The sequence below is a fragment of the Chryseobacterium amylolyticum genome (genome assembly GCF_051011775.1).
GTDB lineage: Bacteria > Bacteroidota > Bacteroidia > Flavobacteriales > Weeksellaceae > Chryseobacterium.
This window is the reverse complement of record NZ_JBPCHX010000001.1, coordinates 57,672-288,357: the sequence shown is the minus strand read 5'-3', so window position 1 is coordinate 288,357 and position 230,686 is coordinate 57,672. Positions and strand designations below refer to the sequence as shown.

General features: G+C 37.2%; 215 protein-coding genes, 5 tRNA genes, 1 other RNA gene and 1 CRISPR repeat array (1 of these 222 running past the window's edge). Of the genes, 139 read left to right on the top strand and 82 right to left on the bottom strand.

The window, feature by feature from the left end; translation table 11 throughout:
• A protein-coding gene (locus ACR1PO_RS01375; protein ID WP_433985553.1) for a helix-turn-helix transcriptional regulator crosses the window boundary here: on the top strand, window positions 1-88 show its end. It extends 1,349 nt beyond the left edge of the window; only the last 88 of its 1,437 coding nucleotides appear in the window; its start codon lies off the left edge, out of view; it ends in the stop codon at window positions 86-88.
• Window positions 89-326: 238 nt separating this feature from the next.
• Here ACR1PO_RS01375 and ACR1PO_RS01370 read toward each other — a convergent pair whose 3' ends face one another.
• A complete protein-coding gene (locus ACR1PO_RS01370; protein ID WP_002978832.1) occupies window positions 327-686 on the bottom strand; it encodes a hypothetical protein in 360 nt (119 codons plus the stop codon).
• A 240-nt stretch (window positions 687-926) separates the two neighbouring features.
• Here ACR1PO_RS01370 and gnd point away from each other — a divergent pair, with 240 nt between their 5' ends.
• From gnd to ACR1PO_RS01345, 5 genes are all read left to right on the top strand, one after another.
• Complete coding sequence (gene gnd, locus ACR1PO_RS01365) at window positions 927-2,345, top strand: NADP-dependent phosphogluconate dehydrogenase (RefSeq protein WP_433985552.1); 1,419 nt, start codon at window positions 927-929, stop codon at window positions 2,343-2,345.
• A gap of 12 nt (window positions 2,346-2,357) precedes the next feature.
• Window positions 2,358-3,839, top strand: a complete 1,482-nt coding sequence (zwf, locus tag ACR1PO_RS01360; RefSeq protein ID WP_433985551.1) for a glucose-6-phosphate dehydrogenase — start codon at window positions 2,358-2,360, stop codon at window positions 3,837-3,839.
• Window positions 3,840-3,865: 26 nt separating this feature from the next.
• Window positions 3,866-4,576 carry a 6-phosphogluconolactonase gene (gene pgl, locus ACR1PO_RS01355; protein ID WP_433985550.1) on the top strand — a complete coding sequence of 237 codons (711 nt, stop codon included), beginning with the start codon at window positions 3,866-3,868 and terminating at the stop codon, window positions 4,574-4,576.
• Window positions 4,577-5,261: 685 nt separating this feature from the next.
• The gene (locus ACR1PO_RS01350; RefSeq protein ID WP_433985549.1) at window positions 5,262-5,936 is read left to right on the top strand and encodes a TetR/AcrR family transcriptional regulator; all 675 of its coding nucleotides are present in this window, start codon (window positions 5,262-5,264) and stop codon (window positions 5,934-5,936) included.
• A gap of 632 nt (window positions 5,937-6,568) precedes the next feature.
• On the top strand, window positions 6,569-7,207 hold the full coding sequence (locus ACR1PO_RS01345) for a TetR/AcrR family transcriptional regulator (protein WP_002978843.1): 639 nt from the start codon (window positions 6,569-6,571) through the stop codon (window positions 7,205-7,207).
• Between the two features lie 67 nt (window positions 7,208-7,274).
• Here ACR1PO_RS01345 and ACR1PO_RS01340 read toward each other — a convergent pair whose 3' ends face one another.
• The 6 genes from ACR1PO_RS01340 to ACR1PO_RS01315 form a co-directional block, all read right to left on the bottom strand.
• Complete coding sequence (locus tag ACR1PO_RS01340) at window positions 7,275-8,801, bottom strand: peroxidase, FMP-type (RefSeq protein WP_433985548.1); 1,527 nt, start codon at window positions 8,799-8,801, stop codon at window positions 7,275-7,277.
• An 18-nt stretch (window positions 8,802-8,819) separates the two neighbouring features.
• Window positions 8,820-10,274, bottom strand: a complete 1,455-nt coding sequence (locus ACR1PO_RS01335; protein WP_433985547.1) for a ferritin-like domain-containing protein — start codon at window positions 10,272-10,274, stop codon at window positions 8,820-8,822.
• 4 nt (window positions 10,275-10,278) lie between these two features.
• On the bottom strand, window positions 10,279-12,354 hold the full coding sequence (locus ACR1PO_RS01330; RefSeq protein WP_433985546.1) for a GMC oxidoreductase: 2,076 nt from the start codon (window positions 12,352-12,354) through the stop codon (window positions 10,279-10,281).
• Window positions 12,351-12,797, bottom strand: a complete 447-nt coding sequence (locus tag ACR1PO_RS01325; RefSeq protein ID WP_433985545.1) for a hypothetical protein — start codon at window positions 12,795-12,797, stop codon at window positions 12,351-12,353. The genes ACR1PO_RS01330 and ACR1PO_RS01325 overlap by 4 nt, the downstream gene beginning before the upstream one ends.
• Window positions 12,798-13,246: 449 nt before the next feature.
• The gene (locus tag ACR1PO_RS01320) at window positions 13,247-13,672 is read right to left on the bottom strand and encodes a RidA family protein (protein WP_433985544.1); all 426 of its coding nucleotides are present in this window, start codon (window positions 13,670-13,672) and stop codon (window positions 13,247-13,249) included.
• Window positions 13,673-13,827: 155 nt separating this feature from the next.
• Window positions 13,828-14,430 (bottom strand): FMN-dependent NADH-azoreductase, encoded by a 603-nt coding sequence (locus ACR1PO_RS01315; protein ID WP_433985543.1) that lies wholly within the window; start codon window positions 14,428-14,430, stop codon window positions 13,828-13,830.
• A 118-nt stretch (window positions 14,431-14,548) separates the two neighbouring features.
• Here ACR1PO_RS01315 and ACR1PO_RS01310 point away from each other — a divergent pair, with 118 nt between their 5' ends.
• Together ACR1PO_RS01310 and ACR1PO_RS01305 are read left to right on the top strand one after the other, a co-directional pair.
• On the top strand, window positions 14,549-14,905 hold the full coding sequence (locus ACR1PO_RS01310; protein ID WP_312285451.1) for a winged helix-turn-helix transcriptional regulator: 357 nt from the start codon (window positions 14,549-14,551) through the stop codon (window positions 14,903-14,905).
• A 106-nt stretch (window positions 14,906-15,011) separates the two neighbouring features.
• A complete protein-coding gene (locus ACR1PO_RS01305) occupies window positions 15,012-15,608 on the top strand; it encodes a Crp/Fnr family transcriptional regulator (RefSeq protein WP_332386487.1) in 597 nt (198 codons plus the stop codon).
• A gap of 13 nt (window positions 15,609-15,621) precedes the next feature.
• Here the strand turns inward: ACR1PO_RS01305 and ACR1PO_RS01300 are convergent, their stop codons facing one another.
• Together ACR1PO_RS01300 and ACR1PO_RS01295 are read right to left on the bottom strand one after the other, a co-directional pair.
• Complete coding sequence (locus tag ACR1PO_RS01300) at window positions 15,622-16,464, bottom strand: universal stress protein (protein ID WP_433985542.1); 843 nt, start codon at window positions 16,462-16,464, stop codon at window positions 15,622-15,624.
• A 23-nt stretch (window positions 16,465-16,487) separates the two neighbouring features.
• Entirely contained in the window at window positions 16,488-16,937 is a 450-nt protein-coding gene (locus tag ACR1PO_RS01295; protein WP_433985541.1) for a MarR family winged helix-turn-helix transcriptional regulator, read from the bottom strand.
• Between the two features lie 221 nt (window positions 16,938-17,158).
• Between ACR1PO_RS01295 and ACR1PO_RS01290 the strand changes: the two genes are divergently transcribed.
• Complete coding sequence (locus ACR1PO_RS01290; RefSeq protein ID WP_433985540.1) at window positions 17,159-17,512, top strand: DUF488 domain-containing protein; 354 nt, start codon at window positions 17,159-17,161, stop codon at window positions 17,510-17,512.
• A gap of 19 nt (window positions 17,513-17,531) precedes the next feature.
• Here the strand turns inward: ACR1PO_RS01290 and ACR1PO_RS01285 are convergent, their stop codons facing one another.
• The 3 genes from ACR1PO_RS01285 to ACR1PO_RS01275 form a co-directional block, all read right to left on the bottom strand.
• Window positions 17,532-18,740 (bottom strand): MFS transporter, encoded by a 1,209-nt coding sequence (locus tag ACR1PO_RS01285; protein WP_433985539.1) that lies wholly within the window; start codon window positions 18,738-18,740, stop codon window positions 17,532-17,534.
• Window positions 18,741-18,828: 88 nt separating this feature from the next.
• Window positions 18,829-19,743, bottom strand: a complete 915-nt coding sequence (locus tag ACR1PO_RS01280; protein WP_374463045.1) for a helix-turn-helix domain-containing protein — start codon at window positions 19,741-19,743, stop codon at window positions 18,829-18,831.
• 161 nt (window positions 19,744-19,904) lie between these two features.
• On the bottom strand, window positions 19,905-20,420 hold the full coding sequence (locus ACR1PO_RS01275; RefSeq protein ID WP_433985538.1) for a hypothetical protein: 516 nt from the start codon (window positions 20,418-20,420) through the stop codon (window positions 19,905-19,907).
• A gap of 117 nt (window positions 20,421-20,537) precedes the next feature.
• On the opposite strand from ACR1PO_RS01275, the gene ACR1PO_RS01270 reads away from it, so the two are divergent.
• The 4 genes from ACR1PO_RS01270 to ACR1PO_RS01255 all read left to right on the top strand — a co-directional run bounded on the left by ACR1PO_RS01270 (window position 20,538) and on the right by ACR1PO_RS01255 (window position 25,887).
• Window positions 20,538-21,953 (top strand): aminotransferase-like domain-containing protein, encoded by a 1,416-nt coding sequence (locus tag ACR1PO_RS01270; protein ID WP_433985537.1) that lies wholly within the window; start codon window positions 20,538-20,540, stop codon window positions 21,951-21,953.
• 293 nt (window positions 21,954-22,246) lie between these two features.
• A complete protein-coding gene (locus ACR1PO_RS01265) occupies window positions 22,247-22,423 on the top strand; it encodes an Hc1-related histone H1-like protein (protein WP_002978882.1) in 177 nt (58 codons plus the stop codon).
• Between the two features lie 258 nt (window positions 22,424-22,681).
• The gene (locus ACR1PO_RS01260; RefSeq protein ID WP_433985536.1) at window positions 22,682-24,253 is read left to right on the top strand and encodes a M20/M25/M40 family metallo-hydrolase; all 1,572 of its coding nucleotides are present in this window, start codon (window positions 22,682-22,684) and stop codon (window positions 24,251-24,253) included.
• A 167-nt stretch (window positions 24,254-24,420) separates the two neighbouring features.
• The gene (locus tag ACR1PO_RS01255; protein ID WP_433985535.1) at window positions 24,421-25,887 is read left to right on the top strand and encodes a hypothetical protein; all 1,467 of its coding nucleotides are present in this window, start codon (window positions 24,421-24,423) and stop codon (window positions 25,885-25,887) included.
• 100 nt (window positions 25,888-25,987) lie between these two features.
• Here ACR1PO_RS01255 and ACR1PO_RS01250 read toward each other — a convergent pair whose 3' ends face one another.
• Together ACR1PO_RS01250 and ACR1PO_RS01245 are read right to left on the bottom strand one after the other, a co-directional pair.
• Window positions 25,988-26,626: an HAD family hydrolase gene (locus ACR1PO_RS01250; RefSeq protein WP_433985534.1), complete on the bottom strand. Its 639-nt coding sequence runs from the start codon at window positions 26,624-26,626 to the stop codon at window positions 25,988-25,990.
• 40 nt (window positions 26,627-26,666) lie between these two features.
• On the bottom strand, window positions 26,667-28,790 hold the full coding sequence (locus ACR1PO_RS01245; protein WP_433985533.1) for a Tex family protein: 2,124 nt from the start codon (window positions 28,788-28,790) through the stop codon (window positions 26,667-26,669).
• Window positions 28,791-29,089: 299 nt separating this feature from the next.
• On the opposite strand from ACR1PO_RS01245, the gene cas9 reads away from it, so the two are divergent.
• The 4 genes from cas9 to ACR1PO_RS01225 all read left to right on the top strand — a co-directional run bounded on the left by cas9 (window position 29,090) and on the right by ACR1PO_RS01225 (window position 37,890).
• Window positions 29,090-33,304, top strand: a complete 4,215-nt coding sequence (cas9, locus tag ACR1PO_RS01240; RefSeq protein WP_433985532.1) for a type II CRISPR RNA-guided endonuclease Cas9 — start codon at window positions 29,090-29,092, stop codon at window positions 33,302-33,304.
• 1 nt (window position 33,305) lies between these two features.
• The gene (cas1, locus tag ACR1PO_RS01235; RefSeq protein ID WP_433985531.1) at window positions 33,306-34,199 is read left to right on the top strand and encodes a type II CRISPR-associated endonuclease Cas1; all 894 of its coding nucleotides are present in this window, start codon (window positions 33,306-33,308) and stop codon (window positions 34,197-34,199) included.
• Window positions 34,196-34,534 carry a CRISPR-associated endonuclease Cas2 gene (gene cas2 / locus ACR1PO_RS01230; RefSeq protein WP_007842732.1) on the top strand — a complete coding sequence of 113 codons (339 nt, stop codon included), beginning with the start codon at window positions 34,196-34,198 and terminating at the stop codon, window positions 34,532-34,534. Before cas1 ends, cas2 begins: the two co-directional genes overlap by 4 nt.
• Before the next feature lie 59 nt (window positions 34,535-34,593).
• A CRISPR array of direct repeats spans window positions 34,594-37,025; the repeat unit is 47 nt; unit sequence GCTGTGACTAATCACGAAGGTAATAATTTTTGAAAGCAATTCACAAC.
• 187 nt (window positions 37,026-37,212) lie between these two features.
• Window positions 37,213-37,890, top strand: a complete 678-nt coding sequence (locus ACR1PO_RS01225) for a YceI family protein (RefSeq protein WP_433985530.1) — start codon at window positions 37,213-37,215, stop codon at window positions 37,888-37,890.
• A gap of 79 nt (window positions 37,891-37,969) precedes the next feature.
• On the opposite strand, the gene ACR1PO_RS01220 is transcribed toward ACR1PO_RS01225, so the two are convergent.
• Window positions 37,970-38,326 carry a hypothetical protein gene (locus tag ACR1PO_RS01220; RefSeq protein WP_332386502.1) on the bottom strand — a complete coding sequence of 119 codons (357 nt, stop codon included), beginning with the start codon at window positions 38,324-38,326 and terminating at the stop codon, window positions 37,970-37,972.
• Between the two features lie 80 nt (window positions 38,327-38,406).
• Between ACR1PO_RS01220 and ACR1PO_RS01215 the strand changes: the two genes are divergently transcribed.
• From ACR1PO_RS01215 to ychF, 6 genes are all read left to right on the top strand, one after another.
• The gene (locus tag ACR1PO_RS01215; RefSeq protein ID WP_332386503.1) at window positions 38,407-38,661 is read left to right on the top strand and encodes a DUF1294 domain-containing protein; all 255 of its coding nucleotides are present in this window, start codon (window positions 38,407-38,409) and stop codon (window positions 38,659-38,661) included.
• Between the two features lie 111 nt (window positions 38,662-38,772).
• Window positions 38,773-38,979 carry a bacteriocin-like protein gene (locus ACR1PO_RS01210; protein WP_332386504.1) on the top strand — a complete coding sequence of 69 codons (207 nt, stop codon included), beginning with the start codon at window positions 38,773-38,775 and terminating at the stop codon, window positions 38,977-38,979.
• A 135-nt stretch (window positions 38,980-39,114) separates the two neighbouring features.
• Complete coding sequence (gene typA / locus ACR1PO_RS01205; RefSeq protein ID WP_002978898.1) at window positions 39,115-40,920, top strand: translational GTPase TypA; 1,806 nt, start codon at window positions 39,115-39,117, stop codon at window positions 40,918-40,920.
• A 131-nt stretch (window positions 40,921-41,051) separates the two neighbouring features.
• Window positions 41,052-42,668 carry a glycoside hydrolase family 10-like protein gene (locus ACR1PO_RS01200; RefSeq protein WP_332386505.1) on the top strand — a complete coding sequence of 539 codons (1,617 nt, stop codon included), beginning with the start codon at window positions 41,052-41,054 and terminating at the stop codon, window positions 42,666-42,668.
• 243 nt (window positions 42,669-42,911) lie between these two features.
• Window positions 42,912-43,463 (top strand): ferritin, encoded by a 552-nt coding sequence (locus ACR1PO_RS01195; RefSeq protein WP_142722778.1) that lies wholly within the window; start codon window positions 42,912-42,914, stop codon window positions 43,461-43,463.
• Window positions 43,464-43,643: 180 nt separating this feature from the next.
• The gene (ychF, locus tag ACR1PO_RS01190; protein WP_332386506.1) at window positions 43,644-44,735 is read left to right on the top strand and encodes a redox-regulated ATPase YchF; all 1,092 of its coding nucleotides are present in this window, start codon (window positions 43,644-43,646) and stop codon (window positions 44,733-44,735) included.
• Window positions 44,736-44,902: 167 nt separating this feature from the next.
• Here ychF and ACR1PO_RS01185 read toward each other — a convergent pair whose 3' ends face one another.
• On the bottom strand, window positions 44,903-45,061 hold the full coding sequence (locus ACR1PO_RS01185; protein WP_002978915.1) for a hypothetical protein: 159 nt from the start codon (window positions 45,059-45,061) through the stop codon (window positions 44,903-44,905).
• 235 nt (window positions 45,062-45,296) lie between these two features.
• Here ACR1PO_RS01185 and ACR1PO_RS01180 point away from each other — a divergent pair, with 235 nt between their 5' ends.
• Window positions 45,297-46,235 carry a helix-turn-helix domain-containing protein gene (locus ACR1PO_RS01180; RefSeq protein WP_433985529.1) on the top strand — a complete coding sequence of 313 codons (939 nt, stop codon included), beginning with the start codon at window positions 45,297-45,299 and terminating at the stop codon, window positions 46,233-46,235.
• An 89-nt stretch (window positions 46,236-46,324) separates the two neighbouring features.
• Window positions 46,325-47,089 (top strand): SDR family NAD(P)-dependent oxidoreductase, encoded by a 765-nt coding sequence (locus tag ACR1PO_RS01175; protein ID WP_433985528.1) that lies wholly within the window; start codon window positions 46,325-46,327, stop codon window positions 47,087-47,089.
• Between the two features lie 74 nt (window positions 47,090-47,163).
• Here ACR1PO_RS01175 and ACR1PO_RS01170 read toward each other — a convergent pair whose 3' ends face one another.
• Window positions 47,164-48,312 carry a methionine aminotransferase gene (locus ACR1PO_RS01170; protein ID WP_433985527.1) on the bottom strand — a complete coding sequence of 383 codons (1,149 nt, stop codon included), beginning with the start codon at window positions 48,310-48,312 and terminating at the stop codon, window positions 47,164-47,166.
• A gap of 216 nt (window positions 48,313-48,528) precedes the next feature.
• On the opposite strand from ACR1PO_RS01170, the gene ACR1PO_RS01165 reads away from it, so the two are divergent.
• The 8 genes from ACR1PO_RS01165 (at window position 48,529) to ACR1PO_RS01130 (ending at window position 58,084) form a co-directional block, all read left to right on the top strand.
• Window positions 48,529-49,062, top strand: coding sequence for a DUF2867 domain-containing protein (locus ACR1PO_RS01165; protein WP_433985526.1), 534 nt, complete (start codon window positions 48,529-48,531; stop codon window positions 49,060-49,062).
• 230 nt (window positions 49,063-49,292) lie between these two features.
• Entirely contained in the window at window positions 49,293-51,179 is a 1,887-nt protein-coding gene (locus ACR1PO_RS01160) for a DNA topoisomerase IV subunit B (RefSeq protein WP_332386507.1), read from the top strand.
• A gap of 118 nt (window positions 51,180-51,297) precedes the next feature.
• Entirely contained in the window at window positions 51,298-51,774 is a 477-nt protein-coding gene (locus tag ACR1PO_RS01155; RefSeq protein ID WP_332386508.1) for a hypothetical protein, read from the top strand.
• A 7-nt stretch (window positions 51,775-51,781) separates the two neighbouring features.
• Entirely contained in the window at window positions 51,782-54,373 is a 2,592-nt protein-coding gene (locus ACR1PO_RS01150; protein ID WP_433985525.1) for a DNA gyrase/topoisomerase IV subunit A, read from the top strand.
• 36 nt (window positions 54,374-54,409) lie between these two features.
• Window positions 54,410-55,051 (top strand): rhomboid family intramembrane serine protease, encoded by a 642-nt coding sequence (locus ACR1PO_RS01145; protein WP_433985524.1) that lies wholly within the window; start codon window positions 54,410-54,412, stop codon window positions 55,049-55,051.
• A 31-nt stretch (window positions 55,052-55,082) separates the two neighbouring features.
• Window positions 55,083-56,171, top strand: coding sequence for a helix-turn-helix domain-containing protein (locus ACR1PO_RS01140; RefSeq protein ID WP_433985523.1), 1,089 nt, complete (start codon window positions 55,083-55,085; stop codon window positions 56,169-56,171).
• A 159-nt stretch (window positions 56,172-56,330) separates the two neighbouring features.
• Entirely contained in the window at window positions 56,331-57,116 is a 786-nt protein-coding gene (locus tag ACR1PO_RS01135; protein WP_433985522.1) for an SDR family NAD(P)-dependent oxidoreductase, read from the top strand.
• A complete protein-coding gene (locus ACR1PO_RS01130) occupies window positions 57,113-58,084 on the top strand; it encodes an NAD-dependent epimerase/dehydratase family protein (protein ID WP_433985521.1) in 972 nt (323 codons plus the stop codon). The genes ACR1PO_RS01135 and ACR1PO_RS01130 overlap by 4 nt, the downstream gene beginning before the upstream one ends.
• A 51-nt stretch (window positions 58,085-58,135) precedes the next feature.
• On the opposite strand, the gene ACR1PO_RS01125 is transcribed toward ACR1PO_RS01130, so the two are convergent.
• From ACR1PO_RS01125 to ACR1PO_RS01090, 8 genes are all read right to left on the bottom strand, one after another.
• The gene (locus tag ACR1PO_RS01125) at window positions 58,136-59,677 is read right to left on the bottom strand and encodes an L-type lectin family protein (protein ID WP_433985520.1); all 1,542 of its coding nucleotides are present in this window, start codon (window positions 59,675-59,677) and stop codon (window positions 58,136-58,138) included.
• Between the two features lie 7 nt (window positions 59,678-59,684).
• Window positions 59,685-60,257 carry a phage tail-like protein gene (locus ACR1PO_RS01120; protein ID WP_332386516.1) on the bottom strand — a complete coding sequence of 191 codons (573 nt, stop codon included), beginning with the start codon at window positions 60,255-60,257 and terminating at the stop codon, window positions 59,685-59,687.
• Between the two features lie 510 nt (window positions 60,258-60,767).
• The gene (locus tag ACR1PO_RS01115) at window positions 60,768-61,127 is read right to left on the bottom strand and encodes a DUF4180 domain-containing protein (RefSeq protein ID WP_433985519.1); all 360 of its coding nucleotides are present in this window, start codon (window positions 61,125-61,127) and stop codon (window positions 60,768-60,770) included.
• Window positions 61,128-61,129: 2 nt separating this feature from the next.
• On the bottom strand, window positions 61,130-62,152 hold the full coding sequence (locus tag ACR1PO_RS01110) for a serine hydrolase domain-containing protein (protein ID WP_433985518.1): 1,023 nt from the start codon (window positions 62,150-62,152) through the stop codon (window positions 61,130-61,132).
• Window positions 62,153-62,179: 27 nt separating this feature from the next.
• Window positions 62,180-63,028 carry a peptide chain release factor N(5)-glutamine methyltransferase gene (prmC, locus tag ACR1PO_RS01105; protein ID WP_433985517.1) on the bottom strand — a complete coding sequence of 283 codons (849 nt, stop codon included), beginning with the start codon at window positions 63,026-63,028 and terminating at the stop codon, window positions 62,180-62,182.
• Window positions 63,029-63,787: a peroxide stress protein YaaA gene (gene yaaA, locus ACR1PO_RS01100; protein WP_433985516.1), complete on the bottom strand. Its 759-nt coding sequence runs from the start codon at window positions 63,785-63,787 to the stop codon at window positions 63,029-63,031. It lies immediately after the preceding gene.
• A 4-nt stretch (window positions 63,788-63,791) separates the two neighbouring features.
• The gene (locus ACR1PO_RS01095) at window positions 63,792-64,493 is read right to left on the bottom strand and encodes a CPBP family intramembrane glutamic endopeptidase (RefSeq protein WP_433985515.1); all 702 of its coding nucleotides are present in this window, start codon (window positions 64,491-64,493) and stop codon (window positions 63,792-63,794) included.
• A gap of 10 nt (window positions 64,494-64,503) precedes the next feature.
• Complete coding sequence (locus ACR1PO_RS01090) at window positions 64,504-65,115, bottom strand: L-threonylcarbamoyladenylate synthase (protein ID WP_002978952.1); 612 nt, start codon at window positions 65,113-65,115, stop codon at window positions 64,504-64,506.
• A gap of 101 nt (window positions 65,116-65,216) precedes the next feature.
• On the opposite strand from ACR1PO_RS01090, the gene ACR1PO_RS01085 reads away from it, so the two are divergent.
• The 5 genes from ACR1PO_RS01085 to ACR1PO_RS01065 all read left to right on the top strand — a co-directional run bounded on the left by ACR1PO_RS01085 (window position 65,217) and on the right by ACR1PO_RS01065 (window position 65,732).
• Window positions 65,217-65,289 (top strand) — tRNA-Met (locus tag ACR1PO_RS01085).
• A 38-nt stretch (window positions 65,290-65,327) separates the two neighbouring features.
• A tRNA-Met gene (locus tag ACR1PO_RS01080) sits at window positions 65,328-65,400 on the top strand.
• A 38-nt stretch (window positions 65,401-65,438) separates the two neighbouring features.
• Window positions 65,439-65,511: transfer RNA gene (locus ACR1PO_RS01075), tRNA-Met, on the top strand.
• A gap of 38 nt (window positions 65,512-65,549) precedes the next feature.
• Window positions 65,550-65,622, top strand: a tRNA-Met gene (locus ACR1PO_RS01070).
• Window positions 65,623-65,659: 37 nt separating this feature from the next.
• Window positions 65,660-65,732, top strand: a tRNA-Met gene (locus ACR1PO_RS01065).
• Between the two features lie 111 nt (window positions 65,733-65,843).
• Here ACR1PO_RS01065 and ACR1PO_RS01060 read toward each other — a convergent pair.
• Both ACR1PO_RS01060 and ACR1PO_RS01055 read right to left on the bottom strand, forming a co-directional pair.
• The gene (locus tag ACR1PO_RS01060; protein ID WP_433985514.1) at window positions 65,844-66,095 is read right to left on the bottom strand and encodes an Ada metal-binding domain-containing protein; all 252 of its coding nucleotides are present in this window, start codon (window positions 66,093-66,095) and stop codon (window positions 65,844-65,846) included.
• A 12-nt stretch (window positions 66,096-66,107) separates the two neighbouring features.
• Complete coding sequence (locus ACR1PO_RS01055) at window positions 66,108-66,821, bottom strand: 2OG-Fe(II) oxygenase (RefSeq protein ID WP_433985513.1); 714 nt, start codon at window positions 66,819-66,821, stop codon at window positions 66,108-66,110.
• 192 nt (window positions 66,822-67,013) lie between these two features.
• Between ACR1PO_RS01055 and ACR1PO_RS01050 the strand changes: the two genes are divergently transcribed.
• Complete coding sequence (locus ACR1PO_RS01050; RefSeq protein ID WP_332386526.1) at window positions 67,014-67,469, top strand: GNAT family N-acetyltransferase; 456 nt, start codon at window positions 67,014-67,016, stop codon at window positions 67,467-67,469.
• A 272-nt stretch (window positions 67,470-67,741) separates the two neighbouring features.
• Here ACR1PO_RS01050 and ACR1PO_RS01045 read toward each other — a convergent pair whose 3' ends face one another.
• From ACR1PO_RS01045 to ACR1PO_RS01035, 3 genes are all read right to left on the bottom strand, one after another.
• Window positions 67,742-68,890 carry a T9SS type A sorting domain-containing protein gene (locus tag ACR1PO_RS01045; protein ID WP_433985512.1) on the bottom strand — a complete coding sequence of 383 codons (1,149 nt, stop codon included), beginning with the start codon at window positions 68,888-68,890 and terminating at the stop codon, window positions 67,742-67,744.
• A 91-nt stretch (window positions 68,891-68,981) separates the two neighbouring features.
• Window positions 68,982-69,581: a Crp/Fnr family transcriptional regulator gene (locus tag ACR1PO_RS01040; protein ID WP_433985511.1), complete on the bottom strand. Its 600-nt coding sequence runs from the start codon at window positions 69,579-69,581 to the stop codon at window positions 68,982-68,984.
• A gap of 75 nt (window positions 69,582-69,656) precedes the next feature.
• Window positions 69,657-70,238 carry a hypothetical protein gene (locus tag ACR1PO_RS01035; RefSeq protein ID WP_433985510.1) on the bottom strand — a complete coding sequence of 194 codons (582 nt, stop codon included), beginning with the start codon at window positions 70,236-70,238 and terminating at the stop codon, window positions 69,657-69,659.
• A 335-nt stretch (window positions 70,239-70,573) separates the two neighbouring features.
• Between ACR1PO_RS01035 and ACR1PO_RS01030 the strand changes: the two genes are divergently transcribed.
• The 5 genes from ACR1PO_RS01030 to ACR1PO_RS01010 all read left to right on the top strand — a co-directional run bounded on the left by ACR1PO_RS01030 (window position 70,574) and on the right by ACR1PO_RS01010 (window position 75,475).
• Window positions 70,574-70,939, top strand: a complete 366-nt coding sequence (locus ACR1PO_RS01030; RefSeq protein ID WP_041461463.1) for a BlaI/MecI/CopY family transcriptional regulator — start codon at window positions 70,574-70,576, stop codon at window positions 70,937-70,939.
• A 5-nt stretch (window positions 70,940-70,944) separates the two neighbouring features.
• Window positions 70,945-72,915 carry a M56 family metallopeptidase gene (locus ACR1PO_RS01025; protein WP_433985509.1) on the top strand — a complete coding sequence of 657 codons (1,971 nt, stop codon included), beginning with the start codon at window positions 70,945-70,947 and terminating at the stop codon, window positions 72,913-72,915.
• A gap of 57 nt (window positions 72,916-72,972) precedes the next feature.
• A complete protein-coding gene (locus ACR1PO_RS01020) occupies window positions 72,973-73,875 on the top strand; it encodes a GLPGLI family protein (protein ID WP_332386532.1) in 903 nt (300 codons plus the stop codon).
• Between the two features lie 145 nt (window positions 73,876-74,020).
• A complete protein-coding gene (locus ACR1PO_RS01015) occupies window positions 74,021-74,587 on the top strand; it encodes a sugar O-acetyltransferase (protein ID WP_433985508.1) in 567 nt (188 codons plus the stop codon).
• Between the two features lie 21 nt (window positions 74,588-74,608).
• Window positions 74,609-75,475, top strand: a complete 867-nt coding sequence (locus ACR1PO_RS01010; RefSeq protein ID WP_433985507.1) for a GLPGLI family protein — start codon at window positions 74,609-74,611, stop codon at window positions 75,473-75,475.
• Between the two features lie 70 nt (window positions 75,476-75,545).
• On the opposite strand, the gene fsa is transcribed toward ACR1PO_RS01010, so the two are convergent.
• Window positions 75,546-76,199, bottom strand: coding sequence for a fructose-6-phosphate aldolase (gene fsa / locus ACR1PO_RS01005; RefSeq protein WP_002978975.1), 654 nt, complete (start codon window positions 76,197-76,199; stop codon window positions 75,546-75,548).
• 338 nt (window positions 76,200-76,537) lie between these two features.
• Between fsa and ACR1PO_RS01000 the strand changes: the two genes are divergently transcribed.
• A complete protein-coding gene (locus ACR1PO_RS01000; RefSeq protein ID WP_433985506.1) occupies window positions 76,538-77,026 on the top strand; it encodes a YdeI/OmpD-associated family protein in 489 nt (162 codons plus the stop codon).
• Between the two features lie 58 nt (window positions 77,027-77,084).
• Here the strand turns inward: ACR1PO_RS01000 and ACR1PO_RS00995 are convergent, their stop codons facing one another.
• Entirely contained in the window at window positions 77,085-77,615 is a 531-nt protein-coding gene (locus tag ACR1PO_RS00995) for a tetratricopeptide repeat protein (protein WP_332386537.1), read from the bottom strand.
• 194 nt (window positions 77,616-77,809) lie between these two features.
• On the opposite strand from ACR1PO_RS00995, the gene pepE reads away from it, so the two are divergent.
• The 4 genes from pepE to ACR1PO_RS00975 all read left to right on the top strand — a co-directional run bounded on the left by pepE (window position 77,810) and on the right by ACR1PO_RS00975 (window position 82,013).
• Window positions 77,810-78,502, top strand: coding sequence for a dipeptidase PepE (gene pepE / locus ACR1PO_RS00990; protein WP_433985505.1), 693 nt, complete (start codon window positions 77,810-77,812; stop codon window positions 78,500-78,502).
• The gene (locus ACR1PO_RS00985) at window positions 78,502-79,353 is read left to right on the top strand and encodes a hypothetical protein (protein ID WP_433985504.1); all 852 of its coding nucleotides are present in this window, start codon (window positions 78,502-78,504) and stop codon (window positions 79,351-79,353) included. Before pepE ends, ACR1PO_RS00985 begins: the two co-directional genes overlap by 1 nt.
• Before the next feature lie 110 nt (window positions 79,354-79,463).
• Complete coding sequence (gene dacB, locus ACR1PO_RS00980; RefSeq protein WP_433985503.1) at window positions 79,464-80,837, top strand: D-alanyl-D-alanine carboxypeptidase/D-alanyl-D-alanine endopeptidase; 1,374 nt, start codon at window positions 79,464-79,466, stop codon at window positions 80,835-80,837.
• Between the two features lie 6 nt (window positions 80,838-80,843).
• Window positions 80,844-82,013 (top strand): sensor histidine kinase, encoded by a 1,170-nt coding sequence (locus tag ACR1PO_RS00975; protein ID WP_433985502.1) that lies wholly within the window; start codon window positions 80,844-80,846, stop codon window positions 82,011-82,013.
• A 139-nt stretch (window positions 82,014-82,152) separates the two neighbouring features.
• On the opposite strand, the gene ACR1PO_RS00970 is transcribed toward ACR1PO_RS00975, so the two are convergent.
• The 5 genes from ACR1PO_RS00970 to ACR1PO_RS00950 form a co-directional block, all read right to left on the bottom strand.
• Entirely contained in the window at window positions 82,153-84,009 is a 1,857-nt protein-coding gene (locus ACR1PO_RS00970) for a M61 family metallopeptidase (protein WP_433985501.1), read from the bottom strand.
• 130 nt (window positions 84,010-84,139) lie between these two features.
• On the bottom strand, window positions 84,140-85,771 hold the full coding sequence (locus ACR1PO_RS00965; protein WP_433985500.1) for a M1 family metallopeptidase: 1,632 nt from the start codon (window positions 85,769-85,771) through the stop codon (window positions 84,140-84,142).
• Between the two features lie 138 nt (window positions 85,772-85,909).
• Window positions 85,910-88,867, bottom strand: coding sequence for a reprolysin-like metallopeptidase (locus tag ACR1PO_RS00960; protein WP_433985499.1), 2,958 nt, complete (start codon window positions 88,865-88,867; stop codon window positions 85,910-85,912).
• Window positions 88,868-89,094: 227 nt separating this feature from the next.
• On the bottom strand, window positions 89,095-89,922 hold the full coding sequence (gene tatC, locus ACR1PO_RS00955) for a twin-arginine translocase subunit TatC (RefSeq protein WP_433985498.1): 828 nt from the start codon (window positions 89,920-89,922) through the stop codon (window positions 89,095-89,097).
• A 65-nt stretch (window positions 89,923-89,987) separates the two neighbouring features.
• Window positions 89,988-90,947 (bottom strand): KpsF/GutQ family sugar-phosphate isomerase, encoded by a 960-nt coding sequence (locus ACR1PO_RS00950; RefSeq protein ID WP_433985497.1) that lies wholly within the window; start codon window positions 90,945-90,947, stop codon window positions 89,988-89,990.
• Window positions 90,948-91,105: 158 nt separating this feature from the next.
• Here ACR1PO_RS00950 and recQ point away from each other — a divergent pair, with 158 nt between their 5' ends.
• The 5 genes from recQ (at window position 91,106) to lpdA (ending at window position 96,962) form a co-directional block, all read left to right on the top strand.
• Window positions 91,106-93,310 (top strand): DNA helicase RecQ, encoded by a 2,205-nt coding sequence (recQ, locus tag ACR1PO_RS00945; protein WP_433985496.1) that lies wholly within the window; start codon window positions 91,106-91,108, stop codon window positions 93,308-93,310.
• Between the two features lie 203 nt (window positions 93,311-93,513).
• On the top strand, window positions 93,514-94,593 hold the full coding sequence (locus ACR1PO_RS00940) for a glycosyltransferase (protein ID WP_433985495.1): 1,080 nt from the start codon (window positions 93,514-93,516) through the stop codon (window positions 94,591-94,593).
• 64 nt (window positions 94,594-94,657) lie between these two features.
• Window positions 94,658-95,002, top strand: coding sequence for a hypothetical protein (locus ACR1PO_RS00935; protein WP_433985494.1), 345 nt, complete (start codon window positions 94,658-94,660; stop codon window positions 95,000-95,002).
• Between the two features lie 39 nt (window positions 95,003-95,041).
• On the top strand, window positions 95,042-95,428 hold the full coding sequence (locus ACR1PO_RS00930) for a cupin domain-containing protein (protein WP_332386550.1): 387 nt from the start codon (window positions 95,042-95,044) through the stop codon (window positions 95,426-95,428).
• A 130-nt stretch (window positions 95,429-95,558) separates the two neighbouring features.
• Window positions 95,559-96,962: a dihydrolipoyl dehydrogenase gene (gene lpdA, locus ACR1PO_RS00925; protein WP_115961212.1), complete on the top strand. Its 1,404-nt coding sequence runs from the start codon at window positions 95,559-95,561 to the stop codon at window positions 96,960-96,962.
• A gap of 130 nt (window positions 96,963-97,092) precedes the next feature.
• On the opposite strand, the gene ACR1PO_RS00920 is transcribed toward lpdA, so the two are convergent.
• Complete coding sequence (locus ACR1PO_RS00920) at window positions 97,093-97,539, bottom strand: hypothetical protein (protein WP_433985493.1); 447 nt, start codon at window positions 97,537-97,539, stop codon at window positions 97,093-97,095.
• 134 nt (window positions 97,540-97,673) lie between these two features.
• Between ACR1PO_RS00920 and ACR1PO_RS00915 the strand changes: the two genes are divergently transcribed.
• On the top strand, window positions 97,674-98,498 hold the full coding sequence (locus ACR1PO_RS00915) for a CvfB family protein (protein ID WP_433985492.1): 825 nt from the start codon (window positions 97,674-97,676) through the stop codon (window positions 98,496-98,498).
• A gap of 39 nt (window positions 98,499-98,537) precedes the next feature.
• On the opposite strand, the gene ACR1PO_RS00910 is transcribed toward ACR1PO_RS00915, so the two are convergent.
• On the bottom strand, window positions 98,538-102,446 hold the full coding sequence (locus tag ACR1PO_RS00910; RefSeq protein ID WP_433985491.1) for a DUF7948 domain-containing protein: 3,909 nt from the start codon (window positions 102,444-102,446) through the stop codon (window positions 98,538-98,540).
• A gap of 178 nt (window positions 102,447-102,624) precedes the next feature.
• On the opposite strand from ACR1PO_RS00910, the gene ACR1PO_RS00905 reads away from it, so the two are divergent.
• From ACR1PO_RS00905 to ACR1PO_RS00890, 4 genes are all read left to right on the top strand, one after another.
• Window positions 102,625-103,218 carry a TetR/AcrR family transcriptional regulator gene (locus tag ACR1PO_RS00905; protein ID WP_332386556.1) on the top strand — a complete coding sequence of 198 codons (594 nt, stop codon included), beginning with the start codon at window positions 102,625-102,627 and terminating at the stop codon, window positions 103,216-103,218.
• Between the two features lie 87 nt (window positions 103,219-103,305).
• Window positions 103,306-104,673: a TolC family protein gene (locus ACR1PO_RS00900; RefSeq protein WP_374464109.1), complete on the top strand. Its 1,368-nt coding sequence runs from the start codon at window positions 103,306-103,308 to the stop codon at window positions 104,671-104,673.
• A 6-nt stretch (window positions 104,674-104,679) separates the two neighbouring features.
• Window positions 104,680-105,741 carry an efflux RND transporter periplasmic adaptor subunit gene (locus ACR1PO_RS00895; protein ID WP_332386559.1) on the top strand — a complete coding sequence of 354 codons (1,062 nt, stop codon included), beginning with the start codon at window positions 104,680-104,682 and terminating at the stop codon, window positions 105,739-105,741.
• A 7-nt stretch (window positions 105,742-105,748) separates the two neighbouring features.
• The gene (locus tag ACR1PO_RS00890) at window positions 105,749-108,937 is read left to right on the top strand and encodes an efflux RND transporter permease subunit (RefSeq protein WP_433985490.1); all 3,189 of its coding nucleotides are present in this window, start codon (window positions 105,749-105,751) and stop codon (window positions 108,935-108,937) included.
• 349 nt (window positions 108,938-109,286) lie between these two features.
• Here ACR1PO_RS00890 and ACR1PO_RS00885 read toward each other — a convergent pair whose 3' ends face one another.
• Window positions 109,287-109,733 carry a KTSC domain-containing protein gene (locus ACR1PO_RS00885; RefSeq protein WP_002979024.1) on the bottom strand — a complete coding sequence of 149 codons (447 nt, stop codon included), beginning with the start codon at window positions 109,731-109,733 and terminating at the stop codon, window positions 109,287-109,289.
• 162 nt (window positions 109,734-109,895) lie between these two features.
• Window positions 109,896-110,660: a hypothetical protein gene (locus ACR1PO_RS00880; RefSeq protein WP_433985489.1), complete on the bottom strand. Its 765-nt coding sequence runs from the start codon at window positions 110,658-110,660 to the stop codon at window positions 109,896-109,898.
• Window positions 110,661-110,939: 279 nt separating this feature from the next.
• Between ACR1PO_RS00880 and ACR1PO_RS00875 the strand changes: the two genes are divergently transcribed.
• Window positions 110,940-113,405, top strand: a complete 2,466-nt coding sequence (locus ACR1PO_RS00875) for an SEL1-like repeat protein (RefSeq protein WP_433985488.1) — start codon at window positions 110,940-110,942, stop codon at window positions 113,403-113,405.
• A 304-nt stretch (window positions 113,406-113,709) separates the two neighbouring features.
• Here the strand turns inward: ACR1PO_RS00875 and ACR1PO_RS00870 are convergent, their stop codons facing one another.
• The 7 genes from ACR1PO_RS00870 to ACR1PO_RS00840 all read right to left on the bottom strand — a co-directional run bounded on the left by ACR1PO_RS00870 (window position 113,710) and on the right by ACR1PO_RS00840 (window position 118,552).
• Complete coding sequence (locus tag ACR1PO_RS00870) at window positions 113,710-114,354, bottom strand: DUF2306 domain-containing protein (protein ID WP_433985487.1); 645 nt, start codon at window positions 114,352-114,354, stop codon at window positions 113,710-113,712.
• A 59-nt stretch (window positions 114,355-114,413) separates the two neighbouring features.
• On the bottom strand, window positions 114,414-114,995 hold the full coding sequence (gene nudK, locus ACR1PO_RS00865; RefSeq protein ID WP_433985486.1) for a GDP-mannose pyrophosphatase NudK: 582 nt from the start codon (window positions 114,993-114,995) through the stop codon (window positions 114,414-114,416).
• A gap of 66 nt (window positions 114,996-115,061) precedes the next feature.
• Window positions 115,062-115,967 (bottom strand): TIGR01777 family oxidoreductase, encoded by a 906-nt coding sequence (locus ACR1PO_RS00860; protein WP_433985485.1) that lies wholly within the window; start codon window positions 115,965-115,967, stop codon window positions 115,062-115,064.
• A 22-nt stretch (window positions 115,968-115,989) separates the two neighbouring features.
• A complete protein-coding gene (locus ACR1PO_RS00855; RefSeq protein WP_002979039.1) occupies window positions 115,990-116,334 on the bottom strand; it encodes a hypothetical protein in 345 nt (114 codons plus the stop codon).
• A gap of 5 nt (window positions 116,335-116,339) precedes the next feature.
• Window positions 116,340-116,933, bottom strand: a complete 594-nt coding sequence (locus ACR1PO_RS00850) for an HPP family protein (protein ID WP_433985484.1) — start codon at window positions 116,931-116,933, stop codon at window positions 116,340-116,342.
• Between the two features lie 10 nt (window positions 116,934-116,943).
• Window positions 116,944-117,840, bottom strand: a complete 897-nt coding sequence (locus ACR1PO_RS00845) for an arginase family protein (RefSeq protein WP_433985483.1) — start codon at window positions 117,838-117,840, stop codon at window positions 116,944-116,946.
• Window positions 117,841-118,171: 331 nt separating this feature from the next.
• A complete protein-coding gene (locus ACR1PO_RS00840; protein ID WP_433985482.1) occupies window positions 118,172-118,552 on the bottom strand; it encodes a helix-turn-helix domain-containing protein in 381 nt (126 codons plus the stop codon).
• Window positions 118,553-118,904: 352 nt separating this feature from the next.
• On the opposite strand from ACR1PO_RS00840, the gene ACR1PO_RS00835 reads away from it, so the two are divergent.
• The 6 genes from ACR1PO_RS00835 to ACR1PO_RS00810 all read left to right on the top strand — a co-directional run bounded on the left by ACR1PO_RS00835 (window position 118,905) and on the right by ACR1PO_RS00810 (window position 123,662).
• On the top strand, window positions 118,905-119,237 hold the full coding sequence (locus ACR1PO_RS00835) for a single-stranded DNA-binding protein (RefSeq protein ID WP_332386569.1): 333 nt from the start codon (window positions 118,905-118,907) through the stop codon (window positions 119,235-119,237).
• A 14-nt stretch (window positions 119,238-119,251) separates the two neighbouring features.
• On the top strand, window positions 119,252-119,707 hold the full coding sequence (locus ACR1PO_RS00830; protein WP_433985481.1) for an HRDC domain-containing protein: 456 nt from the start codon (window positions 119,252-119,254) through the stop codon (window positions 119,705-119,707).
• Window positions 119,708-119,829: 122 nt separating this feature from the next.
• Window positions 119,830-121,200, top strand: a complete 1,371-nt coding sequence (gene hisS, locus ACR1PO_RS00825) for a histidine--tRNA ligase (protein WP_332386572.1) — start codon at window positions 119,830-119,832, stop codon at window positions 121,198-121,200.
• A 142-nt stretch (window positions 121,201-121,342) separates the two neighbouring features.
• Window positions 121,343-122,143 carry a PH domain-containing protein gene (locus ACR1PO_RS00820; RefSeq protein ID WP_433985480.1) on the top strand — a complete coding sequence of 267 codons (801 nt, stop codon included), beginning with the start codon at window positions 121,343-121,345 and terminating at the stop codon, window positions 122,141-122,143.
• 15 nt (window positions 122,144-122,158) lie between these two features.
• Window positions 122,159-122,848, top strand: coding sequence for a GNAT family N-acetyltransferase (locus ACR1PO_RS00815; RefSeq protein WP_433985479.1), 690 nt, complete (start codon window positions 122,159-122,161; stop codon window positions 122,846-122,848).
• Window positions 122,849-122,870: 22 nt separating this feature from the next.
• The gene (locus ACR1PO_RS00810) at window positions 122,871-123,662 is read left to right on the top strand and encodes a class I SAM-dependent methyltransferase (RefSeq protein ID WP_433985478.1); all 792 of its coding nucleotides are present in this window, start codon (window positions 122,871-122,873) and stop codon (window positions 123,660-123,662) included.
• A gap of 108 nt (window positions 123,663-123,770) precedes the next feature.
• Here the strand turns inward: ACR1PO_RS00810 and ACR1PO_RS00805 are convergent, their stop codons facing one another.
• The 3 genes from ACR1PO_RS00805 to ACR1PO_RS00795 all read right to left on the bottom strand — a co-directional run bounded on the left by ACR1PO_RS00805 (window position 123,771) and on the right by ACR1PO_RS00795 (window position 126,104).
• The gene (locus tag ACR1PO_RS00805) at window positions 123,771-124,007 is read right to left on the bottom strand and encodes a YtxH domain-containing protein (RefSeq protein WP_002979055.1); all 237 of its coding nucleotides are present in this window, start codon (window positions 124,005-124,007) and stop codon (window positions 123,771-123,773) included.
• Between the two features lie 99 nt (window positions 124,008-124,106).
• On the bottom strand, window positions 124,107-124,949 hold the full coding sequence (locus tag ACR1PO_RS00800; protein ID WP_332386577.1) for an isoaspartyl peptidase/L-asparaginase: 843 nt from the start codon (window positions 124,947-124,949) through the stop codon (window positions 124,107-124,109).
• Window positions 124,950-125,216: 267 nt separating this feature from the next.
• Window positions 125,217-126,104: a cyanophycinase gene (locus ACR1PO_RS00795; protein WP_002979057.1), complete on the bottom strand. Its 888-nt coding sequence runs from the start codon at window positions 126,102-126,104 to the stop codon at window positions 125,217-125,219.
• Window positions 126,105-126,305: 201 nt separating this feature from the next.
• On the opposite strand from ACR1PO_RS00795, the gene cphA reads away from it, so the two are divergent.
• Window positions 126,306-128,936, top strand: coding sequence for a cyanophycin synthetase (gene cphA, locus ACR1PO_RS00790; protein WP_332386578.1), 2,631 nt, complete (start codon window positions 126,306-126,308; stop codon window positions 128,934-128,936).
• A 181-nt stretch (window positions 128,937-129,117) separates the two neighbouring features.
• On the top strand, window positions 129,118-129,528 hold the full coding sequence (locus tag ACR1PO_RS00785; protein WP_433985477.1) for an N-acetylmuramoyl-L-alanine amidase: 411 nt from the start codon (window positions 129,118-129,120) through the stop codon (window positions 129,526-129,528).
• An 86-nt stretch (window positions 129,529-129,614) separates the two neighbouring features.
• On the opposite strand, the gene ACR1PO_RS00780 is transcribed toward ACR1PO_RS00785, so the two are convergent.
• The 10 genes from ACR1PO_RS00780 to ACR1PO_RS00735 form a co-directional block, all read right to left on the bottom strand.
• Window positions 129,615-129,854, bottom strand: a complete 240-nt coding sequence (locus tag ACR1PO_RS00780; RefSeq protein WP_332386580.1) for a hypothetical protein — start codon at window positions 129,852-129,854, stop codon at window positions 129,615-129,617.
• 226 nt (window positions 129,855-130,080) lie between these two features.
• Window positions 130,081-130,539 (bottom strand): hypothetical protein, encoded by a 459-nt coding sequence (locus ACR1PO_RS00775; protein WP_433985476.1) that lies wholly within the window; start codon window positions 130,537-130,539, stop codon window positions 130,081-130,083.
• Window positions 130,540-130,563: 24 nt separating this feature from the next.
• Window positions 130,564-131,742, bottom strand: coding sequence for a hypothetical protein (locus ACR1PO_RS00770; protein WP_332386582.1), 1,179 nt, complete (start codon window positions 131,740-131,742; stop codon window positions 130,564-130,566).
• Window positions 131,743-131,931: 189 nt separating this feature from the next.
• Complete coding sequence (locus ACR1PO_RS00765; protein ID WP_374464134.1) at window positions 131,932-132,765, bottom strand: type 1 glutamine amidotransferase; 834 nt, start codon at window positions 132,763-132,765, stop codon at window positions 131,932-131,934.
• Window positions 132,766-132,798: 33 nt separating this feature from the next.
• Window positions 132,799-133,920: a carboxylate-amine ligase gene (locus ACR1PO_RS00760; RefSeq protein WP_002979064.1), complete on the bottom strand. Its 1,122-nt coding sequence runs from the start codon at window positions 133,918-133,920 to the stop codon at window positions 132,799-132,801.
• Window positions 133,921-133,950: 30 nt separating this feature from the next.
• Window positions 133,951-134,904, bottom strand: coding sequence for an ATP-grasp domain-containing protein (locus ACR1PO_RS00755; protein WP_433985475.1), 954 nt, complete (start codon window positions 134,902-134,904; stop codon window positions 133,951-133,953).
• 57 nt (window positions 134,905-134,961) lie between these two features.
• The gene (locus tag ACR1PO_RS00750; protein ID WP_332386584.1) at window positions 134,962-135,675 is read right to left on the bottom strand and encodes an alpha/beta hydrolase-fold protein; all 714 of its coding nucleotides are present in this window, start codon (window positions 135,673-135,675) and stop codon (window positions 134,962-134,964) included.
• A 110-nt stretch (window positions 135,676-135,785) separates the two neighbouring features.
• The gene (locus ACR1PO_RS00745; RefSeq protein WP_433985474.1) at window positions 135,786-137,000 is read right to left on the bottom strand and encodes an ATP-grasp domain-containing protein; all 1,215 of its coding nucleotides are present in this window, start codon (window positions 136,998-137,000) and stop codon (window positions 135,786-135,788) included.
• Window positions 137,001-137,141: 141 nt separating this feature from the next.
• A complete protein-coding gene (locus ACR1PO_RS00740) occupies window positions 137,142-138,557 on the bottom strand; it encodes a M17 family metallopeptidase (protein WP_433985473.1) in 1,416 nt (471 codons plus the stop codon).
• An 84-nt stretch (window positions 138,558-138,641) separates the two neighbouring features.
• Complete coding sequence (locus tag ACR1PO_RS00735) at window positions 138,642-139,763, bottom strand: alpha/beta hydrolase-fold protein (RefSeq protein WP_433985472.1); 1,122 nt, start codon at window positions 139,761-139,763, stop codon at window positions 138,642-138,644.
• Between the two features lie 198 nt (window positions 139,764-139,961).
• On the opposite strand from ACR1PO_RS00735, the gene glgB reads away from it, so the two are divergent.
• Genes glgB through ACR1PO_RS00715 form a run of 4 tightly spaced genes read left to right on the top strand, consistent with a single transcriptional unit; the run spans window position 139,962 to window position 145,142 of the window.
• Window positions 139,962-141,908 (top strand): 1,4-alpha-glucan branching protein GlgB, encoded by a 1,947-nt coding sequence (gene glgB, locus ACR1PO_RS00730; protein WP_433985471.1) that lies wholly within the window; start codon window positions 139,962-139,964, stop codon window positions 141,906-141,908.
• Window positions 141,909-141,911: 3 nt separating this feature from the next.
• Complete coding sequence (locus tag ACR1PO_RS00725; RefSeq protein WP_433985470.1) at window positions 141,912-143,318, top strand: glycogen synthase; 1,407 nt, start codon at window positions 141,912-141,914, stop codon at window positions 143,316-143,318.
• Window positions 143,319-143,322: 4 nt separating this feature from the next.
• Window positions 143,323-143,859, top strand: a complete 537-nt coding sequence (locus ACR1PO_RS00720; RefSeq protein ID WP_433985469.1) for an FEKKY domain-containing protein — start codon at window positions 143,323-143,325, stop codon at window positions 143,857-143,859.
• A gap of 14 nt (window positions 143,860-143,873) precedes the next feature.
• Window positions 143,874-145,142 (top strand): glucose-1-phosphate adenylyltransferase, encoded by a 1,269-nt coding sequence (locus ACR1PO_RS00715; protein ID WP_433985468.1) that lies wholly within the window; start codon window positions 143,874-143,876, stop codon window positions 145,140-145,142.
• 113 nt (window positions 145,143-145,255) lie between these two features.
• Here the strand turns inward: ACR1PO_RS00715 and ACR1PO_RS00710 are convergent, their stop codons facing one another.
• Window positions 145,256-146,716: a S41 family peptidase gene (locus ACR1PO_RS00710; RefSeq protein WP_433985467.1), complete on the bottom strand. Its 1,461-nt coding sequence runs from the start codon at window positions 146,714-146,716 to the stop codon at window positions 145,256-145,258.
• Between the two features lie 156 nt (window positions 146,717-146,872).
• Between ACR1PO_RS00710 and ACR1PO_RS00705 the strand changes: the two genes are divergently transcribed.
• The 4 genes from ACR1PO_RS00705 (at window position 146,873) to apaG (ending at window position 152,607) form a co-directional block, all read left to right on the top strand.
• Window positions 146,873-147,913 carry an SRPBCC domain-containing protein gene (locus tag ACR1PO_RS00705; RefSeq protein WP_332386594.1) on the top strand — a complete coding sequence of 347 codons (1,041 nt, stop codon included), beginning with the start codon at window positions 146,873-146,875 and terminating at the stop codon, window positions 147,911-147,913.
• Between the two features lie 114 nt (window positions 147,914-148,027).
• Window positions 148,028-150,844: a 2-oxoglutarate dehydrogenase E1 component gene (locus ACR1PO_RS00700; RefSeq protein ID WP_433985466.1), complete on the top strand. Its 2,817-nt coding sequence runs from the start codon at window positions 148,028-148,030 to the stop codon at window positions 150,842-150,844.
• A 40-nt stretch (window positions 150,845-150,884) separates the two neighbouring features.
• Window positions 150,885-152,138, top strand: coding sequence for a 2-oxoglutarate dehydrogenase complex dihydrolipoyllysine-residue succinyltransferase (gene odhB, locus ACR1PO_RS00695; RefSeq protein ID WP_002979077.1), 1,254 nt, complete (start codon window positions 150,885-150,887; stop codon window positions 152,136-152,138).
• 79 nt (window positions 152,139-152,217) lie between these two features.
• Complete coding sequence (gene apaG, locus ACR1PO_RS00690; RefSeq protein WP_142722880.1) at window positions 152,218-152,607, top strand: Co2+/Mg2+ efflux protein ApaG; 390 nt, start codon at window positions 152,218-152,220, stop codon at window positions 152,605-152,607.
• Window positions 152,608-152,655: 48 nt separating this feature from the next.
• On the opposite strand, the gene ACR1PO_RS00685 is transcribed toward apaG, so the two are convergent.
• From ACR1PO_RS00685 to ACR1PO_RS00675, 3 genes are all read right to left on the bottom strand, one after another.
• Entirely contained in the window at window positions 152,656-153,210 is a 555-nt protein-coding gene (locus ACR1PO_RS00685) for a 3'-5' exonuclease (RefSeq protein WP_332386595.1), read from the bottom strand.
• A 198-nt stretch (window positions 153,211-153,408) separates the two neighbouring features.
• Window positions 153,409-154,386, bottom strand: coding sequence for a glycosyltransferase family 2 protein (locus ACR1PO_RS00680; protein WP_433985465.1), 978 nt, complete (start codon window positions 154,384-154,386; stop codon window positions 153,409-153,411).
• A 6-nt stretch (window positions 154,387-154,392) separates the two neighbouring features.
• Window positions 154,393-155,277 carry a lysophospholipid acyltransferase family protein gene (locus ACR1PO_RS00675; RefSeq protein WP_002979081.1) on the bottom strand — a complete coding sequence of 295 codons (885 nt, stop codon included), beginning with the start codon at window positions 155,275-155,277 and terminating at the stop codon, window positions 154,393-154,395.
• 80 nt (window positions 155,278-155,357) lie between these two features.
• Between ACR1PO_RS00675 and ACR1PO_RS00670 the strand changes: the two genes are divergently transcribed.
• Window positions 155,358-155,927, top strand: a complete 570-nt coding sequence (locus ACR1PO_RS00670; protein WP_433985464.1) for a thioredoxin family protein — start codon at window positions 155,358-155,360, stop codon at window positions 155,925-155,927.
• 32 nt (window positions 155,928-155,959) lie between these two features.
• Here the strand turns inward: ACR1PO_RS00670 and ACR1PO_RS00665 are convergent, their stop codons facing one another.
• From ACR1PO_RS00665 to ACR1PO_RS00650, 4 genes are all read right to left on the bottom strand, one after another.
• The gene (locus tag ACR1PO_RS00665) at window positions 155,960-157,327 is read right to left on the bottom strand and encodes an aldehyde dehydrogenase (RefSeq protein WP_433985463.1); all 1,368 of its coding nucleotides are present in this window, start codon (window positions 157,325-157,327) and stop codon (window positions 155,960-155,962) included.
• Between the two features lie 224 nt (window positions 157,328-157,551).
• Window positions 157,552-159,114 carry an MFS transporter gene (locus ACR1PO_RS00660; RefSeq protein WP_332386597.1) on the bottom strand — a complete coding sequence of 521 codons (1,563 nt, stop codon included), beginning with the start codon at window positions 159,112-159,114 and terminating at the stop codon, window positions 157,552-157,554.
• 309 nt (window positions 159,115-159,423) lie between these two features.
• Window positions 159,424-160,470, bottom strand: a complete 1,047-nt coding sequence (locus ACR1PO_RS00655) for an HlyD family secretion protein (protein ID WP_433985462.1) — start codon at window positions 160,468-160,470, stop codon at window positions 159,424-159,426.
• Window positions 160,471-160,475: 5 nt separating this feature from the next.
• Window positions 160,476-161,810 (bottom strand): TolC family protein, encoded by a 1,335-nt coding sequence (locus ACR1PO_RS00650; protein ID WP_433985461.1) that lies wholly within the window; start codon window positions 161,808-161,810, stop codon window positions 160,476-160,478.
• 138 nt (window positions 161,811-161,948) lie between these two features.
• On the opposite strand from ACR1PO_RS00650, the gene ACR1PO_RS00645 reads away from it, so the two are divergent.
• Window positions 161,949-162,752 (top strand): helix-turn-helix domain-containing protein, encoded by an 804-nt coding sequence (locus tag ACR1PO_RS00645; protein ID WP_433985460.1) that lies wholly within the window; start codon window positions 161,949-161,951, stop codon window positions 162,750-162,752.
• Window positions 162,753-163,031: 279 nt separating this feature from the next.
• Here ACR1PO_RS00645 and rplI read toward each other — a convergent pair whose 3' ends face one another.
• From rplI to rpsF, 3 genes are all read right to left on the bottom strand, one after another.
• Complete coding sequence (gene rplI / locus ACR1PO_RS00640) at window positions 163,032-163,529, bottom strand: 50S ribosomal protein L9 (RefSeq protein ID WP_332386602.1); 498 nt, start codon at window positions 163,527-163,529, stop codon at window positions 163,032-163,034.
• 107 nt (window positions 163,530-163,636) lie between these two features.
• A complete protein-coding gene (gene rpsR / locus ACR1PO_RS00635; protein ID WP_002979091.1) occupies window positions 163,637-163,939 on the bottom strand; it encodes a 30S ribosomal protein S18 in 303 nt (100 codons plus the stop codon).
• A 32-nt stretch (window positions 163,940-163,971) separates the two neighbouring features.
• The gene (rpsF, locus tag ACR1PO_RS00630) at window positions 163,972-164,313 is read right to left on the bottom strand and encodes a 30S ribosomal protein S6 (RefSeq protein ID WP_002979092.1); all 342 of its coding nucleotides are present in this window, start codon (window positions 164,311-164,313) and stop codon (window positions 163,972-163,974) included.
• Window positions 164,314-164,468: 155 nt separating this feature from the next.
• Here rpsF and ACR1PO_RS00625 point away from each other — a divergent pair, with 155 nt between their 5' ends.
• The gene (locus ACR1PO_RS00625) at window positions 164,469-165,071 is read left to right on the top strand and encodes a hypothetical protein (RefSeq protein ID WP_332386603.1); all 603 of its coding nucleotides are present in this window, start codon (window positions 164,469-164,471) and stop codon (window positions 165,069-165,071) included.
• Between the two features lie 24 nt (window positions 165,072-165,095).
• Here the strand turns inward: ACR1PO_RS00625 and ACR1PO_RS00620 are convergent, their stop codons facing one another.
• The 4 genes from ACR1PO_RS00620 to ACR1PO_RS00605 all read right to left on the bottom strand — a co-directional run bounded on the left by ACR1PO_RS00620 (window position 165,096) and on the right by ACR1PO_RS00605 (window position 169,557).
• The gene (locus ACR1PO_RS00620) at window positions 165,096-166,448 is read right to left on the bottom strand and encodes a chloride channel protein (protein ID WP_433985459.1); all 1,353 of its coding nucleotides are present in this window, start codon (window positions 166,446-166,448) and stop codon (window positions 165,096-165,098) included.
• A gap of 42 nt (window positions 166,449-166,490) precedes the next feature.
• Complete coding sequence (locus tag ACR1PO_RS00615) at window positions 166,491-167,111, bottom strand: hypothetical protein (RefSeq protein WP_433985458.1); 621 nt, start codon at window positions 167,109-167,111, stop codon at window positions 166,491-166,493.
• A 262-nt stretch (window positions 167,112-167,373) separates the two neighbouring features.
• Window positions 167,374-168,666 (bottom strand): dihydrolipoamide acetyltransferase family protein, encoded by a 1,293-nt coding sequence (locus ACR1PO_RS00610; RefSeq protein WP_433985457.1) that lies wholly within the window; start codon window positions 168,664-168,666, stop codon window positions 167,374-167,376.
• Between the two features lie 63 nt (window positions 168,667-168,729).
• Window positions 168,730-169,557, bottom strand: a complete 828-nt coding sequence (locus ACR1PO_RS00605; protein WP_332386606.1) for an SAM hydrolase/SAM-dependent halogenase family protein — start codon at window positions 169,555-169,557, stop codon at window positions 168,730-168,732.
• 131 nt (window positions 169,558-169,688) lie between these two features.
• On the opposite strand from ACR1PO_RS00605, the gene ACR1PO_RS00600 reads away from it, so the two are divergent.
• The 6 genes from ACR1PO_RS00600 (at window position 169,689) to ACR1PO_RS00575 (ending at window position 174,642) form a co-directional block, all read left to right on the top strand.
• Entirely contained in the window at window positions 169,689-170,648 is a 960-nt protein-coding gene (locus ACR1PO_RS00600; RefSeq protein ID WP_002979097.1) for a PhoH family protein, read from the top strand.
• A 116-nt stretch (window positions 170,649-170,764) separates the two neighbouring features.
• The gene (locus ACR1PO_RS00595) at window positions 170,765-171,430 is read left to right on the top strand and encodes a porin family protein (RefSeq protein WP_433985456.1); all 666 of its coding nucleotides are present in this window, start codon (window positions 170,765-170,767) and stop codon (window positions 171,428-171,430) included.
• 133 nt (window positions 171,431-171,563) lie between these two features.
• The gene (locus tag ACR1PO_RS00590) at window positions 171,564-172,061 is read left to right on the top strand and encodes a hypothetical protein (protein WP_433985455.1); all 498 of its coding nucleotides are present in this window, start codon (window positions 171,564-171,566) and stop codon (window positions 172,059-172,061) included.
• Window positions 172,062-172,517: 456 nt separating this feature from the next.
• Complete coding sequence (locus ACR1PO_RS00585) at window positions 172,518-173,162, top strand: outer membrane beta-barrel protein (RefSeq protein ID WP_278353243.1); 645 nt, start codon at window positions 172,518-172,520, stop codon at window positions 173,160-173,162.
• A 73-nt stretch (window positions 173,163-173,235) separates the two neighbouring features.
• Complete coding sequence (locus ACR1PO_RS00580) at window positions 173,236-173,898, top strand: outer membrane beta-barrel protein (protein ID WP_433985454.1); 663 nt, start codon at window positions 173,236-173,238, stop codon at window positions 173,896-173,898.
• 75 nt (window positions 173,899-173,973) lie between these two features.
• Window positions 173,974-174,642, top strand: coding sequence for a porin family protein (locus tag ACR1PO_RS00575; protein ID WP_433985453.1), 669 nt, complete (start codon window positions 173,974-173,976; stop codon window positions 174,640-174,642).
• A gap of 76 nt (window positions 174,643-174,718) precedes the next feature.
• Here the strand turns inward: ACR1PO_RS00575 and ffh are convergent, their stop codons facing one another.
• Window positions 174,719-176,080, bottom strand: a complete 1,362-nt coding sequence (gene ffh, locus ACR1PO_RS00570; RefSeq protein WP_131434273.1) for a signal recognition particle protein — start codon at window positions 176,078-176,080, stop codon at window positions 174,719-174,721.
• A gap of 175 nt (window positions 176,081-176,255) precedes the next feature.
• On the opposite strand from ffh, the gene ACR1PO_RS00565 reads away from it, so the two are divergent.
• From ACR1PO_RS00565 to ACR1PO_RS00415, 31 genes are all read left to right on the top strand, one after another.
• Window positions 176,256-176,627 (top strand): hypothetical protein, encoded by a 372-nt coding sequence (locus tag ACR1PO_RS00565; protein ID WP_374464280.1) that lies wholly within the window; start codon window positions 176,256-176,258, stop codon window positions 176,625-176,627.
• 59 nt (window positions 176,628-176,686) lie between these two features.
• Window positions 176,687-177,784 (top strand): F0F1 ATP synthase subunit A, encoded by a 1,098-nt coding sequence (gene atpB / locus ACR1PO_RS00560; protein ID WP_332386615.1) that lies wholly within the window; start codon window positions 176,687-176,689, stop codon window positions 177,782-177,784.
• Between the two features lie 45 nt (window positions 177,785-177,829).
• On the top strand, window positions 177,830-178,024 hold the full coding sequence (atpE, locus tag ACR1PO_RS00555; protein ID WP_002979108.1) for an ATP synthase F0 subunit C: 195 nt from the start codon (window positions 177,830-177,832) through the stop codon (window positions 178,022-178,024).
• 83 nt (window positions 178,025-178,107) lie between these two features.
• Entirely contained in the window at window positions 178,108-178,605 is a 498-nt protein-coding gene (locus ACR1PO_RS00550; protein ID WP_002979110.1) for a F0F1 ATP synthase subunit B, read from the top strand.
• A gap of 2 nt (window positions 178,606-178,607) precedes the next feature.
• Window positions 178,608-179,147 carry an ATP synthase F1 subunit delta gene (gene atpH, locus ACR1PO_RS00545; RefSeq protein ID WP_002979112.1) on the top strand — a complete coding sequence of 180 codons (540 nt, stop codon included), beginning with the start codon at window positions 178,608-178,610 and terminating at the stop codon, window positions 179,145-179,147.
• A gap of 16 nt (window positions 179,148-179,163) precedes the next feature.
• Window positions 179,164-180,741: a F0F1 ATP synthase subunit alpha gene (atpA, locus tag ACR1PO_RS00540; RefSeq protein WP_002979113.1), complete on the top strand. Its 1,578-nt coding sequence runs from the start codon at window positions 179,164-179,166 to the stop codon at window positions 180,739-180,741.
• A 76-nt stretch (window positions 180,742-180,817) separates the two neighbouring features.
• Window positions 180,818-181,681 (top strand): ATP synthase F1 subunit gamma, encoded by an 864-nt coding sequence (atpG, locus tag ACR1PO_RS00535; protein ID WP_002979116.1) that lies wholly within the window; start codon window positions 180,818-180,820, stop codon window positions 181,679-181,681.
• Between the two features lie 268 nt (window positions 181,682-181,949).
• Window positions 181,950-183,308 (top strand): hemolysin family protein, encoded by a 1,359-nt coding sequence (locus tag ACR1PO_RS00530; RefSeq protein ID WP_374464278.1) that lies wholly within the window; start codon window positions 181,950-181,952, stop codon window positions 183,306-183,308.
• Window positions 183,309-183,323: 15 nt separating this feature from the next.
• Entirely contained in the window at window positions 183,324-183,629 is a 306-nt protein-coding gene (locus ACR1PO_RS00525; RefSeq protein WP_002979120.1) for an ATP-dependent Clp protease adaptor ClpS, read from the top strand.
• Between the two features lie 211 nt (window positions 183,630-183,840).
• On the top strand, window positions 183,841-184,455 hold the full coding sequence (gene udk, locus ACR1PO_RS00520; protein WP_002979122.1) for a uridine kinase: 615 nt from the start codon (window positions 183,841-183,843) through the stop codon (window positions 184,453-184,455).
• 4 nt (window positions 184,456-184,459) lie between these two features.
• The gene (locus ACR1PO_RS00515; protein ID WP_433985452.1) at window positions 184,460-184,816 is read left to right on the top strand and encodes an FtsB family cell division protein; all 357 of its coding nucleotides are present in this window, start codon (window positions 184,460-184,462) and stop codon (window positions 184,814-184,816) included.
• A gap of 96 nt (window positions 184,817-184,912) precedes the next feature.
• A complete protein-coding gene (locus tag ACR1PO_RS00510) occupies window positions 184,913-186,076 on the top strand; it encodes a methylmalonyl-CoA mutase family protein (RefSeq protein WP_433985451.1) in 1,164 nt (387 codons plus the stop codon).
• A 75-nt stretch (window positions 186,077-186,151) separates the two neighbouring features.
• Window positions 186,152-186,331, top strand: a complete 180-nt coding sequence (locus ACR1PO_RS00505) for a GxxExxY protein (protein ID WP_433985450.1) — start codon at window positions 186,152-186,154, stop codon at window positions 186,329-186,331.
• 25 nt (window positions 186,332-186,356) lie between these two features.
• Window positions 186,357-186,530, top strand: a complete 174-nt coding sequence (locus tag ACR1PO_RS00500; RefSeq protein WP_433985449.1) for a GxxExxY protein — start codon at window positions 186,357-186,359, stop codon at window positions 186,528-186,530.
• Between the two features lie 33 nt (window positions 186,531-186,563).
• Window positions 186,564-187,712: a class I SAM-dependent methyltransferase gene (locus ACR1PO_RS00495; protein ID WP_433985448.1), complete on the top strand. Its 1,149-nt coding sequence runs from the start codon at window positions 186,564-186,566 to the stop codon at window positions 187,710-187,712.
• Between the two features lie 136 nt (window positions 187,713-187,848).
• The gene (locus tag ACR1PO_RS00490; protein ID WP_232720057.1) at window positions 187,849-188,118 is read left to right on the top strand and encodes a hypothetical protein; all 270 of its coding nucleotides are present in this window, start codon (window positions 187,849-187,851) and stop codon (window positions 188,116-188,118) included.
• 156 nt (window positions 188,119-188,274) lie between these two features.
• Complete coding sequence (locus ACR1PO_RS00485; protein ID WP_332386617.1) at window positions 188,275-189,654, top strand: dipeptidase; 1,380 nt, start codon at window positions 188,275-188,277, stop codon at window positions 189,652-189,654.
• 209 nt (window positions 189,655-189,863) lie between these two features.
• The gene (locus tag ACR1PO_RS00480) at window positions 189,864-190,781 is read left to right on the top strand and encodes a T9SS type A sorting domain-containing protein (protein ID WP_433985447.1); all 918 of its coding nucleotides are present in this window, start codon (window positions 189,864-189,866) and stop codon (window positions 190,779-190,781) included.
• A 79-nt stretch (window positions 190,782-190,860) separates the two neighbouring features.
• The gene (locus tag ACR1PO_RS00475; protein ID WP_433985446.1) at window positions 190,861-191,565 is read left to right on the top strand and encodes an SDR family oxidoreductase; all 705 of its coding nucleotides are present in this window, start codon (window positions 190,861-190,863) and stop codon (window positions 191,563-191,565) included.
• A 219-nt stretch (window positions 191,566-191,784) separates the two neighbouring features.
• The gene (locus ACR1PO_RS00470; RefSeq protein ID WP_433985445.1) at window positions 191,785-192,801 is read left to right on the top strand and encodes a T9SS type A sorting domain-containing protein; all 1,017 of its coding nucleotides are present in this window, start codon (window positions 191,785-191,787) and stop codon (window positions 192,799-192,801) included.
• 244 nt (window positions 192,802-193,045) lie between these two features.
• The gene (locus ACR1PO_RS00465; RefSeq protein ID WP_047429867.1) at window positions 193,046-193,792 is read left to right on the top strand and encodes an electron transfer flavoprotein subunit beta/FixA family protein; all 747 of its coding nucleotides are present in this window, start codon (window positions 193,046-193,048) and stop codon (window positions 193,790-193,792) included.
• A gap of 40 nt (window positions 193,793-193,832) precedes the next feature.
• A complete protein-coding gene (locus ACR1PO_RS00460; RefSeq protein ID WP_433985444.1) occupies window positions 193,833-194,780 on the top strand; it encodes an electron transfer flavoprotein subunit alpha/FixB family protein in 948 nt (315 codons plus the stop codon).
• A 189-nt stretch (window positions 194,781-194,969) separates the two neighbouring features.
• Window positions 194,970-195,569 carry a bifunctional nuclease family protein gene (locus ACR1PO_RS00455; RefSeq protein WP_332386621.1) on the top strand — a complete coding sequence of 200 codons (600 nt, stop codon included), beginning with the start codon at window positions 194,970-194,972 and terminating at the stop codon, window positions 195,567-195,569.
• A 22-nt stretch (window positions 195,570-195,591) separates the two neighbouring features.
• The gene (locus ACR1PO_RS00450; RefSeq protein WP_433985443.1) at window positions 195,592-196,974 is read left to right on the top strand and encodes a nucleoside permease; all 1,383 of its coding nucleotides are present in this window, start codon (window positions 195,592-195,594) and stop codon (window positions 196,972-196,974) included.
• Between the two features lie 340 nt (window positions 196,975-197,314).
• Window positions 197,315-197,719, top strand: a complete 405-nt coding sequence (locus tag ACR1PO_RS00445) for a hypothetical protein (RefSeq protein WP_433985442.1) — start codon at window positions 197,315-197,317, stop codon at window positions 197,717-197,719.
• Between the two features lie 2 nt (window positions 197,720-197,721).
• Window positions 197,722-198,132: a hypothetical protein gene (locus ACR1PO_RS00440; RefSeq protein WP_433985441.1), complete on the top strand. Its 411-nt coding sequence runs from the start codon at window positions 197,722-197,724 to the stop codon at window positions 198,130-198,132.
• A 56-nt stretch (window positions 198,133-198,188) separates the two neighbouring features.
• The gene (locus ACR1PO_RS00435) at window positions 198,189-199,367 is read left to right on the top strand and encodes an acetyl-CoA C-acyltransferase (protein ID WP_002979154.1); all 1,179 of its coding nucleotides are present in this window, start codon (window positions 198,189-198,191) and stop codon (window positions 199,365-199,367) included.
• Window positions 199,368-199,473: 106 nt separating this feature from the next.
• Window positions 199,474-200,964: an MFS transporter gene (locus tag ACR1PO_RS00430; RefSeq protein WP_142722920.1), complete on the top strand. Its 1,491-nt coding sequence runs from the start codon at window positions 199,474-199,476 to the stop codon at window positions 200,962-200,964.
• 187 nt (window positions 200,965-201,151) lie between these two features.
• A complete protein-coding gene (locus tag ACR1PO_RS00425) occupies window positions 201,152-202,078 on the top strand; it encodes a mevalonate kinase family protein (RefSeq protein WP_332386626.1) in 927 nt (308 codons plus the stop codon).
• Window positions 202,079-202,088: 10 nt separating this feature from the next.
• Complete coding sequence (locus ACR1PO_RS00420) at window positions 202,089-203,018, top strand: UbiA family prenyltransferase (RefSeq protein ID WP_433985440.1); 930 nt, start codon at window positions 202,089-202,091, stop codon at window positions 203,016-203,018.
• Window positions 203,019-203,083: 65 nt separating this feature from the next.
• The gene (locus tag ACR1PO_RS00415; RefSeq protein WP_433985439.1) at window positions 203,084-204,256 is read left to right on the top strand and encodes a proline dehydrogenase family protein; all 1,173 of its coding nucleotides are present in this window, start codon (window positions 203,084-203,086) and stop codon (window positions 204,254-204,256) included.
• 464 nt (window positions 204,257-204,720) lie between these two features.
• On the opposite strand, the gene ACR1PO_RS00410 is transcribed toward ACR1PO_RS00415, so the two are convergent.
• The gene (locus ACR1PO_RS00410; RefSeq protein WP_433985438.1) at window positions 204,721-205,257 is read right to left on the bottom strand and encodes a helix-turn-helix transcriptional regulator; all 537 of its coding nucleotides are present in this window, start codon (window positions 205,255-205,257) and stop codon (window positions 204,721-204,723) included.
• Window positions 205,258-206,218: 961 nt separating this feature from the next.
• On the opposite strand from ACR1PO_RS00410, the gene ACR1PO_RS00405 reads away from it, so the two are divergent.
• Entirely contained in the window at window positions 206,219-207,328 is a 1,110-nt protein-coding gene (locus ACR1PO_RS00405; protein ID WP_433985437.1) for a M14 family zinc carboxypeptidase, read from the top strand.
• 170 nt (window positions 207,329-207,498) lie between these two features.
• Here ACR1PO_RS00405 and ACR1PO_RS00400 read toward each other — a convergent pair whose 3' ends face one another.
• Complete coding sequence (locus ACR1PO_RS00400) at window positions 207,499-207,996, bottom strand: DUF4920 domain-containing protein (RefSeq protein ID WP_433985436.1); 498 nt, start codon at window positions 207,994-207,996, stop codon at window positions 207,499-207,501.
• 142 nt (window positions 207,997-208,138) lie between these two features.
• Here ACR1PO_RS00400 and ACR1PO_RS00395 point away from each other — a divergent pair, with 142 nt between their 5' ends.
• The 6 genes from ACR1PO_RS00395 (at window position 208,139) to ACR1PO_RS00370 (ending at window position 216,178) form a co-directional block, all read left to right on the top strand.
• Window positions 208,139-209,551, top strand: coding sequence for an APC family permease (locus tag ACR1PO_RS00395; RefSeq protein ID WP_433985435.1), 1,413 nt, complete (start codon window positions 208,139-208,141; stop codon window positions 209,549-209,551).
• Window positions 209,552-209,716: 165 nt separating this feature from the next.
• Window positions 209,717-210,157 carry a GPW/gp25 family protein gene (locus ACR1PO_RS00390; RefSeq protein ID WP_002979175.1) on the top strand — a complete coding sequence of 147 codons (441 nt, stop codon included), beginning with the start codon at window positions 209,717-209,719 and terminating at the stop codon, window positions 210,155-210,157.
• Between the two features lie 24 nt (window positions 210,158-210,181).
• Window positions 210,182-212,065: a type VI secretion system baseplate subunit TssF gene (locus ACR1PO_RS00385; protein WP_433985434.1), complete on the top strand. Its 1,884-nt coding sequence runs from the start codon at window positions 210,182-210,184 to the stop codon at window positions 212,063-212,065.
• A gap of 309 nt (window positions 212,066-212,374) precedes the next feature.
• Complete coding sequence (gene uvrA / locus ACR1PO_RS00380; protein ID WP_433985433.1) at window positions 212,375-215,206, top strand: excinuclease ABC subunit UvrA; 2,832 nt, start codon at window positions 212,375-212,377, stop codon at window positions 215,204-215,206.
• Window positions 215,207-215,524: 318 nt separating this feature from the next.
• Entirely contained in the window at window positions 215,525-215,929 is a 405-nt protein-coding gene (locus tag ACR1PO_RS00375) for a hypothetical protein (protein WP_332386631.1), read from the top strand.
• A gap of 114 nt (window positions 215,930-216,043) precedes the next feature.
• Entirely contained in the window at window positions 216,044-216,178 is a 135-nt protein-coding gene (locus tag ACR1PO_RS00370; RefSeq protein ID WP_002979182.1) for a bacteriocin-like protein, read from the top strand.
• A 30-nt stretch (window positions 216,179-216,208) separates the two neighbouring features.
• On the opposite strand, the gene ACR1PO_RS00365 is transcribed toward ACR1PO_RS00370, so the two are convergent.
• Window positions 216,209-216,754, bottom strand: a complete 546-nt coding sequence (locus ACR1PO_RS00365; RefSeq protein WP_433985432.1) for a hypothetical protein — start codon at window positions 216,752-216,754, stop codon at window positions 216,209-216,211.
• A 116-nt stretch (window positions 216,755-216,870) separates the two neighbouring features.
• On the opposite strand from ACR1PO_RS00365, the gene ACR1PO_RS00360 reads away from it, so the two are divergent.
• The 4 genes from ACR1PO_RS00360 to ACR1PO_RS00345 all read left to right on the top strand — a co-directional run bounded on the left by ACR1PO_RS00360 (window position 216,871) and on the right by ACR1PO_RS00345 (window position 218,567).
• Window positions 216,871-217,383, top strand: coding sequence for a DUF421 domain-containing protein (locus tag ACR1PO_RS00360; protein ID WP_433986068.1), 513 nt, complete (start codon window positions 216,871-216,873; stop codon window positions 217,381-217,383).
• A gap of 4 nt (window positions 217,384-217,387) precedes the next feature.
• Window positions 217,388-217,879 (top strand): GNAT family N-acetyltransferase, encoded by a 492-nt coding sequence (locus ACR1PO_RS00355; protein WP_433985431.1) that lies wholly within the window; start codon window positions 217,388-217,390, stop codon window positions 217,877-217,879.
• Between the two features lie 216 nt (window positions 217,880-218,095).
• Window positions 218,096-218,236, top strand: a complete 141-nt coding sequence (locus ACR1PO_RS00350) for a quinol oxidase subunit 4 (RefSeq protein WP_433986067.1) — start codon at window positions 218,096-218,098, stop codon at window positions 218,234-218,236.
• 118 nt (window positions 218,237-218,354) lie between these two features.
• Window positions 218,355-218,567 carry a hypothetical protein gene (locus ACR1PO_RS00345; RefSeq protein ID WP_433985430.1) on the top strand — a complete coding sequence of 71 codons (213 nt, stop codon included), beginning with the start codon at window positions 218,355-218,357 and terminating at the stop codon, window positions 218,565-218,567.
• A gap of 41 nt (window positions 218,568-218,608) precedes the next feature.
• Here ACR1PO_RS00345 and ACR1PO_RS00340 read toward each other — a convergent pair whose 3' ends face one another.
• A complete protein-coding gene (locus ACR1PO_RS00340) occupies window positions 218,609-218,923 on the bottom strand; it encodes a DUF4286 family protein (RefSeq protein ID WP_041461755.1) in 315 nt (104 codons plus the stop codon).
• 149 nt (window positions 218,924-219,072) lie between these two features.
• Here ACR1PO_RS00340 and gyrA point away from each other — a divergent pair, with 149 nt between their 5' ends.
• From gyrA to ACR1PO_RS00310, 6 genes are all read left to right on the top strand, one after another.
• Complete coding sequence (gene gyrA / locus ACR1PO_RS00335; protein WP_433985429.1) at window positions 219,073-221,670, top strand: DNA gyrase subunit A; 2,598 nt, start codon at window positions 219,073-219,075, stop codon at window positions 221,668-221,670.
• Window positions 221,671-221,698: 28 nt separating this feature from the next.
• Window positions 221,699-222,733: a tetratricopeptide repeat protein gene (locus tag ACR1PO_RS00330; RefSeq protein WP_433985428.1), complete on the top strand. Its 1,035-nt coding sequence runs from the start codon at window positions 221,699-221,701 to the stop codon at window positions 222,731-222,733.
• A gap of 309 nt (window positions 222,734-223,042) precedes the next feature.
• A complete protein-coding gene (locus tag ACR1PO_RS00325; RefSeq protein WP_002979196.1) occupies window positions 223,043-223,879 on the top strand; it encodes a 1,4-dihydroxy-2-naphthoyl-CoA synthase in 837 nt (278 codons plus the stop codon).
• An 87-nt stretch (window positions 223,880-223,966) separates the two neighbouring features.
• Window positions 223,967-224,896, top strand: a complete 930-nt coding sequence (gene menA / locus ACR1PO_RS00320; RefSeq protein WP_332386640.1) for a 1,4-dihydroxy-2-naphthoate octaprenyltransferase — start codon at window positions 223,967-223,969, stop codon at window positions 224,894-224,896.
• Window positions 224,897-224,914: 18 nt separating this feature from the next.
• Window positions 224,915-225,361 (top strand): SRPBCC family protein, encoded by a 447-nt coding sequence (locus tag ACR1PO_RS00315; RefSeq protein WP_433985427.1) that lies wholly within the window; start codon window positions 224,915-224,917, stop codon window positions 225,359-225,361.
• 128 nt (window positions 225,362-225,489) lie between these two features.
• Window positions 225,490-226,176 carry a metal-dependent hydrolase gene (locus ACR1PO_RS00310; RefSeq protein WP_433985426.1) on the top strand — a complete coding sequence of 229 codons (687 nt, stop codon included), beginning with the start codon at window positions 225,490-225,492 and terminating at the stop codon, window positions 226,174-226,176.
• A 117-nt stretch (window positions 226,177-226,293) separates the two neighbouring features.
• On the opposite strand, the gene ffs is transcribed toward ACR1PO_RS00310, so the two are convergent.
• Window positions 226,294-226,391, bottom strand: an RNA gene (gene ffs / locus ACR1PO_RS00305) — signal recognition particle sRNA small type.
• A 131-nt stretch (window positions 226,392-226,522) separates the two neighbouring features.
• Between ffs and ACR1PO_RS00300 the strand changes: the two genes are divergently transcribed.
• From ACR1PO_RS00300 to ACR1PO_RS00275, 6 genes are all read left to right on the top strand, one after another.
• Window positions 226,523-227,125, top strand: a complete 603-nt coding sequence (locus tag ACR1PO_RS00300; RefSeq protein ID WP_332386644.1) for a DUF4199 domain-containing protein — start codon at window positions 226,523-226,525, stop codon at window positions 227,123-227,125.
• Between the two features lie 16 nt (window positions 227,126-227,141).
• Entirely contained in the window at window positions 227,142-228,092 is a 951-nt protein-coding gene (locus ACR1PO_RS00295; protein ID WP_433985425.1) for a glycosyltransferase family 2 protein, read from the top strand.
• Window positions 228,092-228,484 (top strand): hypothetical protein, encoded by a 393-nt coding sequence (locus ACR1PO_RS00290; RefSeq protein WP_433985424.1) that lies wholly within the window; start codon window positions 228,092-228,094, stop codon window positions 228,482-228,484. Before ACR1PO_RS00295 ends, ACR1PO_RS00290 begins: the two co-directional genes overlap by 1 nt.
• A gap of 114 nt (window positions 228,485-228,598) precedes the next feature.
• Window positions 228,599-228,982, top strand: coding sequence for a hypothetical protein (locus tag ACR1PO_RS00285; protein ID WP_433985423.1), 384 nt, complete (start codon window positions 228,599-228,601; stop codon window positions 228,980-228,982).
• Window positions 228,983-229,173: 191 nt separating this feature from the next.
• A complete protein-coding gene (locus ACR1PO_RS00280) occupies window positions 229,174-229,875 on the top strand; it encodes a GIN domain-containing protein (RefSeq protein ID WP_433985422.1) in 702 nt (233 codons plus the stop codon).
• 189 nt (window positions 229,876-230,064) lie between these two features.
• Window positions 230,065-230,421, top strand: a complete 357-nt coding sequence (locus ACR1PO_RS00275) for a four helix bundle protein (RefSeq protein ID WP_433985421.1) — start codon at window positions 230,065-230,067, stop codon at window positions 230,419-230,421.
• The last annotated feature ends 265 nt before the right edge of the window (window positions 230,422-230,686 follow it).

The window sequence follows — 230,686 nt, the reverse complement described above, 5'->3', positions numbered from 1 at the left end:
ACAGACCAAAAAGTATAATCTAAGGAAAAAGCTGAATATTCCTGGTGATATGGATATCTATGTATGGTTTTCAAAATTATTGAAATAAAATAAAGCAATATCTAAAATAAACTAGACGCAATTACTTATGGTTGAAATAGGGATGCATTGCCGTGCATTGCAGAGAAGCAAATCATTTGAAAGAATCGGAACGAAAAGATAATCAAAGCAATAAAGAATAGTTTGATCTATAGTCTGGAAGTATTGTAAAAAACAAATTTTTTTATATACTCTTTCCTGAGAATTCTCCTCCTGCAAAAATACGGAAGGAGAATACCCGGAACAGCTTAATTAAGCTGATAATTTGCGATCACTAAACTCAGGATGAAATGAACATAATTCTGCTCTACCTCTTTTCTGTTAATCAGTTTGTTTTTGTACTCGTAAGAATTCAGGTCTCTGGATAATTTCTGATAGGTTTCAAAATCATCACCTTTTACCTTTACTCTTATATTGCCATCTTTTCTGTTAATCAATACATCATCCAAAGTTCTTACTTTAAATAAAACTTCACATAATGTAGGACGAGCCTTCATGGAACCGATATATCTTTCAACTATATTAATCTTGAACGAATCAAATATGATGTTATTAAAAACGATTTTAGAATTAGGCTCCTGAGTGTTGAGTTCAAGTTTATAGTTCATTACTTTATAAATTTTGGCAAATATAAGTTTAATTATGCCAAAAAACAGACTGTTTTAATAGATCATTCCCATATTAATGATTGAATTTTATTCTTTACACTCAAAATCATATGAAAATGTGAATATTAGAAGGCTGAAATGAAAGTGTTGGAAACTTTTTCTTTTCATTTATTTTTTTCCTTATAGCCATTTGCGTAATTTTATTCTCTGTATAACAAAATTCATATTAATACCAATATAATGGAAAGATATAGTTATGGAATGGTTGGCCTTGGAGTAATGGGGCGGAATCTGCTTTATAATATCGCTGACAACGGGTTCTCAATCGCAGGATTTGACCTTGATCAGGAGAAAATCAGAGAACTGGAAGAAGGAGCTGCTTCAGGAATGAAAGTAAAAGGTACAGACACTTTGGAAGATTTCGTATCCGCGCTGGAAGTCCCGAGAAAAATCATTCTTATGGTTCCTGCAGGCAAACCTGTAGATGCAGTGCTGGGAAACATTACCCCGCTTTTAACTGAAGGTGATATTGTCATTGATGCAGGAAATTCTTATTTCGAAGACACCAACAGACGGGTTGCTGATCTGGCATCCCAAAAACTGCATTTTATGGGAATGGGAGTTTCAGGGGGTGAAAAAGGGGCCAGAACAGGTCCCAGTATAATGCCGGGGGGGGATCCTGAAGCATTTAAACTTCTGAAGCCAATGCTTGAAGCCATTGCAGCAAAAGTGGATAACGAAGCGTGTACAGCCTACATGGGGAAAGGATCTGCCGGAAACTATGTGAAAATGGTACACAATGGTATTGAATATGCAATCATGCAGCTTATCAGTGAAGCGTATGACCTGTTGAAAAGAGGGGCAGGCTTAAATAATGATCAGCTGTATCAGGTTTTCAAAGAATGGAATAACGGAGAAATGAACTCATTCCTTATTGAAATTACCAGAGATATTTTCACCCAGAAAGATACATTCACAGATGGCTATCTTGTGGATCAGATTTTAGATAAAGCCGGCGCAAAAGGAACCGGAAAATGGACTTCTGAACAAGCTATGGAAATTGGGGTTTCTATCCCTACCATTGATATAGCGGTAACGTCGAGAATTTTATCTGCATATAAAGAAGAAAGAGTTCAGGCTTCTGAAATATACTCCGAAAAAGAAATTATAAAACCTGAGGATACAGAACAGTTTATTAAAGAAGTAGGCGATGCTCTTTTCCTTTCTACATTAATCAGCTATGCACAAGGCTTATCTTTACTGGTAAAAGCATCTGAAGAATATGGTTTTGAAATTCCGTTAAAAGATGTTGTAAAAATCTGGAGAGGAGGATGTATCATCCGTTCTGTGCTGCTGGAAAAATTCTATTCTGCATATACTCAGAATCCTCATCTTTCCAACATTCTGCTTGATAAAGAAATTTCAGAACTTGTAAAATCAAAAATCAAAGCTTTAAGAAAAACTGCCGGATATGCTGTAGCAAACGGAATTTCCAGCCTGGGAATCCAAACTGCCTTAGGATATTTTGATGCCTATACCACAGAATCTCTTCCCGTGAATCTGATTCAGGCTCAGCGTGATTATTTCGGAGCTCATACTTACCAACGTATTGACAGGGAAGGTGTTTTTCATACTTCCTGGCAAAGTACAAACAATTAAAATTCGGAAAAAATGAATCAACACAAAGTCTTGCAGCCAACAAATATCGTTATTTTTGGTGCTACAGGCGATCTGGCAAAAAGAAAACTTTTTCCGGCATTTTATAACTTATATATTGATGGGAGAATGCCCAAAGGCTTTAATATTATAGCATTGGGAAGGGCAGAAAATACCGATGAACTTTTTAGAAATTACATCAGGGAAAACCTTGAGAGTTTCTCCAGAAAAAAAGTGACTTCTGAAGACTGGGCAGGCTTTCAGGCTCACATTACTTACTTTCAGCATCAGCTGGATGAAGAAAGCTCTTATCAGAATCTGCAGCAGAAACTGCAGGATTTTGATTCCGTTTACGGAATGAGAGCGAACAGGTTATTCTATCTTTCAATCGGACCCAATTTTATCTCCACGATTTCCAACCATATTAAAACCACATCGCTGGCTTCCGATCCTAAAAAAGACCGCATCATTATTGAAAAGCCATTTGGCCACAATAAGCAGTCAGCAATTGAACTGAACAGTCTTCTGGCAAAAACCTTTGAAGAAGAGCAGATCTACCGTATCGACCATTATCTGGGGAAAGAAACAGTGCAGAATATACTGGCGTTCAGATTTGGAAATTCAATTTTTGAACCTTTATGGGATCATAAATATATAGAATCAGTGCAGATTACGGTAGCCGAAGAGGTCGGGGTAGAGACAAGGGGTGCTTTTTACGAACAGACAGGGGCATTAAGGGATATGATTCAGAACCACCTGTTGCAGATTCTTTGTATGGTCGCCATGGAACCGCCGGCTTCATTACAGTCTGGTGAGATCAGGGACCGTAAAGTGGATGTGCTGAAATCAATCCGTAGAATATCACCCGATCAGGTTGACCATTACGCTGTAAGAGGCCAGTATGGAAAAGCAACAATCAACGGTGTTGAAGTAAAAGGATACCGCCAGGAGGATGGCATTGCAGGAGATTCCAATACGGAGACCTTTGCTGCAATAAAATTCTATCTGGATAATGAAAGGTGGCAGAATGTACCTTTTTATGTTCGTACCGGAAAGAAAATGAAGGAAAAGCATTCCTATATTACAATTCAGTTTAAGCCGCTTCCTCATTCTACATTCTCAGACAGCCCGCATCATTTGTCAGCAAACAGGCTGATCATTAATATTCAGCCTATGATGGATATCAGACTTCAGTTTATGACGAAAAAACCGGGTCTGACATTGGACTTGAAACCGGCAGAAATGATTTTTGATAATTTTGCCTGCCAGGAAGATACCCCGGAAGCCTATGAAACCCTTTTACAGGACGCTCTCTTAGGAGATCTTACCTTATTTATGCGTTCCGATCAGGTAGAAGAAGCCTGGGACGTTGTTACCACCATACAGGAAGCCTGGGAGAATAATAAAGACTTATCTTTCCCGAATTATAAAGCTGGAAGCTGGGGACCTGAAGATGTTAATGCTTTGGTTGAAAGACAAGGGCACAGCTGGGTATAAACAATATAAATTTAAACAGACAAAAAATGAATATTACAGTATTTGACGATCTGGAAAAACTGTACACAAAGGCAGCAGATGCATTTGTTGACCTTTCAAAAAAATCTATTCAGAAAAACGGCCGTTTTGTAGTGGCGCTTAGCGGAGGCTCTTCTCCCAAAGCCATTTTCAAACTACTGGCAACGCCGGAGTATAAAGAACTGATTGAGTGGAATAAAATCTACTTTTTCTGGGTTGATGAACGTTGGGTTCCTTTACATGATGATAAAAGTAATTTCCGCATGACGGATGAAGCTCTTCTCAGTCAGGTTCCTGTAGATAAAAATCACGTGTTCCCTATGTATGCTGAGGGAATCAGTCCCGAAGCTTATGCGGAAACCTACGAGCAGCAGATCAGGAATGTTCTTGGTAATGAGGGAACTTTTGATTTTATCCTTTTAGGAATGGGAGATGATGGGCATACAGCTTCTCTTTTCCCAGGTGAGGCCGTTTTGGAAGAAAAAGAAAAGTGGGTTTCTGCCTATTATCTTAAGCCGCAGGAAATGTTCAGGATTACCTTGACAGCACCTGTCATCAACAAAGCAGAAAATATTCTGGTAATTGCATTTGGTGAATCCAAAAAGCACGCATTGAATGAAGTGCTGAACGGTGAATATAACCCGTCTTTGTATCCATTACAGCTTATTGAGAAGAAGGAGGGATTTCAGTTTTTCACAGACGGAAAAGCAAAAGGGTAGCACAACTTAAACTTTATAAAAATGAGACTGTCCTCGGACAGTCTCTCTTCATATCAACTATTTTGATACCGTACCGTCGGTATACAATTTTCTGCAGATTTAATCCAAAATCAGAACTAAATTAAAACAGTATCACTAAAGAGCTAATGATACTGTTGCATTGTGCTTTTACCTTAGTTGCATTTTTTCGAAATTTTTATTTTCCATCCACATAGTGTTCTATATAAAATGGTTATTAGTTTGAAGCAAATATACAAAATAAGACACTATGTAGTGTCTAAATTGAAAAAAAATTGAAAAAAAAATGTTAAATTTTTAAAGTGGGAGATAAAACCCTTTCCTACAGTGACTTTACATAAATTTAAAAATCAGAAAAAGCCAGATCTTATCAAATAATCAGCTAAAATATCTTGCAGAATATTCATAACTGTTAAAAAATATCTTTAATAAAAGGCAGCACCATTACAATGATAATGCTGCCTGAGTAATGTTTACCTCAGTTATTGAATATAAAAATACTTTAACTGAGGGAACTAACGGTACAATCTGATCTCAATCAACCTCACAACTTTGATCATCCGTTTCAATAGAATGGTTATTAGTTTTTGCAAATATATATATTTAGACACTAAAAAGTGTCTAAAATGAAAAAAAATTCATAAACTTGTACGATTGAAAGTTTGTCATGGAAAGAAAGTCAGCAGCAGGAAGCATTCGGAATAAAGAACGCAGTAAAAAAAAGTTCCTGGATGCCGTTGGTAAAATACTGAGAACAAAAGGATATGCCGCCTTGAGAGTAAGCAGTATTGCTGCGACTGCCGGAGTAGATAAGAAAATGATCTATTCTTATTTTGGAGGCTTAGATGGTTTGATTGATGAATATCTCCTGTCACAGGATTACTGGAGTAAAGCAGCCATTGAAGAAGTTGAAAAAATAAGGCTGCAGTTAGATGACGGAGGAAAATCTTTCATGGAAAAAATGCTTCCGGCAAAATTTGATTACGTGTATACCCATAAAGAAGCACAAAAATTGCTTTTATGGTGTTTATCCGAATCCCGGAAGTCTTTAAAAAAACTTAACGAAACCCAGGAGGAAAGCGGAGAATATATTTTTAAAATGTTGATGAATCCCTATTTTAAGGATAAAACTGAAGATGTGCGCTCTGTCCTTGCAATTATGATTTCAGGATTGTATTACCTGAATATGTATGCTGCGATGAATGGAAGTGTTTTTTGCGGAATAGATGTCAACACCATTAAAGGACGGGATAAAATCAAAAAAGCAATTTCATTCCTGCTCCATCAGACTTACGAAAATCTGCAGGCTTCTGATAAAAAAACAAAACCATTAGAAATCTAATGGTCTGTCTATAAGTTGTGTTTCTACCTTAGTCGATTCGTTTCGAAATGCTCTTAAAGTAAGGGAACTCAATAATACAATGTGAATTGTTTTATTTTTCAACCTAATAGTGTTTTAAAATATATAGATGGTATTAGTTTGTACAAATATATAAAATAAGACACTACGCAGTGTGTAAAATTGTAATATTTTTTATTATTTTATTTAATTGATTGGAATTCAGTGTATTATTTTTTATCATTGATGTGAAAATTTCTTTTTATCTATACTTGTGGTTAAGTTTAATCATAAAATATTTAAATATCAGCATCTTTTACTAACTAAAGAATAGGGATAAGAATATCGGTAGGAAAATATTTTATTTCAAAACGTTTTTCAGAATAAAAACAATATCACCATGAAACAATAATACTGTTTTGTTTTTTTTCCTCAGTTGATGATGACCGAAATATTTTAAACTGAGGGAACTAACAGTACAATCTGAATAGTTTTATTTTTTCAAATCTGATAGTGGTCCTGTCTGCTCAATGGTATCAGTTTTTGCAAATATAGACAAACTGATGTTATTAGACACTGTACGGTGTCTAAAATAATAAAAAAAATTCTTAAACTTGTATATTGAATGTTTAGTCATGGAAAGAAAGTCAGCATCAGGTAGTATCAGAAACAAAGAACGAAGTAAGAAAAAGTTTTTAGATGCCGTTGGGAAAATACTGAAAACTAAAGGACATGCAGGGTTGAAGATTAATGATATCGCTGCTACTGCAGGGGTAGATAAGAAAATGATCTATACCTATTTTGGCGGAATGGATGGCCTTATGGACGAATATGTCAGAACACAGGATTTTTGGGTAAAAGTAACCAGTGAGGAAGTGGAAAAGATGAAACCGAATCTTGAAGATGGAGGCAGAGAATTTATCGAGCATATGCTGCTTTCCCAGTTTGATTACGTATACGCCAATAAAGAAGCCCAAAAACTATTGTTGTGGACTATTTCTGAGCCCCGGAAATCATTAAAAAAACTGATTGACACTCAGGAGGAAAACGGAGAATATATCTTCAAACTATTGATGGAATCACGTTTCAAAGATAAAATGGATACCTATCGTTCTATTATGGCTATCATGGTTTCAGGATTGTATTACCTGAATATGTTTTCGTCTCTGAACGGAAGTATTTTCTGTGGTATAGATACCAATACTCCTGAGGGACGGGAAAAAATCAAAAAGGCAATATCTTTCATGGTAGAGCAAGCCCACGATAATCTTTAGTCTATTATAAAGAACATAAAAAAAGGGACAAACTATTGTCCCTTTTTTATTTGATACTTATGGCAGGCTACCCTTTATGGTAAGGACAGCCGGAAGCTGCACCGGCATTTACTCCGGTACTAAAGAACTGCTCTTCAATTACTTTTCTCTGATCTTCAGGAATATCTTCTATTTTACGGAGTGTGTTCACCTGGATGTGCGGCCAGCTCGTGGTACCACCGTCATTTCCGAAATCAAATTCGAAAAATACAATCTGCTCATATTGCAGCTGAAGAATCTCTTTTCCGTTTTCAATCACTGTTTCAATCCACATATTCATATCCACCTCAACGGTTGGGACAAAACGGTTGACAAACGGAACATTTAAAATTCCGCCCTGCGCCCCGGTTTTCATCTTGGAAGACATTCTAACATGGACATAATTGCTGACCTCCTGACCTCTTAATGTATCTCTGAGTCTTAAATCCGGCCGTACAGAATAGGGATACAAATCATCAGCCAGTATTCTCTGGGTGTAAATTTTGTTTGAACCAGGATCATTATCATCATTAAGTGTTTCATGCACCCAGGCCGGTGCTGGCTGGTCAAGATCAATAATATTGTCAGGTGTTACCCCTGCGTTTCCCATTGTACGTGAAATAGAAAGATGATTGGTTTCCCATGCCTCTTTACCATAAGGAAACTGTGGTGAACCTTCAATTAAATAATACGTTGTATTATCTTTATTCTGAGGAATGATATCTCCAAGCAAAGTAATGGTGCTTCCATGCGGAATTACTCCGCTTCGGGAGATAGAGTAGTCCGGGATAAAATAAGGACCATCAAGTCCTGCTCCCGGCTTTATTTCCTGGGCGGGAATGATTTCATAATAAGGCTGTCCTGGTTTCAGCTGACTCTGAAGAATGTACTGCGGGTTTGCCTCGCCGTCCGGTGTTATCCTTAGCAAAGGCTCATCTCTGTATTCGCCGGTATATCCATACTTAGCATCTTCTGTTGAAACGGCATGAATACCACGGTCTCTTTCAATAGATTCTTTGGTAGCCGCATGATTATAGACATCGCTCAGCCAAAGATACATTCCGTTTTCTTCATGAATAGGAGTGTATTTTAAAGCTTCCTGCCCCTGCACGGCAGTTACACTTTTAATGCTTTGCTCATATTTAACCGCTCCGCAGAAAAGCTCACTGGCCCCGCCACGGTTACGTACACCGCCGGGAACAATGGAAAAGGTGAGTTTCTCAATATACTCTTCACTGGTGAAAGCAAATTTTCCGGGAATTGTCCCCGGGTTGGTTCCCGGAGAAGGCATAATTGTAGTATGGACACCGCTTGCCAATGAAGGGTTGGTAATATCTTTATTGTGGTTTACATTGTAGCTTACCCATGTGCCATTTAGTGCGGCAAGAATTCCGTAATCTACGTTGCTTTCAATGGACTGCAGGTTGTCTTCTCTGAATGGCCTTACCGGATCATCAATAAGAAGCTTGGAATAGCCATCCATGAGTTGAGCCAGATTAATTTGATTTTGGCCCGGCATTCTGCGGAACAGCTGTTCTCCTCCTGCTTCAGGACTCTCTTTTTTTCTTTTAAGCATGATATTTCGTTTTTATGGTTACAGGTCGATATATTCAAATGTTGGCCCCGCATTAGTCTGAGCATCCAACGGTTGTTTCATCAGATTAACAGCCTGCTCTTTCAAAGCATACATATACATAATGGATTTTTCAAGCTCTTTCTGATTTCCTTCCACAGCACTCTGAATGGCATCCAGCAGACGTCTGTAAGTCTTATTAAATTCAACACCCTGGGCATATAATTCTTTGTTTAGCACATAATCTGCCAGCTTAGGATTAGGTTTCATCGGATACGCCTCATTCCAGTCTACCGGAAGATCTTTTCCTGTAGGCGGTGTGGTTACAGGCATCATTCCGTTTTCATCCATGAAAGGCTTATAGTTTCCTCCCAGATAGAAATGCTCATGGAAAACTTCTTTGAATCTGAAATAATGAGCCAGTTCAACCCCTTCTTCAAACTGAGAAGGATCTACATCGAAAATAGAATCATCAGCTCCTTCACCCTGGCCTTTGATTTCCTGGAAAACAGCAATAACTCCGGATAAAGCTTCCACGGAATGCAGTTTTCCGCCACTTCCGTAATATTGCTCAGGACGGATCTGTTTTTCCGGCTTTCCTGTGAAAATTCCTCCTTTATCTAAGTCCTCGAAGTTCTTTGGTAACGTTCCATGTGTTTTGTAATAAGCAATGATCTGAAAAACAACAATGTAGAAGAATAAAACATCATAATACTCACCAATGGTGTGTACATTTTCTATGATGAAACCTTTCATGTTTTCAAGAGTCCAGAGGTGGTTTTCCTGTACGGCTGCTCTCTGAGAGTATAATTCAGAAGTTTTCGTTTCGTAATCATATTCAGGAGCTTTTACCACAGATGCACTTGGGCTTTCAATGGCAATAAACGTGGCAATACTGTTGCTTGAAAATGTTTCCAGACCTACATAAAAATCAACATTCATGGGTAGTTTCATAGGATAAGTAGGGTAGTTCTCCTTTTGGTTGACGGAAGGCTGAATACCGATGGCATTCAATACATTACAAACCATAATCAGATGAAGCATTTCCTCTACGGCAACACTTCTGATGATTTGTGAAGCCAGAGCATTGGTTCCGTCTTTGATTGAATACAAAGCCGTAAGATAAGGTGGAATGGTAGAATGTTCAATAAGAATTGCAGTCTGCAAAAGGTCCTGCAAAATCGGTTTGTAATCAATTTCTGTTAGCGCTTTTTTTATTTCTGAAATTCCTGAACCGAACTGAGATTCCAGATAGGCATCAAAATCTTTAATCTGATCATTCAGTAAAAGATTGGTTACTGTTTTACTGTGATGCTTTAATCCTTCTATCCAGTCTTCTTTGCTCAATGTTGAATCAAATAATAAAGAAGATAATGAAACCGGTTCTATAATGGCTGCGTTTCTTGCTGCCGCCATTCTTCCTGCTGTTAATGTCTCCTGTGGTTGTGCTGTTTTATTGATAAGTCTTTGTCTCATGTTGTTATTTTTTAAGTTGAATTTCAAGATCAGCAAGGATGGATTCTACCGAACGGATCGTGAATGCTGATAATGTTAAAGTTGGATTTGAAGTTCCCAGTGTGGTCATATTTCCTGCGCCTACGACGTATAAATTCGGGTGATCCCAGGTTTTGCAGTAGCTGTTGGTCACGGATTCTTCAGCTTTAGAGCCCATTCTGTGAGTTCCTACAATGTGTCCTGCGCCGTTGTAAGAATATCTCACTCCGTTGTAGATCACAGAGTTTTTATCTTCTGCAGTATATTTTGTACAATCATCAATATGTAATCTTTTAAACATTTGATCCGAAGCATCTTTTGCCTGCTCCATAGCTTTCATTTCGTACTCTGTAAGCTCATAATGAATAACAGGGCGTGGAATTCCAAGTACGTCCAGATATTCATCATTAATGGTTACTCTGTTATTGGGATTCGGGAGCTGTTCAATTTCAAAATGAAATAATACCTGTTTTGAAAGTCTGTCGGTGAGCAGTCTTCTTAATTCTGTCCCAAACTGTTTCTCTTTGATAAAGTAGGCCACATCGGAACCCGGGGAAAATGCCGGCCAGCCCCAGCCCCAATTGTCAAGCGGAGAGATCCATGCAGAAAAGTCCTTTCTGAACGCTCCGTCACGGAAAGAAGAAATGTTGGTAGTAGAGCCCGGACCTCTGTACGGATATACCGGTTCAGGGAAAAGCCCCCATGTTAGCATTACCATATGGTCCATCAGGTTTCTTCCCACCTGATCACTGCTGTTGGCTGCTGTTTTTACACCATCTGACGTTGTATATTTGGAATTCAATAAAATTTTGGGATTTTCAAAAGCATTGGCTGCCAGAATGACGATGGCGTCTGACGTATCAATAGATTCTTCAACAAAATCGGTTTTTTCTTTTGAGGGATATCTTCTCAGATGGACTTTTGAAATTTTATAACTATCATTTGGATCAATGCTTAACCTGTAAACCACACTCTGTGCCTGAATCTGCATGAATGGATTACGGCTCAGGTTATCGTTATCATTAACTTTATATAAAGCTTTTTTCAATGTTTTTAAGGCGTTGTACTTCGCCTGAACAGGACAGATCGGAACACAGGATGCATTCCCTTCGCAGCGTTCGCCCATATAAGGGTTCCACACAGAACCGAGAGCTTTGTATTCTTCTTTTCCGGAGCTGTCTAAAACCAGTTGATATCCTGAGTCCTTTGGTTCTGCTTTAATGATCTTTGTTTTTCCGTATTTTGGGTTAGGAACGGAATTTCGTCCCTGTGGAGAAGGCACCAGCATTAAAGGAATTTCTCCTGAACTCAGCTTTACACTTGTCCCTTTAAGTCCCTCAATAATCTTATGATCCATATAGCTTTGTGGGATTTCCTCCATCGGGAATACATAATTTCCATAATAGTCTTCTGTTTTCTCTTTAATCGGATATTCCTGTTTCGAAACATCCCCGGAAACCCCGATTTCAAACTCAGCCATCTCATAATAAGGCCTTAATTCTTCATAGCTTATCGGCCAGTCGACAGGAGTTTTCTCATCAGAATCCGGCTTTGGAATCTTAATGCCATATTTTTCGGTAAGTTTGAAATCGTTGGGAAGCATTCTTGGAGTAGTTCCCAGCCAGTGAAGGGTAGTTCCGCCGCCTACTCTTATCGCATCACTGGCAAACGGCATCGGCCCAAACTGAACCAGATAGCCTTTTTTATCCGGATACGGCTGAACAATATGTTCCATATCCAAAACGTTGGGAGAAGGAGCCTGCTTTAAGTTCGGATAAGGAGAGTTGGGAACTTTGGCTTCCTCTCTGTAAAAAGTCCGGATATACTCATTATAAGTGGTCATTGAAGATACGGAATCCAGCTCAATACCTGCTTCCAGGCCTGCTTCGTACATAAGTATGGAAATCTCCTTAATGTTATCAGATTTTCCCGCATCTGCACGGTGGATCATTTTTCCTTTGGTTATATCAAATACATGGTCGGACAATAGCTTTGCGATTAATGACCCTGCGATCCCTGTACCTACAATGATCACATCTTTTTTGTTATTGGTTGGATTCATGAGTGGGTGTTTACAGGTTTAATATTCCATGATTTGTAGCCAGGCTGTTTTGCTCCCGGCGGATGAGCGTGCATCAGGTTCCATACAAGGCCTTCCTTGTAAGAAAGATCATTGATGTAAGCACCTTCCCAGGTTCCCAGATACCACAGGGTGATTACTTTTCCGGCAATGTCGTTCATTCCAGGGTTGCCAATAATTTCGGATTGAATAGCATTTTTTAATGCTTCCTCACCGGAGGAATTTTCAAGGATATTTTTAGAAACCGTAAGGAATTCTACGAAAGTGGCTGCTTCTAGGCTTTTTAGAACATACGTGTAATAGGTTTCTGCAAGCCCCGTTGACTGCAGTTCGTTTACTGTGAACCCGGTAAGCACTTCCGAGATAGACATGAACACGTCGAAATAATAATCGTCGACGTTGAGAATTTTGTTAATAATATTCATTTCGTAAAAAATTTGGATTCAATATCTTCAACTCCCTTTTAACAGGAGGTTATCAAGCTGATTGATCTACAGCTGCCGGATTTTCAGATATCACTCCCTTTTTCAGAAATGATTGAATATATTTCAGGCGATCCATAGTATCAGTTTTTGTTTATCCGAAATTAATCACATCCCGGCAGATAGGATTCAGTATTTCTACGTAATTTGAATTAATAATGTTTTAATTTTTTGTAACAAATCCTTTGTTGGAAGTGTTTTTCAGATATTTTATTTTCACATAGTTTAGAATTATTTTAAATAGTGTGGTATCTTGCTGTTTAAAGACACCAGATAAAAACAGTGATAATTGCCTGTGATATAAATAAAAAATGCCTGAATTGAATATTCAGGCAGGATTTAAATGAATAAGGCTGAAGGTAAGAATTATAATATCATTGTATCAGATATTCCTAGCTGTCAAGCTGTTCCACAGCAATTGCGTCTATTTCAAACAACATTCCGGGTAAAGCCAGCTGGCTTACAGGAATAAGTGTACTTGTTGGCAGCAATGTAGATTTCCAGACTTTCCCGGCTTCTTCTGCCCATATCTCAAGTTTTTCCTGATTGTGACCAACAATAAGCAGGGTAATTTTAACAATATCATCAAACGTCATTGAATGGCTCTGTAAAACGATCTGTAAATTTTTCAAAGCATCCTGAACCTGAGTTTTAAAGTCATCTGCCAATACATGATTTTCACCAACACCGCCGCTCTGTCCGGATATAAAACACATCCTGGAAGGAGATTTCACAGAGATACTGTGAGAAAAACCATAAGGGGCGGGATTAAATAACTCAGCAGGATTGATCAGTTGGGGTTGTTTATTGTTTTCCATAATCTTTCATTTCATAAAGTAAAAATGATAGGAAAAAATTGAAAAAGCCTTTACATATGTTGAGGGAAATATTTTTTTAATTCTTTATATACTTTCGTGAATAATAAAATTCTGATACAAAAAAATGCTGTTCGGAGAAACAGCATTTTTTGTTTTTATTCTACAACAATACTTTCAATCCCTTTTTGCAGGGCCGTTTCCTGAACGACCGGAACAGAAAGTCCTTCTGCACGGACAACGGAAATATCCGTCATTCCCATAAATCCAAGTGTTTTTTCTAAGTAAGGAATTACGAAGTCGTAAGCCTGTCTTTCCCCTTCAGAATATACGCCGCCACTTGAAAAGACAAGGTATACTTTTTTATTTTTCACCAGGCCTTCAGGGCCGTTTTCGCTGTAGCTGAATGTTTTTCCTGCTCTGGCAATATGATCAAGCCATGATTTCAGTGTAGAAGTGATACTGAAATTGTACAGCGGCGCTTCGATAACAATAATGTCAGCCTCCTGAAGCTCATCAATTACCGTATCCGAAAGCTTTACAATTTCCGACTGTTCAGAAGTCCGGTTTTCAGCTGCCGTAAAGAATGCATTGATATGCGCTTCTTCCAAATGAGGAAAAAGAGGATTAGCCAGATCACGTTTTTTTAAAATATGGTCAGGATACTTGGCTGTGATTTTCTCTACAACTGCATTTCCCAGTTTTTTACTGATTGATGATTCACTTCTCGGGCTCGAAGTAATATGAAGTACTCGTTTCATTTTTTATCTTTTTTAAAATTAATGTTCCAAAATTATCTATATTTACTAATAAAAAGATAGTAGTTACCGAAAGGTTAGTAATAACATTTAGGTTAGTAACAGAATAAAAACAGAGGCAATGGAAGAAGAAAAAATAGTGTATTCAAGGCCACAATGCAGTAACCATCTCTCTGCTACAGAGGATGCATTATATGTTCTCGGAGGCAGATGGACCATTCGTGTAATGATTGCGATCCTGGGAGGGCACACCCGCTTCAATGAATTACAGCGTACCATCAAGGGAATATCTGCACGGGTATTATCCAGTGAATTGAAAAAACTGGAAGTTAATCATCTTGTGGAGAGAACCGTTATTACAGATCAGAAACCTGTGCTGGTAGAATATGTTCCTACAGAGTATAGCGAATCTCTGAAAGATGTCATTGCTGCTTTGGCAGACTGGGGAACAAAACACAAGAAAAAAATCACTGCATAATAAAAGAATAAGCGGTGTTGCAGCAAAGTCACTTTTTCTGTGGTATATGTTAAGTTGCAACTTTGCTTGTACTTTAAGTATTTTTACTCAAATTAATAATGGCAAGATGATCATATGCGAAGACTTATTATTTTCCCACGGAGCCGGTCTGGAAAGGTATGAAGCAGGAGAAACAATTTTTCAGGAAGGAACCGCTGCAAAATACTATTTCCAGATCAGATATGGCACTGTGAAACTGAATACTTTATTGGAAGACGGGAAAGAATTTGTTCACGGGCTTCCTTTTGATGGTCATTGCTTTGGTGAAAGTTATTTATTTACCGGGCATCATTACGCCGTTAACGCTGTTGCGGTAACCAGCTGTGAAATTATCAGGCTTCCCAAAACGAGATTTCTTGAAATATTGCTGGAAAAACCAGCATTAATGCTTGAAATCAGTAAATATACAGCAGACAGGCTGCATTTCAGGTATATGATCTCCAGCTTTCTGGCTATTTCAGATCCTATCGTAAAGCTGGTGAAACTTTTTGACCATCTTAAAAAATATTTTGGATTTGAAGAAGCTTATTCATTCCTTATTCCCTATACCAGACAACAGATTGCGACACTCACCGGTCTCCGGGTAGAAACGGTAATCAGATATGTCAAAAAAATGCAGGAGCAGAAACTCGTTAAAATCGAAAGCTCTAAAATTTATTATTAATCAGCCAACCTGGTTATTTCAGGATGAGCACGGGCTGATGGGTATTCTGGTAAATTCCTTCGGAAATGCTTCTGCTTGCCAGATAGTATAAAAAGCTGTGCTTACCGGGCAAAGCAATAATAAGATCGGCTTCATGAGTGGCTGCAAACATCAGAATTCCATTAATGACATTTTCATCATGGGAGTAATAAATGCTGCTTGGGATCTCCGTTAAATGTTCACGGATATAGTCTTCCAGCTCTTTTTTCTTGTTTTCATCTTCTTTTTCGCGGGTATTGATATTTAAAAAAGACAGATGCACATCCTGCTTATGAATGAGAGATTTATGATGAAACAATCTTTCTAACCGTTTAATTCCGTTGATATCACAGGGGATAAAGATATTTTTAGCAGGAGTATAGTGATAGCTGTTGGGAACAATTAAAGTCTTCACAGGACTTGTTCTTGCAATGCCTATAATATTTTCAGATACAAAACTTTCAGTGGCAGATGTCTGATCGTCACTTCCCAGAATAATAAGTTCTACAGACGGCTCATCTTTTAAAAGTTCATTGATACTTCTGGTAAGAGCCCAATCACTTAAAATTCTTGAAACCTTAATCCCAGGTGATTTTTCTGTTACAATGCTGCTTAACTGATCAAGTAATGATTCTGTTCTCTGCAATAGATTGTTGACATTTTCCTCATTTACAAAAGAATGCCCTTCTGCAATATGCAGATAGTCAAACTCAGATTCTCCTGCTGTTTTTAAGAGGATGATGTTTTGATAGCCGTAGGTTGTTGCCCAGTCTGCGGCAACTCTTACTGCATTTTCTGTAGTTGATGTAAAATCAACAGGTACAAGGATTGTTCTCATATTGTATCATGTTTTGATCCTGGTTATTCCAGGTTTGCTGTCATTTTTTTTACCAGTAACAGTGCTTTGCTGATCTCTTCCTCATCAATGCCGTCAACTGCTTTTTTATAAAGATCCAATGCCCATGGATAAACGGTTTCCACAATCTGTTTACCCTTCGGTGTTAAAAAGACCTGCTTATTTCTCCTGTCGTTTTCATCAGCTATCCGCTTAACAAGATCTCTTTTTACAAGGCTGTTGATGAGATAGGTAATACTGGATTTGTCTTTGCTTACTTTATTTCCTATTTCCTGCTGGTTGATTCCGTTATAGCGTGAAAGCAGCCCCAGAATCTCGATCAGTTCAAAAGACAGGTCCGGATCATATTCATTAACGGTAGCCTGGATTTTCTGCCGGAGACGGCTTTTCATCTCACTCATTGCCAGACCAAGCTCCAGAGCCAGCTCAGAAATATCATTCTTTTTTGCAGACATACTTTACTTATATAATGATAAACAGGATAAGAGCCATACACAAATGGATTTTTAGCATCACTTATCCTAACAAATATACGAAAAATTAGTTTTAATTAAAACTAATTGGATGTTAAATAATAGCTGAAAAAGAATAATTAAACCGGGATGTACTTTTTGCAGGAATAAATTTTGCTGTTGTTTATACAATGAATTTTAAAGTGTAATTTAAAACAGTAATCATGCCTGAAATTGTGTTAAAAAGAGTTTATGAATCTCCGTCTCCGGACGACGGATACCGTGTCCTGGTAGATCGTCTGTGGCCCAGAGGACTTTCAAAAGAAAATGCTGATCTTGATGAATGGGATAAAGACATTGCACCATCAACAGAATTAAGGCTTTGGTTTCATCATGACGTCAGGTTATGGGAAGAATTCTCAGAAAAATATATGAAAGAACTTCATGAAAGTAACCTTGGGAAAGATTTCCTGAAACGTCATGAGAAGTATAAAAAAATTACATTGCTGTATGCAGCCAAAGATGAAGAACACTGCCATGCGATTATTTTGAAAAAATATCTTGAAAGTATACAATAAGACATAAAAAAGCAGAGAATCAACCGATCTCTGCTTTTTCTTTTTTAACAGCCTGATGCATCATCATAATAATCCCGAAAAGAAAACATGCGATGATCAGGTATCGCCAGGAAAGATCTTTCTGCTCACTTACCGTTCCGCTTACCGAAATGATAAAGCTTGTTACAGAGGTGATCACATATACCAATCCGCCCATCAGTCCGCCCGCAGTTCCTGCATTTTTAGGAAAGTAAAGCATACTTGTCGTAAAGAACGAGGTAAATAAAATTCCGGAGCAGATATGGATGAAAAACGCGAAAGGAATCATGATAAAAAGACTCTCCGCAAAATAGCTGGTGATAATCAGCCCTGCGATGAGGATCAGCTGGAGAAAAATAGGCTGTAAAATCCTTGATCTGAAACCCAGAGTCAGTCTGCGTTTCCCGATAAAACCTCCGATCATCCAGGAAAATCCCAGGATCAATGTACAGTATCCGATCACAACCGGAGTAAAATGAAACGTATTTTCAATAATAAAAGGTCCGGTAATATTAAACAACATTACAATGGAGTAGCTCAGTCCTAAGATGAAAATTCCCAGCATAAAAATCCTGTTCTTAAGCATCATTTTGTAAAGGCTGATATTCTCCGAAAGATCCAGTTTCTTTTTTTGGGGAAGGCTCTCCCCGCTGAAGAACCATTCAAAAAGGAAAAGAACTCCGGCGTATGCGGCAAGGAAATAAAAATTGGCATGCCAGTTAAATATTTTCTCAAGATAACCTCCGAGGAAAGGGGCCAGAATAGGACCGCACGACCATACAATGGTAAAATAACTCAGATAGTGCTTCACTTTCTCTGCATCATAAATATCTACGAAAATAGCACGGGTAGCTACAACAAGCACTGAAACGGCTGCCCCCTGAAGTATACGAAGCAGGCAGATCAATAAGATGCTGTTCGTCATGGTAATTAAAATACTCGTCAGGATTAGCAGAAATAAGGCGATCAGTTTGGGACGGTAGCGGCCGATGCTGTCCAGAATTCCTCCCACAAACAACTGGGAAATCCCGTAGCTCAGAAGGTATGATGTTAAAGTAATCTGGATATCTTTTTCTGATACCATCATTTCTTTCGCCATAGAGGGAAACGATGGTAGATAAATGTCTGTGACAAACCCGGAAAGCGGGATAGACACGAAAGCCATAATGGTAATTAATCTGATTCGTTGTTCAGATGCTTCTCTCAACATGTTCATTCATTTTTTACTATGCAAAAATAAGTCAGGAAATAGGAAAGTGAATTTTAAAAGACAAAGTAAAAATTACAAAAATCAAAGATTAAGATAAATTCTTAAATTTTAATGGTGAAGTGCGGGCGTGCTTTTTAAAGAAATTATTAAAGTGGGCAGGCTGGTCAAATCCTAATGTATAACCAATCTGAGCAATATCCCAGTTCGTATACTTCAGCAGATTTTTAGATTCTTCAAACATTTTTTCCTTAATAATCTGCGTGGTCGTAAGATTCGTTACAGATTTTACTGAGGAATTCAGGTGGTTGACATGAACGTTCAGATGTTCGGCAAAGTCCGAAGGTGTTTTTAAGGCCAGAGGATAAGCAGGTGAATCCAAAGGAAATTGTTTGTTGAGCAATTCATCAAATAGTTTGTATAAACGCACATTTGCAGGAAGTTCATTCGGATTGATATCTTCTACACGGTTTTCAAGAGCCAGATGCATAACAGATGCCAGATTGCTTTTGATGCTGCTGCAGCGGAAAGGGTAAGTGGAGTTGTTCATTCTGTACATCTGCTCGAAATAAAGTGTCGCCAGCTGGGTTTGTTCCTCTGTCAGAAAAACAACAGGCTTGCTCCATTCTTTGAACATCGACGTTTTTTTAAACAGATTGAATTCTGTGTTTCCACTAAAAAACTCCTGGTTGAACAAACAAAAGTAACCTTCCTGTACATCACTCTCACACTCCCATGAATACGGAATACCCGGAGATGGAAAGAATAGGGCAGGGCGGTCAATATACAGCTGATGTGAACCATAATGAATCGTTCCTTTTCCAATAATAAAGCTGATTTTGTAATAATCACGGCGGTTATAGGGGCTTTTGAAGCTGCAGTATCTCCGCATGGAAATATTGAAGTGGGATTTTCCCGTTTCAAAGTCTTCAGAATCAAACATTTTGATCTGATCTCTGCGGATGCGTCTGTAATAATCTTCTATGGTTTCCAGCTGATCACTCATAAGTAAAAATTATAAAAATCAAAGATAAGCAAACTGCTGTTCACTCATGATAATTTTAAGTGCGATAATAAGAATCAGAATTATAGTTTTTCTCGATTTCAGCATATTAACAAAAAGTTACTGTTTAAAATATACGTAAATCTGTGTCCTGTGGTTAAGAATCAGCTTTTATTAATTTCCAGTTCCAAAATATGTGATGGAAGCTGAAAAGGACCCGCTTTTGAAATATCCGCAGCTACAAAGCCGGACTCTTTTAAAAACTGTGTAAGCGGATCATGGTCCAGCATATTGATCCATATAATATCCGTGAAGTTTACTGCTGATCTGCATTTTTTCCAGAGCGACTGTCTCGTTTCCGGAGTGTCAAACTCTGAAAGAATCACAAAGCTGATTTCTGTTGCCCGCTTTCCTTCAGGAATTCCGGGATGAAGAGAACCGCCTTTAATAATGCTGTACCCGATAGGTTTCTGGTCAGCATAGATCATGATCAGCTGGTTGGAAAGATTATTAAGGTCATTGATCATCTTTCTCGGATCTATATCGTTGTGAATATATTTTTTAATCTGCTCCTCACTTACGAAATCCTTATATAATGTATAAACAGAAGAATCAATAATGGTTATAAGATCAGAAATTCCTTCTTCAGAACCTACTGTAAATTTTGAAATAATATCCATAGGGATTTTTTTTATTCAAAAATATAAGATTAATCTGTTCAAAAAGGATACAGTTTGCTAAAATATAATCGGTACAGATGGATATTTTTATAAATTTGTTCAGTACAGCTGATATGTATGATGAAACCCTATAAGTACGAAATTTTTGCAGCCGCAATAGAAGAACAGATACGCAGTGGAATGTTACAGGAAAATGACAGGCTTCCTTCTGTTCGTGAGATGAAGAGAAAATATAAGCTGAGTACAAGTTCTGTACAAAACGGATTTGAATATCTTATGATTAAGGGACTGATCAGGAGCAACCCACGGTCCGGATATTTCGTCAGGAGAATTCAGGAAGAAAATATCCCGGAAGTAAAAACAAAATTCCCGGCGGTCGTAAGAGACGAAGTGTTCATGAAAAACATCATGCTGACTTCCAAAAGAACCTCAGAATCCAGCTCTTTTAATACGGCAGTGCCCGGTGATCTGCTAATTCCGCAGAAGCTTATTCTGAGAACAATGCAGGAAGTTATCCGTGAAAAAGGAGCATCTCTTCTCAGGTATTATCCCTCAAACGGATTGGAAGCATTAAGGATGCATATTGCAAAAAAAATGGGAGTCTATGAATGTACCTTAAATCCTGATGAAATCATTATCACTGATGGTGCTTTGCAGGCTCTTACCATTGCTTTAAAGTCGGCTGCAAAAGCTGGTGATGTGGTAGCTGTTGACAGTCCCTGTGTGTTTTCTGTGCTGGAAGTGATTGCCCATCTGGAGCTGAAAGTGATTGAAATTCCTGTAGATTATAAAAGGGGTTTTGATACTGAATTCTTCAGAAAAGCATGTAAGGAGAACGATATCCGTGCTTTGGTTGTTACTCCGAATTTTCACAACCCTACAGGAGTGCTGATGAATGATGAAACAAAAAAAGAAATTCTTAACATTGCTGAAGCTCATCAGTTATCTATTATTGAGAATGATATGTATTCTGATCTGTATTTTGGCGAGCAAAGACCACGCTGTATAAAAAGCTTTGATACGAAAGGTCAGGTCATGATCTACTCATCATTTTCAAAAACACTTTCGCCGGGAATCCGCCTGGGCTGGCTGTATGCCGGTAATTTGTATGCAAAATCTGAAAGAGCGAGGTTTGCTTTGGGACGGTCTGTTTCTCCGGTATATCAGGAACTGGTGCTGAAGCTGCTCCAGGGAAACAGCTATGAAAGGCATCTTCAGTCCTTCCGGAAAAAACTTAATCAGCAGGCTGTTCAGGTATTGGAGGCCTTAAGGAATTTTTTTCCTGAAAGCTCTTATTTTCACAGACCGCAGGGAGGTTACAGCATCTGGGGGCAGCTTCCGGAAAGTACAGATATAAAAAGGTTTTATGAGTATTGTGAGCGGCACCGTATTTTATTTACTCCCGGAGATACCTTTTCTTTTATGGACAGATATCATTATCATTTCAGGATTATTTTTGCAGAAAGAATTACTTCTGAAAGTATTGTTTTGCTGGAAAGTGCAGGCAGGAAAGCAAAAGAATTGCAGATGTAAATCATTAAGAGCTATAAAGGTACATCCAAAGATTTTATAAGACCTGTAAAGCGGAGTGATCTTGATTTTTATTCGGTTCCCATTGATTATTAACGGTTTAACTGAGTGTTGGTTTGTACTCCATGTAATATCAGGTTATATGGTTGATTTCTACAATAATTCATTTTCATTGTAAAAATTAAATTGAAATTAAGAAAGACTCAAAAAAAATAATAAAATCCGCTATTTTTTTTCAGCACAATTAGGCTGGAATCACCATAAAACCTATATTTGCAGCCTAAATTTTTAAATAAATGAAAGAACTAATTGAAAAAATCAACGCAGAATTTGAAGCGTTCACAACTGAGGCAAACCAACAAGCGGAAAAAGGAAACAAGGCTGCTGGTACAAGAGCTCGTAAAGCAGCTTTAGAACTAAGCAAATTGTTCAAAGAATTCAGAAAAGTTTCTGTAGAAGAAGCTAAGAAATAATTCACCTTTAACCGGCTTTTGAAGCCGGTTTTTTTTATTCCTTAATAGAATGTTTTTTTGAATTGTACCGTTCATTAGAACTAATCTAAGAATCACTGTTCTCCTTGGTCTTTTTTATAAATTACCAACATTCGCTGATTTCTGTTATTATTTTTTAGCTAAAAATGTTGATAATATCTTGTGAATGCCTCTTTTTTTAGGCTTAATCTTTCATCATCTCCCTGAATTCTGCTATCTTTAAACCAATCAATATATATTATGAGGATAAATAGATTTTTTGCAGTGCCTGCAGTAGTGCTGGCTGCCCAGTTTTCATGGGCTCAGATAAAGGTTGATCCCAAAGAAAGATTAGACCCTGTCGTAAAAAGTTTTGTAGATGAAGTTAATAATAATTCCCAGCTGGAAAACCTTGCGTATGAACTGCTGGACGGGATCGGGCCACGCCTTGTGGGAACTCCTGAAATGCTTGCCGCAAACGAATGGAGTGCCAATAAGCTTCGTTCATGGGGAGTGGAAGCTAATCTTCAGCAATTCGGAACCTGGAAAGGATGGCAGAGAGGAACAACGCATGTTGATATGACCTATCCGCGGGTAAAATCTCTTGCAGCAACACAACTGGCGTGGAGTCCGGCTACTAAAAAAGCAGTTGAGGCAGAAGTGATTATTCTTCCGAAAGCATCTTCCAAAGCAGAATTCGACCAATGGCTTCCTTCTGTGAAGGGGAAAATAGTGCTGATGGCACAATACCAGAAAATAGGGCGCTCTGATGAGCAGATCAAAGAATTTGCTACTCCTGAGCTGTATGAAAAGCTTAAGGCAGAAAAAGAGCAGGCTGCCAAAGACTTTACAGCGTATGTGAAAAATATCGGATATGATAACAACAGCCTTCCTGAAGCGTTAGAAAAAGCTGGTGCAGCAGGTATTGCCATTTCAAACTGGACCGGTATCATGGGGGCTAACAGAATATTTGGAGCAAAAACATCCAGAATTCCAATGATCGATATTGATGTGGAAGACTATGGAATGCTTTACAGAATAGCGGAAAAAGGCGGGAAGCCTAAAATTAAAATTGATGCCCGGTCAAAAATACTTCCTGAAGCTAAAAGTTTTAATACAATCGGGATGATCAAAGGAAAAGAAAAGCCAGATGAATATGTTATTCTTTCCGCTCACCTTGATTCATGGGACGGCGCCCAGGGCGCTACGGATAACGGAACCGGAACGATCACGATGCTTGAAGCGATGAGGATCCTGAAAAAATATTATCCTAACAATAAGAGAACGATTGTCATTGGACTTTGGGGAAGCGAAGAGCAGGGACTGAACGGTTCAAGAGGGTTTGTTGCAGATAACCCTCAGATTATAAAAGGAGTACAGGCCGCTTTTAATCAGGATAACGGTACCGGTCGTGTGGTAAACATCAGCGGTCAGGGATTTGTAAAAGCTTATGATTATATCGGAAGATGGCTTGATGGCGTTCCTAAAGCAGTAAAGGCTCATATTAAAACTGATTTTCCTGGAATGCCGGGTGGCGGAGGTTCTGATCATGCTTCTTTTGTCGCAGCAGGAGTACCGGGATTTTCTTTAGGCTCTCTGAACTGGGGCTACTTCGGATATACATGGCACACTACAAAAGATACCTATGACAAGATTGTTTTTGATGAGGTAAAAAATAATGTGATCTTAACGGCTGCATTAGCATATATGGCTTCTGAAGACCCGGAGTTTACCAGCAGAGAGAAAAGAGCAATGCCTCAGGATGATAAAGGGGAAACGGTAAAATGGCCGGAAGTAAAAGAACCCAGAAGAAGTTCTAAGGAGTACAAGTAAACGAGTGCTCAATAAAAGAGTGAATTTATAATATTAAAGGTTGTCAGATATGGCGACCTTTTTTATATATTGATAAAAAATACGTCAAGTTTTGGCGTTATCTGCCAATACATTTGCTTCAAGAAATTCTTGCAAGAATAAATTATTTAATTCTTAATTGTAAAATCATGAGCAATACACTTAATTTGTTGGAAACAAATGAGTTTTCAACGTCTGATATTAATGTTAATCAAGTACAGCTTGTAACTTTAGTAGACCATTATACCAAAGAAATAGTCAATTTTACTAAAATAGGTCCATCTTCTTCTATAATAGATGGAATTATGAAGTTGAAAAAGGATGGTATATTATTCGAAAGAATATATAACGGAGTAATCAATCCTGAATGGTTTGGCTCCGGAAAAACGCATGTTGAGCTTCAGGCTGCTATTAATGCTGCTGTTAAAAGTGATACGATTCTTATAAGAGGAAAATACAGATGTTCTGATCAAATTAAAATTAATAAAGATTTAACATTGCTAGGGCAAAACTATATTAATGGTAACGATACCGGAGATAATGAAGGATCCCGCATTATTTTTAATGATTTTACTAATCAAATTGCTAACTCCTGTATTGAAGCTGTAGCAAGCTTGTGCATCAAAAATCTTGTTATTGTAGGAAGTGAGATTCCTGGAAAAATAGGGGTGAACTTGATTGGTATTCCTAATGGTACTGAAGTTCCTATTGGTAGTTTGACATTGGATTCTTCTGTAATACAAAGCTTTGAGATTGGTGTGAAGGTTACGGCAGCTTATTATAACAGATTTGTTAATTCTTATATAGGATACTGTCCTTCATGTCTTGTGTTGGATAAATGTTATAACGCTTTCGCAAGTTCATTGTCAATAAGAGCAGGGTATTACAGTAAAAAGGATATAGACAATGGTGATCTGAATGATGGAATTGTACTGCTTAATAATAGCAACTTAACAATGTTTGGAGGAAGTGTTGAAAGTTTTTCTAATGCTGGTATTACTTTATATTCATCATCCAGAATCTCCTGTTTTGGTGTTTATTTTGAAGGGGAAAAGGCAACTGACAAAACTTCATGTGTGAGAATAATGGATAATAATTGTAGATCGACCACAATAAGTTGTCATGCTTATTTGGTTCTCAAAGGAACAAGCTCATTTGTACATGCTTTACCTACTGTGACATCTGCACATATTTATTCTAAAAATAACCATTTTAATTATTCAAATGATTGGTATGTTTCGGTGTATAAATTTGAGTCAACTGACTTCGCAGGTTATAATATTGATATTTCAGGAGATAACTATCAAAGCAATCTTATAGCGGGATCTTCTTACACATCAATTACCTCTTCCTTACTTAAGAAAGGTAAAGGAATGGTTAAAATTGTATATCCTTCAGGCCATGAGCTGGCAGGAATTCAGTTAACTAATTTAAATACTGTTTCTCCATATCAGTACAATGTCGTTACGGGAGCTGAAAACGGTATGATAACTACATTTTCCAATTCAGGATATCCTGGTGATGACCCGGCAGGACTTTATGGGATTATAGGTTATGTCCCTTATACTGCCGTGTACGAAAATGGAACGTGGAAAAAAATTCCCAAACTAAATTAGTGTTAATTTCAAGATAATAAAATATGCTCATTCAGCTTAATTAAATCTTACATGTATGTGAAAGCAGAAGACTGTCGTTTTTGGATAGTCTTCTGCGTTTTTAATTGATATGGATTAGTAGATCTGAAAATTTTGAAAGAGAAGCCCGGTATTGTATATCTTTTACCTTTCCAAAACCATATTTACAGAAAACAAACGGAAGTCCATTAGTCTTTGCTGAATCATAATCGGTTTGGGTATCACCTATGTATACAGAATCTTCAAAGGATAGCTGATTTCTTTCCATAAGAAGCCTGATGTTGTCAGCTTTTGGCTTTTGGGTTCGCCCATGAGACTCAAAGTCCGTAAACAGATCATTGAATCTGTAATATTCTAAAAATGATTCAATATAACCATCCTGGCAGTTGCTTACAATAAAAAGAGCATGAGTATTGGCCAGGCTTTTCAATGTATCTTCCACGCCGTCATATAAAATTCCGCCCTGTATACGCAGGATTTTATTTTCTTCGGCTACTATTTCAGAAAGAAGATCCCGTACCTGAAGATCTGAAATTCCCGGAACAATATCTTTGATAATATCGTGAGCTAATAAACCCATGTACTGATCCATGTCTTCGGGCTTTATTTCTCTTTGGATTAACTGATGTTTACCCAATACCTTATTCCATATTTCGATGATCGTTGCTCTGGGATCCCATAATGTGCCATCAAGGTCGAAAATTAAGTTCTTTGTGTTCAAAATAAAAATTTTGTGTTATACTTTAATCTGTACCAGCGATTTACAAAATCATACTCAGCTGTACTCTTTTTCTTGCCTCATCCACATCGGTTACCTTTACACGGACATGCTGGTGAAGCTTTACTACTTCATTGACATCGGAAACAAATCCGTCTTTCAGCTGGGAAATATGAACCAGTCCGCTTTCTTTAATTCCAAGATCTACAAAGCATCCGAAGGCTGTAATATTATTGATAATTCCAGGAAGAATCATACCGGCTTTTAAATCTTTAATGCTTTTAACGTTAGGATCGAATTCAAATACTTTGGCGGCCTTTCTTGGATCCAGTCCAGGTTTTTCAAGTTCTTTTAAAATATCCTTAATTCCCAGGATCCCGATCTCTCCGGTAATATAGTTTTCCGGTTTTACCAGAGCTATTTTTTCTTTATTGGCAATCAGTTCATTGGTTTTAATTCCTAAGTCTTTGGCCATTTTCTCAACAATTCCATAAGCTTCAGGGTGCACGGCAGAATTATCCAGGGGGTTTTTAGCATTTGTAATTCTTACAAAAGCTGCTGCCTGCTGAAAAGCTTTATCTCCAAGTCTCGGAACTTTTTTAAGCTGCTTTCTGTCTTCAAATGCTCCGTTTTCAGTACGGTAACTGACAATATTTTCAGCCATTTTTTCCCCGATCCCGGAAACATAGCTTAAAAGGGATTTGCTGGCCGTATTTAGGTTAATTCCCACAGAATTTACACATTTCATTACAGTAGAATCCAGCTCATTTTTTAACTGGGTCTGATCCACATCATGCTGATATTGCCCGACACCAATAGATTTGGCGTCAATTTTCACCAGTTCTGCCAGCGGATCAGAGAGTCTTCTTCCGATGGAAACGGCTCCACGAACAGTCACATCATAGGAAGGAAACTCGTCTCTTGCAATTTTACTTGCAGAATATACTGATGCTCCGGCTTCTGAAACCACGAAAACCTGCAAAGGCTTATCAAAAGCAATTTTTTTGATAAAGAACTCTGTTTCACGGCTTGCGGTTCCGTTACCAATTGAAATAGCTTCAATATTATAGGCATTTACCATAGAACGGATTTTTTTCATTGCCATTCCGCTTTCATTCTGTGGAGCATGAGGGTAAATGGTTTCGTTGTGCAACAGGTCACCTTTTTCATCCAGACACACCACTTTGCAGCCGCTTCGGTATCCCGGATCAATCGCAAGGATTCTTTTCTCTCCCAAAGGTGGAGCTAAAAGCAGCTGGCTTAAGTTTTCAGAGAAGATTTCGATTGCTTTTTTGTCTGCCTTTTCTTTGGCTTCCTGCAGGGCTTCATTAGAAATGGCGGGCTCAAGAAGTCTTTTATAGCTGTCTTTTATGGCCAGCGAAATCTGGTCCGAACTTTCATTATTGGATTTGATAATTGCTTTTTCAATACCATCAATCGCCTCTTCTTTGTCTATTCCTACATTCGTTTTGACGAAGCCTTCCGCTTCAGCTCTCAGCATGGCCAGAAGTCTGTGGGAAGGAGTTCTGTTAAGGCTTTCTTCCCATTCAAAATATTGAGAGAATTTTTGTGCTTCCTCTTCGTCTTTTTTAGCCTTTACAACTTTTGAAGTAATAACTGCCTTACGCTGAAATAATCTGCGGAGATTTTTACGGACGTACATATTTTCATTAATCCATTCTGCCATAATATCTCTGGCCCCCTGAAGTGCTTCCTCTTCGGATGTAACTTCGCCGCTGAGGTATTTTGATGCCAGGAACCGCACATCATTATTCTTTTGACTCATGATCATTCTGGCCAAAGGTTCAAGCCCTTTTTCCTTGGCAGCATCAGCTTTGGTTTTCTTACGCTTTTTAAAAGGTAAATAAAGATCTTCCAGCTCCTGAATATCAAAGCTTTCTTCTATTCTCTGTTGCAGTTCAGGTGTTAAGGAATTTTGCTCTTCAATAGATTTTAAAATAGATTCTTTTCTTTTAACAATCTCTTCAAACTGCCTGCTTATTTTTGAAATCTGTTCGATCTGTGTTTCATCAAGATTTCCGGTTTTATCTTTCCGGTAACGGGAAATAAAAGGTATGGTGCAGTCTTCTGCTAATAGTTGTAACGTATTGTTGATGCTCTTTTCAGAAATATTCAGCTGTTTCTGTATAAATTCTACGGTCGTCATTGTTCTGTTTTCGTAGGGCTAAAATAGGGTTTTAAAACGAAAAAAGGCGAGTTGCCCCGCCTTGAATGTTTTCACAACGGAATAATCCTTATTGTGAATTGCTTTTTAATCTAGTGAAATAAAAATCCCACGGAGTACGCAGGATTAAAGATTTTCTTCGGCTTTTAGCCTTATTGTGAATTGCTTTTCAAAATTATTAATACAAATATAGAAAAGTTTTTTAAATCCGGTTTTATGGGAAACCGTATAAATATTATTATTTTTCTATCTATTTTTATAAAATATCAAAACTAATCATCATGAGTAAAATATTTGGAATTGATCTTGGTAGTAATAGTTGTGGATGGGCAATTAGAAATACTGATTTAGAAGGCAATCAGATAGAAGATTTTGGAGTGATTACTTTTGAGAAAGGAGTTGCTTCAGAAAAAGGAAATGAATTTCCTAAAGTTCAGAAAAGAACCGAAAGCAGGGGTAAAAGAAGAAACTACCAGGCTGAAAAATATAGAAAGTTTGGAATTTTGCAATTTCTCATTGAAAGAAATATGTGTCCTTTATCTATTGAAGATTTTAATAATTGGAAAACGTACAGAAAAGGTAAGAAAAGAGAATACCCGCAATCCGAAGAATTCCTGAATTGGATAAGGTTTGATTTTGATGGTGATGGTCTGCCGGACTTTCACTTGTTCGGAAAAGATAAAAGTGAGAGTTATTACGTTTTCAGAGCTTTAGCAGGCAATCCGCAATATAAGAATGTATTTGTAAACAATCCTCAAATTTTAGGAAGAGTTTTTTATCAACTTGTTCAAAGAAGAGGTTTTAAAGGAAGAGATGAGGAAGAAGCTAAGACAATGTTAACCGGAAGTGATAAAAACGGAACAAAAGGGAGAAATGATATTGAGGAATATTTAGATAAGTATAAAACTTTAGGAGCCGCATTATATCATTTTCAAAAAGACTTCGGAGGAAGAATAAGACAAAGATATAATCTCAGAAAAGATAGTGAAGCAGAATTAAAATGGATTTGTGATTTACACAATATTTCTAAAGATAACTATTCTAAACTCTGGAAAGCCATAATTTGGCAACGACCATTAAGAACACAGAAAGGATTAATTGGAAACTGTATTTATGAAAAAGGGAAAAAAAGAGTATCGGTAAGTCATCCTCTTTATGAGGAATATAGAGCCTGGGTTTTTATTAATAACTTAAATATCATTCCACCTTTAGATGAAGATAGGCAGGAATATATTCAAGCTAAAATTTATCCATTATTTTACAAGTCAAAACCAGATTTTGAACTAATTGATATTGATAAGCAACTTAAGAAAGATGGTGCCAAAAGGACATCAAGGCATCACGAAAAAACTAAGGTTTTTTCTGTAAAGTTACTTAAACAATTTCAGGATGTTTTTGGAGAAAACTGGAAAGACATATTAAAATGGGATATTACTGGAGAAAGAAGTTCACAACCTGTTAAAAAATCCAGCACTGAATATACTTTTGAAGATGTTTGGCACGTTCTAATGACCTTTGATGGACAAGAAAATCTTAAGAATTTTGCTTTGGAGAAGTTGAATTTGGATGAAGAAAAAGCAAGTAAATTTTCTAAAATCAAATTACAACAGGGCTTTGCAACTTTAAGTCTTTCTGCAATTAAGAAAATTCTTCCTTATTTACAAAAGGGTTTCTTATACAGCCACGCTGTATATATGGCTAATCTATATAAAATGCTTGGAGAAAATGAAATTTCTGAGACACTGATTAATCATTTTTCTGAAGAAATTTATAGGATTTTAAATCAGGATTTAGCAAACAGAAAAAATGCAGCGATTGTCAATAGTTTAATATCAGAAATGCTTAACGATGGAACCCGTTATTATATTACTGATGACCGAAATTTGGATAATACTGAAAGAAAACTTGTTTTAACAAGTACTATTGACAATTACGGACAGGAAAGTTGGGACAAACTGGATGAAGAAACTAAAGTTAATATCATTGATTATGTTTCAACAAAATATCTTGAATTCCTAAAGAAATCACCTTTTGATAAAAAGAACCTTTTTGTACAGCCTGAAAGAATTGATGAAAAGATATTCAATTTTTTAAAAGATACTTATAATGTTTCAGAAGATATGAAAAAGTATCTTTGGCATCCGTCTGAACAGGAAAATTATGCAGAAGCGGAAAACTATTTAGAATATTCTTTAGGAAAGAAAAAGTATTATGTTAAAGAAAAAAATAGAGGCATTTTCTTAACAAGAAATCCTGATGCAGAGTTTGAAGGTCGGGAAATAAAATTATTGGGAAATCCAGAGCCACTGAGTAAAGGGTTTAAAAATCCGATGGCATTGAAGTCTTTACATAAACTCAGGAATTTAGTGAATTATCTCTTGCAGACAGGAAAGATAGATGAAGAGACAAGAGTTGTGATTGAGATTGCCAGAGAGCTTAATGATAAAAATAAAAGAAAGGCAATTGAAATTTGGCAGAAGGAAAGAGAGAAAGAAAATGATGTTTACAGAAAGGAGTTGGTAGTTTATCGTGAACAATTTCCTAATGTTAATCTTATCGATGAAGATACATTAGTTCGTAAAATCAGATTATGGCACGAACAAAATAAGATTTGTCTTTATACAGGAAAGCCAATATCTTTTTCTGATTTAATTATTGGTAACAAGTATGATTTTGAGCATACAATTCCCGCAAGTATCAGTTTTGATAATGAATTAAAAAATCTGACTATTGCGGACTCGGTTTATAATCGTTTACAAAAAGGGAAAAAGTTCCCGACACAATTAGTTAATTATGACACTGAGCAGGTTATAAATGGTGAGAGTTATAATCCGATACTCAGGAATATCGAATTTCTTTTTGGAGAAAGAAAAGTAGAATATAAGGAATTAAAAGGTAAAACTGAGAAAATAGTTACTTGGAAGAAGATTGAGGAGCTTGAAAAACTATTTGATGAATGGAAAAAAAAGGCTTCCTATGCAAGTACAAAAGAGTACAAAGATTTTTGTATTGTAAAATATCACACTATGAAAATGGATTTGGATTATCTGAAATCCAAATTAGCAACCTTTACTATTACAGAATATAAAGCAGGATGGAGAAATAATCAGTTGAGAGATACTCAGATTATTACAAAGTATTCTTTGCCATATTTTAAAACGCTGTTTAAAAGAGTTTCTGTAGAGAAAGGTGGTGTTACGAATATTTTTAAGAAAATTTATAAAGTACAATCAAGGGATTCTAAAAAAGACAGAAGTGTACATAGTCATCATGCTCAGGATGCAGCAATTCTTACGTTGATTCCAAATGCTTTCCATAGGGAAAGAATTATTAAGGCTTACCAGAATGAAATTGATAACAGAACCGGTAAAACGTATCACGAACTTCCTATGGACTGGAATAATTTTTCTGAAAATTATATTTTGGGACTAAAAGATGAGGTTTTGATTAATAATCTTACGGATAACCGAACCATTACTCAAACATCTAAAACAATAAGAAAAAAAGGAAAAATAGTTTATGATATAGATAAATCAGGCAATAGAAAGAAACGAGTGGCCAGAGGTGATACGATTCGTGGGCAGTTACACGGAGAAACTTTTTATGGTGCTATCAAACAGCCTGTAAGGGATGGAGATAATAAGATTCTGTTTGATGAGAATAAAAAAATGATTCTTAATGATGAAATTTATTTAGTTGTTAGAAAGCAATTGGTTTATAAAAAGGATGTTAATTCTCCAGGATTTAAAAATCTTGAAGAAATTGAAAAAGTAATTGTTGATAAGGATTTGCTTAAAATAATTAAAAGACAAGTTGAGGAATCAGACTTTAAAACAGCTTTAACCGAAGGTATTTTTATGTTTGATAAAAAAGGAAATAAAGTCAATAAAATAAGAACAATACGCTGTTTCGAAAACGGATTAAAATATGCAACAGCAATTAAAGTCCATAATCACAGTTTTGTTTCTGGTAAGGAATATAAAAAGTCTACATTAGCAACTAACGGTGAAAATACGTATTGTTTATTTTACAAAAATGACTCTGGTAAAGCAATGAGAATTCTTTCTATTATAGATGTAGCTGAACTTAAATTGAAAAGTATTCAAAATTTATTTAATGAGCCCGAGTTTTCAAGTTTTAAATCTGGTAAAGGAAAAAATAAAATACAGTTGCCTCTTCATTCTATTTTAAAAAGCGGTGATAAAGTTTTGTTTTATAAAGAAAATATTCATGAACTGAAAGATTTAGAAAAAACAGAATTGTCTAGTAGAATGTTTAAAATGTACCAATTTGAAAAAGATGGAAGAATAAAATTTAAACACCATTTAGCAGCAGGTATAGATACTGAATTGAGAAAATTTTATTCAGAAGAAAATTCTTTTATAGTAGATAAACAACAGGTCTTCTTAAGACTTACGCAAGGACAGTGGAATTTTGCAGTAGAGGGCAAAGATTTTGAAATGTATATCGATGGTACAATAAATTGGAATTTCTAATATGATAACCCGCACCATCTACATCGGCAATCCCGCTTATCTCAAACTCAAAGATGAGCAGATGAAAATCCTCTGTCCGGATACCAAAACGGAAAAGGGTAGTGTTCCTGTGGAAGATTTGGGCTTATTGATGCTGGATCATTATCAGATTACCATTTCGCACAATTTGATTCAGAAAATGATGGGAAATAATGTAGTGGTCATTAGTTGTGATGCGCATCATTTACCTCATGGAATTATGCTTCCATTGTATGGTCATACTGAATATTCCGACAGGGTGAAAGATCAGCTGGAAGCCAGTGAGCCTCTTAAAAAACAACTTTGGAAACAGACGGTGGAATATAAAATTGAAAACCAGAAAAATGTTCTGATGAAACTGGGTAACTATTATGAGCCGATGATTGAATATCAGAGAAATGTAAAGTCAGGCGATATAACGAATATGGAAGGGATCGCGGCACAGCATTACTGGAAATACCTCATCAGCCTGGATTTTTTGAGGCAACGTTTCGGAGATTCACCTAATCAGTTTTTTAATTTTGGATATGCCGTGCTCAGAAGTATTGTTGCAAGAGCTATCGTGGAAACCGGATTATTGCCTGTTCTCGGCATTTTTCATAAAAATAAATACAATCCGTATTGCCTTGCCGATGATATAATGGAACCTTACCGTCCGTTTGTTGATTTACTCGTGATGCAATGGTTGAAAATTCATTCTGATACCGAAGAACTGTCGAAAGAATTCAAGGCTCATATTCTGCAGATTGCAACCAAAGATGTGCGTATTGATGACAAAACAAGACCGTTGCTTGTTGCTGTAAAAATGACGGCTTCGTCGCTTTACAAATGCTACACAGGAGAAAAACGACTGATCTCTTATCCTGAACTGTTATGAATGCCGAAAGGTTTAATGCATACCGGATTATGTGGGTTTTAGTATTATATGATCTCCCGACTGAGACCAAAGCGAATATGAAAGATGCTAACCGCTTTCGCAAGGCGCTCATTGATGATGGTTTTACTTTGTTTCAGTTTTCCATGTATGTGCGCCATTGCCCAAGCAGGGAAAATGCTGAGGTTCATATTAAAAGAGTTAAATTTATGCTCCCAAAAGCCGGGAAAGTTGCCATTATGTGTATCACTGACAAACAATTTGGAGATATTGAAATCTTCTTTGCCAGGAATAAGGAAGAGCCACCTCCAACCTTTCAGCAACTCGAATTATTCTGATTTTTTTGATTCTGATTAAATAAATAAATCCACTGAATTTCAGTGGATTAGATTTTGAGGCTGTGACTAATCACGAAGGTAATAATTTTTGAAAGCAATTCACAACACAACAATCGCATTGCTTAATCCAGCAAAAGCTGTGACTAATCACGAAGGTAATAATTTTTGAAAGCAATTCACAACGGCAAAGGTGTTCCCCCATTATGAAACGGAGCTGTGACTAATCACGAAGGTAATAATTTTTGAAAGCAATTCACAACTTTTCAAGCCTGCGAAGAATCCAATTGTAAGCTGTGACTAATCACGAAGGTAATAATTTTTGAAAGCAATTCACAACAATTGCGTTTAGAAGTGCATCATAATTTATGCTGTGACTAATCACGAAGGTAATAATTTTTGAAAGCAATTCACAACTATATAAACGACATCATTATGAAATCTTCCGCTGTGACTAATCACGAAGGTAATAATTTTTGAAAGCAATTCACAACTCCGTAACCAGCGATTGAACAAACTTTCGGGCTGTGACTAATCACGAAGGTAATAATTTTTGAAAGCAATTCACAACTTTATAGCAGGAGGAGTATTATTTGCTTGCGCTGTGACTAATCACGAAGGTAATAATTTTTGAAAGCAATTCACAACTATTTCACCTATAACTATTCAAAAACAGAAGCTGTGACTAATCACGAAGGTAATAATTTTTGAAAGCAATTCACAACTATTCAGTTAAACAGTTAGCAGATGCTTTAGCTGTGACTAATCACGAAGGTAATAATTTTTGAAAGCAATTCACAACCATTTAATATAGCCTCCTTCTCCACGAGTCGCTGTGACTAATCACGAAGGTAATAATTTTTGAAAGCAATTCACAACTAACTGTATTAATTATCAATCAGTTATCTCGCTGTGACTAATCACGAAGGTAATAATTTTTGAAAGCAATTCACAACTCTACTTCCTCCGTTTCTTTAGCAGGTGCAGCTGTGACTAATCACGAAGGTAATAATTTTTGAAAGCAATTCACAACCGTTGACCTGATTGACAATAATATGAAGGGGCTGTGACTAATCACGAAGGTAATAATTTTTGAAAGCAATTCACAACTGATACGCTTTTGGCAGAGAAAACCTATCCGCTGTGACTAATCACGAAGGTAATAATTTTTGAAAGCAATTCACAACTAATCCCTGGTTAGTTTTATTAGCTGGCGTGCTGTGACTAATCACGAAGGTAATAATTTTTGAAAGCAATTCACAACTAAGGAAGTTGACATGAATGAGTATGGTAAGCTGTGACTAATCACGAAGGTAATAATTTTTGAAAGCAATTCACAACAGATAAAGCAAATAGTTATAGTGATCAGATGCTGTGACTAATCACGAAGGTAATAATTTTTGAAAGCAATTCACAACTGTAACGGTAGCATGATGGTCTCCAAAACCGCTGTGACTAATCACGAAGGTAATAATTTTTGAAAGCAATTCACAACGTGATCATGAGCGTGGATGATCCAATGCTCGCTGTGACTAATCACGAAGGTAATAATTTTTGAAAGCAATTCACAACCAGCAGAAAAACTTTTCTTCAGCTGAAAGTGCTGTGACTAATCACGAAGGTAATAATTTTTGAAAGCAATTCACAACAAGTAAGTTCCCTTGAATTTGCCAGTAGTAGCTGTGACTAATCACGAAGGTAATAATTTTTGAAAGCAATTCACAACCCTATTGAGTCAATAAGATGGATAGACGAAGCTGTGACTAATCACGAAGGTAATAATTTTTGAAAGCAATTCACAACTGCGTCGGCTGATGAGGTTCAGGGAGCAAAGCTGTGACTAATCACGAAGGTAATAATTTTTGAAAGCAATTCACAACTAACAACTCTTCCAGCTTATTGTATGGGTGGCTGTGACTAATCACGAAGGTAATAATTTTTGAAAGCAATTCACAACTGTAAAGAATTAGGCTATTTGCCCGGTGACGCTGTGACTAATCACGAAGGTAATAATTTTTGAAAGCAATTCACAACTGTTTCTGAATACATTTTAGAAGCTTGTACGCTGTGACTAATCACGAAGGTAATAATTTTTGAAAGCAATTCACAACTATGATTTTATGCATGTAGAGAATCCCGGGGCTGTGACTAATTACGAAGGTAATAATTTTTGAAAGCAATTCACAACTATGATTTTATGCATGTAGAGAATCCCGGGGCTGTGACTAATTACGAAGGTAATAATTTTTGAAAGCAATTCACAACTACAATCACAATAAATTTCCAAGATCGTGAGCTGTGACTAATCACGAAGGTAATAATTTTTGAAAGCAATTCACAACAATGTACCAGATGGCAGAAATAAACCTCACGCTGTGACTAATCACGAAGGTAGTAATTTTTGAAAGCGATTCACAACAATAAATTATACTTAAATTTGTTACTTAGCTGTAACTAGTCACGAAGGTAGTAATTTTTGAAAGCAATTCACAACTGCCATGACCGAAAACATGAGAAAGCAAGAGCTGTGACTAATCGCGATGATAAGAATATCCTGCAAAAAGATCTGTAATTCATGTAAAATACCACATTTCTTGATGTATGATAAGGTGTCTCCCAATAGGTTTTTCTATTTTTGTACCCGAAAACAACAAAATTCAAACTTTTTTAAACAGTTCAATATGAAAAAAATTAGCGTAATTGCATTAGTAGGAGTAGGATTGCTTTTAGTATCATGTAATAAAGAAAAATCGGCAGAATCTGCAGCTACGGCTCAGGAGCAGGCAGTAGCTGAGAGCAAAGGTGAAACACTTGCGGTGGATACAGTAGCTTCAGTAGTAAACTGGAAAGCATTCCATAAAGGAGGTATGGCACCTCGTTGGGGAACTCTTACTGTAAAATCAGGAGATATCAGTGTTGATGCAGGTCAGGTTGCAGCAGGAAACTTTATTATTGATATGAACTCTATTAAGGTAGATCCGGCTTCAGTAACAGAGAAAGATAAAAAGCCGGCAGATCTGGAGGCTCACCTTAAAAATCCTGATTTCTTTGATGTAGCGAAAAACCCTACTTCAGATTTCAAAATCACAAGTGTTACAGATTTGAAAGATGCGCCAAAAGATGCAGTAGCAGGAGCTAATAAAACAGTAAGCGGAAACCTTACATTATCAGGAAAAACAATGAATGTTACTTTCCCTGCTAAAGTAGATGTTACTGAAAACTCAGCAGCTATTCAGGCTAAATTCACTGTAAACAGAGCAGATTGGGGAATCAAATTCGGTACTTCAGAAGCAGATCCTGCAGAATGGATGATCAGCAAAGATATCGAAATTGCAATCGATGTAAAAGCTAAAAAATAAGTTATTCGACTTTATAAATACCGGGCTGTCTTCATCAAGACAGCCCGTTTATTTTTTGAATTCTATCAAAAAGAATAACCTAGTTCAAAATCTCAGAATTCCGGATCCTTACACAAAATTCACTTCCAAGATATAAAGGATTGCCATGCTTTTCAGACCAGAATCCATCCAGCACGTCCTTATTCAGACAACGATAGACCGCAACGCCTTTATAGATTTTGTGATCTTCACCTTCGTAATTAAAATTAATAACCAGTATCTGGTCTTTATAAAATCCGGTGCCATTTTGTATATGATCACCAATAATCCATTGGGCAATGATACGGTTGTTGTCATCAATGGATAAAGTTAATATGCCATGATATGTGGGTAGCGAAGATTCTTCCTGATTACTTCCTTCAATAGAATAGCTTCCTGCGAGATCCTGTGCTGTCATTGATTTTATTTTAGGAAGTGCAAATTTATAAAATCCTGTTCTGAAATTAAACTCTACTTTTGCAGCAAATTAATTAAAAAATGATTCCTTTTCTGTTCATTATAAATCTGATTACATTTGGAGCTTTTGGCTTTGATAAATGGCAGGCTAAAAAACATCAATGGAGAATTTCTGAGAACACTCTTCTAGGAATCTCACTGCTAGGTGGGATATTGGGAGCTGCTTCAGGAATGATTATTTTCAGTCACAAGGTTTCTAAAAAATCTTTTCTTGTGAAATTTATATTGGTGGTTTTAGTTGATCTGGTATTGTTTTACAGATTGATGAGACACTGATATCTAAATAGTTATCCATGTTGTTTCAAATGTTAAATGTTGGTATGAAATAATTTTTGTTAGGTATTTTTTATAAATTTATCATGCTAATAACAAATAAAATAAAACAACATGAGAAATCTTAGAAAAATCTCCAGAACCGAAATGAAATCGGTTCAGGGAGGAATTGTAAAAGGAATGGTAAGATGCAAAGATGCAGAGACGTGTGTCGTAAGATGGGGTTGGGCCACCGGATCCTCCAGTAATTGTGCAGAATTTGACATCATATGTGGAGAGCCGCCTGCAGTAGATCCATGTGAAATACAGGCTTGCGTATAAATAATTTAGAGAGTGCTTTTGGGCACTCTTTTTTATGGTTCTGTCAATAAGTATTTTAAACAAAATATTAAATATTTAGAGAACTAAATAGTTTTTCATTAAAAATCACTACTTTTGCACCCGTAAAAATCTTTTATGCAAAACATTAGAAATATTGCGATTATCGCACACGTTGACCACGGAAAAACGACTTTGGTTGACAAGATCATTCACGCTACCAACATTTTCAGAGAAAATCAGGAGAGTGGGGAGTTAATTATGGATAACAACGATCTTGAAAGAGAAAGAGGGATCACGATTTTATCCAAGAATATTTCTGTTACTTATAAAGACACAAAAATTAACGTAATTGATACTCCTGGTCACGCCGATTTTGGTGGAGAAGTGGAAAGAGTATTGAAAATGGCTGATGGGGTTATTTTGTTGGTGGATGCATTCGAAGGACCAATGCCGCAAACAAGATTCGTACTTCAGAAAGCTTTGGAATTAGGATTAAGACCATTAGTAGTTATCAATAAAGTAGATAAACCAAACTGCCGTCCGGACGAAGTTCACGATCAGGTATTTGACTTATTCTTCAACCTTGAGGCTACTGAAGAACAGCTGGATTTCCCAACATTCTACGGTTCTTCTAAGCAAGGTTGGTTCAACACTTCATTAGAACAAACGGAAGATATTTTACCATTACTGGACGGAATTTTACAATATGTTCCGGCTCCTACTGTGACTGAAGGGAATCTTCAGATGCAGATCACTTCCCTTGATTACTCTTCTTTCCTAGGAAGAATTGCAATCGGAAAAGTGACAAGAGGAGAGATTAAAGAATCTCAGTGGATCGGTCTTGCTCAGGCAGACGGTAAAATTGTAAAAGGAAAAGTAAAAGAGCTTTACGTTTTTGAAGGATTAGGAAAGAAAAAAGTAACAGAAGTACAGGCAGGTGATATCTGCGCTGTAGTAGGTTTTGATGCTTTCCAGATCGGAGATTCTTTCGTAGATCTTGAAAATCCTGAGCCATTGGAAAGAACTGCAATTGATGAGCCTACACTGAACATGACGTTCTCTATCAACAATTCACCTTTCTTCGGTAAAGATGGTAAATACGTTACTTCAAACCACCTTAAAGAAAGATTAACTAAGGAATTAGAGAAGAACCTTGCATTAAGAGTACAGCAGACTGATGATGCCAATACTTTCCTTGTATTTGGTAGAGGTATTCTTCACTTGTCAGTTTTGATCGAAACCATGAGAAGAGAAGGTTACGAAATGACGATTGGTCAGCCACAGGTTATCCTGAGAGAAATTGACGGAGTAAGCTGTGAACCTTACGAATCTTTGGTAGTAGATGTTCCTGAAGAATTTGCTTCAAGAGTTATCGATTTGGCTACGCAAAGAAAAGGTGATCTTCACATTATGGAAACTAAAGGGGAGATGCAGCACATGGAGTTCGAAATTCCTTCAAGAGGATTGATCGGATTACGTTCTCAGATGTTGACAGCTACTGCCGGTGAAGCTATTATGGCACACCGTTTCACAGAATACAAGCCTTTCAAAGGAGCTATTCCGGGAAGAAACAATGGAGTACTGATCAGTAAAACTACAGGTCCGGCTACAGAATACTCAATCAACAAACTACAGGATAGAGGTAAGTTCTTCGTTGATCCGGGTGAGGAAATCTACACGGGAATGATCGTTGGAGAACAAAACAAACCTGGAGATTTGGTAGTCAATATCGTAGAAGCAAAACAGCTGAACAACATGCGTGCTGCCGGAAAAGATAAAGATACAGGAGTTGCTCCGAAAATCTTATTCTCACTGGAAGAATGTATGGAATACATCCAGGCTGATGAAGCCATTGAGGTTACTCCGAATTTCATCAGAATGAGAAAGAAAATCCTTTCCGAAGAAGAAAGAAAAAGAGTAGAAAGATCTGCAAAAGCATAATAAAAATCTTATACATAAAATCAAAGCCTCGATTTTCGAGGCTTTTTTTCTATACCCACTCATTAAAATGCTTATTTTGGCATAATAATCTCTGAGAAATAAAAAATAAATTTTAAAGTAGTTTTGTGACTATGAGAATGAATAAATTAAAACTTATCGTTTTATTAGGTGTTTTTGCTTCTTACACTACCTCATGTTCCGTTCAGAATAATGTTGTAAAAGCACCTTCCACGAAGAATCCGACAAAACCCGCCAACAATACAAACCCGCCAAAAGTAAATCCTGCAGCTACAAATCCGGCAACGGGAGCTGCCGTATCAACAGAAGATAATTTCAGAACCAATCTTCCGGAAATCAAAAGAGAATTCCGTGGAGCATGGATTGCGAGTGTAGCCAATATCAACTGGCCTTCAAGAAATGACCTTACAGTAGAGCAGCAGAAAGCAGAGGCAATCAGTATGCTTGATATGTTGAAAGATAACAACTTCAATGCAGCTATTTTTCAGATCAGACCTTCGGCAGATGCCCTTTATACAAGTAATATTGAGCCGTGGTCATATTTCCTGACCGGAGAAACGGGAACTGCACCTTCTCCCAACTATGATCCGCTTCAGTTCTGGATAGAAGAAGCCCATAAAAGAGGCCTGGAGCTGCACGTCTGGTTAAATCCATACCGTGCACATCATACCAATGGTGGTGCTGTCAATAAACTGTCTATGGTCAACAAACTGTCCGATATTGTCGTAAGATTAAAGAACGGAATGTACTGGTTTGATCCTGCTAATCCGAAAACCCAGGGACACGTATCAAATATTGTGAAAGATATCGTAAAAAGATATGACATTGATGCCATTCATTTTGACGATTATTTCTATCCGTATGCAACTTATAATAAAGGCGCAGATTTTCCTGATAATGCAACCTGGAATGCTTATGTAAGCAGCGGAGGTACTTTATCCAGAGCAGATTGGAGAAGAGACAACGTGAATAAATTTGTGGAACGTATCTACAAAGAAATTCACGCAGAAAAAAATAATGTAAGATTCGGGATCAGTCCGTTTGGGATATGGAAACCCGGATATCCTGCAGGAATTGTAGGCTCTTCACAATATGACGAGCTGTATGCAGATGCTAAATTATGGTTGAATAAAGGCTGGGTAGATTATTTCTCACCACAGCTGTATTGGCCTATTGATTCCAAAGGACAGAGTTTTGAGGCCCTGTTGAGCTGGTGGCAGTCAGAAAACACTATGAACCGTCACTTATGGCCGGGACTGAATACTGTTGAGATTAAGGTGTCCGACCGTCCTGCAGAAATTAAAAACCAGATTGCCATTTCAAGAAATATCCTGAAAAACGATGCCGGGGAAATCCACTGGAGTATCGCTGGGCTTACCAAGAATCCAAACATGCTTCCTGCTTTGAAAAGCGGACCGTACAACGAAAAAGCATTGGTGCCGAAATCTCCATGGATAAAGGCTGTTCCATTGCAGACTCCTACATTGTTTATTGCTGATAACGGAAGCTTTGTGCAGACAAGCTGGAGTACAAAAAATGCCGCTGATGTATTCCTGTGGGTACTTTTCACTCAATACAACGGAGTATGGCAAACAGAAATAGTAACACTGGATACCCTTTCAAAAGACATTCCTAAGACTAAAGACGGTAAAAAACTGAATGCAGTAGCTATTAAAGCCATCGACAGATTGGGAAATGAAAGTGATTATACAGCAAGAAGAATTAAATAGCTGGGACAAGATCCGCTCCCCATATCTCATTGCGAATCTTTAGGTGAAACAATCTCAATACTAAATTTTAAAACCGGTTCTCAGACAGAATCGGTTTTTATTTTAGAATAACTATAAATTATTAATTTAAAATACTGAAAACCAGTTGTGTTTTAGAGACTGTTATATTTTTAAAAGTAAGATAAAAACTGTATCGGAATCATTTTTGCATGAGTTATCCCATAATCATCAAAATATAACATTATGAATACCAAAAGACTTTCCGACAACATGGAAAAGGCATTAAGTGACCAGATGAATAAGGAAATTCATGCATCACACGTTTTTTTATCTTATGGAATTTGGGCTGATGATAAAGGATATCAGGGAATTGCCAATTTTCTTTACCGCCATGCTCAGGAAGAAAGAAATCATTCGATCAAATTCATGGAATATATTTTAAACAGGGGAGGAAAACCAAAAGTTGAAGCTATTCCGGCTCCTCCGGCAGATCCTGAAAACCTTACGGCTTGCTTTGACGGGGTTTTTAAGCATGAAGTAGACAATACAACTGCTATTTACAGAATTGTAGATCTTTCGATGGAAGAAAAGGACTGGGCAACATGGAATTTCATGCAGTGGTTTGTACAGGAACAGATTGAAGAAGAAACATTGGCTCAGAATTTAATTGATAAATTGAAAATTGCTGGTGGAGACAGAGCCACAGATGAATCTTTATTTACTTTAGATAAAACTTTACAGGAAGCACCCAATGACGTTCCGCTGGCTCAGGAAGCTACCGGAGACAATCCGTAAGGTCATTCGGTGAAATCCAAACTTTTGAAAATCTGTCAGAACACTGGCAGATTTTTTTATTATGAAACTCGTTCAAAAATCACTATCTTTGCGCACTCGTAATTCAAGGTTCGGAGTTCAATGTTTAAAGTTGCAGAAACCTTGGGTTGCCACTAAACCTTAAACTTTGAATTTTACAATATGAAATGTGGAATCGTAGGCCTGCCGAATGTAGGTAAATCAACACTTTTTAACTGTCTGAGCAATGCGAAAGCTCAGTCTGCAAACTATCCTTTCTGTACTATTGAGCCGAACTTAGGGACGGTTTCTGTACCGGATCAGAGATTGTTTGAACTGGAAAAAATCGTAAAACCTGAGAGAGTTTTGCCAGCTGTAGTTGAGATTGTTGATATTGCAGGTCTGGTGAAGGGAGCCAGCAAGGGAGAAGGATTGGGGAACCAGTTCCTAGCCAATATCCGCGAGTGTGAAGCGATTATTCACGTTTTAAGATGTTTTGATAACGGTAATATTGTTCACGTAGAAGGTTCAGTGGATCCGTTAAGAGATAAGGAAATTATTGATATTGAGCTGCAGCTGAAAGACCTTGAAACAGTAGGAAAAGCAGTTGAGAAAGCTAAAAAATTCATCAAGTCAGGGAAGAAAGAGGATATTCTTACTTACGAAACCCTTCAGAATTTACAGAAATTCCTTGAGGATGGTAAAAATGCAAGAGAATTCGCTACTGATGATTTTACAAAATCAATTATCGGAGAAGTTCAGTTATTGACCAATAAGCCGGTACTTTACGTTTGTAATGTGGATGAAAACTCTATCAAAAACGGAAATGAGTGGATCGGTAAGATTGAAGAAATGGCTCAGAATGAAGGTGCGGAAGTAGTGGTATTGGCTGCACAGATTGAAGCTGATATCAACGAGCTTGAAACTTTTGAAGAAAGAGAAATCTTCCTTGAAGAACTGGGACTTACAGAACCGGGAGTTAACCGTTTGATCAGAAAAGCTTATGATCTTCTAAAACTTCAGACCTATTTTACAGCCGGAGTAAAAGAAGTAAGAGCATGGACTATCGGGCAGGGCTGGACTGCTCCACAGGCTGCGGGAGTTATTCACACAGACTTCGAAAAAGGATTTATCCGTGCAGAAGTGATCAAGTATAACGATTATATTACCTACGGTTCAGAAGTAAAAGTAAAAGAAGCCGGAAAACTTTCTGTGGAAGGTAAAGAATATATTGTACAGGATGGTGACATCATGCACTTTAGATTCAATGTATAAATAAAGTATTAAAGTTAGTTATAAAGAAAAGCGCTTCCATGTATTTGGGAGCGTTTTTTGCATTCATATGGCTTTAACTTTAATTAGCAATGGTATTAAGATGAATGAAATTTGATATCGTACATATGAAAATCGCTCCCGTTAGAGAGCGATTTTATTATTTGAGCTTAAAGTTCGATACCGGGCTGGCATTGTATTTCTGCACAGGTAAAAGAATATTTCTTGCAGGTGAGGTCCGGAAGCAGGCACATTTCTTTTCCTCCGGTTATTACTCTTAACTGTTTTTTGTTCAGTTTTTTCCCTTGTTTTAAGTTTTTGTTTTCCATTATTTTGATTTTTAGTGAGTTAGTTTTAACGAATGTATAAAAAATAAATGAAATATATCACGGCATTTAGAAAAAAATGAAAGTCTTTTTGATGGCTTATCCTATTATTGATATAAATATTAAACTTAATGATATAGCGGTTCATCGCCTAAAATAGGGTATTTTGCTTTGGAAATTTATTTTAAAACTGAAATGTTTATAACTTCGTATATTTGAATTTTACAAATCATTTGTGATGGAAAAAGTAGCACACACTTCACTGGAAGATTTTTACAGGGAAATGGCAGCCAAGCTCGGCAAAGACCTTGAAAGTATTTTTCCGAAAGGACTTCATAAAGACATAGGACATTTTAATGTCTTTGATATTGCGCAAACGATTGAGAAGGTAAAAACTACCTCGGAAATGCCCTACAACAGAAGAAAGTACTATAAAATCAGTTTTATAAAAGGGAGGAACAGGGCAGAATATGCAGACAAGGTTATTTCTATAAAACAGAATGCCTTATTATTTGCAACCCCAAAAGTTCCTTATCACTGGATACCTGAAGATCCTGACCAGTCGGGAAGCTTCTGCGTTTTTACAGAAGATTTTTTCATTAAGGACAAATCTTATTATCACCTCGAAGATCTTCCCATTTTTCAGCCTGGAGGAATACCTGTCTTTGAAATTGATGATGAACTTGCAGAAGAGATTGAAAACCTTTTTAAAAAAATAAAGAAAGAAATTGAATCTGATTACGTATTTAAATATGATCTGATCCGAAACTATGTGCTGGAATTAATCCACTATGGACAGAAATTACAGCCGGCTTCCAAAATATCAGCATCCAATGATGCTTCCATGCGGGTGGTTTCTTTATTTATAGAGCTGCTGGAGAGACAGTTTCCTATCGAATCCTGGGAGCAGCGGCTGCAATTGAAGACAGCTAAAGATTATGCAGACCGGCTGGCGGTTCATGTCAATTATTTGAATAAAAGATTAAAAGAAAGCACCGGAAAGACAACCACAGAGCTTATTTCTGACCGTATTGTTCAGGAAGCCAAAATACTTTTAAAACAGACAAAATGGAATGTTTCGGAGATTTCTTATGCGCTGGGATTTGAAGAAATTGCTCACTTTTCCAATTTCTTTAAAAGAAAAACAACCTTTACTCCATTGGAATTTCGGTCCTGATTTGAATTTTGCAAATTTCGGATTGATTCAGGCAAACACTTCAGTCTGAAAATATCCCAACTTTGTATCATCAAAATAATCAAAATACAATGAACACAAAAACAAATATTGCACTGGTAACCGGAGGAAGCCGTGGATTGGGAAAGAACTCAGCCCTTAAAATTGCTCAGAAAGGATTAGACGTTATCATTACATACAGAAGCAACAAAGAAGAGGCGGATGCTGTGGTGAATGAAATAAAATCGATGGGGAGAAATGCTGTTGCGTTTCAGCTGGATACCAAAGATATAAAAAGTTTCGATGCTTTTGTAAAAGATGTAACGGATCATTTGCAGGAAAACACGGGAAGTACCCATATTGATTATCTTATCAATAATGCAGGTACAGCTTTATATTCACCAATTACGGAAGTTACGGAAGAGCAGCTGGATGATGTGGTGGATATTCACTTTAAAGGCGTGTTTTTCCTGACTCAGAAATTTTTGCCATTTATCAATGATGGAGGGGGAATTATTAATGTGTCCTCAGGATTGGCAAGGTTTGCAACGCCAGGTTCTTCTGTCTACGGATCAATAAAAGCCGGGGTAGAAATGCTGACGAAATATATGGCTAAAGAGCTGGGGCCGAGAAAAATCAAAGCTAATGTGGTGGCTCCGGGAGCTATTGAAACCGATTTCGGCGGAGGAAGGGTGAGAGATAATGAAGAAATCAATGCAATGGTAGCTGGGGCAACAGCCCTGGGAAGAGTAGGCCTGCCTGATGATGTTGGTGGAGTGGTAGCCTTCCTGTGCACAGAAGATGCAGGATGGATCAACGGACAAAGAATTGAAGTTTCCGGAGGAATGTTTTTATAACATGTAAACGGATAGTCATTATTGAATAAATCGGCCGGCTCATTTGAGCCGGCCGATTTATTTATCTATTGTCATTAGATCTTTGAAAGGTTTTCAAGAGCCTTTTCTAACGTTTCCCTTTTCTTGGCAAAACATAATCTGATCACATTTTCATTCAGTTTATTTTTATAAAAAGATGAGAAAGGAACACTGGCTACCTTATGAGTAATGGTAAGTTCAGAAGCAAAATCAAAATCATTTTTATCCGAAATCTTATCATATTTTACTGCCTGGAAATAAGTCCCTTCACAATCCAGCAGTTCAAACGAAGTTCCTTCCAGACCTTTTCTCAGAAAATCTCTTTTTTCCTGGAAAAATTGGCTTAGCTGGCTGTAATGTTCATCATTTTTCATGTATTCAGCCAATGCCAGCTGGATAGGAGTGTTTACACAGAATACATTGAACTGATGAACCTTTCTGAATTCATCCGTAAGATTTTTAGGAGCGGCACAATAACCCACTTTCCAACCCGTAACATGGAAAAGCTTCCCAAAAGAGGCAACAAGCAGGCTTCTTTCTTTCAGTTCCGGATATTTACAGATGCTTAAATGCTGTTTTCCGTCAAAAACTATATTTTCATACACTTCATCACTCAGGATAAGAATGGAAGTTCCCTTTACCAGGTCAATCAGCTCCTGTAGATCATTTTCTTTCAGGATTTTTCCCGAGGGATTATTGGGGTTGTTGAGAATAATCATTCTGGTCTTTTCGCTGATAAGTTTTTTTACAGCAGTCCAGTCGATTTCATAATCGGGAGCTTTCATTTCAAAACGTTTTACAACACCTCCGAAAAGCTCTACAGTTGGTTCATAACAATCATAAGCCGGTTCGAAAATAATTACCTCGTCATCTTTTTTTACAAATGAGGCAATCGCTGTAAAAATAGCCTGAGTTCCACCTGCAGTAACCGTTATTTCAGAATCCGGATGATAAACTGCCTGATGGCTGTTTTCAATTTTTCTTGCAATTTCTTCCTTTAAACCGATCATTCCGCCTAGAGGGGCATATTGGTTGTAACCTTTTTTGATAAAATGATCCACGTGATTCAGCAGTTCGGCATCAGGCATAAAATCAGGAAAACCCTGAGACAGGTTGATCGCTTCATTTTCATTGGCGAGCTGAGTCATCTGGCTGAAAATAGTAGTTCCTACATTGGAAAGTTTTGATAAAGGAAGTTGTATCATAAAAACAGTTTTGTTGACCGAATTTAATGAAATATTTAAAACAGTTTGAACTTATGAGAATAAAAATCAGAAAATGATAAAAGCAGAGCTGATACTCGTTAAAAGTTTATACGTTTCAATGTAAAAATTATTTTAAACATTTGTTTAAGTTTTCTTTTTGAATCAGCAGAAATAACCCTACATTTGTTTGACAAACAACCATTAAAAACGAGGACAATGAAGATTAAGAAAACAGAGTTTCCTGAAAAATCCGTTTTATCAAAGGAAAAAAAAGATTTCGATTATATCGATAGTTTTGAAGGGGAATTTGCGGATGGCGGCCGGAATATTGATATCTCAGAAATAGGAAAAGCTTTTTTTACAAGCGGCCCCAAATGGGGTAAGAAAATGTTTGCTTTCAGGAATAAAGCAGTGGGAATATTCGGACTGAAAACCGGATCTGAAACGCAGCAAAAAGAACAGGATTTTAAATGCGAAGTAGGAGAGCGTGCAGGACTTTTTAAGGTGTTTAATAAAACCGGCAATGAAATTGTTCTGGGAGAAGATGATAAGCACCTGGATTTCAGGGTATCCCTTTTAGTTGACAGGAGTAAGGTACATCCTGATGAAAATTCACTTACCATTTCCACCACCGTAAAGTATCATAACTGGCTGGGCGTGCTTTATTTTCTGCCTGTACGGCCTTTCCATAAGCTGATTGTACCTGCTATGCTGAAAAATATGATTGGGCAGCTGGAAAGTAAAAAATAAAATACTGATCTGCGGATACAAAAGCAAAAGCTCTATAATTTTAAATACATTAATGAAAATTTTCAGAATTAAAATGAATTTTGCCTGCTTTTGTATATCAACAAATTTAAAAGGCTTAAAAATCAATGACTATTCATCTCATTGAACAATAAAAGTTAGGAAAAAATGACTTTTAAAATTCGGATAATTTTGGACAATTTTGTATTTTTGTATGTTTGCTGAAATCATATATGTCACAAGAAATAAATCCAACCTATTCCGAAGATAATATCAGAACCCTCGATTGGCAGGAACACATCCGTCTGCGCCCCGGTATGTACATCGGGAAGCTCGGTGACGGGTCTTCTGCTGATGACGGTATTTATATCCTGTTAAAAGAAATCCTTGATAACTCTATTGATGAGTTCAGGATGAGGGCAGGAAAAAGAATTGAAATAAAGCTGGACGACGGAAAAGTCACAATCCGTGACTTCGGACGTGGTATTCCGCTAGGGAAAGTCGTAGATGCGGTTTCAAAAATGAATACCGGAGGTAAGTACGATAGTAAAGCTTTTAAAAAATCTGTAGGATTGAACGGGGTGGGTACCAAAGCGGTAAATGCCCTTTCCGATTACTTCAGAGTCCGCTCTTTCCGTGACGGAAAAATGAAAGCTGCCGAATTCTCCCGGGGTATGATCAAGGAAAACTTTGAGGAAAAAGAAACTTCGGACAGAAACGGTACTGAAATTTCTTTTATTCCTGATGGAGAAATCTTCCTGCATTTCAAGTACAGAAAAGAGTATATCGAAAGAATGCTTCGCAATTATGCGTATCTGAATCCGGGACTTAAGATTCTTTTCAACGGAGAAACCTATTATTCTGAAAACGGTCTTAAAGATTTATTGGAAGAAGAGCTGGAAAGTGATATCCTATATCCGATCGTCCATTTAAAAGATGATGATATTGAGGTGGCTATTACCCATTCTGACAAATCTCAGACAGAAACCTATTTTTCGTTCGTTAACGGACAGAATACGACGCAGGGAGGAACGCATCTTAATGCCTTCCGTGAAGCGTATGTAAAAACGGTTCGTGAGTTTTTCAATAAAAGTTTTGATGCTTCGGATATTAGAAAATCTATTATTGCAGCAATCTCGATCAATGTGGAAGAACCGGTTTTTGAGTCCCAGACCAAAACAAAATTAGGGTCTAATGACATGGGACCGAACGGACCTACAGTCAGAACCTTCATTATCGATTTCCTTAAAAGCAAACTGGACAATTTCTTACATAAAAATCCTGAAATAGCAGAAGCAATTCAGAGAAAAATCTTAATTTCCGAAAGAGAAAGAAAAGAACTTTCAGGAATTCAGAAGCTGGCCAGAGAAAGAGCTAAAAAAGTATCCCTTCACAATAAAAAACTTCGGGACTGCAGACAGCATTATAATGATCAGAAAGCCGAAAGAAAAGGAGATACCCAGATCTTTATTACCGAAGGAGATTCGGCTTCAGGATCTATTACAAAATCCAGGGATGTGGAAACGCAGGCGGTATTTTCACTGAAAGGTAAACCTCTGAACTGCTATGGCCTTACCAAGAAAGTGGTATATGAAAATGAAGAATTTAACCTTCTTCAGGCAGCTTTAAATATTGAAGAAAGCCTGGAAGACCTTAGATATAATCAGGTAATTATTGCTACCGATGCCGATGTTGATGGAATGCACATCCGGTTACTGATGATTACTTTCTTCCTGCAGTTCTTTCCTGATCTGATTAAAAACGGGCACCTTTATATCCTTCAGACTCCTTTATTCAGAGTAAGAAACAAAAAAGAAACCCGATACTGCTATACAGAACTGGAAAGAGTAAAAGCATTAAACGAACTGGGAAAAAATCCTGAAATCACACGATTTAAAGGATTGGGAGAAATTTCTCCGGATGAGTTTAAGCACTTTATTGGTAAAGATATCCGTTTAGAACCTGTAGTGGTGGGAAAAGACCAGACGATTGATCAGCTCCTGGAATTTTACATGGGAAAAAACACTCCGGACAGACAGACTTTCATTCTTGAAAACCTTGTTGTAGAAGATGACTCTGATATTGATAAAAAAGAAATTCTGGATGAAGTAGAAAATTAAACTTGAAACTTAAAACTTAAAACTTAAAAACTGGTTGTAAATACCAGTATATTGACTGAAAAAAACACAATTTTGGATGAAGTAAGAATTATAAAACTTACACAGCCAAAAAAATAAAATGAGACTAAGTAACCGTAATAAAGCATCAATTTATAACTCTTTAAGTACGCTGCTTTTGATGATAACCGCATTTGGTATAATTGCATTTATTGCTAATGAATACAGGTTTAATGTAATAGGTAAAGAAAGTTATTTATTGATTATTGTTCCCGTTCTGCTGCTGATCATATTTTACATCAGCGGAAGGCAGATTTTTGAATATGACAGCGATGGAGAAGCTTTGAATTTTAAAAACAGGAATATCATTCCATTTTTAGACAAGCCTCTTCACGACGAATTTCCAAAATACAAACTGATAAAATATGATGTGGTCAGTATTCTCTTTTTCAAAAGATTATACATTACCGTTTCCAGCAAAAATAATGGTTCTACAATACTTAAGTACCAGATCTCTTATTTGAGTAGAAAAGAAGTAAACGATTTAAAACTCTCTCTGAATAAAGTAGTGAAAACTAATAAAGAGAACAAAGATTAAAAAACAGATGACGACAGAAGAATATTCGCATGAGGGTGAAAGCTTGAAGAAAGTTTCCGGTTTATACAAAGACTGGTTCCTTGATTATGCTTCCTATGTAATTTTGGATAGAGCTATCCCTTCGATATACGATGGTTTAAAACCCGTTCAGCGAAGAATCATGCACTCTATGCGTGAACTGGAAGACGGCCGTTACAATAAAGTGGCCAATATCGTGGGAAATACCATGAAATATCACCCGCACGGTGATGCTTCCATTACAGACGCCATGGTGCAGATCGGGCAGAAAGAGCTGTTGATAGATACCCAGGGAAACTGGGGTAATATTTATACAGGAGACTCTGCTGCTGCTGCGAGATATATTGAAGCAAGACTGACTCCCTTTGCACTTGAGGTGGTCTTTAATCCTAAAACTACAGAATGGACAAAGTCTTATGACGGAAGAAACAATGAGCCCATTGATTTGCCTGTAAAATTTCCTCTGCTCCTTGCACAGGGAGTGGAAGGTATCGGGGTAGGACTTTCCACGAAAATACTCCCTCATAACTTCAATGAGCTTATCAATGCCTCTGTAGCGTATTTAAAAGGTAAAAAATTTGAACTGTATCCCGACTTTCTAACAGCCGGTTATCTTGATGTTTCTGAATATAATGACGGCCACAGAGGAGGAAAAGTAAGAGCAAGAGCAAAAATTACCCAGACGGATAAGCACACATTGGTGATTTCCGAACTTCCATACTCCAAAACAACAACCGATCTTATTGACTCTATTTTAAAAGCCAATGAGAAAGGGAAGATCAAAATTAAAAAGATTGAGGATAATACTTCAGATAAAGTAGAAATCCTGATTCATCTTCATAATGATGTTTCGCCGGATAAAACCATTGATGCCCTGTATGCCTTTACAGACTGTCAGGTAACTATTTCTCCGAATGCCTGCGTTATCGTGGGAGATAAGCCGATGTTCATGAATGTATCTGAAATTCTGAAAATGAATACAGATCATACAGTATCCTTACTGAAAAAAGAACTTGAAATTGAGCTTCATGAACTTCAGGAAAGCTGGCATTTTTCTTCATTGGAAAGAATTTTCATAGAGAACAGGATTTACCATGACATTGAAGAAGTGAAAACGTGGGAAGATGTATTAAAGACCATTGATGCCGGATTAAAACCTCATACAAAACATCTTTTAAGAGCCGTTACAGAAGAGGATATCTTAAAACTGACAGAGATCAGAATCAAGAGAATTTCTAGATTCGATTTAGATAAATTTAAAGAAAATATTGCATCGCTGGAAGGCAAGATAGAACAGGTAAAATACAATCTGGAGAACCTGATCGCTTATGCTATTGATTATTATTTAAATATTCAGAAAAAATACGGAAAAGACAAACAGAGAAGAACTGAGCTCAGAATCTTTGATACGATTGATGCTACAAAAGTAGCTGTAGCCAACGAAAAGTTCTATGCGAATTTTGAAGAAGGCTTCATCGGTACATCACTGAAAAAAGACCAGTATTTGTTTGACTGCTCTGATATTGATGATATCATCACATTCAGAAAAGACGGAAGTATGAAGGTTGTAAAAGTGGAAGCAAAAACTTTCATTGGAAAAGATATTCTTCACGTTGCCGTATGGAAGAAAAACGACAAAAGAACAGTGTATAATATGATTTACCGCGAAGGAAGGGAAGGGCCATATTATATGAAACGTTTCTCTGTAACAGGGGTAACCAGAAATACTGATTATCCGTTAGCTTCAGATAAAAAAGGTTCGGAAACCCTGTATTTTTCAGCCAACCCAAATGGAGAAGCAGAAACAGTAACAGTACTTTTAAAGCCGAATCCAAGAATCAGAAAAAATAAAATGGAGATCAACTTCTCTGATCTTGCCATCAAAGGACGTGATTCCAAAGGAAATCTGGTAACAAAATATGCCGTAAAGAAAGTGGATCTGAAGGAAGAAGGAGTTTCTACCCTGGCTCCAAGAAAGATATGGTTTGATGATACCGTAAGAAGACTGAACGCGGATGCAAGAGGAACATTACTGGGAAGCTTCAAAGGAGATGACAAAATCCTTACCATCAATACAAACGGTGAGGTAAAACTGGTTTCTTTCGATCTTGGCAACCGTTTTGATGATGAATATCTGGTACTGGAAAAGTGGAAACCTGAACAGCCGATTACCTGTATTTACTATGACGGAGAAAAAGATATTTATTTCATTAAGAGATTCTTACTGGAAAATACAGTTAATGTACAGACTTTCATGCCGTCTGAACATCCGAAATCCTTCATTGAAAATGTAATTGTTGCCAATGATGCCACGGCAGAGATTATTTTTGCGAAAGATAAAGGAAAAGAACGTGAGCCGGAAACGATAAATATTGATGAGTTCATAGCGGTAAAGGGAATAAAGGCAATCGGAAACCAGTTTACCAAGTTCAAAGTGAAAGCTATCAATATTACCATTCCTGAGCCGGTGGAAGAAGAACCTGAAGTATACGAAGACCCTGAACCAACCGGGGATCTTGACGAAGACGGAGGAATGATCGGAGATCTGTTTCAGGATGACGGGAACAAGGAAAATGAATAGATTCCTGTCTGTTCCGGTATAATATAAAAAAATATCATGGATACAATTGTTATCATTATCATTGCTGCCACATGTATTTTCAGTTACATGGGGTTCAATAATACAGCATTATTTGAAAAATATAAATTCAATGTCGCGGCTATTGCCAACCGAAAAGAATATATCAGGCTGATCAGCTCTGCATTTTTGCATGCCGACTTTATGCATTTATTTTTCAATATGCTTTCCCTGTATTTTTTCCAGGAAGTAGTTATTAGTTTCTTTGGTGAAACAGGATTTTTAATCCTTTATTTTGGATCCATGATCCTTGGGAACTTATTCAGTTTGCAGATCTATAAAAATCAACCGTGGTATTCCGCAATAGGAGCATCTGGAGCCGTTTCAGGGATAATCTTTGCATCAATAGCGATGGCTCCGAATGAGATCAGTGTCAACTTCTTACCGGGATGGTTATTCGGGACCCTGTATTTCGGATACTCAGTGTATATGATGCTGAACCCTAAACAATGGGATAATCTGGGACATGCAGCACATCTGGGAGGTGCTTTTTTCGGATTGGTCTATTCTATTGTGATGCATCCTCAGCTGGCCATGAGCAACAGCCTTTTCCTGGGAATCATGTCGCTTCCGCTGATTTATTTAGGATATGAAATTTTTGTAAGGAAACGAATAGGATAAAAGACTATTTTTAAACAAAATATCAAAACCAATGAACACATCAGAGTTAAACAGTTTCATCGTGATACTTATCTATGGTTCATTGGTTTTGCTTTCTCTGCTGAAGCTGGCCAATCCTTTGAAAGTAAACCATAAGGCTAACTTCTGGTTTGGCATATTTCTTTTTCTGTGGTCTACCTTTTGGCTGGATGAGGTTCTGTTTCTCATTACCGGCTCAATAGTAGAATTCCATGCTCTCTTTTGGGTCAGATGTATCCAGTTTTTTACACCTATTGTTTTTTACTTTAGTGTGCTGTTCTATACCAACCCTTCCTTTACCTTTAAAATCACGGATATAAAGTTTTTATTGCTTCCCGCAGCTTTTCTGGGTTGTCTTATGCTGGTGAAAATGGGGTATGAGACACCATTTCAGTACATCAGTATTATTTTAATCCTGATTCAGGCTTTTTTCTATACCCTGCTTTCCTACATTACCATCAGAAAACACCAAAGGAGAATCCAGCAGTTTTCCTCCAATACGGAAGGTATCAATCTGAACTGGCTGGAGTATATCATTCTGGTAGTGCTTATCGTCAACATCATTTATATCATTTATAACCTGTTCTATGATCCGAAGTCACTGAACTTCTTTATCAACACTGCTTTTTTACTTGTGATATACTGGGTGGGATACTATTCCATGAAACAAAGAGAGATCTATCCTCTGGAAGAAAAACAGAGAGAAGAACTGATCTCTATTAATGAAGATTCCGGCTCGGAAGAAGTGAAGAGAAAGCTGATTTCTGATGAGGAATTGTTAAAGGTTAAAATTTCCCTTGAAACTCTTATGGAAATACAGAAACCTTATCTTGACAGCGAGCTGAATCTCATCAGGCTGGCGGAAATGCTGTCCGTTTCTACCCATCATTTATCTTATGTCATCAATACAGGTTTCGGGAAAAATTTCTTTCAGTATGTGAATGAGTACAGGATAGACCACGCCAAAAAACTTCTGAAAGAACCGGACAGCAAATTATCTATTCTGGGAATTGCTTACGAATCCGGGTTCAATTCCAAAACTTCTTTTAATACAACCTTTAAAAAAGTGACCGGACAAACTCCTTCCGAGTTTAAAAAATAAGTTCTGGTTTATAAGTTTTAACTTTTTATCGGTTTTAAATTGCTGATTTTTAGAATTTTGATATTTTTATTTTTCTCTGTTTAAAATCTGTTCGTCCGGATAATCCTGAACACTGGAACCTTGCTTCCACCATAGCTTTGTACCATAAAATGTAAACTTATGGATACCAAAGAATCATATGCGGTAGTAACGGGAGCAAGCCAGGGACTTGGAAAATCATTCGCTGAACAACTGGCAAAACAAAAGATCAATGTTATCCTTGTAAGCCTTCCGCATCAGAATCTCAAAGAACTTTCCCGCAAACTCGAAAAGCTGTATGCAATAAAAGTTCAGTATTATGAAACAGATCTTTCCGTGAATGAAAATGTCATGAAACTTACCGAATGGCTCAATCAGTCTTTTGCCATTCATATCCTGATCAATAATGCAGGACTTGGCGGAACTCAAAAATTCACAGAAGCCACTTCTGATTATATCAATACCATTTTGCAGGTGAATGTGGCGGCCACTTCTTTAATTACCCATCAGCTGCTTCCCAATCTTTTAAAACAGCCGAAAGCTTATATTCTGAATGTTTCAAGCATGGCTGCATTTTCTCCGATAGGCTTTAAGACGGTATACCCGGCATCCAAAAGTTTTATCCATTCCTTTTCAAGAGGACTGCATGAAGAGCTTAAAGGTACTAACGTCTTTGTAAGTGTTGTCAATCCGGGTGCGATGAAAACCAATACGGATGTTTGTAAAAGAATAGAAAAGCAGGGCTTTATGGGTCGGTTAACGCTTTTAGATCCTGATAAGGTAGCTTCTTACTGTATCCGGCAGTTATTTAAAAAAGATTCCGTAATTATGGTGAATCCAATCAGCTGGCTGGTGATGAAAATTTTACCCATATGGATAAAGCTGCCATTAATGACCCAGGCAATAAAAAGAGAGATCGAAGCATGAAAAAAATTTGCATAACCGGAGCTACAGGGCTTCTGGGAACTAATGTTATCCTTAAATTATTACAAAATGGTTATTCTGTTATTGCTCTGGTGCGCAAGAAAAGCAGCTGGCTGGGTGAAGAAAACGAAAATCTGGAACTGATAGAAACTGATCTTTTATCTGACGTTTCAGCTTATCTTAATAATATCGACTGTATCATTCATATAGCCGCAGAAACACGTCAGAATCTTATAAATTATGATGAATACAGGAAAGTGAATTACGAAACGGTTGTAAATCTGTTCACCTGTGCAGAGCTGGTGGGCGTAAAAAAGTTTTTATTTGTAAGCACGGCAAATACCATAGGATTTGGAGAGACAGCATTCTGGGGAAGTGAAAAAGCACCGCAGATATATCCTTTTACCCATTCATGGTATGCCCAAAGCAAGCTTGCTGCTGAAGATTATCTTTTAAAAAACTTTAAAAATACTGAGATTGTCATTGTAAATCCTACCTTTATGATCGGAGCTTATGACAGCAAGCCAAGTTCAGGAAAAATTATTTTCTGGGCCTGGAAAAAGAAAGTAATATTCTATCCGAAAGGAGGGAAGAATTTTGTACATGTGGAAGACGCTGCCATCGGGGTAGTGAATGCGATTGAAAAAGGGCGGAATGGTGAGAAATACCTTTTAGCCAATGAAAATTTGAGCTACAGAGAATTTTTCCGTAAAGTAAACCGGATTACCGGTCAAAAGCCAGCCATGATAGCTTTTCCCGACAAGGTATTGAACTTTCTTGGATTAATGGGTGACGGCTTGCGAAAATTAAAAATAAAAACCCATCTCAGCGCTTCCAATATGAAGGCACTTCAGATCCGTAATTATTATAACAACCGGAAATCGGTAGAAGAGCTTGGGATCAGTTACCAGCCTGTTGATAAAGCAATTGAAGATGCTGTACGGTATTTTGTGAAGAATAAAAAACATTGATTTTTATCCGTTAAAAATAAAAAAACCAGCTGTTGAGCTGGTTGTGTCAAATTATCTTGTAATTTTCTGCGTTACATTTTTATTGGAAATAACGCAGGCCTTGCTGCAGTTATTTGAACTTGAAATATTAACCTGTACCAATGCAGGCAATGATCTGTATTCTTCCTTATTGTAGGGAGCTTCTGTACCATTGCTTCCACCACCTTTAATATCATATTGTATTTGAGCCACTCCGGTAAACCCAACCGAGGGCTTGAAAGAAAGCGCTCCGGTAGTGGGAAAATAGGTCCATGTCCCCTGACTGTTCGTATAGACACCGCCTGTTATATTCGGAATCACAGCTCCGTTATTGTCCAGAAAACGGAATGAGTTAAAATCGAGATTATCGTACGAAAGCGTTGGCGGATTCTGACCGTTTGCTGAAGAATAGGCGGCATCATTAAGTAAAGGATAATAAGTAGATTTAATCCCCGGACAGCCTGCAAACAGATCATCCGTTACTTCGGCTGCATAAGGTCTTGTAACCCCCAGATTTTTCAACAAATGTATATTTCTGGCAGCTCCTGTAGAAGCCGCAAAACCAATTCTGAAAGTAGGAGGAGGTGAAGTATCCAGCGTTCTTACAGTAGTGTTGGATATGGTAGTCTCAGTATATTTCAGAGAAGTCGGGTAATAATAATTATCAATCACTTTTTCTTTCACAGTTCCGTGCTGTATTTCCAGGGTGACATTGTAGCCTCCGGCAGGATTGGGAACCAACGTAATATATGCTTTACGGAATCTTGCATCATTTTCATTCTGAGGAATTGTAGTTCCGCCACTTTCAATACTGAACTGCTGAAGATTCGGATTTTTGATACCGATATATTTTCCGGTCTGGGTGTCAAGATAAGCAGACCTGTTGCTGCTGGAGGGAGCTGCATTGGTAGCAGTACTGTAAAGCAGGGGATAACCGTTATATCCGGCAGGCTCAGCTGATGACAGGTATTGGTTTCCACGTTTTGCTCTTAGAGATACATTGCTTCTCCCATCTGCCAGTGTTACGCCAAAAATCCCGTTTCTAATCCTTTCAGTCTGTTTAAAGCTTGTTTTAAAATTCCCGAACTCATCCAGGCCTATTCCCAGATAGGCTCCTCTCAATCCTTCCGTAGATTCACCGCCACGTACAAAACTATATCCCAGTCCTCCGCCAAAATAGCCGAGATTGAGCTGCTCCTTAGGAATGGAACCATCTACTAAAAATATTGAAATACCATCTCCTCCGTTAGTATTTCCCCCGTAAATGGCAAATTCAAATTCGAATTTGATTCCCTGGTCACTTTTGAATATTTTATCTGCAAGGATAACTCCTCCCGAAATATTATTAACACTCCGGGTAAGCCTTAGCCCATCCGTGGTAAAAGTAGCATCATTCTGAACACCGCTGGTAGTCACCTTATAGGCCTCCTGAGGCTGTAATCCCTGTGTAAAATTGACAAAATAAGGATAACCGGTTCCCTGTTCATTCTGAGCCTGGATATTCTGTGTGAACATCATTAAAGGAAGCAGAAACAAAGCTTTTTTGTATTGTACAATTGAGGTACTTTTTATCATAGCTCAATTATTTAACAACAAAAACAATATTAATAAAAGAACAGTCTGTTGCTGCAGCCTTCACGTCGTAAGTCATTACACCATCATCAGAAATAGAAATATTACTGAATACATTGGGATCAGCGTCGGTTACATAATAATAAAGGTCTTTGCTTGAAGGGAAAAAAGGAATCGCAGCAGGAGCGCTGGTACTCTTCGCTTTTGGAGAACCGAACTGAGTTTTATACAGGGTATACAAATCTTTAGTCCGGCCATTGGCTGTGGTTGAAGTGTCAAAAGAAACACTGGGCATATAAAACATTTTTACAGCATTACTGCTGATACATAGCCAATCAGGTTTGGTTGGGGTTCCTATATTCTGGCTTAAACATTTCTTATCGGTGTCGTAGATAAGAAGAGAGTTGGCCGGATTGGCAATAGCATCTCTTTTTGCTGTGGTAAGTCTTGGTATCAGCAATCCTTTATTCTGACTGTAAATATCCAGCATGGCACTTCCGTCAGGCGTAGAGGTGTTAATGCCAACTTGGGCAAAAGAAAATGAACTAACTAAAACGATTGGTAGAAATAATTTTTTAATCATGATGAATTAATAATTTTTTATCTGTGTATTTTATGTGTTTATGTTGTGTTTTTTGAAAATCTGATCAGCTTTATTCCCAATGGATATAAGCATTTATGACAATTCATTGGAATAATGATTTGTACTGATATAATGGCGTGATGGGGTTCTCAGTCCCAAAACCAAGAACAGATTTAACCCGCATGTCTTAAAGAGAACATACCATGGCTTTTACCTGAAAGGATCGATAAAGTAAATTGATTTAAGAAGTCTGTAATATTGAATATATGACAGTGTATAAGTGAAAATCATAATTTGTGTGTTTTTGCAAATATACGAAAAAAACACTGAAAAGTCTGCTTTGAAGGGCTTGTGGATTGATTTAACACTATTTGTTAGTTAAATTACTGTGTTTTAATTTAAATTTTTATTAAAATAATAAGATTTATAAATTATTTTTAATGTATAAAATATTGCGTTCTTAGCCGTTGTATTATTTTTTTCAGCTGTTTTTTAAAATAGCTGAAAAATTTATTGAGAGAGCTTTTTTAATGCGTCTTCCAATAATGCTACAAAATTGACATGTCTTGTCTTATTGCTTTCAAAAATAAAATCCTTTATGCTTTTACTTTCATATTTACTGAAATCACCAACAATAGCTAATCCTATTCGATAGTTTGAGAATTTCTGAAGGATTTCACCTGCAATTTTTGTTTTTAAATCAAAGAATTCCGGCGTGATGTTTTTTTCATAAAGAATTACTTTGTCAAACCCCTGATAATAAATATTTCCCATGAGATCAAGCCCATCCTGTGCAGATTGGATAACCATATTGTCAGAAATTATTTCTGCTATTTTTATATTGTTGATTTCGTGTGGTTGAATAATCATGTTTACCGTATTGTTTTTTTTATGTCGTATAAAAAGTTTCCTAAAGGAAATGCATCTCCCTGATTGGTAAGCGCAATAATGCAGCTGTTATGCTTTAAATCTCTCCAGAATAAGGCTTTAAAGCCGTTCAGACCACCTGTGTGCATTGCTGATTTTCCGCCATTTTTATTCTCTATAAACCATGCAAAACCGTAGTCTGATATCTTTCCGTTGGACAATGGGAAAGGAGAATACATCATATTGGTATTTTCTTTGTTAATTAAGCTATAGTTTCGTAAAGCCTGATCAAATTTATAAAGATCTTCAGGAGTAGAGTAGATTCCACCATCACCGGTTGTTAAAATTGAATAACCATCAGGCTGTTTTTGTTTATTATATCCTGATGCTTTATTCTGAATAACTGTACCAGGTTCATATACATAAGTGTTACTCATTTTTAAAGGAGTAATAATCTGCTCATTGATATAGGTGCTGTAAGATTTCCCGGAAACCTTTTCAATAATCCGGGATAGAATAATATATCCGCTATTACTGTATTTAAACTCGCTGTCAGGAGTGAAATCAAGATTTTTAAGATCAGACAGCCAGTTCATTACTTCCTGATTGGTTAATCCCTTTTTAGAAAACAGATTTTCATAATCCCTGATTCCCGAAGTATGGTGCAAAAGCTGTCTGATCGTAATGTTTTTAGCATACTCAGGAAGCTTTATGAACCGGGAAGCTTTATCATCAAATTTCAATAAACCTTCTTGCTCCAGCATGATAATAGCTGCTGCCGTGAACGGCTTACTGAGGGATGCAATATAAAATGAAGTGTTTTTATCTGCCTTCAGTTTTTTTTCAAAATTGCGGAAACCCAGAGCAGTATCACAGACAATCTGACCGTCTTTTACAATCAGAACCGAACCGTTGAATTCTCCTTTATTGTAATATCCATTTATAACATCCTGAGGGTTCTGTTTACAGGATACCAGCTGAGTAATGAGTAAAACAAAGATGAGAAAGTTCCATGTCAAAGTTTTCATAGGTTGGTTATATGGAAGTAAAATTACTTATTTTCTTCCATAAATAAACCTGTCATTTTCAGATAAATCCTTCAATAATTGAGCGTTAGAAAAGTATTGATACAGTTCCAGCGTTTCGGGTCCTAATTTCTGGTTGATTTCTAAAAATAAAAGTCCATCCTCCGGTAAATATTTTTTGGCGTCTTCTGCAATTTTCCTGTAAAAGATCAAAGCATCAGCAGTGGGGGAGAAAAGAGCCATTTTAGGTTCAAATTCTTTCACTGAATCTGCAATTTCAATCGCTTCCTCAATCCCGATGTATGGCGGATTTGAAATGATGATATCATAGCTTTCACCCAATTCATAATTAAGATAATCTGCGTGGATGAAATTGATCTCCAACTGATGGTACTCTGCATTTCTTTTGGCGGTATCCAGGGCTTTTTCAGAAAAATCAACAGATGAAACATGGGCTTCAGGAAAATACTTTTTTAAAACCAAAGGGATAATTCCGCTTCCGGTTCCGATGTCTAAAATTTTTACATCCTGAACCTTAAACTTTGAATTTTTAATCTCCCTTATTGCGATTTCCAGCAGCTCTTCCGTTTCAGGACGGGGAATCAGTACATTTTCATCTACGAAAAACTTCATTCCGTAAAATTCGGTTTCACCCAGTATCTGCTGGTAAGGTCTTCCGGTTTTAAGTTCTGAGACGAGATGGCCAAGCTTTTCTTTATCAGCCGTTACAAGTTCCTGTTCGGAAAATCTTCTTTGCTGGAAATTATCAAAACCTGTAATCTGATGAATGAACAAAGACGATAAAAATGCACTTTCCGACTCAGTATAAAGGCCGGAAAGTTCTGTTTTGAAATATTTTTTAAAGGCTGAAATTGTCATTTATCTTGTAAAAACCAGTTTTGTATCTGTGGATTTTTCTTCATCAATTCTGTATCCTTCATAGTTGAATGCTTTCACATCCTCCAGGGTCTTGGCGTTGGTTTCTGCACAGAATCTTACTACAAGGCCTCTTGCATGCTTGGTGTAGACTACAATGGTCTTTAGTTTCCCGTCTTTTAATTCGTAAAAATCAAAGTCAATTACTTTATGGTTCAGCTTTTTTCTGTCGATTACTTTTCCGTACTCATTGCTGGCAAGATGAAGTAAAATTTCTCCTTTTTTCATTTCGGAATTCAGTTGTTCCGTGATCTTTACTCTCCAGAATTCATACAGGTTTCTGTATTGCCCAAATTCAAAAGGACGTCCCATTTCAAGCCTGTACAGCATTACTTTATCCGATGGTTTCAGTAAACCGTAAAGTCCGGAAAGGATTCTGTAATTTTTCTGAAGGTAATCTACTGCATTTTTATCCAGTGTTTTGGCATCCAGCCCCCTGTAAACTTCTCCTGTAAAGGCAAACATAGCCGGAGCAGATTCTTTTGCGGTAGGCTTGGATTTCCATTTTTGATTTCTTTCCCAGTTTTCATCAGCCAGTTTAGCTGATATTTCCATCAGTTCGGAAAGATATTTTGGTGATTTTTCTTTTAAATAAGATTGTATGAATGCAGCATCTTCAATGAATTTCGGGGTAGTGGTTTTCAACAGGTCCGTTGAATTTTCTACGTTCATCAGTTTTGCCGGGGATGTTATAATTTTCATAATGTTAAAATACAGATAAGTGTTTAATATCAATAAAATTCATACCTGTCATTGCTATAAAATCAATCATAAAATGACAGATAATCAGAACTTTAATGTTTGAATAGCGTTTGTAAAATAAGCCAAAAACAAGTCCGATAAACAAAGGCCCGAGAACCTGGGCTATGGTACCGTAAGTGCTATGCAGAATTCCGAATAAAACAGCTGAAATAATAATTCCTATTGCCGGATTGTAAATTTTTTCAATCCTGGACTGTATATAACCCCGCATCAGGAATTCCTCTACAATAGCTGCTGTAAGTGATGTAAAAGTAATTAAAAAATAGTTGTTTCTGAAAATAGGTATAAGATTCAGAAGCTTATCACTTACTTTTTCCTTTATAACAAACATACTAAAGGCATTCAGAATAGCTCCGCCGAATATACAGATAAAATATAAGCTCAGAACAGCTTTGATATAAAATCCTATGGCATATTTTTTCTCTTCTTTAAGCAAAAAAGAACTTTTCTCAACAAAAATACTGTACAGGAATACAATAATCAAAATGATCCACAGTATAATTCTGCTGAAAAAAAAATGATCTGCTGTAATTTTTCTTATTCCTGTAATCAAAGTGATCGCCGGATTAGAATAAAGCATCGCAGCAGCTAAAAGAATAAAAGTAAGTAAAATTCCTGCGGCATATTTCCCGGTAAGACTCATCATTCATTTTGAATTAAATAATTCCTTTTCCCTGACGGATAATCTCAGGTTCTCCTGATGTAAGATCTACAATAGTGGATGCCACATTATCCCCATACCCTGAATCAATCACAATGTCTACCAGGTGATCATATTTTTCTGCAATAAGCTCAGGATCGGTAGAATATTCAATGATTTCATCATCATCCTTAATGGAAGTTGAGGCAATAGGGTGTCCCAGCTTTTCAACAATAAGCTGCGGAATCGGGTGATCAGGAACACGGATCCCGATTGTTTTGTGACCTTTATAGGCTAAAGGTAAACTCTTATTGGCTTCCAGAATGAAAGTAAACGGACCCGGGAGATGGCTTTTCAGAAACCGGAAAACAGAGGTATCAATAGGTCTTGTAAAGTCGGACAGATGGCTGAGATCATTACAGATAATTGAGAATTTTGACTTCTCAAGCTTCATTTTTTTGAGCTGGGCCAGTTTTTCCATGGCTTTTATATCAAAAATGTTACAGCCTAAGGCATAAACCGTATCTGAAGGATAGATGATCAGCCCGCCATTATTTAATGTTTTAATAACCTCATTCACAAGATTTTCCTGTGGGTTGTCCGGGTAAATTTTCAATATTTTTGCCATAGAACAAAGATACAAATAATAAAATAGTTTTTATAAAAGTCCTTTATTTAAAAGAAAAATTAGGATTTTTAAAAATTATTCGTACCTTTGCAATCCAATATCGCGGGATGGAGCAGTAGGTAGCTCGTCGGGCTCATAACCCGAAGGTCATCGGTTCGAGTCCGGTTCCCGCTACTAAGCCAGTGTTTTCGGTAAACACTCTAAAAATACACCGCGGGGTGGAGCAGTAGGTAGCTCGTCGGGCTCATAACCCGAAGGTCGCACGTTCGAGTCGTGTCCCCGCTACTAAGCCAGTGCTTTCGGTAAGCACTCTAAAAATACACCGCGGGATGGAGCAGTAGGTAGCTCGTCGGGCTCATAACCCGAAGGTCATCGGTTCGAGTCCGGTTCCCGCTACTAAGCCAGTGCTTTCGGTAAGCACTCTAAAAATACACCGCGGGATGGAGCAGTAGGTAGCTCGTCGGGCTCATAACCCGAAGGTCATCGGTTCGAGTCCGGTTCCCGCTACTAAGCAAGCGTTGTCGGTAAACGCTCAAAAATATACCGCGGGATGGAGCAGTAGGTAGCTCGTCGGGCTCATAACCCGAAGGTCATCGGTTCGAGTCCGGTTCCCGCTACTAGACGAAAGAGAAGCAATAATATTGCTTCTCTTTTTTTGTGGCGTTTATGTAAACAAAGCGAATCAGTCCCGGAATGAAATTTTGCCGGGCACAGGCCTTATCTTTAAATTACAGCATCACTATTCTTTGCTTCCACTGTTGATAAGCTTCCCTCATACAATGTCCGCAGGGACGGTAGCTGTTTTGTAATGCCTCTTCCTCATCCTTGAAGAAAACCCTGTTTTCCATCTTCATTCTTTTCCCGGATTTGCAGCCAAGCAATCCGTAGATTTTTAATTTTTTATTTCCTCCAAAACAAATTTCTCTGCTGTGGATTTTACTTCTTAGATTTCCGGGGGATAGTTGCGAATGAAGAATCATAATAGGTAAAAACTAATTGACTGCATCATGGAAAATAATACCCAAGGCACAGCGGTTTCCTTCTTTAACTTCACTTACGCCATGTTTCATATTAACCCTGTAATATCCTTTTGTACCTTTTTCCGGTTTAAACTGAGTCGTGAAAATAAGGGCGTCTCCTTTTTCAGGCTTTAAAACGACGGCTTTTGACTGTGCTCTCGGAGTTTGCTGGGTAAGCACAAACTCCCCACCCGTAAAATCCTTGTCAGGTTCGCTAAGCATTAATACAATCTGAATAGGGAAATATATATCCCCATATAAGTCCTGGTGCAGCGTATTAAAACCACCTTTTCCATATTTCAGAATTAAAACAGTAGCTTTTTGCTGTCCGTTGGCATGACATTGATCCAGAAATTCCTGATGCTGCAAAGGAAATTGAGTATCAATATGTAATGCTTTAAACCATGAGTTGGCCGTCGACGCCAGATAAGGATAAATAGTTGTTCTTATGGTTTGAATCATTTCAGGTAACGGGTAATTAAAGTACCTGTATTCCCCAAGGCCGAAACGGTGTCTGGCCATCACCACTGTTTTGCGGTAAAGAGCAGAATGGTCATAATTGGATTTCAATACTTCGCAATCATCCTCAGATAACAGTCCGGGAATAATGGCATATCCGTTTTGATGCATTGTTTCCGTAAGTTGCTGCCAGTCTGTATTTTTTATTTTATGAACAATATCTTTCATTGGTTTGATTTTATCTGCAAAAATCTGACGCTGTTCAGAATGATACAATCCGAAACATGCGGTATTTGCGATTTACAACTTAATAATTACCAGATGCAGCTTATCTGGCCTATTGATTTACTATTTTTCTGGATGATGTCACCGGCCCTGTTTAAGGCTACTTTTGCCATGTAATAAAAAATATAAATAACAATGAATTACACTATGAAAAAGGCAAGCCTTGAGGATCTTGATGAAACGGCTGAGTTGTTCAACCTTTACCGTGTTTTTTACAGACAGGAACCGGATGTTGAAAAAGGAAAAGCTTTTCTCAAAGAACGGTTTTTAAACAGTGAGTCGGATATTTTTCTTGCCATAGCTGATGGGAAAGCAGTAGGATTTGTACAGCTTTATAAATTATTCCATTATACGAAGCTACAAAAGCAATGGTTATTAAGCGATCTGTTTGTTCACCCTGATTACAGAGGAAAAGGACTTTCTGTAGCGTTAATTGACCGTAGTAAGCAATGGTGCGAAGAGACAGGAGCATGTGGGTTAATGCTTGAAACAGAAAAAACCAATACTATCGGTAACATATTATACCCACGTTGTGGATTTGAGTATGATGGGATGCACAACTATTACCATTGGTGGAGACAGGAAAAGTAGTATTACTTCTACAATGTTGAACGTATAATTCTACAGGTATTGTTCTACTGATAGAGGGCTTAGACCTATTTTTGTAAAGCTCTTACAGATCATGGGTAGGACAGTTGATCTGTAGAGTGTATGCAAAAAAATCTCTGCCTAATTTTCTACTTTTTCCCCAAGGGTTTTATGATTAGTACCACAAAACTGCTTTTCCGGCAGAGATTTTTTGCTTTAAATTTACTTTATCAATCTGATCGATCTGTAAAGATATATTTTAAATAGTCAATGAATTAGTTGATGATGATTTTTTGGATAACGGGAGGAAGATTATGATTATTTTTAACAGATAATAAATAGATTCCCTTTACCAGTTTACTTAAATCCAGAGTATATTCCGCCCTGCTGTTCAATTTTATTTTATCAGATAGCATGAGTTTTCCGGTAAGATCATAAATTGTTAATTCAACATCAGGGTAATTTTTAGGGAAACTTAAGGTTATAAAATCTTTGGCAGGAACAGGATATATTGAGATTCCTTTATCTTCAGCCCATGTATCGGAAACAGATAGATTACTGCTGTTTTGATTAAAGAATTCCCATATTTTCTGAGTGTAAGAAATATCATTTTGTGGAGTAAGCCATACATGGCCTGCATTATTCACTTTATAAAGTTCAATCACAGCACTGTTAGCCGGGCTGGTGTATTTGTAATGGTCTACAGTAAATCCGTCATTGGAAGTATCAGGAAGAAGCGTATGTATTGCTGTACTGTTTGAAGAATTGTTGTTTTTCCAGTAGCCGATCATTTCGTCTACAGAATTTCCGAAGTTGTTGTTACTGTAGCCAATAGTTGTATCAGAAGTCCCATGGAAATGAGCAATAGATACCGGACGTCCCGGAGTTCCCACGGCCACAGGTAAAATTCCGTTTCCGAAAGTACCCGCCACAGAGGCAAAAACCTTTATTTTATCATTTAAAACCAATGCCAGTCTTTCTGTCATAAACCCACCCATAGAAAAGCCACAGGCGAAAACTTTATTAGGGTTAATGTTGTAGGTCTGCTTTACAGTATCAATAAGAGTACTGATGAAACCAATATCATCTATATTAGCGTTGGGAGTATAAAAAGAATACCCTGCCCCTGAATTCCAGGCTGTACCGGATAAAGGATCGCTCAATGCCTGCGGGCAAAGCACAATGATATTATTGGTTTCAGCCAGTGCTGCAAAACCAATATTCCTAAAATTATTCATAGTATCTCCCAATCCGTGTAATGTGATAACGAGTGAAGCCGGATTTTGAGCATTATAATTGGAAGGCACATAAATAGAATATTCCCTGAGCCCGGAACTGTGCTGGATAGTTGCAGTCTGCCATTGCTGACTGTAAAAAATACCAGTGATCAACAAAAATAACAATAGAATCGATTTCTTTACCATATCTTTTTTTTCAAAGATATTAAAGCAGTATCGATAGCCAATTTGACAAAAATCAAATAAAAAAACAAATGTTTTAACAAATGTCAAACATCTATTTTCTAGATCTTATTCTGCTTAATGTCTCCTGTGTAATCCCTAAAAAAGAAGCAATCATGCCCAATGTAAGAAGCTCTGTAGCTCTGGGATGTGATTTTATGAAGTCCTCATAACGCTCTTCAGCAGTTTGAAACAACATCCTGTCAACTCTGTTCTGTGTCATAATCAATACACTGCTCATGATCATCCTATACAGATATTGAATGTCAGGAAATTTTTCAGAAAGTTCCTCAAGATCATCATAGCTTAATTTCCAGAGCAGGCAGTCATCCAGCAGCTCTATTCCCCTTTTATCCGGTTTCTGGCGGATAAAGCTGACAATTGATAAAAGTAAAGTTCCTTCGCCTCTGAAGCCGTCAGTGATATCTTTTTCATCTTTATAGTAAAAAATACGGGCTGCTCCCTTCTCGATAAAATAGATGTGCCGGCAGATATGTCCGGGCTTTACCAGGATGCTGTTTTTAGGAAGTTCCTCTTTTTGCAGTTTTGTAAAAATGGCCATCATTCCTTCAAGGGATAATGAAACAGGTGGAGCGTCTTTATTATCAAGCATTGAGCTGATATAGGAGTTGATGGCAGTAAAAATATGAAGCATATTGTGACAGGGTAAAATATGAGTATTAAAAAATCCCACTTTTCGGAGTGGGATTTTTTAATTTTATGATAAATATTATTGAGCCAGTTGGGCGTAAGGGGTAAGCTTGTTGTCGTCAGACATCGTTTGCCCCAGAAAATCTCTTTTCTGATCAGCTTTCATTCTTCCTGTCGCTTCATGGGCGTTGAAGTAAGCCTCACTCAGTTTTGTAGCGATATCAGCTGGTTTAAAATCAAATTTAGTATCACCATCTACACCTAAATATCCGTTCTTTCTTGTAAGGTTGGTGATGTAATTATTATAGTTGATCATGGTACCTCTGAACATATTGTTATGGTATTCCATGCATTTTTTAGCTTTTTTAGAAGAATTGTTCAGGATACAGTTTTTCATATTGTTTCTATACAAGAACCATTCAGATTCCAAAATACCGTATTCTTTACCTAAAGCAATCTTTCCGTTGTTCACTATATTATTATCTCCTTCTTTAGTCGCAATCGTCTGAAGATGTTGAATAACCAATGGAACGGTAGCTTCGATTTTTGATTTTGTATCTTTTAGTATGCTAAGATCGGCAGCAGGAGAACCCTTTTTTTGTGCTGTAGTAAGGTTAAAAATAAGCAATAACAGTACAATCAATAAATTATATCTTTTCATGAGAAATTTTTAAAGCACTAAAATAAATATAATTTCCCGGTTAAAACAAATTCATTTTAATTTTATTTAATAAAAATTAACAAGTTTTAAGAATTTATATCTTAAATGCTTCTTTTTATATGGATTAAACAGGTGTTTTTTTCACTCCTTTAAAAAATTAATATATTTTAACTATTTTTATTGTGTTGATTTACAGATTCTTATGATTTTTATCCGGTTTATCACTAAAAAAATAGTTGTTTGATTCAATTTTATTTCTACATTTGTATAACTAATTTCTTAGTGATATGGAATTAAACTATTTTGTATCACAATAATTGATAAATGAACAGGATATGAAAATTCAGACTTTAACAAAAGCAGAAGAACAGGTAATGCAGTATTTATGGAAAATAGAAAAAGGATTTCTTAAAGATGTTCTTGATCTTTTTCCGGAACCCAAACCGCATACCAATACAGTCTCTACTATTTTAAAAGTATTGAAGGACAAAGAGTTTGTAGACTATCGTGTACATGGGAGACAGCATGAGTATTTTCCACTTGTTTCAAAAGAGCAGTATTCCGGGAAGACCATGAAAAGCCTTGTGAAAAACTATTTTAAAGGTTCTTACAAAAGTGCCGTTTCATTTCTGGTAGAAAAAAATGAAATGACGGTGGAAGACCTTGAGATGCTATTGGATGAACTCAAAAAGAAAGACTAATACCTATGGAAGCAATACTTTTATACTTTGGAAAAATTATTTTATGTTCGGGTGTAACGTTTTTGTACTACCAGTTGTCTTTAAAGGACAAGACATTCCATCATTATAACAGATTTTATCTGCTGGCGGCGATTGTGATTTCGCTGTTATTACCGCTCATAAAGGTAGATGATTTTACGATCGAGGTAAATAGTGATATGTATATGCTTCTTGACAGGATACAGAATTTTAATACAGAAAAAACTATAGACAATGGTAACCTTTATTTTAACCTTACTTTTTCAGCTCTGGGACTGGTTTCTCTCTATTTTCTAGGGAAGCTTATCTATGGGATTTTTAAAATCCAGCAGTTTAAAAAACAGTTTCAGAAAGAAAGTTTTGACGGGATCAACTTTTACCGTACAGACCTTAACGAAGCCCCGTTTTCCTACTTTAAAAATCTTTTCTGGAAGAATGCTATTACCCTGCATTCTGATATCGGAAAGCAGATTTTAAAGCATGAGATGGTACATATTGAGCAGAAACACTCCTTTGATAAGATTTTTATCGAGATTATAACTTCTGTTTTCTGGTTCAATCCGTTCTTTCATATCATTAAAAAAGAAATTAATCTTATCCACGAATACCTGGCTGATAAAAAAGCCGTAAAACAATCGGACACCAAAGCATTTGCGCAGATGCTTTTAGCAAGCCACTTTTCCGGAACACAGTTGCCTGCTGCCAGTCCGTTTCTAAGTTCAAACCTTAAAAAAAGACTTAAGATGTTACAAAAACCAAAAACCAAGTTCGGATATGCGCGAAGAATTTTTGCATTACCGGTTTTATTCTCAGTAGCCTTTGCTTACCTGGTAAATGCGAAAAACAGAGAAATTGAGGAAACCAATATCAGCATTCAGAAAGCGGTTTCACAAATTAAGAAAGACACAGTAAGACCTGAAAAAATACAACAGGAACAAGTTGCAGATCCAATACCGGAATTGCCTAAATTAAAAGCAAAATCAGCGGAACTTCAAAAAGAACTTAATCAGAAAAGTAAAGAATTAAGTAAGCTGAAACCTGAAACTTCAGCCTTTGATAAGAAAATAGAAGAAATTAACCAGCTTGCCTCAGAAATGGGGAAAATAGGGGACGAAACCTCCAGACTGGTGGATCATTATTTCAAATCTCCGGAATGGAAAAATAAAATGCTGGCTCTGGATAATATGAAAGTAGAATTGCCGGATTTGTCCAACCTTGATATTGACGTTGATTTTCCGGACCCACCAGTACCACCGGATGCGCCGGGAACCCCTCCGGGAGCGCCAAAAGCACCAAAGGCTCCAAGAGTATTTTACTTCAAAAATAATAACGCTGTCCACTTCAAAGATCTGAGCGGTAAAGAAAAGGCTGAAATCCGTAAAGCGATGAAAGAAGCCAGAAAAGCAATGAAAGAAGGGGAAAAAGCCAGAATAGAAGGTGAGAAGGCAAGAATTGAAGGAGACAGAGCAAGAATAGAAGGACAAAAAGCTTTATTGGAAGGTAACCTGGCCAGAGTAGAAGGAGCTAAAGCCAGAATAGAAGGGGAAAAAGCAAGAGCTGAGGGAGATAGAATCTGGAAAGAAAATATAAGAATCCGAATAGATGGGGATAAAATCAGAAAAGAGGTTGAAAGAGCCCGTGCAGAAGCCAAAAAGAGATCATTCAGCTTTAAAGACGGGACCTTTATAAAAGTGACCAACGCTTCACCTGATGTTATCGTAATGAATGCAGACTTTATCAAAAAAGACGGTAACGGAAACATCGCTATGAATGGAGTGAAAAATTTCAGAATAAGCGGAAATGATGATGTGAAATACAAGTATTATATTGACGGAAAGGAAGTTTCTAAGAACGATGTTAACTCATTAGATACAAGCAATATATCGAAAGTTAATGTCAATACTCAGAAAAATGGAGATTTTAAGCAGGGGGAAGTAAGAATTGAAACAAAGAAATAAAGTTCCATCAGGCTTTGTCAGTTTCAGATTGGCAAAGCCTTTTTTTAAACATATATTATGAAAAGTAAAATTCTATTTTTTGTATTTCTGGGTGGGCTTGTCAGTGCACAGGTCAACAGGTTTTTTTATGAATATAAGTTTATTCCGGATTCCAATAATAAGGAAGATGTAAAGACAGAAATGATGATGCTCGATATTGATAAAAACGGATCAAGCTATTACAGCCGTGATAAATTTGTAGCAGATTCCACCGCAAAAGCAGAACTTGAAAAACAGTTGAAAGCAGGCAGCGGAAATATAAGTATCAACAAAAGAGAAAGGCCGGGGCAGGTTTCCTATAAAGTAACCAAACAATACCCGGATTTTAAAACGTATCTCTTCAGAAGCATTTCTACAGATAAGTATAAAATAAAAGAAGACCAGAAACCGGAATGGAAAATATTGCCTGAGAAACAAAAAATAGGAGCGTATCAGGCTCAGAAAGCCACTGCCAGCTTTGGGGGAAGGGAATGGACAGCCTGGTTTACAACAGATCTTCCTTTTCAGGATGGGCCTTATGTTTTTTACGGACTTCCCGGCCTTATCGTAAAAATTGAGGATACCACCGGATCGCATATAATGACGATGATAGGTAATAAAACGATTAATACTCCGGCCGGTGAATCGGAAATGCAGATGCCTGATCATGTAAGAGCGCTGGGGATAGGCGGAAAAGAGCTGGAAGTAACAAAAGATCAGTTTAAAAAAGTATGGAAGGCTTATGTAAATGATCCTGCCAAGAATATGAGAGAAATGTTGATGAAAAATGGTGATGGCAATACCAAATTTAGTTTCAAGCTGAGAACAGGAGACGGCAAAGAAATCTCAGATCCCAATCAGGTACTTAGGGAAATAGAAAAAAATACTAAAGAAGCCTTTAAGAAAGATAACAATCCGATTGAACCGGATCTGGTAAATTAAAAATTATATTTTCTAATATCTGCAGGATGGCATTTTTTGTCATCCTGTTTTTTGCTTGACAAAAGAAATCAAAAAGTGATCATATCAATTCATGATGTTATGATATATTTTTTTATCTTTCAATAAGAAACTAACTTTATATCTTATGACAGAAAAGGAAAAATGTGCAGCCGGACTTTTATACAACGCCAACTATGATAAAGAACTGATACAGGAACGCCTTGCGTGCAAAGATTTATGTCAGGAATATAATGCTTTAAAAAATTCCGATTCAGGAAACAGATACCAGCTTCTTAAAAAGATTATGGGCAGTATAAAAGAAAATATCTGCATAGAACCCAATTTCTGGTGCGATTACGGATATAATATAAAAGCAGGAGAAAACTTCTATGCCAATCATAACCTTGTTATTTTGGATTGTGCCAAAGTAGAGTTTGGTGATAATGTGTTTATCGGCCCCAACTGCAGTTTCTATACCGCAGGCCATCCGCTTGATGCACTGCAAAGGAATGAAGGGCTGGAATATGCACATCCGATAAAAGTAGGCGATAATGTCTGGCTGGGTGGAAATGTAGTTGTACTTCCGGGTGTTTCTATTGGAAATAACTCGGTGATAGGGGCAGGAAGTGTTGTTACAAAAGATATTCCTGATAATGTAGTAGCTGTGGGAAATCCGTGCAGGGTTGTTAAAGCAATTGTAAAAGAAGACTAAATAATTTTCAACTAATACTCTATGAAAAAAATAATTGTTGCATTCAGTCTGCTGTTGGCTCTTGCAGCTAATGCTCAGAATCAGAGATTTATTTATGAATATAAATACAGTATTGATTCTACTGCCAAAGGCAAACCCGAAACTGAAATAATGTTTCTGGACGTTGTTTCCAAAGGATCCAAGTTTTACAGTAAAGATGTTTTTGAATCAGATTCCCTTATGACTGCATCTATGGAAAAACAATTACAGGCTGGAAGTACAGAAGTCAATTTTTCCGGTATTAAATTTAAAGGTAAGGTGCTTTATAGTGTTGAAAAAAGCTATCCTGATTATTCAGTGAGTTTTTTTAACAATTTATCTGCGGATGAATATTTGGTGCAGGATGAAAGAAAGCAGGGATGGCAAATCCTTCCGGAAAAAGAAAAAATAGGAACATTCAATGCTCAGAAAGCTGTTTGTAACTTTGCGGGCAGAAAATGGACAGCGTGGTTTACACCAGATCTGCCCATCCAGGATGGCCCTTATAAGTTTTCAGGACTTCCGGGATTGATTGTAAAGATAGAAGATGCTTCCCGAACGCATTCATTTGAATTAAAAGGAAGTAAAAAACTTCCGGCCGGATACGAGTGGAAGAGTACCAAAGAAAAAGAAAGGTTTAATGCACTGGTTACTGTAACGGAAGCAAAATACCGGAAAGCTTTCAAAGAATATCTTGCTGATCCGATGAAAAGTGAAAAACAAATGGTAGCTCAGGGAATTGAAATTCAGGAAATAGACGAATCCGGAAAATTGATTCCTATTGATAAAGCACAAAAAGCTAAAGAAATAAAAAAGAAGAATGATCTTAAAAAGCAGAACAACATCCTGGAACTGGATCTGCTGAAATAAGATTGGACATAAAAAACAAAATCCCGGAACAAAGTTCCGGGATTTTTATATCTGAATCTAGAGTCAGTGATTATGCCAATTTCTGAGAATCTGCAACAAACTGAGCCAATCCGCTGTCTGTTAACGGGTGCTTCAATAAGCTCAAGATCGGAGGAAGTGGGGATGTAATAACATCTGCTCCGATTTTAGCACAGTCAATAATATGCATTGAGTGACGGATAGAAGCTGCAAGGATTTCAGTTTCGTACATATAGTTATCGAAAATTAATCTGATTTCTTGGATAAGATTCAGACCATCTGTAGAAATATCATCCAATCTTCCAAGGAACGGAGATACATAAGTAGCTCCTGCCTTTGCTGCCAAAAGAGCCTGCCCCGGAGAGAAGATCAATGTACAGTTGGTTTTGATTCCTTTGTCAGAAAAATATTTTAAAGCTTTGATTCCGTCTTTGATCATCGGAATTTTTACAACGATATTAGGGTGAATCGCAGCCAATTCGTCTCCTTCTTTAATCATTTCTTCGTATGTTGTAGAAAGAACTTCTGCAGAAATATCTCCATCTACAAGCTCGCAGATCGTTTTATAGTGGTTTTTGATGGCTTCAGCTCCCTGAATTCCTTCTTTTGCCATTAACGAAGGGTTGGTTGTTACACCATCTAAAATTCCAAGATCTCTTGCTTCCTTAATTTGCTCTAAATTAGCTGTGTCAATAAAAAATTTCATTTTGATAAATAGATTTATTAATACAAATATAGGGAATTAATTGGGTTCTGAAGTATGAATTTTGAGTTACGGGGTTCCGGAATTCGGGGTTTGGAGTTTGCGGGTTTCTGGGTAGGAGCGTGAGAGGGTTTGAGAGTAAACGGGTTGGGATGTGGGAGTATATGAGAGTGGTTGTTTTTGAAATAATAAAAAAAGAAATTCCATACATATTCGTCAAACTGTTATTTTTGCTTCTAGCTTCTAGCTTCTAGCTTCTAGCTTCTAGCTTCTAGCTTCTAGCTTCTAGCTTCTAGCTTCTAGCTTTTAGCTTCCAGCCTGATCGCTTTAAATTATTAATTATGGAAAACAAGAGTTTCACCGCTACATTGGAAATCATAGGAATTAACCCTTTTGTATCTGTTCCGGAAGAAGTACTGAACACGATTTTTGAAAAAGCAGGCAGAAATAAAAGTCCTATCCCGGTAAAAGGAACTGTGAACGGAAAGGAATTTAAACAAAACCTGATGAAATATCTGGGAGAATGGAGGCTGTACGTAAACCTCATCATGTTGAAAAATTCACCCAAAAGAATAGGAGAAATCATTGAAGTAGTACTGGAGTATGATGATTCCGACAGAAGTATTTCCATCCATCCCCAACTGGAAAAGGCCATTAAAGAGAGCAGCCTGGCAACGGAAAACTTTGAAAAGCTGATTCCCTCGAGGAGACATGAGCTGATCCGGTATATCAATAATTTAAAAACCGAAGTCAGTATCCAGAGAAATATTGAGAAAATCATTCGTCACCTGCATGGTGAAACCGATTTTTTTGGAAAGAAAATTAAATAAACTAGGTATTCGTCATTGATAACAAAAATGCCGGAAAACTTTCCGGCATTTTTATTTACTAAGAATTTAATGTTTTGCTAAGTTTCAGAGCATCCTCGTTGGTCGGGTCATACTGAATTGATTTAGCAATATGCTCCTTAGCTTTATTTGGATCAGTTTTCTGTTCTGAGAAGGCAAGATAGAAATAGGCATATGCCAGGTTTTTCTTATTTTGCTCTACCTCTTCAGGTTTTACTGTTGCAATATACTTTTCGTAAGCAATTTTTGCATTGGCATCATCTTTAGCAGACTGATAGGCATAAGCCTGGCTGTAATAAGACGGAGCCCAGTCCGGTAATAAAACAGAGATTTTTTTCCAGGTATCAATGGCATTCGTCCAGTCTGATGCATCCTGGTAAGCTGCTGCTAATTTTGCTAAAGATTCTGTATCTTTTGGATTGGCCTCAACCTGCTTTTTAAGTCCTTCAATAGTTGGATTCGCTGTCTGGCTTGTTGTGGCCGAAGTTTCCGGTTGAGTTGTTTGTGCATTTACAAGACTTACACTTCCTGCTAGTATCAAACCTAAGAATAGGCTATTAATTTTACTCATTTTCATAATCTTATATTTTAAAGTCAAAATCTAAAATTCAATAATAATTCCACAAAATCTAAAATTTTAGAGGCTTTAAGTTTTTTTAGAAAATATTAACGGGATTGTTGTTTTTTTTAATTTAATTTTTGATTCGTTAATCTTTGAGGTTATCTTTGTCCTTCATTTTTATTAATACTATATAATTTCGTCACATGAATATCATATTAGCCTCAACATCCACACTTTTTGGTGGAGAATATCTGGAATACCTGAGAGAAGAATTAATCCAATTATATAAAGGTATTGACGAAATCGTGTTTATTCCTTTCGCGCGCCCGGGAGGTATTTCCCATGATGATTATACTGCAAAAGCGCGTTCTTTCTTTGAAACCCTCAATATAAAAGTAAAAGGGCTGCATGAATTTGAAAATAAAGCAGAAGCCCTGAACCAGGCAAAAGGTTATTTTACGGGAGGAGGAAATACTTTTTTACTGGTTAAAACATTACATGAAGAAGGGCTGATGTCTGTTCTGAAAGAAAATGTATCAGCCGGAAAAGCTTATCTGGGATGTAGTGCCGGAAGTAATATCGGAGGCCAGAATATGAAAACCACGAACGATATGCCGATCGTATATCCGCCAAGCTTCGATTGCATGGGGCTGGTTCCTTTTAATATCAATCCGCATTACCTGGATCCTAATCCGGACCTGAAGCATAACGGAGAAACCAGAGAAACCCGTATTAAGGAATTCCTTACCCAAAATGACATCAAAGTGGTGGGACTCAGAGAAGGAAACTGGATCAGAAAGACCGGAGATTCAATAACCGTTGAGGGAAGTGAACTGACAAGGATTTTTGAAAAAGGAAAAGAGCCTTACGAAATTGAAGCAGGAAGCAGACTTTAATGAACGAAAAAGAAATAAACCTTTTCATAGAACGTAACCTGACTAATTTTTCAGTGAACAGCACCGGATGGGACGGACTGATCCGGAAATTACTGTATGAATTTGCCACTGCAGGCTGGAATCCGGAGCATAATGTATTTGGAAAAGAAAAATTTGGCGGATTGAGATGCTATACCTATTCTGAAGATGAAACACTCAATAAAAAGCTTAAAGAAATTAAAGACAAATATTCAGAATTGTCTGTTAAAACCTGTGAAATCTGCAGCAGTGAAGGTAAAATGAGAACTATAGGTTCGTGGCAGACCACATTGTGCCTGAATCATTTTCTGGAACAGCAGCCGGTGATTGAAATCGATGGCAAACAGAATATCAGGAGAAACAGTAAGATCATTCTGAATATTAAAAATATCATTAAAGCTGAGATTGAACACGATCTTCAGAAATTATGGCTTTATACCAATCGGGAGCAAGGGACTTGTTTTTCATGGCAGGAGCCTAATTATTACCTGCTTTTAAAAGCTATACCGCTTTCGCTTTTCCCGAAAGACAGACGAGTTGAAATTTCAAATTTATTTCAAAACTTGCAGGATTGTGAAATATGCGGTTATAAGGCTGTTCATCAGAGAAATTGCCTGCGGTGTCATAATGAATCATGGAGTGAATCCGGATTTTTTATTCAGGAGTACAAAGAAAAATCAGACTATATTAAGGATTGCCAGATGGATATTTTCATAGATGAAGATGATTATGAAAAATATTTTAAATACGACCGGTCATTTGAAAAATCTCCCGGCCACCAGATTCTTTTCACTTCAGATGATCTCAGGGAGTATGAAAAGCTTTTATTTTAACTATATTTGATTAGAATTTAGACATACGAAAAAGGTTCAGGCCATGGAACATCAGTACCATTGCAATGAACTGTTGAATGCTATTTGTTTAGACCCAAATTAACAATGTAATGAAAAAAACTCTTGCTGTACTTACACTTTCTGTACAGATCGTTACCGCACAGAATATCGCCCAGAAATTAGACAAAGCCACAAAGGATCTTATGGATTCTTCGGGAGCGGTTTCTTCCGGCTTATCATTTTATGTTTCGGATGAAAACGGTAATCTTATTTATGAATATCAGGGAAACAAAGGCCTTTCTACAGCTTCTACACAGAAGATTTTTACGGCAGGAGCCGCACTGGAAACTTTAGGGAAAAACTATACCTATACCACCACGTCAAGTTATTCAGGAAACATATCAGCAGGAACTCTGAACGGGAATTTGTTTATCAGTTCCAACGGTGATCCTACATTGGGAAGCTGGCGGTATGAGGGCTATAAACCTGAGAATTTTAAAAAGAAGCTGATAGATGCCATTAAAAATTCAGGAATAACAAAAATATCAGGTGACCTCGTCATTGATGATTCTTATTTTGACCATCAGACGATTCCGGGAGGCTGGCCGTGGGATGACCTTGGCAATTATTATGGTGCCGGTGTATGGGGAATCAACTGGAAAGAAAACCAGTTTGATATTACTATTAACGGAACCGATTTTAAAAGCTTCTCTTATCCGCTGGAAGGAGTGAAATGGCTGAATGATCTGAAAACAGGGGGAAGCTCAGACCAAAGCCTGATCTTTACGGCTCCTCATTCTGATGTTGCGCTGGTTAACGGGATGCTTCCATCGGGAAAAACTGTTACGGTTTCCGGTTCTACTCCCAATCCGCCGCTACAGCTGGCAGCAGAAGTAAAACAATGGCTGAAGGAATCGGGTATTGAGCTTTCGGGAAAAGCAATAACAAACTCGCAGCTTGAAATTGATGGAAAACAGGCTTTGGAAGCTCCGAAAAATAATATTATCCTCACTTACCAATCGCCGACTCTGGATAAAATTGTATACTGGTTTCTGAGAAAAAGTATCAATCTGTATGGTGAAACATTGATTAAAACTTTAGGAAAAGAGAAAAAAGGAAATTCAGGCTTCAAAAGCGGTGTTTCTTATCTGAAAGAATTCTGGAAGTCAAAGGGAATCAATCCGAATATGATCAATTTTGCAGATGGAAGCGGACTTTCCCCACAAAATTATGTGGCCGCAAAAGCAGAAGTGCAGGCTCTTTTATATGCTAAAAAACAATCCTGGTTTGAAGCATACTATGACGGATTTCCGGTTCAGGATAATGGAATGAAGATGAAAAGCGGAACGATGAGAGATACCAAATCTTTTGCAGGATATCACACCGCAAAGGATGGAAAAAAATATGTATTTTCGATTATTATCAATAACTATCAGGGAAGTGGAAATACAGAGCTTCAGAAAATCCTGAATGTTTTAAAGTAAATACCTTTGAGAAAATCTATCCTCACCAGGCTGAATAACTGGATCATTTTTGTTGTGATGACTACTTTGGTGATTGCCATTATAGTAGCTTCAACATCGCTTATTAATTTTCTCAGAAAAGAGGAGATCAAAAGGATCAGTCTGCTTTCCAAAGCGATAAGAATACAGCAGGAAGTGAAGACTCCCGATACGGATGTTCTGGATCTGCTGCCGGATATCCTGAACATCAATAACACGATTCCGTTCATCGTAACAGATAAATATAAAAATCCGATTCTTGATCTCGGATACTACAGAAATATTCCTGAAAGTACGATCAAAAACCCTGAAAAACTACAGGATCTGATCCGGAATATGGAGAAAAATTATGATCCTATTGAGATCAAAGTTCCGGATGGAAATAACCAGTTTGTGTATTATGACAACTCACGCCTGCTTAATAACCTCAGGTATTCTCCTTACATTCTGGGACTGTTTATTTTGTTGTATTTTGGCTTTTCTTTCTGGTTTTTCAGAACCATCAAAAAGACAGACGAAGGATATCTCTGGGCAGGTCTGGCAAAAGAAACAGCCCATCAGATCGGAACACCTTTATCATCTATGATTGGCTGGATAGAAATTATGAAGCTGGATAACCCGGATTCGGAAGGAGTGCATGAGATTGAAAAAGATATTGAAAGGCTTAGAACCATCTCAGAACGGTTTTCAAAAATAGGATCCGTTCCTGAGCTGAACGATAGAAATTTCAATAAAACGATTCAGGAGAATTATGATTATTTAAAAACCAGAATTTCCAGAAAAATCAATTTTACCCTGAATCTTCCTACTTATACCGTTCTGGTGCCCCACAATAAGATCCTGATAAGCTGGGTGATTGAAAACCTGGTAAAAAATGCTGTGGATGCCATGAAAGGAGAAGGAGCCATTACAATATCTGTTTTTGAAAGAAATAAAAATATTTTAATTGAAGTAAAAGACAACGGAAGCGGAATGACAAAACAGCAGGCACGAAATGCTTTTAATCCCGGTTATTCTACCAAAAAAAGAGGTTGGGGACTGGGATTGTCACTGGCCAGAAGAGTCATCCATGAATACCACAACGGAGATATCAAGATTTCCCAGACGGAAATAGGAAAGGGAAGTACCTTTAGAATAACAATCAGAAAGGAGGAGTGATGCTGGCTTAATGAGTTGTAAACAGAAAATGAGTTGTAAACAGAAACCTGTCAGGTTTGAATGTTAAAGAATAAGAATAAAGAATAAAAGATCAGCCTTAGAAAATAAAAAGCGGGGAAATTTTTCCCCGCTTTTCTCTTTATTTTTTACCAGTGAGCCACTGGGTCTGTAATTTCAACTCTTCCGGAGTCGGATTCGCTTTAAATACTGGAGTTTCCATGGTCATTTTATCCAGTATTGCCTTTCCTTTCAGCGTCATTTTCTCTTTTTTACCGGCATTATCTCTCAGGATGGTTACCGTTACTTCCTGTCCGTCTTTAATGGTTCGGGTATATCCGATAAAGTCCTGTACTTTTTTAATATCTACTGTTCTTCCATCAAGGGCAAGTACCTGGTCAGTGATTTTAAATCCTATACTTTTTGCAAATGGAGACAGTGCAGAATGTTCGTCAAAAGCAAAAGCATTGGTCTTGTCATCAAAACCTGTCTGGTTCGGATCTTTGATAAACCAGAAAATAGGCTGGCTTTCCTGCTTTTTAATATCTACACCTACCATGCTCAGGTATTGTGCATAAGGCGTTGGCTGGTTTCCTGCAATATATTTGTTATAAAATTCTTTTACCTGAGGGTATCCGGTTACCGTTACCAGTTCGTCAATCAGCTTATCATCTTTGAAAGGTTTGTTTTCACCAAATCTCTGTGACAGTTTTCTGATCATATCACGGTATCCCATTTCTCCGTTGGAAAGTTTTCTGAGCTCAATATCTAAGCACATCGCTAAAAGTGCTCCTTTCTCATACACATTTCTGTACTGATCTTTGTAAGGCTCAACCAATACATTTTTACTCATTACCGTAAATGGCATTGTATCATCATAGCTCTTCGAGTTGGCGATTTTCTCACCAATTCTTCGCAGGAACTGGTCTTTATCGATCAGACCTTCCTGGATCTGGAATAAATTGGCAAAATATTCCGTTCCGCCTTCGTACATCCATAAGTGCTGTGACATTTTCGGATCTGCGTAATCAAAATAGTGGATTTCTTCAGAATGGGTCTTCAGAGGGTTTACCGTATGGAAAAACTCGTGGGACACCACATCAGTAATGGTGTTATCAATAGCATCTTTAGGCATTGCTTCAGGAAGCACAACGCTTGTGGATTCATGGTGCTCCAATGCTCCGAAACCTTTTACCGACGGACCGTCACCTCCGGAAAGATAAAGCATGATCGCATACTTTTTATTTGTATTCATATCTCCCAGGAATTTCTTCTGGGCAATAACCATTTTTTCAAGATTGTCTTTGAAATCAGCGGCTTTATATTTTCCTGTCGGGGAATATACACCCAAAACAAGATCCATCCCTCCGGCATTGAAAGTGATATAATCCGGCTTTGTATACATAAGCGGAGAATCTGTCACCTTCGCATAATTGGCAAGGGTATAGGTATCTGTAGATTCAGATTTATCCTGATCTACCAACGCTGTGGTTCCGTAGAAATCGGTTGGTTTCTGAACGATCAGCTGATACGGAACATCCTGCATATTCTCAATATATCCAATGAATCCGTGGGTATTGATCATATATACTTTTCCTGCCTCAATATCGGTTCCAGACGGAGAAAATACAGCTTTATGTTTGGAGGTATCCGTTTCTTCATCAAAACTGTCATTGACAAGATAAGAGATTTTGGAAAGGCCCTGGGCATTTTTCAATGAATAGGTATTGTCATTTACTTTGGTATACGTAAGCTCTTTTCCTTTGTTGTCATAAAATTTAATTCCTTCGATGAATCTTCCGTAGTCATCTACAGAATAAGTACCCGGAACCGTTTTGGGGAAATGAAATTTAACATCCCCGGATTTCATTTTCGGGAATTCCATGGTAACGGCTACTTTATCATCTTTTACATTAACAAGGTCAATGGTTGTTTTTATAGACTGGGCATTGGCCAAAAAAGCAGCAAAAATACCGAGACTAAGTACTGTTTTTCTCATTAGGTTTACATTAATAGTTAAATAGTTGCTTTTTTTATCAATTTGTTACGGAAAAAGTATTAAACTTTTCTTAAAATTTTAAAAAAAAGCAAAAGGCAAATCTGCTGGTATGCGGATTTGCCTTTTTTCTTTATTGAGTGTTAGTATAATTGATATAATAGTTGGGATTAAATTCAACCGGATTATTCTTTTTAAGCTTTACCGTCTGCCATTCTTCCGTTGGATTTATAGTCTGATCGCCATTAATGATAACGGGTAATTTCAGGTTTTTTACCACATCTGTATAACGGAACTTTAAAGTATCACCATCCTGAGCATATTCCAGGGTTGGGATCTTTACCGTTCGCAGATACTGGTCAAAAACAGTAGAAAAATCGATTCCGGACTTTGAGGAAATATAATTTTCAATCTGTTGGGTGGTAACAGTCTGATGATAAAAATCTTTATTCAAGCCTCTTAAAATCTGTCTGAATTTTTCATCATTATTGATGACCTGTCTTATCGTATGAAGCATATTGGCCCCTTTCGGGTACATATCTCCGCTGCCTTCATTTCTTACGCCGTATCTGCCAATAATAGGAATGTCATTATCTATCAGTTTCCTGATCCCCTGAACATAGATGTCAGCAGATTTTTTGTCCATATATTTTTCCGTGAAAAGAGTCTCGGAATAATTGGTGAAACTTTCATGGATCCACATATCAGCCTGGTCCTTTGCGGTAATATTATTGGCGAACCATTCATGGCCGCTTTCATGAATAATAATGAAATCCCAGTGTAACCCAACTCCTGTTCCGGAAAGATCTCTGCCAAGATAGCCGTTCTGATATTTGTTTCCATAGGCTACATTACTCTGATGTTCCATGCCCAGGTGAGGAGACTCTACAAGTTTGTATGAATCTTCATAAAACGGATATGGACCAAACCAGTATTCAAATGCGGATAGCATAGGTTTTACCTGTTGAAACTGTTTTTTTGCCTTGTCCAGGTTATAGTCAATTACCCAGTAATCCAGGTCTAGTTTTCCTTTTTCTCCTTCAAATACATCTTTAAAATTTACATATTTTCCTATACTCGGAATAATGGAGTAGGCGTTGATAGGATTTTTTACCTCCCAGGTATAAGTAGTTTTGCCACCCGTTATTTTTTTATTGGTTAGCCTACCATTACCGACACCTACCAGATCATTAGGCGTTATAATTTTCATGATGATCCCGTTATCAGGTTCATCACTCCAGATATCTTTGGTAGGAAGCCATATGGAAGCTCCTATTCCCTCATCAGCAGCAGTCATCCATGGATTTCCTTTTTCATCTTTAGTGAAAACCCATCCTCCGTCCCATGGTGCATTTTTAGCAATGGTTGGCTTTCCGGAATAAATGACGTTGATGGTGTATTTTTCCCCTTTTTTGAATTTTTTATTTGTTGTAATGAAAATAAAATCCCCATCCTGCTTATAATTGGCAATAGGAAAGCTTCCTTCCACCTTGTCAGCTTTCATAGGCTGCTGAAGATCAATCTGGAAAACAGGATTGGTGACATCTTTTATAATCTCAAAGCTGATTGTATTATTTCCTTTGATACTTTTCTGTTCAAAATCCGGTTCTACAGAAAGATCATACTTTTTAACATCCCAAAAATTACGAAACTCCGTATTGGAACCCTTTAAAGTATCCTGTTTGGTAAAAACCTTTCCTTTCTCAAAGAACTGCCCGAAAACCAATCCTGATGCAAATAACAGGGTATATGACAATTTTTTCATTTAACTTTATTAATAATCTTTTCAAAAGTATAAAATTAAATTAATAGCCTTATGCAGAAAATTAAATTAAATACAGATTTTAAGAAGGCATGAAAAAGCCCGGCCATTAATGACCGGGCTGTAAAAACAAATTCGTTTTTATTTTTTGATGAATTTCAGGTTTGTAGTAGCACCTTTATCTTCAATTGAAATGATATACGCTCCTGTACTTAATTTTGAAACAGGGATTTTATTATCATTAATCTGGCCGTTCATTACTTTCTGACCTGCCATATTGGTGATGATAAACTGAGCTTTAGATGAAATCTGAGTTACATGTAATACATCACTTACCGGGTTAGGATAGATCTGAATAGAGCTCTTGTCTTTTACCGTCTCATTCGTGGAGAGCTGCTGCTGGATAAGTACCGGATAGTCTTCAACTTCACCGTACTGCTGATTGCTGCATCCGCTGTTTGGCTGGCTTTCATATCCCAATACCACTCTCATAATAACGTTTCCTCCGGTATAAGCATCTGCAGGTACAGAGAATGTTCCGGAAACCGGTGTCGCTATGTTAGGTGCACTGGTGTAGATTACTTCAGACGAAGAGAATACTCCGTCTCTGTTGAAGTCGATCCAGGCTGTTACTCCGTCATTGTATTGTGTGCCTGTCCATGCTTTGGTAATACTTATGTTGTTTCCAGAAGAACCAGACATAAGAGTGATCAGCTTCGAAGGATCGGAAGTGTAATCCGTATAAGCAGTATTGCTGCTGCTGTTTGAAACAGGGTTCATTCCCGAAGGCGTTACCGTCACATTGGAAATATATTCGTCAGCTGCGTTTGTTCCCGTTATTGAACATTTAGCAAATGAAGACGTTGTAAAATTGGTTGATGCTGAATAAGAACCCAGCGTACCTCCGCAGACATTAGCCACCTGTACTTCGTATTGGGTTGATTCGGTAAGCCCTGAAATGGTATATGAGTTCGTTGAAACAGGAACAGTGGTCCATGTGGCTGTCCCTACTTTTCTATATTGTACAGAATAGGATGCTCCTACCAGAGCTGCCCAGTTTACAGAGGCCGAAGTTCTTGTAATTCCGGTTACAGTAATTCCGGTTGGAGCAGATGTTGTACAGGCGCTTGCAGATGCGGAAACGGTAGCATTTCCAATCGCATAGAATACATTATCAACAGCACTTACCCTTATTTTTACACTGGCACCTGTTGCCAGAGAGGAGAATGAGAACGGTTCAGCGCCATCATTCGGAGTAGACGGGGTAATCACTGTCCATGTATTTCCATTGTCTGTAGTATAATCTATTTTAACATTCTGTACATTATACGGAGCATTATTGGTGTTTACCACATCCCATGTCACCGCTCCCGGGGTATTATTATAAACAGTAGTTGAAGTTACTTTAAACGGACCTTCGTTTCCTATATCCACTTTCATCAGGCTGCTCTGTGTCTGCTGCTGTGCAGCATCAGGATTATTGTCTCTTACCGTTACCTTGAAGTTCATCGTTCTTGGGATGTTGGATACCGTTTCCCAGTCTGCAGCACTGGTAAGAGTGCCATTAAGAACATTTGAAAACTTAGGGAAATAACGTGTAGGAGAAGTTGTAGGCATCAGCGATCTGAAGTTGGCCCCATTATTTCTGGTGGCACTTACCGGTCCGAAAGCAGAAGTTGCCAGATCATATTGCTCCCAGGTATATGTCATCGGATCATTTTGGGTGTCTGTTGCAGAAGCGGTTAACACAAAAGCTGTTCCTTTAGGGATCATCTTACTGGCCATTGGCTGGATAGCAGGAGGGGTGTTGGCTACTGTAGTAATAATACCGCAATCCTGAGAATTGACATATGCTCCTACTTCCTCAATATTTTTAGTATGGAAATAAGCATCAGAATGCATCTGAACATTATAGTTGGTAATACCGGCATATCCCATAATAGTAGATCCGGATCCCGGTTCCATATGGGCACCATGCAAAGCAATAGACATTGTATGTGCAGCACCGAACTGATGGCCGATTTCATGAGCTACAAAGTCTATATCATAATTATCTCCGAAAGGCTGGTCTGGAGTAGAGGGTGATGTGATTCCTGCACCTTTTGAAGTTGCATCCGTATTGCTTGCAGGGTTTCTGCAGACATTTCCCACATCTCCGGCACTTCCTCCGCCGCCTCTGTGGCCAAAGAAATGTCCTATATCATAAGCGTTGTTACCCACTCCTGCTGTATTGGTAAGAGTTTGCTGAAGCTGAAGGTTCCATGCTGCAGGAGCACTGTATGTACCATTTGAATTGGTTATTACATCCGAATAAGGATCCGTAGCGGGATTTGGAAATATGAGCTGAGGAAGATCCTGCACAATCATATGAATTCCGAAATCTTTTTCGAAAACACCATTTACACGGTTCATTGTTGCATTAATACGTGCCGCTGCCAAAGGAACGCTACCGGCAAGCTGTGTATACTCACCGTTTACGGAGATGGCAATCCTATAGGTTCTGTACTTTTGCTCACTGCTTTTATTAAAACCTCCGCTGTTCAAAACACTTTTTGTCTTAAGCAGCTTATTCATCTCTTTTTTTGCTTTCTCAGGCTCAGAAGTTCTGCATTCGAAAGGATCTTCATGAGATTTATTGGATTTGAAAAAGACTCCGTATACATCTTTTTCTTTGTTGATGGGTTCTATGAATTCATATTTTCCTGTATTGGCATCAAATACCATGGACTGGAAGTCACTAGGTGCAGTACTGAACCGGATTCGCTTATGCGGGTTGTCCAGGCCGATACCCGAATAGGCTCCCAATTCATACCGTTCTGCCATGGACTTTTCCACTACAGGCGAGCTGTACACTGAAAATCTTTCAATTTTTCCGTTAGCTGCAGGGATAGAAACAATTACAGGGGTTCCTCCTGTACCTGCTTCAGGAGCATTTTTCAGCTGATCTCTCAATGCAGAAAGGTCAAATTTATAGGCGTATTCTACCTTTACTTCTTTCCTTACCGGCGTCACTTTCTCCGAGACCGGTTCCCAGCGTTGTGCCTGTAAACCACTCAGACTTAAAGCCAATGCACAGACGAGAATAATTTTCTTTTTCATATTATTTTTTTTGATTGTATTTAAAGTTTTAAATATAGTGTATTTTTTTAAAACTTTTGTTGATAATTCAGTGTTAATTGTTCCTAACTTGATAATATTAGTTAAATTTTGTAGTTGTTTTAAATTGAATTAAGAATAAATATAATTAAGGTTAATATTTTTATATAAAAAATAAGCGCTACCATTCCGTTGAATAGTAGCGCCTGTATTTTTTGGTAAAATATTAATTATTCTTGTACTGCAGGAAGGTTTCCATTACTTTTCTGAACCTTTTTATAAGTGAATGTACACATCATAATACTGAATTCATATAAGATCAGCAGTGGAAAGGCAGCCATCAGCATACTTAAAACGTCAGCAGGGGTAATGATTGCAGCAACTACCATAATCAGAACAATAGCGTGACGACGATAGGTTTTCATGAACGCAGGCGTAAGAATTCCGATGCTGGTAAGGAAATAGATGAGGATCGGGAAAAGGAATATAACACCCATACCCAAAACTACCTGTAAAAATAAAGTGGTATAGTCACTTAAGTCATAAAGCGGAACAATAATATCCGAAATTTTAAAAATAACTCCGAAATTAACAGCAAACGGAAGGATTAAAAAATAACCGCATAATACTCCGGTCATGAAAAGCATCCATACTGCATTGATGATATAAATAGAATTCTTTTTTTCTCTCGGGTGTAAAGCAGGACTGATAAAACGCCACAGCTCCCATACAATATAAGGAAACGCAGCCACCATTCCGCCGAAAACCGATACAGCCATCATTACATTGAACTGCTGATACAGCCTCTGTACGCGGACAGGAAAATCTTTTGGAAGATGAATACTGTCTTCCCCTAAGATCATTCTTGAAAAATGATTAACAAGCCTGAAGGTAGGGAAATCATTTCTGGTAGGCCCGAAAAAGATATGGTCCATAATCCAGTTGATGTTAAAGCCCACTACAAAAGCAGCAATTATGATAGCAATAATCGAACGGATCAGGTGTCCTCTTAATTCTCCTATATGTCCAAGAAAGGACATGTCTTTACCTTCGCTCACAGAATAAAATTTTTAAAGGGCAAATTTATAAAAAAAATGACAGAAGTGAGTCTGATTTCTCAGTTCTAATTGATTCCTTCATCCAGCAGCTTATGCAGATCTATGATCCCGAAATATTTTCCGTTTTCTGTAACGACCAGCTGGCCGATATTATTTTCTTTCAGGATTTTCATCGCTTCTTTGGCAAGAGCATCTTTTTCAATGGTTCTCGGGCGGGCAGACATGATGTCTTTAGCCAGTACCTTGCTGATATCTTCGCCTTTCATCAGCATTCTTCTCAGATCTCCGTCTGTGATCACACCAATAATCTGGTCTTCGTTGGTTACCACCGTAATTCCATGGCTTGATGCACTGATGGAAATAATGACGTCTCTTATCGGAGAATCTTCAGTAACCTGGGGTTTTTGTGAAGATAAAAATTGCTCAACTTTAGAAGTCAGGTTTTTTCCTAAACTTCCTCCCGGGTGGAATTTGGCAAAATCATTGGCCCTGAAATCGTTCAGTTCCATTAAAGCAACAGCCAAAGCGTCTCCTAATGCCATTTGTATAGTGGTAGAGCTGGTAGGTGCAAGTTTATTGGGGCATGCTTCCACATCAACATGAGTATCCAGAATAACCTCTGAAAATTCAGCCAGCTTACTGGTCTTATTTCCCGTCATTCCGATCAAAGCAGAAGAGTAATCTTTTAAATAAGGAACCAGGTTGGCAATTTCAGGCGAATTTCCGGAATTGGAGATGCATAAAACCACATCCTGCTTCTGAATCACTCCAAGATCTCCATGAATAGCTTCGGAAGCATGTAAAAACTGAGAAGGGGTTCCTGTAGAATTTAAAGTGGCCACAATTTTATTCCCGACATGGGCAGATTTTCCTATTCCTACTACAATGAGTTTCCCTTTTGCCGAATGAATAATCTCTACTGCACGGGCAAATTGGTCATCAATTCTGTTTTTTAATTTTTCCAGTTCAGAAATTTCTATTTCTAAAGTGCTTTTTGCAATTGATATAATGTTGGTTCTATCCATTTTACGATGATAAGGTATACAAAAAAGTTCTTAAAAAACGTTATATTTTAAAAAGAATATTTAATATAAATTTTATTTTTTATAAATTCGTTCGCTTTTATTTTAAGCAGAATTTTTATAACTTTGGGTGAGATGCAAATTTAGCAATAGAAAATTAGATGAGCGCAAAAAAAGCCAATTTATCAGGCGAATTGAAAAAGTATTTTGGGTTTTCTACATTTAAGGGCCAGCAGGAACAGATTATAGACAACCTATTAGGAGGGAAGGATATATTTGTTTTAATGCCTACAGGTGGCGGAAAATCATTGTGTTACCAGCTTCCGGCACTTATTTCGGAAGGTACAGCAATAGTAGTTTCGCCCTTAATAGCATTGATGAAAAATCAGGTAGATGCAGTAAACGGCCTTTCATCTGATGATGGGGTAGCCCATGTACTGAATTCATCATTAAACAAAACACAGACCAAACAGGTTTTTGACGATATAAAAAGCGGCAAGACCAAACTTCTGTATGTAGCTCCTGAATCATTAATTAAAGATGATTACCTGGATTTTTTGAAAGAGGTGAAAATTTCTTTCTTTGCTATCGATGAGGCCCACTGTATTTCAGAATGGGGCCATGATTTCAGACCGGAATACAGAAATCTGAAACAGATTATAGATAAAATTGCCAATGTACCGGTGATTGCTTTGACGGCTACCGCCACTCCTAAGGTTCAGGATGATATCCAGAAAACTTTAGGAATGACCAATGCATTGGTATTCAAAGAAAGCTTCAACAGACCTAATCTATACTACGAAGTACGTCCGAAAGTTAATGTAGACAAGGAAATCGTTAAATTTATCAATCAACATAAAGGGAAATCAGGAATTGTATACTGCCTGAGCCGAAGAAAAGTTGAAGAGTTTGCCCAGCTTCTGCAGGTAAACGGAATCAATGCGCTTCCTTACCACGCCGGTCTTGACCAGAAGGTCAGGGTGGCGAATCAGGATAAATTCCTGATGGAAGAAGTAGATGTAATTGTGGCAACCATTGCTTTCGGGATGGGAATTGATAAACCGGATGTTCGTTTTGTGATCCATTACGATTTCCCGAAATCACTGGAGAGTTATTACCAGGAAACAGGAAGGGCAGGAAGAGACGGGGGCGAAGGCCACTGTCTGGCATTCTATGATCCGAAGGATATTGAAAAACTGGAAAAATTCCTGGCTCAGAAACCCGTGTCTGAAAGAGAAATCGGATTACAGCTTCTGAATGAGGTAGTAGGCTATGCTGAAACTTCAATGAGCAGAAGACAATATATCCTGTATTATTTCGGAGAAAGTTTTGATCCGGTAAAGGGTGAAGGTGCCAGGATGTGTGACAACTCTTCCAACCCGCCAAAATTAAAAGATGCAACTGCCGATTTGAAAAAAGTGCTGGAGCTGATTAGTGATACAGGAGAAAAATTCAAGGCTAAAGACCTTATTTCTGTTATTGCAGGGAAAGAAACTGCGGTAACAAAATCTTACAAACTTGAGCAAAGTTCTTATTTTGGTTTCGGAAAAGAAGAAAAAGACAATTACTGGAAAACGATTTTGAGACAGGCCACTGTTCAGAATTTTTTACAGAAAGATATTGAAACATATGGTGTTTTAAAGATTACCGACAAAGGAAGAAATGTCCTGAATGGTAAATCTAAAGATGTCTTTTTAATCGCAGAAGACAGAGAATTTGATCTTACCCAGGCAAAGGCAGAGAGCGATCAGGTACAGCAGCAGGCCGGAGGAGGCCTGGATCAGAACCTTTTCAATCTGTTGAAAGAATTGAGAAAGAAAGTAGCCAGAAAGCACGGAATCCCGCCTTATACAGTGTTCATGGATCCAAGTTTGGAAGATATGACGGTTCAGTACCCGATCACGGTAGATGAAATTACCAAAATCTATGGAGTAGGAGAAGGAAAAGCCAAAAAATACGGTAAAGAATTCGCAGATTACATTAAAACCTACGTAGAAGATAACAACATCGAACGCACTCAGGATATGGTATTGAAGCAGGTGGCCAATAAATCAAGCCACAAAGTATTCATTATCCAGAGCACCGATAAAAAGATTGATCTTGAGGATATTGCAAGAGCTAAAAACCTTTCTATGGATGAACTCCTGAAAGAAATGGAAAGGATCGTGTATCAGGGAACCAAACTGAATATCGATTATTATATTGAAGACAATTTTGATGAAGACATTGTAGACGGTTTCATGGAATTCATGAACGAATCTGAAAGTGACAGCATGAAGGTATTGCTGGATGAATTCGGGGATGAACTGTCTGATGAAGAAGTGAGAATGCTGAGAATCAAATTTATCAGTGACGTAGCGAACTAAAAATCATTATAAAATATAAAATAAGCTCTTCAGATGAAGAGCTTATTTTATTATAAGTTCGTTTAAACTTTTAATTCGAATAAACGCAAATCTTCATTTCTTTTTAAAAGCTTAGTTAATTTCTGTTAATAACCGCCCTAAACGGTCATCTTCCTCCTTCCAATATTTGAAAGATAACTAAACTTTTTAGTAACTTTGATAAGATGAAAAAAATATCTGTCATATTTATTCTGCCGGACTTAGAAACCGGGGGCGCAGAGAGGATTGTTACCACTATAGCAAACCATCTTTCCAGAGATCGGTTTGAACCTAAGATTTTGCTGTTACGTAAACAGGGCGGATATTTGAATTTCCTGAAAAAAGATGTCGAAATTATTGATATCAATACCGAAAGAATAAGACATTCATTAAGACCTATTTTAGGAGAGATCTACAGAAGAAAACCGGATATTGTTTTCTCTGGCTTTGGTGAGGTAAATGCCTATCTGTCTCTGTTTATCAAACTATTTCCGAGAACGAAATTCATTGCCAGGGAAACCAATGTTGTGACCCAGCATGTCACCCGTAAAGAAATTAAATTTTTCTACAATTTTTACAATAATTATCAGAAAATCATTGCCCAAAGTGATGATATGCTCAAAGATCTTGTTGACAATTTTAATATTAAAAAGAAAAAAATCGTCAAAATCAACAATCCTGTAGACTTTGATTTCATTGAAGAGAAAATGGCCTTGTCATCAAAACCTGATTGTTTCAAATATAATTATAAGAATGTGGTTGCCATTGGTAATCTGTCTTCCAGAAAAGGATTTGATAATCTTCTAAAGGTTTTCTCAAGGCTTAAAAATGAGAATATCATGCTTCATATTTTAGGAGATGGAAAAGATAAAGATCTTCTGCTTCAGACAAAAGAACTTTTAGGACTGAAAAAAGTGATCTTTCATGGAAGGCAGGATAACCCATACCAATACTTAAAATTTGCTGATTTATTTGTTCTGTCTTCAAGATATGAAGGTTTTCCCAACGTTCTTCTGGAGGCGGGTGCGTGCGGAACTTATTCCCTTGCCAATAATTGTCCCGGAGGAATTAACGAGATTATTCAGCATAATATAAACGGAGAAATTGCAGATATTGAAAATCATGACCGATTTGCCCAGGAGATTGTGAGGATTCTTCAGAGCAATTATAATCGGGATGCTATTAAAAACTCAATTAAATCAAGATTTTCGAAGAATATTATATTGGACAAATATGAAAAGGTGTTACTCGACTTAATGAAGTAGCTCATATTGTATATTTGAATTATGGAGTTTTATTTCTTTAAATTTGGGGCTAAAATAAATCGTAATGAATAAAATCCCGAAAATAGGATGCGCCTGTGAAAAACCTGACTTCCATTATACAGAATTCAGAAGTTCAGAATTAGGTATAGATCATACTAACGGAAGATATGGAGAAGTAACGATTCAGCAGTGCAAGCTGTGCCAGAGAATATGGGTTCATTATCTTGTGGAGTATGAACATTATTCCAAATCAGGAAGATGGTACAAAGGAATTGTTTCGAAAAAAGACCGGCCTCATATCACTCCGGAAAATGCTGTGGAGTATCTGGAAAGCCTTGAATGGTATGTTTACGGAGGTTCATTTTTTGAAAGTACGGGAACTATCGGACAAGGAACGTTGAAAGTGTAATTTTTTGTGCTGACTTCTTAAAATTTAAATATCCAATCCATGAAGCCATTTATAATTGCTGCTGTAATGCTTAATTCTGTTGCAATGATAGCTCAGCAGAAGGCAATCTCCAGAAAAGAGCTGTTAAAAACTGTTATTGATCAGAAAGTAAAATCTACAGAGATCCAGGAAATAACAATGGCTGCAGGGCAGGGAGCGCCCGAACATCTGCACCCTTGTCCCGTTTTAGGGATAATCAGTTCCGGTGACGCTGTTTTTCAGATAGAAGGACAGGAGAAAGTGATACTTCACAAAGGAGATGCTTTTTATGAGCCCAAAAATGTGAGAATTCTTCATTTTGATAATGCATCAGCTGAACAACCACTTGTCTTTACCGCAATGTATCTGAAGGAGGGAAATGAGGAAAATATAAAGTTCATAAAATAATACTTTTCATAAAACTAAAGCATATAATTATCATTTTTAAAATTGATAAAACTCACTTTGGTGCTTGGTAATTTATATGTAAATTTGTGAGAATTAAGATAGATAATAATAAACAAATTCATACAATAACATGAGTCAATTCGATGTTACCGTAATAGGTTCCGGTCCCGGTGGTTATGTTGCAGCGATCCGTGCAGCACAATTAGGTTTCAAAACAGCAATTATTGAAAAATATTCAACTTTAGGCGGAACTTGTCTTAACGTTGGATGTATTCCGTCAAAAGCGCTTCTTGACAGCTCTGAGCATTTCGAAAATGCAAAGCATAATTTTGCAGGTCACGGAATCATCATCAATGAGCCGCAAGCGGATATCGCCAGAATGATCGAACGTAAAAACGAAGTGATCAAACAAAATACAGACGGAATCAGCTATCTGATGAACAAAAATCAGATTACTGTTTTTGAAGGAGTAGGAAGCTTCGAATCTGCCACTCAGATTAAAGTGACTAAAAACGATGGTTCTTCTGAAACAATCGAGTCTAAATATACCATCATTGCAACAGGTTCTAAACCGTCTACATTACCTTTCATTACTTTAGACAAAGAAAGAGTGATTACTTCTACGGAAGCTTTAAACCTTAAAGAAATTCCTAAGCATTTGGTAGTAATCGGCGGTGGTGTTATTGGTCTTGAACTGGGTTCAGTATACCTGAGATTAGGAGCACAGGTAACAGTTGTTGAATTTATGGATAAAATCATCCCTGGAATGGATGGAGCTTTAAGCAAGGAATTGACTAAAGTTCTTAAAAAACAGGGAATGAAGTTTATGCTTTCTACTGCGGTTTCTGCGGTGGAAAGAAACGGAGATACTGTAAAAATTACAGCTAAAGATAAAAAAGGAGAAGAGGTAGTAGTAGAAGGAGATTACTGTTTGGTTTCTGTAGGTAGAAAACCTTACACAGACGGTCTTGGACTTGAAAAAGCAGGTGTTGAGCTTGATGAAAGAGGAAGAGTAAAAGTAAATGATCATTTACAGACTAACGTAGCCAATATCTATGCAATCGGTGACGTTATCAAAGGGGCAATGCTTGCTCACAAAGCTGAAGAAGAAGGAGTTTTCGTTGCTGAAACATTGGCAGGACAAAAACCTCACATCAACTATAACCTGATCCCTGGTGTTGTTTACACATGGCCGGAAGTTGCAGGAGTTGGTAAAACTGAAGAACAGCTAAAAGAAGAAGGTGTAGCTTACAAAGTAGGATCTTTCCCGATGAGAGCTTTAGGCAGAAGCCGCGCAAGTGGTGACGTAGATGGTCTTGTGAAGATTATTGCAGACGAAAAAACTGATGAGGTTTTAGGTATGCATATCGTAGGAGCAAGAGCTGCTGACCTTATTGCTGAAGGAGTAATTGCTATGGAATTCCGTGCAAGTGCTGAAGACATCGCAAGAAGTTCCCACGCTCACCCGACCTATGCTGAAGCAATTAAAGAAGCGGCATTGGATGCTACGGCAAAAAGACCAATCCATATGTAATATTTGATTAAAAGATTTAATCATTTAAATATAAAAAGGAGAAATCAATTCGGTTTCTCCTTTTTTTGTATAAAAATCGAATTAAGTTTTCAAAATTTCATCTATTAACAATTAAAAATAATAACGGTTTTTACATTATTTTCATTTTATCATAAAACTTAGAATATTTAGGTGCAATATTGAGCTGTACTCCGAAGGTTACCCCTTTAAAATATTTTTCTTTATGAATAGGAAAAGCATATCCGGTATTGAGAAATATTGCATTAAATAATGAGACGCCTATTCTTGGTTCCAGGGAATAGGGATTGCCGGATGCTCCAATCAAAAGTCCGGCACGAAGAAGATTGATGTTCATCTCCGGAATAAATTTATCTGTATCATTAACGCGGGTATAAAGTAAAGAAGGGCCCAGGATAATGGAACCATCATAGCTATTCCCCAATCTGTATTCTAACCCTGCCTGCAGGACGCTCCGTCCGGTGTAACGGTATGAAATATTCAATGCAGTTTTCTCTAGAATCTGGGCTTTTGAAAAAAACATTGAAAAAAACAGAAACAGGATACCATATTTTTTCATGATTATTTTTGTTCAAATGTAAGTGTTTTATGGTCTTTATGAAAGATGAAAATAAGTCTTTAAAGAATTATAATGGTATTGACTAGGTTCGCATCTTCAAATTTCCGTAACTTTGTCAGCTAATTTTATCATCAATGCAACTCGGAAAAACTCAAACTTTAACAATTTCAGAAAAAATTAATTCAGGATGGATCCTCGTAGACGAATCCGGTGAGAAAGCTTTTCTTCCCAAAATTTTCATTCAGGATGAGAAAGAAACAGGTGAGGAAGTTGAAGTATTTGTGTACCAGGATGACGATAAATTAAAGGCAACTACTGAAATTCCATTAGCTGAAGTGGGAGAATTTGCAGTAATGAGCTGTGTACAAAGTCTTCCAAGCGGAGCTTTTATGGACTGGGGAATTATTAAAGATTTATTTATCCCTTACAAGCAGCAGAAAACAAAAATAGTAGAAGGGAAAAGATATCTGGTATATATTTATGTAGATGAAGATATGGAGTTGATTACCGGAACTACAAAATTCAAAAGGAATCCTCAGTATGACGAACTTCCTTTCAAAAAAGGGGATAAGGTAGATCTGATCATGATGAACGAAAGTGAACTGGGCTGGAACGTGATCATCAATAAGCAATACATTGGTCTTATCTATGCTTCAGATGTTTTTAAAAAGCTTTATCCGCTGTCAGAAGAAAAAGGATATATCAAAACAATACGTGAAGACGGGAAAATAGACGTTTCTTTACAGCCGGAAGGTTTTGAAAATATCGACGAGTTCAAACAGAAAATTCTGAGCAAGCTGGAAGAAAATTATGGACTTCTGTATGTCTCTGACAAGTCTTCTCCTGAAGAGATCAAAGATGAGCTTCAGATGAGTAAGAAAAACTTTAAAAAGGCGATCGGAGGACTTTATAAAGATAAGGTTATTGATATTTTAGACGATAAAATCAAATTATTATAAAACTAAAAACGGGCAGAAATTTCTGCCCGTTTTATTTTATTACCGGTTCTTGATCAGAAGCCATCCGTTATAGATTCTTCCGTCAGAAACTTTTATGGTGTACCAGTAATTTCCTGTAGAGACCGGGTGTGATTCATATTTCCCGTCCCATTGGAAAGGTCTGTTTTTAATGATTTCTCTATAAATAGTAACTCCTCTTCGATCATATAAACTGACTTCGGTTCCCGGATAGTTTTCCAGTCCTGCAATTCTCCATGTATCATTGATTCCATCACCATTGGGACTAATCGCATTGGGAATATTAAAGATTGAAAAGCTCTTTTGTCCAATGATACATCCGGATTTTGTTCTTACATAAACAGTATATTCTCCCATATTCAGATTGGTGAAGATATTGGAATCCTGCCATGTAAAATTGTTTAAAGAAAACTCATAATTTCCGCTCTGAGAAAGAATAACGGTCGCTGTATTATTCGTGATATTTACAGAAACAATATGGGCTAAAACAGAATAGCTCACCTGAGTGGAACCTGTATTTTCACATCCGAATATATTGGTCACTTTCACAGTATAAGTTCCGGGAGTCGTTACCGTAATTGTCTGAGTAGTTGCTCCGGTATTCCATTCGTAAGATTTAAATCCTGGTCCGGCATCCAGTACAACTGATTTTCCTTCGCAGAAATCAAGTGTATCAGGTAACTGAACAATAGGTTTGGGATTTAATGTAAGGTTTAATCTTACCACTTTAAAGCATCCGTCTGGTGTTGCAACTCTTACGTGAATAAGTGTTGTTCCTGTATTTAAAACATAAGCTGAAGGATTGGATATAGCATTTCCTGCGGTGTCAGTATAAGTGAAAATGTAATTACCCGGATTATTGATAATACTGGCTTCATAAGAATGAAGATTAACAACCATAGAATTCGATGTGGTTGTATTACACTGCACTAGCGTAATATCCTTTGCCGGAACATTATCTGTAGAAAGTGTTACTGTAATGGCCAGTTTTTCAGATTCACAGTTGTTTAAGGTCTGGGTTACAAAATATGTTTGCCCGTTTACAAGAGGAGTTGTTATTGGGATTATATTTCCTGCAGCATTGTAGAATTTCAGAGATGTTCCTGTTACAACAAGTTTTTCTAAAGCAGGATCGGCAGAAGCGCAGAAATCCTGATTTATATTGGCTGTTGGTTTAGGAGTTGTATTTACTGTTGCCAGGATAGCTGTTTTATTACTTTCACAGCCGTTAATGGTCTGAGATGCATAATAGGTCTGTCCATTGATAAGAGCAGCTGCAGCTGATAAAACATTGCCTGTGGCATCATACCATTTTATATTCTGACCTGTAATCTGAATGTCAGAGATCTTTGGATTATTGGTGGCACAGAAGGTTTGTTGGGTGTTTGTGGTGGTTGGAACAGCAGGAGAGACTATAATTATATTCTGATTTTGAGTCGCAGTATTTCCGTTTCCATCGTTATAGGTCCAATGGATGATATAGTTTCCTGGGATGGAATAGGATAAAGGATCTGTTGTTGTTGCTGTAACAGTTCCTGCACAGTTATCTGCAGCAGTAGGAAAACTCGTAATTGTTGTATGGCAGTCTCCTGTAATATCTGCCATAGTGGCAATATTGGGAGTAGGAGCGATATTGTCACCCACAACAACGTTTACTGTGAAAGTTCCATCACAGGCTCCGGATCCTGAGACCTGACATGTATATGCACCGGCATTGGCTGCTGTTGCATTGGGTATTGCTGGGTTTTGCTGATTGGAAGTAAAACCATTAGGCCCTGTCCAGTTGTATACTGTTCCTCCTGTCGCGTTCAGCTGAAGCATACCGTTAGGACATACGGGAGAATTAGATGTCACAACAGCAGTTGAAGTGCAGTCCTGAAATTTAGCGATAAAAATGTCGTTTCCGCCTCCTGGTGATTGTTGAAAAGTTCCTGGTGTAGCAATGCCGGAGGTATTTCCGCCTGACATTCCGGCAAGGTAAATAGCGCCGTCATTATCTTTTGTAACTTCACTTTGTTGTGTGGCTCCATTTCCTGTATAATAAGTTCCCCATTCTTTTACATCATTCTGGTTATATTTAATTAGGAATGAAGAAATATACATTGCAGGCATTCCCATATAGGCTCCGGGGGTTGATATGTCAGGTTGCCCGCTTGAATGCAGTCCGGTAAAGAAAACGTTTCCGGAAACGTCGGGATATGCTAATAGCTGGGGTTCACCTGTGAAATTGAAATAATTTTTTGTAATAGTATTGTTGGCCAGGTTTACCCTCCAGATTCCTGGTTGTCCCAAAGGAAAAGCGGACGTAGAATATTTCCCTGGCAAAATTAGAGTATTATTTACAATCCTTGCTTTCCATATAAGTTCTGATCCTGCATTGCCATAATAGCTTGAACGCAGGATGGTATTCCCTGATTTTGAAAACTGTATATAAAGTCCGTCTGATTCACCGCCTTTTACAGGTTGAAAAGCATTAACCATAGGAATTGTTGAAGATTGCGTAGCACCAATGATTTCAAGATTGTTATTCGAAGAGAAAATCTGAAAAACTGAAGTGGAACCATCGCTGCTCCCCAAATAAGTTGCCCAGTCAACACTACCGTTTGTTGAATTTAAAGATGCTAAAATTCCATCTGTGTATCCGATAGGAGTAGACTTTGTGGGCTGCATTGCATTAACAGTAGGGAAATCAGTGCTAAAAGAATGTCCTCCAATATAGACGTGGTTTTGATTATACGAAACCGAATAAAGCTCACTTTGTCTGGTAGAAACGAACTCTTTTTGAAAAGCAAGGCCGCCATTACTATTAAATTTTACTAAAATAATATTTTCATTATATGGCCCTCTCTGAACTCTTCCTCCAGCATAAATGTTAAAGCTTTCATCAAAATCTACATCGCCAAAAACATCTGTCATTCCAAAGCCATAATAAGTTCCCCAAAGTTTTTGCCCATTTTTTGTGAGTTTCATCAGAAATGCATCAAGTCCGCCGGCAACATTTTGCTGATAAGTTCCGCTAGTAGCAAAGTTTGTCGTACTATTTGTGGTTCCAAACAAATAACCGGTACTCTCAATATCTGTTTTGATCCTGCCATAATCATCACCAAATCCTCCCGCATAACTTCCCCATATTCTTGTGGGTACAGGATCTATAACCATTATTTTATCAGAAGTATTTAATGGGGTGTTAAACCCGAAAGTCTGATCACCAAGATCTTTAAAAGAAACATCAATGCTTGTTTTTGTATTTCCCAAAATCCAGCTGTTAGGAATATTTTCGTGCATTTCCCCAAAACGGACATTCATAGCTAGTTTTCCATCTTTTATCAAAGTAGGGGCACCGTTAAATTTCATTTTAATATCTGAAATTTTTCCACCAGGATTGATGATGAAGTTATATTCAATGGGTTTTAATGTATCATTGGGTTTGAAGAATACCAAATCAATATGAGGATATATATTCTTATAGCTGATTTTTTGATATCGGTGAACATTCGTAATACCTTTTAAGTTTTCCGGCAGATTATAATAATTTTCGTAATCAGGTGATTTCCCTTCAGGTAAAATAGTAACTTTTTTATTTGAATTGATAAGCTCAATGTCTATTCTGTGAATTAATTTTTCATAAATGTACTGATCTATATCAGATGGCGTTGGCGTTGGAACTGTATTTTTTGTTTTTTTTGAAAAATCAGGATTTAAGGTTTTCTTAGTTTCATATATATCATAAGAAAAACCATTAGAACGCAGCTGTACATTCAGACCATTAGAGTGAAAAAGATATTTCACATCGTTATTTTCTTTGCCATTCTGATCTATAATTTGCCCTCTGTTTTCATAAAAGTGATAGAAATTGTTTTTAGAAATCTTCTTCTGTGAAAATAGAAGTGCTATGCTCAAAATTGAGAACAGCGAAAGAATTTTCTTCATTGGTTATTAATTTTTGCGGCAAAGATATAAAAATAGACTTCTTATTAAATAATAAGTAATCGCAAACTTTACCATAGAAATATGACGGATGTTATAACTTTTTTGTTTAATTTTTTTGTTTAACAATTTTGTCAAAAATAAATTTTAATATAAATTTGCACAAATTTGTTTAACAAAAATGTCAAATCAAGCAAAAAAAGACCAAACACAGGAATTAATCAAAGAGACAGCGAAGAATTTGTTCTTTGTGAAAGGAAAATTTGATGCTACTACGCAGGAGATCGCCGATGAAGCAGGAGTAAACAGGACTCTTATTAATTATTATTTCCGATCACGGGATAAGCTTATTCAGATCATCTTTGACGAAGCACAAAGAGTAGAACAGGAAAAGTCGAAGATCATTCAGGATTCTGATCTGCCCTTCAAAGAAAAGATCAGCAAATTCATAGAGAGCAGTCTTTCTACAAGTCTTCAGTATCCCTATCTGGAAACCTATATTGTGTCACAGATTAATAAAGGGACCGGCCATCACAGGGAAATTGAAGAAGATATTCTGAATGAAATGTATCGTGATATCGAAAAAGAAATGGAGTTGGGAAATATAGAAAAAATGGCACCGGTTCAGTTTATCCTGAATATGGTTTCACTGCTGGTATTTCCAAGTGCCATACGGCCATTATTGATGGAAAATCTTTTAATTAACGATGAAGAATATGACAGGATTATTTCTGAACGAAAAGAGATTATTATCAACATGTTATTTAAAAATTAAAAAAAAACTAAAGTATTTCTGATGATGATTCGTCAAATAGAAATAAATAATGAATGAATAAATAAAAAATAAACGAAGTATAAAATTATGAATAGAAAACGTATAACTGCTACAAAGCTAAAAATTGGGATAGCTTCAGCATTTATGATTTTCGGCTTTTCATTGGTGTCTGCCCAGCAGCAGGTTTCCCTGCAGGAAGCAATCAAACAGGCACTCCAGAATAAGGCAGAAGCTAAGAAAGCTGCTTTACAGGTAAAAAAAGCCGAATACAAGATTGATGAGGCCAGAGCCGGAGCTCTCCCTCAGATCAGTGCAACAATAAGCAATACGTACAATCCTATTTTGCAAAAATCTGTTCTTCCCGGTGAGGTTTTAGGTAAACCTGGTGAGCTGATTCCTGTTGCTTTTGGAACAAAATGGCAATCTGTAAACGTAGTAACTCTTAACCAGAACGTTTTTGATCAGAGAGTTTTTATTGGTCTTAAAGCAGCGAAATCTACAAGAGAATTCTATCTTTTAAATTCGGATTTAACCAACGAGCAGATTATTGAGAATGTTGCCACAGCATATTATCAGGTGTTCGTACAGGAAGAGAATCTTAAAACGGTGGAAGAGAGCTATGCCAATACGGAAAGGGTAAGAAACGTCATCAAAAGTTTGGTAGATAATGGCCTTGCTAAGCCAATTGACCTGGATCGTACCAATGTTCAGCTTACCAATATAGGTTCAAACAAGCAACAGTTAATTAACGCTGTTGAAGTTTCAAAAAACTCACTGAAGTTCTATATGGGAATTCCTATTGATACGCCTATTGAACTTGAAGAGAAAACAATTGTACCGAATCCACAGCTGTTGGACAGCAATGTGAATCTGGAGACCCGTTCTGAATTAAAAGTTTTGAATAAGCAAAGAGAACTTCTGGAATATAGCAAAAAAGCAACTATTGCCAATCTTTATCCTACGGTAGGACTTTCAGCTAACTATGGCTGGCAGGGGCTGGGGAATAAATTCCCTTATGCTACAGGATCAAGCCAGGGAACGAACTGGGGAGACTATGCTTCCATTGGCTTAGCGATTAAAATTCCGATTTTTATGGGAGGGGCTACCAAAGCTCAGATCCAACAGGCGGAAATCGATATTCAGGATTTAGATCAGGATATACAGAATAAAAAACTGAACTTGAGTTTAGATTATAAAAATGCAGTTTCCAATATGGAGAACGCAATAATCAATATTCAAAGCATGAAAGATAATGTGGACCTGGCAGAAAAAGTACAGAAAAATACTCAGTCTAACTATCAGTACGGTCTGGCAACACTTACAGAAGTATTGGATACTGAAAATGCTCTGACACAGGCTAAACAGAATTATGCGAATGCATTGCTGGACTACAAGCAGGCTGAAATAAAAGTAATTAAAGCAAAAGGAGAGTTAAACACATTACAAAACCCATAATAAACAATGAAAAAAACTTTAATATATATCATCGTAGCAGCTGTACTGGTAGGTTTGGCCGCTTACAAGATTGCAGGTAACAAAGAAAAGCAGACTCAGGAAGTAAAAGAAGTTGCCAAGCAGGTAGATAAAATCAACGTCAATATCGTAACCGTTACAAGAGAAAATATTGATACAGACTACTCAGCCAACGGAACTTTTATTCCTAAGCAGGAAATGAGCCAGTCTTCCGAGATCTCAGGACGTATCGTAAACGTTTTGGTAAAAGAAGGTTCAAGAGTAAGTGCAGGTCAGGTTCTGGCAACCATCAAAAGAGATGCTATCGAAGTAGATGTTACCCAGGCTCAGAATAATCTGCAGAATGCTATTATTGATAACCAGCGCTATGAAAACGCATACAAAACAGGTGGAGTTACAAAACAACAGCTTGATAATTCAAGGCTGCAGCTTAAGAATGCTCAGGCAGCATTAAAAGCACAGGGTGTAAAAGTAAACGATACAAGCATCCGTGCAGGAATCAGCGGTACGATCAACAAGAAAATGGTTGAGCCGGGAACTGTTGTTTCACCCGGGACAGCAATGTTTGAAATTGTTAATATCAACAGCTTAAAGCTTTCTGTCTTAGTAGATGAAAGCCAGATCGGAAAAATCCAGTTAGGTCAGGAAGTTCCGATTAAAGTAAACGTTTTACCGGAAGATTCTTTCGTAGGAAGAATTACATTTATCGCTCCTAAGAGTGATGCTTCTTTGAATTTCCCTGTTGAAATTGAAGTTCAGAACAAAGGAAACCTTAAAGCCGGTATGTATGCAACTGCTAAATTCAGTACCAACAACGGTGCGGAAACCCAGAATATGCTGACCGTGCCAGCAGAAGCGTTTGTAAACGGAGTAAGCTCAGGACAATTATTCGTTGTTCAGAATGGCGTTGCAAAATTGATCAAAGTAACCATCGGAAAAGTTTACGGGGATAAAGTTCAGATTTTAAGCGGATTGAATGGCGGAGAGCAGGTGGTAACCAGCGGACAGATCAATCTGGACAACGGATCTAAAGTAAACATTATAAAGTAGAACGTTTATGAAGTTAGCAGAAATATCGATTAAAAGACCCTCGCTGGTAATTGTATTATTTACAATTCTGACGTTGGGAGGTATCCTGAGTTATACGCTCATGGGATACGAATTGATTCCGAAGTTTGAAACCAATATGGTAACCATATCTACCGTGTATCCGGGAGCTTCGCCTGCAGAGGTGGAGACATCCGTGACCCGGAAGATTGAAGATGCCGTAGGTTCCCTGGAAAACGTTAAAAAGGTAGAATCTTCTTCATACGAAAGTTTATCCGTTATCATGGTTCAGCTGAACGATGGAGCCGATGTAGACTACGCTTTGAATGATGCCCAGAGAAAGGTAAATGCAATCCTTGCAGACCTTCCGGAAGATGTAAAGGCTCCTTCTCTGAATAAATTCTCGTTAGATGACTTACCGATCATCACGATGAGTATTTCATCTGATAAACTGAACAGTAAAGATCTTTATGACTTACTGGATAAAAAGATTGAACCTATTTTCTCCCGTGTAAACGGTGTGGCTCAGGTTGATCTTGTGGGTGGGCAGGAAAGAGAAATTCAGGTGAACCTTGATGAGAAAAAATTACAGGGGTACGGCCTTTCAATAGGAGATGTACAACAGGCTATCCTTTCATCAAACCTTGATTTCCCTACAGGGAGCTTGAAAACAAGAACTACAAAATCTACGATCAGACTTTCAGGAAAATATAAATCCACTGAAGAGATGAATAACCTTGTGGTTTCCAATAAAAACGGAGCCCAGGTACGTTTATCCGATATCGCAACAGTTTTTGACTCTCAGAAAGATGTGGAGAAAGTAGCGAGATTCAATCAGTTTCCTACCATTTTGATGCAGGTTAAAAAACAATCTGATGCGAATGCGGTATCGGTATCTGAAAGTGTTCAGAAAACAATTAAAACAGTAGAAGAAGCATACAAAGTTCAGGGCGTAAAAGTAAAAGTGGTAAATGATACTACAGACTTTACCCTTGAGTCAGCCAACCACGTTATTTTCGACTTATTCTTAGCGATTATTCTCGTGGCAATTGTGATGCTATTATTCCTTCACAGTATCAGAAACGCATTTATCGTAATGGTTTCTATCCCGGCTTCATTGGTGGCAGCGTTCATCGGTATGAATCTAATGGGATATACTTTGAACCTGATGAGCTTACTGGGGCTGTCGCTCGTGGTAGGTATCCTGGTAGATGACGCGATCGTAGTACTGGAAAACATTTACCGTCACATGGAGATGGGTAAAAGCAAGATCAGAGCGGCGTATGACGGAGCATCAGAGATCGGATTTACCGTTGCTGCGATTACATTGGTAATTGTGGTGGTATTCTTACCGATCGCAATGAGTTCAGGTCTTGTGGCCAACATCCTTGCTCAGTTCTGCGTCACGGTAGTTATTGCAACCCTATTATCATTGCTGGCTTCATTTACCATCATTCCTTGGTTATCATCAAGGTTCGGTAAACTGGAACATTTAACAGGTAAAAACTGGTTTGAGAAATTCATCCTTTGGTTTGAAGGATTAATTGACAAGTTCACACACTGGATTACCGGTATTCTTGAATGGTGTCTGAAAACAACATTAAGAAGAATCTCAACAGTAGTCATTACATTCATTGTTTTAATCAGTTCATTTATGCTGGTAGCATTCGGATTCATTGGAGGTGAGTTCTTCCCGCCGATCGACCGTGGTCAGTTCCTTGTACAAATGGAATTATCCAAAGATGCAACTGTTGAAAAAACCAACCAGTTAACATTAGAAGTTGAGAAATTCTTAAGAAACGATAAAGATGTTGTAGACCTTATTACAACAGTTGGACAACAGTCTACAGGTTTTGGTGGAGCTCAGGCAACTACTTACCAGTCTGAAGTTCAGGTAAACCTGACAGATAAGTCCGAACGTTCTGAAAGTACCAACATCAAAGCGGCAAAAATAAAAAGACAGCTGGAAGAGAAATTTACTGGTGTTGAGTTTAAAACGGCTCCGATCGGTATCATGGGTGCTGAAAATGCTCCGATTGAAATGGTTGTAACAGGACCGGATAACGCAACCGCAGTAAAAGAAGCAACCAGAATCCTTGAGCTATTGAAAAAAGTACCGGGAGCTGTGGATGCTGAGCTATCAACAGATACAGGAAGCCCTGAAGTTCAGGTAAGTATCGACAGAGATAAAATGGCTTCTTTAGGCTTGAATCTTTCAAGTGTAGGACAGACGATGCAGACGGCGTTCAACGGAAATACAGATGGTAAATTCAGAGCAGGAGAATATGAATATGATATCAATATCCGTTTCGGAGATGTCAACAGACAGTCCATTGATGATGTTAAAAACCTTATGTTTACCAATGCTCAGGGGCAGCAGGTTCGTCTGAGCCAGTTTGCAGATGTGAAAATGGGTTCAGGGCCAAGCTTACTTGAGCGTAGAGATAAATCTCCTTCTGTAAAAGTACGAGCAAAAGCGGTAGGTAGACCGGTAGGGGACGTAGCTAATGAATGGGCAGATAAGTTCATGAAGAGCGATAAAAAACCTGTAGGAGTAGATTATATCTGGAGTGGTGATATGGAAAACCAGCAGGAAGGTTTCGGTACGTTAGGAATTGCTCTATTGGCAGCTATCGTATTGGTATACCTGGTAATGGTTTCACTGTATGACAGTTTCGTGTATCCTTTTGTGGTATTGTTCTCAATCCCGTTAGCGATGATCGGAGTAATGGTAATTCTGGCTTTAACTGCCAATTCACTGAACATCTTTACGATGTTAGGGATGATCATGTTGATTGGTCTGGTAGCGAAGAACGCAATCCTTATCGTTGACTTTACGAATGCGAGAAAAGCAGCAGGAGCCAATACCCACGATGCTCTGGTACAGGCTAATCACGCACGTCTTCGTCCGATCCTGATGACCACCATTGCGATGATCTTCGGTATGTTACCGATCGCATTGGCAACAGGTGCCGGAGCAGAGATGAACAAAGGTCTTGCATGGGTAGTAATCGGTGGTCTGACATCATCTCTATTCCTTACATTGATCATTGTACCGGTAGTATATTCATTATTTGACTCTCTTTTAAGAAGACTGGGACAACATAAGAAAGTAGACTACGAAGCTGAAATGAAAGCTGATTACGTACACAGAGAACTGAATGAGGACGGATTTACTCCGAAGCATTTGGATAAATAAATTAAGCCTTTAATTAACCGAAAAGCTGTATCATTTTGATACGGCTTTTTTGTTGGCTAATGAATGTGTATGTCATAGATTCTGGCTAAAGCCATTGAATGATATTTGCTATTCTAAATGGGTTTCAGCTCATTTCTCTTTGGCTTGATTACCAATGAGATTCTTTCTTCCTTAGAAATCGAAGACTCGACGGAGTCAATGACAAACGTGAGCGATTAACTTTTAAGATATTCAATAGGAGCGGGCTTTAGCCCGCTTAATTCTATAACATTCATTATTTGGCTTTAGCCAAAACATAAAAAAAGCTTTCAGCATATGCTGAAAGCTCTTCTATATTATAATACAAAAACTAATCTGCCATAACCTCTCCGGACTTTCTGTAAACAAAGTTTCCGTAGATGTGTCTTCTTGCAAAACGGCTTGGGGAATCAGCATTGATCATTTTGATATAGGTATTTTTGGGAACACCCATATATTCGTAGATATTGCCGTTCAGATGTTGTACTGTTAAAATCGATTTTTCAAGATAGAAATCCTGGATATTGGATTTTGTAATTGTTTCCGTATATTCTTCTTTATATTTTTCCTGAGTTTCCGGATTGATACTTACCAAAAAATGATAAGCTTCAATAACAGACTTGCTCTTTTCTTCCGCTTCCTGCTTTCCTGCTTCATCATTAATGAATTTATCAGGATGGGTGTCTTTCATCACATTTCTGTAAATGGTCTTCAATTCTTTTAAAGTAACATTTTTATCTACTCCAAGAAGCGTTCTGTGCTCACCAATTTTTTTCATATCTCTAATCCTTATTTTCGGGGTGCAAAATTACGGATTTAAATCTGATAAACCATAACTTATTCATTATTAATTTATTTGAGTCTCAACCGGAAACAATTTTACAACAGAAAACAGCACCCGGTATAAGTGCTGTCTTAGTATAATATTAAATCTTAATTCTTATGGTTCATCACAGGTTCTTTTCAGTTTTGTAAAGATTTTGTCAAAATCTTTGTAGGAAGTTCCTTCATCATCACGTTTCTGTCTGAAACTGCTGTTGGCACAGTTGTGAAACCCCAGCCCTATCATATCGATCAAAGCGTAATCTTCTCTTTGAGGATCATTCATTTTAGCATCAAATCTAGCCATTACGCCTTTAGGATCCGCATTATTTTTACTTTTAAGCTCAGTATACATTCTCCATGCAGCATACATCTTTTCTCTGTCCGGAGAAGAGATCGCATCAATCTGTTCTTTGCAGGTATCGTAGTATTTACTGTTTTTAAGGGTTGAAGGATCAGAATAAGCAATAATTTCTTCCTTATTCAACTGGTATTCGTTTTCAAAAGACTGGATGGTTTCTTCCTGAAGTTTTTTCCATCTTGGAAGATCAATAACCTGTATGCTGTACAGCTCCTTTTTCTTTTCCTGATATTGTTTTTCAAGCTCCTCTAAATAAGCTTCTCTGTTCTGACGGATTTCTTCAAGCTGGGAAAGCTTAAAAACGGGACGGGTATCAAAAACAACGCCGTTAAACTGGTACAAAAGCTTGTTCACTCCGTCTATTTCTTCCTTTTTATATTTAGCCGGATCAAAGTAGCCTTTATTGTCACAATTGAAAGTCTGATAGCTGTAGGGTGTCAGATTATTTGTTTTTGCAGGAGATTTTTGTCCCCATATAGTAATGGATAAGGCCATTGTAAGCCCGATCATCATTTTTTTCATGTACATACGTTGTTGAAAGAATCCGAATTTTCTGAATTTCAGTGCAAAATTAAGGCTTTAAATTCAAAATCTAAAGAATTAAATAGATTTTCTCAATTGATTTTGCAATTTTTATACAGATTTTGTAGAACAGTTTTCATTTGGTTTTTTTATTTTGCATATTATTTGCTCTTAAATCCCGTCATAGCAATGGATACAGAGAAAATGTAACATGCAATGATAAAACAAAGTAGTAATAATAATCTGAGGTTAGATAAACTGATTGTAATCTTATCAATAATGGCACATCGTATTTACACCTATAATATCGATTCAGAAACGAAAAACGAATATCCCAATTATTTAGGCGAATGGAATTACGAAATTCCTGAGCTGCTGATCCCTCTGTTTGCCGGCAATCCAAGATCAAAAGGGAAGCTTTTATATTTCGATAAAGAGGAAGGAATTTCAAGGCTCAGAATGTTTTACCAGCTGTTGGCTGATCATTATCAGCTGCACTATAAAAAAGTATGGTATGAGCCGGTGAATAAGATGTTTGAATTACTGGAAGCGCTTCCTTACGATACTTTTGTGATGGATGCAGCAGATGTATTCAATATGAATGAAGAAAGCCATAAAAACCAGGCAAAAGATTGGGTGCTGGAAATTCAGGAAAAAAACAAGCTCTATGAAAAGGCAGTAGAAGATCAGAATTTAAAATGGCTTGAAGGAGAAGTTTTTGCAGGACACGGCTATAATTCCTTTTTAACATTACTGGAAACAGATTGGATTGAATATGGCTTAGGGTATTGGAATGAAGAATTGTATAAAAATCCTTCCGAAACCTTTGAAGAAAATGGGTTTTGGGGATTGAAGGATAAAAAAGGACAGGTTATTGTCCCGGCAGTTTATGAAGAGATTTTCGCTTTTAGTAATGAAGGAACTGCTGTAGCGCAGAAAAACGGAAAATTCGGATACCTTGGAAATGATGGCAGGCTAATGGTGGATTGCCTTTATGAGGAAGCATTTGATACTCTTTCAATAGAAGAAAAAGAATATGGAATTGTACAAATGGACGGAAAATCCGGACTGATTGATATAAAAGCGAATACTCTTGTTATTCCCTGTGAATATGATGACCTGGAACTGCTGATGTACAAGGGACTGTTTAATGCTCAAAAAGAGGGACGTTATCGGGTTATTGATATACTGAACAGACAGATCGCTGCTGATCATTCAGAAACAGCTTTCGGCTATGAATACCCTGATCTTATCTACCGTAGACAGCAGGGAACATCTAAAAGAGCATATTACACCCTGGAAGGGATCTGCCTGGGAGAATATCCTGAAGATACCGTTGAACAGATAGCAAATGGATATTACCGGATAAAACCGAATAAATTCCAGAAGAAAATAAGCCTTATAAAACCAGATGGGAGCTTTCTGGATGAGGATGCTGATCAAATAATGGTATTCAGGGAGTATGGATACACTGCTTTTGCCTACAGGAAAGATAAAAAATGGCATCTTTACGATACTGAGCATGAATTATTCAGACTGGTAAATGAGGCTATTGTCAATATTCAGATGGGAGGGTTTTATCACTTGATGAAAGATGTTTTTATACTATCAGATCAAACAGGAACAGGACTGTATGACGCAGCTAATGACCGTTGGTTTTTACCTTTATCTGAAAACCATTTGAAAATTGAAATCTGCAGCTATGAAATCTTTCGTATAACCACTCCAGAAGGTATGTACTACTATGATCAGAAAACGGATTTTAAAAGCCCTGTCTATGATTATATTTGTGAGGGAATAGGTTATGATGCAGAACTGCTTTGCCTTTTCAAAGGAAATGAAATGTGTCTTCTGGACGAAGACAGAACAATCCGTCAGATTTCAGATTTTAATATGGGGGCTTTATACGAAAAGCGGTACAACCTGCGTGGAAAAGATCAGAAATACTTTACTGACTTTTATAAGAGATGGACTGAAAAGACTGGCTCCGGATATGAGATCTATTTTGATAATGATACGCTCAAATCTCAGGCAGCAGAGCATCAGAATAATGGAAATATCAGAGAAGCAATACGCCTTTTTACCATTGGAGCAGAGCGCGGTAATGCTGATATGATGACAGAGCTTGGATTTATTTATACGGATGACAGTATTGCGGAGTTTTATGATCTTCAAAAGGGACTTGATTTTTATGAAAAAGCTGCTGAGAAAGATCAGCGGTATGCGTGGAATAATCTTGGCTATCACTATCAGAACGGTATCGGATTGCCTCAGGATATCATAAAGGCTGCAGAGTGCTATGAGAAAGCTGCAGCATTAGGTAATGGTCTCGCTTTTGAGAATCTGGGGCATCTGTATTTTTATGGTGAACATGTGGAGAAAAATCATGATCTGGCATTGGAATACTATAAAAAAGCAGAAAAGAAATTCCAGTTCAATGATGAAAATATATCTGAAATATACTATCAGAAAGAAGATTATGACAACCTTCAGCGGTATATAAGAAAAGATTACAACAGCACCTATTCAAATATTTATTACGGAATTATGTATGATCACGGATTAGGTGTAAAACAAAACATAAAGAAGGCGGTTAGCCATTATGAAAAAGCTTTGGAATATTCAACCTATTTCTACGCACTGGAAAGACTTCTGTATTACTACAAAGAGGACCCAGCTTTTGCAGACCCTGAAAAATACAGACAATGGAAAATCTATGGAGAGGAAAATGATATGGGAATGTAAAAACTAAGGCCGGATAATTTCAAATCATTAAGATTCAAAAAAAGCCAAAAGGATAACTCTTGTAGACGATTGCTTTTTCAGATTTAAAATAATAGATTTACATAAATTAATAAAACATCCATGATATATTACGTTTTCCTTCTTTGTATTCTCGCTGTTTTTGCAGGCATTTCTTCCCTGATTATGCGTTTTTTCGGTAAATGGACTAAGAAGAGTAAATACGAAATGGTATTTAATACTTTAATATTCATTGTTTCATTCTTTCTGATTTCATCTTTCAGCATTTATATTTTTCTGTCAAATCTTAATTTTTCCCGATAACAGAGATTTTTTTTCTGAGCATTACATAAGCAATAAAAAGATTGATCAAAAGAGCAGCCCAGACATTCAATCCATAAAAGAGCTCATAATCATGGCGGGTTTCATTGTACAGCAGATTTTTTATGATTCTGAAAGTAATTGCAGTGGTGGTTACTGCGTAGCTTAAAATCATATACATTTTATGCCTGCTTATATTTCCTTTTTTTACCGAAATCACAGCGGCAATGGTAAAATATGCCCAAAGCACATCCTGGATCAGAAATCCTGTAATCCCGATAAGACCTCCGTTTGAAAACAATCCCAGAACGAAACAGGCAGGAACATTAATGATCAGAATATTATAGACATATATTTTACCAACGTTCTTATGAAGGTTTCTGCTTTCCGCTAAAAGCCGGCCGGAAAACTGAGTAAGACCGGCCAGAAGGCAAAGTGTTATGGAAAAAATATGGATATAGAAAAAAAACATCCAGTACGGATTGTTGACAACCTGTTGTTTAAAGACCAGAAACCCGGTATTTTTATCAAAAGAAGTGTATTGGGAAATCACTTTCAGCATCAGGATACTGAAAAGGAAGATTAAAAATAAAGCTGCAGCTTTAAGGATTTTTATTCCCAAAGATTTCATAGATAAACTTTTCCGAATAAGATTAAATCTAACCTTAATATCAATTGTCAATCATTATTTTACATAATTCCTTTCAACCGTAAGTGCTGAAGAAGCATGATTGTTTTAGCATCTTTGATCTCTCCGTTATCAATCATTTCCAGGCTTTTTTCAAAAGAAAGTTCCAGTACCTGTATATTTTCACCTTCTTCTTCCAATCCGCCGCCATCATTTATTTTCATTTCATTCGAATATTCTGCGATAAAAAAGTAGAGGATTTCAGTCACGGATCCCGGTGACATATAGGCTTCAAATACTTTTTCTACTTTGGAAATCTTATATCCGATTTCTTCTTCGGTTTCCCGTTTTATACAATCTTCAGGATTATCATTATCCAGAAGTCCGGCGCAGGCTTCAATAAGCATTCCTGTGGGATTTCCGTTGATATAAGTAGGCAGCCGGAATTGTTTTGTAAGGATTACCGTGTTTGAAGATTTGTTATAAAGAAGGATCACCGCCCCGTTTCCGCGGTCATAAGCTTCTCTGCTTTGAGTTTCTGTAGTTCCATCCTTTTTGCGGACAGAAAAAGTTACTTTATTTAATGTGTACCAGTTGTCTGATAAAATTTCAGTTGTAAGGATGGTAATATCAGGATTTTGCATAAGTAATTTTCTATGTTGTAATAATAGGTTTAAATGGTTTATTTTGAATGTAATATTGTTATTCAGTTACTTCTTTAATACATCTTTCAAAGCCTCTTCCAGATCAGGAAACTTAAAATGAAACCCCGCATCCATAATCTTCTGTGAAGAAGCTCGGGAGCCTTCAAGTATAGCGGCAGCCAGTTCGCCAAATATCAGTTTTAAAACAAATCCGGGAACATTGGGCATCCATAATGGCTTGCCAAGTACTTTCGCAATCTTGTTTGTAAGTTCTTTATTAGTGGCATGCTGTGGAGAAACAGCATTGTAAGCACCTTCAATAGCAGGGTTTTTCAAAGCAAATCCATAAATAGAGCAAATATCCTCAATATGGATCCAGGGCATATACTGTTTGCCGTTTCCCAAAGGAGAGCCGATATAATATTGAACCGGAGGAACCATTTTCTTTAGCGCTCCGTCTTTTTCGGAGAGAACTACTGCTGTCCGTATTTTGACAACTCTTTCTGCCAGTTCCTGTTCTTTAAAATCATCTGCAGCCCTTTCCCATAAAACAACTACTTCACTTAAAAAATCATTACCGGGAGGATCAGTTTCCACATAAATTTTTTCTGAAGTTTTTGTACCATAGAAATTAATTCCTGAAGCAGAAATAAAAGATTTTAATTTAATCCTGTTTTTTCTTAAAGTGGTCCGAAGCAGTTCCGCAGAATCAACGCGACTGGAGATGAGTTCTCTTTTTCTTTCCGGTGTCCAGCGCTTTTCTGAAATGTTGGCTCCCGCCAGATGGATGATGTGGGAAACATTGTCAAAGGCAGTTTCATCTATAGTTCCTTTTTTAATGTCCCATTCATATTCGTTTTCATGCTTCCTGTTTCTGGTCAGAAACCTGATTTCATAGTCTCTACCTATCTTTTTGGCCAGTTCTTTGGCAATCATACCACCGGCTCCGGTAATCAGAACAACTTCTTTCATAATAATATTGTTAAGGTGTGGTTTATGCCTGATTTTTTACAATCAGTACAAAGTCATCTTCCAGCAGTTTATAACCGTAATCATAAATAAACTTGTATTCAGAACCGTTTTTATAGACTTTCAGATTGGTAAAATAATCAAAATCAAAACCTAAGCCATCCAGCCGGGATTTGGGTACTTTTGTTTTACCGTCTGTATTAATCTCCATAAGGATGCGGTAATTTTTGCGGAGCTTGTTGTTCACATTCCGCATCAGATTATTAGAATCCTTATTCTGCTTATTGTTATAGGCGTTCCGGCAGGCGTCGTTACAGAACTTTTTATCAGACCTTCCGATGATTTTTTCGCCACATTCCAGGCAATTCATGATCTTTATTTTAGGTGATGTGTATGTCTTTTTTTTAGCAGTTTTTTAAACCTGCTGTGAGTAGGGTAGCTTCTGTTGGGGGTGATATTATTAAAGAACAAAGCCACAAGCAGAAGGATGATGCATCCTGAAAGAACAGGGGAGACTACATACCAATACCCTAATTCAGGGATTTTTCCCGTAGAGCTTACGGCAATCAGGGCGGTAGCACCACCAGGCGGGTGCAGTGTCTTTGTATATTGCATCAGCACAATCGAGAAAGCCACTGCCAGAGGTGCCGAAATCCAGATGGTATGCGGAACAAACTGGTATACAGTAACTCCTACCAGTGCTGACAGGACATGCCCGCCAATAAGGTTTCTGGGCTGTGCCAACGGACTTTGGATGGCCCCGTAAATAAGAACACTTGATGCTCCGAAAGAACCGATCAGGAAAATATTTTCAGTTTCGGCCAGTGAATGAGACTGGATAAATGCAATCATCCCGATCCCAAAAAACGCACCTAAAAATGACCAGAAATGTTCTTTATAATCAACAAGCGTTTCTTTATAGATTACGTATTTTGAAACTCTGAATGTTCTTTTTATGCTCTTCTTCATTTAGTCTTCTTTATTTTTTTATAATTTGAATTAAATTTTCTACAAATGGCCGGGTATAAATCCCGTCTTTATCATCATCAGGATTCAGAATAGTAATTTCAATTCCTAAGCATAGCGGATTTTCAATCAAAGGTTCCAGTATTTCCTTTAGATCATCATAACCGATTCCGTCTTCCATTCTGCTGTCTACAGCCGGCATAATCTCATCTTTCAGAACATCCACATCAAAATGAATGAAAAAACCGTCGAGCTTTTTTTCTTCAACCATTTTCAAGAAATCTTCAGCAGTATTTCTAAAGCCTTTGCTTCTGAGTTGATAAAGATCAAAATAATGAATTCCTGAATTGATAATCTGGCTGACATATTCTTCATCATCTGTTTCGGCGTTTCCGCAGCAGAAAACATGTTCTTCAGCGATATAGGGTTTTAAACCATTAATATTGGTTAGCTTTTCAGGGCCTCTTCCCGTAATAATGGCGAGATCCATGCCCGCAATGCCGCCGGTTTCAGAAAGTTCAGGTGGAATAAAATCTGTATGACCATCCAGGTAAAAAATACCGAAGTTTCCCAGTTTTTTCAGCGCGACAGCATTTCCGATCAGGATACTGCAGTCGCCACCCAAAATGATGTTGAAGCTATTCTTTTCGTAATGGCTTATAATACAGTCAGCCTGGTTTTGAGCATATTCAATAATCTGTTCTGCATTTCTGACTTTTAATTCTTCATCAAATTGCATGGAATACTCCGGAGCTTCGAGCCTGAAAACGTTTTTAGGATTAATTCTTTTATGAAAATCAAATTTCCTGAGCCAGTCCGGAAGTTTCCGAACGCCGGGCTCTGTCTCGTGTTCCTTTTTTGTAAGTCCCAGATTGAGAGGAAACTCAAAAATATTGATGTTCCTTATCATAAAAGAATTTTCACAAAGATACGGAATTATCCGTTTGCAAATGGATAGGCAGGTGATTCTGTATTATATAATGCTCCATGTTTGAAAAACTCAAATCCACTACTGTTTTGTTTCCACTTCAATTTTAAAACTTTTCCTGATTCGTATATTTTGTTATTAATAAATTCATTGAAGATCCTGAAGAGCGTCGTTCTCTTCTTAAAAAAGCAGGAAATAGAGCAAAACAATACAATCCAATGGAATTAAGCATATACTAAAAAAACATCTCTAAAAAGATGTTTTTTTAGTAATTGAATTTATTGTAATCTATCAAAAATTGTTTTTAAGCTTTCTATTTTTTCAGTCTTTCGATTTCCTCTTTAAGCAGACTGATATATTCCTGCATCGTTTTAATGATTTCTATGCTTAATTCATTGCTGATATTTGTAAAGTTGCTATTGTCGTCTCCGCTGTTATTAGCATTTACAGAAGATCCGGGACTGTCATTAAATACAGGATTCTCAATGATGAATTTTACTTCATCTTCTTCGTAGATTTCCTCAACAGGAACCGATAAAAATTGGGCAAGTTTGTTCCATTCTGTCTGTGTAATAGATACAGCACCACTTTCTTTTCTGCTATAATTGGAGACATCAGTAGGGATTATTTCAGCCATTTGCTGCTGGGTAAAGCCCTTCATCTTTCTTACTGTACGGAGTTTTTCTTTTTGCATATCAGACATTTTTACAAATTTGCAAAAAAAAAATTAAATTAAATAGAAAAAAAAGCCCTGTTAATACATCTGTTTTTCTATGTTTTTGAATGAAGAAAAATATTTTTAGATCAGCTTTATTTCATTGATTTTTTAATGGAATACCAGAGATTTATGTCTTTTGATCCTGATAGATCTTGCTTCATATAGAACGCTTTTTTGTTTTAATATTCGTTTACAAACGACTACAAACGGATTTAAATAGTTTATAACCGACTGTACTATCAGAACATCGCAATCTTTGCAACAGAGATTTGAGAAAAACAGTGAACGTCTCTTATCTGAATTTATTAATCTTTAAAATATAAAAGTTATGTCACTAAGAAACAAAGTAACATTAATTGGTTACACAGGAAAAGAAGTTGAAATGGTAAACTTCGACAACGGAAATGTAAAAGCAAGCGTATCCTTAGCTACCAGTGATCATTACACAAATGCCAGAGGAGAAAAAGTAGAAGAAACGCAATGGCACAACCTTATTGCCTTTGGGAAAACAGCAGAAATCTTTGAAAAGTATGTTCCTAAAGGAAAAGAAATTGCCATAGAAGGAAAGCTTACCTACAGATCATATGATGACAAGGATGGGGTGAAGCGGTATATCACAGAAATTCGTGTAGACGAGATCCTGTTACTGGGAGGGAAATAACTCTAAAAACACAAATGATGAAAGTAAAAGTTTTTAACATCAGGCTTCCCGAGGAATTCCTTTACAAAGACCAGGAAATGCTGGATGATTTCCTGGAAGCCAACGAGATTATGAAAGTAGAAACGGCTTTTGTAAGTGAAGAGCGCTATTGGTCTGTAATATTGTATTTTGAAGACTTAAAGCCTGCAAAAAGTATAGTAAAAGAACCGAAGACAGTAAAATACTCTGCGGAAAGTGAAACCCTGAATAGGGATGAAGAAAAAATACTGGATGCTTTGAAGCTCTGGAGATCCGAGAAAGCAAAAGAACAGAATCTTCCTACTTATTTTATTGCCAGTAACAAAGAGCTGGTTTCTGTAGCCAAGTATAAACCTGCCAAAAAAGAAGAGTTGCTGGAGATTAAAGGGTTCGGGAAGCATAAGATCGAAAATTATGGTGAAGAAATTCTTGAGATTCTTGAAAGCATATGATTTTTTGAAATAATTGATAATACAACAAGAAAAGCCGGAGGAAGATTTTCTTCGGCTTTTTTATGCTGTGTAAAGTCCCTGCAATTCCTTACTTTTGCATTTATCAAAATGACATACAAGAAATGAAGCCAAGTTTAGCAAAAGGGACGAGAGATTTTACGGCACAGGAAGTTTCCAGAAGAAAATATATCATTAATATTTTACAGAATAATTTCGAATTATTCGGATTTCAGCCATTGGAAACTCCAAGTTTTGAAAACCTTTCTACACTCACAGGAAAATACGGAGAAGAAGGTGACCGCTTGATTTTTAAAATTTTAAATTCAAGTATCAATGAAGCAAAAGATGAGAAAAAGACTCAGATGCTTCATGATTTCCAAAGAGCATTGGAAAAACCATTCAGTGCGGAAAGCCTTACCGATAAAGCTCTTCGCTATGACCTTACCGTACCTTTTGCAAGATTTGTGGCTATGAACCATGGGAAACTGACCTTTCCATTCAAACGTTCGCAAATCCAACCGGTTTGGAGAGCAGACAGACCTCAGAAAGGAAGATTCAGAGAATTCTACCAGTGTGATGCAGATGTGGTGGGAAGTGAAAGTTTACTACAGGAAGTAGAGCTGGTTCAGTTATATTTAAAATCATTTGCTGATCTGAAAGTTCCTGTAACCATTCATATGAATAACAGGAAGATTCTTTCCGGTTTGGCAGAATATGCAGGAATCACAGATAAGCTGATTGATTTTACTGTAGCACTGGATAAGCTGGATAAAATCGGTAAAGACGGAGTGGTGAAAGAATTACTGGAAAGAGAAATTTCTCAGGAATCCATAGATAAATTAGACTTCTTATTCAGCCAGTCTGATGATGCACTGGAAAATCTTCTTCAGCTGAAGGAGAAATTTGCAGGAAACGAAATCGGGCTGAAAGGGGTAGAAGAACTGGAGTTTGTTCTTACACAGTCTCTTAATCTTGGAGTTGACATCCAAAACCTTGTATTCAATATTACGTTGGCCAGAGGTTTGGATTATTATACAGGAGCTATCTTTGAAGTGAAGGCAGATGAGGTTGCTATGGGATCCATCGGAGGAGGTGGAAGATATGATAACCTGACTGAAGTTTTTGGAGTGAAGAATATTCCGGGAATAGGAATTTCATTCGGATTAGACAGAATCTATTTGGTAATGGAAGAATTGAATCTTTTCCCTGAAGAAGCATCAGCTAAAATAAAATATCTGTTTGCTAACTTTGGAGGTGACGGAGTAACAGAAGCTTTAAAACTAATGATGCAGCTGAGAGCAAAAGGTATTTCAGCAGAACTGTATCCTGAAAATGCAAAAATCAACAAGCAGTTTACTTACGCAGAAAAGAAAGGCATAAAGAATCTTGTTTTCCTTGGTGAAGAAGAACTTAAAAATAATACAGTTACTTTTAAAGATCTGGAAGCCGGAGTACAGAAAACGGTTTCTTTAGAAGAGTTTTTAGGAGAATAATTTTTTTAATTATATAAAAAACAGAACAACTGCAAAATTACTTTTGTGGTTGTTTTTTTGATGGATGTTGAGAATTTAAATACTTTTGAATAAAAAAGAAATGACTAATAATTGTGCATTTTGTAAGGCAGAATTAACATCTATGGATACGCTTCTGGGAGCCAATACGCTTTCTGATGGCAATGTTTTATGCAACAAGTGCTTGAATATAGCAGCGAATATTAATGAAGAATTACTGTACAACCTGAATAAGTTCAGCATTGTTGATATCAGTAAAATTCTGAATAATGAAAAACCCGGATCTGCAGAGGATGCAGTAATCCCAAATCAGAATCTTCCTGTGCTGACGGACACTGATTCAGGCCAGATTTCAAGAGAAGTTTATAAAAGAAGACACCGCAAAATAAAGCAGGAACTGGAAAAACTGCGTGCCAACCTTTCTATCTTCACCAAAGGAGAGATCAAAGAACTTCCTTACCTGATTCCTGAAGATGAGCCCATTATTGCAATTACTGATGCTCAATTTGTCAATACGTTAGCTGCAGGAATATTAGTGGCAACATCCAGAAGATTGATTTCTGTTTCAAAATCGATGTTCGGAGCAGCAGAAATCAATAATTATCCCAATGAAACTATCAAAGCGGTAAGTTTTGTAACAGATCCCAGATCACCCATTATTAAACTGCATCTTGATGAAAAGATTGCAGAATTTGAATGTTTTATGGATAAGGAAGATGCAGAAAAATTCTATGATACGATAAAAACTTTCTATAATGCACCACAGAAATTGTCTCCTAAACAAACCTATACCGTAAGCAAAGGAGCTGTTTCATCGGAAGAGATTTTTAATCAGCTTGAAAAATTAGGAAAACTCAGAGAAAGCGGAATTTTAACCGATGCAGAATTTACAGAGCAAAAAAAGAAATTGCTGGAACAATTATAAAAAACTTTTAATATCATGAAGGATAAAGTATCAATCGTAGAAAACTGGCTTAAGGGATGGTGTTTATCAAGAGAAGTATCTTTTCCTGTTCAGTATAAATCAGGATTCAGAGTGATTGTAGGAGACGAAAAGCAAAAAGAACGTTTTGTATTTCCTGTACTTAATGAGGATTTTTTTCAGCTGGCCCACTCAATAAATGAGCCCTGGATTTATCTGAAAGTATCTACTGCACCTGAAGAATTTATAGAAAAAATTCCTGAAAGATGGGTACTGCAGCCACAAGGTTATATGATGACCTGTTTTCACCTGATGCATTTCAGGGAAATCAGTCTTGCAAAAGGATACCAGCTGGATTTTTCTGAATACAATACAACTTTTGTAGTCAGAATTGTAGCAGAAAATGGTGAACAGGCTTCCATAGGACGTGTTTCTCTTATAGATAATCTGGCTGTTTATGACAGGATTGTTACCGAAAAAGATCATCAGAGGAAAGGCCTTGCTACTTTTTTATTGAAAGAACTTGAGAAGATTGCTTTGTCAAAAGGATTTTCAAATAACCTTTTAGTGGCAACAGAAGAAGGAAAACTATTGTATGAAACCTTAGGCTGGAAGGTGTATTGCCTGCATACTTCCATTGTAATTCCCTCTCAAAGCCAGGTTCTCTCAAAAAACAGTAATTTAGATCTTAACTATAACTATAAATAAAAAATCAAAACCTTGTTAAACAATGGAAAACTATCTGGAAATAAATAAAAAATCGTGGAATGCCAAAGTGGAACCACATCTGAAGTCGGATTTCTACTTTGTAGATGAATTTTTAAAAGGAAGAACCTCTCTGAATTCAATTGAACTGAAGCTTCTTGGGGATATAAAAGGAAAAAATATTCTGCACCTGCAGTGCCATTTCGGGCAGGATTCTATTTCCTTGTCAAGAATGGGAGCAAAAGTTACCGGAATTGATCTTTCTGATAAAGCGATTGATACAGCCAGGGATCTGGCGCAGAAATGCAGTACGGATACTGAATTTATCTGTTCAGATGTTTATGATCTGCCGAATAGTCTGGATCAGAAGTTTGATATTGTTTATACCAGCTATGGTACAATAGGATGGCTTCCAGATCTTGAAAAATGGGCTGGAGTAATCAGTCATTTTCTGAAGCCGGGAGGAAAGTTCATTATGGCAGAGTTTCACCCTGTTGTCTGGATGTTTGATGACGACTTTACAAACGTAGCCTATAATTATTTTAACGAAAAACCAATTGTGGAAACCTATGAAGGAACTTATGCTGACCAGTCTGCACCTATCGTACAGGAATATGTCATGTGGAATCACTCTTTAGCAGAAGTTCTTGATAATTTAATTAAAAAAGATTTGAAGCTGGATACTTTTCAGGAGTTTGACTGGTCACCTTATCCGTGCTTCAGACATGTAGATGAATTTGAAAAAGGAAAATGGAGAATTCCTCAATTCGGAAATAAAATACCTTTGGTATTTGCTTTGGTTGCAGAAAAAAAATAAATATAAAAGTGATTTAATTTTTTTGATTTTACAATAAAAAGTCATCGTAATAATTATTATGATGACTTTTTCCTATATATGAATGTTAAAAAAACTGCTCTTATTGGTTTAGCTTAGGGAGTCCTCAGCCTTTGTTTTCACTTCGTCCACTTTACTCTGAACCTGGGAAGCAACATCATTGGCTTTGCTCTTAAGGTCATTTCCCCATTTATTCAGATTATCTTTTGCCGTATTGATTTTGTCTTTTACAGCCTGTTGATCTTCTGGGCTCGAATTCTTATATTTCCAATAAGCTAATGCACCTAATCCTAGTAAAGCTAATAAGCCTTTTGTCTTGTTTCCCATGATTTCTATTTTTTTAAGTATTAATATTAAAATTTGTTGTTATGAATAATGTAAAATACGTGCCAAAAAAATAAATGGACCTATAAAAAAATGTTAAATTTAAGAAAAGACTTCAAAATTTTTACCGTCAAAACTGGCAAAAACCATAGTAGGATAGGAGTCCTGGTGATAAACATTCCCCTCTTTATCAATGGCAATGGCACCTGCGAACCCATCAATGGTTTTAAGCTCGTCAAATGTCTTGCTAAATGCCTGCTGAAGGTTCATCCCATCTGTAACCCTCGTTACAATTTTTGCAGCAGTTGCATTGCTTACAATATCTTCACCTACGCCGGTACAGCTTACCGCACAGAAGGCATTGGCATAATTTCCGGCCACAGTGGCAGAATCTGAAATCCTTCCGGGAATCTCAAAGCCTTTTCCGCCTGTAGATGTTGCAACGGCCAATTTCCCTTCATGATCTATTGCTACACACCCTACAGTTCCTTTACCTCCGTTGGCAAGTTTGGCTTCATATTCTTTTCTTCTCTGAGGAATCTCCGTAGAGAAATTTTCAAAACCATGCTCCGTAGCGTAAACTTTTGCGCCATGACCACCCAATACTCTGTCATCCTCACCAATCAGGTTTTTGGCAACAAAAACAGGGTTCTTTACATCCTGAATATTGATAACGCCGCTTAGTTTCTGAGTATCTCCGTTCATAATTGCGGCGCTCATGCGGATAACGCCGTCACTCTGGATTTGAGATCCGATTCCGGCATTGTATAAAGGATCATCTTCAAGCAGCGAAACAGCATAGGCAACAGTATCAAAAGCTGAATGGGTAGCAAGGTAATCAAAAGCTTTCTTTGCAATTGATTTTAAAGAATTTTGTTTTGCTGTCTTTACTTCGTGGCTTTGGTCACTTTCAGAGAAAAAGCCGCCGTGGATAATGATTTTCATAGAATAAGAGTTGATGAATATTTTTACGAAGGTAATTTATTAATAAAAGATAAAAGATAAAAGATAAAAGATAAAAGATAAAAGATAAAAGATAAAAGATATTATCGTTAAATAACTATTAGATCTGAATATCAACATCAATAGAGTGGGCTTTAGCCCGCCTTACCATAAACATCTTAAATCCATTGGCTTTAGCCAAAGCTTAAAATATGAATGTTAAATAAAAAACGGAACCGAGGTCCCGTTTGTATAGCTGTATTTATTGTCCTATTTATCCTGTGGAATAGGATTAAACTGCGAATTCTCAATCGTCAGCGTTTTGGTTGTAAGATCATAATGATCATTCATAGACATGACATGTACCGTCAGATTATCAATAGAGATCGGTTCCCCAAGGTTAATGTTGGTAAGGTTGGTGTCTTTAATAAATCTTCCGTCTACCAGAATCACAAGACCTGAACCTACGGCTGTCATCACATCATTATGAATAAAAAGTCCTGTATCTTCCCCAAGTCCGATTCCTAAAGTTCTTGGATTGTTGACCACTGCCTGGAAAAGCCGCCCGATTCTGCCCCGCTGTACAAAGTGGGTATCAATAATGACGTTATCAATTAATCCTAATCCCTGTGTGGTTTTGATTTCCCCTTTTAAAAGTGCTTCAGAGCTGCTTCCCTGATAAATCATATTTTCAGAAGCTGCAGCAGCACCCGCAGAAGTCCCGGAATAAATAAAGTCCTGCTCCTGATATTTCAATAAAACCGTATCATGGAATCTTGTTCCTCCAAGAATAGAAGTCAGCCTCAGCTGGTCTCCGCCGGTGAACATCATGACATCTGCAGCATTGGCTCTTGCTACCATTGCATCAGAATTAGCTTCTTCACGGTTATGGATATCAAGAACATTTACATTTTTGGCACCAAGAAATTCAAAAGCTTTTTTATATTCAGAACCTACGATCTGCGGAATCTGAGAAGCGGTTGTTACAATTTCAATGACAGAATTTTCCTTAAGTTTTGATTCATTGATAATCTTTCTTAAGATCCCACGCTCAAAAAAATTAAGATTCTTTTCGATATTCTGGTCGTAATCGGTTTCAGCAAAACTGCCTTTGTTTACAGCGCCTCCGATAACTATTAATTTTCCAACAGGTTTCATCATTGTACAAAATTAAAAAATAATTCACATTCACTGGCTAAATTCGTGCCATCTTTAGTTGATTTTTAATGTTTTAAAGATGTTAATTAAAATTAATCCTTTTTTAGCGAATCTTTAAGTACGGTATGGTTTTGTTTAGGGTTTTACATTATCTTTGACTATGAAAGGAGTTATTGTTAACTGTTAAAATGCCAATAGACTATGAAAATCGAAAAGATTCAGGCACTAAGAGGTCCTAATATCTGGAGCATCAGAAGAAAGAAGCTGATACAGATGAGGTTGGACTTAGAAGAAATGGAGAATTATCCTACCAATAAAATCGAAGGATTCCGGGAAAGGATTGAAAAATTAATCCCATCATTAATCACCCATCGTTGCTCGGAAGGAGTGGAAGGCGGCTTTTTCCATAGAGTGGAAACGGGAACCTGGATGGGACATGTCATTGAGCATATCGCCCTGGAAATACAGACCCTTGCAGGAATGGATGTGGGGTTTGGAAGAACCCGCGAAACAAAAACTCCGGGAGTGTATAATGTGGTATTCAATTATATTGAAGAAAACGCAGGTATTTATGCTGCAGAAGAATCTGTAAAGATTGCTGAAGCATTGATAGAAGGAAAAGATTATGATTTGCATGCATGTATTCACCGGTTAAAAGAAATAAGGGAACGCGTCCGCCTGGGTCCTTCTACAGGAAGTATTGTGGAAGAAGCTGCTTCCAGAAAAATCCCATGGATCAGATTGGGAACCAATTCCCTTGTACAGCTGGGTTATGGAGTGAATCAGCAGAGGTTTCAGGCTACGATTACCGGAAACACAAGTTCTATAGCCGTTGATATTGCCTGTAATAAAGAATTAACGAAGAGAATGCTTCATGATGCAGCTATTCCGGTACCGATTGGAGATCTGGTAGTAGATGAAGAGGGTTTAGATGCTGTGATCAGGAAAATTGGTTATCCGGTTGTTTTAAAACCTCTGGACGGCAACCATGGAAAAGGCTCCTCCATTAATGTCAACGACTGGGAGGCTGCCAAAACTGGCCTGGAACATGCGCAGAAATATTCAAGAAAAGTAATTGTTGAAAAATATATTACCGGTTATGATTTCCGTATCCTGGTAATTAATAATAAAATGGTGGCTGCGGCAAGAAGAGTTCCTGCCCATGTTGTTGGAGATGGGGAGTTAAACCTTCAACAGCTTATTGAAAAAGAAAATAAAGATCCGAGGAGAGGATATGGACACGAAAATGTCCTTACTGAAATCGAGGTAGATAAAGATACCCTGGAATTGCTTGACAAGCTTCAGTATACCCTGGAAACTGTTCCTCAAAGGGGAGAGGTGGTATATCTGAAATCTACGGCCAATCTTTCAACGGGCGGAACATCCATTGATGTAACAGATATGGTACATCCGGAAAATATCACGATGGCAGAAAGAATCTCCAAAATTATCGGGCTTGATGTCTGCGGTATAGACGTTATGGCAGAGAATTTAACCCAGCCTTTAAAAGAAAGCGGAGGAGCAATTATAGAAGTCAATGCTGCACCTGGATTCAGAATGCACCTGGCACCAAGTGAAGGCTTGCCAAGAAATGTGGCTGCACCGGTGGTAGATATGCTGTATCCACAAGGAAAACCCTTTACCATTCCAATTATTGCTGTGACGGGTACCAATGGAAAAACAACAACGACAAGGCTTATTTCACATATTGTAAAAAGTAACGGTTATAGAGTTGGATTCACAACATCGGATGGAATCTATATTCAAAATACCATGCTGTCTAAAGGAGATACTACAGGACCTCTTTCTGCAGAATTTATTCTGAAAGATCCTACGGTGGAATTTGCAGTGCTGGAAACTGCAAGAGGTGGAATCCTGCGTTCAGGATTAGGTTTTTCACAATGTGATATCGGGGTTTTGACCAATATTGAGGAAGATCACCTGGGGATGAATGATATTCACAGTCTGAAAGATCTTACCAGGGTAAAACGGGTTGTACTGGACAGTGTTAAAAAGAACGGATGGAGCGTATTGAATGCTGATAATGAATATTCCATGAAGATCGTAAATGACCTTGATTCTAATGTGGCGATTTTCAGTATGGATGAAAACAATCCTCATATCGTAAAATTTGCCAAAGAAGGAAAGATTACCTGTGTTTATGAAGAGGGTTTTGTAACCATCAAAAAAGGAGACTGGAAAATCAGAATAGGAAAAGCAAAGGATTTCCCGATCACGATGGAAGGTAAGGCCAGATTTATGATTGAAAATGTATTGGCGGCCAGCCTGGCCAGTTATCTGTATGGATTCGGAATTGAAGACATTTCCAATTCTTTGAGAACCTTTATTCCGAGTGCCCAGCTTACTCCGGGAAGGCTGAATGTTTTTAAATTCAAAAACTTTAAAGTGCTTATTGACTTTGCCCACAATCCTGCAGGGTATCAGGCGATTGAAGATTATCTGAAAAATGTTGAATCTACCAAGAAAATCGGAATTATTTCCGGTGTTGGAGACAGAAGAGACAATGATATCAGAGAATGTGGAAAGATAGCAGGCAGAATGTTTGATCACATCATTATCCGAAACGAAAAACACCTTCGCGGAAGAACCGAGGATGAAATTAACGGATTGATTATCGAAGGAATGCAGGCTGCAGGAAAAGATGTAAGCTACGAGATCATTCCCAAAGAAATAGAAGCATTGAAACATGCCATAGGAATGGCAGAAGAAGGAACATTTATCACGGCTTTAAGTGATGTTATTTCCAATGCTATTGATCTGGTTCAGGAATATCAGGCGCGGGAGCTGCTGGAAGACGATAAAAATATATAGAAAAAACCTCCGGAATTCCGGAGGTTTTGTTTTTTATAACGCTTCTCAGGCTGTTTTTATCATATTTTGGAATTTAAATACATAAAAAAAGTAATCACGGCAATGTAAATAGGGTGTTTTTCCTTCACTATTTTGGGAGTTACAGGTTTAGTTTTGCTCATTAATAAATAAAATGAAATCAATGAGACCAATCAATTACATCGTGATACATTGTACAGCAACACAGCCGGATGTTACAATAGAGAGCATTAAAAGATATTGGAAAGAAAACCTGAAATGGAAAAATCCAGGGTATCACTATATGATAAAAGCTGATGGAGGAATAGTCAACACGTTGCTGATCGATCAGGTATCCAATGGAGTTGCAGGATGGAATCCCCAAATTATCAATATATCATACATTGGAGGCATTGATAAAAATAACCATCCAAAAGATACAAGAACGGAAGAGCAAAAAAAATCTATTGTCAAGCTGTTAAGAGAATTAAAATTAAAATTTCCTAAAGCTAGAATTCAGGGACACAGAGATTTTCCCAATGTCCATAAAGCTTGTCCCAGCTTTGATGCTAAGAAAGAATATTCTAATTTATGATAGGCTGAAGCGCTCAGATAAGAAGAAACCGATAAAACTTCGAATCAATAAATAAAAAAATCCCCGCTGTTAGGCGGGGATTATCTTTATCCTTCATTTCCAAAATTAGGAGATAATTCTAAATTATAATAAATTTCGGTGTAACCACATTCTTTGCATACATAAGCTTTAACAGGTATTCCTTTATCTGGCATAAAGAAAAATGTTCCGTCTTGATTTTTCATAACTTTTGTTAATGCGTAAGAGTCATTGCTGTTTAGCATTTGGTGTTGAGGATTATTTATCCCATTTAGACAAAATATTTGTCCTTGTGCGTTTTTAGGCATGATTTATTGTTTTTAATTGTTAAGTAACTAATATACAAACAATTAATATTCAATCATTACGGTTTACCGTAGAGTTATTACTACAGCCTAACCGTATATTTACGGAGTTTGTGAAAACACGACATACATGTTAATTTTTTATATCCTCCTTTTGGGGGATTTTATGATTAAAAAGGTTTTCAGGAATAAAAAAATAAAACCTCCGAAATGTCGGAGGTTTTGTTTTTTATAATGCTTCCCAGGTTGTTTTGATACTCTGCACTTTTTTAAGATAAAAATAAAGCGGAATGAGTTCTAATCTTAGAGTGAAGCTGATCGTTGGAACAGTGAAAGGAATAATGGCCATCATGATGAGACAAATGGCAATTCCTATGATTGCATCAGCTATTGCTGCCTTTGGTGCCCATGTTTGTTCAAACCACAGTCCGTAGGCTACAATACCTTTAAAGAGAAACAGCAAGCATATCAAAAGTCCTGTCATTGAATAGGGATGATTGGCATTCATACCATACAACGATAAAGAGACATGAGTCATCAGAGAGCCTGCCAGTAAAAAAACAGCAGCTACTGCACCTCCGATTAAAAAGATCCATAAGAAAATTTTAATCCAGACAGGTAATAGATCTCTTCTCCGTGTTAAGGTGTGATTTTCAAATTCTGCAAAAGCGGTTGGCTTTTCTTCCATGTAGTATTAGTTTTTATAAGTTATTTATCCGAAAAAAGCATTGGAGCTTCCGATCCAGATGGCATCTTTTTTATTGAAGTCTACATTCACCATGGCGGCTTTAGTCATTCTTCCAAGATTTTCCAATAGGATAGGGCGCTCATCATTTTCCCGCCAAATATACAACAAACGGATCTCTGCTTTCGAAAAATCTCCGTTAATATCTTCAAAAATCGGTTCATAATACACTTTTCTCTGCAGAATATAGTTTTCTTTATCCTGAATAGAGTCTGTAATTTCCCGGGTGGGGTTTAAATTAACTCCGCTTCCCGCGAATGAAAACAATGGTTTTAATACAAAATTTTCAAGATTTTCATGCTCGGGGAATTCATGCAGGAAGTAACTCTTTGGAACAAACTGATGCTTCAGTAAAGGCAACAGGAATTTTGAGATTTTAAAGAACCAGTTCGGGTGAGTGATCCACTTGACATCCACTTCCTCCCGGAAATCAAATTCTGTTTTCAGATCAGGAATATTATCCAGTTCGTCAAATATAACACGGTTGTAGATTCTTTTGATTTCGGTAAGCTTATCATTATTTTTATAATACAGCTTTCGCCCTTCTTTTTTTACTTTCGTCAGGCATACGGTTTTGATTCCTAGCAGTTTCCCGGTCAAAGCAAAATCAATGGCCGTTTTTTGTCTTTCCGGAAAGATTTCAAGCAGGATTACATTTTCAGGATTTTCATCCCCTACAATAAGTTCCTTTAAATAGCTTTTAAAGGTTTCATGAGGCATTGGGTTTCTGATCTCTGAAAGAAAAGGGTAGACCTCACAGTACGTTTCCTCATACACCTTTTGAAAAGCATACAAAGAAGGAAAAGCCTGAAGTTCTATCAGCTGAGGTTCTATGGCTCCGTTTTCACTTTTGCAGACTCCAAAATCGATGGTGAAAAAATGGGGCTGATTGGTATCATTAGGAACCCTGCAGTGATCAGGAATAGCTTTCTGAAGCAGTTCTTCCGGCATTGCCTTAATCTGGCTGATGATACTTTCACTGGCGTCTAAGAGTTTACTTTCAAATTCTTTAGTCAGAAAAATCGGACTTTCTGAAACTCTGAAAGCAGGTGCTGTACCGCCTTTTTCTGTTAATATATTTTTGAGCTGGCTGTATTTTTCATCCGAAAACTCCTGATTGTACTGTTTTCTGTATTTTGGAATCATATTTTTTTTCTTTGTGATGTTAAAAAAATCGAGCATTGCTGCCCGATTGTTATATGGTAAGAAGCTGGAAGCTGGGAGAGGGAAGTTTCCAATTCTGAAATTTAAAGTATCAGTTATAAATAAAAGATAATCAATAATCTTAACCGATAATAACTTCCCCTTCTTCCAGCTTCCAGCCTTTTAAGTCATTTAAGCCAAAGTTTCAGCTTTCTTCAAAATGTTTTTTTTTGCAAACTGAAGGAATCTCGGTAGGATCTGATGTCTGGTCAGAATAATTTTATCTTCATCATCTATTCTGTCCATAGTCTCAAGATATTTCTCCATACCGAAATTTTCGATCATGGCTTCTTTGTTTTTTTCATCTTTCAGATTTTCGATCAGAGATTCGGGGTTAGCTTCCGGATGAAACTGTGTCCCGAATATCTCTTCGGAAAAACGAACGGCCATTACCGCTCTTTCAAGGTTAATATGAGGACGGAATTTTTCAATAGCCATAATTGTCATTCCAAGCTCTTCAAAACGGTTATGATCCGGCTCTATAAACTGGTAAGCTCTGGAGTCTACCGCATAAAAAGGATCCTGAAGATTTTTGAATAAAAATTCGTCTTTGCCCTCTTCTGTTTTATGAACTGGCATTACCCCGAACGAATACGACTTTCTTTTGCAGATATTTCCCAGGTTCCAGTGAATGCTTGCCAACTGGAATGAATGGCAGATCAGGAAAAGATACTTTTTATCTTCATGATATTTATTGTGCTCGAAAACAGCATCCAGAAAATCAGCATATCTGTCTTCCCAGGCAAGCCCTTCCCGATGTGGGTTTCCAGGCCCGCCTGAAGAAATAAAAATATCAAAATCTCCGATTTCAGGCATTTCATCTTTATACCTTACATCAAATGTCTTGATCACCACATTTTCTTCAGAGTTCTGCTGAAAAGTTTCAGAAATCTCTTTAATGTTTCTAAAACCTTGATTCACATGATTGTTGTTCATGTCCAGCAGAGCAATTCGAATATCTTTCATTACATCATATTTTTTGTAAAGTTACCAAAAATATTATGAAGCAGGTTCACCATGGGTTATGCCGTACTCCGTTTCAGAGATCATATAATCAACGACTTTCGTCAGATCACCTGTTTCCTTAAAGATCTGAAGCTGTCTGTCTGCACCGGTTCCGTTTTCAAGGATTTTCCAGGCATACTCAACTTCTTTGCGGCATCCCAGATCGTCTACCACGTCATCAATAAATTCTAAAAGCTCTTTCAATAAATGGGGGTAGGGAACCGATTCTTCTTTTCCGAAATCAATCAGATGTGCTTCAATACCGCTTTTAGAAGCCCGCCATTTATTTTCGTTCAGCAGCAGCCTTCTGTAGCTTCTGAAGCTCAGGTTTTGCTGGTGAAGCTTATAAATTTTTGCCACCAAGCTCTGCATAATGGCTGCAAGGCATACGGTTTCGTCAATTCTCAGAGGCATGTCACAGATTCTGAACTCAATCGTAGGGTAGAACGGATGCACCCGTAAATCCCACCAGATTTTCTTGGCATTGTCTATGGTGCCGGTTTTTACCAGAAGATCTACATAGCTGTCGAATTCTGCCAGAGAGTTAAAATAACTCGGAATACCAGTTCTCGGGAATTTGACGAAGATTTCCTGACGGTAAGATTTAAAACCTGTATACCTTCCGATCCAGAAAGGTGAATTGGTAGAAAGTGCATAGACGTGAGGAAGAAAATAACGCATCACATTCTGGATTCTTACCCCTTCTTCCCGGTTGGGAATTCCAATATGAACATGCAGCCCGAAAATAAGGTTTTCACGGGCAACATCTCCCATATCATCCACAATTTTAATATATCTCTCTCCCTGGGTAATATTATTTTCCGACCAATGAGAGAACGGGTGGGTGCCTCCGCCGGAAACACGCAGTCCTTGTTCATGGGCGATATTGATAAGATGACGTCTTAAATTTGTTAATTCAGCTCTGGCCTCCTGAATATTCTGGCAGATTCCCGTTTCCATTTCAATCATGGACTCATGCATTTCGTGCTTTAAATTTTCACTTAAAACCGCTTTGCCGCCTTCAATGATTTTTGAAACGTGAGAAACCAGATCTCTGCTTTCTACATCAATGATCTGATATTCTTCTTCAATTCCAATAGTAAACTGATGATGCATTTATTTTGTGTTTTTTAATTCTTTTCAATATTATTTAATGGAATCTTTCACAAAGGTTCCCCAGGCAATATTGGGTTTTCCCGGAACATATTCTTTAGCTTTTTCTATAGCCAGCTTTGCCGAATGCTCAATGATCCATGCAAAATTTTCTTCCCCTACAGAATTTCTGTCTGCGTCAGGAGCGGGATTACAGAAATCAATCGCATAAGGAATACCGTCTCTTACCGCAAATTCTACCGTATTGAAATCATATCCCAGCGCTTCATTCATAGTAATGGTGTAATCATGAATGGTTTTCAGGAGTTTTTCAAGCTCCTTTCCTTCTGTTTTATGGGTGGTGGCATATCTTAAATGCGGTGCATTTCTCGGTTCATAAGGCATAATGTGAACATACTTTCTGCCCAGGCAGTATACTCTGTAGTAATCATCAAAGATAATTTCCTCCTGTACCATCATGACCAGCTGTTCCGTTTCCCCTAATTTGTTCCAGAGATCATCGGGATTCTCCACTCTGTACACGTTTTTCCAGCCTCCACCGTCATGTGGCTTCATATAAGCTGGGAATCCTACGTAATTGAAGATGTATTCCCAGTCATGCGGAAATTTCAGATTTCTGAACGAAGTTTCTGCAGTATTATCCGGTCTTTCATGCGACGGGAGTAAAACTGTTTTAGGAAGTGGAATTCCGAGTTTGGACATCAGGGCATTGTTGAAAAACTTCTCGTCAGCGCTCCACCAGAACGGATTGTTGATCACATAGGTACCGTTAAGCGCAGCATTTTTTAAATAAGCTCTGTAAAAGGGAACGTCCTGTGAAATTCTGTCGATAATCACTGCATAGCCATAATCTGCCCCCTGTTCCAGTTTATCTATAATAACAGGTTCAGCTATGATTTCTCCACCTCCCAGTTCATTCACTTTGTCTATAAATGCCCAGGGAAAAGTGTCTTCCATACCGAAAAGAATTCCTACTTTTTTTGTCATAATTTTTGTTTTAAGGTGGGTGTATGTTTTTTCTATTTGTCTTTTTATTGCTTTATTTTAAGAGAAAAAGGCTCCAATAAAGGTAGGGAAAACCATTCTCCACAAAGGCCAGTCGTGACCGATCCATTTTCTTTCATCATACCAGAAGTCTATGCCTTTTATCCTGAGGATTTCAGCCATTTCAACGTTTTTATCTTTGCAGATATCCTGATCTGAAGTGCTCAGTACGATATGCATATGTTTATATTTCCAGGCTTCATCATTCCGGACAAACTCCCTTGGGCAGTTGAAATATACCAGATCATCAGAGTAGCCGTCCATAAAATTCCTTATACTGAAGGCCCCCGAAAGACAAAACAGATGAGAAACCACATCCGGAAATCTGAAAGCAAAATTAGCAGCATGATATCCTCCGAAACTCGCTCCGGCAACTGCCACACGATGTGTTTTGTGGAGTTTTTGGATATAAGGCACGAATTCCTGGATCAGAAACTGTACATACCGTTCATAGTTTCTTATTCTTTGCTGCGGAGATATCTTATCATCATAAAAGCTCCAGCTGTCGATGGTCTGCACATTGTAAAGCTTTACTTTTCCCTGTTCTATAAACCAGTTGATGCTTCCGTTAAGATGAAAATCATGATTCTGGGTATACTGTCCCTGGGAAGTAGGGAACATGATGATAGGGTAGCCGTAATGCCCGGTTACTTCTACCTTGAGATTGGTTCCCAGTATGTTCGAATAATAGTCTGTATGTTCTATGTGAGGCATTTTCGTTGTTTGGTTTTATCTTTTCTAAATTACGTTTTACCGTAGAACTTCTGGTAGGCTGTATATTATGAATTCAATAACATTTTGAATATTAATGTTACGCTACATTTTTAAGAGCTTAGTTTGTTGCTTTTGGGAGGAAGAATATTCAGCATATCTGCATGGATTATTTCTGCTGCAGAATCAAGTCTGTCCTGTACAACAGAAGCATCTCCGGATTTATAAACAATCCCGACATGATAATCTATGGGAAGGAACTTGACTACTTCTTCACATTCAAAATTGGTATAGTCCGGTTTTTTGTCTTTAATCAGGGCTACAATTAATCCTGAATAATATCCTGTGGGTGGAGAAACGCTGTAATCATTGCCTCTCAGAAGGGAATCTTCAATTTTGGCCCATTCTCTCCATATATTGATGCTGCTGGATGCTTCTACCAGATCCGGAATATGGGCGCCGCCGACTCTTGAGGAGGTTTCCAGGAAATACCATTTTCCGTCTTCTCTTCCACGGATAAATTCTGTATGGGTGGCTCCGTTGACAAGTCCGAAGTTGGAAAGGACTCTGGCATTTATTTCTTCCAATGCTTTAAATTCTTCAGAGTACCTTCCTAAAGTTTTAGATCTGAAAACGCCGCCTTCATGAGAAACCTGCATGGGAGGGGCCAGATATTTTGACGCAGAGGTGAATACGATTTTTTTATTAAAAGTAAGGCTGTCTACGTGGTAAACATCCCCGGGTTTAAAACTTTCCAGTAAGAAAAGGTGACGCTCTTCTCCGAGAGTTTCCAAAGCTTCAAGAAGCTGCTCTTTGGAGGTTATTTTCTTGATGCCCGATGCTGATGCTTCGGAACGCGGCTTTAATACCCATGGAGCAGGTACACGGTCCGCAAATGCATCCACTTCATGATCATTGAACACAGCTGTAAATTCGGGAACGCTTATCCCGGAATCTTTTGCTTTCTGCCGCATAGCCAGCTTATCCCGGAAATATCGGTGTGTAGTCTGCCCCATTCCCGGAATACGGAATGTTTCTCTGATTAATGCAGCTTTTTCAACGTCATAATCATCCAGAGCCACTACAGCGTCTACTTTGCGGGTCTTCATCAGGTGGGAAAAACCCTGAATCAGATGCTCCAGATTCCATACGGACGGTTTAAGCTCAGGCATGTAAAATACCTCATCAATAGCGTGCCATGGCCAGTTTTTTTCTTTGAGATTTTCAGAGGTTACCAGGATCACTTTATTGCCGAGCTTCTTCATCTCGTCCATAAAATCATAACCTTTGTAATAGCACGAAATACATACGATAGTTTTCTTCTCCATATAATGTTTTTAAAGATTTAGTGAATTTTCAAAAATAAAAGCATTTGTTTATTATTTTATTAATACTAAAAAATGTAATATCGTGCGGTTTTGAAAATTCACCAATCAATTATACAGAGTTTTTTTGTAAAAAACTAATTTTTAGTGATAATTTTCAATTAAATTCGCGAGCAACTGAACCCCAAAACCAGTGGCTGCTTTTTCTTTGGCATATCCCACAGTTCCAAAGGCTACTCCGGCAATATCAAGATGAGCCCATTTAGGATGGCTTTCAATGAATTGCTCTAAAAATTTTGCAGCAATAATACAGTCTCCGACAGGCTTCAGGGAAATGTTTTTCATGTCCGCAACATCAGACTGTATATCGTCTTTCCAGACATCCCATAAAGGCAGATTCCACACCCTCTGATTGGTTTGATCTCCGGTTTTTATCAGATGGCTTTTCAGCTCCTCATTATTAGAGAACATGGCAGCACAGGTATCTCCGAACATTCTGACAGAACTTCCCGTTAAAGTAGCCAGATCAATAAGGAAATCTGTTTTGTAGTTTTTAGCAAGATAAGATAATCCGTCTGCAAGAATCAATCTGCCTTCCGCGTCAGTATCAAGAACTTCAATGGTTTTCCCGTTATAAGCTGTGATGACGTCACTTGGAAGAAGAGCCTTTTCAGAAACCGCATTATCAGTAATAGGAAGGATAGCAATAATGTTCACCGGAAGTTTCATTTCAGCAGCATAGATCAATGTTCCCAATACCGCTGTAGCACCTCCCATGTCAGATTTCATATAATGCAGATTGGCAGAGCTTTTTATTGATATACCTCCGGTGTCAAACAATATGCATTTTCCTACCAGCCCGAAAGTTTTGGCATTCTTAACGGTAGTTTTATATTCCAGAATCGTAAACGCAGCGTCATAAGCGCTTCCCTGATTGACAGAAAGATAAGCGCCTAATCCGAGCTCTTCACATTTCTTTCTGTTGAAAGCAGTATATTTCAGTTCATATTTTTTAGCCAGATTCTTCAGGTATGCACTTAATATATCCGGTTTTTTCAGATTGGCCGGTTTGTTGAGCCAGTCCTGGCAGGCAGTTTGCCCATTAATCAACGCTTCTGTTTTCTGGCTGATATGGTCCAGTTTTTTCTGGCTTAAATTTTCAAAGTGCAATTCAAATTTTGTATTCCAGAAAGTATGTTTTTTATCAAAAGGGTAGTTGTAAGTTCCGGCCAGAAGCCCTTTTACAAATTCCTCAAATTGTTTTTCATTGATGAAATCAGCCAATGCCAATGTCGGAACTGCCTGAAGCTTTTCTTTATAGGTTTGCGAAAACTTTGCTGCAACCTGCTGGATTTCGAAATTTTGCAAGGCAGATTTTCCCAGTCCGATAAAATAGGTAATTCCTTCTTCATGAGCATTGACAAAAACTTCATACTTTTTCCCTGTGAAAAAAGTGGAAATGTTTTTATTGAAATTTTTGCTTGTTTTTGCCCACTCTTCCTCTGTAAATAATTGAAAAATCTGAGTGTAGTTTTTGTTTTTTTTATTGATTAATTTCATAAATAGATGTTATATTTCTAAAGTCATCCAACCGTTGCCTTCCATTTGTTTCAATCGGCGTAAAATTTCTACGCGGCTGTATGTTTAGTTTTTAATGCTTTGTTGCTGTGGTTTTACTTCCACAGGGTTTTCTGTATTGTCATAGAACAGCCATTCAATGGCTCGTGGAAACTCCTGTGACCAGTAAAATTCATTGTGGGTGCCTTCAGGGTTAATATTGGTTTTAAATTCAAAATCAAAAAGCTTTTTTTCTTCCCATCTTTTCAGGTATTCTTCAAAAATATGAATTCTCTTGACCATTTTGGAACCTTCCTGACCACCGCCGTAAAGATAAATTTTTGTTTTAAAAGGAACTCTGAAATTCATCATCGGAAAATTATTATTCGGTTCTACCCAAAGGGAAGGAGAGAATATCAGCAGCTTGGAATACACTTCAGGATAGAGAAATCCACTGTATATGCTGATCAATGCTCCCAATGAACTGCCCCCGATTCCTGTATTGTCGCGGTCTTTTTTGGTTCTGTAATTTTCGTCCACATAAGGTTTTAAAGTATCTGCAATAAAGCGGATGTATTTTTTTCCTTCAGAACCATTGGCCACATGATCATTATCAAAAATATATTCTTTGATTCTTTCTTCGCTGCCGTGTTCTATGGCAATAATAATAAGGTCACCCCGTCCATATTCCGCAAGGATGGATAACTTTTTATCAATTTCCCAATTCCCGAAACCACTTCCTTCATTGAAAAGATTCTGTGCGTCCTGAAGGTATAAAACAGGATACCGTTTATCCGTAGTATGATAGTCATAGGGAAGAAGTGCCCAGACCTTACGGTAACGGTCAAGCTGTGGAATATAAAAATTTTCCGAAATAACTTCTGCAGTAGGAAAATACTCTTCTTTGAACGGTCCCCAGTTTAATCTCCATTTTTTTACAGTATCAGAAGTTTTGGCAGAGCTTTTTTTCGCTTTCCGGTTGGGCGTGATGTTTCCGTACTGATCCAGTTCCACATTCTCCCAGCCGCCTTTTGTAAATTTATATTCAATGTCTTCGGGAAGATTCTGATCTTCAATATCTATAAAATAGCTGGCAGGGTCAAGTTGCTTAAGCTGAAAACTGTAATCTTTAGGGTTCCAGCTGTTGAAATTTCCGGTGATAAAAACCGGCCTGTCGTCTTTTTCTTCTGTATAAAGTTCAAACCTCATCGTATGTGTTTAATAAATGTTGATGTTAAATTTATAAAAAGATTGTTTTGGAATCATAAAAAATGTGAGGTAAAAAATGATATATTTGATAGATAGACGAAAACCGAAATTCAGTTGATAAATATTTGATGAATTATTAACCGCTGTTGCCGGTATTTTTCGTAGTTTCAGGGAAAATATAAATACAAACTGATCTTGATGAATTCTGTTAAAACCTACACGCTTTTCACCGATCATGATGTGTATCTTTTTAAAGAAGGTAGGCATTATAAGCTGTATGGTAAATTTGGTGCACATTCGGCAGAAAAGGATGGCGTAAAAGGAGTATATTTTTCCGTATGGGCACCTAATGCAAAGAAAGTTTCCGTGATCGGAAATTTCAACAACTGGAATCATAAAGATCATATCCTGTTTCCAAGATGGGACGGATCCGGAATCTGGGAAGGGTTTATTGAAGGATTAACCTGGGGTACCTTATATAAATATGCTATTGAAACACAGGGGGGTGAAATTCTGGAAAAAAGTGATCCCTATGCATTGAGCTGGGAGCAGAATATTCAGGCGGCTTCTCTGGTTTCTACTACATGGTATGAATGGAATGATCAGGAGTGGATGGGGCACCGCTGGGAAAGAAACAGACTGGAAGCTCCTTTATCAGTGTATGAGCTGCATCTGGGTTCGTGGGTAAGAGACGGGGATTATCCTGACCGCTTTCTGAATTACCGGGATATTGCCAAAAAGCTGGTGCCTTATATCAGGGAAATGGGTTTTACTCACGTAGAGTTCATGCCTGTGATGGAATATCCTTATGAGCCCAGCTGGGGATACCAGATTACCGGTTTTTATGCCGCTACCTCACGTTTTGGATCGCCGCAGGATTTGATGTTTCTGATTGATGAGCTTCACAACAATGAAATAGGAGTTATTCTGGATTGGGTTCCGTCTCATTTTCCGGGAGATGCCAATGGTCTTCACCGTTTTGATGGTACTTATCTGTATGAGCATGAAGATCCGAGAAAAGGCTTTCATCCCGATTGGAAATCACATATTTTCAACTATGGGAGAAATGAGGTTAAATCTTTTCTGATTTCAAACGCCATGTTCTGGCTGGATCGTTATCATGCCGACGGATTACGCGTAGATGCGGTGACTTCAATGCTCCATTTGGATTATTCAAGAAATGAAGGAGAATGGGAACCTAATATATATGGAACGAATGTGAACCTTGAAGCCAAAGCTTTTCTGCAGGAATTCAACACTGCTGTTTATAAAGAATTTGGAAATAATATCATCACCATAGCAGAAGAAAGTTCAGATTTTCCTATGCTTACCAAACCTGTCCATGATGGTGGCGTGGGTTTTGGTATGAAATGGATGATGGGCTGGATGCATGATACGCTGGATTATTTTAAAGAAGACTTTGAGAACAGGAAATTCCATCACCATAAGCTGACATTTGCTTCCATGTATATGTATAATGAAAATTATATGATGCCTTTGTCACATGATGAAGTGGTACACGGCAAAGCAAGTCTTATCTATAAAATGAAAGGTGACGAATGGCAGAAATTTGCCAATCTGCGTACCTTATATGTATATATGTATACCCATCCCGGAGCCAAACTGCTTTTTATGGGGGACGAATTCGGGCAGACCAGTGAATGGAATTTTACCAGAAGCCTCGACTGGCATTTGCTGAAATATCCTGTTCACAAAGGAATGCAGGAGCTTGTTAAAGATATGAATCATCTCTACAGATCAGAAACTGCCTTTTATGAAAATCAGTTTGATAGAAACGGTTTTGAGTGGGTGGAAGCGGATGATCTTGAAAATTCAGTATACATTTACCTGAGGAAAGGAAAAAAAAGAGACGATATTATGATGGTGGTGTTAAATCTGGCTCCGAAAGTACTGGATTATAAAATCGGGATTCCTGCAGGAACACACTGGGAAGTGATTTTGAATTCGGATGATGAAAAATACAGCGGCAGCGGGGTAGAGCCTGAAATACTGGATGAGAAGTATGAAGAATGGAGAGGATATACAAAAACAATGACCGTGAAGCTGTCACCATTGGCAGGAATTGTTTTACGTCAGAAGAAAGATAAAAAATATAAATTACACAGAATTAAACATAAGAGATAAAGAATGGTTGTTTATCATTTAAGTACAGAATGCTATCCTGTTGCAAAAGTTGGTGGCCTGGCAGATGTGGTTGGAGCACTTCCAAAATATCAGAATAAAATAGAAGGAGTAGAAGCGAAGGTGGTAATGCCCTGGTACAACAAATCCTTCGTATATGATCATGAATTTAATATGGTTTTTGACGGGTTTATTCATCAGGGAGCCAATATGCTGCAGGTTCAGGTATTGAAAGAAAAGACAAATGTTCTGGGATTTGAGCTGTATATGGTAAGAATTCCAGGATTATTGGACAGGGACAACCCTTATGGCTACCAGGATGAAAGTTTCCAGTTTCTGGCTTTCCAGCATGGGGTATTACACTGGCTGTCTGCAATGAAAATCCGTCCTGATGTACTGCATTGCCATGATTATCATACCGGCCTGGTTCCTTTTATGGTACAAAACTGTTATGAATTTGAATTCTTAAAAGGAGTAAAAACAATAGGAACGATTCATAATGGTGAATATCAGGGCATGATGAGCTGGACAATGGCACAATATATGCCTTCTTTCGATACATACAAATGGGGACTGATGGATTGGAACGGATTGATGAATCCTCTGGCCAGTATGATTAAATGTGCCCATGCTTTTACCACCGTTTCGGAAGGATATCTGGAGGAACTTTTTATAAGCTTCCGCGGGCTCGAAAGCCTGGTTCGTCAGGAATTCGGAAAAGCATACGGAATCATCAATGGAATTGACACGGAAGTCTGGAATCCGGAAACCGATCCGATGCTGGATTTTAACTTTAACAGTGCGAATGCAGTAGCCCAAAAGAAAAAAAATAAAGAAAATCTCTGTAAAGAATATGGATTGAAACCCGAACTTCCCTTATTCGCCTTTATCGGAAGATTCGCTACGGAGAAAGGAGCAGATCTGCTGCCGGATGTGGTATGGCGAAGTATCAAGCAGAGTTATGGTGCTTTAAATATCATGATTCTCGGTTCAGGAAATACCTATATTGAGAATAAACTTAAAGAGTACGATTATACCTATACCAATTTTGCATTGGATCTCGGATATAAAGAATATCTTTCCCATAAGATCTACGCATCGGCAGATTTTCTTCTGATGCCTTCCAGGGTAGAACCATGCGGGCTGAATCAGATGTATTCTATGAGATATGGGACGGTTCCTGTGGTAAGATACACAGGAGGGCTTAGAGATACTGTGGAAGATATTTCAACAGGAGGAGCAGGACTGAATTTTACTTATCCGGGTGTAGATGATGTTGTACATGCCATGAACAGGGCAATGGCGATTTACAATCAAAAAGGCGTTATGGAAGATCTTATCCAGGCCAATATGAATTTTGATTTTGCATGGGAGAAATCTGCAGAAAAATACATAGCTTTATATAATAGCTGATATCGTGAAGATTTTCAGTTTTCTTTCCCTGATAATGCTTATGTTGTTTTCCTGTAAAGAAGACAGAGGAAGTTATCATGGAGGTTATTATTGGATCTATGGCTACGGGCTTCCGGCAATAGAAAGGTATGAAGCAATGGCTGGCATTTCCGAAAAATGGAAAATAAAACATTACTCTCTCGGTGGTTGTCTGGTAGGACCTGACGAGATGAAAAGAATAGATGCCCTTAATAAAAGGACTTATGCTGCAATAGAAAGAAAATATGGAAAAGGCTGGAGAGAACAGTATCGTAAAGATGTCGGTAACTTTGTAATGAAGAGCGCTGATGTAATGGATGTGCTTATTGCAAATCCTACCTTCAGGAATGAGCTTAAAAAATATAATATCGAAATCTATAACCTGGATAAAGAGGTTTCAGTACTGAATGATAAAGATGATTTTCGGGTGACTGTTTATAAAAACGAACTCCAATATGAAAACAAAGAATGCTTTAAAGTAGCAGTAAACACTAAAAACAGAACAGTAAACTTAATAAAATAAAACGCAAGATATTTATGAATCGAAATGTAATCTCTATTGTTTTAGGAGGAGGGAGAGGAACAAGATTATTCCCGTTAACGTATACCAGATCAAAACCGGCTGTTCCTATCGCAGGAAAATACAGACTGGTGGATATTCCTATTTCAAACTGCCTGAACTCAGGACTGAATAAAATTCTGGTGTTAACGCAGTTTAATTCTGCTTCCCTCAATTCGCATATCAAGAATTCTTATCACTTTGATATTTTCAGCAAAGGCTTTGTCGATATTCTTGCAGCCGAACAGAATGTGGAAAATGACAGCTGGTATCAGGGAACTGCTGACGCTGTACGCCAGTCTATGAAGCACCTTGAAAAATATGATTATGACTATATCCTTATTCTTTCAGGAGATCAGCTCTACCAGATGGATTTCAGGGAAATGCTGGATTTCCATATTGAAAACGGAGGAGACCTTACTATTGCTACCATTCCCGTCAATGCAAAAGATGCTACAGGTTTTGGTATCTTAAAGTCCGACGATGAAGGGAATATTACCTCTTTCCATGAAAAGCCCGGTTATGATATGCTGGAAGGCATGAAATCTGAAGTTTCAGATGAGAATAAACATGCAGGAAAAGAGTTCCTTGCTTCTATGGGAATCTATATTTTCACGAAAAATATCCTTAAAAAGATGTTTGAAGAAGGGGCAGGCGATGATTTCGGAAAAGATATCATTCCAAGTTCCATCGGGAAATACAAAACATTAAGCTATCAGTATGAAGGCTACTGGACAGATATCGGAACCATAGAATCTTTCTACGAAGCCAATCTTGACCTTTGTCTTGATTTGCCGCAGTTTAACCTTTTCTCTTCATCACCGATTTATACCAGAGCAAGAATGCTTCCGCCGTCAAAAATCAACGGTTCATATGTAAGTAAAGCTGTTTTTGGAGATGGATGTATCATTATGGCAGATAAAATTGAAAATTCCGTGATCGGAAACAGAACCAGAATTGATAAAGGAAGTACCATCGTGAATTCCTATGTTATGGGAGCTGATTTCTACCAGAATACGACAGAAATTGTCATCAATGACAGAGGAGGACGTCCGAATATGGGAATCGGAAAATACTGCTATATTGAAAAAGCAATCCTTGATAAAAACTGTTATATCGGCGACAATGTTAAAATCATCGGCGGAAAACATATTCCGGATGGAGATTATGGAACTTATTCTGTTCAGGATGGGATTGTAGTCGTGAAGAAAGGCGCTGTTATTGCTCCGGGAACACATATAGGATAACAATGGTGAATAAGAGAGTGCAGGTATAAATTTCTCTTATTAAATCATACACCTTATAATAAGTAAATGAAAAAAGAAACCTAAACAGGTTTCTTTTTTTGTTTATCATGATTTTATTTAGAAAATAAGGTCAATGAATACTCCAGTTCCGGATCTTTGTGTTCTTTTAATGACTGTAAGAAAAATTGGGTGTTCACCGTATGATCAGGAATTACACCCTTACAGTTAGTAACGGTCTCCTTATCATCACTGTTGAAAAATATTTCCGTTCTGGGAATAGAAATAGTGGACTTGGTATGAGGAAGTCTGTACGTAAGAAACCATGCTGCAGTCGTAAAATTGCTGCAGGATCCCGTTTCCTTTCCTACAATTGCACCTCTTTTTTCACTTTGAAATAGAGAGGCAAAATAGGTGGCCGCAGAAAAAGTACGGTTGTTGATCAATAATACAGTTTTTCCGTCAAAAAATGCGCCGTCTCTGGGATAGCTTTTTATATACGTATTATCCAGTCTTGAGTTTCCAAAATAATAATCTCCTTTTTCTGCTTTGTCAAACCGCTGTCTCATGAAATTATTCTGGTCGGCAATATCCTTATCAGAATAATAACGGTTGGTCTGGGGATCTACCAGATAATCGTTGTAATTGATGTCAACAACCTTAGTCCCGTATTTGTATTCATTATTGAATGTTTTATCTTTAGCAATGAAAGAATAAAGCAGAGGAACATTACTGATGGCTCCTCCCGCGTTGTTCCGGATATCCAGAATAAGTTTTTTAATTTTCAGATCTTTTATTTCCTGGAAATATTTCTTTAACCTTTCATAAAAAAAGCTTTCATCATAAGAAAACGATTTCACAGATAAATAGTAAGTATCAGAATCAATTGGATAACCATAAATTCCAGCGTTTTCTGAAATCAGATCAACAGGCAATACAGAATGCCTGCTTTCATAATAGAATCTTGGATATCTAATACCTTTCACTTTCATGGTTTTCTGTTCCCCGCCGGATGTTTTGTATCGTAAGGAGAAATCATTCGTACGGGTTTTTAAAATAAACGGAATATAAAAAGACACATCTATATCTTCCACTTTGATATTTCCGTCTGCGGCTTTAGGAACGGCCTGTAAAAGTTCTTGAGAACTTATACCATTAATTTCCATAATCTCACTGCCTACTTCAATAGCGTAAGGATTTGAACCGTTCACAAACAGCTGTCCATTCTGTACATAAGTCTGCAAAGGGAAAAAATGGAGAGAACTTAAAATATTTTCAAAATAATTGGAATCTGCACTGAAGGAACTGTGTCCGTCCCCAATGATTCTTGTAGGATTGTTCATAAGCAGGCTGATATAGCCTGGATTTTTTTTAACAATATTACGGAGAGAATCTATTTTTTTGGCAATAATTTCCTTGCTGTGGAATCTGTAAGGATTTGGGTGCTGCTTCTGAATGATGTCAACTGCAATATCAAAGTCTTTCAGGTATCCATCCTGTGGAATTTCAGAAATTGAATATTGGGAAAATACAACTGATGATAACAAAACCAATGGAAATGTACATAACTTCTTCATAAAAATAAAATTAGGTCGTTCCAAAAAACAATATGCATACCATACATACCACAGATTATTTGATATTAATCATTAAATCAATATTTTTTAATACATTATTTTTTTCAAAACAATCTGTATATTGTTCACTCTTTTTATTTGTATTATTTTTGTGCGATGCGTATTTTTAAAATCTTAGCGGTAATTATTATCCTTTTGGGAGGAGCTTATGCTGCTTCCATGTATTATTTTGTGGACGAAAGTAAAAACTTCACGATTGAAAAAGAGATTGATTATCCTGTGGATAAGGTTTTTGCCCAGTTTAATAACCTTCAGAATTTTACAAGATGGAATAATTTTTTTACCAGCTCACCCTCTATAGATATTGATTATTATACGCCATACGAAGGACAGGGAAGTGCCATCAGCTATGTTGACCCTAAAAATGATACTGACGGAGAAATGTTCATCAGATATGAGAACCTTAATAAAACCCTGAAATATCAGCTTTTTGAGGATGAAAATGAAAATCCGACGCTGGTTGATGTTAAATTTAAGCCCGTTTCTGCAGAAAAAACAAAAATTATCTGGTACGTACATACCCCGAAACTGCCTGTCTGGAAAAGAGTGGAAAACTTCTGGACGGAGGACCGTTTTGCTGAAAATATCAACAAAAGTATGGTGAATCTTAAAAACTCTTTAGGGAATAAAGTGGAAAAAGACAACCAGATGGCAGCAATAAAATACGACAGTTTAATGGTGGAAAATGAAGAAAGCAAATTGTTGCTGGGGATTAATGTGAGTACTTCAAATAAGAAAGACGCGCTTTACAAAAATATCGTGATGAACTATAATAAAGTTTATAATTTCGTAACGATGGACCTTGGAAAAAGAGATGATGAATTCGGATATCCGATCCTGATCACTGATGCGGATAATTTCAAAGACAAAGAGGTTTCTTATTTCCTAGGAATTCCGCTTTCTAAGAAAATCGGAGTATCTGACAATAACTTCAATTTTAGGACCGTAAATCCGTCGCAAAATTATGTAATTTACTACAAAGGGAACTACGAGGGGCGAATTCGGGCAATTCAACAGCTCATTCAGAAAGCCAAAAAAGACGAGATGCGCTTCGGAGATATCTGCCAGACCTTTATTGAACGTCCGATGGATGGACAAGAGGTGAACGTTAAGCTCTCATTATCAGTATATAAGTAATTTATTTTTTCTTAAGTTTTTTTAACGGTTTCAGACTGTTCTAAGTCGGTTTTTTTTATTAAATTTGAAGATTAATTCTACAAATAAATTTTAATAAATAGATAAACTGTAATAATGGACAGATTTTCATTCCTAAACGCAGCTCATTCTCAGTTAATTGAGGATTTATACCAACAGTACTTAAAATTCCCGGACTCCCTAGAACCATCATGGAAAGCTTTCTTTCAAGGCTTCGATTTCGCTTTGGAGAACTACGGAGATGACGATAACACTCAATTTATTCAGGCTTCGGCCAGCGCTGCTCCGGCAGTACAACAACAGATTTCTCAGGCAGTATCCAACGGAGAAGTTCCTGAGCATATCAAGAAAGAATTTAAAGTAGTAAACCTTATTGAGGCTTACAGAACGAGAGGACACCTTTTTACAAAAACTAACCCGGTTAGAGAAAGAAGACACTATACCCCTACTTTAGACATCGAAAATTTCGGTCTTTCTAAAGAAGATTTAAATACAAAATTCAACTGTGCTGTAGAAACAGGAATGAAAGAACCGTCAACTCTGGCAGATTTGATCAAGCACCTTGAAAACATCTACTGTGATTCGATCGGAGTAGAATACATGCACATCAATAACGTTGAAGAAAAAGATTTCATCAAAAGATGGCTTCAGGTCAATGAAAATCATCCAAACCTTTCTGCAAACGAAAAAACAGAAATCTTATTAAAATTAAATCAGGCGGTAGCTTTTGAAAACTACCTTCACACAAAATTTGTAGGACAAAAAAGATTCTCGTTAGAAGGAGGTGAAACATTAATCCCTGCTTTGGACCAGCTGATCTCAAGATCTTCTCAGTTAGGAGTAGATGAAGTGGTGTTGGGTATGGCTCACAGAGGAAGACTGAATGTTCTTACCAATATTTTCGGAAAATCTTACAAGCAGATCTTCTCAGAATTTGAAGGGAAAGAATTCGAAGAAGATGTATTCTCCGGTGACGTTAAATATCACTTGGGATCATCTAAAAAGATCAAAACAGCTTCCGGAGAAGAAGTATGTATCAACCTTACTCCGAACCCGTCTCACCTTGAAACGGTTGCTGCCCTTGTAGAAGGTATCTGCCGTGCAAAAGTAGATGATAAATACAAAGATTACTCTAAAGTATTGCCAATCATCATCCACGGTGACGGTGCTATTGCAGGACAAGGGATTGCTTACGAAGTTGCTCAGATGATGACTCTTGAAGGGTACAGAACAGGAGGTACTGTTCATATCGTTGTTAATAACCAGGTTTCATTTACAACCAACTATATGGACGCAAGATCTTCAACATACTGTACAGACATTGCGAAAGTTACAGAATCTCCTGTAATGCACGTAAATGCTGATGATGCTGAAGCGGTTGTTCATGCGATCCATTTTGCTGCTGATTTCAGAGCGAAATTCGGTAAAGATGTTTATATCGACCTTTTAGGATACAGAAAATATGGTCACAACGAAGGGGATGAGCCAAGATTCACTCAGCCTAACTTATATAAAACGATCTCAAAACACCCGAATCCAAGAGAAATTTATAAAGACAAATTACTGAAAGACAGTGTTACTTCCAACGATGTGATCGCTAAAATGGAAACGGAATTCAAGGCTCTTTTAGATAAAGATTTTGATGCTTCCAAAGAGATTGAGAAAAACGTTATGGACGTGTTCATGGCTGAAGATTGGGTAAACTATCCGATTGGAAAAAGAGGAGCCGTTCAGTTGCCGGTAGATACAAAATATGACCTGGCAAAGCTGAAAGAACTGGCAATTAAAATGTCAACACTTCCGGCAGACAAAAAGTTCATCAATAAAATTACAAGGCTTTTCGAAAACCGTATCAAAGCTATTGAAGGAAATTCATTAGACTGGGCGTTAGGAGAGTGGTTAGCTTATGCAACACTTCTTGTAGAAGGTCACAATGTAAGAATCTCAGGAGAAGATGTGGAAAGAGGTACGTTCTCTCACAGACACGCTGTAGTAAAAACTGAAGATACAGAAGAAGAATATATCCCGTTAAGACATGTATCTGAAAACAGATTTGATGTATTTAACTCTCACCTTTCAGAATATGGTGTTTTAGGTTTCGACTACGGATATGCAATGGCATCTCCAAATACATTAACCATCTGGGAAGCTCAGTTCGGGGATTTCGTGAACGGTGCCCAGATTATTGTAGACCAGTATCTGGCCGCTGCGGAAGAAAAATGGAAAATCCAGGACGGATTGGTAATGTTATTGCCTCACGGTTCAGAAGGACAGGGAGCCGAGCACTCTTCAGCAAGATTGGAGAGATTCCTTACCCTTTGTGCTAATGAGAACATGGTGGTAGCCAATATTACTTCACCTGCCAACTACTTCCACTTATTGAGAAGACAGTTGAAATGGTCTTTCAGAAAACCATTGGTAGTAATGAGCCCTAAATCTCTGTTGAGACATCCTAAAGTGGTTTCTCCGCTTGAAGATTTTGCAAACGGTGCATTCCAGCCGGTATTAGATGACCCGACTGCAGATCCTAAAAAAGTAGAAAAATTAGTTCTTTGTTCAGGTAAACTGTACTTCGAATTATTAGCGAAGAAAGAAGAGCTGAACTGTGAAAATATTGCATTGGTAAGATTCGAACAGTTATATCCGCTTCAGACAGATGCTATTGAAGCCATCTTCAGCAAATATGAAAACAGAAAACAATTGGTGTGGGCTCAGGAAGAACCTGAAAACATGGGGGCATGGTCTTATATCCTGAGAAACTTCAGAGATACGGGAATCCAGGTAGTTGCTCCGGTACCAAGCGGTGCACCAGCTCCAGGTAGCCACAAAATGTTTGAGAAAAACCAAAATGCAGTGATCAACAGAGTTTTCGACAGAGACGATGCTCCTGCAAAAAGACCAGTAACAGCTTAATTTAAAATAATAATCAATTAAAAAATAAAAAATACTCGATATGTCAGTTTTAGAAATGAAAGTTCCTTCACCGGGCGAATCAATTACAGAAGTTGAAATTGCAACTTGGCTTGTAAAAGATGGTGATTATGTAGAAAAAGATCAACCTATCGCCGAAGTGGATTCAGATAAAGCAACTCTTGAATTGCCTGCAGAACAAAGTGGTGTAATCACTTTAAAAGCAGAAGAAGGTGATGTAGTACAAGTAGGTCAGGTAGTTTGTTTAATTGATATGGATGCTAAAAAGCCGGAAGGTGCTGCACCTGCTGCTGAAGCACCAAAACAGGAAGAGGCTCCGAAAGCTGCTGAACCTGCTAAACAGGAAGCTCCAAAACCTGCTGCTCCGGTAGCTGCACCACAAACTTACGCAACAGGAGCTCCATCTCCGGCTGCTAAAAAAATCCTTGACGAAAAAGGAATGGATGCTGCACAGGTTTCAGGAACAGGAAGAGACGGAAGAATTACTAAAACTGATGCTGAATTAGCGGCAGTACCTGCATTAGGAGGTAGCCCTCTTACTGCAACAGGTTCAAGATCTACTACCACAACTAAACTTTCAGTTTTAAGAAGAAAAATCGCTCAGAGATTAGTTTCTGTGAAGAATGAAACAGCGATGTTAACTACTTTCAATGAAGTTGACATGTCTGAAATCTTCAGATTAAGAAAACAATATAAAGAAGAATTTGCTCAAAAACACGGCGTTGGACTTGGTTTCATGTCCTTCTTCACAAAGGCTGTTACAAGAGCATTACAAATGTATCCGGATGTAAATGCATCTATTGATGGTGATTTCAAAGTAAACTATGATTTCTGTGATATTTCAATTGCAGTTTCAGGTCCTAAAGGATTAATGGTTCCTGTATTGAGAAATGCAGAAAACATGTCTTTCAGCGCTGTAGAAGCAAACATCAAAGATCTTGCTACAAAAGTAAGAGACGGTAAAATTACTGTTGATGAAATGACTGGTGGTACTTTCACGATTACAAACGGTGGTACTTTCGGATCTATGATGTCTACACCAATCATTAACCCTCCGCAATCTGCAATCCTTGGAATGCACAATATCATCCAGAGACCGGTTGCTGTTGACGGGCAGGTAGTAATCAGACCAATGATGTATGTAGCCATGTCTTATGACCACAGAATTATCGACGGAAAAGAGTCTGTAGGATTCCTTGTAGCGGTAAAAGAAGCGATCGACAATCCTGTTGGAATCTTAATGGGAGGTGACGAAAGAAAAGGTCTTGGATTATAGTTTTAACAGAATTATAACATAAATATACAATCTCGCCTAAAAAAGGCGAGATTTTTGTATCTATTAAGAAAATGCTACAATGATGTTTTCAAAAATGACTTCCAATATCAAAGTTTCAGTAATACCTGAATATGATAGTAAAAACAGTTATCCATCCGAAAACCGTTACGTTTTTAAATACAGTATCACGATAGAAAATGACGGAAGCTTTCCTATCAAAGTGCTGAAAAGAAAATGGTTGATTTTTGATGTAGGATTTGGATATACAGAAATTATAGGAGATGGGGTAATCGGCCTTACTCCTGAGATAGGAACCAGCGAAAATTTCGCTTATTTTTCCAATGTAATGCTTCGTTCCGGAGTAGGCAATATGAGCGGGAAATACCTGGTTAAAAACATGGAGACACAGGAAACTTTTGAGATTGATATTCCAAAATTCAATCTGCTGTCTGAAGTGTTGAGTAATTAATGATTTATCAATTGCAGGCTTAGAACCCGGGTTCAGTAGTCTGTAATATTAAAGTCTTTTGATCTTTGCTTTCATATAATCATGTACTTCATCATTACTGGTGAGGAAGAGTTTTTCAAATGCCAGCAAAGAAATTTTAGCACATACTTCGGCATCAGCTCCTGCTCTGTGGTGGGTAAAATCAATCTTATGATATTCAGCTAAAGGTTTCAGTCCGTATTTCGGGAGATAATTCCATGATTTTTTGGCAAGCTGGATACTGCACAAATAATTCAGTTTAGGGGTAAACATTCCGTAATGTTCCAGACAGCCTCTTAAAACAGAAGCATCAAAACCTGCATTATGAGCAATCATAAGACTTCCGTACATCATATCCTGAGCCTCATACCATATTTCATCAAAAGTCGGAGCGTCTTTCACATCTTCCGGCTGAATTCCATGCACTGCAATATTGAATTTACTGAAATAAGGAAAGCTTGGCGGTTTAATCAGCCATGTTTTCGTTTCAACAATCCTGGAGTCCTGTACCACGCAAATCCCCATCTCACAAGCTGAACTTTTCTCGTGAGTGGCCGTTTCAAAATCTATAGCACAGAAATCCATTGTTTTAAATTATAATTTGTTGATCGTTGCTAGCTGTTTTTTGTTGCTGGTTTTATAGTTTAATGTTCAAGGTTTTGGGTTTGAAGTTTAAGGGTAATTGAAGTTATGAATTTTTATCATATAAACTTTAGTTCATAAGAAATGGTAATTTTCCCCAACCCTGTAACCTGCAACCTGTAACCTATCATCTGCCCTCTATCACCTCCTTCCTAAAAAGTGCTTAAAAATAAGCCATTTTGATTGATAGAAATTCTTCTTCTGATGCCTTTGACGAAGTTTCCAGGTTCCGGAAAGTTGGGAGTAAAAACCAAAATGAGCTCTTAAGACAGCCCAAAGATGTGGAAAGCCCTGTTTTAATCCAAAATAAATTCCTGCAATACCATCCAGACATAATCTGAAAAATATCAGGAAGATCAATTGAGGAAAAGGAAGATTTTTAAACATCATAGAAAGGTTATTCCTCATGTTTAAATAAGTCTTCTGTGCACTCTGCTTGTTGAGCGTTCCACCACCTACATGGTAAACTTTGGATTTCCCGGTATAATAAATCTTTTTTCCTGAATTGATCAATCTCCAGCAAAGATCAATTTCTTCCTGATGGGCAAAAAATCTCGCATCAAAACCGCTCTGTTCCCAGAAATCTTCTGAACGTATAAAAAAGCAGCATCCTGAAGCCCAGAAAATCTCTGCTTCATCATTGTATTGTCCTTTATCCTCCTCAAGATCATCGAAAACCCTGCCCCTGCAATACGGATACCCTAGGTTATCTATCAATCCGCCTGCAGCCCCTGCAAATTCGAAATAACTTCTATTGTGATAGGATAAAATTTTGGGCTGTACAGCTGAAATAGAAGGGGTGTTTTCCAATAATTCCAACACAGGTTCTGTCCAGTTCTCGGTAACCTCCACATCAGAATTAAGAAGACAGTAATATTCGTTTTTGATGGCTTTCAACCCTTCATTATAACCGCCTGCAAAACCATAATTTTTATCGTTTTTAACAATCTGTACTGTGGGGAAATTCTTTTCTAGAAATTCAATTGAATCATCCGTAGAAAGATTGTCTATCACATAAATATCGGCATTCTGAGAAAATTGAACTACTCCAGGAAGAAATTGTTCAAGCCAATTCCTGCCGTTCCAGTTTAAGATGGCAACTGCCAGTTTTTTCTGCATGTCAATCTATTTTTTTTCAGAATCAAAATTTTTGATAGAGTCCTGATATTTCCATTTTCTGTGTGACCAAAGATAATTGTCCGGATGTTTGTGCAATGTGTTTTCCAGCAATTTATGGAACTTTCTAACCACTTCATTTTCTGTAAACTTTTCCCCATCCGGGTATATTCTGTGATAATTAACCTGATAATAACCACGCTTTACCTTTTTCATTTCACAATAGATGAAAACAAGGTCCATTCTTGTGGCAAGCTTGTCATAGCCTATGAAAGCAGGAGTACGCTGATTCAAAAACTCTAATCCATACGTAATATGAGCGTGATGGGGGGTTTGATCAGCCACAAACATATATGCAGAATCTCCGTTGTTTTTAGATCTGAAAATATTAAGAATCACTTCATTGGCTTCCAGTGCTTCATTTCCGAATTTATTCCGGACTTTTTTCATCTGGTTTTCCCAGAAGTCACTGTTTACTTTTCTGTATACAGGGTGGCAGTGAGCCTGGGGGATAATTTTCGCCAGTGCATTAATCCATTCCCAATTGAAAACATGGCCTGCCAGTAAAATGATATTTTTACCCTCCTCTTTGGCTTCGTGAAATAAATGCTGGTTGATATGCTGCATTCTCACTCTGGATTCTGTTTCCGAAATGCTGAATGATTTAATGGTTTCTACCAGATAATCAGAAAAATTGAGGTAGAATTTTTTCCGGATCTCCTTGATTTCTTCTTCAGACTTATCAGGGAAAGACTTTTTCAGGTTTTGTGTAATAACCTCTTTTCTGTATCCAACTATATGATAGTTCAGGAAAAAGATGACGTCCGAAAAAATATATAATATTTTAAGCGGAAGCTTGGAAATCAGATATAATATTTTGATCAGAAAATTCATAAAACACGCAAATTTAGTGATAATAAAATTATGGTTCTATTTTTGCAGGGGGATATGTAGTATTTTTTTATTTTTATGCTATGAAAAAATTGACATTGTTAGCTTTTATGGGATTAAGTGCAGTAGCTTTTTCACAAAATATAAAGAGCGAACCTGATAACGGAAAAGAAAAAACAGCTTTAATAGTACCTGCCGATCAGGCAGAACTTGAAGCTAAGAAAAAAGCGGCTGAAGAAAAGGCAAAGCTGCCTAAGCCTTATGATCCGAAGGCTGATGCTCAGGCGGATATTAATAAATTAGTTGCTCAGGCTAAAAAAGAAGGTAAAAATATTATGATACAGGCTGGTGGTAACTGGTGTATCTGGTGTCTTCGTTTTAATAATTTTGTGCAGACAACTCCTGAACTGAAGGAAATTGTAGATAAAAACTATTTATACTATCACCTGAATTATTCTCCTGATAATAAGAATGAGAAAGTTTTTGCTCAATATGGAAATCCGGGTGAGAAATTTGGATATCCTGTATTTATTATTTTAGATAAAAATGGAAAAATGATCAAAGTTCAACAAAGTGATGTATTAGAAGAAGGAAAAGGATATAGTAAAGATAAAGTAAAAGAATTCTTTAATATGTGGATTCCAAAAGGATAAATAAAAAAGCTGCTAACAAGCAGCTTTTTTATTTAGAATTTTAAAAGTTTTCTAATCCAGATTAATTTTTTTTCTGAATAGGGCGGATATTTGATATTTGGTTCACCCCATGTGGATTTTTCAAGAATGGCTTTTTGATGTGAAAACGTTTCAAAACCATACTTCCCGTGGTAATTTCCTATACCGGAACTTCCTACGCCTCCGAATGGCAGATTATCATTGCTCAGATGCATCACAGTATCATTGATACAACCTCCTCCGAAAGAAAGTTTCCGTGTAAAGATTTCTTTTTCTTCAGAATTATTGGTGAAAAGATAGGCTGCCAATGGCTTTTCAAGCTCTGAAATAGTGCTCAGAACTGCATTATAGCTTTGAAAACTGATGACCGGCAGAAGGGGACCGAAAATTTCTTCCTGCATGATGTCATCATTCCAGTCGATATGATTCAGAATAGTAGGTTCGATGTATAATTTTTCTTCATCAGAATTTCCTCCGTAATAGATTTTTTCTTTATCAATAAGGCGTATAAGGCGCCGGAAATTTCTTTGGTTAATAATTCTTGTGTATTGTTCGGAATCCGGTTCATATTGAAACTCTTTGATATATTTCCTGAGCATTTCCAGAAACTGTTCCTGAATGGTTTCTTCTATCAGCAGGTAATCCGGAGCTACACAGGTTTGACCGGCATTTAGGAACTTTCCCCATACGATTCTTTTGGCTGCTGTTTCCAGATCGGCATCTTTGGTAACAATGACCGGAGATTTTCCGCCCAATTCAAGCGTTACAGGAGTAAGATGTTCTGCCGCTGCTTTATAGATAATCTTTCCGACTTTCGTGCTTCCGGTGAAAAATATTTTGTCAAATTTTAATGTTAAAAGAGCTGTCGTTTCTTCAATACCTCCTTCGTACACATAAAGATATTCAGAAGGGAAGTTTTCATTGATGAGTGAAGCCATTGCTTTCATTGTATTTTCAGCAATTTCACTGGGTTTAAGGATACAGCAGTTTCCGGCTGCCATTGCAGCAATAACGGGAGAAAGAGATAGCTGATAAGGATAATTCCACGCTCCGATTACCAGCACACAGCCAAGCGGGTCCTTATAAATTTTACTGTTTCCGAGCTGATTCACAAGGTTGGTCCTAACTTTTTGGGGTTTTGAAAGAGCTTTTAAATTACTGATATAATAATCAATATCATTCAGGATGAAAGATAATTCTGTAGTGAACGTATCAAATTTAGATTTGCCAAAATCCTTGTTAATAGCTTCACAGAGCATATTCTCATTTGAGATGATAAGTTTTTTAAGCTTTTCGAGGTACATTTCCCGGAAGGCAAGCCCCTTGGTTTGCTGTGTTTTAAAAAAATCTCTCTGACTCAGTAAAATTTTTTCAATTTCCATTCTTAAGCTTTTTATTAATTGCTGGTTGAAAAGCAACAATAAACCGGCCAAAATGCATAGGCCGGGAAATTACTCTTGGTTGTTTGAAGAACGATGGTTAATTGATAAGAATTTATCATCTTTAGCTTAATTAAAAAGCCTTTATTAATCTAAATCTCACGCAAAGTTTGCAAAGGATTTGATTAAAAATAAATTATGATCTTTCAATTTTCCGTCTCTTCCCTTTACATAATATTCCGTACTGCTATTCTTACCGGATGGTAAAGCAATAAACCAATTGCAGTAACAAGGGCCAGCCAGAACAGTCCTGTGAAAATTTCCATATTGGAAAGGAGGATGGATTGAGCTGTTATTTTAGCTTTAAAAGCCCCGGCTGTTACAGAAAGAGAATCATTCACCGGAAGCCTGGAAACCGCATTTCCGAAAATCTGGTTCCACTGGCTGTAAAAAACGGGATTGGTATCTGTAAGATGAGCACTGAGTGCGTCAGAATGTTTTAACGTTAAAAATAACATCAGGTTCTGCATCAGCGCATATCCGATAGCGGTGGTCCAGAAGCGGGTTGTTGTCCCCAACGCTGTAGCATTGGAAACATATTCTTCCTTAGTTCCTGAAATCAAAAAGAAAACAAGTGGCGTAAATAATAATCCCTGAGCTGTTCCCTGCAGGAATAGGGGCGGACAGATCGTGGAAAGAGTAGTGTCAGGATAAAAAGTATAGGTAAACCATGCACAGTCAATGGCCAGCAGAAGAAATCCTGTAAAGAAAACAATTCTTGAAGATACTCCGCGAACCAGACAAATCCCCGATAATATGATTCCCAGAAGTGTACCGGCAACATTCCAGTATTGAATGTTCACAATATAGTCCCAGGGCCATTTCCATACGGTAGCCATAATGCTGTAAACATTATTCAGTCCCGAACGGATCAGGTAAAAAATAAAAAACAGGACCATTCCGGCAATGACGTTTTTGGAACTGAAAACTTCAAAATGGAACAGAGGTCTTCTGGAGTTTCTCTGTTTAAGCATAAATAATCCGCCTGAAAGGAGAAATATAAAGAGACACATCATAATGGTATCGGATTCAAACCACATAAGCCTTTTACCATAGATAATTGCATAACCGCCTGCCTGCAGAGAAACCCAAAGCAAAAACCAGCTGGTAATATCCAACTGATACAAAGGCTTTTTAGGAAAGAATCTGTTTTTGTTGAACAGTGCAATACCAATAATCAGTACAAATACATGAAAGTAGACCATCATCAGGATCATATGCCGGAAATCATAATTCTCAATACTTGATTTCAGCAGGGAAGTGGTGATGGTTCCTCCCGTCAGCATAATCGTATACATAAAGAGATAAGCTAAAACTTTGGCGTGTTTTGTTTTTAATTCTGCAATGATTAAAGGAAGGAAAATAGCACCTTCCAGCAGCCCGAAAATACCTTCCAGAAATCTGATTACCAAAATAACATGATAGTCATGGGTTACTGACAGAACATAAAGAATGATCACGGAAATGGAAGCCATCAGCAGCACATAATATTTCACGCTGAAATAAGCCATAAACCGTTGTAAAACTAAAAGGGTAACCACGAATGTCCCATACATCAAAATCATTAAATACTGGATGTCATCTGAATCTACATCCATAAAAGAAGATGTGAAGGCGCTGTTCGAATGTAAAAGCGACAACAACATCAGGTGGGGAAACAATGCCAATATGAGAAGAGGCAGCTTCAGCCATTGTGGTACCCATTTATGATAAACTGAATTGTGTTGCATAATTTTTTTAAAACAAAAGGGCAAAAAGCGAAAAACATGAATTGCAAAATTGCGGTTGAATGTAATCAGGACCATCAATGATTTTGCTCTGCCTTGTTAATTGTTTAGTCTGTTTAAAAAATGCGAAAAGACAAAAGGGCAAGGTGTAAAGTAAAAGGTAAAATGGCAAATATGCTTAAGAAAAAATTCACAGATTCGCTATTTGCAGTTCTGCCTTTTCGCAAAAAATAATGTAATTGTAAAGTCTGAAATGTGGTAATGTTAAAATGATGTTGTACTCTAAATACTCTAACACCCTAACACTCACACTCACATCTTCTTCGCGCTCACCAGAACATTCATTCCGGAAAGCAGCTTTTCGTTGTCTTTGTTGTTATCAAGGATAATTTTTACCGGAAATCTCTGTTCAATTTTTACAAAGTTTCCGGTTGCATTATCCGGTTTTACCAAGGAAAACTGAGAACCTGAAGCTGGAGACACGGAAAGTATTTTTCCTTTAAATTCAACATCAGGATAAGCGTCTGCTGTAATAGTCACTTCCTGACTCTGGTCAATCTGTCCAAGCTGTGTTTCTTTATAATTGGCTATGATCCATTTCTCCTTGCTTACAATCTGGACCAAAGCCTGACCTTCTTTAATCAGTTGACCTTCCTGAATGGTTTTCTTTCCCACCCATCCGTCATAAGGAGCTGTAATCACCGTATAGGAAAGGTATAGCTTAGCATTATTAAGGCTTGCAGAACTCTGCTGGATCTGGCTTTTAACTGGAGCAACCTTTGTCTGTTGTTCACTGGCTCCGGCTCTTACTGCATTTTTTTGCTGTTCCAATGCCAGAAGATTGGCTTTTGACTGTTCATAGGAAGCTTTTACATTTTCAAATTCCTGTTCCGTTGCTGCGTCTTCTGCCAGAAGGTTTTTATATCTTTTATAATCCTGTTCCGTTCTCCATATATCAATTTTTGCAGACGCAATTTTAGCATCAATGATCTTTGTATCGCTTTCTCTGGTATTGACTCCGCTTTCAATAGTGCTGATGGTTGCTGTATTGGCATGAAGGCTGGCTTCTGCCATCTGTACCTGGTTCAGGAACTCCCTGTTGTCTATGATGATTAAAGTGTCACCCTTATGGACAAACTGGTTTTCATTAAACTTTATTGTTTTGATAAACCCTGATACTTTGCTGGAAACAGGAGTAATATATTGCTCGATCTGCGCATCATTTGTAGTAACATTTTTTCTTGAAAAAAGATAAAAGCTGACCATCCCTGTAATTCCGCTGATAATCAGGATCCAGGCCAGTAAAGTAATGGACTTGTTAATTCTTTTTTCTTTTTGTGTCAGTTGTTTCTGTGCCATAGTTTTTATAAGTTTCCAATCGTATATTGGAGTTGGTAATATTTAAGTTGTCGGTTTATTTTTACGGAAATAAGATTAGATTCAGCTTCCAGATAAGCATTGTCCGCATCTATCAGTTCGGTGATAAGACTAAGCTTATTGGCGTATTTTGTTCTTACAATACGGTAGTTTTCTTTGGCCTGCTGAATGGCTTCTTCAGCAATTTTAACTTTCTGGTCCGTTTCTTCAAACTTTTTATACGCTTCGTATACATTGTGTCTGATGTTCTCTTCATTTTCCTCGATCTGAAGTTTGGCAAGATCAATATTTTCTCTGGCTTCCTGCATTTTATACTTATTCTTGTACAGGCTTTCAATAGGATAGGTAAGATTTACCCCAACCATTCCCAAACGGTAAGCATAGGGTTCAGGTGGGAAGAACATCATATTCGGATATTTTAAAAAATATTCTCCGCCAGCGGTGATTTTAGGTAAATAATTAGCTTTGGTAATTTTCTGATCCAGTTCCTTCAGTGAAAGATTTTTATGGGTAATTTCAACAGATTCATTTTTGCTCAATGCGGTTTCAGTGAGTTCATCAACATAAGGAATTGAAGCATTATCTGAAATCAGATCTTCTGTATCAGCGTGCATTTCCTGGCTTTCCGGAAGAGAAAGAATTGTTTTTAGTTTGTGTTCTGCAATCTGAATATCATTATCCAGTTCCGTCCAACTCATTGTATGATTGGAAAGCTGCAGTGAAGTTCTTAAAACCTCATTTACTGTCACAACGCCATTAGCTTTCAAAGCTTTTACCTGTCTGATGTTAACGGAATCTTCTTTCATTTTATCATTAATAAGACTTTGCTGCTCCTTTAAATGATGAATCTGCAGGAAAGCAGTAATGATTTCCATTTTAAGCTGTCTTTCATCAAGATGGGTTTTCAAAGCTGAAATTTCAGTATCAATACCCGCTTTCTTTTCTGTGTTCTTGATTTTGCCACCCATATATACAGGAATAGAAGCAGATAATGTAAAGTCGTACATACCATTGATGACATCATATTGGGTTGCTTTGTTAAATACGCCATTCTGATGCTGGAACAGGTTGGTAACCTGATTGTAGCTGGTGTGAAACTCAATATCCGGAAGTTTCTCCATTTTGAGATCTTTCTCTTTGGTCACGGACATTTCCTGTTTCAGATGACTGATCTGTATATTTTTATTGTTTTTCAAACCAATTTCTATAGCTTGCTGTAAGCCAAGATTCTGGTAGTCTATCATCTGTGATTGTAAAAAACTGCTCAATAATAAGCACAACGCTATGCACAGATACCGGCATGCGTTAAATATGATATTCATAAATTAATTAAAGGATTTTTGCTGAAAATGATTTTGATGCAGCAAAGTTACGACGTCATGCATAGTACCCGATTTGTGAAAACAGAAAAAGATTTGCTCATTTGAGCCAAATTGAAAATTCTTCCATACCTTTATGCTATGAACGACAGTCATTTTAAAGCGGTAGAAGAGGATGATGCGGAATTTTATGTCTATCACGTCCTCACAGGTAACGTAACCACGGAGATTCATTATCACAGTTCTGCACAATTGGTTTATGCAGAAGGCGGTATTGTGCATGTTTTTACTGATCAGAAGCACTGGTACCTTCCTGCCAGATGTTTTATGTGGATTCCTGCCGGAACTCCCCATTATATTTTCTCTACCAGTCCCAAGGTGGATTTATATAATTTTTATTTCAAAAAAGAAGAAAATGAAAGTGGCTTTTTTGATGAAATCAATATTTATTCTGTCAATAATCTCCTTCGCGAGATGATTTTCTACACTAAAGACTGGGATGGGAAAATCACAAAGAATGATCACTCTAAATATTATTTTCTCAAAGCACTCAAAGGAGTTTTACAGGAAAAAAAGCACAAGCATCTGGCGTTTCCCATACAACATCCTTTCCCCAAAGATGAAACACTCCTGAAGGTTGCAAGATACATTCATGCTAACCTTGAAAAGCCCCTTACGATTGAATCTACGGCTAAAGAATTCGGAATGAGCACAAGAACCCTTTCAAGGAAATTTAAAGAGATTCTGGGCATGAATTACGTTCGCTTTCTACGCGCATTACGAATTACCCGTTCCCTTGAACTGATGCTGGAAGGAAAATATAATATGTACGAAATTGCTATGATGGTAGGCTACAACAGCCTGTCGTCATTCAGTAATATTTTCAAGAAAGTTATTGGTATTGCTCCTACGGAATATCAGCATAAACTGAGAGGGGATAAGTAGAGTGGGAGCGTTGGAGGGTTTGAGATCCTGTGATATGGATTCGTTTATAGTGCAGGAAAAATTCCTTACCTGTTTTTTACATGTAAGGTTGTGACACCGTTAATTTAACGAGTAATATCAGTTAAGATTTCCTGAATTCCCCTCCCTGAAGGGGTGGATTTTTGCAAAGCAAAAAGACGGGGTAGTTAAGAATCGCCCAATCAATAATTATCGTACAAATAAAAAAACCACCTCAATAAATTGAAGTGGTTTATATTGTGAGAAATTCTCAGTCGCTTATTAAGCTTCTTCAGTTTTAGCTTCTTCTTTTTTAGGAGCTGCCTCAACCGGAGCATCAGATACGATATCAAACTCGTAGTTGTACTCAACATTTCTGTGAAGTCTGATAAGAGCTGCGAATTTACCAGTTCTCTTAATCGTGTTACCAGGAATTTTGATGTATTTTTTCTCTACAGAAACACCAGCTTTTTCTAAAGCAGCAGATAGATCAGCATTGTTGATAGATCCGAATAGTTTATCACCAGCACCTACTTTTGCAGGAATAGTGATAGGCGTTTTCTTCAATTGCTCAACTACAGCGTTAGCAGCAGCGATTAATTTAGCTTCTTCTTCTTTTCTAGCTTCTAATGTAGCTTCTAAAGCAGCTTTGTTTTTAGGGGTAGCTAAAAGTGCAAATCCTTGAGGGATTAAGAAGTTTCTAGCATAACCTGGCTTTACGTTTACTGTATCAAACTCAAGTCCTAAGTTTTCTACGTCTTTTTTTAGGATAATTTCCATTGTTGTTGTCCTTTTTTAGATTTTAGTAGTCTAAAATCAAGTTAGAATTAATGATGTATTCAGCAACAAAAGAAGAGGTTGCCCTCTTCTTTTATTTATTTTTTGTCTTATTTCAATAAGTCAGCTACGTATGGTAGTAATGCAAGGTGTCTTGCTCTTTTGATAGCAGCAGAAACTTTTCTTTGGTATTTTAAAGAAGTTCCGGTGTATCTTCTTGGTAAAATTTTACCTTGCTCGTTTACGAATTGTAATAAGAAATCAGCATCTTTGTAGTCAACGTGCTTAATTCCGTATTTTTTGAATCTACAATATTTCTTTTCAGATTTTGTATTGATATCAAGTGGAGTAAGGAATTTTACTTCTGATTCTCCTCCTGCTGAGGCTTGTTTAGCCATTTCATCTATTGCCATGTCTTGTCTTTTTTAAAAAATAGGGTTAATAATTAAGCTTTAGCTGCTTTTACTTTAGCTCTTCTTGTTACAGCGTACTCAACAGCGTGTTTGTCAAGTTTTGTAGTAAGGTAACGGATTACTCTTTCGTCACGTTTGAATGCCAATTCTAAGTCAGCTACTACAGAACCTTCTCCTTTAAATTCGATTAAAGTGTAGAACCCATTCTTTTTCAATTGAATAGGGTAAGCCAATTTTTTTAATCCCCAGTTTTCTTTAGCAACGATTTCGCAGTTCTTTTCTTTGATTAGATCTTCGAATTTTTTCACTGCTTCCTCCACCTGTGCATCAGATAGAACGGGAGTTAAAATGAAAACAGTTTCGTAATTGTTCATAATGTTAAAAAATTTGTTAATTATTTCGAGGTGCAAAAGTAGAAAATATATTTCTTATATACAAGAGAATGGAGGAAATAGTTGGAAGTTACTGGTCAGATAATAAACATGAAATCTTATTTTTGTATTTTAGTGATCTGAAAAACTTTTAATTAATGAAAACTGAATTGTATCTCCTGCCACTATTATTAATGGGCACTGTTGGCTATTCCCAGGACAAAATTTCCATGAAAAACGGAACTTCGCTAGATGTTAAGCTTGTCGAAATCGGGACCTCAAATATCACCTATAAAGAATTGGATAATTTGGATGGGCCTACTCATTCTTTAGATAAGTCGAAAATATATAAAGTCACTTACAGTAATGGTAAAATAGATATTCTGGGAAAATTTCAAAGTGCTGATGAAGTAAAAAGTTTTATAGCAAATAAAATTAGTGAATACGGGGTGGATCGTGATAATGGTATGCTGAGGCTTACCGCTGAATTTGAAGGAAATAATATTAAAATAAATTCTGTCAGCAATAAAGGCCGTATTTATCATGAAGATAAGTATTGGTGGGACTTAAGTAGAGTCGTAGAATTTCATAATATTTCAAGAAGAAATAATGGTGCCGTATTTTTGAATATAGTGACCTATAAAAATAGAAAATCAAAAACAGAATTGGATAAATTGGTCATTAAGATGGTTGATTATGAAGCAGCAGTTGCATTATTAGATGCATTTAAAGATTTAAATCTTATGCTGAAAGAGAACTAAAAGATTAATTAATTTAATTGGATTTTAATCTTTCTCTCTCAATTCCGCCAGAAAATTCACCTTCAAAACATCATACAGGGAATGTCTGCTTACTAATATGGAAGCAATAGAGGATACCATTCCGGCAAGCATCAGATGGAATATTAATGAATGTCTGTCGGTCATTTCCAGAACGATAATTGCTGAAGTAAACGGCGCTCTGGTAATTCCTGTAAGAAAAGCAACCATTCCGGCCAGGACCACAACATTCGTTTCATTAGGTGTCAAATGAATCGCTCCTGAAATCACAGAACCTATACTGGCTCCTGCAGTAAGGGCCGGAGCAAAAATTCCACCTGCACCTCCGGAAGTAAAGGAAAGGGCGGGGCCAAGCATTCTTAAAACAGGAACATACCAGTCTTCATGTTTGTCTTTGGTAAAAAGGACCCGCTCCATGATTTCTTTTCCCGAACCCAGAATCTCTCTGTTGATGAAATAAGCAATCGAAGCAATAATTAATGCACAAATTACCAGAAATATCACATTCGCCTTATCTGTTTTCAATTTTTTCTTTTTCCAGCCGTTAATTTTAAGCATGATGACCGAGAGCTGACTGGCCAGTATGCCTGCCGTTGCGGCAACAAGAATGATCGGGAACATCACCGTTAAAGAAACGTCATTGGTTTTCGGATATCCCAGGTATAGATAAGATCCAGCCAGTGTCTGTGCAGTAAGCCCCGCAATAATTACTGCCGTAAACAATGCTGTTTTAAAGTAATTGATATGGGTTTTTGACAATTCCTCTACTGCAAAAACTATTCCTCCCAGCGGGGTGTTAAATGCTGCCGCAAGTCCCGCTGCAGCTCCTGTCATAATCATGTTTTTCTTGGAAATCTTAGGCCACCATTCAGGAAGGTATTCATTGACTTTTCTGAAAACAGATCCTGCAATCTGAATTGTTGGCCCTTCACGTCCCACAGCACCCCCTCCGATTACCAGGATAACGGAAGACAGGATTTTGAAAAAAATAATCTTAAGGCTAAGAAGGTTCCTGATTTTCCGGTGTTCTTTAGGATTGGCAAGCTCTACAGCTGCCATCACCTGCGGAATACCGCTTCCTTTGGCATTCGGAGCAAATTCTTTGACGAGCCACCATGAAAGAACAAATCCGATGGGAGCAATAATGAAAATCATCCAGGCATGCCAGTCAAAAATGAAATTCATCAGATGTTCGCCCCATGCAAATACCTGCGCATACATCACCGCAAAAAAACCTGTGATCACAGACCCGATCCAAAAGGGAATCGCCTGAAGCAGGTTATGCTTCAGCTGTTCGTTCCGGATATTGTCGAAAGAATTTTTGAGGGATTTCCGTATCAGGATGAAAATTTTCAGCATTTGCAGGTTTTGAGGGATGAATTTACGGTAAAATTTTGGAAATTATATTTCGTTTAAAAACTTTGAAATCATTTCAGCATTTTCAGCCATAAGAATATCAGGTATACCAAAGCTTAAAATGCTGTTTCTGACTTCAAGCTTAAAGCCTTCATCAGGGAAGTTTTTTATCATTTCTTTTCTTTGGGTGGTCAGAAAACTCATGGTTTTAAATGAATCACTTCCCACAACATAAAAATCTTTAAAGTCATGATCTTTAAAATTAATGGTAAAACGGCTGAAGATTTCTGCAATCCTATCCATTAACTTCTTTTTATTAATGGAAATATATCCAAAGTCTTCTTCTAGGTTTTTGAGCCCCCAAAGCTGTATCGTGTCATATTTACGATCTAAACGTCCGCCTTTGGAATTTATTCCCACTTTGCTGACGATAAAAAGATAGAAAGGGGTATTGTTCACATCCTTTACCAGATAACAGATGCGTGGAATGAATAACGGATACATATCAAAAGAGCTGAACTGTTCGTAAGGAGACTCTTTAATATCAATAACTGAAATATCATAAGATAGAGAAAGCTGATCATAGATTTCAGTAATGAGCTTTTCATCCTGTTCCGTGAAATCAAAAAACCTTGTAACATCATATTTCCTGTAATCCGGATCCATTTTCTTATATATTATTTGTTTAAAAATAATGCTAATAAATTTAATTTCCAAAAACTTATTATAATATAAGATTGAATTTGGGTTATTATTGTTTTGGTATGTAAATTTGAACTTTATTGTTTATTTAATAATGATTTTATTTATTGTTTGTTCTTTTGTGATTTACTGGGCTTACCTAAATTAAAAACAAAAAAACCTCCGATTAAATCGAAGGTTTTGTATTTAAAATCTGCAAACTTACTTATTGCTGATTAGTCATTACTTATATTTCTGTGTTCAGATCCCAGTTTTCAAGGTAATCGTGAACATGCTTCAACATCATTCCTCCCAAAGAACCATCTACTACTCTGTGGTCATAAGAGTGAGACATGAACATCAGGTTTCTGATGGCGATTACATCACCGTCAGCGGTTTCAAGAACTGCAGGCTTCTTAACAATAGCTCCGATGGCTAAAATAGCTACCTGAGGCTGAGGAATAATCGGGGTTCCCATAAGGTTTCCAAAACTTCCCACGTTAGAGATTGTATACGTTGCACCTTGAGTGTCTTCTGGTCTTAATTTCTTGTTTCTTGCTCTGTACGCCAGGTCATTGATTGCTTTTGCAAGACCTGAAAGAGAAAGCTGATCAGCATTTTTAATTACAGGAACAATAAGGTTTCCGTCCGGAAGGGCAGTCGCCATACCAATGTTGATATTTTTCTTTTTGATGATGTTATCACCATTTACAGAAACGTTGATCATTGGGAAATCCTGAATTGCCTTCACTACAGCTTTTACGAAAATAGGCATGAAAGTAAGTTTTTCACCTTCGCGTTTTTCGAATGCTGCTTTGTTCTTATTTCTCCATTTTACAACGTTGGTAACGTCAGTTTCAATGAAAGAGGTTACGTGTGGAGCAATTTGTTTTGCTTTCACCATGTTTTCAGCGATGATCTTTCTCATTCTGTCCATTGGAATGATCTCATCACCTGCATGTACCGGAACCGTAGCTGCAGGAGCAGATACTGATACTGCCTGTACAGGAGCGGCCTGCTGAGCCGGCTGATTTCCTCTGTTGGCAACGTAAGCTAATATATCTTCTTTTGTAATTCTTCCTTCCAAACCGCTTCCTTTGATGGATTTCAGTTCCGTTTCAGAAATATTTTCCTGTTGTGCGATAGATTTTACGAGTGGAGAGAGATAAAGATCTCCAGAGAATTCTACGTTTGAAGCAGCTGCTGTCTGCAAAGGCTGTTCAATCGTTTTTAAAGTTTCAGCATCCGGAGCAGCCGCCGGAGTTTCAGTTTTTGCTTCTTCTGAAGCTGTGCCTTCTCCTTCAATTTCTAAAATAGCAATGGCTTCACCTACTTTTGCAACTTCATCTTTTTGCTTTAAAATTTTCACGATTTTCCCCGAAACTGGTGTCGGAACGTCTGAATCTACTTTATCTGTTGCAATTTCTACTACGGAGTCATCCTCCTTTACGTTATCACCCTCATTGAATAACCAAGTGATAATTGTCGCTTCCATAACACCTTCTCCCATGGAAGGAAGCAATAATTTGTATTCTGCCATTTTTGATTTTTAGATTTTGACAAATATATAAAAAAAATCGGTTTTTTTAAGAAATATATAATCTTAGCTAAATTCGATGTAAATATTTTCTCCCACATTCAGTCCAAACAGGCTTTTGGCGCCGTTTTTCTTGCTTCCTTTGTAGATGGTAAGCTCCAATAGCTGGCTATCATTGAAAATAGCAGCAGACTGTCCGTGGAATTCCGTCTCTCTGTCCCAGTCCGAAACCACTTCCGTATGGCTGGAAAATATCCTTGAAAGGCTTAAATTTCTGAATTTTATGGTAAAACCATTGTAGCCTTTACTGATATTTTCGAAAAAATCTTTATTAATATTTGATATTATATTTCCGAAATTGTCAATATAGGTAACTTCTCCAATGATCATACCTTCCGATTCATTGTAAACAGCCCTCGGGAACATTAATTGTTTCGCAGAATGTATTTTTCTTCCTATCACTTCAGGAAGCCCGCCATTGGCAAGATGTACCGCTGCAGGAACAAAAATATCCGTAGAAGTAAAGTTGATGACATCATCAAAGCGGTTGTTCAGCGTAAGTTCATAGATCGCTTCGGGCTTAATGTCAAAAAAGATAAGGCTTAAAAGGCCGTTATCTGCTGCCAGAAAGTAAGATCCGTCAGCTTTATAAATGATATTTTTTCTTGATTTGTGGTGAAAACTGTCTACCGAAAGGATATGGATGCTTCCTTTAGGGAAATATTTGTATGCATTTCTTACAATATACGAAGTCTGTATAAGGTTAAACGCCTGGATTTCGTGGGTGATATCAATAATATTAACCTCAGGGTTTAGAGACAGAATTTTGCCTTTTACAGCGGCAACTCTGTAGTCCAAATTTCCGAAATCCGAAGTAAGGGTAATAATTGACATGAGTAATTTTAGAATAGTGTAGTATTGCAAAGTTATTTAAATAAAAAGAAAGCCCGAAAGATTGTTGAAAAGAATTTGATATAAATTTGAAAAAAAGCTTTAATTTTAAAATCTAAAAATAAAAATACTGCATGTTTGAATTAACATATGATTTGGAAGATATCGACGCGAAAATCTTCTATGGAGTTAATAACCAATATTTCAACTTAATAAAATCAAGCTTTCCAACCATTAAAATTACAGGAAGAGATCATTTTATCTTTGCCATGGGGAATCAGGAGGCTTTAGACATACTGAAACAAAAACTGGATGATATTGTCAGTTTTATCTCCAAAAACAATTCAATAGGACTGAAAGACGTTGAAAATATATTGAATATTAAAGACGAAAACGAGAAACAGCTGGTGTTCGACCAGGATATTATCGTAAAAGGAGTCAACGGAAAAGTGATTAAGGCTAAGACGACCAATCTTAAAAAGCTGGTGAAGGAAACGGAGAAAAAAGACATGGTCTTTGCCATTGGTCCTGCAGGAACCGGAAAAACATATACCAGTGTGGCATTGGCTGCAAGAGCTTTAAGAGATAAAGAAGTAAAAAGAATTATCCTGACAAGGCCAGCTGTAGAAGCAGGGGAAAGCCTGGGATTCCTTCCCGGTGACCTTAAAGAAAAGCTCGATCCGTATTTACAGCCATTGTACGATGCACTTCGTGATATGATTCCTCATGAGAAACTGGAAGGTTTCATGGAAAAGAAAGTCATTGAAGTGGCACCATTGGCCTTCATGAGAGGGCGTACGCTGGACGATGCTTTTGTGATTCTTGATGAAGCACAGAACACTACCCATGCACAGATGAAAATGTTCCTGACCAGAATGGGGATGAATGCCAAGTTCATTATCACAGGAGATCCAAGTCAGATTGACCTTCCGAAAAATCAACAGTCAGGTCTGAAGGAGGCTATGAGGATTTTAAACGGGGTGAAGGAGATCGGATTTGTACATCTTACAGAAGAAGATGTGGTAAGACACCCGGTAGTAAGAAAGATTATCCTTGCTTATAACGATGAAGAAAAAAGATTGAGAAATGACTAATTCTGTATCAGTAAAAGTTTTGTTAACCTTTTATTAACCTTAAAATTAAGACAAAATTTGGTGTTTTAAAAAAAAATAATTAGTTTCGCAGTCCTTAAATGTAAAACTAATTAAACATGAAAAAACTTTTACTTGCTGCAGCAGTCGCTGTAATGGGAATTTCTGCAAATGCACAAGAATTCCGATTTGGTCCAAAAGCCGGATACTCTTATTCTACAGTTAAATTAAAAGGAGATAATCAGTCTGAAACTTCAGATCCTTTGCATACATTTTATATCGGTGGTATCGCTGAATATAAACTGAGTGATAAATTTGCCCTACAGGGAGAACTTTTATACTCACCGCTTGGGGGAAAAATAAATGTAGCTGAAGCTGATCCGGAAGATCCGACAACCTTTTTAAATGTAAAAGCAAAGCAGACCTATCATACTTTATTGGTTCCTATTTCTGCTAAGTATTTCATTACAGAAGGATTATCAGTTTCTGCAGGAGCAAGCTTCGGATTTATTCTTTCTGCCAAGCAAAAGCTTACTGCTGACTTTGGATTCGGAATTCCTGGGTTCGAACTTGATGCCAATGACGAAAGAGATATCAAAGACCAGCTGAATACCTTGAACATCGCTCCATTCCTGGGTGCAGAATATGCATTGGAAAACGGATTGTTCTTTGATGCAAGGTACAATCTTGGAGTTTCTAACCTTGCTAAAGATGCTGAAGGGAATGAAAAGTTAACCAACAGCTTCGTACAGGTAGGTGTAGGTTTCAAATTCGGAGGAAACTAATTCTGGAATTTTAATATCAATCATGATATAAAGCAGGGCAAATTTTTGTCCTGCTTTTTTCGTTGTAGACTGTTTTGTCTTAATGATGAAAATAATTAGTATTTTTGCAAAGTAAAATTTAAACTTAAAAAAAATGAAAAAACTATTATTACTAGGTGCTTTTGCACTTTTAGGAGGTTTTGCCCAGGCGCAGGAAGGTTTCAAATTGGGTGGACATATTGGTGTTCCTGTATCTGATGCAAGTGATGTATCTTCATTTACATTAGGTGTGGATGCTGCTTATATGTGGAATATTACTAAAGGTTTCGACCTTGGGGTAACAACAGGATATTCTCATTTCTTTGGAAAAGATAACTTTGATGATTTCGGATTTGTTCCTGTAGCTGTTTCCGGGAAATATAAATTTAAAGGTGCTCCTGTTTTTGTAGGATTAGACCTTGGATATGGTATTTCTACAAAGGATGGGGTAGATGGAGGCTTCTATGCACAGCCTAAATTCGGATACCAGATGTCCAAAGGAGAGTTGTATATCGGATATCAGTCTATCAGTAACAGACGTGATTATGGTTGGTACAAGCATAATTGGAACGTAGGAGCTGTCAACTTAGGATTTAACTTCTTTATCAAATAAAGACAGCTTAAAAATAACTGAACTCCGGCCGAAGGCCGGAGTTCAGTTATTTTTAAGCTATACGGATGTTTTTTGACGGAAGTTTTTAAATAAAATGGACGTTACAGCGGACACAAAAAGCGAAAAACAGAACCGGATAATAAACATTTGTTTGAATTTTAAGAGTTAATAACTTAAAAATTAACAATTTAGGTTAATTGTTTTTGGCATTTTCCCAGAACTCATGGTAATATAGAGAAAAAACAAAAATTTAAAAAATTAAATATATCTGGCTCTTGTTGATAAAATGTGATTTTTTTATTCATAATATTGTGAAAAACTCAAAAGTATCTCTTAGGTAGGATTTATTTTTATAAAACCCTAAAATTTAGTACTGATATTAATCACATTAACAAATTTTAATATTCGTGGCGGCCACTGTAAATTTGCCCTCAGAAAGTATTAAAATTTTTTACAATGAAAAAAATATTATTAGCGGGTGCTGTTGCACTTTTTGGTTTATCAAACGCTCAAATTGCTAAAGGAACTACATATTTATCAGGATCTGTTGGTTATTCTCAGGAAGAAACTAACAACGGTAACGATAAAAAAGAAAACTTCAACGTATTACCTACAGTTGGATATTTCGTAAACACTAACTTAGCTATCGGATTAGGAGTTGGTTACCAAACTGAAAAAAATACCCTTACTAGTACTGTGGGTAACACAGTAAGCGAAAGCGTAACTAAGCAACCAGCTTTTGTTGTGGCTCCATTCGTAAGAAAATACTGGACTTTATCTGATAAGTTATATTTCTTCGGTCAATTAGCAGTTCCAATGCAGTTTGGAAAAACTGAAAATGAAACTAACTCTGTAACTACAGTAGGAAACACAGTTGTTACAAGCTCTACTTCTACTGAAGCTAAATACACTAAAATTGGTGTTACTGTGAAGCCAGGTTTAGATTATTTCTTAAACAAAAACTGGTCTATCGAAGCTACTATCGGTGAGTTCGGTTATAGCAACTACAAACCAAAAGATGGTGATGCTACAAACAACTACAACTTCGGATTGAATTTATCTTCTGTAACTTTCGGAGTTAAATATGTATTTGCAAAATAATAAACAAAGCATATAACAAGAAAGCCCTGAGAAACTCTTAGGGCTTTTTTTCTGTAAAACTAATATAATAATCATGAAAAAAATCGTATTGATGGGCGCTGTTGCACTTTTCGGTTTATCGAATGCACAGATTACAAAAGGAACTTCTTATCTTTCAGGTCAGGTAGAATATTATCATAATGAAAAGAATGAATTCGAAACCAAAACAAAGGATGATGTAATCAGAATTCTTCCTACAGCTGGTTATTTCGTTGGTAACAACTTGGCAATAGGGCTTGGTATAGGCTATAAGAGTGCTGTTACAAAATATAACGTAAGTGGTGTTGGATTCCTTAATACAATTGAAATTAAAAATACGGATAATGCATTTGTTGTTGCTCCCTTTGTGAGAAAATACTGGACTTTATCCGATAAATTATACATCTTCGGACAACTACAAGTTCCATTGGAATTCGGTAATGAAAAACTGGATTTTAACAGTGAAGGTGATGGCGGAGATCCTATACTTGCCGCTCCGTTTACAGAAAAAAATAACTACACCAACATCGGAGTGAATATTAAGCCGGGTCTGGATTATTTCCTGACTAAGAACTGGTCAATTGAAGCTACAATAGGAGAATTCGGGTACAATACTTACAAAAAAGACATTGAAGGAGCAAAAAGAACTGATAATTACAAATTTGGAATCAGTTTAAGTTCCGTGACTTTTGGAGTTAAATATGTATTTGCAAAATAATAGACAAGAATATACTTTAGCCCTGGGTCGATATCCCGGGCTTTTTTAAGTTTGAAAACCATTTAATTAATAATCATGAAAAAAATCTTATTAGCGTCTGCAATCGCTTTATTTGCAGGTCTGAATGCGCAAACTACATTCGGTGTGAAAGCAGGTTATGCTTTATCAAAATTAAATTCCAGCGAGGGTGATTTCGAATTTGGAGGATTCGAAGCCAGTTTAAAATCCAAATCAGGGTTTTATATCGGAGGTTTGGTTGAGCATAAATTCAATAATAAGTTTGCCGTTCAGGGAGAGGTAGAATACGCTAATCTTGGCGGAAAAGCTGAAGTTGGAATACCAGGTACAGGTATTACTTTAACTGAAAAGATGAATCTTAACAGAATTGTTATTCCTGTATCTGCAAGATATTATGCAACGCCGGAACTAGGAATTTATGCAGGTCCTTATGTAAGTTTTAAAACGAATAATAAAGCAAAATTTGAAGTAAGTGGTCCTAATGCCGGTATGGTAGATCCTTCCGGGCTTAAAGAAGGAGAACGTTATTTGGAAAAAGAGCTGAATGACGGTTTGAAATCTACCGATTTTGGTCTATTCCTGGGAGCGGATTACAACGTATACAAAGGATTATTTGTAGATGCACGTTATAGCTTTGGTCTTACCAATATGATCAAGAATCCTGCGGATGGTGAAACATTAAAAATGAATTTCTTCCAGTTAGGAGTAGGATACAAGTTTAAATAGACAGATATCTATATAAAAAACAAAAACTCTCAGAATTTCTGAGAGTTTTTTATGAATGATTTTGTCTTTCTTTTTCTTATTTTCCGAACATTCCACCCATTCCAGGCATATTCGGCATTTTGCTCATCATCTGCATCATTTGTTTTCCCTGAGGTCCCTGCATCATCTTCATCATTTTACCCATCTGGTCAAATTGCTTCATCAATTGATTCACATCTTCGATTTTTCTTCCGGCACCTTTGGCAATCCTGTTTTTTCTTTGTGTATTGATAATAGAAGGTTTTCTTCTTTCTTCAGGAGTCATAGAGTAGATAATTGCCTCAATATGCTTGAATGCGTCATCGCTGATTTCTACATCCTTGATTGCTTTTCCTACTCCGGGAATCATTCCCATCAGATCCTTCATATTACCCATCTTCTTGATCTGGTTGATCTGCTTAAGGAAATCGTCAAAACCGAACTCGTTTTTAGCAATTTTTTTGTGAAGTTTTTTAGCTTCTTCTTCATCAAACTGCTCCTGAGCTCTTTCTACTAAGGAAACAACGTCTCCCATTCCCAGGATTCTGTCCGCCATCCTTTCCGGGTAGAAAAGATCCAAAGCTTCCATTTTTTCTCCTGTGGAGATAAATTTGATTGGCTTTTCAACAACAGAACGGATTGTTAAAGCAGCACCCCCTCTTGTATCACCATCTAATTTTGTTAGAACAACTCCGTCAAAATTCAAAGCATCGTTAAATGCTTTTGCTGTATTCACCGCATCCTGACCTGTCATAGAGTCTACTACGAAAAGGGTTTCCTGCGGTTTGATGAAATAATGTACGGATTTGATCTCGTTCATCATCTGCTCATCAATCGCCAAACGGCCTGCAGTATCCACAATCACAACATCATGACCGTTTGATTTTGCAAAATTGATTGCATTTTCAGCAATTGTAGACGGGTTGGTAGAACCTTCTTCAGTGTAAACGGGAACCTTGATCTGCCCTCCCAATACTTTCAGCTGGTCAATCGCAGCAGGACGGTATACGTCACATGCTACCAGTAAAGGTTTCTTATTTCTTTTTGTTTGTAAATAATTAGCAAGCTTTCCTGAGAAAGTTGTCTTACCGGATCCCTGAAGACCTGCAATAAGGATTACAGTTGGTTTTCCTGAAAGATTGATTCCCTCCTGAGAACCTCCCATCAGGTCTACCAGTTCGTCATGAACAATTTTTGTCATCAGCTGTCCCGGTGTAAGGGAAGTGAGAACATTTTGTCCTAATGCTTTATCCTGAACTCTTTTTGTAAGGTCTTTTGCAACTTTATAGTTAACGTCGGCATCCACCAATGCTCTGCGGATTTCCTTTACGGTTTCCGCCACGTTGATTTCAGTAATTTTTCCTCTACCGGAAATATTATGCAATGCCTTGTCTAATTTATCCTGTAAACTATTAAACATATTTATTGTAAATTATAGGTTTGCAAAAATAAGGAATTTTTAGCATATCCAAAGTGTTTGGGCACGTAATATTATATATATACGCAATATTATTATACAGAGAAAAATGATATATATCAAATCATATGATAATACGATAGAAAAAGTCTATTTTTGCGATCAATTAAAATATAGAATGAAGATCAATCCCAATATCCTTGTTGTCGTTTTATTCTTTCTGACTTTCCTGGTGCATTTTTCTCTATGGAAATTTGTTTTTCACCTGGATGAAATAGTGATCATAAAATTTTATCTTTTTCTGAGTGTCATGTTTATGATGATGATCACCCTTATCATTCTAATCAATAGGGTAGCGCCGGAATTTTTAGGGTTGTCCGTCATAGGTTTGATTCTTTTAAAATTCGGTTTGATGTACCTAATCAGAAAAAAACTGAACTTTGAAGTGATTCCAGGCTATAAATTTCATTTTATTATCCCATATTTTGTCCTGACAGCACTGCTTACATACTATGCCATCAAGCTGATTAATCATGATAAAAAACAGTAAAATAATTTATTGAAACTAGAAAAAATATCATATTTTTGCACAACGAAAAAAACCTATCAATGTTTAAGAAATTCGCAGTTTTATTCTACAGTATTTTTGTATTAAACTTAGTGTCTGCACAGCACGGTGAAGCTACTGCTGGGGCAGCTCCTGCTCAAGAGCTTTCAGAGAAAGACAAAGTAAGCAAGGAAAACAAGGAGTTCATCGATCATCACTTATTAGATGCACATGATTTCACATTGATGGTTGATAAAGAAGGTCACCATATCGGTTTTCCTCTTCCTGTTATTTTCTATGATAATGGTTTCCATTCTTTCATGAGTAACAAAGAAGGGTTCATGCACGGAGAGCCTACGGAAGTAGATGGTTCTTATTATGTACTGCACCATGAGAAAATCTATAAGACGGATGCAAAAGGAACTTTAACACTTGGTGAAGATGGTCATCCAACTAATGAAAAGCCTTTGGATCTTTCTATTACGAAAAGTGTACTGATTATTTTATTGGTGTCAATCTTTATGTTTGTATTATTTGTTGGAATCGCTAAATCTTATAAGAAATCAGCTATCCCTACAGGTGCGGCAAGATTCTTGGAGCCTCTAATCATCTTTGTAAGAGACGAAGTTGCTATTCCTAACATCGGACATAAGTATAAGAGATTTATGGGTTATTTATTAACTGTATTCTTCTTTATCCTTTTCCTTAACGTTCTTGGATTAATGCCTTTCGGAATTAATGTAACGGGTAATATTACAATGACATTCTTCCTTGCGATCCTTACTTATCTGATTACAACATTCTCAGCGAATAAAGATTACTGGAAACACATTTTCTGGATGCCAGGAGTTCCGGTTCCAATGAAACTGATTATGCTTCCTATCGAATTATTAGGAACAATCACTAAACCATTCGCTTTGATGATCCGACTTTTTGCAAACATGACAGCAGGTCACATCGTAGTAATGAGTTTGATCGGATTGATCTACGTATTCAAAAACTTTATTGCAGGTGTTGCATTCCCGTTCCTTACATTGGTAATTTATTTACTAGAGGTATTGGTAGCGTTCTTACAGGCTTATATCTTTACAATGTTATCTGCTCTGTTTATCGGAATGGCAGTAGAAGAGCACGAACACGAACATCATGCTGCTCACTAATTGAAATTTAATTAAAGTAAAACAAATTTTTTAAAATTATATATTATGGAAATCCCTAAAATTGTAGGTGCTGGTATCGTAGTACTAGGTGTAGGTATCGGTCTTGGTAAAATCGGAGCTGCTGCTCTTGAAGCTATCGCTAGACAACCTGAGCAATCTGGAAAAATCCAAACAGCTATGCTTATCGCAGCTGCACTTGTAGAAGGTGTTGCGTTTGCTGCTCTATTCGCAGTAAACTAATTAAAATCAAACCATTATCTGTAACGGTTGGTTGCAGGTAATGGTTCTTTAAAAAAAGTAATAATTATTTATACATTTATATAATGGAATTAATTCATCAGTTTTCATCAGGATTATTTATTATCCAGTCTGTTATTTTTCTAGCATTATTATTTTTGTTAGGTAAATTCGCTTGGAAACCTATTTTAAAGTCTATCAATGACAGAGAAACCTCTATTGTTGACGCTCTTAATCAAGCTAAATTAGCAAGAAAAGAAATGGAAACTTTAAAAGAGGATAACGAAAGAATCATTCGTGAAGCTAAAATCGAAAGAGATGCTATCCTTAAAGAAGCTAGAGAAATTAAAGACAGAATCGTAGGAGAAGCTAAAGATGTTGCTAAAGCTGAAGGAGACAAAATGATCGAAGCTGCTAAACAGACTATCAATGCTGAGAAAAATGCTGCTATGGCAGACATCAAAACTCAAATCGGTACTTTATCTGTAAACATTGCTGAATCTATCTTGAAGCAAAAGCTAGACAACAGCGAAGCTCAAAACGAATTAGTTCAAAATTATTTAAACAAATCAAACCTTAACTAAGAATGCTTACATCTAAAGTAGCTAAAAGATACGCACAAGGTTTACTTGACTTCACCAATGAAGCAGGGCAAACGGCTACTGTATTTTCAGAAATGAAAGATGTAGTAAAGGTAATGGCTGAATCTAAAGATTTAAACAAGTTTTTCCTTACTCCTTACATCGATTCTAAAAAGAAAATAGAAGTAGCAAACGAAATATTCAAAGGTTTATCTGTTTCTTCTCAAAATCTGATCAGATTGGTGATTAAACACGGACGTGAAAACCAATTGAAAAATATCGCTCAGGAATTCATCAACAAAGTAGAAGACCTTAGTGGTGTACAAAGAGTAACGCTTACTACAGCAACTCCGCTTTCAAAAGAAAACCTTGACCAGATTTTAAGATCTACAAATCTTGTAAATGCTGATTCAAACTTTGATCTGAAAGTAAATGTTAAGCCTGAAATTCTTGGAGGATATATTCTGAGAGTAGGTGACCAGCAGGTAGATGCGTCTGTGAAGACAAAACTGAACCAAGTTAAAAAAGATTTCCAATTAAATTAAGAAAAACAACCATACAATGGCAGAAATAAATCCGGCAGAAGTATCTGCGATCTTAAAACAGCAATTGGCCAACTTCGATACTCAATCAAACGTTGAGGAAGTAGGTACAGTTTTAACCATCGGTGATGGTATTGCTCGTGTATACGGGTTAGAAAACGTACAATACGGAGAGTTGGTGAAATTTTCTAGTGATGTAGAAGGTATTGTACTTAACCTTGAAGAAGACAACGTGGGTGTTGCTCTACTTGGTGAAAGTAAATTAGTAAAAGAAGGTGATACAGTAAGAAGAACAAACAGAATCTCTTCTATCAAAGTAGGAGAAGGAATGTTAGGAAGAGTAGTCGATACTCTTGGTAACCCAATCGATGGTAAAGGTCCTATTACTGGGGATTTATACGAAATGCCATTGGAAAGAAAAGCTCCTGGAGTTATCTTCAGACAGCCGGTAACTGAGCCTTTACAGTCAGGTATCGTTGCAATCGACTCTATGATCCCTGTAGGAAGAGGACAGAGAGAGCTTATCATCGGTGACAGACAGACAGGTAAAACTACTGTTGCGATCGATACGATCATCAACCAAAAAGAATTCTTTGATGCTGGTAAACCAGTATATTGTATATATGTTGCTATCGGTCAGAAAGCTTCTACTGTAGCACAAATCGTTAAAACTCTTTCTGATAAAGGAGCTTTAGCATATACTGTAATCGTTGCGGCTAACGCTTCTGATCCGGTTCCGATGCAGGTATATTCTGCGATGGCAGGTGCTGCTATCGGGGAATTCTTCAGAGATACAGGTAGACCGGCGCTTATCGTTTATGATGATTTATCTAAACAGGCTGTTGCTTACCGTGAGCTTTCTCTACTATTAAGAAGACCACCGGGCCGTGAAGCTTATCCTGGAGACGTTTTCTACCTTCACTCAAGACTATTGGAAAGAGCTGCAAAAGTAATCGCTGATGACGAAATTGCTAAGCAAATGAACGATTTGCCAGAGTCTCTTAAGCCAATCGTAAAAGGTGGTGGTTCATTAACAGCCCTTCCGATTATCGAAACTCAGGCTGGTGACGTTTCTGCATATATCCCTACAAACGTAATCTCTATTACAGACGGACAGATCTTCCTGGAGTCTGATCTGTTCAACTCAGGGGTTCGTCCTGCAATTAACGTAGGTATCTCTGTATCAAGGGTAGGAGGTAATGCTCAGATCAAATCAATGAAAAAAGTATCTGGTACGTTGAAGCTTGACCAGGCTCAGTATAAAGAATTGGAAGCGTTTGCTAAGTTCGGTTCTGACCTTGATGCTTCTACGTTGGCAGTAATCTCTAAGGGAGAAAGAAACGTGGAGCTTCTTAAGCAGCCGGTAAACTCACCGCTTCCGGTAGACAGCCAGGTTGCTATGATCTATGCTGGTACTGAGAACTTATTGAGAAACGTTCCATTGAACAAGATTAAAGAATTCCAGCACGAGTATATCGAGTTCCTTAGATCTAAGCACCCTGATACAATGGCTGCTATCAAATCTGGAAAAATCGATAACGATATTACAGGTGTTCTTAAGCAGGCAGCTAACGATTTAGCTTCTAAATACAACTAAAAAATTCAATGTTTAAGGTTTAAAATATAGCGTTTTAAGCCTTAAACTTTAGACCTTAAACTTTGAACCCAAATTAATGGCAAACTTAAAAGAAATACGAGGCAGAATTACGTCAATTTCATCTACGATGCAGATTACACGTGCTATGAAAATGGTTTCCGCAGCGAAACTTAAAAAAGCACAGGACGCAATCGTAATGCTAAGACCTTATTCTGAAAAATTACAGGAGCTTATCCAGAATGTAAATTCTAGCTCTGATCCTGACCAGGTTTCTGTATATGCTCAGAAAAGAGAGGTTAAAAGAGTACTTTTCATCGCTGTTACTTCAAACAGAGGTCTTGCGGGAGCTTTTAACTCTTCTATCGTAAAGGAGCTTAACATCCAGTTCCAGAACAACGCTCAGTATGAGATTGAAGTTCTTCCGGTAGGTAAAAAAGTATATGATGCTGTAAGAAAAAACCGTTCGGTTTATGCTAATGGAAGCTCTGTTTATGATAACCTGAACTTTGATACAGTTGCACATATTACTGAAGGAGTAATGACAAGCTTCAAAGAAGGAAAGTTTGATGAAGTTTATGTTATCTATAACAAATTCGTTAATGCAGCTACTCAGGAAGTAACCACAGAAAAACTTCTTCCGATCTCAATGCCTGAAAATACAGAGCCACAGGTTGAAACTGATTATATTTTTGAACCTAACAGAGCTGAAATCCTTGATAATTTGATTCCAAAGTCTATCAAAACTCAGGTTTTCAAAGCGATCTTAGATTCAGTAGCATCTGAGCACGGAGCGAGAATGACAGCAATGCACAAAGCAACAGATAATGCTCAGGCTTTAAAGAATGATCTTGTGATCTTCTACAACAAAGCAAGACAGGCAGCAATTACCAACGAAATCCTGGAAATTGTTTCCGGAGCAGAAGCTTTGAAAAATTCGTAAAGAATTATTTTAACATACAATTAAAGCACCGATCAGTTCGGTGCTTTTTTTATTTTACAGCTTGAAAATGCCATTTAATGTCCAAAAAATGCCTTATTGATATCATAATGAGAATATACCTCAATTATTTTTTTTGTTGAGAAAAAACAGGGTCAGATCACTTCAAATTCTTCTTTCAAAAATTCCTTCATCGAAATAATCTATCCCGGATTCAGGTTATTTTTATTTTACATATCTTTGTACTTAATAAAATTTATACAACTTCTAAATGGACTCGGACATAGTCAGGCTTTTGCTGGCCTTATTTCTTGTTTTACTAAATGGCTTCTTCGTAGCCGCAGAATTTTCAATTGTTAAAGTTCGTTATTCGCAAATTCAGTTAAAAGCTGCAGAAGGAAATTCTATGGCTAAGCAGGCAGAACATATCATCAAGCATCTTGATGAATATCTTTCCGCTACACAATTAGGAATTACATTGGCATCCCTAGCCCTGGGTTGGGTAGGAGAAAGTGCCCTGCATCATATTGTTGAAAATATTTTCCATTCCCTTAATATGGAAATGAGCCAGGCTTCCATTACTTCGGTATCACTGGTGATCAGTTTCGTATTAATCACCATCATGCACATTGTGTTTGGTGAGCTTATTCCAAAATCAATTGCGATCAGAAAATCTGAAGCAACGACCATGGCAACAGCAGTTCCATTGAGAGTTTTCTACCTGATCTTTAAACCGTTTATCTGGTTGATGAACTCGATGTCAAATGGTTTCCTGAGATTAATCAAAATCCATCCGGCTTCCGAACAGGAGATCCACTCTACGGAAGAACTCCAGCTTCTGGTAAAACAGAGTGCGGATAGCGGCGAGATTGAAGAGGAAAACTATGAGATCATCAAAAATGCATTTGATTTTACAGACCATTCTGCCAAGCAGATCATGGTGCCGAGACAGAATATTACTTCCATAGACTTTGAAGAAGATATCAATGAGATTATCAACAAGATTATGGACAGCGGATATTCCCGTATTCCTGTATATATTGATTCAATTGACAATGTGATCGGGATTTTCTATACCAAGGAAATTATAAGGGAATATGTAAAAAGAAAAGGAGACCTTGATCATGAAGACCTTAAAGATCTCATGAGGGATGCCTTCTTTGTGGTGGAAAGCAAAAAAGTTTCAGATTTGCTGAAGACCTTTCAGCTTAAAAAACAGCATATTGCCATTGTTATTGATGAATTCGGAGGAACAGAGGGGATTATTACCCTGGAAGATATTCTTGAAGAGCTGGTAGGGGAAATTCAGGACGAAGAAGATGATGAGGAAAAAATCGTTGATAAAATTGCTGAGAATACCTATTGGGTACAGGCTACCCAGCCTTTGGACGAAATCAATGAGTTCTTACCTAAAAAGCTGCCGCTTTCTGAAGAAAGTGAATATAATTCATTAGCAGGATTTATTCTTTACGAACTGGAAGAGATTCCTGAAGAAAATCAGGAGTTTGACCTGGCTAACTACCATTTTAAAATTCTGAAGATGAATAATAAAAGTGTTGAGCTGGTAGAGCTGGTGTATGAAGAGCCCAGCACTGTCGATAACTTGGCAGACAAAATCGGAGAAGTTTAAAACAAAACCGTAACAATGAATTTTTATAACAGTATAAAAGATTACGAAAACCCAAAACGTCAGTATGAAGAAGAAGTCCTTGTTCTGGATGATACGGATGACGTTTATAAGCTGGTACTGCACAATGACGATATTCATACCTTTGATTATGTAATTGACTGCCTGATCGAAATATGCAAACATACCCTGGAGCAGGCTGAGCAATGTACAATTCTTGTTCACTACAAGGGTAAATGTACCGTAAAAACAGGTTCAATGGATGTATTGAAACCTATGCATGAAAAATTAATTTCGCGCGAATTAACAAGCGAAATCGTATAAAAATAAAGTCCGGTAATAAAATTTACCGGATTTTTTTATGAAATCCAGAGAGTAAATTTGAGTAATAACAATAAATCATAAAGACTGGCCGGTTTCCTGAAAATATTTTAATCTTTAAAAGCTTTAATCTTTTAATTTCTCAACACACTTACATTGTCACATTTTATCTAAAATAGTATATTTGTACCAACTATAAAGAAACAAAAAAACAATGCTTGTAATAGGAATTGCCGGTGGTACAGGATCCGGCAAAACTACAGTTGTTGACAAAATACTTCAGCAGCTTGATATTGAGGGAATGAATATCCTCTCTCAGGATAATTATTATCACGACAACCAGGGTCTTACATTGACGGAAAGAGAGGCTTTAAATTATGACCATCCAAAATCAATAGACTTTGACTTACTGATAAAACATGTAAAAGCTTTAAAAAACAACGAGCCGATTGAACAGCCGATTTACAGCTTTGTTACTCATTCCAGAACAGGAGATCATGTCACTGTAGAACCTAAAAACGTATTGGTAGTAGAAGGAATTCTTGTTCTTACCAACAAAGAATTACTGAAAGAATTTGATCTGAAGGTATTCGTTCATGCTGATTCTGACGAAAGATTAATCAGGAGGATCAGAAGGGATACCCAGGAAAGGGGAAGAGATCTTAGTGAGGTGCTGCACCGTTATCAGACCACTTTGAAACCCATGCACCAGGAATTCATTGAGCCGTCTAAAAATGAGGCCGATCTTATTATCCCCAATATGAAGCAGAATTCCGTAGCGATAGATTTTTTAACTACTGTTATTAAAAACTCGTTGAAAAAACATTAAAAAAATGGAAGAAAACAACCTTATCAAAGACATTCAGCCGAAATCTGAAACATTCAAACTTATTCAGAAATATGTTTTGAACAAGTATACCATTACGATCTGTCTGTTTTTGGTATGGATGATTTTTTTCGACAAAACCTCATTTCTTGTTATTAACGAACTGAATGGTGAGATTCATAAATATGAAGAGCAGCTGGACTATTATAAAAAAGAGTACGAGAAAAATGATGCTTTTTATAAAAAACTGATGAATAACAAATCAGAGAAAGAAAAATATGCAAGAGAAAATTATTTTATGAAAAAACCGAATGAAGAAATCTTCATTTTGGTGGTAGACAGTACAAAAGCCACTAAGAAATAATAAAGTTGAATAGAATTTCAATGTGAAATATATTTAATTTCAAAAATTCACTTGCCAAGCAAAATTCACTATTGACAATTCACAAATAAAAAACTAATGTCAAATACAGATATACTTTCAAACTGGGAAAATTTAGTCAGAAAACAGCTTAAAACAGAGGATATTTATCCTGTTTTAGAGAAACAGAATCTGGAAGGAATAGAGGTGAAGCCTTTTTATACAGAAGTGCAGAAGCCTTTGGCAAACCTGCCCAGAGTTGAAGAAAGTACCCATCTGGTAGCAAGATACCATGAAAGTCTGGAAGAGGAAGTATTTGCATTTATGCTGGACCAGAACGTAGAAAATCTGGATCAGAAGACTCTTTTTGTGAATAATAAAGATCTTGCAGGGCATATCAGTCCTAAAGAAGAAGATCAGTATTTTTCGCTGATCGATGTTTTTAATGAAAAAGAAGGAAGTATTGATGATCAGCTGGCAAAAGAATTGCTGGCAAAAGGTTTTAAAAGAAACATCTGTGTAGATATATCACTCCACCAGAATGCAGGAGCGGCGATTTATCAGCAGCTTGGTATTGCCCTTGCCAAAACCAAAGAATTAATAGAGGCATACGGTGCTGAAATTGTAAACAACCTTATTTTCAGAATAGCGGTAGGAGGAAACTATTTCTTTGAAATGGCAAAGCTGAGAGCTTTTAAAATAGTCTTTAACCAGCTTTCCAAAGAATACGGACTGGATGAAGTTCCTTACATCTTCGCAGAGACTTCACTGCGAAATAAAGCCATTTCAGACAATGAAAACAATCTGATTCGGTCTACACTGGAACTTGCTTCAGCCATGATTGGAGGAGCTGATGCCGTTTTTTCCAACAATTACCTTGTTGACAGAAGTACAGATAACTCGGAAGAAATTTCCTTCAAGCAACAGATTGTTCTGGCCTACGAAAGTATCATCAATGTATTTGAAGACGCATCTAACGGAAGTTATTATGTTGAAGATATTACCCGTCAGTTTGCTGAAAAAGCATGGGCTTTGTTCGTTGAAATGGAAGAAGCGGGGGGATATCTTGAGTTATTAAAACAGGGAGTTGTTCAGAAAAAGATCTACGATCATGCGATTGAAGAACAGCAGTGGATTGAAGAAGGAAAAATAAAGCTGATCGGAGTAAATCTATACCCTAAACTAGACGTTAAAAAATCTGTTGCTGATCTATACAACGAAAAAGAAATAAAAGCGGTTCGCTGGGCTGAAATGTTTGAATAAACTGTATTGTTCCCGCAGATTTCTCAGATGACACAGATTTTACAGGTAAACTGTAGAAACTAAATTATAACACAAATGAATGAGAATGAGATACGTTTTTACATCAGAAAATCTATTTTTTCTGTATATAGTGAACTGGGACCAGGTTTATTGGAAAAAGTTTACGAGAAAGTTTTGGCACTTGAATTGAAAAATAACGGTTTAAGCGTTAAAACCCAAGTCCCAGTACTCATTACGTTTAAGGAGTTTTATTGATTCAAGCTTTATTGCAGATATAATTGTGGAGGATAAAGTTATTATCGAAATAAAATCAATTCCTGAAATAATTAATGTTCATCACAAACAGCCCTTAACCTATTTAAAATTGACCAACCTGAAATTAGGAATACTGGTTAATTTCAATACTGATTATATTGATAAAAGTATTATTCGAAAAATAAACGGAAACATTTAATAAGCATAATAATCTGTGCAATTTGTGAAATCTGTGGGAAACAAATTACTAAACAAAGAAATCCAAAACTACATCAATGCAAATCTGAATACAGATTTACACACATTACTGCTGAAAAAATCCCCGTTTCCGGAAGTATCCATGCATGAAATTGCTCAGCAGATCAAAGGAAAACAGGTTGCAGAGAGAAAATTTCCTTTTCTGTTGAAAGAAGGGATCATTTTTCCGCCGCAGCTTAACCTTGAGCAGTCATCATCAGAAAAAACAGCCCTTTACAAATCGGAAACTTTACAAGGAAATAAATTCATTGATCTGACAAGCGGCTTTGGTATTGATGCTTACTACCTGTCTCAAAACTTTGATGATATTACTTTAATAGAGCAGAATACAGAACTTATTGAGATTGTTGAACATAACTGGAAGATTTTAGGACGTCAGGCAAAATTTATCAACAGCAAACTTGAGGATTTCCTAAACGAAAATCAGGAACATTTTGATGTTATTTATCTTGATCCGGCGAGAAGAGACCAGAATAAAAACAAAGTTTTCCTTTTGGAAGATCTGTCGCCTGATATTCTTGAAATTCAGGGAAAATTACAGTCTTTTTCCAATCTGGTAGTCATTAAACTTTCTCCGCTCATTGATCTTAAATACCTTGTTTCAGTGCTGCCGGGTATTGTAAGAATTGATATTATTGCCCTGAAAAACGATGTGAAAGAAGTAGTTGTATTTTTATCCAACAAAAATACGGGCAAGATTCTCTGCAATTGTGTAAACCTTGATAGCAATGAATCTGTTTTTACTTACACGTTTGGGGAAGAAGAAACTGCACAAGCTGAATACTCTGAGCCTGAAAAATACATTTATATCCCCAATAATGCTGTTTTGAAAGCGGGAATTTTTAATTTGGTTTCACAGAAATTCGGATTAAAAAAGCTTCACCCGAATAGCCATCTCTATACTTCCGGTGAAAAAATAGAAAACTTTCCGGGAAGAATTTTTGAAATGGTAATAATTGATTCTAAAAGTATTAAGAAAAAAGATCAGTTTAATATTATTTCAAAAAATTACCCTTTAAAACCCGAAGAAATCAAAAAGAAATATGGCTTAAAAGACGGAGGAGACCGGTATCTTATTTTTACACAATCCAAAAAAGGAAAAATTATATTAAAATCAGTATAAAAATGTTGCCGAAAAAAGCAGGATTTCTTACTTTTGGGCAATCAAAAATTTAAGCATGAGATCGCTTGCTGTTTGGAAGATTATACAGACTGAAAATAGTGCGGTTTCATATTACCTTTAAAAAATAATTTTACATATGAAAAAATTAGTGATATGTTTGGCGATTGCAACGGTGGCGGTAAGCTGTAAAAAAGTTCCGCAAGGAGGAAACAGAGGTGCTTTGAAACTTGAAGAAGGAGTAGAAAGATATTCTGATGATCCTCAGGGTGGAGCTCACGGGCATGAAGCTGCTGCAGAGCACAAAGAAGAAACTCCTGCACAACCGGAAGCTGCTGCTCCGAAAACAGACAGTACTGCGGCTGCAAAACCTGCTGAAGCTGAAAAAGCTCCAAAAGCTGAACACTAATTACAAGTACAAAATATATAATTGCCCTGTTTCTGCAGGGCATTTTTTATTAAAAAGAGTGCTATAGTGCTCATTAGCATGACGTTGGGAAAATCCTGCCTTTTTGTTTGTCCCTGCCGGCCATTTTTTTTAATTTTAACAAAATAAATTTTTACAATGCAAGAGACATTAAATTACATTAACGAAAACAAGCAGCGTTTCGTGGATGAATTATTTGAGTTATTGAGAATTCCTTCTATTTCTGCAGATCCCGCGTATAAAGATGACGTTTTGAAATGTGCAGACGTAGTGGCAGAACACCTTAAAAATGCAGGAGCTGATCATGTTGAAGTTTGCCAGACCAAAGGATATCCAATTGTTTTCGGAGAGAAAATTTTAGATAAAAATTTACCAACAGTACTGGTATACGGACATTATGATGTTCAGCCGGCAGATCCGTTGGAATTATGGAACAAACCACCTTTTGAGCCTTATATTGAGAAAACGGAATTACACCCTGAAGGAGCAATCTTTGCCAGAGGCGCTGCAGACGACAAAGGGCAGTTTTTCATGCACCTGAAAGCTTTTGAAGCCATGATGAAAACCAATGCTCTTCCTTGCAACGTTAAATTTATCTTGGAAGGAGAGGAAGAAGTAGGATCCGTAAGTTTAGGCGACTGGGTAAATGAAAATAAAGAAAAATTAGCCTGCGATTGTATCTTAATTTCCGATACACATATTTACAGTAACGAACAACCGACTGTTACAACAGGATTAAGAGGATTAAGCTACGTAGAAGTAGAAGTGGAAGGTCCGAACAGAGATTTACACTCAGGGCTTTACGGAGGAGCGGTTCCAAACCCTATCCACGTTCTTTCAAGAATGATTGCTAATCTGATTGATGAAAACGGTCATATCACCATTGACGGATTCTACGACAATGTAGAAACGGTTTCAGATGCAGAGAGAGCTGAAATGAATAAACTGAAGGACAATCCGGAAGAATTCAAAAAATCAATTGGATTAAGCAATATTGAAGGAGAAAAAGGATACACAACTTTAGAAAGAACATCTATCCGTCCTACCTTAGACTGCAACGGAATCTGGGGTGGTTATACAGGAGAAGGTGCAAAAACGGTAATTCCTTCAAAAGCTTTTGCTAAAATTTCAATGCGTTTGGTTCCTTACCAGACTCCACAGGAGATCACGGAAAAATTCACGAAATATTTTGAAAAAATCGCTCCGGATACAGTAAAAGTTAAAGTGACCCCTCACCACGGAGGGATGCCATATGTTTTACCAACGAATACCAAAGAATTTGCTGCAGCAAAGCAGGCCATGGAATCTGCTTTTGGAAAAGAAGTACTTCCATACAGAGGAGGAGGAAGTATTCCGATTACAGCGATGTTCGAACAGGTTTTAGGCGCTAAGTCTGTACTTATGGGATTCGGATTGGATTCTGACGCCATTCATTCTCCAAACGAACATTATGGACTATTCAACTTCTATAAAGGAATTGAAAGTATTCCGTTATTTTTTGAGAATTATTCAAAATAATTAAACAAAAACAAGATATGATAAGGTATTTCTGAGAAGAGATACCTTATTTTTGTTTTATTTTCTATCATAAAATACATTTGGAAGGCTGTTTTTAAAGGGCTGAAAAATTAAATTCCCTGATAATAAAAGCGTTATTTTTTTATTTGCAATAAGTTATTTCACTATTCATGGAAAGTTTATATTTTTAATACAAAACTTGAATTACTATGAAAAAATACTACTCAATTGTATTTTTAATATCGTCAGTTTGCATTTTTGCACAGCAGTCCATATCCTTTGAGTCTACTGAGGGATTCAGTACTGGAGATATTAACGGCCAGGCAGGATGGATCAGTACTCCCACTGGAGGGGTTCCTCAAAATGTAACCCATCAGACCGTCAGCCTGGATAAAGCAAGCGATGGCAGCAGCTCCCTGAAAATTGTTAAGGAAAATACTTACGGGACCCAGAGTGCACCCATTATCGGAGGGTTTTATAACTTGCCGGCGCCTCTTGCCTGCAACAATTTTTCTGTATCATTCGACATTAATATGTCACAGCTTAACGGCTCTGATTTTGGTTTTCAGGGAGTAAATGATATGGATGACCAGTTTGTTGTGAGGCTGGATTTCGAAAAAACAGGATTGGTAAAGCTCCTGAATACGGTATCAGGCATACAGAACCTGATTCCTGTACCTTCAACCTGGCTGCCTAATATCTGGTATCGGATTAAAGTAGTAGGGACCGCTACGGATGTCATATATTACCTTAATGATCTGTTGATTTATACAGGCCCGCCAGCAAGTTCTTTGCCTATAAATCAGCTTCGTTTTGTGCATAATAATGCATTGGGTTCTGCCTATATTGATAACATTAAAATCAATAATCAAGCAACTTTATCTACAAAAGATCCGGTTAAAAATGAGGTGAAATTATCTGTTTATCCAAACCCGGCTACTGAGGTTATAAAGATCACAACTTCTCAAAAAATAAGGCATATTGAAGTATATGACCTGTCAGGAAAAAGAATGGATGCAACTGTAAGTGGTGATCAGGTATATGTGAAAAATCTGTCTTCCGGGACTTATTTACTCAATGTGGAAACAGACGGAAGAAATTTTACAGAGAAGTTCATCAAAAAATAATTCCTGATAAATCTTAGCATCAGCAAAACGTTCCGATTGGGGCGGTTTTGTTATTTTAGAGAATTAAAATTTTAATCATATGCCAGAAAATAAAACCGCTTATATAACAGGAGGAACCAAAGGAATAGGTTTCGGGATTGCGAAAATTTTGCTTGAAAACGGCATCTCTGTCGCATTTTCAGGAAGAAAAAGAGAGGATGTGATGAAGGCGGAAGAAGAACTCAGACAGTATTCACAAAACGTATTAGGAATTGTTTCTGATGTAAGAAACCTGGAAAGTGAACAGGAAGCGGTAAAATATACGATTGAAAAGTTCGGAAGACTGGATTATGTGGTGGCGAATGCAGGATTGGGGATTTTTAAGCCAGTAGATGAACTTACCGCAGAAGAATGGAACGATATGATAGAGACCAACCTTACAGGTGTTTTTTACACCTTAAAAGCCTCTGTTGAAGAACTTAAAAAAACAGAAGGTTATTATATCACCATTTCCAGTCTCGCAGGTGCCAATTTCTTTGAAAACGGAACAGGGTACAACGCTTCAAAATTCGGGGTAGTAGGTTTCACACAGGCCGCCATGATTGATCTAAGAAAATATAATATTAAATCTACTGTGATTATGCCGGGCTCTGTAGCCACTCACTTCAATGGAAACGTTCCTTCGGAAAAGGACAGCTGGAAGATTCAGCCTGAAGATATGGGGAATCTCGTATTGGATATTCTGAAGATGAATCCACGGGTTTTGCCAAGTAAAATAGAATTCAGGGCAACAAAACCTTTGTAATGATAGCGCTGAAGTATCTCTGTAATAAATGCTTTTAAATTATCAAATTAACCTCTAATGTATTAATCAATACTATTTTTATTCGTACGCAGCTTTCAGGATGTCTGATTAGCCGTAATCTTCAGGAATACGGTGTCTTTATCGGTAAATCTACCTAATAACTGGTATTGATTTCATTTGTAAACTGAAGTAAGTTTGAATCTGAATTAAAAATAGTATATGAAAAATTTTCTATCAATTAATGCATTCTTGTTGATTCTATTTCAAACATTGAACGCCCAGACACTGGAAAGTGACAGTTTTAATGCTTATACCATCGGAAATGTCGGAACGGATATCACTGCATCTGTTCCAGGACAAGGAGGGTTTTATACAGATTTTCCCGGAGGTTCAAATTCAGATGCACAGATTGTGAATGTAGATGCTTCACACGGAAAATCTCTACAGCTTACCGGAAGTGCGGGTGCATCAGCAACAAAATTTATATGGAAGAACGGGCTGGGAGCAGCCTGGGCGGCAAGAACCTCTGGAAATGATATTCTTAAACTGAGCTTTAGTCTTTACACAGGAAGTCCCACAGGAGGTGTAGGAAGAGGGACTGTTTTAATATATGACGGGACCACTCATAAAACGCTGCTTGGTGCAGGATACGAGTATGATACACAGAGAATTGTAGGAATTGCATATTACACTAAAATATCAAACGGAGTAACAGGCAACTATCTTTTTTATCTGGAGCCACCTGCCTATTCCTATCCACCTAATACCTGGATTACTCTGAACTGTACATTTAATAAAACTACAGGAGCAGTTACGTGGACAACGCCTGGAGGTGTTACTTACGGGCCTGCATCCACGCATGTTCCGGCAGCGGCGGGTGTAGATCCTTTTGAGCTGGATTTTGTATCAGTAGCTGGTGTAGGGAATACCGTAGCACATATCACTTCTTTTGATGACTATATGGTAACCGCAACAAATAATGTGACATTGGTAACCAGAGAGGCTGTGGCGGAAGAACCCAATGTTTCAGTCTATCCGAATCCTGCAGCTGATTTTATTCATATACAATCTGAATCCCCTGTCACTAAAATTGAAATTGTTGATATTGCAGGAAGAAAAAAGGAGATGAATTTTGATCATGATAAAATAGATATCAGAAATTTGACTCCCGGAATTTATATCATCAGCATAGAAATTAAGGGAAGCAAATTTTCTAAAAAGTTCATTAAAAAATAAGGACAATCATTATTTTAATAACCTGTAAACGCCCTGAAATAGGGCGTTTTGTTAATTTTAATGCTCTGAATAGCAAATCAATATATATTATGCATGCATAATATATTTTTTGCTTATATTAGCAAAAATTAATTCAAACAGAATCTCTGCAAAAATCGTCATGGATTAATGCACCAAAGGGAAAATAAAATAGTACGCATGAAACCGTAAGGTGACATATGACAATAAAAACAATAAGCAACATATGAAAATATTAGTTTGTATCAGTAGTGTTCCGGATACTACTTCTAAAATTAACTTTACAGCAGATAAATCTGCTTTCGACAAAAACGGAATTCAATGGGTGATCAACCCTCTAGATGAATTTGCATTGACAAAAGCGGTTAAACTTCAGGAATCTCAGGGAGCAACAGTAACAGTAATCAACGTAGGGGATGCTGCTACAGAACCTGTCATCAGAAAAGCTCTGGCTATTGGTGCTAATGATGCAGTAAGAGTAAATCTAGATCCGAAAGACAGTTATTCTACAGCAAAAGAAATTGCAGCAGTAGCTCAAAACGGAGGATATGATCTTATCCTTTGCGGAAAAGAATCTATCGATTATAACGGAGGTTCTGTTCCGGGAATGGTAGCTCAGTTATTAAACCAGCCTTTTGTAAATGCATCAGTAGGATTAGACGTAAACGGAAGCGAAGCTACTGCAGTAAGAGAAATTGAAGGTGGAAAAGAAACTATTTCAGTGAAATTACCGGCAGTTATTGCAGGTCAGAAAGGGTTGGTAGATGAGAAAGATCTTATCATCCCGAATATGAGAGGAATTATGTCTGCAAGAACAAAACCATTGCAGGTAGTAGAGCCTTCTTCTTCAGAAGTAAAAGTGCAGGGTGTATCTTATGACAGTGTTCCGCCAAGAGCAGCTGTGAAAATGGTTTCTCCTGACAATCTGGATGAGTTGGTAAGATTACTTCACGAAGAAGCTAAAGTAATCTAATCTTTAAATTTTCAATCTTTAAATTTTTAAATGTAAAACAATGGCAGTATTCGTATACGCAGAAAATATAAACGGAGTTTACAAAAAAGCGGCTTTCGAAGCAGTTTCTTATGCTAAAGCTATCGCTGATAAGGCAGGAGATAGCGTTACAGCAATCTCTGTAAACCCCACTGACTCTTCAGATTTATTATATAAATATGGAGCGTCAAACGTAATCAATATCAAAGACGAAGGTCTTAAGAACTTCTCAGCAAAAGCATTTGCACAAGCGGTAAGCGAAGTGGCAGACGGAAATATCATCGTTTTCCCTCACACTACTGATGCTTCTTCTGTTGCTCCTATGCTTGCTGTGATGAAAAACTATTCTTTAATCACTAACGCATTGGAAGCTCCTGAAAGCCTTTCTCCTTTCCAGGTAAAAAGAAGAGCATTCTCCGGAAAAGGTTTCATGCATGCTAAAGCTGAAGGAAACGGAGTAATCGTTACGGTTTCTCAAAATGCTTTCGGTGTTAAAGAAAATGCAGTATCAGGTTCAGAAGAAGTGAAAAACTTATCTGTAGCGAATGAAGATACAAAAGTAATTTCTCACGAGCAGAGTTCAGGTAAATTAGACCTTAAAGAAGCTGAAATCGTTGTTTCTGCCGGTAGAGGGATGAAAGGTCCTGAAAACTGGGGAATGATCGAAGATTTAGCAAACGTTTTAGGAGCTGCTACAGCATGTTCAAAGCCTGTGTCTGATATCGGATGGAGACCTCACACAGAGCACGTAGGACAAACAGGTAAAGCGATTTCACCAAATCTTTACATTGCTGTAGGGATTTCCGGAGCAATCCAGCACCTTGCAGGGGTTAACTCTTCAAAAACGATCGTAGTAATCAACAGTGATCCTGAAGCACCATTCTTCAAATCTGCTGATTATGGAGTAGTAGGAGATGCTTTCCAGATTATTCCTGCATTAACAGAGAAAATTAAAGCAATTAAAGGATAAGAGAGTGAATTGTGAATAGTTAATTCCCTTTGCTCGTCAATTTTTAATTAAATAATTCACTTGCGAAGCAAAATTCACTATTGACGTTTGACAATCATCAACAATACAAATAAAAGCTCGGCTTTCCGGGCTTTTATTTTTGCGTAAAAAAGTGAAAACACAACAAAAAATTAATCTATATTTGTAGCTATGGATTATAAACAGCTAATTATTCGCGGAATATCGTACAGCCAGACCCAATCAGGCGCGTACGCATTGTTACTGGAGCATGAAGAAACACACATAAAATTACCTGTTGTTATAGGAAACTTCGAAGCCCAGTCTATCTCTCTAGGATTGGAAAAAGATATTCATCCGCCGCGTCCTCTTACCCATGATTTATTCACAAAATTTATAGTTTCTGCCAATTATGAATTGGTTTCTGTCATTATCTACCAGATTGTAGACGGAGTATTCTTCTCCAATATTAACTTTAAAAATAAAGTGACTGAAGAAGAACTGATTCTTGATGCCAGAACTTCTGATGCTGTTGCAATGGCTGTAAGATTTGATGCACCGATATTTACAACCCAGCAGGTATTAAATGAAGCCGGAATTTTACTGGAGCTGGAAGATGTTTCAAAAGAAGACCAGTCTTTCTCAGAAACTGTACAGACAGAAGATAATCTAAAATCTCTTTCTATGGAGGAGCTTCAGAAACTATTGGATGAAGCTGTGAAAGAAGAAGACTATGATACTGCCCTTGAGATTCAGGAAGAAATCAAGAGGAGGAAAAAGAAAATTGACTAAAGAGATACTTTTTATATAAACTATGAATTTAAAATTACGACTGACCATCCTCAGTTTCCTCCAGTTTTTTGTTTGGGGAGCATGGCTGATTACGATGGCAAACTTTTGGTTTGGCACAAAACATTGGGACGGAACTCAGTTTGGAGCTGTCTTCGGAACAATGGGAATTGCGTCCATCTTTATGCCAACCATTACTGGAATTATTGCTGACCGCTGGGTAAATGCGGAACGTATATTTTCAGTACTCCACATCCTTTATGGGGTTATTCTTTTCATACTACCTCATTCTGCAGATCCTAATTCTTTTTTCTCGGTAATGCTTGTGGCAATGTGTTTCTACATGCCTACCATCGCACTGGCCAATTCAATTTCTTATACAATCCTGAAAAATAACAATCTGGATGTAGTGAAAGACTTCCCGCCGATTCGTGTATGGGGAACTATTGGTTTTATTGTTGCCATGTGGATCACCAACCTTAGTGGAAATAAAGCTACAGAAGGACAGTTTTATATCGGAGGAGCCGTAGCAATATTCTTAGGAATCTATGCACTTACATTACCAAAATGTCCGCCGCAAAAACTGATTGATAAAAATTCACCGTTATCCGAGCAATTAGGTTTGAATGCCTTTAAGCTTTTCGGAAACTATAAAATGGCATTGTTCTTTATGTTTTCCATGCTTTTGGGAGCAGCACTTCAGCTTACCAATGCCTATGGAGATGTTTTCTTAAGTGAATTTGCCCATTTCCCCAAATATGCAGATTCATTCGTAGTACAGAGATCTACCATCATTATGTCTATTTCACAGGTTTCAGAAACATTGTTTATTCTTGCAATTCCTTTCTTCCTGAAGAAATTTGGAATTAAAAAAGTGATGTTGATGTCAATGCTCGCATGGGTTCTAAGGTTTGGATTCTTTGCTTATGGAGTTCCGGACGGATTCGGGCTTTCGTTGATTATTCTTTCCTGTATTGTATACGGAATGGCCTTCGATTTCTTTAATATCTCCGGTTCACTTTTCGTAGAAACAACTACTGATAAAAAAATACGTTCTTCAGCTCAGGGATTATTCATGATGATGACGAACGGTTTCGGGGCTGTTTTCGGAAGTTATATTGCAGGATGGGCCATCGACAAATTCTTTACCCATAAGTTTTCAACCGCTGCAGATCTGTCTGCTTATCTTGAAACCAGCCCTGATAATCCTACTTTCCTTGAAATTTTGAAGAACAGCTTCAATGCTGCTGTTAATTCAGATGGTACACTATCTTCTGTAGTGATGGTAAAAGACTGGCATCAGATATGGCTTTCTTTCGCAATCTATGCGTTAGTACTGGCGATATTCTTTGCTGTTTTATTTAAACACAAGCACAATCCGGAAGATGTTTCATCCGTAAAACATTAATTGAAACTTACATTGTATTAAGATATTAAATTGCATTTTGAAAAAAATGCAATTTTTTTATTTTAAGGTGATTATGCGGAGTAAATCTGCTTGTTCATAAGTACTTTACTTCTGCTTTTAATAATAATGCTTCACTGAACAAAAAATATGGTCTCCAGATAGGAATAAGAATAGCAAATGGTAATTTAAAATTTAATAATAAATTCATTTTTTCTTTACATAATAATTAAAAATATCAAATATTTTTTATGTCTAACAAGTGTTCGGGTGCTAAACTTCTATTTTTAAAACACACTGTTTAAAAGTGTGTTTTTTTTTGTATTTTGGCACTTTAGTAAATATGAAAAATATTCAGTTATTAGGATTAATTTTAGTCATCGTAGGCAGCTTTTTACCCTTGGTACATGTGCCTGTCATCGGAAACTGGAACTATTGGAAGCTTGATCATTATCTGGCTATTATGTGCTGGATTTTTTCTGCTTGTGCAGTTTTTGGAATTGTAAATAACAGTACCGGGGTCGTTAGATTTTTTGGTATTCTGCTTATCCTTTTATTCGGATTTACCTTAGTTGCAGTGAAAATGCAGTCGCTTCAATACTTTAGCTTTTTACCATTCAAATCTTGGCAGGAAACCTTTGCAGGAATTGTTAAGCTGAAATGGGGATGGGCGGTAGAGTTCTCAGGTGCTTTGATGATGGTTTTCGCAGGAGGAAATAAAAAAGTAAACAATAGAACACAGATATAAAAATGAATTTATTAAAAATATTTTCAGCTGGAATTTTGCTGACAGCAGCTATTCAGGTAGATGCTCAGGCAACAGGACAGAAAAAGCCGGATAATCCGCCTAAATGCGCCAATATAAAAGAAGGAAAATTTGTAAGACCCAATTATCCGGAAGAAATATGGCATATGACCATTAAGGATAATATTCAGACTGAATATTTGAATAATGGAAAAGATTACATCAAATCGACACTGGTTTTTGTGGATGACTGCAATTACAAAGTAATCGTGATGGAAAAATCAGATAAAAATAATCCTGCACAGATAGGAGATGTCTTCAATAATAAAATTGTAGCCACTCAGGATAACCTTCTGAAAGTGAATACTAAAATTGAAGGAACTCAATTTGATGTGGTGTACGTAAAAGTAAAATAAATTCAAACTATAAAAAAGGGAATTAAATTCCCTTAGCTAAAATAAAAATTATATACATGAAAGAAGTATTCATTGTTTCCGCAGTAAGAACACCTATGGGGAGTTTTATGGGAAGCTTATCAACAGTTCCGGCTACAAAACTGGGAGCAACTGCCGTAAAAGGAGCATTAGATAAAATCGGTTTAGATCCCAATAATGTTCAGGAAATCTATATGGGGAATGTTCTTCAGGCAGGAGAAGGCCAGGCGCCGGCTCGTCAGGTTGCTTTAGGAGCAGGTCTTTCAATCAATACTCCATCTACTACAGTAAATAAAGTTTGTGCTTCAGGGATGAAGGCTGTAACAATGGCTGCTCAGGCAATCAAAGCCGGTGATGCAGACGTAATTGTTGCAGGAGGTATGGAGAATATGTCTTTGGTTCCCCACTATTACAATGCAAGAGTGGCCACTAAATTAGGCGATATCAAAATGCTTGACGGAATGGTACTTGACGGTCTTACAGATGTATACAACAAAGTACATATGGGTGTATGTGCAGAAAAATGTGCTGCAGACTATAATATTACAAGAGAAGATCAGGATAACTTCGCTATAGAATCTTACAAAAGATCTGCAAAAGCATGGAGCGAAGGAAAATTCAATGAAGAAATTGTACCGGTTTCTATTCCTCAGAGAAAAGGAGAACCAGTAATCTTTGCTGAAGATGAAGAATACAAAGCAGTAAACTTCGACAGAATTTCAACACTTCCTACCGTATTCAAAAAAGAAGAAGGTACAGTAACAGCAGCAAATGCATCTACTTTGAATGACGGAGCTTCCGCATTAATCCTTGTTTCCAAAGAAAAAATGGAAGAACTTGGACTGAAGCCTCTTGCAAAGATCGTTTCTTATGCTGATGCAGCTCAGGAGCCTGAAAACTTTACTACGGCTCCGGCAAAAGCGCTGCCTATCGCTCTTAAAAAAGCAGGATTGGAAATTTCAGATATTGATTTCTTTGAATTCAACGAAGCATTCTCAGTAGTAGGATTGGCTAACAATAAAATCTTAGGACTGGATGCTGCCAAAGTAAACGTAAACGGAGGTGCTGTAGCATTAGGACACCCACTGGGAAGTTCAGGCTCAAGAATCATTGTAACTTTAATTAACGTATTGAAGCAAAATAACGCAAAATACGGTGCTGCAGCAATCTGCAACGGTGGTGGAGGTGCTTCTGCTATCGTGATTGAGAATATCTAATATTCTGTTTCAGAATATATTACCATTAAGGAATCGATAATTTTTTTAAAAACTTATCCATTTCTTAATGGTTTTTTTATTTTTGTGCTACTAATATTTATTTGAAATGTCTGAAACTGAGAATCGACAGCCTAAAAACATAAAGAATAATCCGAAGATTATGAAGGCCTGGGCTGTGTATGACTGGGCAAACTCCGTGTATTCCCTGGTTATCACCTCTACCATTTTCCCCATTTATTATTCTATCCTTACCACTGCTTACGAGAAAAAAGAATATGTAGCAGAAACAAAATCCTGGATTGATGTCCCGGTAAGGCATACCATCAAAATTTTTGGAGAAGGATATCAGCCGGATGCTGTATATGGGTATTCACTTACCATATCGTTTTTTATTGTAGTATTGTTGTCGCCGTTTTTATCTTCTTTGGCAGATACGATAGGAAACAAAAAATCTTTCCTGCAGTTTTTCTGCTATCTGGGGGCAACTTCATGTATGGGACTGGCTATGTTTACAGGAATGCATAATGTCTTTCTGGGGCTTCTATTCAGCATTACGGCCAGTGTCGGCTTCTGGGGAAGCCTGGTGTTTTATAACTCGTTCCTTCCCGATATTGCCACTCCGGACAGGCAGGATGCACTTTCTGCGAGAGGATATGTTTACGGATATATCGGCTCCGTAGTGTTAGTAGTGATCTGTTTGGTACTGATTCAGGTTTTTGCCAAAGGAGCTGCTCAGCAACTACTGTTTACAAGAATCAGCTTCCTGCTTACAGGAGCATGGTGGTTCGGGTTTTCTCAATATACGTTCAAACATCTTCCTCAGTTTGGGGATGTAAAGGATAAGCTTCCTAAAGATCTTGTATTGCTGAACTATAAAAATATCTTCAAAAAGCACGAAGAGCAGGGAGGTTTTTTTGAAGTATTTAAAGATAATCTTAGCTTTTATAAAGATATTGCAAAAGAAAGTTTCCATGAACTGTTCAAAGTAGGCGGAGAGCTTTTCAAAGACAAAAATCTGAAATTCTTCCTGTCAAGTTTCTTCTTTTACAGCGTAGGAATGCAGACTATTTTCCTGATGGCAACCTTATTTGGGAAAAGTGAAATCAACCTGGCTCAGGATAAACTGATCGGAACGCTTCTGGTCATCCAGATTGAAGCGATTATCGGGGCTGTTATTTTCTCAAGATTATCTAAGAGAATCGGTAATAAAAATGTTATTTCAATTGCTATTATACTTTGGATTATAGCTTGTATCTGGGCTTATTTCCTTAATAAAGAAAATCCTACAGTAGAATATCAGTTTTACGGGGTAGCCGCAGTGGTAGGCCTTGTAATGGGTGGACTTCAGGCAATGTCCAGATCCACATACTCAAAGCTGCTTCCGGAAAACTCTATGGAAAATACCACCTACTTCAGCTTCTATGATGTACTGGAGAAAATAGCCATCATCATAGGAACATTTATCTTCGCTACATTAATTGAACATTTCAACAATATGCGTATTGCCGCATTGTCAATGACCATATTCTTCGGCGCAGGGCTTATTTTAATCCGCTTCCTGAAGGTCAAAATGAGAAAAGACAGAGAAACATTATAAAATTGAAAAGGCGTTATTTTTAACGTCTTTTTTATTGCCTTTTTCTTTAAAATTATATTTATTTATCATATTTATTTCGTATTTTTAATAAAAAAACTGAAGAAAGTAAAATAGAAAACAATTCGGCCTGAGTTTTGCTTATATTCAGCGGAATAATTTTAACTTTGCAAAAAGATTTATTGTCAAAATGACCAACCCTTTATTTTATGCAAAAATAATCCTGTTTGGAGAATATGGAATGATTGAAGATTCCCAGGGGCTTGTAGTACCTTACAGCTTCTATAAAGGGACTTTAAAGTTTTCCGGTTTGGCTTCTGAATTTGAGCTTAATTCCAACAGGCATCTGCAGAAATATTCTGAATTTCTTACAAAACTTGATCTTTCCGACGATTTCAAACTGGATATTGAGAGTTTCAAAAAAGATATTTCAAACGGACTTTTCTTTGATTCCAATATTCCGCAGGGATATGGAGTGGGAAGTTCCGGTGCGCTGGTAGCTGCCATTTTTGAAAAATATTCAGTCAGTAAACTTAATCCTGAGAACATCTCCAAGGATAATCTTAAAAAATTAAAAGCTGTTTTTGGTGAAATGGAGAGCTATTTCCATGGCAAAAGCTCAGGAATGGATCCACTGATCTGCTACATGAACCTCCCGATTCTTATCGAAAATAAAGAAAATCTAGACCGGGTAAATATTCCCGAAGGTGAAGAAGGAAAAGGAGCTATATTCCTGATTGATTCCGGTATGACAGGGGAGACAGGACCTATGATTCAGATTTTCTTTGAAAAAATGAAAACAGAAGGTTTCCGAAAAACCCTTAAAGAAGAGTTTATCCGTTACAATAATGCATGTATTGATTCTTTCCTTAAAAAAGATATGAATCCTTTCTTCAGAAATCTTAAAAAGCTTTCTCATTGGGCATATGAGCATTTCCGTCCCATGATCCCTGAAAGTATCTTTAATATCTGGAAAAAAGGACTGGATTCTAACGCTTATTATCTGAAACTCTGCGGAAGCGGTGGAGGCGGCTATATCTTAGGATTTACCAAAGACTATGCAAAAGCAGAAAAAATGCTTGAAGGCTTCCAGAAAGAAGTGATTTACAGATTTTAAAAAGATTGGAATGAATTCTGAAAAAGAACCTTTCCAATCTAAAAACGATCTCTCAAAATCTCTATTTTACAGATTTTCACAATTCGTGGGCTTTTTGCTCGGAGCACGCTTTTTTGTAGCTGCCCTGCTGACATTTGCCCTCTATGTTTCTACTTTTTTCCTGTTTAATCAGGATGAATCTTTCAGAAATTTCGTCTTCGATTTTAAAGTACACGGTATTATTTTTTGTACCGTCCTTACCATCCTGGCTGGCGGTATCATCAACCAGTTCTATGACCTGGAGAAAGATCATGTGGTAAAACCATTCAGAACAAGGCTTCAGAGCTTTATCAAACAAAAATATTTCCTGTATGCTTACCTGGCGCTGAGTGCTGTTTCTTTGGGTATTGCCTGGATGATTTCCCACAACGTTTTTGTTTTTTTTATAATCTATCAGTTTTTTATGTGGTTTTACAGCCATAAACTGAGCAGAATACTGATATTAAACAACCTTACTTTTGTCAGTCTCACGCTGTATCCGTTCTTTGGAATGATGGTTTACTATGAGACGTTTTCCAAAAAGGTATTCCTGATGGCTGTTTTTCTTTTCCTTATTCTGTTATGTATTGATATTGTAAAAGATACCCTTACCCGAAGTGTAGATAAAGCATTCGGGTATATTACCATTCCTAATTATTTTAAAACCAGAAATACAAAAATCATTCTGACTTCCTTATTGATAATTACTATGGTAGTTTCTATGAAGATTATTACAAAAACCGGTATTACCGGATTCATGGCATATTATTTTGCCGGCGGCCTTTTTGTCATGATCGTATGTATTTATCTTCTTATAAATGCTTCCCGGAGAAGTAACTTCTTTACATTGAATATATTACGGTTCTGGGTTTTCATAGGAATCATAGCAATGCTCTTAAACGGAATAGAGCATAAATTATAAAAAAAATTCTTTTAAATAAACTGAGGTTATTATTACCTTTGCATAACTAAATTTAATAAATAGGAATGCCCATTTTTAATGATACTAAAATTGCATTTGCAGACAAGTCTGATGCACAATTGAGAAAGGCTTACTGGATGTTTAAAATGATTGAACAGCCCGCTCTTACAAGCCTTGGAACATCTGTTCTGAATTTCACAGTACATAACAATTTTCCTTTCGTTACAGGAATTGTAAAGAATACCTTATTTGAGCAGTTCTGCGGTGGAGAAACCCGTGAAGAAAGTATGAAAGTTGTGAAGCAGCTTTTCAAAAGAGGAGTCGGAAGTATTTTCGATTACTCTATTGAAGGAAAAGAAGATGAGGAAACTTTTGATGCAGTTTGCAAGGAAATTAAGGATATTGTAAGATTCTCAGTAGGAAATCCGGCAATTCCTTTTATCGTATTTAAGCCTACCGCTTTCGGAAGAATTGATCTTTATGAAGCCGTTGGGAAAGGGGCAGAACTTACTACAAGCCAGAAAGAAGAATGGGAAAGAGTGGTAAGAAGATTTGATGAAGTATGTGGTCTTTGCCATGAGAACGATAAAAAAGTAATGGTAGATGCTGAAGAAACCTGGATGCAGGACGCAGCAGACCACCTTTGCGAAGAGATGATGGAGAAATACAACCAGCAGAAACCTATCGTTTGGAATACCATCCAGATGTACAGAACCGGAAGGTTGGAATATATGGAAGCTCATCTTCAGAGAGCAAGAGAGAAAAATTATTTCATCGGTTATAAAATTGTTCGTGGTGCTTATATGGAAAAAGAAAGAGCCAGAGCAGCAGAAAAAGGATATGCAGATCCGATTCAGCCGTCAAAAGAAGCTTCAGATAAAAACTATAATGCAGGAATCGACTTTGTAATGGAGCACCTGGATAAGGTTTCAGCGTTTTTCGGGACCCATAATGAAATTTCTTCGGAACTGATTATGGATAAAATGAAGGCAAAATCTCTGGAAAACGGTAATCCACATGTCTATTTCGGACAGCTTTACGGGATGAGTGATAATATCACCTTCTATCTGTCAGATAAAGGCTATAATGTGGCTAAATATCTCCCATACGGACCTGTAAAGGATGTTGTTCCTTATTTGACAAGAAGAGCCCAGGAAAATACCTCTGTGGCCGGGCAGACCGGAAGAGAGCTTGGACTCATCAAAAAAGAACTGGAAAGAAGAAAGAAACAATCATAATAATTGGTTCTTAATAAATCAATAAGACCTGCAGTTTTGCAGGTCTTTTTTATTGGGTTAATTCCTTAAATACTGTTAATTGCTGAATCAAAAAATTAGAAATTTAAATTAATTTAATAATAACCAATCCATTTACTGTTTATATTGATTATATATTAAAATAATTATATTTTTATTGTTGATTTGATTTTAAATATTTATATTTGATAAAGACATAAAAACTAACAAATGGAAATGTTTTCACTGACTGTGATAGTCCCATGGACATCTTACTCATATGATAAGCCACAGTAATTACCCCCTAAAAAACCGGAATTATAAAATTATAAACAGGAACAGATGATTATAAGATAAATTCTATCAGCTGAGCTCTTGTCAAAAATTTTAAAAATAAAATAAAGCAATAGCTTTAGTTTTCTTCTTCAAATATTTTTTAACCTGATCATTTCTCTGATCAGGTTTTTTTAAGGCTCAAAACTTTCGAATTTTCCATTTTCGTAGAAGAGAACTATACGTTTTATTTTACTTTGCTGATTACCAAGCAGTTGTCCTAAAATCTGATCGCCGGAATTTTCTAATCGCTGAGAATCCGATATTTTTTCCTGAGCCTTATCCTTGTCCGTTATAAACGATTCTCCAGCACTTGATTTCGGAGCCTCTGCTTCTGTTTCTTCACTTCCGAATTCCTCATCATCATTCATCATCGTAAAAAGATCGGGTAGTGGAGTTGTTTTTATTTTCTCCTCTTCGGTATGTTCTTCGTTAATTTCTGATGCCGGCAGTTGGGATTTCAGCATCTCACCCTCACCGGTAACCAGCCAGTCCCATAAAAGTTCCGGGAAACGGGATTTTATTTTTATGATAAATTCAAGAGACGGTTTGTTTCTTCCTGATGTGATATGTGAAATGGATGAACGCTGCACATCAATCTCATCAGCAAACTCAGAAGGAGTAAGATTGGAATACTCTATAATTTTTGAAATTCTTTCATTTAAACTCATAAAAATAAGTCTTTAATTATTTTACAAATGTAACATATATAATTTACAAATGCAAAATACAATTGTAAATAAATTTACTTTTTGTCTGTATACATTTGTAACCTGATGATAAAGCAGTATCAATCAATATAATATATAATAATTACAATTGTATTTAATAGTAAAATTGTTCAAAATCCTGTCATGAGTAATTTTAATAGGCTTATGGGTTAAACAGCTTATTTACTTAAAAATAAAGTTTAATATTGTAAATTTCTGCTTTTATTAATAGCTATTTTGACCTTAAAATTCTCCTGAAAAACTTTATTTACATTATTAATCCATTTTTGATAGGCTGATCTGTTGTAATACCATATTTATATGATTAATAAGCATTTATTTATTATATACAAAAGTAAATTACTGATATAAATATGGTTTTTAGCCTAAATAAGCATCAAATCTTGAGAAATTATCTTGTTGATAAACTACTTATTTTTCTACCTTTTAAAATTCATGGAAAACAGCGATAAAAAATAAAATATTCCATGGAAATTCTGATTTTTAAGGTATTTACATTTGTATACGCGAATAGATGTCTAAGTTTTCCACAATTAGTATGTTTAAAAAAATAACGCTCAATCGCCTTTATACAGCATTATTTTTACTTCAAGTATAGTTCTAAATGTAATTTAAATAAATTTTATAACTAGTTGAATTTAAATATTTTAAATATAAGTAATTAAATTTTTCGCAATCCACAATTTTATCCACAGACAATTTGTCCATCTGTGTTGTTTAACAATGTTACAAACGTTAACGGGCTTACTTAACTTAAAATTGGTGTGGGTTAAATTTTGTAAATTCATCTTCAATCAAGATGTTAAATGTAAATTCGATTATTTTACTAATGTTTACAAATGTTAACTTAAATTTTAACCCAAAAATGGCTAAATTTGATTCCTGTAAATTATTTCGCAAAATGAATTTTGAACAAATCTATTCTCAGAACCCCGATTTCTCAAATCGCTATATTTCTCCTGAAAAATTATTTTCATATCTACAGGCAAATCTCAGCGATTACATTCAGCAGATCGGAACATCCTATTTAGATAAGCCTATTTATCAGTTAAGCATCGGAACAGGAAATATCCAGGTGCTGGCCTGGTCACAAATGCACGGCAATGAATCCAATGCGACTCATGCTATGCTTGATCTGTTGGTAAGTCTTAATAAAGCTCAGGAAATGAAAGAAGACTTATTCAGTAAAATAAGACTTGATTTTATATTCATGCTGAATCCCGACGGATCTGAAAGATGGACCAGATTGAATGCAGCTAATATCGATCTGAACAGAGATTTTCACAACGAAGCAAGTAAAGAGATCAAATTCTTGAAAAAAGCAGCCGCTTCCAGGAAATATGATTATGCGTTAAACCTTCATGAGCAGAGAACCATTTTTACTACTGATGGTATTCATCCTGCTACACTTTCTTTTTTAGCTCCGTCCGAAAATGTAGAGCGTACCGTGACTGAAAACAGAAAAAAATGTATGGCAGTTATCGGAAGCGTATACAACCATTTAAAAGAATTGATTCCTAACCAGATCGGAAGATATTCCGATGAATTCTATCCCACTTCTACGGGAGATAATTTCATTAAAGCCGGAATGCCGACTATTTTATTTGAAGGCGGACACTTTGTGGATGACTATACCAGAAAAGGAACCAGAAAATATTATACCATTGCCCTTTATTATGCCTTGAAGGCAATCAGTGAACTCAACTCTGATATTACAGGTTGGGAAACATACCTTGAAATTCCGGAGAACAGGGAAACTCATTATGATATCATTTACAGGAATGTAAAATTGAATACTGACCATGAATGTATTTTGGATATTGCCGTTCAATACAGGGAAATCAAAGAAGAAGGAAAGGATGATATTTCTTTTATTCCTTTCGTAATGGAAGCCGGAGATGTGAAACAAAAAAAAGGCTGGCTGGAAATAGACTGCACCGGAAAGAAATTTATTTCTGCAACTAAATATCCTAAACTGGATGCGGTTGTGGACTTTAAAATAGAAGATTAAAAAGACTTTAAATAATCTTCTTATAAAAGTTTCGGCAGCCCTGAAGGGCTGCCGAAACTTTTTATAACTAATTTCCAAAATTCAAATGGCTGTCCACTCAATTTATAATGTTATTCGATAGGAATGGGCTTTAGCCAAAACTTAATTTTAGAATGTGATTCCTCTAAAGGTTAGTTAACCACTTTAATTCCGTTAGCTACAAACCTGATTTCCTCTTTTGGCTGAGTGATAGCATCAATTTCAGACTGAGGCTTTTTAGCGTCTTCCGCATAATGTTTCTGTTCATTCACAGAAGTTACTTTTCTTTCTGCATTTCCTTCCAGTACTACATTTTTTCCCTTTAAAGCTGTAGGTACAAAGAACGCATAATCTTTCATTTTTACAAAAAACTTGGAATTGTCTTCCGTCTGAATAGTAAGCCAGCAGCCTTTTTTGTCGCAGACATCAGTTACCTTTCCTTTAACAGCAACATTCTCAACTTTTTTATTGTCTTTTTTAAGCTTTTTATTCAATTTATCTGCTGTGATCGCTTTGGATTCAGCGGATGAACTTACCTGATTTCCATAAGTATCACCTACCAAAGCCTTTCCTTCCGGAGGACCGGATTGGGCAAATGCTAATGACGAAGCTGTTAATGCTGCACCAAATAATATTGCTTTGAATTTCATGTCTAATATTTTTTCCAAAAATACTAATTAAAATTGAATCATAACGGAATAAAGAATAACAAAAGGCAGTTGTTTTAAGGAATTTTCAACAAATTTGAAAATCAACGGCAGATTTGATTATATTTGATCCCTATACTTGACTATGCAGAAAAAACTGAAACTATGGGATGCCATCATGCTGGTGATGGGATCGATGATCGGAAGCGGAATTTTTATCGTAAGTGCTGATATGATGCGGAACCTGGGATCAGGTTTTTGGCTGATAATAGTATGGGTCATTACAGGAGTGATGACTGTGGCAGCAGCTATAAGCTACGGAGAACTTTCTGCACTCTTTCCGAAGGCCGGAGGGCAATATACTTATCTGAAAGAGATTTTCGGAAAAAAAATGGGATTCCTTTACGGATGGGGACTGTTTACGGTAATACAGACCGGAACTATTGCTGCAGTGGCAATGGCTTTTGGAAAATTTACCGCTTATTTAGTTCCGTCATTGAATGATGCTGCCCCGATTTTTCAAGGTGGTGAATTTAAAATCACATGGATCCAGATTCTGGCGATTGGTGTGATTTTGCTGCTTACCTACATTAATACCAGGGGAGTAGAAAGTGGTAAAATACTTCAGAATATCTTTACAGGCTCCAAAATTATTGCATTATTAGGCTTAATTGCTGCCGGTTTTATATTGGTAGACATCTCTCATTTATCAGAAAACTTCAGCTGGGGAACAGATTCCTTTAATAACCTTAAAAAAGATCTGAGTGGCAATTTCCTGAAAGAAGGCTGGGAACCAATCGGAGGAATGACTCTTCTTGGGGGAATTGCCGCAGCAATGGTAGGTTCCGTTTTCAGCTCTGTTGCCTGGGAAAGTGTAACATTCGTTTCCGGTGAAATTGAAAATCCTAAAAAGAATGTGGTAAAGTCCATGATTTACGGTACTTCTGCTGTAATGATTCTTTATATCGCAGTAAATTATGTCTATCTCAATGCGCTTGACAGAGATAATATTGCGTTTGCAGCCAATGACAGGGTAGCAGTAGCAGCCTCTCAGAATATATTCGGAAGTGCGGGAACTATTATTATCGCTTTATTGGTGATGATTTCCACATTTGGATGCAACAACGGACTCATTCTGGCAGGAGCCAGAGTTTTCCAGACGATGGCAAAAGACGGTATGTTCTTTAAATCAGCAGTACAAAACAATAAAAATGAAGTTCCTGAAAATGCTTTATGGATGCAGGGAGTCTGGGCTTCTATCCTGTGTCTGAGCGGGCAGTATGGAAATTTGCTGGATATGATCTCTTTCGTAATCGTTCTTTTCTATATGATTACGGTTTTTGGAGTTATCTATTTAAGAATGAAACAGCCGGATCTGGAAAGACCTTATAAGACATGGCTTTATCCGGTAACGCCTGTTATTTACCTTCTGGTAGGAACCTGTTTTTGTATCTTATTGCTGATTTACAAACAGCAATATACATGGCCTGGCTTTATACTGGTATTACTCGGGCTTCCGGTGTATTATTTTATCAACCGTAAAAAGGCAGATCAGTAAAATACGATACAGAAGAAAAGGGATATAGAATATTCAGGGCTTTCAATTCAGGTTGAAGGCCTTATTTTTCAATAATATTTTAAAGTATTGTAGCCATTATTTGCCGAAAATGCGTATTTTGGTATTTCGTTTTTAAACAGGACCATGAAGTAAAAACAATAAGTTATGGATACACCAAATTACAGAATGCCTTTCGTACCGTCTACTTTAATGACCGAAGGCGGAAGTATCGATACCTGCGATATGGGGGAAAGTATTGCCCACAATATTATGCTGCTGATCACTACCAAAAAAGGAGAGAACAGATACGATGAAAACTATGGAAATGATGTCTGGAACCTTGAATTCGATAATGGAGTTACAAGTGCCATCTGGGAAAGCGTTTTTATCAAAAGCCTAAGAAGACAGATTCAGGAATATGAACCAAGAATCGTAAACCCGCAGATTGATGCTCATATACAGTTTGTAGAGCACAGCTACGATACTAAAGAACACACCGAAATTAAAAAGAAAGTAAGAATTGCCATCAATGCAAAAATGGAGGAAACAGGAGAACGTTTCAGTTTTTCAACAGAACTGTTTCTGAGTCCAATGTCTATTGATTAATATTTTTAACAGCGAAAGAAAATTATGAATTTAGATCAGAATATTTATTCCAAAGAATCTGTAAAAGCAAGAATGCTGCAGAATGCAACTAAAGTATGGGGATTGAAAAGTCCGCAGTCTTTAGATCCTTTTGTAAAACTGCTGATAGATGCATTCAGTACAGAAGTTTTCAAGGCGAATAATGAAATACAGACGGTAAATGCCCGTATATTGGAAAAGCTGGCAAAACTGCTTACACCATCCATCTACACCCATCCTATCCCGGCTCATTCTGTGGCTTTTACACAGCCTTATGAGTCTTCTGAAATTTTACTGGAACATACAGAATTCTTTTTCCGCAAACAGATGACGTCCACTGTAAAATCAGAATCAGACAAGCAGCTGAACATTCCTTTTACTCCTGTAGGAAATGTAAGGATCAATAAAGTTCATACGTCTGTCATGTTTGTAGGAAATACCTGTTACAGTATTGATGACCGGTTCAATAAAATTCCTGTTGCAAGATTTCAGGGCAGGCCGGAAGATTACAGAAAAATCACAATAGGAGTAGATGTAAGCAAATATGTAAGTGAAAACTTTCCCAAATACCTGAGCATTTTCTGCTCCAATCCGGCTTTTGAGCATCTTGATTTTGTATATAAATTATTGCCTTACATCACTGTGTCAAGTAACGGTAATCCATTGTTTGTAAGGGAAGGATTAAGTTATCTTACAGAAAGTCATTCGGATGGTTACGAACAGATGTTCAAAGAACAATCCATCAGAAATAAGGTCATTGAAGATATTAAAAGCATTTACCGCCATAAGTTTATTGAAGTAACGGGAATCTCCCAAAGCCTTTTTTCAGAACCGGGGGAGCTTCCGCAGAACCTTGATTTCCTGGCAGGAAAAGAAGAAATCACTAAGTTCCTGGATAATAAACGTTACCTGTGGCTTACTTTTGAGTTTCCACCACAATTTTCAGCAGAAATCCTTGACAATTTTTCCTTTGTTCTGAATGCTTTCCCCATATACAACAGAGGCTGGAAAAAAACAGAATACAGCCTTGATATCATGGGAAATAATATTCCTTTGGTAACAGATGAAGGGGAGCACTTCCTGTATGTGGATGAAGTACAGGACGGTGACGGAAGAAAATATACTGAAATCCCTTTCACTCCGGCTGATGATCTTAAAAAAGGTTTATATACCGTAAGAAAAGGAGGCATGGAACGTTTTACCAGCAGAAATGCCGTTGATATGATTGCCAATGTTCTTGAACTGACAAGGGACGAAATTGCCGCATTTTCCCTTTTGAACAGAGATAATGTAAAAGGAGTTCTCAGCGAAATGTCCGATAAAATGAAATCCATGGTGCAGAAAGTAAACAATGCCAAAAGGAATATCAGACAGGAATTGAACTACGTGATTATGGAGCCCGTAGAAAAAACAGATCATACTTATGCCTCTTTCTGGGTAACACACTGTACCCTGGCCAATCATATGCGTCCGGGAACTGAACTTTCTAACCAGCTAAAGTCTCAAACGGTTGTACTGCTTACAGAAACATTAGGTGGAGCTGAAGAGCAGAAAGGTACTGACAGTATCCAGGCTTATAAATACGCGCTGACAACCAGAGATAAAATTATTTCTTTGGAAGATGTTAAAAACTACTGCCGTATGATTCTGAAAGATGAGGTAAAAGAAGTAAGGGTAAGAAGGGGGACAATGATCAGCAATAAGCCGAAAGAAGGCTTCGTAAGAACCGTTGAGGTAGAGATTGTTCCTCAGAATTATTCCTTCTATGGAAGAGCCTATTGGGAAAATATGGCCAATATTATCAGAAACCAGATTATTTCCAAGGCCATCGACGGAATCGAATACATCGTAAGGATTACCAATGAAGATGTTGATTTCCAGGATATGTAATTTTTAAGGAAATTAACCAGTTTAAAATATAAATGCCGTCATTAGTTAATACGGCATTTTTTGAATGATATCAATAGGAACGGGCTTTAGCCCGTTTTTTATTCAATAAAATTTTCAATCGGCTTTAGCCAAAACATAATATCTAAAACATATGAAATCAAATCAGGAAAATGTAAGAGTATAAGTTCCGGTCTGTTAACAAAACCTAAGAATTTTTTATGAAACTTTTATCCCTTTTATATTCAAAAAAAGTCTATAAAATTTCGTATTTTTGCACGTTGTGATTTTCAGGCAAAATCACCCCAAATTATGAGTAAATCAACAGAATATATAGAAGTTTACGGGGCACGTGAACACAATCTTAAAAATATTAATGTAAAAATTCCACGCAACGAATTAGTCGTGATTACCGGCCTTTCCGGAAGTGGAAAATCATCATTGGCTTTTGATACCATTTTTGCCGAAGGCCAGCGTCGTTATATCGAAACATTTTCTGCTTATGCACGCCAGTTTCTGGGCGGATTGGAGCGTCCTGATGTAGATAAAATTGAAGGACTTTCTCCGGTTATTGCCATTGAGCAGAAAACAACCAATAAAAACCCGCGTTCTACCGTAGGAACGGTTACCGAGCTGTACGATTTTCTGCGTCTGCTGTATGCAAGGGTTTCGGATGCTTACTCTCTGTCTACAGGACAGAAGTTGGTGAGTTATACCGAAGAGCAGATTCTTGAAACCATCAAAGAAAACTATAAAAAAGAGAAGATCATGCTTTTGGCACCAGTGGTGCGTTCCAGAAAAGGGCATTATCATGAACTTTTTGTACAGATGGCCAAAAAAGGATACGGGCAGGCAAGAATTGACGGTGAGCTGCAGGATATTGAATATGATTTAAAACTTGACCGTTATAAAACCCACGATATTGATATTGTCATTGACCGTTGGATCATCGGGGAAAATGCTTCCGAAAGCAGAATGGAAAAATCATTGCGTACTGCAATGGAAATGGGAGAAGGAATTATCGGAATCCAGAAGCTGGGAAGTACAGATATTGAGTACTTTTCCAAAAACCTGATGGATGCAGAAACCGGACATTCTCTGGCACTGCCTGAACCGAATACCTTCTCATTCAACTCACCGAAAGGAAGCTGCCCGAACTGCAAAGGGTTAGGGACCATCAAAAAGATCAATACAGATTATTTCGTAGATAATCCAAAACTATCCATCAATCAGGGAGGATTATTGCCATTGGAAGATATCAAATCTAACAAATGGATACTGTCACAGATTAAAAATATCCTTGAGATTTTCGGATTAGGATTAACAACACCTTTAAAAGATATTCCGGAAGAAGCACTGGATTATATCTACAACGGATGTCACAAAGAGTTCAATAAAGACCTGAAATACGCAGGAATTACCAAAAAAATAAAAATAGGTTTTGATGGTCTGATTGCTTTCATGGAGGAGATTATTGATGATAGAGACTCGTACGAAGCTGTTTTATTGGAAAGACATTTTACCACAGAAGAAACCTGCCCGGAATGTGATGGCACCCGTCTTCAGCCTTCAAGTTTAAGTTTTAAAATTGATGGAAAAAATATTGCTGAAGTCAATGCTTTAAGCTTAGCGGATTTAAAAGACTGGCTGGCTGATGTTAAAGATAAATTCTCAGAAAAAAATAAAATCATCGCTCATGAGATCTTAAAAGAAATTGAAACCAGGCTTCAGTTTCTGCTGGATGTCGGTTTGGATTATTTAAGTCTGAGCAGAAGCTCAAAAACCCTTTCGGGAGGAGAATCGCAGAGAATCCGTCTGGCAACACAGATCGGATCTCAGTTGGTGAATGTTTTATATATCCTTGATGAACCAAGTATCGGACTTCACCAGAGAGATAATGAAAGACTGATAAACTCCCTGAAAAACCTCAGAGATATCGGAAATTCTGTACTGGTGGTAGAGCATGATAAGGACATGATCCTGGAAGCTGATGAGGTGCTGGATATTGGTCCAAAAGCCGGGAAATTCGGTGGGGAGATCCTTTGGCAGGGGAAACCGAAAGATCTGGTGAAAGCAGATACCATCACGGCTCAATATATCAATGGTAAAAGAAAGATTGAAATTCCTGCAGAAAGAAGAGCAGGAAGCGGTAAAAATATTGTATTAAAAGGAGCTACAGGAAACAACCTTAAAAATGTAACCCTGGATATTCCTCTTGGAAAACTGGTTGTTGTAACCGGAATTTCAGGAAGTGGGAAATCTTCTTTGATCAACGGAACATTATATCCAATCCTTAACAAGCATTTCTACAGAGCGGTTCAGGAGCCGTTACCTTACAAAAAAATTGAAGGCTTAGAGAATATCGATAAAATTGTAGACGTAGATCAGACACCAATTGGAAGAACACCACGTTCAAACCCTGCTACCTATACCGGGATGTTTACAGATATCAGAAACCTTTTTGCAGAGCTGCCGGAAAGTAAAATCCGCGGATATAAGCCGGGAAGATTCTCTTTCAACGTAAAAGGCGGAAGATGCGAAACCTGTCAGGGTGGGGGATTGAAGGTGATCGAAATGAATTTCCTTCCGGACGTGTATGTTCATTGTGAAACATGTAACGGAAAACGTTTCAACAGAGAAACCCTGGAAGTCCGTTACAAAGGAAAATCAATTTCTGATGTATTGGATATGACGATTGATGAAGCGGTAGATTTCTTTCAGCCGATTCCAAAGATTTTTTCAAAAGTGAAAACATTGCAGGATGTGGGATTAGGATATATTACGCTTGGACAGCAGTCAACAACCCTTTCAGGAGGTGAAGCACAGCGTATCAAGTTAGCAACCGAACTGGCGAAAAGACAAACCGGAAATACCCTTTATATCCTTGATGAACCAACAACAGGATTGCATTTTGAAGATGTGAAAATCCTGATGGATGCCATCAATCAACTGGTAGAACTCGGAAACTCATTCATTATTATTGAGCATAATATGGATGTGATCAAATTAGCTGACCATATTATTGATGTTGGTCCGGAAGGAGGAAAGCATGGCGGACAGATCGTTGCGCAGGGGACTCCTGAAGAAATTGTGAAGTCTAAGAAAAGCCTGACAGGGAAGTTTTTGAAGAGAGAACTGGAGTAAAGATTTAAAAAATTATGCAGCATTTTTGTCATTCCAAAGAATCTAAATAATTTATTTCAGAATATTGATCAACTTTTAAATTAAAAATTGAGATAATAATTGGCTAAGCTTATCAGGTTTAGCCTTTTTTATGCTTAAAAACTACCTCTAATATTAAATTTTCATTTATTTTTAAAATTTATTTTACTGATAATCAATTAATTAAATCCTAATGTTAATTCAATGTTAACTGAATGTAAAATTAATATGAATTATTTTTAATAACTTTGGTTAAGAGATACAAAGATAGGTTAGTATAACATTTAAAACCAGTTAGTTATGAAAAATAGAATTCAAATATGCATTGCTTCACTTTTTGTTTGCGGATTTGCTGCTGTTTTAAACACTGCTAAAGCTCAGACTACAGATCATAGTACCATTCAGGAAATTCAACTGAATAGAAGTGAAACGTTTAATGATATCCGAAATAAACTGGAAGCCAACTTTGACCTTACCAATCCTGATTATAAACAGGGAACTGTAAACTCAGTGGTGAAATTTGATATTGCCAAAAACGGGAAAATCGTTAATGTTCATTCTACAGGAGACTGCAAGACCGTAAGCAGGGAAATTGAAACGGTGCTCAGCGATCTCGACTATAGAGTAGACCGCAAAAAACTGACTGAAAATATGGTTGCCTATACTTATGTAATGCCCGTGACAGTCGAAATTCACAGCAGATAATATTTATTGCATATTATTCAAAAATGTGTGAATAATGAAATCTTATCGTATTAAATTATAATAAAGAATAAACAGATATGTTTTAGTTTTGGGCTACCATAAAATTAAAACTATATGAAAAATTTAAAGAAACTGACAAAATCAGATTTGAAGTCAGTGAACGGAGGAGAGCCGGTAAAATACTGTACATTTTGCGAATGGGCAAATAAAGTAATTTGCAGCGATGTTCCAATCGTTCAATGCCCGTAAAAAACAAAGCCGCTTTTATAAGCGGCTTTTCTATTGTCTTGTACTTTTAACAAATTCTGTTAATCTTTCTTTAAGATCCCTGGAATTCCCTATTGTATCAAAAGCAATATTATCTATCTTCCATTCTTTCCCTGTATTTGTCAGATGTATGGTATCTGTCCATGTTACTTTCGGTGAAGAAAGGTTGTACTCAAATGCCACCGGTATTTCTGCAGTGGTATCGTTTATTCTGACCGATTTAATTTTATAACCTGTAAATCCTTCATATAAACTGGAGAAAAGAGCACCTTCAAAGATTAAAGGCTTTTCATCAGGATGATCACTGTTTTTTACCTTCTCTATATCTGCTTTTGAAGCATTGATAGCCTCTTCCAAAACTTTTTTCAGATTTCCGGAAAACAAATCTTCCGGAATGGGTTGATTGTAAATTGCTTCATTAGACTTTCCATAAGCAGTATAAAGCTCATTTACTTTTGCATTGATGGCTGAATCCTGGGTTAAAGCTGGTTGTGCTTCATTTTTTTTACAGGATGCAAATAATAGAAAGATTCCTGAAAGGAGAAATAATTTTTTCATGATGTATTTTATAATATCGAAATTCACAGTCCAGATGTCAAAATTTATACCAACCGTCAATAAATTATTTTTTGCAAATCACAAAAATCAATACATTTGAGCAGATAAAAAAAATTGTGGATCCTATTCTTAACGTTGTTGTCCGTTCCCTCTGCGTTTACCTTTTCATGGTAATTGCCATCCGTTTATTTGGTAAAAACCAGCTTTCGCAGCTCAATGCAGGTGATGTAGTACTCTTACTGCTGATTTCAAATGCTGTTCAGAATGCGATGGTAGGGCCGGATACTTCTTTGCAGGGGGGTATTGTTGCAGCACTCGTTTTGTTTCTTGCCAATTTTATTTTAAAAAGACTTATGTTTTCCAGCCGTTCCTTTCAGACCTTTATGGAAGATGAGCCGGTTGTTCTTATCAGGGACGGAATAGCAGACCAGGCAGCTCTGAACCGCGTAAAAATTACAGAAAGCGAACTTGAAGAGGCAATAAGGGAACATGGAATTGAAAATATAGATGATGTAAAGCTGTCTGTACTGGAAGTAGACGGGAATATCAGTGTCGTTTCTCAGGATGAAAAAAGCAAGCAGACCCATTATTCAAGGATTAAAAGAAAAATCAAAAGAAAATATCACTAAAACGATGAATTACGAATTAAGAGAAATGCTTCCCACTGATGAAGCCAGGGTCCTGGAAATTTTCCGCCAGGGAATAGACGGTGGAATTTCCACTTTTGAAACAGAAGTCCCAACTGCTGAAGCCTGGAGCATGGGATATTTTAACGATTGCCGCTGGGTATTGGAAAATGAAAATAACGAAGTTGTGGGATGGTGTGCCTTAAAACCGGTCAGTAAAAGAGAATGTTATAAAGGAGTTGCAGAAGTAAGCATTTATTTTGATAACGGATACCAGGGAAAGGGATTGGGTTCCGTATTGCTTAAAAAACTGATTTTAGATAGCGAAGATCATGGATTCTGGACATTACAGACCAATATTTTCTCCGAAAATGAAACTTCTATTAAATTTCATCAGAAAAACGGTTTCAGAATGGTAGGTGTCCGAAGAAAAATCGGTAAGCTCAACGGAGAGTGGAAAGACGTTATTCTGATGGAAAAAAGAAGTGAAATCATTTAGAATTATAATTGATGATTTTTGATAAGCGCTAATCTCCATAACAAAATTCACTATTGACTTGCGAAGCAAAAATTGACCATTGACCATAAGACACTTTCATATTGCATCTTTAAACCCTGGACTTGAATTTTTGGCATTACCATTGTTATATTACATCAAGTTGAGAAAATAGAAATAATGAAAAATTTGTTTAAGATTACAGGAGTTCTTATCGTGATGTTTATGATGTCATCATGTATAGTTCATGACAACGGCCGTCGCGTTAAAACGATTCCGCCGGGACAGGCTAAAAAAGTATTTGGTGGAAGCGCAAAAGATTATGCTCCGGGACAGGTGAAAAAAAGATATGGTCACTAATCAGGAATAAAAGATTAACAGTTAATTTTTATCTGCGCAACGTTGATTTAAATATTTTTTGGCATCATCATTGATATATTTCGCTATCGAAATTGAAAAAGTGAAAATAATGAAAAGTATGTTTAAGATTGTTGGGGTAGGCGCAGTCCTTTTAATGCTGTCCTCTTGTATAGTGCATGAGCCGCATGGGAGAAGAATTCCGCCAGGCCACGCTAAAAGGTATTACGGAGGAAGTGCAAGATATTATGCACCGGGTCAGGTAAAGAAAGTTTATATTTATGAAGACCGTGGTCATCATCACAGAGGACGCGGTCACGGACATCACAGATAAAAAAGAAAGCACTGAATTTTTTCAGTGCTTTTTTATGATCATTATAATCTTGTTTTTTTCGGATTAAGGAAAGTATTAAAAACCATCACTTCCTGCCCGAACTTTTTCTCAATCCTTTCAGAAATATTCAAAAGCTCACTTTTAATAAAATCTTCACGAAGATCGTTATTATCAAAAATTAACAGAAGATTATAATTTTTTCCTTCCTCAATGAAGTCGCTGTGCACTTCAGAAAGAATATACTTGCTTACATCCATCAGGTTTTCAGTCATTAAAACCAGTGTTTCATCAATATAATTTTCCCATTCTTCTAGTCTGTCTTTTGTGCAGTGGAAAGTTATACTTAATACGCTCATATTTTTATGAATTTTTAAGATTTTTTGGATAAATTCTACAGCAAAAATCGGCATTTTTTTCGTAAATTAGCCCGTTAATAAAAATTGGAAATAAATAATTTTCAGACTTGCAGCTAAGGGTCTGAATATCATTACAATAAAATTTGTTTATGCAAAAAGAAGGAGAAAGACTGATTCCTATCAACATTGTTGATGAAATGAAGTCGTCTTATATCGATTATTCGATGTCGGTTATCGTTTCGAGAGCGCTACCGGATGTAAGAGACGGCTTGAAACCCGTTCACAGAAGAGTACTTTATGGTATGTATGGACTAGGGGTGTTTTCTAATAGAAAATATTTAAAATCTGCGAGAATTGTTGGGGATGTTTTGGGTAAATACCACCCGCACGGAGATTCCTCTGTATATGATGCTATGGTAAGAATGGCTCAGGACTGGAGCTTACGTTATCCTCAGGTAGACGGGCAGGGTAACTTCGGTTCTATGGATGGTGACCCTCCTGCAGCAATGCGTTATACTGAGGCAAGACTGAAAAAAATCTCTGATGAGGTTCTTTCAGACCTGGACAAAGAAACGGTTGATTTTCAGAATAACTTTGACGACAGCTTACAGGAGCCGACAGTGATGCCGACAAAAATTCCGAACCTTTTAGTAAACGGTACTTCAGGTATTGCAGTAGGGATGGCAACCAATATGGCACCGCACAACTTATCAGAATCTGTAGATGCAATCTGCGCTTATATCGATAACAAAGAAATTACGATCGATGAATTAATGCAGCATATCATTGCTCCGGATTTCCCTACAGGAGGTATTATTTATGGTTACGACGGTGTAAGGGATGCTTTCCATACAGGAAGAGGCAGAGTGGTTTTAAGAGCTAAAGTTAACTTTGATGAAATCGGAAACAGGAACGCTATTATCGTTACTGAAATTCCTTATCAGGTGAACAAAGCTGAAATGATTGCCAGAACAGCAGAGCTTGTTAAGGATGAAAAAATCCCTGGTATCCATGAGATCAGAGACGAATCGGACAGAAAAGGACTTCGTATTGTTTACGAATTGAAAAACGATGCCATTCCGAATGTTGTCCTTAACCTATTATATAAATATACAGCACTTCAGACTTCTTTCAGTGTAAATAATATTGCATTGGTACACGGAAGACCGGAGCAGCTGAACCTTAAAGATATCATTCACCACTTTGTAGAGCACAGACATGAGGTAATTGTAAGAAGAACTCAGTTTGAGCTTAAAAAAGCAAAAGAAAGAGCACATATCCTTGAGGGCTTCATGAAAGTGATTGGCACTCAGGATGCTTTAGACAGAGCTATTTCTATTATCCGTCACAGTGCGAACCCTCAGGCTGCAAAAGAAGGCTTGATTGAAGCTTTTGAACTTTCTGATATTCAGGCGCAGGCGATCCTTGATCTTAGATTAGCCCGTCTTACAGGGATGGAGCTTGATAAGATCCGTGATGAATACGATGCGATCATGAAAGAAATCGCGAATTTGGAAGACATCTTAGCGAACGAGCCAAGAAGATTCCAGATCATCAAAGAAGAATTGCTTGAGATTAAAGAAAAATACGGAGACGAAAGAAGAACTGAAATAGATTACTCAGGAGGAGAAATGTCTATCGAAGATATTATCCCGAACGAATCTGTAGTTCTTACTATTTCTCACGCAGGATACATCAAGAGAACTTCACTTTCAGAATATAAAATCCAAAGCAGAGGAGGTGTAGGTAATAAAGCAGCAACAACAAGGGATTCCGACTTCCTTGAATATATCGTTTCTGCAACCAACCACCAGTATATGCTGTTCTTTACAGAAAAAGGAAGATGTTACTGGTTAAGAGTATTTGAAATTCCGGAAGGCTCCAAAACAGCAAAAGGAAGAGCAGTACAAAACCTTATCAACATTGAACCGGATGATAAGATCAAAGCCTATATCAGAACCAACAACCTTAAAGATTCCGAATATGTAAATCAAATGAGCGTTGTAATGGTAACCAAAAACGGAACCATTAAGAAAACATCATTGGAAGCCTATTCAAGACCGAGAGTAAATGGGGTGAATGCTATTGAGATCAGAGATAATGACCAGCTATTGGGAGCTTACCTGACAAACGGAAATTCTCAGATCATGATCGCTACCAAAAATGGTAAATGTATCCGTTTCCCTGAAGAGAAGGTAAGAGAAGTAGGTAGAGGATCTATTGGGGTAAGAGGAATCTTGCTTGAAGACGGTGATGAAGCTATTGGTATGATTGTTGTGAACGATGTAGAGAACGAAACAGTACTTGTGGTATCTGAAAAAGGATACGGTAAAAGAACTGCAGTAGAGGACTACAGAATTACCAACAGAGGAGGAAAAGGAGTTATTACCCTGAACATTACCGAAAAAACAGGTAATCTGATTGCTATTCAAAACGTAACAGACGAAGATGGATTGATGATTATCAACAAATCCGGTGTTGCCATCAGAATGGGAATGGATGAGATGAGGGTAATGGGTAGAAATACTCAGGGAGTGAAACTGATCAACCTTAAGAAAAATGACGAAATTGCAGCCATTGCAAAAGTAGAAATGGATAAAGATGTAGAGGAAGATTCTGAAGAACTTGAAGAAACAGAAGAAGGAGTTGTAGGATCGCTATTTGATAACCAGGAAGACAATACAGTATCTCAGGCTGAAAATGAAGATTCAGCAGAGGAAAATGAGAATTCTGATTCTGAAGAATAAATTGTACAATTAATATAAAATAGTTATTATGAAGAAACTAATTTTAGGAATGGCTATCGTAGCGTCTGCTTTTGCTTTTGGGCAGAAAAAAGATGCCAATGCTCTGAACGCTCAGCTTCAGGAAACCAACAAGGCCGCTATGGATGCATACAATGCAAAAAATTATGCAGCTGCAGCCCCTAAGTTTATTGAAGTTTATGACTTATTGAAAGCTAACGGACAGGACAACAAAATATACATGTATTATGCCGGATTAAGCCACGCGTTAGCCAATAACAGTGACCAGTCTATCAAAATATATACAGATCTTGTTAATTCCGGATTTACAGGAGTAGAAACTACTTACACTGCAAAAGAAAAGAAAACAGGACAGGTTGTAAATCTTGATAAAGCGACATGGGAGCTAATGAAGAAAAATTCAGACTATACTGATTTCAAAACAGAACAGACAAAAAGTATAGAACCGGATTTATATGAGACCCTTGCTTCATTACTTCTTAATGCAAAAAAACCGGAAGCTCTTGCTGTTATCGAAAAAGGATTGGCAAAGTTTCCTAATAATGCAAAGCTTAAAGAAGCTCAGACTACAGCATACCTTCAGTCAGGAAATACAGACAAATTCGTTTCAGGATTGAAAGAGCAGTTAGCTAAAAACCCTAACGATGCTACAAACTGGTACAACCTTGGAGTAATGCAGGCTAAAAACCCAGCTACAGTTAACGATGCTTTAGAAGCGTTCAAAAAAGCAGTTGAGCTTAAACCTGACTTTTCTGATGCATATCAGAACTTAGTATACACTACTATCGGTGATGATGCTAAAGTAGTAGGTGAAATCAATGCATTGAGAAAAGACAAGCCGGATGAAGCTTCTAAACTGATCGATGCAAGAAGAGAAAGATTTGCAAAAGCATTACCATATGCTGAAGGATGGTATAAAGCCAATCCAAAAAGTCTTGATGCGGTTTCTGCATTAAAAGAAATTTATGTAGTAACTAAAAACATGGATAAAGTTAAAGAAATGAAAGCTAAAGAAGCTGAACTTACAGCAGCTGGAGCAAAATAGTCATTTTGATAACAACAGATATAAAAACCGGAACAGAAATGTTTCGGTTTTTTATTTTAAACAGAAAGTGGTGACTGAGGTTCTATAGGAGCTTTAAATCTGTTATAATTTTGAATTAAAATCTATAAACCTAACAGGTTTCAAAAACCTGTTAGGTTTAATTTGTTACCACCCGGCTATAGGGTTTCTGTTTAAAATTCTCCATACCCAATTTATGCATTCAAAATTTCTGTTTTTTAGAGATGAACCTTAAATTTCACCTTCAGAAATTCTCTGTAATTCCGTATCTTTGAGAAAAATTTTTATAAGATGATCGAGTGGAAAACCGCCAAGGAATACGAAGATATTACCTATAAAAAATGTAACGGGGTAGCAAGAATTGCTTTCAACAGACCTGAGGTACGTAATGCTTTCAGACCTAAAACAACTTCGGAATTATACGATGCTTTTTATGATGCCTATGAAGATCCTTCAATAGGGGTTGTATTGCTTTCAGGAGAAGGGCCAAGTCCTAAAGACGGAGGATGGGCATTTTGCAGCGGAGGAGATCAGAAAGCCAGAGGACACCAGGGATATGTAGGAGAAGATGGAAGACACCGTTTGAATATCCTTGAAGTTCAGCGTCTGATCCGTTTTATGCCAAAAGTAGTTATTGCAGTGGTTCCGGGATGGGCAGTTGGTGGAGGACACTCACTTCATGTAGTATGTGATCTTACGTTGGCAAGTGAAGAACATGCTATTTTCAAACAAACAGATGCTGATGTTACAAGTTTCGATGGTGGTTACGGCTCTGCTTATCTTGCTAAAATGGTAGGACAGAAAAAAGCCCGTGAAATTTTCTTTTTAGGAAGAAATTATTCCGCTCAGGAAGCTTTCGAAATGGGAATGGTAAATAAGGTAGTTCCTCATGCAGAATTAGAAGATACAGCTTACGAGTGGGCGCAGGAAATATTGGCAAAATCTCCGACTTCTATCAGAATGCTGAAATTTGCGATGAATCTTACAGACGACGGTATGGTAGGGCAGCAGGTGTTCGCCGGAGAAGCTACCCGTCTGGCTTATATGACAGAAGAGGCTAAAGAAGGAAGAAATGCATTCCTTGAAAAGAGAAAGCCTAATTTCGGAGAAGATCAATGGATATCTTAAAATTGTAAAAAGTACAATGTAAAATGTATTAATGACATTCATTAATGTATTTACATTGTACATCATGCATTGTACACTATACAAATTATGAAGGATTGGATAAAAGCCGCAAGGCTAAGAACTTTACCGCTTTCTTTAAGCGGGATTATTATGGGAGCTTTCATTGCAAAATGGAGACTTTACGGAGAAGGAGGAACCTGGGACTGGAAGATTTTTGCCCTTGCCCTTTTGGTAACGCTTTTATACCAGATTTTATCAAACTATGCCAATGATTATGGTGACGGGGTAAAAGGAACCGATGCCAAAAGAATCAATGAAGCAGAAGCAAGAGCGGTAGCCTCAGGGAAAATTACGGCAAAACAAATGAAAAATGCAGTGATTCTTTTCGCAGCATTATCATTCATTGCAACCATTGCTTTACTGTACGTAGCTTTCATTCCAAACTATATGAATGAATTCTATATCTTCATAGGATTGGGAGTGGCAAGTATTCTGGCAGCCATCGGCTATACAGTAGGTAAAAAGCCTTACGGATACATGGGGTTGGGAGATATCTTTGTGTTTGTCTTCTTTGGATTGGTTTCTGTGTGTGGAAGCTATTTCCTGTTTACAAAAACTTTCAGCTGGGATATGTTATTACCGGGAACAGCCGTTGGAATGATGAGTATGGCGGTTCTTAACCTGAACAATATGAGAGATATTGAAAGCGACAGATTATCAGGAAAAAACAGCTTTGCTTTGAAAATAGGATTCAAAAATGCCATGATCTATGAAATGGTGCTGTTACAGCTTCCATTATTGCTTATTCTTACGTTTTTAGGAATAAACGGATTCATGCAGGAGCAGAACTATTATGTTTTCATTGTAATGATCCTGTTATTCCCGTTATCAAAACTGAGAAGAAAGATTTTATCTGTAAAAGAGCCGAAAGAATTAGATCAATATTTAAAGCAGGTAGGGATCATGACTTTTGTAATGGCAGTCCTTACAGCAGCCGGACTTAATTTATTTCACTAAAATCCAAAATATTATATCATGAATTCTAATGCATATGTTGACGCTCAAATGCTTATCCGAAAACCGGTTGAAGATGTTTTTGAAGCATTCATCAATCCGGAAGTGACCACTAATTTCTGGTTTACCAAATCTACCGGAAGACTGGAAGAAGGTAAGACCGTTACCTGGGAATGGGAAATGTATGGAGTAAAAAATGTAGTGAAGGTTCACCAGATTATTCCGAACCAACTGATCAGAACAGAATGGGGAGAGCCTTCAGTAAATGTAGACTATGAATTCAAAACCATGGAAAAAGGAACTCTTGTTATCATTAAAAGCTATGGATTCAGCCAGACAGGTGAAGAGCTGCTGAAAGTGATTAATGACAATACAGGAGGTTTTACAACGGTATTAGACGGTTGTAAAGCCTATCTGGAGCATAGAATAAAACTCAATCTGATTGAGGATAAGTTCCCATCGAAATAATTAGATTAAAGAAAATACGGATGGCACGAATGCTTTCACGAACGTCACCGATCTATTGTGCTGTTTGTGAAATTATTTGAGTCATTTGTGTTTAATAATATTTAATAATAATTGAAACTAAATTTAAAATGAAAATACAATTCTTAGGGCAAAATTGTTTCCTGTTCACATACAAGGACAAAACAATTCTGAGTGACCCTTTTTACAACTACAAAAAAGCAGAATCAGGCTTTGATATTTCTGCGCAAAAAATCGACTACATCCTGTTGACTCATGCACACGGTGACCACATTGCTGATGTAGCAGAAGTATTGCAGTACTATCCTGAAGCTACGATTATCGGAGTTCCGGAAGTATGCGGATATTTCAAGCAGGCTAAAAATACAGATGATGTGAACCTTGGAGGATCAGCAAAAATCGACGATCTTAAAATTTCCATGGTTCCGGCCCACCATACAAGCTCTTTCCCGGACGGAAGCTACGGAGGCGTTCCTGTAGGGTATATCTTCAGACTTCCTGAAGGTAAGAACATCTATTTGGCTGGTGATACAGGAGTAATGGCGGATATGGAGCTGTTCCCGAGATTATACGGAAACATCGATCTTTCTATCCTTCCCATCGGAAGCCACTACACCATGTGCCCGAGAAAAGCTTCTTTTGCAGCAGCAGAGCTTTTAAAAACACCGAAAGTAATCGGATGCCATTTTGATACTTTTCCTGCTATTGAAATCAATCATGAAAGTGCATTAAAGCATTTTGCTGATAAAAATGTAGAACTGGTTTTACCAAAATTAGGAGAGACGTTCGAATTTTAATCAATAACGGAACCGGAGGTAATCTGAAAATTAGAAAAATGAAAATGATGCGTAAGGTATTAAAAACAAAAAAAGATAATTATCAAATTACCTCTCTTCTTACTTTAAATCAAAAAAAAATGGCAAGCTACCTAAATCACACCGCTACGACCGATTACCTTTGCTGCGTTCCCACCCTGGAGGATTCTCAGGAGCTGGTTGTTTAGGACTTGCCGTTGCAAAGGTAGGAATATTTTATAAACTTCAAAACTTTATTAGAGAAAATTAGTTGAAAAAATGCAGTGGTAAAGCTAATTGCCTGACATTTAGAGGGAAAATTTTTCAACTTTTTTCTAAAAATTTAAATATGACGAAAAGTCCATCAACACTAGGAATTATACTTTTTATCGCTACAATGATCGTTTTCTTTGTAGTATATGCTTTTTTCTCAGGAATTAATTATTTTGATATCTCACTGAAAGCCAATGCTTTTATTTTGCCTGTTTTGTATGCCGGAGCTGCTTTCTGGTCTGTAAAATCTTACTGGAACAAGCATCGTGTGGTAAAATTCAAAGAAGCTTTCAAAAGAGCATTCGTACCGATGTTCATCGGAGGAATTCTTTCCATCTTCAGCATTTATGCTTTCTTAAACTTTGTAGATCCTGCTGCCAAAAGCCTGCTGAACTATCAATATGTTCAAAGACAAAAATCAGAACTGGATACAGAATATACCTCTGCAAGAAAAATTCTGAAGCATCAGAAAGATATTGATGAGCTGGATCAGAAATACAAAGAAAGACTACAAAGCTTCACTCCTGAAGCAGTTAAAGGAAAAGATATGCTGACAGCGAGTCATTTTTCAGGATATTTTGCAGCAATTCTTATATTTTACGTAGTTTTGTCAGTGTTTTTCGGAGCGTTTTTCAGAACAAGAACAATACATCAGCCTGAAGAAACAAATCAAGCCTAATTTTTATTAAAATTAAATGAATTTATCTATAGTTATTCCGTTACTGAACGAAGAAGACTCTCTGGAAGAGCTTTTTTCAAGAATCGATAAAGTATGCACAACCAGTAATTTATCTTATGAAATCTGGTTTGTAGACGATGGAAGTACGGATTTGTCGTGGAGCATTATTGAGAATATGAAAGTACAGCATCCTCAGATCCACGCTATTAAATTTTCCAGAAATTATGGAAAATCCCAGGCGCTTCACGCTGCCTTTGAAAGAACAAACGGAGATGTGGTGATTACCATGGATGCCGATTTACAGGATTTCCCTGAAGAAATTCCGGAGCTGTATAATATGGTGATCCATGATAATTATGATATCGTTTCCGGTTGGAAAAAGAAGCGTTTTGATAATGTGATGACGAAAAATATTCCGTCAAAACTATTCAACGCTGCAGCAAGAAAAGTATCAGGAGTTTATCTTCACGATTTCAATTGCGGTCTGAAGGCCTATAAAAGACAGGTGGTAAAATCGGTTGATGTATATGGAGATATGCACCGCTATATTCCGGTATTGGCTGCCAATGCAGGATTCAGAAGAATTACGGAAAAAGAAGTACAGCATCAGGCAAGACCTTACGGAACTTCGAAATTCGGAACGGAAAGATTTATCAGAGGATTTCTGGATTTGATAACCCTTTGGTTTGTAAGCCGTTTCGGGGGAAGGCCAATGCATTTCTTCGGAGCAGTAGGAACTTTAATGTTTATTGTCGGTTTTCTTTCTGCACTTTGGCTGGGAATTTCTAAACTGATTGATGTCGCCAGAGGAATTTACGGACATTTAATCACCAATAATCCATGGTTCTATATTGCCCTAACAATGATGATTATGGGAACGCTGCTTTTTATCGCAGGATTCTTAGGAGAAATGATTATCCGAACCAACCGTGAGCACAAGAATTATAATATTGATGAAGTGATATAATGGAAGAAAAGCTGCCGAAAATTTATTCTAAGAAAGCCATTTTAGGATTTTCTATTTTTCTTTCCGCACTTTTCGGGGGAGTTTTGTTATACCAGAATTTAATAGAGGTTAACAAAAAGAAAGAAGCATACACCGTACTGGCAATTTCTGTTCTCTTAACGATTATCACAGGAATTATTGTCAATATTCCGGAAGAGCCTAAAAGTTCACTTGCTTATATTTGCGGCCTTGGAGGGGGAAGTTTGCTCTCCTATTATTTTATGCCAAAGTATTTTCCGGACGAAGAAAAATACCCTCAAAAAGCGATATGGAAACCCTTAATTATTGGGGTCGCGATTGTTGCCATCCTTTTGACTTTAATCATTTATGGTGCTTCTGTTGAAAATGGTTAACCATAGAAAAGCTTTAATAGATCATCAATTCTTACAGATTTAGGAATAGAATATAACGAAAAAGCACTCTGTCAGCAGAGTGCTTTTTGTATTTTTATAAAAACTTTTACCTTAATGTTTAAAACCAAATCCATTCTTTTTTATTTTCTTTTATTATTAATGGCTTCATGTTCATCCAGCAAACTTTCCGGTTCCTGGGAGTTTATTGATATTTATGATGGTGAGATCAATCAGACAGATACATTGAAATCCCAGACAAACAATTCCAGGTACGGAACAGGAGTTCTCTCTTTTTATCGAGATCATACCTTCAGTTCTATGGGTGACAGTGGAACTTATCATGTAGAAAAGAATCTTTTGGAAATGAGGTATAATGATGATGAAAAGGTAACTCCAATGAAAATTTCCTGCATAAACAAAGATCATCTGCTTTTATTTTCAATGGCTGGAAGTCCCAAAACATGGTTTTATAAAAAAGTGAAGGAGAATAACAAATAAGTCTCTTCCTGAGAAGCAGAAAATTGAAAATTATCAGGTATTTTATTGTCAAAAGACAAAGATTTTTAGAAATTTTAATCCTATTTTTGTTCGGAGTAATTATTGAAGGTCCGGTGAGAGACAGGAAAAGCTTTTCTGAGATTTTCAGTAAAAATCGTTGCGATTGTAATGTAGAATATTTAAAATTAAATATGAAAAAAGTTGTATACACATTAATGCTGGCGGCACTGGTTTCCTGCGGAAAAGTTTCTCCAAAAGGAAGTATTGAAAAGAAAGATGTGGATGTACCGGAATTCGTAAACCTTGATCTGGAAGGCAAATTCCGTGTATTTTATGCCAGAGGGCCTAAAAATTTTGTAGAAATAGAAACCTACCCGAATGTGGCCGGCAATCTGGATGTGGACGTGAAAGACAAAACACTTTTCATTAAAGAAAAAAGAGGGACAAAGGGAGTAGATTTTTATAATGTAACGATCTATTCAAAATATAACCTTGAAAAAGTAGCGGTTTCAGACTCTGTGGAAATGAATATTTCAAGCGAGATTAAAACCGATAATTTCAGGCTTGCTATGAAGAACAATGCCAGCTTCATGGGATCTGTAAACACCAGAAGGGCAGAAGTGGAAATGCAGAACAGAAGCCGTGCTAATTTTTTAGGATTAACAAAAGAAGCGGTTATAAAAATATCAGATACAGCGAGTTTAATTGCTCCTTACTGGAAGATCACCAATCTGAATATCGATTCTAAAAACGGGAATTATGCAGAAGTAAATGTAAAAGATTCTTTAAAAGGACATATTCAGAACACTGCAAAATTTGTCTATTATAACGATCCGATCCGAGCGTTTAAGATTGATAAGACGACGAAAGTCGAGAATAAGAAATTAGAGTGATTAGGCGGGAAGAGAGAAGCTGGAAGCTGGTAGGAATGTAGTTTATCATACCTCTTGTATTCCAGATTAAACCTCTTCTTCCAAGTTTGAAAAATAAAAAATAGAAAAAATAAAACAAAGCCGGAATTTTGAAGCCAGGCACCATGTAACTTCCTGCCTCCAGCTTCCCACTACCAGCTTAAAAGGAATATGAGTTTTAAATTTGAAAAGTTAATAATTTGGCAGAAATCTATGGAATTTGGAGAGTTTATTTTTAAATTGTCTCAAAAATTTCCAAAAGATGAAATGTTTAATTTAACTTCACAAATAAGACGAGCTTCCGATTCGATTGCACTGAATATTTCTGAGGGATGTATTTTGCAGTCAAAATTAGAATTTAAAAAATTTTTAGGATACTCAATTCGCTCTTTAGCAGAAACAGTAACATGTTTATACAAAGCAAAAAATAGAGAATATATTACAGAAGAAGAATTTAATAAATCATATCATGAAAGTTATAATTTGATGAATCAGATTGTGGCTTTTAGGAATCAGGTAAAAGAATAGAATTGGCGGGAAGAGAGAAGCTGGAAGCTGGTAGGAATGTAGTTTATCATACCTCATGTATTCCAGATTAAACCTCTTCTTCCAAGTTTGAAAAATAAAAAATAGAAAAAATAAAACAAAGGCGGAACTTTGAAGCCAGGCACTATGTAACTTCCTGCCTCCAGCTTCCCACTTCCAGCTTCATAAACAAAATAATAAATCAAAAGCTGATGGCTGAGCTTGGATAAAAACAACTTCCATCTTCCTGCCTCCAGCTTCCAAACTA

Coding starts and splice junctions, on each gene's coding strand:
- ACR1PO_RS00810 (WP_433985478.1), top strand. CDS start 122,871: ATGGAAAACTATCTGGAAATAAATAAAAAATCGTGGAATGCCAAAGTG.
- ACR1PO_RS01140 (WP_433985523.1), top strand. CDS start 55,083: ATGAACACATCAGAGTTAAACAGTTTCATCGTGATACTTATCTATGGT.
- ACR1PO_RS00705 (WP_332386594.1), top strand. CDS start 146,873: ATGCGTATTTTTAAAATCTTAGCGGTAATTATTATCCTTTTGGGAGGA.
- ACR1PO_RS00710 (WP_433985467.1), bottom strand. CDS start 146,716: ATGAAGAAGTTATGTACATTTCCATTGGTTTTGTTATCATCAGTTGTA.
- ACR1PO_RS00325 (WP_002979196.1), top strand. CDS start 223,043: ATGATCGAGTGGAAAACCGCCAAGGAATACGAAGATATTACCTATAAA.
- apaG (WP_142722880.1), top strand. CDS start 152,218: ATGATGTTTTCAAAAATGACTTCCAATATCAAAGTTTCAGTAATACCT.
- cphA (WP_332386578.1), top strand. CDS start 126,306: ATGAAAATCGAAAAGATTCAGGCACTAAGAGGTCCTAATATCTGGAGC.
- ACR1PO_RS00745 (WP_433985474.1), bottom strand. CDS start 137,000: ATGGAGAAGAAAACTATCGTATGTATTTCGTGCTATTACAAAGGTTAT.
- ACR1PO_RS00460 (WP_433985444.1), top strand. CDS start 193,833: ATGGCAGTATTCGTATACGCAGAAAATATAAACGGAGTTTACAAAAAA.
- ACR1PO_RS01310 (WP_312285451.1), top strand. CDS start 14,549: ATGGAAGAAGAAAAAATAGTGTATTCAAGGCCACAATGCAGTAACCAT.
- ACR1PO_RS01210 (WP_332386504.1), top strand. CDS start 38,773: ATGAGAAATCTTAGAAAAATCTCCAGAACCGAAATGAAATCGGTTCAG.
- ACR1PO_RS00670 (WP_433985464.1), top strand. CDS start 155,358: ATGAAAAAATTGACATTGTTAGCTTTTATGGGATTAAGTGCAGTAGCT.
- ACR1PO_RS00735 (WP_433985472.1), bottom strand. CDS start 139,763: ATGAGGTTTGAACTTTATACAGAAGAAAAAGACGACAGGCCGGTTTTT.
- prmC (WP_433985517.1), bottom strand. CDS start 63,028: ATGACAATTTCAGCCTTTAAAAAATATTTCAAAACAGAACTTTCCGGC.
- ACR1PO_RS00965 (WP_433985500.1), bottom strand. CDS start 85,771: ATGAAAAAATTGTCATATACCCTGTTATTTGCATCAGGATTGGTTTTC.
- ffh (WP_131434273.1), bottom strand. CDS start 176,080: ATGTTTAATAGTTTACAGGATAAATTAGACAAGGCATTGCATAATATT.
- ACR1PO_RS01285 (WP_433985539.1), bottom strand. CDS start 18,740: ATGTTGAGAGAAGCATCTGAACAACGAATCAGATTAATTACCATTATG.
- ACR1PO_RS00275 (WP_433985421.1), top strand. CDS start 230,065: ATGAGTTTTAAATTTGAAAAGTTAATAATTTGGCAGAAATCTATGGAA.
- ACR1PO_RS00445 (WP_433985442.1), top strand. CDS start 197,315: ATGAAAAATATTCAGTTATTAGGATTAATTTTAGTCATCGTAGGCAGC.
- ACR1PO_RS01170 (WP_433985527.1), bottom strand. CDS start 48,312: ATGATACAACTTCCTTTATCAAAACTTTCCAATGTAGGAACTACTATT.
- ACR1PO_RS01175 (WP_433985528.1), top strand. CDS start 46,325: ATGAACACAAAAACAAATATTGCACTGGTAACCGGAGGAAGCCGTGGA.
- ACR1PO_RS01325 (WP_433985545.1), bottom strand. CDS start 12,797: ATGAATATTATTAACAAAATTCTCAACGTCGACGATTATTATTTCGAC.
- ACR1PO_RS00765 (WP_374464134.1), bottom strand. CDS start 132,765: ATGAAAGATATTCGAATTGCTCTGCTGGACATGAACAACAATCATGTG.
- ACR1PO_RS01315 (WP_433985543.1), bottom strand. CDS start 14,430: ATGAAACGAGTACTTCATATTACTTCGAGCCCGAGAAGTGAATCATCA.
- ACR1PO_RS00490 (WP_232720057.1), top strand. CDS start 187,849: ATGAAAAAATTAGTGATATGTTTGGCGATTGCAACGGTGGCGGTAAGC.
- cas1 (WP_433985531.1), top strand. CDS start 33,306: ATGATAACCCGCACCATCTACATCGGCAATCCCGCTTATCTCAAACTC.
- ACR1PO_RS01055 (WP_433985513.1), bottom strand. CDS start 66,821: ATGAAAGATATTGTTCATAAAATAAAAAATACAGACTGGCAGCAACTT.
- ACR1PO_RS00655 (WP_433985462.1), bottom strand. CDS start 160,470: ATGGCACAGAAACAACTGACACAAAAAGAAAAAAGAATTAACAAGTCC.
- ACR1PO_RS00300 (WP_332386644.1), top strand. CDS start 226,523: ATGACGAAAAGTCCATCAACACTAGGAATTATACTTTTTATCGCTACA.
- ACR1PO_RS00850 (WP_433985484.1), bottom strand. CDS start 116,933: ATGAAGAAGAGCATAAAAAGAACATTCAGAGTTTCAAAATACGTAATC.
- ACR1PO_RS00860 (WP_433985485.1), bottom strand. CDS start 115,967: ATGAAAGAAGTTGTTCTGATTACCGGAGCCGGTGGTATGATTGCCAAA.
- ACR1PO_RS01095 (WP_433985515.1), bottom strand. CDS start 64,493: ATGATGAGTCTTACCGGGAAATATGCCGCAGGAATTTTACTTACTTTT.
- ACR1PO_RS00355 (WP_433985431.1), top strand. CDS start 217,388: ATGAATTACGAATTAAGAGAAATGCTTCCCACTGATGAAGCCAGGGTC.
- ychF (WP_332386506.1), top strand. CDS start 43,644: ATGAAATGTGGAATCGTAGGCCTGCCGAATGTAGGTAAATCAACACTT.
- ACR1PO_RS01030 (WP_041461463.1), top strand. CDS start 70,574: ATGAAAATTCAGACTTTAACAAAAGCAGAAGAACAGGTAATGCAGTAT.
- ACR1PO_RS00970 (WP_433985501.1), bottom strand. CDS start 84,009: ATGAGAAAAACAGTACTTAGTCTCGGTATTTTTGCTGCTTTTTTGGCC.
- ACR1PO_RS01265 (WP_002978882.1), top strand. CDS start 22,247: ATGAAAGAACTAATTGAAAAAATCAACGCAGAATTTGAAGCGTTCACA.
- ACR1PO_RS00600 (WP_002979097.1), top strand. CDS start 169,689: ATGTTTGAATTAACATATGATTTGGAAGATATCGACGCGAAAATCTTC.
- ACR1PO_RS00805 (WP_002979055.1), bottom strand. CDS start 124,007: ATGGGAAACAAGACAAAAGGCTTATTAGCTTTACTAGGATTAGGTGCA.
- ACR1PO_RS01015 (WP_433985508.1), top strand. CDS start 74,021: ATGACAGAAAAGGAAAAATGTGCAGCCGGACTTTTATACAACGCCAAC.
- ACR1PO_RS01345 (WP_002978843.1), top strand. CDS start 6,569: ATGGAAAGAAAGTCAGCATCAGGTAGTATCAGAAACAAAGAACGAAGT.
- ACR1PO_RS00995 (WP_332386537.1), bottom strand. CDS start 77,615: ATGAGTAAAATTAATAGCCTATTCTTAGGTTTGATACTAGCAGGAAGT.
- ACR1PO_RS00425 (WP_332386626.1), top strand. CDS start 201,152: ATGACCAACCCTTTATTTTATGCAAAAATAATCCTGTTTGGAGAATAT.
- ACR1PO_RS00835 (WP_332386569.1), top strand. CDS start 118,905: ATGTCACTAAGAAACAAAGTAACATTAATTGGTTACACAGGAAAAGAA.
- ACR1PO_RS00505 (WP_433985450.1), top strand. CDS start 186,152: ATGAATGAGAATGAGATACGTTTTTACATCAGAAAATCTATTTTTTCT.
- ACR1PO_RS00760 (WP_002979064.1), bottom strand. CDS start 133,920: ATGCATCATCAGTTTACTATTGGAATTGAAGAAGAATATCAGATCATT.
- ACR1PO_RS00295 (WP_433985425.1), top strand. CDS start 227,142: ATGAATTTATCTATAGTTATTCCGTTACTGAACGAAGAAGACTCTCTG.
- ACR1PO_RS00820 (WP_433985480.1), top strand. CDS start 121,343: ATGGATACGCTTCTGGGAGCCAATACGCTTTCTGATGGCAATGTTTTA.
- ACR1PO_RS00875 (WP_433985488.1), top strand. CDS start 110,940: ATGGCACATCGTATTTACACCTATAATATCGATTCAGAAACGAAAAAC.
- ACR1PO_RS01160 (WP_332386507.1), top strand. CDS start 49,293: ATGTCACAAGAAATAAATCCAACCTATTCCGAAGATAATATCAGAACC.
- ACR1PO_RS00870 (WP_433985487.1), bottom strand. CDS start 114,354: ATGAAATCTTTGGGAATAAAAATCCTTAAAGCTGCAGCTTTATTTTTA.
- ACR1PO_RS00385 (WP_433985434.1), top strand. CDS start 210,182: ATGAATTTAGATCAGAATATTTATTCCAAAGAATCTGTAAAAGCAAGA.
- cas2 (WP_007842732.1), top strand. CDS start 34,196: ATGAATGCCGAAAGGTTTAATGCATACCGGATTATGTGGGTTTTAGTA.
- ACR1PO_RS00815 (WP_433985479.1), top strand. CDS start 122,159: ATGAAGGATAAAGTATCAATCGTAGAAAACTGGCTTAAGGGATGGTGT.
- ACR1PO_RS00590 (WP_433985455.1), top strand. CDS start 171,564: ATGAAAAAACTATTATTACTAGGTGCTTTTGCACTTTTAGGAGGTTTT.
- atpG (WP_002979116.1), top strand. CDS start 180,818: ATGGCAAACTTAAAAGAAATACGAGGCAGAATTACGTCAATTTCATCT.
- atpH (WP_002979112.1), top strand. CDS start 178,608: ATGCTTACATCTAAAGTAGCTAAAAGATACGCACAAGGTTTACTTGAC.
- ACR1PO_RS01305 (WP_332386487.1), top strand. CDS start 15,012: ATGATCATATGCGAAGACTTATTATTTTCCCACGGAGCCGGTCTGGAA.
- glgB (WP_433985471.1), top strand. CDS start 139,962: ATGAATTCTGTTAAAACCTACACGCTTTTCACCGATCATGATGTGTAT.
- ACR1PO_RS00470 (WP_433985445.1), top strand. CDS start 191,785: ATGAAAAATTTTCTATCAATTAATGCATTCTTGTTGATTCTATTTCAA.
- ACR1PO_RS01115 (WP_433985519.1), bottom strand. CDS start 61,127: ATGATTATTCAACCACACGAAATCAACAATATAAAAATAGCAGAAATA.
- ACR1PO_RS01090 (WP_002978952.1), bottom strand. CDS start 65,115: ATGGCAAAAATATTGAAAATTTACCCGGACAACCCACAGGAAAATCTT.
- ACR1PO_RS01045 (WP_433985512.1), bottom strand. CDS start 68,890: ATGGTAAAGAAATCGATTCTATTGTTATTTTTGTTGATCACTGGTATT.
- ACR1PO_RS00450 (WP_433985443.1), top strand. CDS start 195,592: ATGAATTTAAAATTACGACTGACCATCCTCAGTTTCCTCCAGTTTTTT.
- ACR1PO_RS00315 (WP_433985427.1), top strand. CDS start 224,915: ATGAATTCTAATGCATATGTTGACGCTCAAATGCTTATCCGAAAACCG.
- ACR1PO_RS01050 (WP_332386526.1), top strand. CDS start 67,014: ATGAATTACACTATGAAAAAGGCAAGCCTTGAGGATCTTGATGAAACG.
- ACR1PO_RS00900 (WP_374464109.1), top strand. CDS start 103,306: ATGAATAGAAAACGTATAACTGCTACAAAGCTAAAAATTGGGATAGCT.
- ACR1PO_RS00480 (WP_433985447.1), top strand. CDS start 189,864: ATGAAAAAATACTACTCAATTGTATTTTTAATATCGTCAGTTTGCATT.
- ACR1PO_RS00475 (WP_433985446.1), top strand. CDS start 190,861: ATGCCAGAAAATAAAACCGCTTATATAACAGGAGGAACCAAAGGAATA.
- yaaA (WP_433985516.1), bottom strand. CDS start 63,787: ATGAAAATTATAACATCCCCGGCAAAACTGATGAACGTAGAAAATTCA.
- ACR1PO_RS00715 (WP_433985468.1), top strand. CDS start 143,874: ATGAATCGAAATGTAATCTCTATTGTTTTAGGAGGAGGGAGAGGAACA.
- ACR1PO_RS00750 (WP_332386584.1), bottom strand. CDS start 135,675: ATGCCTCACATAGAACATACAGACTATTATTCGAACATACTGGGAACC.
- ACR1PO_RS01220 (WP_332386502.1), bottom strand. CDS start 38,326: ATGACAGCACAGGATCTCGCAGGAAGCTATTCTATTGAAGGAAGTAAT.
- pepE (WP_433985505.1), top strand. CDS start 77,810: ATGAATATCATATTAGCCTCAACATCCACACTTTTTGGTGGAGAATAT.
- atpB (WP_332386615.1), top strand. CDS start 176,687: ATGTTTAAGAAATTCGCAGTTTTATTCTACAGTATTTTTGTATTAAAC.
- ACR1PO_RS00580 (WP_433985454.1), top strand. CDS start 173,236: ATGAAAAAAATCGTATTGATGGGCGCTGTTGCACTTTTCGGTTTATCG.
- ACR1PO_RS01110 (WP_433985518.1), bottom strand. CDS start 62,152: ATGAAAACTTTGACATGGAACTTTCTCATCTTTGTTTTACTCATTACT.
- ACR1PO_RS00455 (WP_332386621.1), top strand. CDS start 194,970: ATGGATTATAAACAGCTAATTATTCGCGGAATATCGTACAGCCAGACC.
- ACR1PO_RS00420 (WP_433985440.1), top strand. CDS start 202,089: ATGAATTCTGAAAAAGAACCTTTCCAATCTAAAAACGATCTCTCAAAA.
- ACR1PO_RS00345 (WP_433985430.1), top strand. CDS start 218,355: ATGTTTAAGATTGTTGGGGTAGGCGCAGTCCTTTTAATGCTGTCCTCT.
- ACR1PO_RS00615 (WP_433985458.1), bottom strand. CDS start 167,111: ATGGATCCGGATTACAGGAAATATGATGTTACAAGGTTTTTTGATTTC.
- ACR1PO_RS00725 (WP_433985470.1), top strand. CDS start 141,912: ATGGTTGTTTATCATTTAAGTACAGAATGCTATCCTGTTGCAAAAGTT.
- ACR1PO_RS01225 (WP_433985530.1), top strand. CDS start 37,213: ATGAAAAAAATTAGCGTAATTGCATTAGTAGGAGTAGGATTGCTTTTA.
- ACR1PO_RS01215 (WP_332386503.1), top strand. CDS start 38,407: ATGATTCCTTTTCTGTTCATTATAAATCTGATTACATTTGGAGCTTTT.
- ACR1PO_RS00685 (WP_332386595.1), bottom strand. CDS start 153,210: ATGGATTTCTGTGCTATAGATTTTGAAACGGCCACTCACGAGAAAAGT.
- ACR1PO_RS00935 (WP_433985494.1), top strand. CDS start 94,658: ATGAATAAAATCCCGAAAATAGGATGCGCCTGTGAAAAACCTGACTTC.
- ACR1PO_RS00280 (WP_433985422.1), top strand. CDS start 229,174: ATGAAAAAAGTTGTATACACATTAATGCTGGCGGCACTGGTTTCCTGC.
- ACR1PO_RS01350 (WP_433985549.1), top strand. CDS start 5,262: ATGGAAAGAAAGTCAGCAGCAGGAAGCATTCGGAATAAAGAACGCAGT.
- ACR1PO_RS00905 (WP_332386556.1), top strand. CDS start 102,625: ATGTCAAATCAAGCAAAAAAAGACCAAACACAGGAATTAATCAAAGAG.
- ACR1PO_RS00885 (WP_002979024.1), bottom strand. CDS start 109,733: ATGAAAAAAATTGGTGAGCACAGAACGCTTCTTGGAGTAGATAAAAAT.
- ACR1PO_RS00370 (WP_002979182.1), top strand. CDS start 216,044: ATGAAAAATTTAAAGAAACTGACAAAATCAGATTTGAAGTCAGTGAAC.
- ACR1PO_RS00430 (WP_142722920.1), top strand. CDS start 199,474: ATGTCTGAAACTGAGAATCGACAGCCTAAAAACATAAAGAATAATCCG.
- ACR1PO_RS01255 (WP_433985535.1), top strand. CDS start 24,421: ATGAGCAATACACTTAATTTGTTGGAAACAAATGAGTTTTCAACGTCT.
- ACR1PO_RS00625 (WP_332386603.1), top strand. CDS start 164,469: ATGAAAACTGAATTGTATCTCCTGCCACTATTATTAATGGGCACTGTT.
- ACR1PO_RS00880 (WP_433985489.1), bottom strand. CDS start 110,660: ATGAAAAAAATGATGATCGGGCTTACAATGGCCTTATCCATTACTATA.
- hisS (WP_332386572.1), top strand. CDS start 119,830: ATGAAGCCAAGTTTAGCAAAAGGGACGAGAGATTTTACGGCACAGGAA.
- ACR1PO_RS00365 (WP_433985432.1), bottom strand. CDS start 216,754: ATGAAAAAATTATTTCTCCTTTCAGGAATCTTTCTATTATTTGCATCC.
- ACR1PO_RS00400 (WP_433985436.1), bottom strand. CDS start 207,996: ATGAAATTCAAAGCAATATTATTTGGTGCAGCATTAACAGCTTCGTCA.
- lpdA (WP_115961212.1), top strand. CDS start 95,559: ATGAGTCAATTCGATGTTACCGTAATAGGTTCCGGTCCCGGTGGTTAT.
- ACR1PO_RS01275 (WP_433985538.1), bottom strand. CDS start 20,420: ATGGATATTATTTCAAAATTTACAGTAGGTTCTGAAGAAGGAATTTCT.
- ACR1PO_RS00895 (WP_332386559.1), top strand. CDS start 104,680: ATGAAAAAAACTTTAATATATATCATCGTAGCAGCTGTACTGGTAGGT.
- gyrA (WP_433985429.1), top strand. CDS start 219,073: ATGCAAAAAGAAGGAGAAAGACTGATTCCTATCAACATTGTTGATGAA.
- ACR1PO_RS00390 (WP_002979175.1), top strand. CDS start 209,717: ATGGATACACCAAATTACAGAATGCCTTTCGTACCGTCTACTTTAATG.
- ACR1PO_RS01040 (WP_433985511.1), bottom strand. CDS start 69,581: ATGCTTCATATTTTTACTGCCATCAACTCCTATATCAGCTCAATGCTT.
- ACR1PO_RS00675 (WP_002979081.1), bottom strand. CDS start 155,277: ATGAATTTTCTGATCAAAATATTATATCTGATTTCCAAGCTTCCGCTT.
- ACR1PO_RS01295 (WP_433985541.1), bottom strand. CDS start 16,937: ATGTCTGCAAAAAAGAATGATATTTCTGAGCTGGCTCTGGAGCTTGGT.
- ACR1PO_RS00485 (WP_332386617.1), top strand. CDS start 188,275: ATGCAAGAGACATTAAATTACATTAACGAAAACAAGCAGCGTTTCGTG.
- recQ (WP_433985496.1), top strand. CDS start 91,106: ATGAGCGCAAAAAAAGCCAATTTATCAGGCGAATTGAAAAAGTATTTT.
- gnd (WP_433985552.1), top strand. CDS start 927: ATGGAAAGATATAGTTATGGAATGGTTGGCCTTGGAGTAATGGGGCGG.
- ACR1PO_RS01270 (WP_433985537.1), top strand. CDS start 20,538: ATGATGAAACCCTATAAGTACGAAATTTTTGCAGCCGCAATAGAAGAA.
- ACR1PO_RS01200 (WP_332386505.1), top strand. CDS start 41,052: ATGAGAATGAATAAATTAAAACTTATCGTTTTATTAGGTGTTTTTGCT.
- ACR1PO_RS01130 (WP_433985521.1), top strand. CDS start 57,113: ATGAAAAAAATTTGCATAACCGGAGCTACAGGGCTTCTGGGAACTAAT.
- ACR1PO_RS00575 (WP_433985453.1), top strand. CDS start 173,974: ATGAAAAAAATCTTATTAGCGTCTGCAATCGCTTTATTTGCAGGTCTG.
- ACR1PO_RS00910 (WP_433985491.1), bottom strand. CDS start 102,446: ATGAAGAAAATTCTTTCGCTGTTCTCAATTTTGAGCATAGCACTTCTA.
- ACR1PO_RS00565 (WP_374464280.1), top strand. CDS start 176,256: ATGAAGATCAATCCCAATATCCTTGTTGTCGTTTTATTCTTTCTGACT.
- rpsR (WP_002979091.1), bottom strand. CDS start 163,939: ATGGCAATAGATGAAATGGCTAAACAAGCCTCAGCAGGAGGAGAATCA.
- rplI (WP_332386602.1), bottom strand. CDS start 163,529: ATGGAAATTATCCTAAAAAAAGACGTAGAAAACTTAGGACTTGAGTTT.
- ACR1PO_RS00950 (WP_433985497.1), bottom strand. CDS start 90,947: ATGGATAGAACCAACATTATATCAATTGCAAAAAGCACTTTAGAAATA.
- ACR1PO_RS00585 (WP_278353243.1), top strand. CDS start 172,518: ATGAAAAAAATATTATTAGCGGGTGCTGTTGCACTTTTTGGTTTATCA.
- ACR1PO_RS00340 (WP_041461755.1), bottom strand. CDS start 218,923: ATGAGCGTATTAAGTATAACTTTCCACTGCACAAAAGACAGACTAGAA.
- uvrA (WP_433985433.1), top strand. CDS start 212,375: ATGAGTAAATCAACAGAATATATAGAAGTTTACGGGGCACGTGAACAC.
- ACR1PO_RS01000 (WP_433985506.1), top strand. CDS start 76,538: ATGGAAAACAAGAGTTTCACCGCTACATTGGAAATCATAGGAATTAAC.
- ACR1PO_RS01260 (WP_433985536.1), top strand. CDS start 22,682: ATGAGGATAAATAGATTTTTTGCAGTGCCTGCAGTAGTGCTGGCTGCC.
- ACR1PO_RS01155 (WP_332386508.1), top strand. CDS start 51,298: ATGAGACTAAGTAACCGTAATAAAGCATCAATTTATAACTCTTTAAGT.
- ACR1PO_RS00310 (WP_433985426.1), top strand. CDS start 225,490: ATGAAAATACAATTCTTAGGGCAAAATTGTTTCCTGTTCACATACAAG.
- ACR1PO_RS00795 (WP_002979057.1), bottom strand. CDS start 126,104: ATGAAACCTGTTGGAAAATTAATAGTTATCGGAGGCGCTGTAAACAAA.
- ACR1PO_RS01195 (WP_142722778.1), top strand. CDS start 42,912: ATGAATACCAAAAGACTTTCCGACAACATGGAAAAGGCATTAAGTGAC.
- ACR1PO_RS01180 (WP_433985529.1), top strand. CDS start 45,297: ATGGAAAAAGTAGCACACACTTCACTGGAAGATTTTTACAGGGAAATG.
- atpE (WP_002979108.1), top strand. CDS start 177,830: ATGGAAATCCCTAAAATTGTAGGTGCTGGTATCGTAGTACTAGGTGTA.
- ACR1PO_RS00610 (WP_433985457.1), bottom strand. CDS start 168,666: ATGGCAGAATACAAATTATTGCTTCCTTCCATGGGAGAAGGTGTTATG.
- atpA (WP_002979113.1), top strand. CDS start 179,164: ATGGCAGAAATAAATCCGGCAGAAGTATCTGCGATCTTAAAACAGCAA.
- typA (WP_002978898.1), top strand. CDS start 39,115: ATGCAAAACATTAGAAATATTGCGATTATCGCACACGTTGACCACGGA.
- fsa (WP_002978975.1), bottom strand. CDS start 76,199: ATGAAATTTTTTATTGACACAGCTAATTTAGAGCAAATTAAGGAAGCA.
- ACR1PO_RS00595 (WP_433985456.1), top strand. CDS start 170,765: ATGAAAAAACTTTTACTTGCTGCAGCAGTCGCTGTAATGGGAATTTCT.
- dacB (WP_433985503.1), top strand. CDS start 79,464: ATGAAAAAAACTCTTGCTGTACTTACACTTTCTGTACAGATCGTTACC.
- ACR1PO_RS00395 (WP_433985435.1), top strand. CDS start 208,139: ATGCAGAAAAAACTGAAACTATGGGATGCCATCATGCTGGTGATGGGA.
- ACR1PO_RS00550 (WP_002979110.1), top strand. CDS start 178,108: ATGGAATTAATTCATCAGTTTTCATCAGGATTATTTATTATCCAGTCT.
- ACR1PO_RS00985 (WP_433985504.1), top strand. CDS start 78,502: ATGAACGAAAAAGAAATAAACCTTTTCATAGAACGTAACCTGACTAAT.
- ACR1PO_RS00525 (WP_002979120.1), top strand. CDS start 183,324: ATGAATTTTTATAACAGTATAAAAGATTACGAAAACCCAAAACGTCAG.
- ACR1PO_RS00755 (WP_433985475.1), bottom strand. CDS start 134,904: ATGACAAAAAAAGTAGGAATTCTTTTCGGTATGGAAGACACTTTTCCC.
- nudK (WP_433985486.1), bottom strand. CDS start 114,995: ATGCAAAATCCTGATATTACCATCCTTACAACTGAAATTTTATCAGAC.
- ACR1PO_RS00700 (WP_433985466.1), top strand. CDS start 148,028: ATGGACAGATTTTCATTCCTAAACGCAGCTCATTCTCAGTTAATTGAG.
- ACR1PO_RS00665 (WP_433985463.1), bottom strand. CDS start 157,327: ATGGAAATTGAAAAAATTTTACTGAGTCAGAGAGATTTTTTTAAAACA.
- zwf (WP_433985551.1), top strand. CDS start 2,358: ATGAATCAACACAAAGTCTTGCAGCCAACAAATATCGTTATTTTTGGT.
- odhB (WP_002979077.1), top strand. CDS start 150,885: ATGTCAGTTTTAGAAATGAAAGTTCCTTCACCGGGCGAATCAATTACA.
- ACR1PO_RS01145 (WP_433985524.1), top strand. CDS start 54,410: ATGGATACAATTGTTATCATTATCATTGCTGCCACATGTATTTTCAGT.
- ACR1PO_RS00890 (WP_433985490.1), top strand. CDS start 105,749: ATGAAGTTAGCAGAAATATCGATTAAAAGACCCTCGCTGGTAATTGTA.
- ACR1PO_RS01290 (WP_433985540.1), top strand. CDS start 17,159: ATGCCTGAAATTGTGTTAAAAAGAGTTTATGAATCTCCGTCTCCGGAC.
- ACR1PO_RS00840 (WP_433985482.1), bottom strand. CDS start 118,552: ATGCAAAAAGAAAAACTCCGTACAGTAAGAAAGATGAAGGGCTTTACC.
- udk (WP_002979122.1), top strand. CDS start 183,841: ATGCTTGTAATAGGAATTGCCGGTGGTACAGGATCCGGCAAAACTACA.
- ACR1PO_RS00415 (WP_433985439.1), top strand. CDS start 203,084: ATGCCCATTTTTAATGATACTAAAATTGCATTTGCAGACAAGTCTGAT.
- ACR1PO_RS01010 (WP_433985507.1), top strand. CDS start 74,609: ATGAAAAAAATAATTGTTGCATTCAGTCTGCTGTTGGCTCTTGCAGCT.
- ACR1PO_RS01280 (WP_374463045.1), bottom strand. CDS start 19,743: ATGAGTGATCAGCTGGAAACCATAGAAGATTATTACAGACGCATCCGC.
- ACR1PO_RS00960 (WP_433985499.1), bottom strand. CDS start 88,867: ATGAAAAAGAAAATTATTCTCGTCTGTGCATTGGCTTTAAGTCTGAGT.
- ACR1PO_RS00605 (WP_332386606.1), bottom strand. CDS start 169,557: ATGTCAATTATTACCCTTACTTCGGATTTCGGAAATTTGGACTACAGA.
- ACR1PO_RS00660 (WP_332386597.1), bottom strand. CDS start 159,114: ATGCAACACAATTCAGTTTATCATAAATGGGTACCACAATGGCTGAAG.
- ACR1PO_RS01150 (WP_433985525.1), top strand. CDS start 51,782: ATGACGACAGAAGAATATTCGCATGAGGGTGAAAGCTTGAAGAAAGTT.
- ACR1PO_RS01120 (WP_332386516.1), bottom strand. CDS start 60,257: ATGATTAAAAAATTATTTCTACCAATCGTTTTAGTTAGTTCATTTTCT.
- ACR1PO_RS00330 (WP_433985428.1), top strand. CDS start 221,699: ATGAAGAAACTAATTTTAGGAATGGCTATCGTAGCGTCTGCTTTTGCT.
- ACR1PO_RS00290 (WP_433985424.1), top strand. CDS start 228,092: ATGGAAGAAAAGCTGCCGAAAATTTATTCTAAGAAAGCCATTTTAGGA.
- ACR1PO_RS00740 (WP_433985473.1), bottom strand. CDS start 138,557: ATGAAATTAATCAATAAAAAAAACAAAAACTACACTCAGATTTTTCAA.
- ACR1PO_RS01245 (WP_433985533.1), bottom strand. CDS start 28,790: ATGACGACCGTAGAATTTATACAGAAACAGCTGAATATTTCTGAAAAG.
- ACR1PO_RS01165 (WP_433985526.1), top strand. CDS start 48,529: ATGAAGATTAAGAAAACAGAGTTTCCTGAAAAATCCGTTTTATCAAAG.
- ACR1PO_RS01320 (WP_433985544.1), bottom strand. CDS start 13,672: ATGGAAAACAATAAACAACCCCAACTGATCAATCCTGCTGAGTTATTT.
- pgl (WP_433985550.1), top strand. CDS start 3,866: ATGAATATTACAGTATTTGACGATCTGGAAAAACTGTACACAAAGGCA.
- ACR1PO_RS00440 (WP_433985441.1), top strand. CDS start 197,722: ATGAATTTATTAAAAATATTTTCAGCTGGAATTTTGCTGACAGCAGCT.
- ACR1PO_RS00645 (WP_433985460.1), top strand. CDS start 161,949: ATGAACGACAGTCATTTTAAAGCGGTAGAAGAGGATGATGCGGAATTT.
- ACR1PO_RS00515 (WP_433985452.1), top strand. CDS start 184,460: ATGGAAGAAAACAACCTTATCAAAGACATTCAGCCGAAATCTGAAACA.
- ACR1PO_RS00855 (WP_002979039.1), bottom strand. CDS start 116,334: ATGAATTGCCTGGAATGTGGCGAAAAAATCATCGGAAGGTCTGATAAA.
- cas9 (WP_433985532.1), top strand. CDS start 29,090: ATGAGTAAAATATTTGGAATTGATCTTGGTAGTAATAGTTGTGGATGG.
- ACR1PO_RS00920 (WP_433985493.1), bottom strand. CDS start 97,539: ATGAAAAAATATGGTATCCTGTTTCTGTTTTTTTCAATGTTTTTTTCA.
- ACR1PO_RS00435 (WP_002979154.1), top strand. CDS start 198,189: ATGAAAGAAGTATTCATTGTTTCCGCAGTAAGAACACCTATGGGGAGT.
- ACR1PO_RS00465 (WP_047429867.1), top strand. CDS start 193,046: ATGAAAATATTAGTTTGTATCAGTAGTGTTCCGGATACTACTTCTAAA.
- ACR1PO_RS00785 (WP_433985477.1), top strand. CDS start 129,118: ATGAGACCAATCAATTACATCGTGATACATTGTACAGCAACACAGCCG.
- ACR1PO_RS00800 (WP_332386577.1), bottom strand. CDS start 124,949: ATGAAAATCATTATCCACGGCGGCTTTTTCTCTGAAAGTGACCAAAGC.
- ACR1PO_RS01035 (WP_433985510.1), bottom strand. CDS start 70,238: ATGAAAAGATATAATTTATTGATTGTACTGTTATTGCTTATTTTTAAC.
- ACR1PO_RS01060 (WP_433985514.1), bottom strand. CDS start 66,095: ATGATTCTTCATTCGCAACTATCCCCCGGAAATCTAAGAAGTAAAATC.
- ACR1PO_RS01335 (WP_433985547.1), bottom strand. CDS start 10,274: ATGAGACAAAGACTTATCAATAAAACAGCACAACCACAGGAGACATTA.
- ACR1PO_RS01135 (WP_433985522.1), top strand. CDS start 56,331: ATGGATACCAAAGAATCATATGCGGTAGTAACGGGAGCAAGCCAGGGA.
- ACR1PO_RS01370 (WP_002978832.1), bottom strand. CDS start 686: ATGAACTATAAACTTGAACTCAACACTCAGGAGCCTAATTCTAAAATC.
- ACR1PO_RS00930 (WP_332386550.1), top strand. CDS start 95,042: ATGAAGCCATTTATAATTGCTGCTGTAATGCTTAATTCTGTTGCAATG.
- ACR1PO_RS00285 (WP_433985423.1), top strand. CDS start 228,599: ATGTTTAAAACCAAATCCATTCTTTTTTATTTTCTTTTATTATTAATG.
- ACR1PO_RS00410 (WP_433985438.1), bottom strand. CDS start 205,257: ATGAGTTTAAATGAAAGAATTTCAAAAATTATAGAGTATTCCAATCTT.
- ACR1PO_RS01340 (WP_433985548.1), bottom strand. CDS start 8,801: ATGCTTAAAAGAAAAAAAGAGAGTCCTGAAGCAGGAGGAGAACAGCTG.
- ACR1PO_RS01025 (WP_433985509.1), top strand. CDS start 70,945: ATGGAAGCAATACTTTTATACTTTGGAAAAATTATTTTATGTTCGGGT.
- ACR1PO_RS01300 (WP_433985542.1), bottom strand. CDS start 16,464: ATGAGAACAATCCTTGTACCTGTTGATTTTACATCAACTACAGAAAAT.
- ACR1PO_RS00405 (WP_433985437.1), top strand. CDS start 206,219: ATGAATTTTGAACAAATCTATTCTCAGAACCCCGATTTCTCAAATCGC.
- ACR1PO_RS00845 (WP_433985483.1), bottom strand. CDS start 117,840: ATGATAAGGAACATCAATATTTTTGAGTTTCCTCTCAATCTGGGACTT.
- ACR1PO_RS00780 (WP_332386580.1), bottom strand. CDS start 129,854: ATGCCTAAAAACGCACAAGGACAAATATTTTGTCTAAATGGGATAAAT.
- ACR1PO_RS00775 (WP_433985476.1), bottom strand. CDS start 130,539: ATGGAAGAAAAGCCAACCGCTTTTGCAGAATTTGAAAATCACACCTTA.
- ACR1PO_RS00620 (WP_433985459.1), bottom strand. CDS start 166,448: ATGCTGAAAATTTTCATCCTGATACGGAAATCCCTCAAAAATTCTTTC.
- ACR1PO_RS00680 (WP_433985465.1), bottom strand. CDS start 154,386: ATGCAGAAAAAACTGGCAGTTGCCATCTTAAACTGGAACGGCAGGAAT.
- ACR1PO_RS00830 (WP_433985481.1), top strand. CDS start 119,252: ATGATGAAAGTAAAAGTTTTTAACATCAGGCTTCCCGAGGAATTCCTT.
- ACR1PO_RS00650 (WP_433985461.1), bottom strand. CDS start 161,810: ATGAATATCATATTTAACGCATGCCGGTATCTGTGCATAGCGTTGTGC.
- ACR1PO_RS00350 (WP_433986067.1), top strand. CDS start 218,096: ATGTTTATGATGTCATCATGTATAGTTCATGACAACGGCCGTCGCGTT.
- ACR1PO_RS00915 (WP_433985492.1), top strand. CDS start 97,674: ATGCAACTCGGAAAAACTCAAACTTTAACAATTTCAGAAAAAATTAAT.
- ACR1PO_RS01185 (WP_002978915.1), bottom strand. CDS start 45,061: ATGGAAAACAAAAACTTAAAACAAGGGAAAAAACTGAACAAAAAACAG.
- ACR1PO_RS00940 (WP_433985495.1), top strand. CDS start 93,514: ATGAAAAAAATATCTGTCATATTTATTCTGCCGGACTTAGAAACCGGG.
- ACR1PO_RS00530 (WP_374464278.1), top strand. CDS start 181,950: ATGGACTCGGACATAGTCAGGCTTTTGCTGGCCTTATTTCTTGTTTTA.
- rpsF (WP_002979092.1), bottom strand. CDS start 164,313: ATGAACAATTACGAAACTGTTTTCATTTTAACTCCCGTTCTATCTGAT.
- ACR1PO_RS00510 (WP_433985451.1), top strand. CDS start 184,913: ATGTCAAATACAGATATACTTTCAAACTGGGAAAATTTAGTCAGAAAA.
- ACR1PO_RS00375 (WP_332386631.1), top strand. CDS start 215,525: ATGAAAAATAGAATTCAAATATGCATTGCTTCACTTTTTGTTTGCGGA.
- ACR1PO_RS01020 (WP_332386532.1), top strand. CDS start 72,973: ATGAAAAGTAAAATTCTATTTTTTGTATTTCTGGGTGGGCTTGTCAGT.
- ACR1PO_RS01125 (WP_433985520.1), bottom strand. CDS start 59,677: ATGATAAAAAGTACCTCAATTGTACAATACAAAAAAGCTTTGTTTCTG.
- ACR1PO_RS00770 (WP_332386582.1), bottom strand. CDS start 131,742: ATGATTCCAAAATACAGAAAACAGTACAATCAGGAGTTTTCGGATGAA.
- menA (WP_332386640.1), top strand. CDS start 223,967: ATGAAGGATTGGATAAAAGCCGCAAGGCTAAGAACTTTACCGCTTTCT.
- ACR1PO_RS01330 (WP_433985546.1), bottom strand. CDS start 12,354: ATGAATCCAACCAATAACAAAAAAGATGTGATCATTGTAGGTACAGGG.